Origin of the sequence: Pseudomonas sp. stari2 (genome assembly GCF_040760005.1) — a bacterium.
Classification (GTDB): domain Bacteria; phylum Pseudomonadota; class Gammaproteobacteria; order Pseudomonadales; family Pseudomonadaceae; genus Aquipseudomonas.
On record NZ_CP099760.1, the window covers coordinates 5,975,343 to 6,204,312 of the forward strand.

Below are 228,970 nucleotides of genomic sequence, written 5' to 3' on the forward strand. Positions count from 1 at the left end.
CTCGTCGAGGTCGTTGTTGATGTAGTGCGCGGTCGCGCCCACCAGTTTCACGCCCTTGTTGTAGGCCTGGTGATACGGCTTGGCGCCCTTGAAGCCCGGCAGCAGCGAGTGGTGAATGTTGATCGCCTTGCCATCGAGCTTGCGGCACAGCTCCGGTGACAGCACCTGCATGTAGCGGGCGAGAATCACCAGTTCAGCGCCGGCCTCCTCGATCACCTGCCACACCTGCCGCTCCTGGGCCGGTTTGTCGTTGGGGTCGAGGGGGAAATGGTAGTAGGGAATCTGGTGCCAGTCGGCCAGCGGCTTGAGGTCCGGGTGGTTGGAGACCACCGCCGCCACATCCATCGACAACTGGCCGATGCGCTGGCGGTAGAGCAAGTCGTTGAGGCAGTGATCGGCCTTGGAAACCATGATCACCACTTTTGGCCGGTAGTTCGGCGCGGTCAGCTCGAAGATCATGCCGAACGCCTGACCGCGTTCGGCGAGGCCGGCGCGAAAGGATTGCTCGTCGAAACCATCGGGCTGACGGAATTCCACGCGAATGAAGAACCGGCCCGAGAGCCGGTCATCGAACGAGTGGTGCTCGGTGACGTAGCAGCCCTGCTCGAACAGAAAACGCGTCACCGCGTCCACGGTGCCGAGAACGCTGGGGCAGTCGGCGGTCAGAATCCATGTATCCGGGGCGCGGCTCATTGTTGCTCTTCTCCTCTACTCGTTCCCACGCACAGCGTGGGAACGATCATTACGCCTGAACGCTAAGGCCGTATTCGGCGGACGCATCCTGCAACCACAACCACCAGTAATCCGAGAAGCTGCGACGAATCAGCAGTTCCCAGGTGTCTTCAGCGGTGTGGCGGATCATCAGCTGCGACTTGGCGAACACCGTGCCCACAGCCTTGCCGACCGGGAAGTTGTTCGGGTGCACGTCGTAGCTGGTGGATTTCATCAGCACCTGACGCACGTTCGGGCCACTCAGCTCAAGCAGCTGCTGGCCGCCGCTGACGTTGACGACTGCGATGTGCAGATCGCCCAGCGCTTCGCGCAGTTTCTGCTCCGCGGCGAACTCTTCACCGCTCGGCACGATCAGCAGCCACTCGTCCGGGCCCATCCATTGCAGGCTGGTTTCGCCTTTGACGATCACGCTCAGGGCGCCCGGCAACTCGATGCCCAGGGCCTTGTGCACGCCGGCAGCGAACGCGGCATCGTGGCCGTCGCCACGGATGGTCAGATGGCCGAGAAGTTTCTTCTCGCGCACGGTCACGCCGGCGCTTTTGCGGCCCTTGCCGACCAGGCTGGCGAGGTCGGCGTGATGCAGCGACGACTCGGCCTTGGCCCCGGTGGTCGGGCGTTGTTGGTAAACGTTGGCTGCGGTCATAAAGCACCCTTCCTGAATTCTGTGCCGCTCCCGCGCCAGGCGCGGGAGCGATCAATTAGATGTTCTGGCGATCGCCTTTCGGATCGAAGAACACCGAAGAAACGATTTCCGCCTCGATCACGCTGCCGTCCGCCAGCGGTGCGAACACCCGCTCGCCCATGCGCTTCAGACCGCCCTTCACCACGCCCATGGCAAACGAATAGCCGAGGGAGTTGTGCGCGTAGCTGGAGGTCACGTGGCCGACCATGGTCATCGGGATCGACTGCTTGGTGTTGAACACCAGCTGTGCACCTTCCGGCAGCCATACGTTCGGATCGATCGGCTTCAGGCCGACCAGCTGTTTACGCTGGTCACGCACGCAATCTTCACGGTTCATGCCGCGCTGGCCGATCCACGAGAACGGCTTGGTGCGACCGACGCACCAACCCATGTTCAGGTCGTCCGGGGTCATCGAGCCGTCGGTGTCCTGGCCGACGATGATGAAGCCCTTCTCGGCCCGCAGCACGTGCATGGTCTCGGTGCCATACGGGGTCAGGTTGTACTGCTTGCCTGCCTCGACGATTTTTTCCAGCACACCCATCGCGTAATCGGCCTGGACGTTGACTTCGTACGACAGCTCACCGGTGAACGAGATGCGGAATACCCGCGCCGGCACACCGCCGACCAGACCTTCTTTCCAGGTCATGAACGGGAACGCTTCGTTGGCCAGATCGATGTCGGTCACGGCGCTGAGCAGCTTGCGGCTGTTCGGGCCGGACAAGGTCATGGTCGCCCAGTGGTCGGTGACGGAGGTGAAATACACCTTCAGGTCCGGCCATTCGGTCTGGTGGTACAGCTCCAGCCACTGCAGGACGCGAGCCGCGCCGCCGGTGGTGGTGGTCATGACGAAATGGTTGTCGGCCAGACACGCCGTCACACCGTCGTCGAAGACCATGCCGTCTTCCTTGCACATCAGGCCGTAACGGGCCTTGCCCACGTCGAGCTTGGTCCAGGCGTTGGTGTACACGCGGTTGAGGAACTCGCGGGCATCCGGGCCCTGGATGTCGATCTTGCCCAGGGTCGAAGCGTCCAGCAGGCCAACGCTGTCGCGCACAGCCTTGCATTCGCGTTTGACCGCGGCATGCATGTCTTCACCGTTCTTCGGGAAGTACCACGGACGTTTCCACTGACCGACGTCTTCGAACTCGGCGCCGTTTTTCAGGTGCCATTGATGCAGCGCGGTGTAACGCACCGGTTCGAAGATGTGCCCGCAGTGACGGCCGGCTACCGCGCCGAATGTCACCGGCGTGTAGTTCGGACGGAACATCGTGGTGCCCATCTGCGGGATGGTCACGTTCAGCGAACGGGCGGCAATCGCCAGGCCGTTGACGTTGCCGAGCTTGCCCTGATCGGTGCCGAAGCCCAGCGCGGTGTAGCGTTTGACGTGCTCGACCGATTCGAAACCTTCGCGGGTCGCCAGTTCGATGGCGGCGGCGGTCACGTCGTTCTGCAGGTCGACGAATTGCTTCGGCGCCCGGGAAGTACCTTTCTCATGCGGCACCTGGAACAGCGCCAGCGTCGGTTCTTCGTGACGGCTCAGGGCTTTCGGCAATACACCTTCGACGGTCTGGAAACCGGCTTCGGACGCAGCGCGCACGCCGCCTTCAAAACCGTCGGCCAGGGAATCGCCGAGACCGTAGACGCCGTTGATGCCACCGACGCACACGCGTTTCTGCGGTGCTTCGCCCGGTACGAAACCGAGGATGTCTTCGCGCCAGATCGGCTTGCCACCGAGGTGCGACGCCAAGTGAACCACCGGGCTGTATCCGCCGGAGCTGGCGATCAGGTCGCAGTCGAGCCATTCGCCCGGGCTGGTGACCTTGTGGCCTTTGACATCGATCGCCGCCACGCGGGCAGCGGTAACGCGCTTGCTGCCACGGGCCTCGATCACCGCGCTGCCGGTGAGGATGCGAATGCCTTTGGCGCGCGCTTCCTCCACCAGTGCACCGCGCGGATTGCTGCGGGCATCGGCGATGGCGACCACTTGCAGGCTGGCGTCGAGCCAGTCCAGCGCCACGCGATAGGCGTGATCGTTGTTGGTGGTCAGCACCAGCTTCTTGCCCGGCGCCACGCCGTAACGGCGCACGTAGGTCGACACTGCGCCGGCGAGCATGTTGCCCGGCACGTCGTTGTTGCCGTAGACCAGCGGACGCTCGTGAGCGCCGGTCGCCAGCACCACACGCTTGGCGCGGACGCGGTGAATGCGCTGACGCACCTGGCCGATCGGAGCACGGTCACCGAGGTGATCGGTGAGGCGTTCGTGAATGGTCAGGAAGTTGTGGTCGTGGTAACCGTTGACCGTGGCGCGCGGCAACAGCAGCACGTCCGGGGTGTTCTTCAATTCAGCGATGACACTGGCCACCCACTCCATCGCAGGCTTGCCGTCGAGGCTTTCGCGGGAGTCGAGCAGGCTGCCGCCGAACTCTTCCTGTTCATCGGCGATGATCACCCGCGCACCGCTGCGCGCAGCCGCCAGCGCAGCCGCCAGACCGGCCGGGCCGGCGCCGACGATCAGCACGTCGCAGTGCTGGTTCATGTAGTCGTACGTGTCCGGATCGACCTCGGTCGGCGAACGACCTAAACCTGCTGCCTTGCGAATGTACTTCTCGTAAGTCATCCAGAACGATTGCGGATACATGAAGGTTTTGTAGTAGAAACCCGGCGGCATCAGCTTGCCGCCGACCTTCCCGAGAATCCCCATCATGTCGTTGTTGACGCTCGGCCAGCCGTTGGTGCTGGTGGCGACCAGGCCCTGGTACAACGCCTGTTGCGTGGCACGCACGTTCGGAATCTGGGTGGCTTCGGTCGCACCGATCTGCAGCACTGCGTTCGGCTCTTCGGCACCGGCGGCGAAGATGCCGCGTGGACGCGAATACTTGAAGCTGCGGCCAATGATGTCGACGCCGTTGGCCAGCAGGGCTGCGGCCAGCGAGTCGCCTTCGAAACCTTTGTAAGTCTGGCCGTTGAAGGTGAAGCTCAGCACTTTGTTGCGGTCGATCCGTCCACCGTTGGACAGGCGATTGGTCTGGCTCATACCTTCTCTCCCAGCGCCGTCGCGGCTGTTTTCGCAGTGTCAGCCTTGTCGGTGAATTGCGGCTTGGTGCCGATCTTGTAGGTTTCGAGAATCTCGTAGGTCACGGTGTCGCGGGTGACGTTGAAGTACTGGCGGCAACCGGCGACGTGATCCCACAACTCGTGGTGCAGACCGCGAGGGTTGTCGCGGAAGAACATGTAGTCGCCCCACTCCTCGTCGGTGCAGCTGTTCGGATCCAGCGGACGCGGAATGTGCGCCTGGCCGGATGCATGGAATTCCTCTTCGGAGCGCAGTTCGCCGCAGTGAGGACAGAAGATATGCAACATGGGAATTTCTCCTGTTAGTGGGCGACAGCCGCAGCGCCGTGTTCGTCGATCAACGCACCGCTGTGGAAACGGTCGATGGAGAAAGGTGCGGCCAGCGGGTGCATTTCACCCTTGGCCAGACTCGCGGCAAACACGTTGCCCGAGCCAGGTGTGGCCTTGAAGCCACCGGTGCCCCAACCGCAGTTGAAGAACATGTTCGGCACCGGGGTTTTCGAAATGATCGGGCAGGCGTCCGGCGTGGTGTCGACGATGCCGCCCCACTGACGGTTCATGCGCACCCGCGACAGCACCGGGAACATCTCGACGATGGCCTGGATGGTGTGCTCGATCACCGGGTACGAACCGCGCTGACCGTAGCCGTTGTAGCCGTCGATACCGGCGCCGATCACCAGGTCGCCCTTGTCGGACTGGCTGATGTAACCGTGCACGGCGTTGGACATGATCACGCTGTCGATGATCGGCTTGATCGGCTCGGACACCAGTGCTTGCAGCGGGTGGGATTCGATCGGCAGACGGAAACCGGCGAGTTTGGCCATGTGCCCGGAGTTACCGGCGGTGACCACCCCGACGCGCTTGGCGCCGATGAAGCCCTTGTTGGTTTCGACGCCGATGCACACGCCGTTTTCCTTGCGGAAACCGATCACTTCGGTCTGCTGGATCAAGTCCACACCGAGGGCGTCGGCGGCACGGGCAAAGCCCCACGCCACGGCATCGTGACGGGCCACGCCGCCGCGACGCTGGACGGTTGCGCCCATCACCGGATAGCGGGTGTTTTTCGAGCAGTCGAGGTACGGGATTTCGTCAGCGACTTGCTTGGCGTTGAGCAGTTCGCCGTCGACGCCGTTGAGGCGGTTGGCGCTGACCCGACGCTCGGAATCACGAATGTCCTGCAGGGTGTGGCACAGGTTGTAGACGCCGCGTTGGGAGAACATCACGTTGTAGTTCAGGTCCTGGGACAGGCCTTCCCACAGTTTCATCGCGTGTTCATACAGGTGCGCCGACTCGTCCCACAGGTAGTTGGAGCGAACGATGGTGGTGTTGCGCGCGGTGTTGCCGCCGCCCAGCCAGCCCTTTTCGACCACGGCCACGTTGGTAATGCCGTGTTCCTTGGCCAGGTAGTAGGCAGTCGCCAGACCGTGTCCGCCGCCGCCGACGATGACCACGTCGTAGACCTTTTTCGGGGTCGGCGTGCGCCACATGCGCTGCCAGTTTTCGTGATGGCTGAGGGAGTGTTTGAAGAGGCCGAAGCCCGAATAGCGTTGCATAGTCATTTACTCCAGAACGCTCAGCGATAAACCGGGAAGTCTGCGCACAGGGCCGCAACCTGCTGGGCGACGTTGGCCTCGACATCGGCATCGCCGAGGTTGTCGAGGATGTCGCAGATCCAGCCGGCCAGCGTCACGCACTGGGTCACCTTGAAGCCACGAGTCGTCACCGCCGGGGTGCCGATGCGCAGGCCGGAGGTGACGAACGGCGACTGCGGGTCGTTCGGTACGGCGTTCTTGTTGACGGTGATGTGCGCGCGACCGAGGGCGGCGTCGGCGTCTTTACCGGTGAGGCCCTGACGGATCAGGCTGACCAGGAACAGGTGGTTGTCGGTGCCGCCGGACACTACATCGTAGCCACGTTTGATAAATACGCTCGCCATCGCCTGAGCGTTGTCGATCACTTGTTGCTGATAGGCCTTGAAGCCAGGCTCCAGCGCTTCCTTGAAGCACACGGCTTTACCGGCGATGACGTGCATCAGCGGGCCGCCCTGGGCGCCGGGGAATACCGCCGCGTTGAGCTTCTTCTCGATCTCTTCGTTGGCCTTGGCCAGGATCAGGCCGCCACGCGGACCGCGCAGGGTCTTGTGAGTCGTGGTGGTGACCACATCGGCGTACGGCAACGGGTTCGGGTACAGACCGGCAGCCACCAGACCGGCGACGTGGGCCATGTCGACGAACAGCAGCGCACCGACCTTGTCGGCGATCTGACGGAAGCGTGGGAAATCGAGGGTTTTCGAGTAGGCCGAGAAACCGGCGACGATCATTTTCGGTTTGTGCTCTACGGCCAGACGCTCGACTTCGTCGTAATCGATCAGGCCGGTCTTGGTGTCGATGCCGTACTGCACGGCGTTGTACAGCTTGCCCGAGGACGAGACCTTGGCGCCGTGGGTCAGGTGACCGCCATGGGCCAGGCTCATGCCCAGAATGGTGTCGCCGGCCTGGATCAGCGCCAGATAGACAGCGCTGTTGGCCGAGGAACCGGAGTGCGGCTGGACGTTGGCGTAATCGGCGCCGAACAGTTGCTTGGCGCGTTCGATGGCCAGCGCTTCGACCTTGTCGACGTGCTCGCAGCCACCGTAGTAGCGCTTGCCCGGATAGCCTTCGGCGTACTTGTTGGTCAAGCCGCTGCCTTGCGCTTCCATGACGCGTTTGCTGGTGTAGTTCTCCGACGCGATCAGCTCGATGTGATCTTCCTGACGTTGCTCCTCGGCATTCATCGCCGCCAGCAGTGCATCGTCGTAACCCTGGATCCGGTCTTGCTTGCTGAACATCGCGTCTCTCCCAGCGGCATCTGTGCGCCATTCGTCTCGGTAAGGCACTGGCTATGTTGGCAGTGCCCTTTGATGCCGATGGTATGGCCGGCGCAGGGAGGTCAAATGCCTACGGACGCCACGCAAAGGTGCGTTTACGACATGCCGACAGCGATGGACTCAAACAAGCAGCTGGCGCAACCCCAGAAGAACGAGGAAATGCGCGGGATAGAGCGCATACGCCCAGCGCCGCAGGGGTGGCGCGCGGAGGAAAGTGGCATGTCGCAACAGGAACATTCCGGCCAGCGGCGCGATCAGGCAGGTCGCAATGCCGAGGAGCGCCACACGGTTGCCGAACTGCGCGGATTCGAAGAGCACCTGCCACTGATTCGCCGCCAGACACACCAGCCCCGGCAGCAGGCTGAAATACCAGGGTTTGCGAAACACCAGCAACATCGCCAGCGGCAGCAGGACGCCGAACAGACCGAACATCAGTCGCTCCGGGAACAACGCGGCCACCAGCAAGGCACCTATGCCCAGCAGTCGCGAAATCGCTGTTCGATCCTGCCAGCCCCGCGCCACCAACAAACCCAGCGCCAGCGTGGGCATCACGTTCAAGGTGTCAGGATCCGGGATGTACAAACGGTAGGGAATCTCGCTGAACAGACTGAACAGCAGCAACCAGCCCAGATAGCGCCATTCGGTCTTGCGCGCGCCGTCCCGCGCCAGGTTCGCCGCCATCGCCAGACAGAACCACGGGAACGCCAGCCGCCCCGGCACATACAGCCAATCGGCGCTGATCCCGACATATCGCAGGTGATCGAGCAGCATGCCCAGCAGCGCCAGCCACTTGAGCAGATCGAGTGCGCCGTCGCGCCGGCTCAGGTGCATAATCGGCTTGCATCCTTGTAAAGTTTTGACAGTGACATCCCGTGTGCTCCCCGGATGATCTTCGGTACAGTGCGCACCATCATTGACCCCACGAAGCGCCACAAGCGCCTCGATCACGGAAGCCGGCCATGACCGACAAGAGCCAACAATTCGCCAGCGACAACTATTCCGGTATCTGCCCTGAAGCCTGGGCTGCCATGGAACAGGCCAACCACGGCCACCAGCGCGCCTATGGCGACGATGAGTGGACAGCACGCGCCTCCGATTATTTCCGCAAGCTGTTCGAGACCGACTGCGAAGTGTTCTTCGCCTTCAACGGCACCGCCGCCAACTCCCTCGCGCTGTCGTCGCTGTGCCAGAGTTACCACAGCGTCATCTGCTCGGAAACCGCCCACGTCGAAACCGACGAATGCGGCGCGCCGGAGTTCTTCTCCAACGGCTCGAAACTGCTGATCGCCGGCACCGAAAACGGCAAGATCACCCCGGCCTCGATCCGCGAAGTCGCCCTCAAGCGCCAGGACATCCACTACCCGAAACCACGCGTAGTGACCCTGACCCAGGCTACCGAAGTCGGCAGCGTCTACACCCCGGAAGAAGTCCGCGCCATCAGCGACACCTGCAAGGAACTGGGCCTGAACCTGCACATGGACGGCGCCCGCTTCTCCAACGCCTGCGCATTCCTCGGCTGCTCGCCGGCGGACCTGACCTGGAAGGCCGGCGTCGACGTACTGTGCTTCGGCGGCACGAAAAATGGCATGGCGGTGGGTGAAGCGATCCTGTTCTTCAACCACAAACTGGCGGAAGACTTCGACTACCGCTGCAAACAGGCCGGGCAGTTGGCCTCGAAGATGCGTTTCCTGTCGGCCCCGTGGGTCGGCATCCTGGAAAACGACGCCTGGCTCAAATACGCCCGCCACGCCAACCACTGCGCGCAACTTTTGGCAGAACTGGTCAGCGACATCCCGGGCGTGGAACTGATGTTCCCGGTCCAGGCCAACGGCGTATTCCTGCAACTCTCGGAACCGGCCATCGCCGCCCTGACCGCTCGCGGCTGGCGCTTCTACACCTTCATCGGCAAGGGTGGCGCCCGCTTCATGTGCTCGTGGGACACCGAAGAAGAACGCGTGCGTGAACTGGCCCGCGACATTCGCGAAGTCATGTCGGCCTGATCCCCTTCCCGTGGCGCGGGAGCCTGCTCCCCCGCCACCGCTCACCTCTCCCTCCCGTTTCAGCTCCATCGTCTACATTGTCTGTCGAGCCATCGCTCACATAACAATAAGCAGGAGCTTGCGCATGTCGCTAAAAGGCAAAACCTTGTTCATCACTGGCGCCAGCCGTGGCATCGGGCGCGAGATTGCGCTGCGGGCTGCACAGGACGGGGCCAATATCGTGATCGCGGCCAAGAGCGCCGAACCGCACGCCAAGTTGCCCGGCACCATCCACAGCGTCGCCGCTGAAGTCGAAGCGGCGGGGGGCAAGGCTTTGGCGTTGCAACTGGATGTGCGTGATGAAGACGCGGTGCGTCAGGCGCTGGCCCAGGCCAATGAACATTTCGGCGGGATTGATGCGCTGGTGAACAACGCCGGGGCGATCAAGCTGACCGGTGTGCAACACATCGAACTCAAACGTTTCGACCTGATGCATCAGATCAACACCCGCGCGGTGTTGCTCTGCAGCCAAGCGGCCCTGCCCTACCTGAAAAAATCCGCCGGGCACATTCTCAACCTGTCACCGCCGCTGAACCTGGCCAGCAAATGGTTCGCCCAGTACAGCCCCTACACCGTGACCAAGTACGGCATGAGCATGCTGACGGTGGGCATGAGCGAGGAATTCGCCAACTACGGGATCAGCGTCAATTCGCTGTGGCCGCAGACCATGATTGCCACGGCGGCGATCGAGTTTCAGCTGGGCAATCGGGAGTCGTTCAAGCATGCGCGTACGCCGGCGATCATGGCGGATGCGGCGCATGTGATTCTGAGTAGCAGCGGACGGCGGATTACCGGGCGTCTGTTGATTGATGAGGAGATCTTGCGGGAGAACGGCGTAAGCGATTTCGATCACTATCGATATGAGCCGGACAGCCACGAAAAACTAATGCCCGATCTGTTTATTGACTGAGTAATTTCAGAATCGGACTACGCCAAACCCTACATAAAACAAACAAACCTCGCCATAGACTGCCGACTCCCATTTCAAGGACTGCAGACTATGGCGAACCCCGGCTACATGACCATCAAGGGTAAAACCCAGGGACTGATATCAGCAGGATGTTCAACAGCCGAGTCTGTCGGCAATACCTTTCAGACGGCGCACACCAATGAAATCATGGTGCTGTCCTACAGCCACAACATGGCCAATGCCGGCAACATCAACCACCCCACACATGCCCCGGTCATCATTACCAAAAGGCTCGACAAGTCCTCTCCGCTGCTGGCGCAGGCGCTTGCAAACCGAGAAGAAGTCAGCTGCAGGATCAGCCTCTACCGAACGTCGCCTCAAGGTCAGCAAGAGAAGTTCTATTCCGTCTCCATCGATGGTGCCGTTCTGGTTGATCTCTCCCTTGATTTGCCACACGCGATCCTGCAAAACGACGCCGAACCTCAAGAGCAACTGGTCCTTCGTTATCGAGAAATCCGTTGGGTCCATCACATCGCCGGCACCACCGGGTATGCCTCGTGGGGCGAAGAGGATTGAGTTCTCCGCGACATGATCTCTGCGATGTGCAGAGTTCTGCCAATAAACTGCTGGCACAGGCACTGACCACTGGCGCTCGCCATCTGGCTTACGGGATGGCGCGCGTGCAGTTCAATCATGGGGTAGCTTACTTCGTCAGGCACATCGTCGAAGATGTTGCCGCCGGACGTTTACCCCCGAAGCAAGGCCTGTACGCACTTGCACAGGAACAACGAAACCTCCTGAACCAGTCCCGGCTTTTGCTGCAAAACAGGCAGCGAACAATCACTCGCACGGCCAGAGCCCGACCGCAGTCGATGCTCACGCAGCCCGCAGCGAATCCTGATCCGGAACGACTGCTGCGAGCCGTTCATCTGCAAGACTTGAAAGTCTCGCGCTCGAACGTCGCTCCTGTCCCGTCTGCGCGCCCGCTCCCAGACCTGCAGCTTTTTCCCAGCGAGCGCTGGCCCCAGGAGTTGCCGACACCGGAGGAGCCAGGGTTCTATATCGTGCCCAAAAGCCTGCCCGCCGAGAAACTGCAGGTGCAACTGTTTCCGTCGCCCAACCCGAGCGTCATCGCCAAATTCAAAAGCCTCAATCCGATGGAAGCCATAGTGAAAGCCGGAACGCTGATTGTCCTGAGCGACCCGGACAATCAGCAATGCACCTATGAAGAATCATTGCTAATGGAAACGGCACACATCGTCAGCATGGCGCTGGCGCCGTTGACGATGGAAGAAGCTGATTTCATGGCGCAACACCACGGCGTTATTCAGAGTGCACTTTCAGTTGAATCGAAAGTGATAGGCGTCACCACGGCCATGGCGGCCAATTATCTGGATGGAATAAAAAACGCGCTTCAAGAAATCGAAAACTTGCATACCAAAACCCTCGGCGCGAATGGCAGCCTGAACTCAAAAGCGTTTAAAAAACAACGTACACAGCTGCTTAACAAGCTGGATAACCGACTCACCAACTTCACCAAAATAACCATTGGCCTGCCTGATCACCCGAACCTCAAAGCAGCCCTCGGCATTGATCATCCGCACCTAGTGCATCGATGGAAAAAGGCTGGCGGTATCGGCCAGAACCCGGGATATGCCACTCATATTCAAGCCGTCACCAAGGCATCGCGATATGTCAAATATGGCGGTTGGATTGGCACCGCTGTGGGAGGTAGCGCATCGGCAGTGAGGGTCCAGGATGTTTGCGCAAATGGCAGCATCGAAGCGTGTGAAAAGGTGAAGTTCACGGAGACCGGAAGCTTTTTGGGTGGAGTGGGTGCAGGAATAGTAGCCGGCGCGCTCGTGAGCTTAACGGCCTCAACGATCTGTGTAGGAGTTGGTCTCCCGACTGGCGGGCTCGGTACTGCCCTTTGTGCTGCTCTATTGGCAGGAGTCGGAAATTACGCCGGCGGGACTTTGGGCGAAAAAGGCGGCGAGCAGGTCGCGGAGAAAGTATACGAGGCTGCTAAATGATTATTTGCATTACAGAGAAAATATTGTTGTTGATCGGCATTGTAGATTTCATCGGTATATTTACGCTGATAGGCGTGATGTTGTATGTCGCCAAAACAAAAACCGAAACCATATTAAGCCACCTAACAAACAGTTCAATTTCGAGCAAAATAACAATGCTTTGGCACGGAGGACCTTGGGGCAGAATTTACATGATGGGAGAAGTGTTCGCCATCATGAGAAGCCCTGCGATTTATATTCATACCGGAAAGCTTTGCGCGAAAGACTTTGAAAACTTCCCACAAAAACTTAGAAAAAAATTAATCACCTTATACAGACTCGTTTTTATTTTTTTCGCAATCATGATGTGCCTAGGGTTAGTCGCATATATAGAAGATATGCAAGACATCGCAATAAACCCAATAGTGATTATGGCAATGGTGAGTCTCACAGGTCTGTTATTAGTAAATGGAATTTTGCTTTATGTCGCCAAAAGAAGACTGGAAGTAATCCTTACCAGCCTTAAACGAAGCTCGATCACCTCGTCTCTGTTCATGCTATGGCAAGCGGGCTTGGGGGGGCGAATTTATATGTTGGGAGAGATTTTTGGCATCCTCAAAAACCCTTCACGGTATATTTCCCAAGGCAAAGTAAGCGCAAGAGACGTTAAGAATTTCCCACCGAAACTCAAACGCGACTTGCTTAAACTGAATAAATACCAGCAAATATTTGGCTTTACGTTCGCGGGCTTTGGCTTGCTCGCCATGTCTGGACTGATTTGAAATCGCATTTTCCAGGCGATTTCCTCAATGAGGAGATCGCCCTAGATGCAAACCTACTTAAAACTCGATCCGAACATCCCCCTTCGGCACGCTGCAGCAAGAAAGAATGTACCCCTCCGCCTCGTCGTCCTCGGTAATCCCGCCGTTGTGATCCATCTCCACCTCGCCCCCGAGTTTGAGCACCTTGCATGTCCCGCAGATCCCCATGCCGCAGGCTTTCGGGATCATCAGGCCGACCTTCGCCGCCGCCGCATGCACGGTCTCGCCCGGAGCCACGCGGATGCTCTTGTCCGAAGAGGTGAATTCCACCAGGTGCAGATCCGCCGCCGGGATTTCCGGTGCTTCGGCGGCCTGTTCGGCCTGTTCCACTGCATCGGCGCGGGCTTCCGGCGGTGTGGCGCCGAAGGATTCCTCGTGGTAGCGCTTCATGTCGTAGCCGGCGTTTTCCAGCAGGCGCTTGACCGCCGTCATGTAAGGCGTCGGGCCGCAGCAGAAGACTTCGCGCTCGAGGAAGTCCGGCACCATCAGTTCCAGCATCTTGTGGTTGAGGTAGCCACGATAGCCGGCCCACGGCTCGCCCAGCCCATGCTTCTCGCAGATCAGGTGCAGACTGAAGTTGTCGATCCGCGACGCCATGTGTTCCAGCTCGCGGTGGTAAATGATGTCCTTCGGTGAGCGGGCGCTGTGGATGAACGTCATGTCGACGTTGCCGTTGGTGTCGTAGAACCAGCGCGCCATGGACATCACCGGGGTGATGCCGACACCGCCGCTGAGGTACAGCACTTTCGGGCTCGGGAAGTCGATGGCGTTGAACAGCCCGACCGGGCCGTGCACCGCCAGCTCCTGACCTTCATGCAGGGTGTCATGCAGCCAGTTGGACACCTTGCCCCCCGGCACGCGCTTGATGGTCACCGAAAAGCTGTACGGCACCGACGGCGAGCTGGAGATGGTGTACGAACGCATGATCGGCTGGCCTTCGATTTCCAGCTCCAGGGTCACGAACTGCCCGGGCTTGAAGAAGAACAGGATCGGCTGGTCGGCCATGAAGCAGAAGGTGCGCACATCCCAGGTTTCCTGGATGACTTTGACGCAACGGACGATGTGTCGGCCATTGGCCCAGGTCTGGGTGGTGACCGGATTCAGGAAGCTGTTCGACATGCTGTTCTCCACGGCCGACTGTCGGCCTTCATGTGGCGATTCTGCGTATAGCGCGAACGGCCCGTTTACCTATCCGCGACATTCACATACTTATCGCGACCAGCCCCCAACCACCGGGGGTTGCGCGTCGGGAACAGATTGCACCATGTCGCCCATGGATAAGGTTCCGGGCAGCGCCGGCCCCACACTCGCCCTCAACACAAACGGTTTCTTTACACCTTGCGCTGCAACCCTGATCAGCCACTTTCGCGGCCACGCAGATGGCCTTGAGGAATTCATCGATGGACACCGCAAAAATCAGCCTGGGCGACCCGCTGGAACCCGCACGCAAGGCCACCGCACAAATGCTGCAGGAACGCGAGCGCACCTTCTCGCTGCCGCAACCGTTCTACAGCGACGAGCGCCTGTTCGATATCGACATGCAGGAGATCTTCCAGAAAGAGTGGTTGATCGCCGGCATGACCTGCGAGATCCCGGCCAAGGGCAACTACCTGACGCTGCAGATCGGCAAGAACCCGATCATCGTGATCCGCGGCGCCGAAGGCGTGGTACACGCATTCCACAACGTCTGCCGCCACCGTGGCTCGCGCCTGTGCACCAGCGACAAGGGCAAGGTCGCCAAGCTGGTCTGCCACTACCACCAGTGGACGTATGAGCTGGACGGTCGCCTGCTGTTCGCCGGCACCGAGATGGGCGCCGACTTCGACATGAACCAGTACGGCCTCAAACCGGTGAACGTGAAGACCGCCGGCGGCTACATCTTCATCAGCCTGGCCGAGAATCCGCCGGCCATCGATGACTTCCTGTCGACCCTGAACCACTACATGGAACCGTATGACATGGAAAACACCAAGGTGGCGGTGCAAACCACCTTGATGGAAAAGGCCAACTGGAAACTGGTGCTGGAAAACAACCGCGAGTGCTACCACTGCAACGGTTCGCACCCGGAATTGCTGAAAACCCTGCTGGAGTGGGACGACGTCACCGACCCGCGTGCCGACCAGGCGTTCAAGGACCACGTCGCCGCGTCTGCTGCCGCGTGGGAAGCCGAAAAGATCCCTTATGCCCACGCCAGTTTCGGCCTGCGTAACCGTATCGTGCGCATGCCGCTCCTCAAAGGCACCGTGTCGATGACCATGGACGGCAAACAGGGCTGCGCCAAACTGATGGGCCGGATCAAGAACCCGGACCTGGGCTCGATGCGCATCCTGCACCTGCCGCACTCGTGGAACCACTGCATGGGCGACCACATCATCGTGTTCACCGTGTGGCCGATCAGCGCCCAGGAAACCATGGTCACCACCAAGTGGCTGGTGCACAAGGATGCCGTGGAAGGCGTGGATTACGACGTCGAGCGCATGCGCAAAGTGTGGGACGCGACCAACGATCAGGACCGCCGCCTGGCCGAAGAAAACCAGCGCGGGATCAACTCCACCGCGTACCAGCCGGGGCCGTATTCCAAGACTTATGAGTTCGGCGTGGTCAATTTCGTCGACTGGTACAGCGAGCGCATGCTGAGCAACCTCGGTGCCGAGCCTGCGCCTTACCTCAAGGGTGTTCCGGTTCAGGGCTGATTCGCGTCATTGATCGTTCCCGCGTCCTGCGCGGGAACGATCAAACGGATCACTTCGATTTCCACCTCACAGACCCATCCTCCCCGATAAACTCTTCGAAAATATCTTCCCCCACCAACCTGATCTTCGCGTAGCCGTTCAACACCCGCAGCGGATAGTCCGGATCCTTCGCATCCTGCGTCTCGGAAAACAATATCCGTGAATGCCCGTTCAGTTCGCTGGTGGTGCCGTAGGGAATCGCTCCGTGCCCGGCACAGCGCGCATGCAATCCACCCTGTGGCGCATAGACGATGCCGTTGTGCAGATGCCCCCAATACCAGTAATCCGGCTCGCGCCCCAGTGCATCGCATACGGGTTGATACAGCGCGGTCTTGTTGTGTCCGGTGATATCGAAGCCCTGATGGTGGCTGAGCACCATCAGTTTCTTGCGTTTGGGTAAGCCCTTCATCCAGGCGATTTGCGGTTCGTTCAGCGTGCCGTCCATGTACAGGTTCATCACGTCCGAAGCATAGGCCGTGTCCAGCCCGACAATCAGCCAGTCGTCATTGATCAGGGCAAAGTAGCTGGTGCCCTGCTGCCCCGGAAAACGCGCGGCCAGTTCTTTGAAATAACCGTGGGCGCCGCTGTACATCTCGTGGTTGGAATTGAGGGTGAACGAGCCGTGGCTGCCCATCGGCCAACCCGCCATGTCGGTGTCTTCCTGGGAATGGGTACCGGCGTAATAAACGTCCCCCAGGTGAATGGTGAAATCGGCATTGGCCAGTTGCATCTGGTTGGCCACCGACACCGCCGGCGCGTGGCTGTTGAACGGCCCGGTGCCCCAGTCGCCGGCAATCGCCAACGTTACTTCGCGCTCCATTGTCACCAGCGCCGGATCGGTGCCGAAGGTCGCGTGATGGCGCAGGTTTTCGATCCACTTGAGCAGCGCCTCGCTCCACAGCAGATCCAGCAGTTCCCACTTGCGGCAGCCGAACAGTGTGCCGTCCTTGAGTACTTTGGTTTGCAGTTGATCGGGCGATTGCGGCAACGGCGTCGCGTTACCGATGCGCAGGATCGACAAGCCGTGGGACAACTCCCACGGCACGGCCGGCTCGTCATCCGGCAACTCTCCGTGCTTGAGCACGTACTGCGCCTGATCGTGACCGCGCTGGAGCAGCTTGATGATGGCCTGGAACTCCTCGGGCTCCAGTTCACTGATGAGCTTCATCCAGGCCATTTCGATGCGCGTGAGCAAACCGTGCAAGCGTACTTTGACCTTGTCGTATTCATGCTTCAGATGACCGACCGCTGACATGGCGTAATCCTCTATCCGTAGGGGTTCACAGGGTTTTCATGAATTCGATCAGTGCACGTTTGTCGTCGTCCGACAGTGTCGTGCCATACAGGTGACCGGTGTTGTGATTGCCCTCCAGGCGCGTGTCGTATTTGAAGTCCGCCGAGGCTTTCGCTTGCGCGCCGCTGGTCACGAAACCGACGTTGACCGGGTCGTACACATCGGAGCCGGTGATGAACACCTGCGGACGTTTTTCCGGCGGTTGCAGCAAATCCCACAAGGTCGGTACCGAGCCGTTGTGCAGATAAGGCGCGCGTAGCCAGATACCGTCGGTGGGCGTGTTGCTGTAGCTCTGGGTCTTGCGGTAGGCACCGAAATCGAACGGCGGTTTCTTGAAGGTGTGAAACGCCGCCACCAGTCCGACAGTGAACGAGTCGAGCCGATGCGGATCGGTGCCGAGCTGGTCGATATTGGTGGTGACCTGCCCGGTGTCGACGCGACCGAAGTCGTGGCAACCGGCGCAATTGGTTTCCCAGATCGGTTTGCCCTGAGCGACTTTGGCCTGATCCAGCGCCCACGGCCACGCGGGTGCCTTGTGTCCGAGCAGCCAATTGGTCACGCGATTGAAACTCGGCGGCAGCACCGACTCCGGCGTCGCCCCCACGGCCATCGCGGCGGCGTAGTTGCGCTCGTGGATCTTGTTGTTATTGCCGTCCCAGTGCAGGTACATCGATTCCCGGGGTTTCTGGTTCCACACTTGCGGCAGGTCGACGGTGCCAATGGTCGAGTCATCCGGGAAGCCGAATACCACCATTTTCGTCGGGTTGAAGGTGTCGGTACGCCCCGGTCCCTGTGGCGGACGCAGCTTCTGCCAGGCGTAGGCCTGTTTCTGCTTGAGCAGTGCGGTCTTGGCCATCGGGATGATCAGGTAACGGTTGTAGATCCGCTCGAAAAAGCCGAGCTGGAACTTGCTGTTGATCGCCGCCATCACCGCGTCGGTAGTGAATTTCGGGTCGCTGGCGCAATCGTAGGCGAACCACTGGAAGGCTTGCAGTTGCAGGGTATTGGCCGGCGCACTCGGCACATTGACCGCAACGTCGCTGGCATTCGCCCGATAGGAGCCGGTGTGGCACAGCGCGCAATTCGGCTCGACGGTCGGGTAGCCGATCTGCCGCTTGGCCATGCCGATCGGCAGGTCCTTGCCGTTCTCGAACAGGAAACCGAAGACTTCCCAGCCGCCGGGTTTCGGCATCTTTTCCGGGCACATCTGCGGCAGCACCGAGAACAGGTAATACGGGATCCGCGCTTCGATGCCCAGGCCAATCGCGGCGTATTTGTAGTGATCTTCGTCGGAGGCGTATTCCTGCTCCGGAACCACGCGCAGCATCTGATACCAGGTCTGGTAACCGATGAACGCCAGCAGCGCGACCACCACCAGCGTGCCAACCTTGAACGCGTGACTCTGCCAATGCCGCGCCCACGCCGACCGCCATTCGCGCCAGCCGTCACACAGCAGGGCCAGTGGTCGGTTTTCAGGGGTGGTGCCGAGGTACAGCAGGATGCCGAGGATCAGGAAAAAGCTCAGGTCGCCCATCAGCATCGGCACGAATACCGAGCCCTGGCTGCTGGTGTCGATCAGGTAGATCCAGAACGCCACGGCGATCAGCCGCGTCAGCACGCACAGCCAGGAATGCACCACGTAGCGCGGTGCGTTGAAGCCCGAGGGCATGTAGAACACGCTGATACCCACCAGCAGCATCCCGGCATTTTCCAGCCACGGGTCGGAGAGTTGCGGCGGCAGGCCGACCACCGATGTCAGCAACCCCGGCGCAAACAGCGCCGGGATCGCGAACACCATGTTCATCGCTATACCGAGCCAGATGAAGCGTTGAAACCAGCGGATGTAGCTGTCCATGTCATCCATTTCCTTGTACAGACCGGAGAGATTTAGCGCCTGATACACCGCCATCGCTTGCAAGTCGGGTCCTCGCACCGCAGCTCCCACAAATACGCATCGCATTCCAATGTGGGAGCTGGCTTGCCAGCGATTGCAGTCGACCCGGTTGCAGGTCAACCGAGGGCCGTCTTCTCCAGGTGTTCAAGGATGATCGGATACACATCGACCACCGCGTTCTTGCCGAACATGCAGTCGATGTGACCGTAACCCGGCACCACATGCCGGCTATAGCGCTCCGGCCCATGTTTCTCGCAAACCCGCTGGTAGGTCTTGAGCGTGCTTTCCGGCAGGTAGCACTGGTTCTCCGCACCGCTGATGAAGCAGATCGGCATGGTCAATCGGTCGAAGTGCGGCATGTACACATCGTTGCCCTTGAAGTCCACCAGATGCCCTTTGCGCACGATCAGCGCCAGGTGTTCGAAGGTCTCGATGTTCGACTCGCCGAACAGCTCGTGCAGGTTGTCGTGCAGCGTCTCGTTGAGGGTGTCGTGACGGTACAGCGAGGCGTACATGAAGGTGATGCGGTGGCACACCGGGTTGGTGCAATAACCCTGGGCTTCGATCCGCGCGTAGCCATTTAGAGCCTTGTCGTACAGCCGGTTGAACCAGTTCTCCTTGCTGTCGGCGTAGGCGGTCATGGATTTGATACCGATGGCGTCGAGCATCCCCGGCAAGTGCAGACCGGCCTTCAGCCCCGTCGCCGTCGCGACCACCGTGTCGGCGGCGATCTGCGAGCAGACCACCGAACGCACGCCCTGCAAACCGGCGAGCAACGACATGAAGAACGTGGTTGCACCGTAGCAATGCACCACGCACTGCACGTCCTTCGCGCCGGTCTGCTGTTGGATCTGCGCGATGGCGGCCTTGAAGTCGTACTGGGCGATCTGGTCGCCGTTCCATTCCTTCTTGCTCGCCGGCAGCAGGATGCTCACCCGGAAATCCAGCAGCCACACGTCGTAGTCATGCTTGCACAGAAACTCGAGCAGGTTGGTCTGGATCGTATCGGTGGAAAAGATGTTCGAGCCCACGCCCAGACCATGCACCAGCATCACCGGGCCTTTGCTACCGGCCTGATAACGGGTCAGGCGCAACTGAACGCCATCTTCGGTGGGGAAGAAATGCACATCCGGCGTCGGCGCATCCAGCGGCCGTTTCAAGCGTGGCGGTGCGTCGGGATTGAAGTACTTGTCCCCGGCAAACACCCCGCCGTAACTCTCCCAGAGAATCCCGGCGAAGAACTTGCCAAACCGCGCCAGCCCTTCGATGCGCTCGCGCTCGTTGCGCGCATTGAGGACTTTCATGGTGGTCATCTGTTTGGCGAAATCGGTCGGCTTGATGTGCATCACGCCTGATCCGATCACCTCGCCGGACTTGTCCGGCCCGCGATACAGCGTCACGTAAAGAGTGCTGGTGTCGTGCCAGATATTCAGTACACCGTTGTCTTCCGGCACGGTTTTGAAGGCACTGAAGAAATAGTCGTTGCCGTCCTCGACGGTCAGTTTCATGTCGTATTTCATGTGGCGTGTGTCGACTTGCTGCTCGAATTGCTCGAACAGGTTGAACACGCCGTTGCTGGCGGTCAGCGGCTGCGGCGACAGCGCCGGGGCGATCACCGTGCCGACGATGGTCGCGGCGTGTTCCGGTTCCTTGATCATCCGGTTGAGGTCGTTGGCGGTGATGGTCAGGGTGAAGTCGATCGGCGAATTGTCCGCCTCGCCGCGTTTGGCCGCCGCTTCGTAAACCTTCAGATCCGTACTCTGCGCAGCGGTAAAGGCCCGGGAGAAGTAGCCTTTCATGGTCTCGGTGAACTGCACGCCGAGGGTCGGTGGCACCGGTTGTTTGCGCGGCGCCGAAGGCAGTGTGTAATCGATCTTCCAGCCCCGGTCGGCGGCTAGCAGGCACATGTTGCGCTCGCTGACGGCGGAGATGGTCAGCAGCGGGTTGACCGCCAGTGACGTCGGAATTACCGCACCGTCGGTCACGTAAAGGTTGGCGTAGACATCGCTGCCACTGGCGCCGCTGAACACCTGGCCCTTGTGGTTGACCACACCCTGCGCGGCGTCTTCACCCATCACGCAACCGCCCAGTGGATGCACCGAGACGATGCTGTGCTTGAGCAACTTGGTCCAGATCGGATTCTCGACCCAGATCCCGCCCAGTGCCTTGGTGCTCTGGTACAGCCGTTCATTGCCGATCTTGAAGTTTTCCTGCTCGCCAACACCCGGCCAGTCGATGCGCAATTGATCCTTGTTGTCGAGGACCATGCGGCCCTGGCCGCTGTCGTGGCTCATGATCAGGTAGGTCTGCATGTTGTGCAGCGCGCCGTAGTACGGGCCGCGCAGGAAGCTTTCGGCTTCGCGTTCCTTGTACTTCACCTTACCGCTGAAGCTGTCGTCGGTGGGCACCCCGATCATCTCGGCGAACCCGGCCATCGCCGGCACCATCGGTCGCCCGAGGGCGCCGGGAATCGAGCCCTCCTCGATGACCATGCGACTGCTGCGATCACCCTCGTTGCGCATATCGATGATCGACGTGATGCACGGGCCGACCGGTTTCATCTCCTTGGCCGAGTGCGTGCCGAAGCCGATGCCGTTGATGGTCTGTTCGCAGTTGTGGCCGAAGCCGAGGATGTCGCCGTTGCCGCTCATGTTCTCGCCGAGCTGGCCGGACATCGCCAGGCCCTTGTCCCGGGAACGCAGGAGGATTTCGGTGGAACCGAGGGTGCCGGCGGAGACCACGACGATGTCGGCCTTCACGAACAGGGTCGGCGCGTCGAATTTCTCGCGTCCACTGTCGAGGTACTGGAAGTGCACGATCCAGCCGCTGCCATCACGCTCCAGATACCGAACCTGGGCCTGGCAGAAAATCTCCGCGCCGTGATTGGTGGCGTCCGGCAAATAGTTCATCAGTGTGGTGTTCTTGGCCTTGTTGTTACAGCCTGAAACGCAGTCGCCGCAGTGGTTGCACGGCAGTTGCTCGACGCCGACATGGTTGAGGTTGTTCGGCAACTTGTCGAAGGTTACGTTGATCGGCGGCTTGTAAAAGTTCGCGCCTTGCTTGAGGAAGTCCGCGGACTTTTTGTTGGCATCGAGCTTGGGCAGGTTCGGTGCGCTGTTCGGATAAGGGTTGGGTTTGAGCATCTCCCGGGCTTTTTCGTAACCGGCCTTGAGCAAGCCATCCTGGTCCTCGCGCACCGCCAACGGCCAGCGTGGATCCTTGAACACATCGGCTGTCGGCTCCAGCGAGACGTTGGCATTGATCAACGACGTGCCACCGAGGCCACAACCGACCACCACGTTCTGCTGCGCGTTGACGTGCAGATCGAACAGCCCGGTGCGCGAGCCGATGTGGCCGTCCGGGTCGTGCACCTGCAGCTCTTCGGTCGCGGCGATCATGGTGTTGGGGTATTCGCCGGGCTGGATTTCCCGGCCCCGCTCCAGCAGGCACACCCGTTTCCCGGCCCGGGACAGGCGCGACGCGGCAATGCCGCCGCCGTACCCGGAGCCGATGACAATCACGTCGTAGTGTTCCTTGATATCGCTGATGGGCGTTGCGATCCGTGTCATGAGGTGATTCCTCTCTCAGGCAGTGGGGCAACTCTGCGGTTGCCTGCAATCGATGGGCGAACGGGCACCTGGCCTCCGGGGGCAGGCCCGGCGGCAATACAACGAAGTGGCAGGATTCAGGCGCTATAGACGGGCATGCTGATTGGCGGCACGGCGCAAGGTGCGCGTGCGCGGCTTCGGGGCTGACAGCAAGCGGGGATTGAGGAGTAAGCGATGCGGCTGGGTATCCATCACGCGTTCTCCCTGAACCAGATGTGGATAAGTGACGGCGGTCCTTGTGCCATTGGAGTGAAGACAGCGGCCGGATTGAAGTCAAGGCAGGCTCTTAGAACTGTATGAAATCTGATCAATCACCGTTTGGACTATAGCCGGCGGGACTCGCAGGGTTTGGCGAACAAGTTATCCACATAGCCACCCACAGCAAATGGGGACAACTGTGGATGACCGGGAAAAATATCGACGGTTATGTGAAGAAAAACCGTGACTTATCCAGAAGCACGGATTCCGGCGATGATTGTCTGTTTTTTGATCAACACCATGAAGACCACGGAATACATGGCCTACAGAGGATGGCAAACACCTTATCCACAGAAGCGCCAACAGAGTTCGGGGGTAACTTGGCGGATGCTGTGGAAAAGCTCTGGAGGCGTTGATAAATCCGGGTTTGCGTCGGGTTGGTGGGGTTAAACGGCTGAATTGATCGATTTTTGATCAGATCGTTGTAAGCCACGGTTTATATGGCTCTTGGCGGATAGCGAACATCTTATCCACAGAAGCGCCAACAGAGATTGGGGGCAAGTCAGGGAGCTATCCTGGGGAAAAAGCTCGTAAAAACCGCAAGTTAGGCTGGTTGTTTTTTGATCTGATGGCTGTATGGCTTGATTGGCGAGGGGTTCAGAGAGGGGCGAACACGTTATCCACAGATCCGCCAACAGGGATTGTGGGTAAACCGCCCTCTCCCGAAGGGAGAGGGTCAGTAAAGGTTTTCAGCGGACAACACCTTCTTCGATCAGCAGCTTGAGAATGGCTTCAGCACCAGCCTGCGCGGTGATGCCCTTGAGCACCTGCCCCCCACCCCCACTAGCCTTCGCCGTAGCCGCCTTCATCCGGTCAGCCCCGCTCTTGGCCTTGATCACCTTCAACCGCTTCGGCCGTGGCTTGGCCGGTTGCAGGGTCGCCACTGCAAGCAATTCGTCATCCACCACTTCCACATCTTTTGCGTGAAGAACGCCGCGTCGCGCCGGGCCGTAAGCACTTTGCCGTGGCTTGGGCGCCGCGTTATCCACAGTCGCGAGAAACGGCAGGCGCACCTTCAGCCGGCGGCGCTGCCCACGGGGCAACGCTTGCAGCACCAGTGCCGAGCCTTCGCTGATCGACTCGACCTGCGCCAGCCCCACCACCAGCGGCCAGCCTAGCCCTTCGGCCAGCAGGAACGGCAGCATCCCCGAACCTTCACCGGTTTCTGCCTGGCTGCCGGTCAATACGACCTGAGCGCCGGCATCACGCAAATAGTCGGTCAATGCCGGTAAAGCATCCGCACCGGCCGGTTGTTCCAGCACATGCATCTGCGCGAGCCCCATGCCCAGATAGGCGCGCAACGCAGGTTCCGCAATGTCCCCGGCATGCAGCACTTGCAGGTTATCCCCAGCCAGTTGCAAGCCGAGTTCCACCGCCCGTGCATCCTGTTCGGCACGACGCGGCCGGCCCGAGGTCGGGTGGGCACCGATTGAAACCAGACTGATGATCTTTGTGCTCATAACCGTTCCTTAAGCCGCATCGCGCTTGGCTTCGTTGCGGTAGGCCTCTACCGCCGCGATCAAGGCCTGAAGAATTTCCGCGCTTTCGCCGATCACCGACAGGTCGGCACGCTTGATCATGTCGCAGCCCGGATCGAGGTTGATCGCCACCACCTTGTCGCACGCACCGATGCCCTGCAGGTGCTGGATCGCCCCGGAAATTCCCACGGCCACGTAAACCCGCGCCGTGACCCAGGTGCCGGACGCACCGACCTGGCGGTCGCGGGTCATAAAGCCGTCGTCCACGGCCACCCGCGAGGCGCCTTCGGTGGCGCCGAGAGCGGCGGCGGTCTTGTGGAAAAGCTCCCAGTCCTTGACCCCGTTGCCACCGGAGAAGATGAACTCGGCTTCGGCCATCGGAATCGCCGCCGGGTCCACCGCTACGGCACCCAGATCCTCGATCCGCGACAGGCTGCGCGCCACGGGTGTGGATAACTCCACCGGCAACGCTTCGTGACGGGTTTCGCTGACCGGTTCGGCACATTCGGCGGACGCCAGAATCAGCCGTGCGACCGAACGGGCAAGATCCTGCAACCCGGCACCGGCGCGACCGATGCATTGCTGATCCTTGACCTGCCACACCCGTGTGGCCGGGCGCTCGCCCAGTGCAGCGGCAAAGCGCCGACCGAGTTCGCCGCCACCGCTGCGGCTGTCCGGCAGCAGCCAGTGACGCGGGTTGAACTGGTTATCCACAGCCCGCAGGCCCTGGATGCGTTGCTCCGGTGCATAACCGTTGAACTCTTCGCCTTCGAGCACCAGCAAGCGGTCAACGCCGGCCGTGGCGAAAGCGTTTTCCTTGTGCTCGCCGAATACCACGGCAAGTACCGCACCGTCGCTGCCGGCCAGTTGATGAGCCAGGCCCAGCAGGTCGCGGTCGTGGCTGCTCAAACGGCCGCCGACCATGTCCGGCACCACGCTGATGTAGAACGCCGGTGCCGGCACCTGATGCAGCGGCAATTGCACTCCAACGGCGGCCGAGCGCTTGGCCGAGCCGCCCTGTTGCGCACCGCTGCGGTCGATGCGCTTGATACCGTTCGGCCCGATAAAGCCGATGCCGTGCAGGTTCTTGCGGATGATCCCGTTGGGCCCCATCCAACTGTGTTGCGCCGGTTGCATGGCCGCGTGCAGTGGGTGCAGTCGGTTGCGTGCGATCCATTCGGCGCGAGGGTCACGGCGGATAATGTCGCTCATCAGTGGGCCTCCGCAGGTTCACGTTTGGCCGGGGTGGCAGGCTTGTTCGGCGCAGCGTCTTCAAGCAGCGCATCGGCCACCAGTTCGGCGATGTCCTTGATCAGCGGACGCGGTTCGACCACGCCTTCAAGCATCGCCGTGCACTGTGGACAACCCACGGCCACCAGTTCGGCGCCGGTCTCGCGGATGTCTTCCATGCGCATGTCGGGGATCCGCTGTTTGCCCGGAATGTCGGTGATCGGCGCCCCGCCACCGCCGCCGCAGCAACGCGAACGGAAGCCGGAACGTTGCATCTCTTTCACCTCGATGCCGAGGGCGCGCAGCACTTCGCGTGGCGCCTCGTACTCGCCGTTGTAACGACCGAGGTAGCACGGATCGTGATAGGTCACGCTGTTGCCTTTGTGCTGACCGAGGTTCAGCGCGCCGGCCTGGATGATTTCCGCCAGATAAGTGCTGTGGTGCTGCACGAGGTAGTTGCCGTCGAACGCGCCGTACTCGTTTTTCAGCACGTGGAAGCTGTGTGGATCGCAGGTGACGATGCGGTTGAAGCTGTATTTGGCCAGAGTCTGGATATTGCGTTTGGCGAGCAACTGGAACGTTGCTTCGTCGCCAAGACGTCGGGCCACGTCGCCGCTATCACGTTCCTCCAGCCCGAGCACCGCGAAGTCGACCTTGGCCGCTTTCAGCACTTTGACGAAGGCGCGCAAGGTGCGTTGATTGCGCATGTCGAAGGCGCCGTCGCCGACCCAGAACAGCACGTCGGTGGACTTCTTCTCGCTGAGCAGATTGAGGTTCAGGTCCGCCGCCCAGTTCATCCTCCCGCCCGGGGCAAAACCGCCAGGGTTGTCGGTAGCAATCAGGTTTTCCAGGACTTCGGCGCCCTTGTTCGGGGTCGCGCCTTTTTCCAGAGTCAGGTGACGACGCATGTCGACGATGGCATCGACGTGCTCGATCATCATCGGGCATTCCTCGACGCAGGCGCGGCAGGTGGTGCACGACCACAAGGTTTCGGCATCCACCAGACCGTTGACGATCGGTTGATGCGGATTACCGCTGTGTTCGCCCACTGGTTTGCCCGGATAAGGACTGCCGGCGAACTGGGCATCGGTGCCGCCGGCAAGACCGACGACCATGTCCTGAATCAGTTTTTTCGGGTTCAGCGGCTGGCCGGCGGCGAACGCCGGGCACGCCGCTTCGCACTTGCCGCACTGCACGCAGGCGTCGAAACCGAGCAGCTGGTTCCAGGTGAAATCCTTGGGCTTTTCCACACCCAGCGGCGCGGTCGGATCATTCAAGTCCAGCGGCTTCAAACCGGTGGAACGGCCGCCGCCGAAGCGTTCGGCGCGGCGGTGCCAAGCCAGGTGCAAGGCACCGGCGAAGGCGTGTTTCATCGGACCGCCCCAGGTCATGCCGAAGAACAGTTCCGACACACCCCACAACACACCAAGTCCGAGAATCGTTGCGAGCACCCAGCCACCGAAGTTCTCCGGCAGGATCCCGGCCACCGGCAAGGTCACCAGGAAGAACGAGGCCGAGAACGCCAGCAGGCTTTTCGGCAAGCGCATCCACGGGCCTTTCGACAGCCGCGACGGCGGGTTGAGGCGACGCCGATAAACGAAGATCGCCCCGACGAACATCACCGCCGTCATCAGCAGCAGCGCGTAGCCAAGAATGCGGTTATGCAGGCCGAAACCGTGGACCAGAATCGCCAGCACGATCGACGCCACCGCCCCGCCCGCCGTGGCGACGTGGGTGTTGGCGATGTATTTGTCCCGCGCCACCACGTGGTGCAGATCGACCATGTAACGCTTGGGCATGGCGAACAGGCCGCCGATCAGGTCGACCTTCGAGGCCCGGCCCCGACGCCACATGGCCACCCGCCGCAACGCCCCCAGCACCGCGAGGGCCAGGGCTGCGAACAACAGGATTGGAAGAAGGGTGTTCAACATGGTGAAGCTCCCACCAGTACAGCCTGGAGAAACACGTTCAGCGTGTTCCTGTGGGAGCGAGCTGGCTCGCGAAAGCGCCGGGTCAGTCGATGCAGCGGTGACTGACAGAATGCATTCGCGGGCAAGCCCGCTCCCACAGGGTCATGTGCAAATCTTTAGAAGTCTTTGCACAACCGCAGGGCGTCATAGATCGCAGCGTGGGTATTACGCTGCGCCACGCAGTCACCGATGCGGAACAGCAGGTAACCGTCGCCATTGCTGCTCAACGAAGGTTGCGGCTGGATCGCAAACAGAGCCTCGACATCGATCTGACCCTTGTTGCGCGAGCCGTCCTTCAGCGCGTAGTAGATCTCTTCGTCCGGACGCACGCCGTTCTCGACGACCACCTGATCCACCACCCGCTCCTCTTTGGCGCCGGTGTATTCGTTCTCCAGCACGGCGACGAGTTTGTCGCCTTCGCGGTAGACCTTCTCCAGCATCATGTCGCCGGTCATGATCACTTCTTTCGGGTACATGCTGCGGTAGTAGGTCGGGAACGACGTACCGCCGATGGCCACGCCCGGCTTGATGTCGTCGGTGACGATCTCGACCTGGCTGCCCTTGTCGGCGAGGAAGTCGGCCACCGACATCCCGGTAAACTCGCAAATGGTGTCGTAGACCAGCACGTTCTTGCCTGGCGCGACCTTGCCGTCGAGCACGTCCCAGCTGCTGACCACCAGCCCTTCGGCGGCACCCCAGTGCTCGTTCTGCTCCAGGTACGGATGACCGCCAACGGCCAGCACCACGATGTCCGGACGCAGGTCCATGATGGTGTCCGCGTCCGCTGCAGTGCCCAGGCGCAAGTCGACTTTCAGCCGCGCCAGCTCCAGCTGGAACCAGCGGGTGATCCCGGCGATCTGGTCACGCTGCGGCGCTTTCGAGGCCGTGGTGATCTGCCCGCCAATGAATTCTTTCTTCTCGAACAGGGTCACGTCATGGCCACGTTCGGCTGCCACACGGGCAGCTTCCATCCCCGCCGGGCCGGCACCGACGATCACCACCTTGCGTTTCGGCCCGGTGGATTTCTCGATGATGTGCGGCAAACCCATATATTCACGGGAGGTCGCGGCGTTCTGGATGCACAGCACGTCCAGACCCTGGTACTGGCGGTCGATGCAGTAGTTGGCGCCGACGCACTGTTTGATCTGGTCGACCTGGCCCATCTTGATCTTCGCGATCAGGTGCGGATCGGCGATGTGGGCGCGGGTCATGCCGACCATGTCGACGTAACCGCCCTCCAAAATCCGCGTGGCCTGGTTCGGGTCCTTGATGTTCTGCGCGTGCAGCACCGGAACCTTGACCACTTCCTTGATTCCGGCCGCCAGGTGCAGGAATGGCTCCGGTGGATAACTCATGTTCGGAATCACGTTGGCCAGGGTGTTGTGGGTGTCGCAACCCGAGCCGACGACGCCGATGAAATCGAGCATGCCGGTGTCATCGTAATACTTGGCGATCTGCTTCATGTCTTCGTGGGACAGACCGTCGGGGTGGAACTCGTCGCCGCAGATACGCATGCCGACGCAGAAGTCGTCACCGACTTCGGCGCGCACGGCTTTCAACACTTCCAGGCCGAACTTCATCCGGCCTTCAAAGGTGCCGCCCCATTCGTCGGTACGCTTGTTGACCCGCGGGCTCCAGAACTGGTCGATCATGTGCTGGTGCACGGCCGACAGTTCGACGCCGTCCAGACCACCGGCCTTGGCGCGGCGTGCCGCTTGCGCGTAGTTGCCGATCACCCGCCAGATTTCTTCCGGCTCGATGGTCTTGCAGGTGGCGCGGTGCACCGGTTCACGGATGCCCGACGGCGACATCAGGGTCGGCCAGTGGAAACCGTCCCAACGGGAGCGACGGCCCATGTGGGTAATCTGGATCATGATCTTGGCGCCATGCTTGTGCATGGCGTCGGCGAGATTCTGGAAGTGCGGGATGATCCGGTCGGTGGACAGGTTCACCGAGCTCCACCATTGCTGCGGGCTGTCGATCGCCACCACGGACGAACCGCCACAGATCGCCAGGCCGATGCCGCCCTTGGCTTTCTCTTCGTAATACTTGACGTACCGTTCGGTGGTCATGCCGCCGTCGGTCGCGTAGACCTCGGCGTGCGCGGTGCTGAGCACGCGGTTGCGGATGGTCAGTTTGCCGATCTGGATCGGCTGGAACATTGCTTCGAAAGCCATGGCGGGTTCCTCGACTTACAACGGCTTGACGGTGAACAGGCCGTCGTCGTGGCCTTCTTCGGAGCCACCGTAGACCTGCTCGGCCACGGTGCGGATCTTGCTGCCGCGAGCGGCGAGGATCTGATCCATCGCCCCGGCGAACCAGCCGGTGAACATGTAGTCGACCTTGCGTCCGACCTTGCCGTAGACGTAGACGAACGCCGAGTGTTCGAGCTTGACGCTGGCGGTGCCTTTGTCGAGGTCGATGTCCTGGATCTTGAACAGGCCCCAGCCGCGCTGCGACAGGCGCTTCATGTAGTGCTCGAACACCGCGACGCCTTCCAGACCGTGGCACTCGGCTTCTTTTTCACACCAGTGCCAGGCGGATTTGTAGCCGGCCTTGTAGAGGATTTCGGCATAGGCCTCGGCGCCCAGCACTTCCTCGATGCCCATGTGGTTGTTGACGAAGAAATGCCGTGGCACGTACAGCATCGGCAGGGCGTCGGAGGTCCAGACACCGGTCTCGCTGTCGACTTCAATAGGCAATTGCGGGGCGATCTTGGCCATGGAAACTTAACTCCAGAAAAATTTTGGTGTTGCCCCCGGCGCGGACGGCCGGGGGAAAGTATTCGGGAAGCGGCGGCTTATTCGCCCCAGACGTCCTTAAGGACGTTGACCCAGTTTTCGCCCATGATCTTGCGCACGACTCGTTCGGAGTGGCCGCGCTTGAGCAGGGTTTCGGTCAGGTTCGGGAACTCGCCGACGGTACGGATGCCCAGCGGGTTGATGATCTTGCCGAAGTTGGTCAGACGGCGGGCGTAGCCCTTGTCGTGGGTCAGGTATTCGAAGAAGTCCTGACCGTGCCCCTGGGTGAAGTCGGTGCCGATGCCGATGGCGTCTTCGCCGACGATGTTCATGGTGTATTCGATGGCTTCGGCGTAGTCGTCGATGGTCGAATCGATGCCCTTGGCCAGGAACGGCGCGAACATGGTCACGCCGACGAAACCGCCGTGGTCAGCAATAAACTTAAGCTCTTCATCGGACTTGTTGCGCGGGTGCTCTTTCAGCCCCGACGGCAGACAGTGGGAATAGCAGACCGGTTTTTTCGATTCGAGGATGACTTCCTCGGAGGTCTTGGAGCCGACGTGGGACAGGTCGCACATGACGCCGACACGGTTCATCTCGGCGACGATTTCGCGACCGAAGCCCGACAGGCCGCCGTCACGTTCGTAGCAACCGGTACCCACCAGATTCTGGGTGTTGTAGCACATCTGCACGATGCCGACGCCGAGCTGCTTGAACACCTCGACATAGCCGATCTGGTCTTCGAACGCATGGGCGTTCTGGAAGCCGAAGAGGATGCCGGTCTTGCCCTGCTCCTTGGCCTTGCGGATGTCGGCGGTGGTGCGGACGGGGATCACCAGGTCGCTGTTTTCGCGGATCAGTTTCTGGCTGGCGGCGATGTTGTTGACCGTAGCCTGAAAGCCCTCCCACACCGACACGGTGCAGTTGGCCGCCGTCAGACCGCCCTTGCGCATGTCTTCGAACAGCTCGCGGTTCCATTTGGCAATGATCAGACCGTCGATAACGATGCTGTCGGCGTGTAATTCGGCTGGGCTCATCAGGCGTCCCCTTATTGGCGATTCATGCGCCGAATCGTCTGCCGGCGCTTTGGGGCCAGCATATGCCTCGGTGCGCGACCAGCCGGGTGCAAAAACGACAGGGGAATTGCCGAAAGCGTCAATCCGCGACAAAGCGTCGCCAACCGGTCCGACCAGCCACCTGTTCAAGCCCGCGAGCTTGAGCCAGAATCTGCCGCATCTCGGAAACACCACTGGATTAGAGCGGCGACATCAATGAAATCGATCTTCCTGGCTTTGGCACTGATTGCGACCGGCGTACACGCCGCCGAAGAGTCCGACAACAACCCGTGCGACGCGGTGGAAAACGACGTCCAGACCCTGGAGTGCTCGACCTACAGCCGCACCACCGCCGAAGACCTGCTCAAGGACAACTACAAAAGCCTGAACGAGCGCATGCAGGCGACCTACGGCAAGAACCCGGCGCAACTGACCGACATCACCGCAAAACTCAAGACCGCCCAGCAACAATGGCTGAAAACCCGCGACGCCGACTGCGCCGTCGAAGCCTTCCCGGCGACGGACGGCAGCAAGGCGTTCAAGATTGCGCAGAACGATTGCGTGGCGCGGATGAGTGACGAGCGGTCGGAGTTTTTGGAGTCGATAGGCCAGGAGTGAGGGCTTGAGCTGTAAGCTGCACCTCCTCAGCCAATCAAGGGATTCACATGAACATCTGCGGTATCGAAATCAAAGGCAGTGAAGCGATCATCGCCGTGGCGTCCCTCGACGGTTCGGTGTTGAGCCATGTCGCTTTGAACACCAGGAAAATCGCGCTGGACGATGACGACGAGGCGGCCAACGTCAAACTGTTCGCCGCACAAGTGGCGTCGTTCGTGCGCGAGAACTCGATTGATCGCATCGCGATCAAGAAGCGCAGCAAGAAGGGCGAGTTTGCCGGTGGGCCGACCACGTTCAAGATCGAGGGCGTGTTTCAGTTGCTGGACGGTTGCGAGGTGACGCTGCTGTCGCCGCAGACAATCAATGCCCAGGCCAAGAAGCACAATTTCGAGCTGCCGGGCACGCTTAACAAGTATCAGCATGAAGCCTACAAGGCAGCGTGCTCGGCATTGGTGAAGAAGTAACTAGCCCGCTTTGCGCGCGCTCAACCAGTCGCCGAAGGACTTGTCTTCCAGCGCATAGCCACCACGACTCGACTTCCACACCAGCTCCTTGTCGCGCAGGGCATCGATACAGGCCTGAATGGTCTGGGTGCCCGGCACCACGTCGCTGCCCAGATTCTCCAGTGCCTTGCTGACGGCCATAAGCGTGCTATCGGTAAACGGTGCAAAAGGCTCGTTGTTTCGTGAGCGCTCCACCATCACTTCCAGTACGGCGCGCTGGGGAATTGTCAGATTGTTCCATGCACTCTCGAACTCGCTCCACACACCTGCGCGCAACAATTCGGCACGGCTCTGCAACAACTGCCCCAGATTGCTGGCCTCGCCCAGCTCCAGTGCCACTTCACCAATAATGGTGCGCAACATTTCCGGGCGCCGCCCGACCAACTCAAAGGCATCGTCAATATCAGCCGCACTGAACTGGTTGGTCTCGGCCAGATGGGCGTTGAGGTGCAAGGTGTACGCTTGGGTGAACTCTTTTCCCAGCAATGGAAAGGGTGTGATGCTCGAGCCGAAAAACGGTTGGCTTTTGCCCAGCACCAGATGGGCGAGCTTGTCGCGATTGGAACCGGTGAATACCAGATGCAAACCGCTGCCCTCGCCTTCACGCCCCTGATTGAGCTGATCCCGCGCAGCCTTCAGGGCAAACATCGCGTTGATGCCTGCGGCGGTGGTGAGCGCGTGCTGGGCCTCGTCGATCACCAGCACTACAGGCTTTTCAGCGGCGCTGTGGAGCAGTTCCAGCGCTTGAGTCAGGGTCGCACCGGCCGGCAGTTGCGGCTTGGTGAAATCCCAGGACAAGGTGCGCAGAAAGCTGAGTTTTTCGATGCCGATATTCTTCGCCAGTTTGCGGATGCCCTTTTCAAAAGGGATCAACGCGCCAGCAATGGCACTGGCGATCAAGTCGGCAGGGTCTTTTTCCTTGTCGGCCCACAGGTCGACGTAAACCGTCAGCCAGCCTCGGGCCTGGCATTCCGGGATCAGGTCCTCCCGCAGAAAGGTACTTTTGCCCGTGCGACGCGGCGCTGCCAGAAAAAGGCCGGAGGTAAAATCCTGCAGACCTGCACCCACCAGTCCATCGGCAACACTGCGTGCCAGGGCGGGGCGGCGGAAGACGAAGCCGTTGTTTCTGGACATGGTTTTACACTCAATTATTCAAACGACTGTAATTTATACCTAAAAGTATAATTAACTATAATCGTTCGTCAAACGGCCTCCCGTCGCCGGTCCTCTCGTGGACATCGGGCAAACTTCGCCCGATAGCTGCGGGTGAAATAGGACGGCGATTCAAACCCGCAGGCGATGCTGACTTCCAGCACGCTCATGTCAGTCTGGCGCAACAGCTGCCGGGCCTTTTCCAGCCTTAGCCGCAGATAGAAATTGCTCGGTGTGTCGTTCAGGTGCAGGCGGAACAACCGCTCCAGTTGCCGCCGCGTCACCTTGATCGACTCCGCCAGCTCCAGGGTGGTCAGCGGCGGTTCACTGTGCTGCTCCATTTCGCCGATCACATGCACCAGCTTCTTGTTGCTGATGCCGTAACGCGTGGCGACTTCCATGCGCTGGTGGTCCTTGCGCGGACGAATGCGGCCGAGCACGAATTGCTCGCTGACCTGGATCGCCAGTTGCGGGCCGTGGGCCTGGGCGATCAGGTCGAGCATCAGGTCGATGGAAGCGGTACCGCCGGCGGAGGTGATGCGCCGACGGTCGATCTCGAACAGCTCCTGAGTGACGCTGAGCTGTGGATAAGATTCCTTGAAGGCGTCGATGGCTTCCCAGTGCAGGGTCAGGCGATGGCCATCGAGCAGACCCGCCTCGGCGAGGACGAAGCTGCCGGTATCGATGGCGCCGAGGGTCACACCTTCGTTGTCCAGCCGTCGCAGCCAATGCTCCAGCGCCGGGGTGGCGAATTTCAGGGGTTCGAAACCGGCGACCACCAGCAACGTCGCCCCTTTCTTCAGCGGCTCCAGCGCCGCATCGGCGTTGACCGACATCCCGTTGCTCGCCAGCACCGCCCCGCCATCGGCGCTCAAGACGTGCCAGCGGTACAGCTCGCCGCGAAAGCGGTTGGCCACCCGCAGCGGTTCGATCGCAGAGATGAAACCGATGGCGGAAAAACCCGGCATCAACAGAAAGTAGAAATCCTGGGACATGGCGCGCACTCGGTTAGCGGGTAGCGTGCAACGTTGATACGCCAGTTGTCGGCGGCATTCAAGAGCACAGGTCGCTGCAGTGCAAGAGCTGGTCGCCGCAGTGCGTTTTCATCGGTGCATTGCTGCGTAATTTGGCATCACCGGCACGACAGATGCCGGAACCCACAATAACGACCTGCCGAGGAACCCGACATGAAACGACTGATCAGCAGCTGTGTTCTCGCACTCAGCGGTACCGCGTTTTTAAGCGCCAGTGTCATGGCGGCCGAACCTGCGTCGTGCCAGAACGTACGCATGGGTGTGGTGAACTGGACCGACGTGATCGCCACCAGCGCCATGACCCAGGTTCTGCTCGACGGCCTCGGCTACAGCACCAAACAAACCAGCGCCTCTCAGCAAATCATCTTCGCCGGCATCCGCGACCAGCGTCTGGATCTGTTCCTCGGCTACTGGAACCCGCTGATGACCCAGACCATCACCCCATTCGTCGATGCCAATCAGGTCAAGGTTCTTCCGGCGCCGAGCCTGAAAGACGCCCGCGCCACCCTCGCCGTGCCGACCTATCTGGCGGACAAGGGTCTGAAAACCTTCGCCGATATCGCCAAGTTCGAGAAAGAACTGGGCGGCAAGATCTACGGCATCGAGCCTGGCTCGGGCGCCAACACCCAGATCAAGGCGATGATTGCCAAAAACCAGTTCGGCCTCGGCAAGTTCCAGCTCGTGGAGTCCAGCGAGGCCGGCATGCTCGCCGCCGTCGACCGCGCCGTGCGCCGCAAGGAAGCCGTGGTGTTCTTCGGCTGGGCGCCGCACCCGATGAACGTCAACGTGCAGATGACTTATCTGACCGGCAGCGAAGACGCCCTCGGCCCGAACGAAGGCATGGCAACCGTGTGGACCGTCACCGCGCCGAAATACGCCGAACAATGCCCGAACGTCGGTCGCCTGCTGAGCAACCTGACGTTCACCGCCGAAGACGAGAGCCGGATGATGCAGCCGCTGCTCGATCACAAGGACGCTTTCGAATCGGCCAGACAATGGCTCAAGGATCACCCGCAGGACAAACAGCGCTGGCTCGAAGGCGTAACCACCTTCGATGGCAAACCGGCGGCTGAAAACCTCCAGCTCACCAGCAAATAAACCGCAACGAACGAACCGCTTCGCAGCCCGCCCAGGGCTGCGAACAGACCCATCACGCCTTAAGGAAAACGCACCATGAACCACGACGTCATCATCACCTGCGCACTCACCGGTGCTGGCGACACGACCGCCAAGAGCCCTCACGTGCCGGTCACCCCGAAGCAAATCGCCGCCGCCGCAGTAGAAGCGGCCAAGGCCGGCGCCACGGTCGTGCACTGCCACGTCCGCGACCCGCAGACCGGCAAGTTCAGCCGTGACGTGGCGCTGTACCGCGAAGTCATGGAGCGCATCCGCGAAGCCGACGTCGACATCATCGTCAACCTCACCGCCGGCATGGGTGGCGACCTGGAGATCGGACCGGGCGAGAGCCCGATGGAATTCGGCCCGAACACCGATCTGGTCGGCCCGCTGACCCGCCTGGCCCACGTCGAAGAGCTGCTGCCGGAAATCTGCACCCTGGATTGCGGCACCCTGAACTTCGGCGACGGCGACACCATTTATGTTTCCACTCCTGCGCAACTTCGCGCCGGTGCCAAGCGCATCACCGAGCTGGGTGTGAAGGCGGAGCTGGAGATTTTCGATACCGGTCACCTGTGGTTTGCCAAACAGATGATCAAGGAAGGCCTGCTGGACAACCCGCTGTTCCAGCTGTGCCTGGGCATCCCGTGGGGCGCACCGGCCGACACCACCACCATGAAAGCCATGGTCGACAACCTGCCCGCCGACGCCGTTTGGGCGGGCTTCGGCATCGGCCGCATGCAGATGCCGATGGCGGCGCAAGCGGTGCTGCTTGGCGGCAACGTGCGGGTCGGCCTGGAGGACAACCTGTGGCTGGACAAAGGCGTGCTGGCGACCAACGGCCAACTGGTCGAACGCGCCACCGAGATCCTCAGCCGCCTCGGCGCCCGGGTGCTGACCCCGGCAGAAGGTCGCAAGAAGATGGGCCTGACCCAGCGCGGCTGAAAACACCCTTTCCCCCGGTGGGCGGGTCATTGGCGCCCACCGTTTTTTTGCCTTATTCCAGGAAGTGACCATGAGCTTTATCACCGAAATCAAAACCTTCGCAGCGCTGGGCAGCGGCGTCATCGGCAGCGGCTGGGTCGCCCGCGCCCTCGCCCATGGCCTCGACGTGGTGGCCTGGGACCCGGCGCCGGGTGCCGAAGCGGCCCTGCGCAAACGCGTGGCCAATGCCTGGGGCGCGCTGGAGAAAAACGGCCTGGCGCCGGGCGCCTCGCAGGATCGCCTGCGTTTTGTGACGACTATCGAAGAGTGCGTGCGCGATGCGGACTTCATCCAGGAAAGCGCCCCGGAACGCCTCGAACTGAAACTGGACCTGCACAGCAAGATCAGCGCAGCGGCCAAGCCGAACGCGCTGATTGGCTCCAGCACTTCGGGCCTGCTGCCGAGCGAGTTCTACGAGAGCTCGAGCCACCCGGAGCGCTGCGTGGTCGGCCACCCGTTCAACCCGGTTTACCTGTTGCCGCTGGTGGAAGTGGTCGGCGGCAAGAACACCGCACCGGAGGCCGTGCAGGCCGCGATGAAAGTCTACGAATCCCTCGGCATGCGCCCGCTGCATGTACGCAAGGAAGTGCCGGGCTTCATCGCCGACCGCCTGCTCGAAGCGCTGTGGCGCGAGGCGCTGCATCTGGTCAATGACGGTGTGGCGACCACCGGTGAAATCGACGATGCGATCCGCTTTGGCGCCGGTCTGCGCTGGTCGTTCATGGGTACGTTCCTGACTTACACCCTGGCCGGTGGCGATGCCGGCATGCGCCACTTCATGTCGCAGTTCGGCCCGGCGTTGCAGTTGCCGTGGACGTACCTGCCGGCACCGGAACTGACCGACAAGCTGATCGACGATGTGGTGGATGGCACCAGCGATCAACTGGGCCGGCACAGTATTTCGGCGCTGGAGCGCTATCGTGATGATTGTCTGCTGGCGGTGCTTGAGGCGGTGAAGACCACCAAAGAAAAGCATGGAATGAGTTTCAGCGAGTAATTGCAGATTGAGCGCTCCCACGCAAAGCGTGGGAGCGCTCGTGCCCGGAGATAAACATGCCCACCCTCACCACCTACCAAACCAGAATCATCCCCGACTGGGTCGACTACAACGGCCACCTGCGCGATGCCTTCTACCTGCTGATCTTCAGCTACGCCACCGACGCCCTGATGGATCGTCTCGGCATGGACAGCAACAACCGCGAAGCCAGCGGAAACTCGCTGTTCACCCTCGAACTGCACCTCAACTACCTGCACGAAGTGAAGCTCGATGCCGAGGTCGAAGTGCGCACGCAGATCATCGGCCACGACCAGAAACGCCTGCATCTCTATCACAGCCTGCACCTGGCCGGCGGTGAAAAGGAACTGGCCGGCAACGAACAGATGCTGCTGCACGTCGACCTCGCCGGGCCGCGTTCGGCACCGTTCACCCCGGGCACCCTGAGCCGTCTGCAAGCCATCGTCGCCGAGCAGGCCGACCTGCCCGCCCCGGCTTACATCGGCCGGGTCATCGCCCTGCCACCAGCCCGGTAAATCCATCCATCGCAAGGAGCCGCCATGCAAACCGCCGCCGCAGTTGCCGATTTCCGTACTTATCCGTTGATCAGCGCGCTGAACGGCGTGCAGAACCTGGCGGATCGTGTCCTGATCGAATGGGCCGACGGGCGCGTCAGCCCGTTCCACCACGTTTGGCTGCGCGACAACTGCCCGTGTCCGCAATGCGTCTACAGCGTCACCCGCGAGCAGGTGTTCGAGGTCGTCGATGCGGCGCCGGATCTGTCACCCTCCGCCGCGCATATCGACACCGACGGCTGCCTGCGCATCGACTGGCAGGACGGCCACCTCAGCCGCTTCGATGCGGGTTGGCTGCGGGCCCACGCCTATGACGACGAATCCCGTGTCGAGCGCCTCGCCAACAAGCCAAAACCGTTTCTATGGCGCAGCGATTTGCAGTTGCCGGTGTTCGACTATTCAGCCCTGATGAACGACAACGCTGCGCTGCTGCAATGGTTGCTGGCAGTACGCGACATCGGCCTGACCCAGGTGCGCGGCGTGCCCACCGAACCCGGTTCGCTGAAGCTGATCGCCCAGCGCATTTCGTTCATCCGCGAGAGCAATTTCGGCGTGCTGTTCAACGTGCAATCCAAGGCCGACGCCGACAGCAATGCCTACACCGCTTTCAACCTGCCATTGCACACCGACCTGCCGACCCGCGAGCTGCAACCGGGGCTGCAATTTCTGCATTGTCTGGTGAACGACGCCGAGGGTGGCGAGAGCATTTTCGTCGACGGTTTTGCGATTGCCGAAGCGTTGCGTCAGGAAGATCCCGCATCATTCAAGGCCCTGTGCGAGATCCCGGTGGAGTTTCGCAACAAGGACCGCCACAGCGACTATCGCTGCCTCGCGCCAATCATCGCCCTGGATGCGTTGGGCCGGGTCGCGGAAATCCGTATGGCCAACTTCCTGCGCGGCGCATTCGACACGTCCGTGGAGCAGATGCCCCTGCTGTATCGAGCGTATCGACGCTTCATTGCCATGACCCGCGAACCGCGTTTCCGGGTGATGCAACGACTCAATCCGGGCGAGTTGTGGTGCTTCGATAACCGCCGCACCCTGCACGCGCGCAACGCGTTCGACCCGACCACCGGAGCACGGCACTTTCAGGGCTGCTACATCGACCGGGACGAGTTGCTGTCGCGGATTCTGGTGTTGCAACGCTAAACCGCATCTGAGTTATTCGCAGGCAAAAAAAGCCCCGATACAAGCCGTGACAGGATCGGGGCGAGGGTACTGTTGAGGAGCTGCCATGCCGAGGGTGACCAAACCTTCGTGAAGCGAGCTGAGGCCAGTGTGCCCACTCCCCTGGCCGGCGAGTTAGCCGAAAACGACCTGTTCATAGTCGTCGCGGCCACTGCGACAAATCGCCCTTGCCGTGCCTGTACAGGCCTACCAGAATCGAGTCACGACCTCCGTTGCCAAAGAAGGACTCGCGTCATGATGTATGCCGATTTGATCGATCAGGAAGACCTGTTGGGCCAACTCAAGTCGTTGGGATTCGAAGTACCGTCGGGCTCGTCTGCCCAGCAGGCCTGTGAGTGTGCCGTGCGGGGGCTGGACGATGTGCGCGCCAATACGCTGCGCACCATGGTCAAGCAAATGTACACCAGCAGCGCGAGCATCCAGCCGATCGTGCGCGAAGCCATCGACAAGCAATTGCTGCCGGCCCTGGCGCAATACCAGCAGACCCGTGCCTGATATCTGACCGAAAAAAAGATCGCAGCCTGCGACAGTGCCTTTCCTGAAGGCGCTGTCGCAGGCTGCGATCTTTCGTTTTAGAGGCGCACGCTGGCGAAGGTCGACTCGTTGCGCGCCTGGCTCAACGCCGACATCGGCCCGGACAGCGGCGACATCACGATGGCCTGCGGCAGCGGCAGCATCGCCACCTGCTGGGTGGTGTTGGAACCGACGCGCTCGTCACGCGGTGGAATGCCGAAGTATTCGCGGTAGCACTTGGAGAAATGCGGCGTCGACACGAAGCCGCAAACCGAAGCCACTTCGATGATCGACATCGGCGTCTGCTTGAGCAGTTGCCGGGCACGGATCAGGCGCAGCTTGAGGTAGTAGCGCGACGGCGAGCAGTGCAGGTATTTCTGGAACAGGCGCTCGAGCTGGCGACGGGACACGGCGACGTACACCGCCAGTTCGTCGAGGTCGATCGGCTCTTCCAGGTTGGCTTCCATCAGCGCGACGATTTCCTGCAGTTTCGGCTGGTTGGTGCCGAGCATGTGCTTGAGCGGCACGCGCTGGTGATCCTGCTCGTTGCGGATGCGCTCGTAGACGAACATTTCCGAGATCGCGGCGGACAGTTCACGGCCGTGATCACGGCTGATCAGGTGCAGCATCATGTCCAGCGGCGCGGTGCCGCCGGAGCTGGTGAAACGGTTGCGGTCGAGGGTGAACAGTCGGGTGCTCATCGCAACGCGCGGGAAAGCTTCCTGCATTGCCGCCAGACATTCCCAGTGCACACTGCAATCGAAGCCGTCGAGCAGGCCGGCGCAGGCCAGGGCCCAACTGCCGGTGCACACGGCGCCGAGGCGACGGGACTGGCGCGCCTGGCTCTGCAGCCACGAGACGTGTTCACGGGTAACGGTGCGTTGAATGCCAATGCCGCCGCACACGATGATGGTGTCTAGGGCCGGGGCTTTGTGCATGGAGGCGTCGGGGGTGATCTGCAGACCGTCACTGGCCCAGACCTGGCCACCGTCGACGGTGAGGGTGGTCCAGCGATACAGCTCGCGACCGGACAACTGGTTGGCCATGCGCAGGGGTTCGACTGCGGAAGCCAGGGAAATCAGCGTGAAATTGTCCAGCAGCAGAAAGCCGATGGATTGAGGCGCACGGTTCTGGGGTTGAGCCCCGGAGTTGAACGACGTCATCGCGGTATCTCCTCACACAAAGCGGGTGATGGCCTCAGGCGGAGGCTCTTGTTATTGCCATCGTTCTCTTGCGTGAGACGGGCTTTGTTATGACAGAGCAATTGCCATGCCTAAAATTGAATGGCTGTTCAATAACTCCTGAAAACGACGTCGCGACGCGTCTATACAAGCCGTCCGACGAAAGGCTGTTCGAAGTGCCATCAGCGGCGGTGAAAGCCCTGCCCCGGCGTGCGTGAGCAGATCGGTAGCACTTGTGGGAACAGGGCTGCGGGGGATTGTCCTACAGTGTCACCGCTGGCACGGATGACGGACGGTAGCCAGCGCGAATCCGGCCATGCGGGTGGGAAACACTCTTATCTGATTGCGACGCGCCAAAAGGTGGCGCGTTTTATATCGTATGCTCACTTGGTGCGCAGTTTTGACTGGTCCGACGCTGTCGGTGTATCAGCACTCGACCGCGCTGACCGCCAATCCACCGCGTGAAGTCTCTTTATATTTGTCATGCATGTCGGCGCCGGTATCGCGCATGGTGCGGATCACTCGGTCCAGCGAAATAAAGTGCTGACCATCGCCGCGCAGAGCCATCTGTGCCGCGTTGATCGCTTTCACCGCCGCAATCGCATTGCGCTCGATGCACGGCACCTGGACGAGACCGCCCACCGGATCGCAGGTCAGGCCGAGGTTGTGCTCCAGGCCGATTTCCGCCGCATTGCACAACTGCTCCGGCGTGGCACCGAGCACTTCCGCCAGCCCCGCCGCCGCCATCGCGCAGGCCGAACCGACCTCACCCTGGCAACCGACTTCGGCGCCGGAGATCGAAGCGTTCTTCTTGCACAGAATCCCCACCGCCGCCGCCCCGAGGAAATAGTCGACCACATTGGCGTCGGTCACCGCTTCGCTGAATTTCATGAAGTAGTGCAGCACCGCCGGAATGATCCCGGCTGCGCCGTTGGTCGGCGCCGTGACCATGCGCCCGCCGGCCGCGTTCTCTTCGTTCACCGCCAGGGCGAACAGGTTGACCCACTCCATGGCGCTGAGAGTCGAGCCGATCACGTTGGGCTTGTTCAATTCCTGAAGACTGCGGTGCAGTTTCGCCGCACGCCGACGCACATTGAGGCCGCCGGGAAGAATGCCTTCGTGCTTGAGGCCCTGCTCGACGCAATCCTGCATCGCCCGCCAGAGCTTCATCAGCCCGGCGCGGATTTCTTCTTCGCTGCGCCAGACTTTCTCGTTGGCCATCATCAGTTCGGCGACACGCAGGTTGTTCTGCTTGCACAACTCCAGCAGCTCGACGGCACTGGAGAAGTCATACGGCAATTCGGTGCAATCCAGATCCACCACACCGCTGGACGCCTGTGCTTCATCGACCACGAAACCGCCGCCGACCGAATAGTAGGTGTCGCGATGAATCTCGCCGTGATCGCCTTCGGCAACCAGGGTCATGGCGTTGGGGTGGAATGGCAGGTTCTCGTCGATCAGGCGCATGTCGCGAGCCCATATAAAAGGCACCGACAAACGACCATCCAGTAAAAGGGTGTGAGTTTCGCGCAGGGCCTGGATCCGTGGGCCGATCTGCGACGGATCGATTGCGTCCGGCCACTCGCCCATCAGGCCCATGATCACCGCGTTGTCGCTGCCATGACCGACACCGGTGGCCGACAACGAACCGAACAATTGCACCTCGACTCGACGCACTTGCTCCAGCAGGTGTTTGTCGCGCAGAGACTCGACGAACAACGCCGCGGCGCGCATCGGCCCGACGGTGTGAGAACTGGACGGGCCGATGCCGATTTTGAACAGGTCGAAAACGCTGATAGCCATTGATGCAGAGCTCCTGAGAGTGCCGTCCGGGGCGTGAAGCGCCCGCTGGCGGAGCTGCTACGCTCAAGCTGCGATCCGCCGGAATGCCCGCATCATCAGGCTTTTTTCGGGTCGCTCGGCGTCTGACACCGACGCACTCATGCCCACTAACGCCGTGCCGGTTTTCGCCCGTGTTTTCGCCGTTTTTATGCGGTTCAGATGGCCAAACGGGGCTGAAAAAAGCTGTAAACGACGTCACCGACACTGGATGCGACCATCCCTGTACTGGATACGACGCACCCTGTAGGCGTCAGATTTTCACTGGTACATGATCGTATCGACTCGATTGCAAGGCGCCGTGGTAGAGCTGTCTCCAGAACGCCATCCAACCGCAACCTATAAGTGCGGTGGTCCAGTCGGAACACTGCCAAAAAAAACACTAAGGAGTCCATCCATGAAAGGTTCCCCGTCGTTGTTGTTGGCCGCCATGCTGAGTCTGCCGCTGCTGGCTCAAGCCGCAGAACCGGCGCAGTGCAGTACCGTTAACTTCTCCGATGTCGGCTGGACCGACATCACCGCGACCACCGCCACCACCAGCGTGGTGCTCGACGCCCTCGGCTACAAGACCAAAACCACCATGATCTCCGTGCCCGTGACCTACAAGTCGCTGGCCGACGGCAAAAACATGGACGTGTTCCTCGGCAACTGGATGCCGACCATGGAAAACGACATCAAGGCCTACCGCGACGCCGGCACCGTCGAAGTGGTGCGCACCAACCTCAAGGGCGCCAAATACACCCTCGCCGTGCCACAGGCACTGTACGACAAGGGTCTGCATGACTTCGCCGACATCGCCAAATTCAAGAAAGAACTCGATGGCAAGATCTACGGCATCGAACCTGGCAACGACGGCAACCGCCTGATCCAGAGCATGATCGACAAGAACGCCTTCGGCTTGAAAGACGCCGGCTTCAAAGTCGTCGAATCTTCCGAGGCGGGCATGCTCTCGCAGGTCGACCGTGCGCAGAAACGCGACACCGCCGTGGTGTTCCTCGGCTGGGCACCGCACCCGATGAACAAGCGCTTCAAGATTCAATACCTGACTGGCGGCGATGATTTCTTCGGCCCGGACTTCGGCGCGGCGACCGTCGCGACCAACACCCGCAAGGGCTACGTCGAGGAATGCAGCAACGTCGGTCAACTGCTGAAAAACCTGGAGTTCACCGTCGACATGGAAAGCACCCTGATGGGCAACATCCTGGACGACAAGATGAAGCCTGAAGCGGCCGCCAAGGCCTGGCTTAAAAAGAATCCACAGGTACTCGATACCTGGCTCGCTGGCGTGACCACCATTGACGGTAAACCAGGCCTGGAGGCCGTGAAAGCCAAGCTGAATCAGTAATCGCTTATGCCGGACGGCTCCGGCCGTCCGGGCTGTTTATTTCCTTGCATGCGGACGTTCACTACCATGCTGATTGATCAGAAAATCCCTTTAGGCCAGTACATCGCGGGCTTCGTTGAATGGCTGACGCAACACGGCGCCAGCACCTTCGACGCAATCGCCGTGACACTGGAAACGATGATCCACGGCGTGACGTTTGCGCTGACCTGGTTCAACCCGCTGGTGTTGATCGGCCTCATCGCTGTACTCGCGCACTTCATTCAACGCAAATGGGGCCTGACCGCGTTCGTGGTCGCCTCCTTCCTGCTGATCCTCAACCTGGGGTACTGGCAGGAAACCATGGAAACCCTCGCCCAGGTCATGTTCGCGACCCTGGTCTGCGTGGTCATCGGCGTGCCGCTGGGCATCGTCGCCGCACACAAGCCGATGTTCTACACTTTAATGCGTCCGGTACTCGATCTGATGCAGACCGTACCGACCTTCGTTTACCTCATTCCTACCCTGACCCTCTTCGGGCTGGGTGTAGTGCCAGGCCTGATTTCGACAGTGGTGTTCGCCATCGCCGCGCCGATCCGCCTGACCTACCTGGGCATCCGCGATGTCCCGGAAGAACTGATGGACGCCGGCAAGGCCTTCGGCTGCTCGCGTCGCCAACTGCTGTCACGGATCGAACTGCCCCACGCCATGCCAAGCATCGCGGCCGGCATCACCCAGTGCATCATGCTGTCGTTGTCGATGGTGGTGATCGCGGCACTGGTGGGCGCCGACGGACTCGGCAAACCGGTGGTCAACGCACTGAACACTGCTGATATCGCCCTGGGCTTCGAAGCAGGCCTGGCGATCGTACTGCTGGCGATCATGCTCGACCGTATCTGCAAACAACCCGACGCCAAAGTAGGGGGTGACGCATGAGCATAATCCGCTTCGACAACGTAGACGTTATCTTCGCCAAGGATCCGCGCGAGGCACTCAAGCTGCTGGATCAGGGCATGACCCGTAACGAGATCCTGAAAAAGACCGGGCAAATTGTCGGCGTTGAAAAAGCCAGCCTGGATATCGAGAAAGGTGAGATCTGTGTACTGATGGGTCTGTCCGGCTCCGGCAAGTCCAGCCTGCTGCGCTGCATCAACGGCCTCAACACCGTCAGCCGCGGCAAACTGTTCGTCGAGCACGAAGGCAAACAGATAGACATCGCCTCCTGCAGCCCGGCCGAACTGAAAATGATGCGCACCAAGCGCATTGCGATGGTGTTCCAGAAGTTCGCCCTGATGCCCTGGCTGACGGTGCGCGAGAACATAAGCTTCGGTCTGGAAATGCAGGGTCGTCCCGAGAAAGAACGTCGCAAGCTGGTCGACGACAAGCTTGAGCTGGTGGGCCTGACCCAGTGGCGCAACAAGAAACCCAACGAACTTTCCGGCGGCATGCAGCAACGTGTGGGCCTGGCCCGCGCACTGGCGATGGACGCCGACATTCTGCTGATGGACGAACCGTTCTCGGCCCTCGACCCACTGATCCGTCAGGGTCTGCAGGACGAATTGCTGGAACTGCAGCGCAAGCTGAGCAAGACCATCGTGTTCGTGAGCCACGACCTCGACGAGGCGCTGAAACTGGGTAGCCGCATCGCGATCATGAAAGACGGCCGGATCATTCAGTACAGCGTACCGGAAGAGATCGTGCTCAATCCTGCGGACGACTACGTGCGCACCTTCGTTGCCCACACCAATCCGCTGAACGTGCTCTGCGGTCGCAGCCTGATGCGCACCCTGGACAATTGCAAACGCATCAACGGTTCGGTGTGCCTCGATCCGGGTGGCGATTCGTGGCTGGATCTGGCCGAAGGCAACACCATCAAGGGTGCACGCAAGAACGGTTCGGTGCTCGACCTGCAGAACTGGGTGCCGGGGCAAGCGGTGGAAGGCCTCGATCGTCGTCCGACGCTGGTGGACTCCAACATTGGCATGCGCGATGCGTTGCAGATTCGTTATCAGACCGGCAACAAACTGGTGCTGCACGACAACAACAAAGTGGTCGGCATTCTGGGGGACAGCGAGCTGTATCACGCGCTGTTGGGCAAGAACCTGGGGTAAGTACCACAGACACAAAAACGCCGCGAGAGGATCGCGGCGTTTTTGTTTTGGGACATCGAGTGAATCATCTTTGCATCTGATGGCCCCATCGCGGGCAAGCCTGCTCCCACAAGGACAGGCGTGAACACCTCGGGACCTGTGGGAGCGAGCTTGCTCGCGAAGAACGCGACGCGATGTGTCAGACAGAAACACCGCGCCCCATTATTGCTTAGCTATAGACCCGGCCAAGGAGCTGCCGATGGCTTTCAAACTGATCGAGCACATCGCGAGTGATCTGATCCTGCGTGAAGCCCATCAGGTCGTAATCCTGGCTGCCGTTGTGCAGATAAACCTCGGCGCGGTAGTAACGCTGGCGCGCTTCATCGGACTGGGCCGATTCGGTCGGGGTCGCCAGATAGCCGTCCAGGCTCACTTCGTAGACGAAAGGGTTACCCTCTTCCATCTCGACCCGCACACCCATGCAGCGCTTGGATTTACCCACCAGTGTCTGCACGTCCAGGCTTTGCGCACGCAGTTGTGCAGCTGCATCTTCCAGCGCCGGGGTAACGTGCTTGTCCATGAAGCGCTGAACCACCGACTGGCTCGGTTGCAGATCCAGCTGCGTCAGACGTTCGCTGAAACCGCGACGACCGCGCTCAGCCAGTTGCGCTTGCTCCTGTTCGATCTGCATGTCCTGACGCATGGCTTTGTGCAGGCCGAACATGAAGAACACCAGCACCACCGAGAACGGCAGACCGGCCAGCACGACCATGGTCTGCATGGCTTCGAAGTTACCGGCAAACAGCAGGCCGATGGTCACCAGGGTGATCACGACCGACCAGAAGATCCGCAGCCAGTGCGGCGCATCTTCATCGACAGTGCCGCCCTTGCAGGAAAGGTTGGCCATCATCACCGCACCGGAGTCGGCCGGGGTCAGGAACAGCACGAAACCAACAAAGATCGATACACCGATGACGACTTTCGACGCCGGGTAGTGTTCCAGCAACTGATAGATCGCCATCGACGGCTGTTCCAGCGCCGTCTTGCCAAGCTCCACCGCCCCATGGTTCATCACCAGATCCAGCGCCGAGTTACCGAAGATCGACAGCCACGCCAGGGTGAAGCCCAGCGGAATCAGCAGCACGCCGGCCACCAGCTCACGCACGGTACGACCACGGGAAATCCGCGCGATGAACATGCCTACGAATGGGGCCCAGGAAATCCACCATGCCCAGTAGAACAGAGTCCACAGGCCCAGCCAGCGGTCGGACTTGGCACTGTCGCCTTCATAGACGTACAGGTCGAACGTCTTCATGACCACGCCGTTGAGGTAATCGCCGATGTTCTGCACGAAGCCGTTGAGCAGGTGCAGGGTCGGGCCAAACAGCAGCACGAAAATCAGCAGGCCGCTGAACAGGATGATGTTGAGGTTGGACAGACGACGAATGCCGTTTTCCACGCCGGACACGGCAGCGATGGTCGCTACGGTGCTCATTACGATGATCACGATCAGCAGGTTGGTGTTGCTGTGCTCCATGCCGAACAGGTTTTCCAGGCCAGAGGACACCTGCAGCGAACCGATCCCCAGGTTGGTTACCAGACCCAGCAGGGTCACGAACATGCCGAAACCGTCCACCGCGTGACCGGCCGCGCCCTTGACCCAACGCTCGCCCGCCAGCGGGTACAGCGCCGAACGCAGGGCCAGCGGCTGGTTGTGGCGATAGGCAAAGTACGCAACGGCCAGACCGACCAGTGCATAGATCGCCCAGCCGTGCAGGCCCCAGTGCAGGAAGGTCAGTTGAACAGCCTGACGTGCCGCCAGGTTGGTGGCCGACGCGCCTTCCGGTGGGTTGAAGTAGTGATCCAGCGGCTCGGAGGCACCGAAGTACAGCAGCGAAATACCGATACCCGACGAGAACAGCATCCCCGCCCAGGCGCCGTAGCTGAAATCAGGGGTGTCGTCCTTGCTACCCAGTTTGAGTTTGCCGTAGGAGGAAAACGCCAGGCCCACCACGAAAACCAGGTAAGCGGCGATCACCACCATGTAGTACCAGCCGAAGCTGCGGGACAACCAGGCCTGAGCCACTCCCAGCATTCTGCCGGCCTCTTGCGGGGCGATGATCAGAATGGCGGTCAACAACAGAATCAGCACGGTAGAGGTGTAGAACACCCAACCGTTGACCGTCACCTTCTCGGGCGGGGTCTTTATAAGCGAGGCAGAACTCATGGCACAAATGCTCCAGGCAGTGCGAGAGAAGAACACAAGGCAACACGGAACCCGACCAATCGGTTAGTTGGCAGCCGACCGGCGGGTGATATAAAGACACCCCGAAAAAAGCCCGAACCTGCAGAGATGGCACCGCGAATCGCCGTCGTGGCCGAGGTCCGGACGTTCATCCGAAACCTGGCCTCGAGCGTCTTGCCCATTCAACACGTCCATCGAACGTCGAACCGCGCCTTGCCCCGCGCAGGTTTCGAGCATTTTCGGATGTCGGTTTATCGCCACTTACACGTAGGAAAAAGCTGTAGGCAGCGACGATTTGTCGCAGATCTTATTCTTTGTTGATTGAACGTTCAATCAAAACAAAATAGACTGGCCCTCAATCCGGCAGCCGTTTTTCGTCTGCCGGAAGGCCTAAGGAGATGTGCAAGATGCCCAAGGTCGGTATGCAACCCATCCGCCGCCAACAACTGATCGAAGCCACTTTGCAGGCGGTTGATCAGGTCGGAATGGGGGACGCCAGCATTGCGCTGATCGCCCGTTTGGCCGGTGTCTCGAATGGCATCATCAGTCACTATTTTCAGGACAAGAACGGCCTGATTGCCGCCACGATGCGGTATCTGATGAGCGTCCTCAGCGAGAACGTCACCGCGCGCCGTCAGGCGCTGGCAGACAGCAGCCCCCGGGCGCATCTGCAGGTGATCATCGAAGGCAACTTCGACGCCAGCCAGGTCAATGGCCCGGCAATGAAAACCTGGCTGGCCTTCTGGGCCACCAGCATGCACCAGCCGTCTTTGCACAGGTTGCAGCGGATCAACGATCACCGTCTGTATTCCAACCTGTGCTGCGAGTTCCGCCGTGTGTTGCCGCTCGAAGATGCGCGCAGCGCCGCCCGTGGACTGGCAGCTCTCATCGACGGCTTGTGGTTGCGCGGCGCGCTGTCGGGAGACGCTTTCGACACTGCGCAGGCGCAACAGATCGCTTACGAATACATGGATTTCCAATTGGCCAAGAAGGTGAGCTAGAGCACACAGAAAACGCTCGGCCCCTGAACGCCACCGCAGCCTGATCGCGGTGGTCAACGCCAACCACTTATGCACTTGCGAGGACACTATGGCCCGTTTCGAACTGCAAAAACTCTACATCGATGGCGCGTACTCCGACGCCGGCAGCGATGCCACCTTCGAAGCCATCAACCCGGCTAACGGTGAAGTCCTCGCACAAGTGCAACGTGCGACCAAGGAAGACGTCGAGCGCGCAGTAGTCAGCGCCGAAAAGGGCCAGAAAATCTGGGCTGCGATGACCGCCATGGAGCGTTCGCGCATCCTGCGTCGCGCCGTCGACATCCTGCGCGAGCGCAACGATGAACTGGCCGCCCTGGAAACCCTGGACACCGGTAAAGCCTTCTCCGAAACCAAGTACGTCGACATCGTTACCGGCGCCGACGTGCTGGAATACTACGCAGGCCTGGTACCCGCCATCGAAGGCGAGCAGATCCCGCTGCGTGACACCGCATTCGTCTACACCCGCCGCGAGCCGCTGGGCGTTGTCGCCGGTATCGGCGCGTGGAACTACCCGATCCAGATCGCCCTGTGGAAATCCGCTCCAGCCCTGGCGGCCGGTAACGCGATGATCTTCAAGCCAAGCGAAGTCACCTCGCTGACCACCCTGAAACTGGCCGAGATCTACACCGAAGCCGGCGTTCCAAACGGCGTGTTCAACGTACTGACCGGCAGCGGCCGTGAAGTCGGCACCTGGCTGACCGAGCACCCGCGCATCGAGAAAGTCTCCTTCACCGGCGGCACCGACACCGGCAAGAAGGTCATGGCCAGCGCTTCGGCCTCGTCGCTCAAAGACGTGACCATGGAACTGGGCGGCAAGTCCCCACTGATCATCTGCGACGACGCCGACCTGGATCGCGCCGCCGACACCGCGATGATGGCCAACTTCTACAGCTCCGGTCAGGTCTGCACCAACGGCACTCGCGTGTTCGTTCCGAGCCACCTGAAAGCCGCTTTCGAAGCCAAGATCGTCGAGCGCGTTGCCCGCATCCGCGTTGGCAACCCGGAAGACGAAAACACCAACTTCGGCCCTCTGGTCAGCTTCGCTCACATGGAAAACGTGCTGGGCTACATCGCCAAGGGTAAAGAAGAAGGCGCCCGCGTTCTGTGCGGCGGCGAGCGCATGACCGACGGCGAATTCGCCAAGGGCGCGTTCGTGGCTCCGACCGTGTTCACCGACTGCACCGACGACATGACCATCGTCCGTGAAGAAATCTTTGGCCCGGTGATGGCGATCCTGACCTACGAAACCGAAGAAGAAGTGATCCGCCGCGCCAACGACACCGACTTCGGCCTGGCCGCCGGTATCGTCACCCGCGACCTGAACCGCGCCCACCGCGTGATTCACCAACTGGAAGCCGGTATCTGCTGGATCAACGCCTGGGGCGAGTCCGACGCAAAAATGCCGGTTGGCGGTTACAAGCAGTCGGGCGTTGGTCGTGAGAACGGCATCAGCTCGCTGAACAACTTCACTCGCATCAAATCGGTACAGGTTGAACTGGGCGATTACGTCTCGGTGTTCTAAGACCCGCCATCGTGCGCTGCCCGCGAAGCCGCCTTCGCGGGCATGTCTGCTCGCCGCTCCCACAAGGGAAGCGCTGGCTGTCTGACCTGACCAACTTTCAAAGAGGGTGCATTCAATGTCCCAAGAATTCGATTACATCATCGTCGGTGCCGGCTCTGCCGGTAACACCCTGGCGACCCGTCTGACTGAAGACGAAGGCGTGACCGTCCTGCTGCTCGAAGCCGGCGGCCCGGACTACCGTTTCGACTTCCGCACGCAAATGCCGGCCGCTCTGGCCTTCCCGCTGCAAGGTCGTCGCTACAACTGGGCATACGAAACCGATCCAGAGCCACACATGGACGGTCGCCGGATGGAATGCGGTCGCGGCAAGGGCCTCGGCGGTTCCTCGCTGATCAACGGCATGTGCTACATCCGTGGCAACGCGATGGACTACGACGGCTGGGCAAAACTGCCAGGCCTGGAAGACTGGACCTACCTCGACTGCCTGCCGTACTTCCGTAAAGCGGAAACCCGTGACATCGGCCCGAACGACTACCACGGTGGCGACGGTCCGGTCAGCGTGACCACGCCGAAGGCGGGCAACAACCCACTGTTCCACGCGATGGTTGAAGCTGGCGTACAGGCCGGTTACCCGCGCACCGAAGACCTCAACGGCTACCAGCAGGAAGGTTTCGGCCCGATGGACCGCACCGTGACGCCGAAAGGCCGTCGCGCTTCCACCGCCCGTGGTTACCTGGACGTGGCCAAGAAGCGTTCGACCCTGACCATCGTCACTCACGCCCTGACTGACAAGGTTCTGTTCGAAGGCAAGCGCGCCATCGGCGTGCGTTACCTGGTCGGCGCTGCCGAAGAGCGCGTTGAAGCCCGCGCCCGCAAAGAAGTCATCGTCTGCTCCGGCGCCATCGCTTCGCCGCAACTGCTGCAACGCTCCGGCGTCGGCCCGGCGAAACTGCTGGAAAGCCTCGACATCCCGGTTGTTCACGATCTGCCGGGCGTCGGCGAAAACCTGCAGGATCACCTCGAGCTGTACCTGCAATACGCCTGCACCCAACCGGTTTCGCTGTACCCGTCGCTGCTCTGGTACAACCAGCCGGCCATCGGTGCCGAATGGCTGTTCAACGGCACCGGCATCGGCGCCAGCAACCAGTTCGAAGCCGGCGGTTTCATCCGCACCCGTCCGGAATTCGAATGGCCGAACATCCAGTACCACTTCCTGCCGGTAGCGATTAACTACAACGGCAGCAACGGTGTGAAAGAGCACGGCTTCCAGGCGCACATGGGTTCCATGCGTTCGCCGAGCCGTGGTCGCATCCAGATCAAATCCAAGGATCCGCGCCAGCACCCGAGCATCCTGTTCAACTACATGGCGACCGAGCAGGACTGGCAGGAATTTCGCGACGGCATCCGCCTGACCCGTGAAATCATGCAACAGCCTGCACTGGATGCTTTCCGTGGCCGCGAAATCAGCCCGGGCATCGAAGTGCAAACCGATGAGCAGTTGGACAAGTTCATCCGCGAGCACGCCGAAACCGCGTTCCACCCGTCCTGCTCGTGCAAGATGGGCACCGACGAGATGGCGGTCGTGGACGGTCAGGGCCGCGTGCATGGAATGCAGGGCCTGCGTGTGGTCGATGCCTCGATCATGCCGATCATCACCACCGGCAACCTGAACGCGCCGACGATCATGATGGCCGAGAAAATCGCCGACAAGATCCGTGGCCGTCAGCCACTGCCACGCAGCAAGGCGCCGTACTACGTCGCTGGCGATGCGCCGGTGAAAGGCAAGGCACTGCGTGATATGAGCGCTGTTGCCCAGTAAGTCGTAATACCAGGCGGTGATCGTTCCCATGCAATGTGGGAACGATCAGCCGACTTAAAACAGTAAATCCTCCTACGCCCCCTCTTCACTTGATCCTACCCCCACGCAGGCCTACTCTAGTCCTCGCGCAATCGTTTCACCCCTCCCCGCCGAATCCGCTTCGCCGCTACTCCCATAACAAGGAGGTTCCCTGATGTTCGATTTCCACCCCCAGCTCAAGCAGCGCTTCGCTGCCTTGCGCACGGGCGCCGAGTTTTTTTCCCTGCGGTATGTACGCGAGTCCGGCCAGTACCTGTCGGTGCGCAAGAACGTCGCCGAACCGCCGAGCCTGAGCCGTGACGAAGGCGCAATGCTCACCGTTCGCGTCAACGGCGTCGAAGCCTACGCCGCAACCAATGACCTGTCGCAGCAAGGCCTGCAAGCCGCCCTCGAGCGCGCCGAACAGCAGGCCCGGCGGCTCAAGCTGCACGCCCTGCTCGACCTGAGCCAGCAGCCGGTGTCCAGCGACCGCGCCGACTACCTTTCACCCAATCTGGAACAACCCTTCCCGTCCCTGAGCGAATGCTTCGAGCTGCTCGGCGCGGAATCCGCCTCGGTGCCCAAGGATGAGCGCCTGGTGAATTGGCAAGTGAGCATCGGCATCACCCACGTAGAACAGATCTACCTGAGCAGCGCCGGGGCCGAATTGCGCCAGGCCCAGCGCTTCGTTTATCCAGGCCTGGACGTCACCGCCTACGACGGCAACGACAGCCAGACCCGCAGCCTCGGCCGCGAGAACTTCGGCCAGCAGGGCGGCGCCGACGTGATCAGCCGCTGCGGCTTGATCGGCGCCGGCCCGCAAGTCGCCGATCAGGCGCTGCAACTGCTGCTCGCGCCAAATACCCCGCAAGGCCCGCGCGACCTGCTGTTGATGCCCGATCAGATGATGCTGCAGATCCACGAATCCATCGGCCATCCGCTGGAGCTCGACCGGATTCTCGGCGACGAGCGTAATTACGCCGGCACCAGCTTCGTCAAAGCCTCGGATTTTGGCAGCCTGCAATACGGCTCGAAACTGCTCAACGTGACCTTCGATCCGGACATTCCCGAAGAGCTGGCGAGTTACGGCCACGATGACGACGGCACCAGGGCCAGCAAGCAATTCCTGATTCGCGAAGGTCTGCTGGTGCGGCCGTTGGGCGGTGCGCTGTCGCAGTTCCGCGCGGGACTCGACGGTGTCGCCAACAGCCGCGCCTGCGGCTGGAACCGACCGCCGATCGACCGCATGGCCAATCTCAACATCGAACCGGGCGACCAGTCGCTGGAGCAACTGATCGGCGGGATTGAAAACGGCATTCTGATGAGCACCAACCGTTCGTGGTCGATCGACGATGCACGCAACAAATTCCAGTTCGGCTGCGAATGGGGCCAGTTGATTGAAAACGGCGAACTCAAGGGCGTCGTGAAGAATCCGAACTACCGGGGCATTTCCGCGCACTTCTGGAAGAGCCTGCGCGCGGTCGGCAACGCCGGCACCACCCAGGTGCTGGGCACGCCGAACTGCGGCAAGGGCGAACCGAACCAGGTGATTCGCGTCGGCCACGCTTCACCGGCCTGCGTGTTCAGCAATGTTGATGTGTTTGGGGGAGACGCCTGATGAGTATTTCCAAGAGCCAGGTCGAGGCCTTCAAGGTGCTGGTCGACTGGCTGCGCGATGCCGTGCGCGAGCCGGAACAGTTCACGCTGAGTTACGACGCCGAATCGTCGGCCTTCGTGCGTTTCAACCACGCCAAGGTGCGGCAGGCCGGGCAAGTGCAACAGGCGAATATCGGCCTGAAACTGATCGACGACGGGCGGCATGCCGACCTGCACATCACCCTGTCCGGTGAGCAGGCCACCGACCTGCAACGCCTCGCCGAAGGCTTGCAACAACTGCGCGAAACCTTGCCGTTGCTGCCACAGGATCCATACCTGCTGCTCAACCACAACGGCTGGCAGAGCCAGAACGTGCAGGAACATCCGTTGCCGGACACCGAACAGGTCGTGGCTGAAATCGCTCAAGCGGCCGAAGGGCTGGATCTGGTCGGCTTCTATGCCGCCGGCCCGATCAGCCGTGGTTTCGCCAGTTCTTCCGGCGCGTTCGGCTGGCATCAGGCCAACAGCTTCAACTTCGATTTCAGCCTGTTCCACGAAAACGGCGAAGCAGTGAAGGCCAGCTACGCCGGACATGACTGGAACAGCGAAGATTTCGCCAGACGCATCCAGCAGGCCCGCGAACAACTCGAGTTCCTCGGTCGCCCGTTGCGCACCCTGCCACCGGGACAATACCGCGCCTATCTGGCACCGGCAGCCCTGGAAGAAATCATGGGCATGCTGTGTTGGGGCGGTTTCTCGGCGCAGTCGATTGCCAGCAAGAGCAGTCCGTTGCAGAAGCTGTATGCCGGCGATCAGACGTTCAGTCCACTGGTGTCCCTCGACGAGAAGGTCAGCGGTTCGCTGAGCCCGGCGTTCTCCAGCGAAGGTTACCCGCGCAGCGATCTGCGGTTGATCATCGAAGGTAAAGCAGGTGATCAGTTGGTAGGTTCACGCAGTGCTGCCGAATACGGTCTGACTGCCAACGGTGCCGGCGGTGGCGAATCGCCGAGCGCGCTGAATATGGGCGCCGGTGATCTGCCGCAAGCGGAGATTCTCAAGCAACTGGGCACCGGGCTGTATATCAGCAACCTGTGGTACCTGAACTTCTCCGATCAACCGGCGGCGCGCCTGACCGGCATGACCCGATTTGCCACGTTCTGGGTCGAGAATGGCGAGATTCAGGCACCGGTCAGCACCATGCGTTTCGACGACAGCGCCTACAGCTTGCTGGGTTCGCAACTGGAAGCGCTGACTGCCGAGCGCGAGTTGCTGCTGTCGGCGAGCACCTACAGCCAGCGCAATACCTCGTCGGCGTTGTTGCCGGGGGCGCTGGTGAGCCGCCTGACCTTGACTCTCTGATACAAATCGTTCCCGCGCCTTGCGCGGGAACGATCACTCACTGCCCCACACCACAAGAGGTTCCATGCCCAACCGCCCGCCTCTCGACGCCATCACCGCCCGCTGGTTGCCGTGGGTCGTCGCCATCGCTTTTTTCATGCAGTCCCTCGACGGGACTATCCTCAACACCGCCCTGCCGGCCATGGCCCGGGATCTGGCCGAAGACCCGCTGCGCATGCAAGGCGTGGTCATCGCCTACATGCTCACCGTGGCCCTGTTGATTCCGGCCTCGGGCTGGATCGCCGACCGCTTCGGCACCAAGAAGATCTTCTTCGGCGCGATCCTGCTGTTCAGCATCGGCTCGCTGCTCTGTGCCCTGTCGAGCAGCCTGTCCATGCTGGTCGGCGCTCGGGTAATCCAGGGTCTGGGCGGCGCGTTGATGCTGCCGGTCGGGCGACTGGTGGTGCTGCGCGCCTACCCGCGTTCGGAGCTGGTGCGGATCATGGGCTTCATCACCATTCCCGGCCTGCTCGGCCCGCTGATCGGCCCGACCATGGGCGGCTGGATGGTGCAGTACCTGACGTGGCACTGGATCTTCCTGATCAACCTGCCGGTCGGCGTCATCGGCTGCTATGCAGTGTGGAAGTTCATTCCCGACCTGCGCGGCACCGAGCGCACGCGCTTCGATAGCCTCGGTTTCCTGCTGTTCGGCGCGGCGATGATTCTCATCACCATCGCCATGGAAGGCCTTGGCGAATTGCATCTGCCGCACTTGCGGGTGATGTTGCTGCTGTTCGGTGGCATGGCGTGTCTGGCGGCGTACTGGCTGCGCGCCGGACGTGTCGAGAATCCGCTATTCGCGCCTTCGCTGTTCAAGACCCGGACGTTTGCAGTAGGGATCATCGGCAACCTGTTCGCCCGTCTGGGCAGCGGCGCGTTGCCGTTTCTGGTGCCGTTGCTGCTGCAGGTGGCGCTTGGTTATTCACCGTCGCAGGCCGGGATGAGCATGCTGCCGCTGGCCGCCGCAGCGATGTTTGCCAAGTGGATGGCGCGGCCGCTGATCGAACGTCTCGGTTATCGCATCGTGCTCACCGGCAACACGCTGGCGCTGGGGATCATGCTGGCGAGCATGGGTCTGGTCAGCGAGCAGACACCGTATTGGCTGTTGTTGTGCCTGCTGGCGATTCTCGGCGCGATCAACTCGCTGCAGTTCACCGCGATGAACACCGTGACCCTGATCGATCTCGACGACGCCAGCGCCAGCAGCGGCAACAGCCTGCTGTCGGTGGTTGCACAGTTGTCGCTGAGTCTCGGGGTGGCTTGCGCCGGTGCCTTGCTCGGCGGCTTCACGGCGGAAATCGGCAACGATGGCGTTGAAACCGTGCTGGGTGCGTTCCAGCTGACGTTCGTGACGGTGGGTGTCATGGCGATGCTGGCCGCGACAATCTTCTCGCAACTCTCGAAAGAGGACGGCCGACGCGTCAAACGTCCCGATGAACATCCGGACGAACACATCGAACATTAATCGCTGTTCGTCCAGAACTTTCGAGGAAAGTGGCACGGGGCTGCTACACTGCGCGACATTTTGTTTTGCAGGCCAGTCCCGTGACCACCATCGCCACCGCTTTTAATACTTTGCCGCTGTCCGCCGCCATGCTGGCTAACCTCGACTCCCTCGGTTATGCCCAGATGACGCCGATCCAGGCGCAGAGCTTGCCGGTGATCCTCAAGGGGATGGACCTGATCGCCCAGGCCAAGACCGGCAGCGGCAAGACCGCCGCGTTCGGCATCGGCCTGCTGAACCCGATCAATCCGCGCTACTTCGGTTGCCAGGCGCTGGTGATTTGCCCGACCCGTGAGCTCGCCGACCAGGTCGCCAAGGAAATCCGTCGTCTGGCCCGTGCCGAAGACAACATCAAGGTCCTGACCCTGTGCGGCGGCGTGGCGTTCGGCCCGCAGATCGCCTCGCTGGAGCACGGCGCGCACATCATCGTCGGCACGCCAGGCCGCATCCAGCAGCACCTGCGCAAGGGTTCGCTGGTCCTCGACGGCCTCAACACGCTGATCCTCGACGAAGCCGACCGCATGCTCGACATGGGTTTCTATGACGCCATCGAAGACATCATCGAGCAGACCCCGTCCCGTCGTCAGACCCTGCTGTTTTCGGCCACCTACCCGGTGGGCATCAAGCAACTGGCGTCGAAGTTCATGCGCGATCCGCAAACGGTGAAAGCCGAAGCGTTCCACGACGACACCCAGATCGAACAGCGCTTCTACGAGATCGCCCCGGAAGAACGCATGAGTGCGGTGACCAAGGTTCTGCACCACTTCCGTCCGGCCTCCACCGTGGCCTTCTGCTTCACCAAGCAGCAAGTGCAGGAAACCGTCGATCACCTGACCTCCAAGGGTATTTCCGCCGTCGGCCTGCACGGCGATCTGGAACAGCGTGATCGCGACCAGGTCCTGGCGATGTTCGCCAACCGCAGCACTTCGGTGCTGGTTGCCACCGACGTCGCCGCCCGTGGCCTGGACATCGACTCGCTGGACATGGTGATCAACGTCGAACTGGCCCGCGACTCGGAAATCCACATTCACCGCGTGGGCCGTACCGGGCGCGCGGGCGAGAAAGGCATCGCAGTCAGCCTGGTGGCGCCGTCCGAAGCGCATCGCGCGCAAGCCATCGAACAACTGCAGAAAACCCCGCTGAACTGGGATCAGGTGGACAACCTCAAGTCCCAGGGCGGTGCCCCGCTGCAACCGCCGATGAGCACGCTGTGCATCGCTGGCGGGCGCAAGGACAAGGTGCGTCCGGGCGACATTCTTGGCGCTCTGACCGGTGAGGCCGGCATTCCGGGCGCCCAGGTCGGCAAGATCGCGATCTTCGACTTCCAGTCCTATGTGGCCGTTGAACGCAGCGTGGTCATGCAGGCGCTGCAGCGTTTGAACAACGGCAAGATCAAGGGTCGTTCGCTGCGCGTACGCGTTTTGTAAGCGATCTTCCATCCAAGGAAGATCCCCTGTGGGAGCAGGCTTTCCCGCGATGCCGGACCTCATCGCGAGCAAGTTCGCTCCCACAGTTTGTTTTGTGGTGAACAACGTGAGGACACCGTTTTGCGCTCTACCGAAGTCGTGATCATTGGCGCTGGCGCCGCAGGGTTGATGTGTGCACTGACCGCCGCCGGGCGCGGGCGTCAGGTGTTGCTGCTCGACCACGCGAACAAGGCCGGCAAGAAAATCCTGATGTCCGGCGGTGGTCGCTGCAACTTCACCAACATGTACACCGAGCCGAGCAATTTCCTCTCGCAGAATTCGCATTTCTGCAAATCCGCGCTGGCCCGCTACACCCAGTGGGATTTCATCGGCATGGTCGCCAAACATGGCGTGCCGTATCACGAGAAAAAACTCGGTCAGTTGTTCTGCGATAACAAATCCAGCGACATCCTCGGCATGCTCCTGGACGAGTGCGATCAGGTCGGCGTCAACCTGCACCTCGACACCTCGATCCAGACCATCGAAAAGGTTGAAGGCGGTTACCTGCTCGACACCACACTCGGCCAGATCCAGTGCCAGTCGCTGGTGATCGCCACCGGCGGGCTGTCGATCCCGACGCTGGGCGCGACCGGCTTCGGTTACCAGGTCGCCAAGCAATTCGGCCACGAGCTGCTGCCGACCCGCGCCGGGCTGGTGCCGTTCACCATCACCGACCAGCTCAAGGATTTGTGCACCGAACTGTCCGGCACCTCGGTGGATTGCCTGGTGAGCTGTAACGACCAAAGCTTTCGCGAGAACATCCTGTTCACTCACCGTGGTCTGAGCGGCCCGGCGATTCTGCAGATTTCCTCGTTCTGGGAACCTGGCGACACGGTAGAAATCAACCTGCTGCCCGACCACGACGCGGCGAGCTGGCTGCAACAGCAAACCGCCGAGCGTCCGAACAGCGAACTGAAAACCCTGCTCGGCGAAATCTTCACCAAGAAGATGGCCAACCTGCTGGCGGACAACTGGTTCGTCTCCAAACCGATGAAGCAGTACACACACGCCGAACTGGCGGAGATTGCCGAGAAGCTCGGCAGCTGGAAAGTCGTCCCGGCCGGCACCGAAGGCTATCGCACCGCCGAAGTCACCCTCGGTGGTGTCGACACCCGCGAAGTATCCTCCAAGACCATGGAATCGCTGAAAAGCCCGGGTCTGTATTTCGTCGGCGAAGTACTGGACGTCACCGGACATCTGGGCGGTTTCAACTTCCAATGGGCGTGGGCATCGGGTTACGCGGCCGCGCAATACGTCTGATTCGAAGGCCGTGCGGAACACTTTTTGCTGTCAGATGTGATCGGCGCCATTGCGTCGGCGTCATTACTGGCTCAATTTAGCGGCATCGCCTCGGAAGGCCTTCGCACTTCATGTCCTCGACCTCGTTTCGTCAGTCTTTGCGGCGCCTGTGGGCGCTGGATAAATTCAGCTACAGCGTGCGGGTGTTCATCGCCCTGACCGGCAGCATGGCGCTGTGCTGGTATCAGGATGAAATGGGGCTGCTGATCCCGTTGTTCCTCGGGATCATCGCCAGCGCCCTGGCCGAGACCGACGACAGCTGGCAGGGCCGCCTCAACGCACTGGCGGTAACGCTGGTGTGTTTCAGCGTCGCCGCGCTGTCGGTGGAACTGCTGTTCCCCTACCCCATCGTGTTCGTCATCGCTCTGGCGCTGGCCAGTTTCGGCCTGACCATGCTCGGTGCGCTCGGCGAGCGTTACGGGGCGATTGCTTCGGCGACGCTGATTCTTTCCGTCTACACCATGATCGGCGTTGACCAGCGTGGTGGCGCGGTCACGGATTTCTGGCACGAACCGATGCTGCTGGTGGCCGGTGCCGCGTGGTACGGCCTGCTGTCGGTGCTGTGGCAGGCGATGTTTTCCAACCAGCCGGTGCAGCAGAGCCTGGCGCGACTGTTCCGTGAGCTGGGTTATTACCTGAAGCTGAAAGCCTCGCTGTTCGAGCCGATCCGTCAGTTGGACGTCGAAGCGCGGCGCCTGGAACTGGCCCAACAAAACGGCCGCGTCGTGGCGGCACTGAACAGCGCCAAGGAAATCATTCTCCATCGGGTCGGCAACGGCCGCCCGGGCTCGAAAGTCAGCCGCTACCTGAAGTTGTACTTCCTCGCTCAGGACATTCACGAGCGCGCCAGTTCTTCGCATTACCCTTACAACGCGTTGGCCGAGGCGTTCTTTCACAGCGACGTGCTGTTCCGCTGCCAGCGCCTGCTGCGCCAACAAGGCAAGGCCTGCCGGGCGCTGGCCGAGTCGATCCAGATGCGCCAGCCGTTCATCTACGACGCGACATTCGCCGAAGCCCTGAGTGACCTGCACGCCTCCCTCGAACACCTGCGCATCCAGAGCAACCCGGCCTGGCGCGGGCTGCTGCGTTCGCTGCGGGCGCTGGCGGCCAACCTCGGCACCCTCGACCGTTTACTCAGCGATGCCAGCAACCCGGATGCGCTGGCCGATGCCACCGACAGCAGCCTGCTCGACCGCTCGCCGCGCAACTTCAAGGATGTGCTGACGCGCCTGCGCACGCAGCTGACGCCCACGTCATTGTTGTTCCGCCATGCCCTGCGCCTGCCGCTGGCGCTGAGTATCGGGTACGGCATGGTGCATCTGATTCACCCGTCACAGGGTTATTGGATCATCCTCACCACGCTGTTCGTCTGCCAGCCAAACTATGGCGCCACCCGGCGCAAACTCGGCCAGCGGATTCTCGGCACCGCCATCGGCCTGACCATCGCCTGGGCGCTGTTCGATCTGTTCCCGAGCCCGCTGGTGCAGTCGTGTTTCGCTATCGCCGCCGGGGTGGTGTTCTTTACCAACCGCACCACCCGCTACACCGTGGCGACCGCCGCGATCACGATCATGGTGCTGTTCTGCTTCAATCAGGTCGGCGACGGTTACGGGCTGTTTGTCCCGCGCCTGTTCGATACCCTGCTCGGCAGCCTGATCGCAGGCCTGACGGTGATCCTGTTCCTGCCGGACTGGCAGGGTCGGCGCCTGAACAAGGTGCTGGCCAACACCCTGACCTGCAACAGCATCTACCTGCGCCAGATCATGCAGCAATACGCCGCCGGCAAGAGCGACGACCTCGCCTATCGTCTCGCCCGGCGCAACGCGCACAACGCCGACGCGGCGCTGTCGACCACGCTGGCGAACATGCTGATGGAACCGGGGCATTTCCGGAAGGAGGCCGACGTCGGTTTCCGCTTCCTGGTGCTGTCGCACACCCTGCTCAGTTATCTGTCAGGCCTCGGCGCGCACCGGGAAACCCAGTTGCCGGCCGAGGTGCGTGAGCATCTGATCGATGGCGCCGGGGTGAAACTGGCCAACAGCATCGATGAAATCGCCCAGGGTCTGGCAAGCAAACAGCCTATTGCGATCCAGAGCGATGAAGAAGAAGCGCTGGCCAATGAGCTTGAGCAAATGGCGGACGAGATCGATGAAGGCCAGCGGCTGGTGCAGACGCAACTGGCGTTGATCTGCCGTCAGCTAGGCCCGTTGCGCACGCTGGCTGCGCACCTGATCAAGGATACCGCCGAGGATTGAGTCGTTTCACATTCCGTGCTTCCTGAGCAACTTGTCATAGCTGCCATCAGCCTTCATCGCCGCAATCGCCTTGTCGAACCCGGCCACGATCTGTTCGTGCTCCGGGTTCTTCAGGCTGACCAGAATGTGCAGACTGTTTTCGCTCAGCGGCTTGGGCAGGAACTCCACCGCGTTGCGCACTTTCGGCGATTCACGGGCCAGGTAATAGCGGGCGACGTATTCGTCTTCCAGGGTCAGCTTGACCCGGTCCGCCGCCAGCATGCGCACGGCCATGGCGAAGTTATGCACAGGGACTTTCTGCAGCGCGGTGTCGGCATCGAATGGCGCCGAATAGGCATAGCCGCGCACCACCGCAATCGGATAGGTGTGCAGTTCCTGCAGGTTGTTGTATTCGATGGGCGTGTCTTTGCGCTTGAGAAAACGCACGCGGTTGAGCAGGTACTCGTCGGAAAACTGCCCCAGCTTCGTACGCTCGTCGTTGTACCAGGCATTGACCAACACGTCGTAACGCCCCTCACCCACCCCAAGCAACGCCCGCGCCCACGGCACTTGTTCGTAATCGCTGGCATAACCAGCCCGGGCCAGGGCCGTACTGACGATGTCCGTGGCCAGCCCACCGTTGACCAGCGTGTCATCGGTAAAGGGCGGCCAGATGTCGAAGACCAGACGCAATTTCTCCGCTGCAGCGCTTTGACCCAGCAACAGCAATCCGATCAAAGCCAACGCTCGATGCAATCGCGGCATGCTTGAAAATCCTTAGCGGGCGGGCCGCCCGGCGTGTTTTCAGTCAAAACCCCAAGGCCCCGTACCGGCGAATCCCAGGCCCTAACATTAGCTCATTGAAGCCGTTGCACAGCGCTTCTCAGCAGATTACACAAAGATGTCGGCGCCGCCAGAAGGGAATGATGGCATTTTGGCCTTTGTCACAGATTTCTCAGCCATACAGACATATTTCGACGTGGCGCTTAGTATCGGACGACGTAGTTCAAGGAATCGGAAGATGACAATCGAGTGGGTCTGCAAACATCACAGCGATCTGGGACTGGAACAGCTGTACGCCATTTTGAAATTGCGCTCGGAAGTGTTCGTGGTCGAACAGCGTTGCGCGTACCTGGACCCGGACGGGCAGGACCTGGACGGGGACACCTGCCATTTGATGGGCTGGGACGGTGATCAACTGGTGGCATATCTGCGCCTGCTGGACCCGGAATCCCAAGGGGGCGACGTGGTGATCGGCCGTGTACTGACGGCGCCCGCCGGACGTGGCAAAGGTTTGGGTCACGAGATGATGGAGCAGGCGCTGAAACAGGCCGAAAAGCGCTGGCCAGAAGTGCCGATCTATCTGTCGGCCCAGGCGCATTTGCAGGGGTATTACGGGCGGTACGGGTTTGTGGTGGCGGGTGAGGAATATCTGGAGGATGACATTCCGCATATTGGTATGCGGCGTTCCTGAGATTCCCCCTTCGCGGGCGCGCCCGCGAAGGGACTACATCGGTCAGGGATACTCGAGAACAGCCTTGATCTGCCGCAAATTGCGCTCGATCCACCCCCGATCAATCGCCCCCCACTCACGAATCCGGTAGCGCCCCGCATGGTTGCGCGCGCCCTCTTCCTGTTCGAATTCGCAGACGATATCCAGATCCGCCAGCGCCGCAATGGTGTCCTGCGCCGTACGCCGGGGCATGCCGGTGACGTCGGTCAGCGCCGGAACGCTGCTGGCCAGGCCACTGTCGATCAGATAAGCCACGTACAAGCGCCGGTAGAAACTGCTCTTGGTCTTGCTCACGTCCATGCATGCGCTCCGTTGTTTGTTGTCTTATTGCATGTCCCGCCACGTCAGGTACACCCGCAGATCGAACTCGATCTGGTGATAGCCCGGCAGCATGTGCTCACATAATTTATAGAACGCCTTGTTGTGATCCGACTCCTTGAAGTGCGCCAGCTCGTGCACGACGATCATCTTCAGAAACTCCGGCGCGGCCTCCTTGAACAACGAGGCGATACGAATCTCTTTCTTGGCCTTGAGCTTGCCGCCCTGCACCCGCGAGACCGTGGTGTGCAGGCCGAGGGCGCGGTGGGTCAAGTCGAGACGGTTATCGAACAAGACCTTGTCGATGGCCGGGGCGTTACGCAGGTACTCCTGTTTCAGATCCAGCGCGTAGCCGTACAACGCCTTGTCGCTTTGCACATCGTGGCGGCCGGGGTAGCGCTGGCTCAGGTAATCACCGAGACGATCTTCGGCAATCAATTGGCGCACCTGATCCTGCAGATTCGCGGGATAGGCCTGGAGGTATTTCAACGCAGTCATGGGGCGGCACGGGTCATGAAAAGGCCGCCAGTGTAACGAATTCAACTGGCCAACGCGCTCCAGTCGAACGGCTCGGCGAAGCGCGTCGTGTCCTCGGCGACCACCGGACGCGCCACGAGAAAGCCTTGCACGTATTCGCAACCGTGGGTCTTTAGCCATCGATATTGCTCGACGGTTTCCACACCTTCGGCAATCACCAGCAACCCATATTCCTTGCACAGCTCGATGACGCTGCGCACCAGCGAAGCGTCCCGGGACGAATCCGGGAGTCGGGCAATCAGATGGCGGTCGAGCTTCAGTGTGTCCAGCTCGAGGTCGCGCAGATGCGACAGCGAGCAGGAGCCGGAACCGAAATCGTCCAGCGCCACCCGCACCCCGAGATTACGCAGCAGCTTCAGCTGTTTGCGGGTCTCGTCCGGATTGATCGTCAGCGCCTCCTCAGTGACTTCCACTTCCATCTGGTGCGGCTGCAAACCATGGCGCTCCAGTACCTGACGCAATTCGGTGACCAGATTCGGCATTCCGAACTGGGTGTTGCTCAGACTCACGCCGATCACCAGATCCTTGGAAAAATCAGCCTCCCAGGCCTTACGCTGTCCGGCGCTGCGATGATAGATCCAGCTGCCGAGCCGGCTGATCAACGTCGCCTCTTCCAGCAACGGCAGGAACAACCCCGGCGGCACGTCGCCGACGCTCGGATGTTGCCAACGCAGCAACGCCTCGAAACCGCGAATCCGGCCGTCGCCAATCGCCACTTGCGGCTGATACACCAGATTGAAATCGCGGTTCTCGATGGCGTTGCGCACGCTCTCTTCCAGCATTAGCCGTGACCGCGCGCGGCCGTTCATTTCATGATCGTAGAAGCGATATTGCTGACGCCCGGCACGCTTGGCTTCGTACATGGCGATGTCCGAGGCGCGCATCAAACCGTCGAGGTTGTTGCCGCAATCCGGGTAGGTGGCGATGCCGATACTTGCGCCCAGAGCGATATCGAGGCCTTCGATCTGCTGACAGATCGATACTCGCTCGATGAGTTTCTCGGCGATCTTCGCCGCTTGTTCGGGGAATTCCAGATCCAGCAGTGCGGTGAACTCGTCGCCGCCCATCCGCGCCAGAATGTCGAACGGCCGCAGGCACGCTTTCAATTGTTCGGAGACCCAGCGCAACACTCGATCCCCGGCATCATGGCCGAGGGAATCGTTGACTCGCTTGAAGCCGTCGAGATCGAGGTACATCAACACCCAACTGCTGTCCGTGCGTTCGCCGCGCAGCAGCAGGTTTTCCACAGTCTGGTAGAAACCCCGACGATTGAGCAGCCCGGTCAGTGGGTCGGTGACGGCCTGAAACTCAAGCTGTTGATGCAGATGACGCACCACCGACATGTCCAGCACCGTCACCACCATCGCGTGCTGCTCGCTCGGCAATGCGGCACAAGACAGTGCCACCGGCACCTGCTGACCCGGCGCGGTACGCAGCAAAGCGTCGTGTAAGCGCAACGTCTCGCCGCGTTTGTAACTGGCATAAAACTCGGAATCGGCCCACAGCGGAATGTGCGGTTTCTGCAGGAAATCGAGAAACTCCTGCCCTTCCAGTTCCTTCACCGGCGCATTGAGCAGCCGGGAAATCGCCGGGTTGGCGAAGCGGATCAAGCCGTCCTCGGCCAGCACCAGAATGCCTTCGGCAGCGTTGTCCAGCACCGAGGCATTGAAGGCCCGCGCCGATTCCAGATCCTGACTCAAGCGCTGCAAGGCCCGGCGATTGCGCTGGTGCTCCAGCAACGCCTGGACCTTCGGTTTGAGAATCTGCGGATCGAAAGGCTTGAACAGGTAATCCACCGCACCACTGGCATAGCCCTTGATCACGGCGTCCTGGGATTGTTCATTGGCGGTGAGGAAAATGATCGGTGTCAGCCGAGTACGCTGGCTGCCGCGCATCAGGCGCGCGACCTCGAAACCGTCCATTCCCGGCATCTGCACATCCAGCAGCACCAGATCGATGTCGTGTTCGAGCAACAGGTTGAGGGCTTCGAAACCCGAAGCGGCGGTCATGACCAGCCAATCCTGGCGCTGCAGCAATGCACGCATGCTGATCAGATTTTCAGGGTAATCATCAACGATCAAAAGGACTGAGCTGCCTTCACCTGGCTGGGGTTGCACGCATTCCATGCTGCTTCTCTTGTCGGGACATCTTGTGTCGGGGCCACGGCCGGTTTCTCGTGAAAACCGTACAGTCACTGAGCCTTCACTCTAGTCCGGGAACTGGAAAAGCTGTAGCTGTCATCAGGCCATCATGTAATCAAACTCATGAGTAGCCGACTAACGGTCACCTCTGCAGCCCCCGTAAACCGGGAAACATGGCATTTCGACAGGATGTTGGCGCCAATCATCCGCCAGACGGCCGTTAACAAAAAATCCCTCTACGCTTATAAAGGCCGCCCCCAAGAGGCGCGGGCTAGAGCTTCTGGCACGCGCGTGCAGCAAAAATTGAGTGGAAGAACCGACATGATCGACCTCGCAACCTGGAACCTCAGCGTTCCCGTTGGCAGCCCGCCCCACACCGTCGAGACCTCCAGACTGGTGAACGGCTTCAAGGATCAGTACTTCCATTCCGACACCGGCACCCTGTTCTTCTGGTCCCCGGTGACCGGCTCGAAAACCGAAAACGCCATTTACCCGCGCACCGAGCTGCGCGAAACCTTCAGCAACGGCACCCTGCGCAACTGGTACTACCCGGACGCCGACAACCTGCTGCGCGCGACCCTCTCGGTCAACAAGGTGCCCAGCTCGGGCAAGATCGTCATCGGGCAGATCCATGCCTATGAAAGCCAGAAGCCGCTGGTGAAGCTTGAGTATCAGTACAAGACCAAACTGGATTCCGGCAACCTGGTGATCAAGGTGCGCATGCACCCGGATGATGACGAAGGCCGGGTGATTACCCTGGCGACCGGGATCAAACTGGATCGCGAATTCAATTACCTGATTCACCTGAGCCCCGGCGGCGCACTGGGTGTGAGTGCGGCCGGGTATCAGTGGGATTCGCAGATCAGCGCGACGTGGCGCAACAAACCGCTGTACTTCAAGGCCGGCGTGTATGTGCAGGACAACACCGGGTACACCAGTGAGGGTGGGCAGGTGACGTTCAGCAAGCTGGATATCGATCACGATAAATAATCTACTGGGCTACCCCCTGTGGCGAGGGAGCTTGCTCCCGTCGGGCTGCGCAGCAGTCCCCGCTTTTTCAGGGCCGCTTCGCGCCTTGGCGGAACGATGCGGCGATCCGGCAAGCTCCCTCGCCACAGGCTATTTATGCCAGTTATACCCCTTTAAACGTCGCTGTTTAAAGGCTGCAACCGTTACTTCCCGAAGCCTACAACGGCTTGCGTCGCGGCCTACCGGTACGCCAGAATCCGCCGGCTTGTGCGCCTGGAAGGCCGTCGGTAACTTGATTCGGGTCACTGATTCACAGTGATCGGGTTTAGTAGCCTGTGGTGTTTTCAGCTACGTGCAAGCGCTGTCCATCAGACATTCCAGTCTGACTGTGATGGTGGCTGTGCGCAGGGCGCTTCGGCGCGCCGGTCAATGCTGAATACTCCCCGGTCTACTAACCTGCGCACAGCTGCCACCCTTCTTTTAGTAGGGAAGGACCGGCAGCTCCTTACAGGAGTTTTCAGCTTATGTTCAAACCTACGCCTAACCCGCCAGAAACCGATCTGGCCTCCCCCTACGATTCCCTCGACCCCAAAAAACTCAACGAAGCCGCCGAACGCGCCCTCGACCACTACCTCTGCCCCGGCGCCCGCATCATGGCCACGGTCAACGAACCCGACCGCATGTACTTCGCCAACCCCGCCTGCAACACCGAATCCCTGCTGGCCAACGCCAGCGAAACCCTCGGCTCCGCCAGTGAAATGCTCAACAACTTCGCCGCGATACTCCCGCCATCCCACCGAAAGACCGCATTGGGCATCGCTCAAATAGTGATGGTTGCGGAACTGGCGGTTAACCAGGCGCTGGATCACGTCGAGCCGAAGTAATAAGTGCAAAATGGGCGAACTCATTGAGTCGCCCCCTTTATTACTCGCAGCATTTCCCCGCGCATCTGCGTCCGACTTTTTATATTTAAAGCAAACAACCCCGCTGCCCTTTCTCGCCACACTTATCCAAATATCAAAAAAAGCCAAAACCTATTCCGAATAACTATTAAAAACTGTCACTTATAACAGGTGGCACAGTTCGAGTTAAAAACTAACATCGTGAACGGCACAAGAAAAAGGATGGAAAACCATTCATCCTAAATTTATATTCCATACGAACAAATGAGGGAGAAAGGTCATGGGCCAAGCCAATCCGAACGGAACCTATAACGGGCGTGTATATGATGCCGGCGAGAGCCATAATGCCACTCTCAGAATTATTTCTTCCGACCCGCAAACAGGCAACATATCACAGGCCACAATGGATTATTACGGACTTTCCTTTACCGTTGACGGAAGTTTCACCTATCAAAACTTATCAGATGAATCCGCAGTATCTTTCAACCTTCGAGCACAAGCAGGAGCCCCGGAATACAACGTACTCATTATCAGCATGAGTTCACCTGACAGAAGTTACTCCAATTTGAACGGCACTGTTCGCGTCGATCGCGGAGGACCGAACGTAGGTAAAACATACAACATCACCTTCACAAAATAAAAACAAGAAAACACATGGGAGACGGATTTATTTAACCGCCAGCTTCACACCCCAACTGTTACAAGCTCCGCAGACCATGAAAATGTCACCCATATCGGACTTCGGCCAAGCAAATCCAGACTTTGTCCGTTACAGGTGACATTTCATCCAGCAGAAATATGTACTCACCATGAAAGTTCAGGCAAAAAGAAACCCGCCTCACGGCGGGTTTCTTTTAAATCAGCTCAACACCCAGTCTCAATTGACCTTGGCGTTCAACTCACCCTTCAGATAACGCTGATACATGCTTTCCAGCGAGATCGGCTTGATCTTCGAAGCATTACCCGCAGTACCGAAAGCCTCATAACGAGCGATACATACATCGCGCATCGCTTTCACGGTTTCGCCGAAGAATTTACGTGGGTCGAATTCGCTCGGGTTGGTGGCCATCAGGCGACGCATGGCGCCGGTGGATGCCAGACGCAGGTCGGTGTCGATGTTGACCTTGCGCACGCCGTGCTTGATGCCTTCGACGATTTCTTCAACCGGTACGCCGTAGGTTTCTTTGATGTCGCCGCCGTACTGGTTGATGATCGCCAGCCACTCTTGCGGAACCGAAGAGGAACCGTGCATCACCAGGTGGGTGTTCGGGATGCGCTTGTGAATTTCCTTGATGCGGTCGATCGCCAGCACGTCGCCGGTAGGTGGCTTGGTGAACTTGTAGGCGCCGTGGCTGGTGCCGATGGCGATTGCCAGGGCATCAACTTGGGTCTTCTTGACGAAGTCAGCGGCTTCTTCCGGGTCGGTCAGCATCTGGCTGTGATCCAGAACGCCTTCGGCGCCGATGCCGTCTTCTTCACCGGCCATGCCGGTTTCCAGCGAACCCAGGCAGCCCAGCTCGCCTTCAACCGAAACGCCGCAGGCGTGAGCCATGGCTACGGTTTGTTGGGTAACGCGGACGTTGTATTCGTAGTCGGTCGGGGTCTTGCCGTCTTCGCCGAGGGAGCCGTCCATCATGACCGAGCTGAAGCCCAGCTGGATCGAGCGCTGGCAGACGTCAGGGCTGGTGCCGTGGTCCTGGTGCATGCACACCGGGATGTGCGGGAATTCTTCGATCGCGGCCAGGATCAGGTGACGCAGGAACGGCGCGCCGGCGTATTTGCGAGCGCCGGCCGAAGCCTGAACGATCACCGGGGAGTCAGTCTTGTCAGCGGCTTCCATGATGGCGCGCATCTGCTCAAGGTTGTTGACGTTGAAGGCTGGAACGCCGTAGCCGAACTCGGCTGCGTGGTCCAGCATCTGGCGCATGCTGATAAGTGCCATTGTGTGTGTCTCTCCCGGTTTGGGTCGTTAATCGTGCCAGCCTGCCGGAGCGGCGGCGGCTATTCAAGTGATTGCAGATCGGGGGTTGAGGCCCGGCCTGGTGATTCGATAAAGCAAATTCTGTTTTATTCGGCTTTGCAGCCCCGGCCGATCAAATCATTGGTAGCGACCCAGTAGACCAGGCCTTCATTACCTTTGATGTGAAACGCCAGCATGTCGTCGCTGTACAGCGCACCCGAGGCGCCCGGCTCTTCTTTCAGGCGATAGACCTGATCGCCACCGCCCAGTCGAACATCGACTGCCTTCTGGCCGGCATCGGTGTAGCGCCACAGCACCTTGGCCTGGCTGTCGCAGGTCCAGGTGGTCCAGTTATCCACAGGGGTGGACGACTGGAACGGGTTCCATTGCGCACAACCACCCAACAATCCCAGCGCCGCAACGGCGATCAAGCCTTTCATCCGTGTTCCTCGACCGGCAGCGTACGCCGCCGGCCCTGAGTTAAAGAGTCAGACCGGTCAAGGGCAACCATGTTCCTTGGCCGGGGTTTGCGTCTCGTATTTGTCCAGGCCTTCCGGCCCCGAGCGCTTGTTCAGCACCGGGTTGGTTTCGGCCTGCCAGTCGGCCTGGTAGCAGCCTTTCTGTGCCTCGCCGGGTGCCGGCTCCGGCGCAGCCTTCGGGTTACTCCCGCAGGCTGCCAATGTACCGGTCAGCAACAACAGCGCTAACGACTTGACCATCTGAACACTCCTTTGCCTGGCCAAACGGGCGGCCTCAGGCCTTGGCCCGGCTTTCCAGGACTTCAACGGCCGGCAGCACCTTGCCTTCGACGAATTCGAGGAACGCGCCACCGCCGGTGGAAATGTAGGAGATCTTTTCCGCCACGCCATATTTATCGATGGCGGCCAGGGTGTCGCCACCGCCGGCAATCGAGAACGCTGCGCTTTCAGCGATGGCTTCGGCCAGCACTTTGGTGCCGTTGCCGAACTGGTCAAATTCGAACACACCGACCGGGCCGTTCCACAGGATGGTTTTCGACGACTTCAGCAGTTCGGCGAAGTTGGCGGCGGTTTGCGGGCCGATGTCGAGGATCATGTCGTCAGCAGCGACGTCAGCGATCAGTTTCACTGTCGCTTCGGCGCTTTCAGCGAATTCCTTGGCAACTACCACGTCGACCGGCAGCGGCACGCTGACCTTGGCGGCGATGGCGCGCGCGGTGTCCAGCAGGTCCGGCTCGTACAGCGACTTGCCGACCGGGTGACCGGCCGCAGCGAGGAAGGTGTTGGCGATGCCGCCGCCGACGATCAGTTGATCGCAGATCTGGCTCAGGCTGTTCAGCACGTCGAGTTTGGTCGAGACCTTGGAGCCGGCAACGATGGCCGCCATCGGCTTGGCCGGTGCGCCCAGAGCCTTGCCCAGTGCGTCGAGCTCAGCAGCCAGCAGCGGGCCGGCAGCGGCGACTCTGGCGAACTTGGCTACGCCGTGGGTCGAACCTTCGGCGCGGTGAGCAGTACCGAAAGCGTCCATCACGAACACGTCGCACAGGGCGGCGTATTGCTGGGCCAGTTCGTCGGCGTTCTTTTTCTCGCCCTTGTTGAAGCGCACGTTTTCGAACAGCACGATGTCGCCGGCCTTGACGTCAACGCCGCCCAGGTAATCGGCCACCAGCGGCACTTCGCGGCCCAGGGCCTTGCTCAGGTAGTCGGCGACAGGCTTGAGGCTGTTCTCGGCGGAGAACTCGCCTTCGGTCGGACGACCCAGGTGCGAGCAGACCATCACGGCCGCGCCTTTTTCCAGGGCCAGCTTGATGGTCGGCAGCGAAGCCAGGATACGCGCATCGCTGGTGACAACACCGTCCTTGACTGGGACGTTGAGGTCTTCGCGGATCAATACGCGCTTACCTTGCAGATCGAGGTCGGACATCTTCAACACGGTCATGGGTCGCACTTCCTACGGTTTTTTTGAAGTCGCTGTCTGCAGATAGTGTTCTGCAACATCCAGCATTCGGTTGGCAAAACCCCATTCGTTGTCGAACCAGGCCAGGATGTTCACCAGCCGTGGGCCGGAAACGCGGGTCTGACTGGCATCGACGATGGCCGAATGTGGGTCATGATTAAAATCACAGCTAGCATGGGGAAGCTCGGTGTAGGCCAACAAACCCTTGAGCGGGCCGCTGGTGGCGGCGTCGCGCAGGATCCGGTTGACCTCGCCGGCGTCGGTGTCGCTCGCGGTCTGCATCGTGATGTCGAGGCAGGACACGTTGACCGTCGGCACGCGTACGGCTTTGGCCTGAATTCGCCCGGCAAGTTCCGGCAGCAGGCGCTCGATACCACGCGCCAGACCGGTGGACACCGGGATCACCGACTGGAACGCCGAACGGGTGCGGCGCAGGTCTTCGTGGTGATAGGCGTCGATCACCGGCTGATCGTTCATCGCCGAGTGGATCGTGGTGATCGACACGTAATCCAGGCCGACCGCCTGATCCAGCAGACGCAACAGCGGCACGCCACAGTTGGTGGTGCAGGAGGCGTTGGACACCAGTAGTTCGTCGCCGGTCAGGCAATCCTGATTGACGCCGTAGACGATGGTGGCGTCGACATCCGCCTCACTGGCCATCGGCTGCGAAAACAGCACGCGCGGCGCGCCGGCGTCGAGGAAACGCTGGCCGTCTGCGCGGGTGTGGTAGGCACCGGAGCATTCGAGCACCAGATCGACGCCCAGCGACGCCCAATCGATGCCTTCGGGGGTGGCACTGCGCAGGACCTTCACGCAGTCGCCATTAATATGCAGACAATCGCCGTCGACCTTCACTTCGCCCGGGAACCGGCCGTGGGTGGAGTCGAAGCGTGTCAGGTATTCGATGCTGGCCATGTCGGCCAGATCGTTGATCGCGACAATTTCAAACCCTGCCGCCGAGCCTCGCTCGAACAACGCACGCAAGACGCAACGACCAATCCGGCCGTAGCCGTTGAGTGCAACTTTGTAGGGACGCGGTTGAGGCATGGGGTTCTCGATTACCGTGTTGAATCCGTTATTGCATTGTTGTTCGAACCACCGCTATCGCGAGCAGGCTCGCTCCCACATTGGGTCTTCGCTGTGAACATTGTTTGTGTCACACAACAAATTCCCTGTGGGAGCGAGCCTGCTCCGGGCGGCGTTCCGACGATTGGCGGCAGCCCAATCAACACAACGTCTGGATCAGTCTTCCAGCAGCTCTTCAGCCTGACCCAGGATGTTTTCCAGGGTGAAACCGAACTCTTCGAACAATGCCGAAGCCGGAGCCGATTCACCGTAGGTGGTCATGCCGATCACGCGACCTTCCAGACCCACGTACTTGAACCAGAAGTCGGCGTGAGCCGCTTCGATCGCGATACGCGCGCCAACCTGCAACGGCAGGACCGATTGCTTGTAGCTGGCGTCCTGAGCGTCGAACAGGCTGGTGCAAGGCATCGAAACAACGCGCACCTTGCGGCCCTGCTCGGTCAGTTTGTCGTAGGCCTGAACGGCCAGGCCGACTTCCGAACCGGTAGCGATCAGGATCAACTCAGGCTCGCCTGCGCAGTCCTTCAGCACGTAGCCACCACGGCTGATGTCGGCGATCTGGCCGGCATCACGGGTCTGGTGCTGCAGGTTCTGACGGGAGAAGATCAGAGCGGACGGGCCGTCCTTGCGCTCCAGAGCGTTTTTCCAGGCCACGGCCGATTCAACGGCATCGGCTGGACGCCAGGTGTCGAGGTTCGGCGTGCTGCGCAGGCTGGTCAGTTGCTCGATCGGCTGGTGCGTCGGGCCGTCTTCGCCCAGACCGATGGAGTCGTGGGTGTAGACGTGGATCACACGCTGCTTCATCAGAGCGGACATTCGCACCGCGTTGCGGGCGTATTCCATGAACATCAGGAAGGTCGCGCCGTAAGGCACCAGACCGCCATGCAGGGCAACGCCGTTCATGATTGCGGTCATGCCGAACTCGCGCACGCCGTAGTACATGTAGTTGCCGCTGGCGTCTTCGGCGCTGACGCCTTTGCAGCCTTTCCACAGGGTCAGGTTGGAACCGGCCAGGTCGGCCGAACCGCCCAGCACTTCCGGCAACAGCGGACCGAACGCGTTCAGGGCGTTCTGGCTGGCTTTACGGCTGGCGATGGTTTCGCCCTTGGCCGCGACTTCGGCGATGTAGGCATCGGCCTTCTCGGAGAAGTCAGCTGGCAGTTCGCCGCTCAGGCGACGGATCAATTCGTTGGCTTCGGTCGGGAACGCGGCAGAGTAGGCTGCAAAACGCTGGTCCCACTCGGCTTCGACGGCGCGGCCCTTTTCCTTGGCATCCCACTCGGCATAGATGTCGGCCGGGATTTCGAACGGACCGTGGTTCCAGTTCAGCGCCTGACGGGTCAGGGCGATTTCCGCGTCACCCAGCGGGGCGCCGTGGCAATCTTCCTTGCCCTGCTTGTTCGGCGAACCGAAACCGATGGTGGTCTTGCAGCAGATCAGGGTCGGCAGCGGGCTCTTGCGAGCAGTGTCGATGGCAGTCTTGATCTCTTCCGGGTCGTGACCGTCGACGTTGCGGATCACCTGCCAGTTGTAGGCTTCGAAACGCTTCGGCGTGTCATCGGTGAACCAGCCTTCGACTTCGCCGTCGATGGAGATGCCGTTGTCATCGTAGAAGGCGATCAGCTTGCCCAGGCCCAGGGTACCGGCCAGGGAAGCGACTTCGTGGGAAATGCCTTCCATCATGCAGCCATCACCCAGGAACACGTAGGTGTGGTGGTCGACGATGTTGTGGCCGGGACGGTTGAATTGCGCGCCCAGTACCTTTTCAGCCAGGGCGAAGCCCACGGCGTTGGCCAGACCCTGACCCAGCGGGCCGGTGGTGGTTTCAACGCCCGGGGTGTAACCGAATTCCGGGTGGCCCGGGGTGCGGCTGTGCAACTGACGGAACTGTTTCAGGTCGTCGATCGACAGGTCGTAGCCGGTCAGGTGCAGCAGCGAATAGATCAACATCGAGCCGTGGCCGTTGGACAGCACGAAGCGGTCACGGTCGGCGAAGGATGGATTGCTCGGGTTGTGCTTGAGGTAGTCGCGCCAAAGCACTTCGGCAATATCTGCCATACCCATAGGGGCACCGGGATGGCCGCTGTTGGCTTTTTGCACGGCATCCATGCTGAGGGCACGAATGGCGTTGGCACGCTCACGACGGCTAGGCATCGCTGATCTCCTGGGTGTGAATAGATTGAAACGGAAAAAAGGAGGGCATTTTCCCTCACCCGAGCGCCTCGGGGCAATGACAGATAGTCATCCGGAGGCGTTTTTCCAATGGATAACATCGGTTTCGGCTGGTGAAACCTTTCCGCTGTTCGTCTGTAGAGTTAACCGGTCAGTGAGAAGTGCAATAAAAAGTGCCACCCATCGAGCAATATCAAAACTTTTTGATATTGACCTTGCGGTGTTTTCCGGCCGTCTCTAGACTGCTGGCCCTATGAACTTACGCGTGCCTTCCATTCGCCATGACGATTGCGACGAGCTGGCGGCCCTTTGCAAGGCCGGCGGCGATCCGCTGCGGCTGAATGTATTGCGCGCCCTGGCCAACGATTCGTTCGGCGTACTGGAACTGGCGCAGATTTTCGATATCGGCCAGTCCGGCATGAGCCATCACCTCAAGGTATTGGCGCAAGCCGATCTGGTGGCGACTCGGCGCGAAGGCAATGCGATTTTCTATCGCCGCGCCCTGCCCCACACCGAGTTGCTGGGCGGCAAGTTGCACGCTGCATTGTTAGAAGAAGTCGACAATCTGGCGCTGCCGGCCGACGTGGAAACACGAATCGCACAGGTCCATGGACAGCGTGCTGCCAACAGCCAGGACTTTTTCGCCCGGGTCGCGGAGAAATTCCGCGCCCAGCAGGATTTGATTGCCGGCCTGCCGCAATACCGTGAAAGCGTGCTGGCCCTGCTCGACAAACTGAATTTCAATGGCGCTGCCACGGCCATTGAAGTCGGCCCCGGCGATGGTGCATTCCTGCCGGAACTGGCGCGTCGCTTCGGCACCGTAACCGCACTGGACAACAGCGCGGCGATGCTCGAACTGGCCCGCCAGGTATGTGAACGTGAAAAGCTGACTAACGTCAGCCTGCAATTGGCCGATGCATTGAATGGCGTGAGCCTTCAGGCCGATTGCGTGGTGTTGAACATGGTGTTGCACCATTTCGCCGCGCCGGCCGAAGCGCTCAAGCACATGGCCAGCCTGCTGCAACCGGGCGGTAGCCTGCTCGTGACAGAGTTATGTAGCCACAACCAGAGTTGGGCCAGGGAGGCCTGCGGTGATCTGTGGTTGGGGTTTGAACAGGACGATCTGGCCCGTTGGGCCACCGCTGCGGGACTCGTTCCCGGGGAAAGCCTCTATGTAGGCTTACGTAATGGTTTCCAGATCCAGGTCCGCCATTTTCAGCGACCGGCTGGCGACACTCACCATCGGTAAATTCAGGAAAACATCGAGATGAGCGAATACTCCCTCTTCACCTCCGAGTCCGTGTCTGAAGGACATCCGGACAAAATCGCCGACCAGATTTCCGATGCAGTGCTGGACGCCATCATCGCCCAGGACAAGCACGCACGCGTTGCGGTGGAAACCTTGGTCAAGACTGGCGTGGCCATCGTTGCCGGTGAAGTGACCACCAGCGCCTGGGTCGACCTGGAGCAGATCGTTCGTGACGTGATCTGCGACATCGGCTACACCAGCTCCGACGTCGGCTTCGACGGCGCTACCTGCGGCGTGATGAACATCATCGGCAAGCAGTCGCCTGACATCAACCAGGGCGTTGACCGTGCCAAGCCTGAAGATCAGGGCGCCGGCGACCAGGGCCTGATGTTCGGCTACGCCAGCAACGAAACCGACGTGCTGATGCCGGCACCGATCACCTTCTCGCACCAACTGGTGCAGCGTCAGGCTGAAGCCCGTAAATCGGGTCTGCTGCCTTGGCTGCGTCCGGACGCCAAGTCGCAAGTGACCTGCCGTTACGAAGGCGGCAAGGTTGTCGGTATCGACGCCGTGGTCCTGTCGACACAGCACAACCCTGAAGTGTCGTACAACGACCTGCGCGAAGGCGTGATGGAGCTGATCGTCAAGCACGTGCTGCCTGCCGAACTGCTGAGCAAGGACACCCAGTTCCACATCAACCCGACTGGCCAGTTCATCATCGGCGGCCCGGTTGGCGACTGCGGCCTGACCGGTCGCAAGATCATCGTCGACAGCTACGGCGGCATGGCCCGTCACGGCGGCGGCGCGTTCTCCGGTAAAGATCCATCGAAGGTTGACCGTTCGGCTGCCTACGCTGGCCGTTATGTTGCCAAGAACATCGTGGCTGCTGGCCTGGCCGAGCGTTGCGAGATTCAGGTTTCCTACGCGATCGGTGTGGCCCAGCCTACTTCGATCTCGCTGAACACCTTCGGCACCGGCAAGATCAGCGATGACAAGATCATCAAACTGGTCCGCGAAGTGTTCGACCTGCGTCCATACGCAATCACCACCATGCTCGACCTGCTGCACCCGATGTACCAGGAAACCGCAGCCTACGGCCACTTCGGCCGTGCTCCGCAGACCAAGACTGTTGGCGAAGACACTTTCTCCACTTTCACCTGGGAAAAAACCGACCGCGCCGACGCTCTGCGTTCTGCTGCCGGCCTGTAATTTCCTGGCGATACAAGAAGCCCCGCACGGTTCGCCGTGCGGGGCTTTTTCATGGCCGCGAAACACCCGGCAAAACAGCCGACCGGCCCGCTGGAAAATCCCGGCTAGCCTTCAGGTATCTCCCTGAGCAAGGACGCTCACGATGCTTGCCACACTGCACCTGTTTTGCATTTTCCTGCTGTTCTCCGCCCACCTCGGCGCCTTTGCTGACGATTGCCCGGACTGGGCTGTCGACCGGGCCCGAAGCGAAATCACCGCCCTGCAGCAGCAGATCGATCAGTGGGACGACACCTATCACCGCAAAGGCCGGTCGCTGATCGCCGATGAACTCTACGATCAGTCCCGCACCCGGCTCGGCGAATGGCGCCAGTGCTTCAAACTTCCTTCACCGACCAAGCCGTTACGGACTGCGGCCGGTCCGGTCGCGCACCCGATCACCCATACTGGTCTCGACAAACTTCACGACGCTGCGGACATCGAAGCCTGGCTGCGCGACCGCAAGGACGTCTGGGCACAACCCAAGATCGACGGCGTGGCCATCACGCTGGTCTATCGCGCCGGGCGTTTACAGCAGGCGATCAGTCGCGGCGACGGGATTCGGGGGCAGGACTGGACCGCCTCGGCACACCAGATCAGCGCCATTCCCCAGCAACTGACACAACCGCTGGATCTGTCAGTGCAGGGCGAACTCTATTGGCGACTGACCGACCATATCCAGGCTCGCGCCGGCAGCGCCAATGCCCGCGCAACAGTCGCCGGCCTGATGGGACGCAAGGACTTGAGTGCCGAACAGGCAGCGGGCATCGGGCTGTTTGTCTGGGACTGGCCGCTGGGACCGAACAGCCTGACAGAGCGAATCACGGGTCTGGCAACTCTGGGCTTCGCCACGATAGAACCTTACAGCCACCCCGTCAGTGGCCTTGCCGATGCGCAGCAGTGGCGCGATCACTGGTATCGCTCGCCGCTGCCCTTTGCCAGCGACGGCATCGTCCTGCGTCAGAGCCAGCGTCCTGCTGCCGAACGCTGGCAGGCGCGCTCGCCTTTCTGGGCCGTGGCCTGGAAGTACCCGTTCGCCCAGGCATTGGCCGATGTACGCAAGGTCAATTTCAAGATCGGCCGTACCGGGCGCATCACCCCTGTGCTGGAATTGACGCCGGTCATGCTCGACGACCGCCAGATCAGACGGGTCAGCGTCAGCTCACTCAAACGCTGGCAGGAACTGGATATTCGCCCTGGTGACCAAGTGGCGATCAGCCTGGCCGGGCTGACGATTCCGCGACTCGACAGCGTCGTGCTGCGCAGCACGGAGCGCGTCGAATTAAATGTCCCGTTCGCCAGCGACTTTCACCCGCTAAGCTGCTGGCAACCGACGCCCGGGTGCGAGAGTCAGTTCCTCGCGCGCCTGATCTGGCTTGGCGGCAAGCAAGGGCTGGCACTGCCCCATGTCGGTCGCGGCACGTGGGAGAAACTTCTGGATACAGGCCGCCTGAACAGCCTGCTGGATTGGTTGCCCCTCGACGAGTCAGAGCTTGCTAAGATTGCCGGCCTCGGCGAGCGCAGCAGCGCTCGCCTGTCGCACAGTTTTCACAGCGCTCGCCAGCGCCCTTTCACCCAATGGCTCAAAGCCCTCGGGCTGCCGCCGACCGGCCAGGCTTCCTTGGCTGACTCATGGCAAGCGCTGGCACAACGAAATACCGAACAATGGCAGGCAGAACCCGGAATCGGCCCCGGTCGTGCGGCGCAATTGAACGCTTTTTTTCGCGACCCGCAGGTGCTGGCCCTGAGTGAAACCTTACGTGCCGCCGGAATCGACGGTTTCTGAACATGCATCCCGGTACGCCGGGAACCCAACAGTCGCCGAAGCGCTCCAACAGCGCAGTGCTTTCCCGACCCGATTGCCTTTGCACATGGAGCTTTTATGAAATTTCTCGCACCGCTCGCCATGCTGACTCTTTGTGGCGTAATGGCCGCCCCCGCGATGGCTGGCGAAGACGCCCCGGGTCTGACCGGTTGTGCTGCCAAGAAGCAAGGCATCATCAATCAGATCGAACAGGCCAAATCCCGCGGCAACGCTGACCAGCAGGCCGGTCTGGAAACCGCCCTGCGCGAAGTCACCGAACACTGCACCGACGCCGGTCTGAAAAAGGAACGTGAAAACAAGGTGCTCGACGCCAAGCACGAAGTGAGCAAGCGCCAGGCAGATCTCGACAAAGCGATGAAGAAAGGCGATCCGGAGAAGATCGACAAGCGCAAGAACAAGCTCGCCGAGTCGCGCAAGGAATTGCAGGACGCGCTGGACGAACTGGACAAGTAACAAAGCAAGGGATCACAGCCAGAGGCTGCGATCCCTTGAACATCAATGATCCCGAAACTCTTTATGACAGGCACTGCAGGCATCTTCGACCTTCTGCACCGCCGGCCCCAGGTTACTGGCCTTGTACGGCTGAACCTTGCTGGCGATCACCAGCTCACCAGTAGCCGCCTCGAGGGTCCGGGCCATTTCCTGGAAACGTGCCTGTCGCTGCCAGACATCGTCCTTGGCGCTGGTGTGATCTTCTTCGCGCACCGACGGGAAATGCTTCCACGGTTCATGGGACAGCGCATCGAGCTTGACCGCGCCTTCCGTGAATTTCGGCCCGTCGAAGGGGATGCGTCCGCGCAGCATGCCGCCCAGATCTTCGCCGGTCTTGAGCATCTGCTTGAAGATCGCCTTGCGCTGGCCCAACGGGGAATTGGGATCGACACCGCCGCAGGCGGACAAGGTCAGACAGGCCAGCAATACAACAGAAAGTCTTTTAAGAGTCATGGTGGCTTCAGGTCACGGAATTCGGCGGCCAGTATCCTCGCCTCACCGCCAAACACCAATAGCCCTATTAATAATACGGGTTGCTTGCGCGCATGGAGCACGCCTGCAACCGACACAGGAAACTCTCCATGAACAGCCGTTTCAAGGCCTGGCGTCACCCACTCATCGCGACCCTGCCGCTGCTGGCAATCCTTGCCGGCTGCACCGGGGGCGACAGTGCCAAGCCGAAAACCCACGCACTGGCCACTTACTCCAGCGCCACCTGGGAAGCCCTGCCTGCGGTTTCCGACAACGATCTGGTGGCCGGTTTCGGTTCGTGGCGCAGCGCCTGCACCCGGCTCAAGGCTGACCCGATCTGGGGCGCCACCTGCGCGGCGGCCGCCAATGTGCCGCAAAGCGCGGGCGACATCCGCAGCTTCCTCAAGCAACACCTCGACGTCTTCGGTCTGCGTGCCGAGCACGACAATCCCAACGGTCTGATCACCGGCTACTACGAACCGGTCTACCCCGGCAGCCTGACGCAAACAGCAACCGCCAACGTGCCGGTGTACGGCGTGCCCGAGGACATGATCATCGTGTCCCTGGACAGCATTTACCCGGAGTTGAAAGGCAAGCGTCTGCGCGGACGCCTCGAAGGCCGGGTGCTCAAACCTTACGACGACGCCGCGACCATCGAGAGCAAAGGCGTCAAGGCGCCCGTGGTGGCATGGCTGACCGATCCGATGAACCTGCAATTCCTGCAGATCCAGGGTTCAGGGCGGATTCAGACCGATGACGGCCGGCAACTGCGCATCGCCTACGCCGACCAGAACGGTCATCCGTATCGACCGATCGGCCGCTGGCTGGTGGAACAGGGCGAGCTGAAGAAAGAAGACGTGACCATGGGCGCAATCAGCAACTGGGCCAAGGCCAATCCATCGCGCATTCCGGAGTTGCTGGGCAGCAACCCGAGCTATGTATTCTTCACCCGCAACCCGGACAGCAACGAAGGCCCGCGAGGCTCGTTGAATGTGCCGCTGACCGCCGGTTACAGTGCGGCGGTGGATCGCAAGGTGATTCCGTTGGGCAGCCTGTTGTGGCTGTCGACCACCCGCCCTGACGGCACGGCGCTGGTACGCCCGGTGGCAGCGCAGGACACCGGCGGCGCGATTGCCGGCGAGGTTCGTGCGGATCTGTTCTGGGGCACCGGCGATGCTGCCGGGCAACTGGCCGGTGACATGAAGCAGCAGGGGCAGATCTGGATGCTCTGGCCAAAAGGTGCGGCATTGCCGCAAGTGCCGCAAGTGGCCGACAAGCAGTAAGCGAAACACAAAAAATCGCAGGCCTCGTCAGCCTGCGATTTTTTCAGCTTCAGACCGAAACGAAGAAGAAACTGGCAATCAGCCCCATCCCGACAAACCACACCAGCGACCGCAGAATCGCCCAGTCCGCCAGATAGCAGATGATGTAGAGCAGACGACTGGTGATGAACAGCACCGCCAGCACATTGACCGTCACCAACTGCGCTGTGCCCACCAGATGCGCGACGATCACCGCCGCCGCAAATGCCGGCGTCACTTCAAAACTGTTCAGTTGCGCCGCATGGGCCCGTCGGGCCAATCCGTTCAGGCTTTCGAGAAAGTCCCGAGGATCGTGATTATCGCTCAGCCGATAACCACCGACAGCCTTGGCCACGCCCGTGCACACATAGGGCAGAAAAATCGCAATAAAAACGCACCACAGAGCCACCGTCATAACGCCGTCCTTCTTCAGTTTTTAGAGTTGGCGGGTCAGAACTTCATCACCAGCATGCCGATCAGCACCAGCCCACAGGCTAAGAGCCGTGGCCGGCCGAAAGGTTCTTTCAGGTAACGCATGCCGAACAGCACCACCAGAATCACGCTGATTTCACGCAACGCCGCCGCTTCGGCAATCGACCCCAGTTGCATCGCCCACAGCACCAGAGCGTAGCTGAACAACACGCAGAACCCGACCGCCAGCCCCAGCTTCCATTGTTCACGCCAGAACTGCAGGAACGCCGGCCGCCTGGCGACCCACGCCAGCATCGGGAACGGCCAGGCGCTGAGCAGCGTGACCCAGACCAGGTAATCCAGCGGATGCGACCAGCGCCGCAAGGCCTGGCCATCTATGTAGGTGTAGCAGCCGATGCACAACCCGATCAGCGCCACCACCGGCAACATCGACCATGGCAGGTGTTTCCCGCCACCGCCCTGCCAGAGCAGGCAGGCCATGCCCAGCGGGATCAGCATGATTCCGAAGATCTGCTGGTTGGTCAGCACTTCACCGGCGAAGATCAGGGTCAGCGCCAGTACCACCAGTGGCGACAATCCGCGCATCAACGGATAGACCAGCCCCAGGTCGCCGACCCGATAGGCCTGGATCAGCAGGTAGCGATAAAGCAACTCGAACGCCGCCGACGCCAGAATCCACGGCCAGATTTCCTGCGGCGGCAGCCTGATGAAAGGAAAGGCCAGCGCGACAAACAACAGCGCCACGGTGTCCATGCAGGCCACCACCAGCAACCGCTCGGCGCTGAACTTGATCAGGGTATTCCACGCGGCGTGCAACAGCGCCGCCACCAACACCAGAGCTGTCGCCAGCACGTGTCACTCCTTCATTCTTGTTATTGAACCCGAGCCATTTGATCAGGTCTTTGCTTCGCGGTGTGTCAGGCGCTGTTTATACGTCAAGCGACCTCGCCACACCCGGTTGAGCACAGACCAATGCCAAAAAAATCCTGCCCGGGCCACACAATTGTGCCCCCACAGGGTGTCTACCCATCCAACCCTTGCGCCCATGAACAGGCGCGCTGTCTTTTCACCCCCCATCCAAAGGACCCCGGATGCTTGAACTTGTCGCCGCTTTCATCTGCCTCACCACCCTCCTCACTTTCGTGAATTTCCGCTTCATCGGTTTGCCTCCGACCATCGGCGTGATGGTTACCGCACTGATGTTTTCCCTGTTGCTGCAAGGCCTGAGCCTACTGGGTTATCCCGGCCTGGAAGAGCGCGTACAGCAACTGATCGGCCAGATCGACTTCGGTGATCTGCTGATGAACTGGATGCTGTCGTTCCTGCTGTTCGCCGGTGCCTTGCACGTCAACCTGAACGACCTGCGCAGCTATCGCTGGCCCATCGGCCTGCTGGCGACCTTCGGCGTACTGATCGCCACCGCCGTGATCGGCAGCCTCGCCTACTACATCTTCGCCCTGTTCGGCTGGCACGTGAGCTTCCTCTACTGCCTGTTGTTCGGCGCACTGATTTCCCCGACCGACCCGATCGCGGTGCTCGGCGTGTTGCGTACAGCCAACGCCTCGAAGCCGTTGAAGACCACCATCGTCGGCGAATCGCTGTTCAACGACGGCACTGCCGTGGTGGTGTTCACCGTGTTGCTGGGCATCGCGCAACTGGGCGAAACCCCGACCATCGGCGCCACCGCCATGCTGTTTGCCCATGAAGCCATCGGCGGCGTGCTGTTCGGCGGGCTGATCGGTTATCTGGTGTACCTGATGATCAAGAGCATCGAGCAGCACCAGATCGAAGTCATGCTGACCTTGGCGCTGGTCATCGGCGGCTCGGCGATGGCCACCGAGCTGCACGTCTCGGCGCCGATTGCGATGGTGGTCGCCGGTCTGATCATCGGCAACCTCGGCCGCAACCTGGCGATGAACGACATGACGCGTAAATACCTGGACGGTTTCTGGGAGTTGCTCGACGACATGCTCAACGCCCTGCTGTTCGCGCTGATCGGCATGGAGCTGTTGCTGCTGCCGTTCAACTGGCTGCACGTGGCGGCCGCAAGCCTGCTGGCGCTGGCGATTCTGTTGTCGCGTCTGCTCACCGTGGCCCCGGCCATCGTTCTGTTGCGGCGCTGGCGCACGGTGCCGCGCGGCACCATCCGGATCCTGACCTGGGGCGGTTTGCGTGGCGGTGTTTCGGTGGCCTTGGCACTGGCCCTGCCATTGGGCCCGGAGCGCGATCTGTTACTGAGCATCACCTACATCGTGGTGCTGTCGTCGATCCTGCTGCAGGGTCTGACCATCGGCAAACTGGTCAAGCACGCCACCCGTGATGAGCCGTCAGCCACTGTCGAATCTGCGCACCATTGATCATTTCTTGATCTGCTGCGGATCGGGCTTTTCCGCCTGATCCGCAGACTCCTTGGGTTTGCCGCTTTCGCTGCGGATCTGCGCATGGCTGATCAGGGCGAAGATGAAACTGCCGCCGATGATGTTCCCCGCCAGGGTCGGCCCGGCAAACACCGCCCAGAAATCACTCCACGGCAATTCGCCGGCAAACACCAGATACGACACCTCCGCCGAACCCACCACGATGTGCGTGAAGTCGCCCAGCGCCATGAGGTAGGTGATGAGGATAATGATCCACATCTTCGCGCTCTCCATGGACGGGATCATCCAGACCATGGTGGCGATCATCCAGCCGGAAACGATGCCCTTGGCGAACATCTGGCTCGCGTGGTTTTCCATGACCTTGCGACCGATTTCGAGGAAAGCGGCGTCGGTCTTGCTGTCGAAGATCGGCAGTTCGAGCATCACGTACGCCACCAGAATCGTCCCGCACAGGTTGCCGAACAGCACCACCGTCCAGAGCCGGATCAGGCGGCCGAAATTGCCGAGCGTCGGTTTGGTCATGACCGGCAGAACAGCGGTCAGGGTGTTTTCGGTGAACAGTTGCTGACGGGCGAGGATCACCGCGAGGAAACCGGCGCAGTAGCCGAAGCTGGCGATCACCTTGAACTCGTCACCCTCGGGCAGACGGGAATTGAGCAGGCCCATGCCCATCAGCGACAGGCCCATGGTCAGCCCGGCCGCCAACGCCGACCACCACAACGCGGCGATGCTGCGCTCAAGTTCCTGATCGCCCTGTTTGCGGATGATTTCATGCAGGACCGCCGCCCGGGGCGGCTGGTTTTTCTCGACTTCGTGTTGTTCCTTGGCCGAGAGGTCGGGGGTCTTGCCGTCTGTTGGCGTGGTCATGGCGAGAAACCGGTGGCGGGGTCATAAAGCTACGACACGCGCCGCTCGGTTTCCGTTCTGTGGGATGCGCCGATTACTCGGTAACGGGCACGTCATCCTTGAACTGGTCTTTGACGTACTTGATTTCGGTCCGCCCGTGCGGCGCCGGCAGGCCGTCTTCACCGAGGTTGACGAAGACCATCTTCTCGACGGTCAGGATGCTCTTGCGAGTGATCTTGTTGCGCACTTCACAGGTCAGGGTGATCGAGGTGCGGCCGAACTCGGTAGCGGTGATGCCCAGTTCGATGATGTCGCCCTGGCGCGAGGCGCTGACGAAGTTGATCTCGGAAATGTACTTGGTCACCACACGCTGGTTGCCCAGTTGAACGATGGCGTAGATCGCCGCTTCTTCGTCGATCCAGCGCAGCAGGCTGCCGCCGAACAGGGTGCCGTTGGGGTTGAGGTCTTCGGGTTTTACCCACTTGCGGGTGTGGAAATTCATCTTCACTCCTGAGCGTCTTGCCGAATGATGGCGCCATCTTGGCAGACTGAGCGGTCATGCTCCATGAGGGTTCTACTATGGTCGCTATTAGCGATCTTCATCTGGCCGACAGAAACCCTTTGGAAGATCAGTCTAGACGGCTATAATCGCCCCCGTTTCAAAACGGTAACGTTCGCTTGATACCGTTTTCCCGCCACCTGTCCGAGGGGCGCTGCAGCAGGTTCAACCTGTCAGGCTCGGATGGGGCGTTGACTGGCTCAGGCCGGACACTAAACGCACAACGGCGCCCATTCGCATACATTACGAATGGAGGCTCTTCATGAGCGCTGTTATCACGCCTGCAGATTTTAACGATTACAAAGTTGCCGACATGTCCCTGGCTGCCTGGGGCCGTCGCGAAACCATCATCGCCGAGTCGGAAATGCCGGCTCTGATGGGTCTGCGCCGCAAGTACGCTTCCGAGCAGCCGCTCAAAGGCGCAAAAATCCTCGGCTGCATCCACATGACCATTCAGACCGCCGTGCTGATCGAAACCCTGGTTGCCCTGGGTGCCGAAGTACGCTGGTCGTCCTGCAATATTTTCTCGACTCAGGATCAGGCCGCTGCTTCCATCGCCGCTGCCGGCATCCCGGTTTTCGCCTGGAAAGGCGAGACTGAAGAAGAGTACGAGTGGTGCCTGGAGCAGACCATCCTGAAGGATGGCCAGCCATGGGACGCCAACATGATCCTCGACGACGGCGGCGACCTGACCGAGCTGCTGCACAAGAAATACCCACAGGTTCTGGACCGCGTTCACGGCGTGACCGAAGAAACCACCACCGGCGTACACCGTCTGCTGGACATGCTGGCCAAGGGCGAACTGCGCATCCCGGCCATCAACGTCAACGACTCGGTGACCAAGTCCAAGAACGACAACAAGTACGGCTGCCGTCACAGCCTGAACGACGCCATCAAGCGCGGCACCGACCACCTGCTGTCCGGCAAGCAAGCGCTGGTCATCGGCTACGGTGACGTGGGCAAGGGCTCGGCCCAGTCCCTGCGTCAGGAAGGCATGATCGTTAAAGTCTCCGAAGTCGACCCGATCTGCGCCATGCAAGCCTGCATGGACGGTTTCGAACTGGTTTCGCCGTTCATCGACGGTATCAACGACGGCAGCGAAGCCAGCATCGACAAAGCGCTGCTGGGCAAGATCGACCTGATCGTGACCACCACCGGTAACGTCAACGTTTGCGACGCAAACATGCTCAAAGCCCTGAAGAAGCGCGCCGTAGTCTGCAACATCGGTCACTTCGACAACGAAATCGACACGGCTTTCATGCGCAAGAACTGGGCATGGGAAGAAGTGAAGCCACAGGTACACAAGATCCACCGTACAGGCCCGGGCGCTTTCGACGCTCAGAACGACGACTACCTGATCCTGCTGGCCGAAGGCCGTCTGGTGAACCTGGGCAACGCCACCGGTCACCCAAGCCGCATCATGGACGGTTCGTTCGCCAACCAGGTTCTGGCGCAGATCTTCCTGTTCGGCCAGAAGTACGCCGACCTGTCGCCAGCCCAGAAAGCCGAGCGTCTGACCGTTGAAGTACTGCCGAAGAAACTCGACGAAGAAGTGGCCCTGGAAATGGTTCGCGGATTCGGCGGCGTGGTCACCCAACTGACCAAGCAACAGGCTGACTACATCGGCGTGACCGTCGAAGGCCCGTTCAAGCCGCACGCTTACCGCTACTAAGACAAGAGCAGCTGCGAGCTACAAGCTTCAAGCGGCAAGCAAGGTCAAAAGCCGGACTTGCCGTACGAAGCTTGAGAGCTCTGCCCCTATTTCAAAACAGTTTCAGGCAGCAGGTTTCACGCACGAGAGTTCAGCGCACCTCCGCTTCTTTCGCAGCGTGTAGCTTGCCGCTCGTAACTGGAGGCTCCCTCCATGTCCCAAGAACGCCGCTACAGCTTCGAGTTCTTCCCGACCAAGACCGATGCTGGGCATGAAAAACTGCTCGCCACTGCCCGTCAGCTGGCCACCTACAATCCTGACTTCTTTTCCTGCACCTACGGCGCGGGCGGCTCGACCCGTGACCGCACGCTGAACACCGTGCTGCAGCTGGAAAGCGAAGTCAAAGTACCCGCCGCCCCGCACCTGTCGTGCGTCGGCGACAGCAAGGACGACTTGCGCGGCCTGCTGAACGAGTACAAGGCTGCCGGCATCAAGCGCATCGTTGCCCTGCGTGGCGACCTGCCGTCCGGCATGGGCATGACCAGCGGTGAGCTGCGTCACGCCAATGAGCTGGTTGAGTTCATTCGTGAAGAAACCGGCAATCATTTCCACATCGAAGTCGCCGCTTACCCGGAGATGCATCCGCAAGCGCGCAACTACGAAGACGATCTCGCCAATTTCGTGCGCAAGGCCCGTGCCGGTGCCGACAGCGCGATCACCCAGTACTTCTTCAACGCCGACAGCTACTTCTACTTCGTCGACCGTTTGCAGGCGCTGGGCGTGGACATTCCGGTCGTGCCGGGGATCATGCCGATCACCAACTACAGCAAACTCGCGCGTTTCTCCGATGCCTGCGGTGCGGAAATCCCGCGCTGGATCCGCAAGCAGCTGGAAGCCTACGGCGATGACAGCCAAAGCATTCAGCGCTTTGGCGAACAGGTCGTCACCGAGATGTGCGAACGCCTGCTGCAGGGCGGCGCGCCTGGCCTGCACTTCTATTCCATGAACCAGGCCGAACCGAGCCTGGCGATCTGGAACAACCTGAAGTTGCCACGCTGATACCGCTGTACGTCTCAAGCTGAAGACGTCATGCAACAACAGAAGATCGCAAGTTTCGACAGCTCCTGTGGGGGTGTCGCAACTGCGATCTTTTGCTTTTAAGGCCCGAAACAGAGCTTCTGCTGCCAGTTTCTGGCTCTTTGGCGTTTCTCGTCGTAATCTCAAGTCATGCCTTTGATCACGCAGTTATTCGCCGTGCTGGTTTTTGCTTGCCTGAGCTTTGCGGCTCGAGGCGAGAAGCTGCGTATCGTCACCGAACCGTGGGCGCCGTACGTGTATGAAGCCGATGGCAAGAAGCTCGGCCTGGACTACGAAACCACTGCCATCGTTTTCAAGCGCCTTGGAATCGATGTCGAGTGGCAGTTCCTGCCATGGAAGCGCTGTCTGTCGATGCTCGAAACCGGGCAGGCCGACGGTGCGCTGGACATCTTTCACAGCGACGAACGCGACGCCACCCTGCTCTACCCGAGCGAACCGCTGTCGGACGTCGAGTTCGTGATGTTCTACGCCAACGACCGACCGCACCCTTTTCGCAGCCTTGAAGACCTCAAGGGCCTGACCATCGGCACCTCGCCGGGTTATCTGTATAGCCCGGACTTCAGCGAATCGACCCTGTTCAACCGGGAACCGGCCCCGACCCACGAAGCCAATTTCGGCAAACTGGTGCGCGGGCGCATCGACCTGCTGATAACCGATCGCCGTGTGGGTCAGCATTTGCTTGATGAACTGAATATCCGCGATCAGATCACTGAAAACCCCACCGTCATCAGCCGTCAGAGCCAGTTTTTGGCCGTTCGGCGCAACGCAGGGATGGATTTGCTGGTGCAGCGCTTCGGCGCCGAACTCAAGCGTTTCAAGCGCGAACCGGCCTATGCAGAGCTGAGCGCGCGCTACGGTGCAGCCCCGGTTTCGGAAAAACCCTTGAGCAGCGCCACCGCCAGCGGCAAAACCGTTGAGCAGCAGGAAAGGGGCGCACAGTGATTGCTCTGTTATACTCCGGCGTTCCCGCCAGGCTCACGCCCGGACGCCCGGAACCGTTACAGGCCTCCCGACCCGCTACAGCGCAGCTTTTCAGCCCGCGCGAGCGCTCCGGACGTGCCTTCGGAACCGCAGCAGGACCGGACGGGATTGCGTCCTCTTAAACGCCATTCGCGCCAGGCAAGACTCCCATTGGGCCAAGCCCTAACTAAAACAGGATTACTCATGTCCTTTGCTTCCCTCGGTCTCTCCGAGGCTTTGGTCCGCGCTATCGAAGACGCGGGCTATACCGAGCCTACTCCGGTGCAACAGCGGGCCATTCCCGCCGTGTTGCAAGGTCGCGACCTGATGGTTGCGGCACAGACAGGTACCGGTAAAACCGGCGGTTTCGCCCTTCCGATCCTGGAGCGGCTGTTCCCCAACGGTCACCCGGACAAATCCCAGCGCCACGGCCCGCGCCAGCCGCGCGTCCTGGTCCTGACCCCGACCCGCGAACTCGCGGCCCAGGTACACGACAGCTTCAAGATCTACGCCCGTGACCTGAAATTCGTCAGCGCCTGCATCTTCGGCGGCGTCGGCATGAACCCCCAGGTTCAGGCCATGTCCCGCGGTGTGGACGTGCTGGTTGCCTGCCCGGGTCGCCTGCTCGACCTGTGCGGCCAGGGCAGCATCGATCTGTCCCACGTTGAAATTCTCGTGCTGGACGAAGCCGACCGCATGCTCGACATGGGCTTCGTCCATGACGTGAAGAAAGTCCTCGCCCGCCTGCCGGCCAAGCGCCAGAACCTGCTGTTCTCGGCGACCTTCTCCAAAGACATCACCGACCTCGCCGGCAAGCTGCTGCACAACCCGGAACGCATCGAAGTGACGCCGCCGAACACCACGGTCGAGCGCATCGAGCAACGCGTTTTCCGTCTGCCGGCCAGCCACAAGCGTGCGCTGCTGGCTCACCTGATCACCGCCGGCGCCTGGGAACAGGTACTGGTGTTCACCCGTACCAAGCACGGTGCCAACCGTCTGGCCGAGTACCTCGACAAACACGGCCTGCCGGCTGTGGCGATCCACGGCAACAAGAGCCAGAACGCCCGCACCAAAGCCCTGGCCGATTTCAAGGCCAACCAGGTACGCATCCTGGTTGCCACCGACATCGCGGCGCGCGGCCTGGATATCGACCAGTTGCCACACGTGGTCAACTTCGAACTGCCGAACGTCGATGAAGACTACGTGCACCGTATCGGTCGTACCGGCCGTGCCGGTCGTTCGGGCGAAGCGATCTCGCTGGTGGCACCGGACGAAGAAAAACTGCTGAAAAGCATCGAACGCATGACCAAGCAGAAAATCGCCGACGGCGATCTGATGGGCTTCGACGCCAGCACCATCGAGGCCGAAAAACCTGAAGTGCGCGAGCGTCCGGACATGCGCAACCCGCGCAACGGTCGTGGCCCGCGCGGCGATGGCCCGAATGGCGGCGGTGGCGGCGGTCGTAAAGACAAAGGCAAAGACAAGGGCAAGGAAAAACCTGCCGGCGAACGCGGTGAGCGTGGCGAGCGTCCAGCCCGTCAGCAGAAACCACGCGAAGGCACCCCGGCCCGCGAACAGCGCCAGCCAAGCCAGCCGCCACGTGCTGCGGCTGATCGTGCACCGGACGAGTTCCTCGACGACGATATCGATAACTTCGGTAACCGCGTTGATTACGTACCGAAGCAGGCACCCGCCGGTGGTCGCAACCGTCGCCCAGGCGCTCCGGCGCAAGGCGCGGGTTCGGGCGCTCCACGCGGCGGTCAGTCGCAAGGTCGCCAGAACGGCCCGCGCAACAGCAACGGCTCGAGCACCGGCACCCCGCCGGGCAAACGCAACGGCCCGCGCAACGGAGCCCCGCGTGACGGCCAGGGTCGCCGCGACGAAAACTCGCGCAACCGCCGTCCGGCCCGTGACGATCAGCAACGTGCCGAACCGGCCGTGCAGAACCCGCGCAGCAGCGGCCCGAAGATCATGCACAAGGAATCGAAAGCCGACCGCTTCCCGACGCCTGAGCAGCTCGATCAACTGCCAAGCCGCCCACGCGGTGAGAAACCGGCCTTGCTGACCCGCAATCGCTGAGTTTCGACAAGGCAATAAAAAACGCCCCCGGTCGCAAGACCGGGGGCGTTTTTGTGTGTCAGGCGAAAATTACTTCGCTTTGACACCTTCGAACGAGATGTACAGGTCGACTTTGTCAGACTGTGGACCCAGGTCCATCATCTTGCCGAAATCAGAACGCTTGATGCTGGTGGTGCCTTCGAAGCCGGCACGGTAGCCGCCCCATGGATCCTTGCCTTCACCCAGGAAAGTGGCCTTGACCACGATTGGCTTGGTCACGCCGTGCAGGGTCAGGTCACCGGTCACGTCAGCAGTGTCTTTGCCATCGGCGTTCTTGCCGGTGGACTTGACGCTGGTGGAGACGAACTTGGCGTCAGCGAATTTGCCCACGTCCAGGAAGTCTTTGCTGGCGATGTGCTTGTCACGCTCGGCGTGGTTGGTGAACACGCTGGCGGTCTTCACGTCGAACTCGATCTTGCTGTCTTCAGGCTTGGCAGCATCGAAGCTGAACTTGCCGCTGATGTCCTTGAAGGTACCGGTGATGTAGCTGTAGCCCAGGTGGCTGATCTTGAAGTCGACGAAGGCGTGCTGGCCTTCTTTGTCGACGGTGTAGTCAGCAGCCATTACGTTGGCGGACAGCACGGCAGAACCGATTGCCAGAGCGGCCAGAGTCTTTTTCAACATGCTTTCTTTTCCTTTGAGTCGAGGTTGAGCTTCAGGCTTTGCGACCGAGCATTCGAGTGAGGGTCGCATCACGATCGATAAAGTGGTGCTTCAATGCTGCCAACGCATGGAGGCCGGAAAAAATTACCAGCGCCCACGCCAGGTACAAATGAATCACCCCGGCGGTATCTGCCTGATCCGGTAGTCCGGAAACCAGTGCAGGAACTTCAAACAGGCCAAACACCGGAATCCCGACACCGTCTGCGGTGGAAATCAGGTAACCGGCAATCATCACGGCGAACAGCGCAAGGTACAGAAACCCGTGGCCGAACTTTGCGCCGATGCGGGTCATGCGGCTGTAGCTCTGCAGCGTTGGCGGCGGAGGGCTGACAAAGCGCCACAGCACCCGCAACACCATCACAGCCAGCAGCACCAGACCGATGCTCTTGTGCAGATCCGGCGCGTCTTTGCGCCAGCTGCTGTAGTAATCCAGCCCTACCATCCACAGACCCAGCGCGAACAGCCCGAAGACCGCCAGCGCCACACCCCAGTGCATGAAGATGCTGACCCAACCGTAGCGCGAAGAAGAGTTACGTAGCTGCATTGCCCAAATCCTGTGAGAACTGCGAACCAAGACTAGCGAGTTATCTATCGAATTAAAGCGGAAAATTTCGCTTTGAAATATCGAGAAATACGATCAAGAGTCTTGAACAAGGGAGTTAAGGAAAGATTAAAGGGGAAAAGTGTGACGGGAGATTAGCTGGCGAGCGAGCAAACACAGGATGCTCGCTGTTTCACAGGCAATAAAAAAGCGCGGCCTGAAAGCCGCGCTTTTTCATTCACCGCAAAGCCTTACTGCGCTTTGGTATCGGTCGCTGCCGCCGGGGTCGCAGCCGGTTTTGCGGCTGGTTTTTTGGCCGGCTCAGCCTTTTTCGCTGCCGGTTTGGCCGGGGCTTTTTTCGCCTCGGTCTTGGCCGCAGGCTTTTTCGCCGCTGGTTTGGCTGCCGCTTTCTTCGCTGGCTCGGCTTTTACCGGGGTTGCGGGCTTCGGCGCTTCCACCGGCGCTGGCGCAGGTGCCGGAGTCGGTGCAGACGCTGGAGCGGCTGGAGCTGGTGCCGGCTCTGGCGCTTTTACTGGCTCCGGTTTCTTGTCGTCATCCGAACCACCGAACAGGTTGGTGAAGAAGTTGCCTTTCTTCGCCGCCGTGGCCGCACCCGCTGCGCCTGCCGCCGCTGCTGCGGTGGCCGCTGCCGGGCCGACCTTGATCGGTTCGAAGGATTTGCCTGCCGCCAGGTCTTCCACCTGACTGGCCGCACGCTGACCGGTGCGCAGCGCGCCTTCCAGGGTGCCCGGGTACAGGGTGTCGGTGTGCTCGCCGGCAAACGCTACGCGCTGCAGCGGACGCTCCCACAGGCGCCAGTATTTGCTGATCTGACCCGGGCCGAAGGCCAGGTACGAACCGCCAGTCGACGGGTCGGTGCTGTAGCGACGGATTTCATAACCGGTGAACGCGCCACGGGCCTGTGGATAAAACGCGTGCAGACGAATCAGCACCTGATCGACCATCTGCTTGTCGCCGAAGGCCTGCATGACGCGGGCGTTGTCGCCGGACAGGTTGATCACCACGTTGGCGCCGCCCTTCAGGGCCGGCTCGATCCACAACATGCCCAGACCGGTGTTGCTGTAGATCTCGCCGGACATACGCGCCTTGCTTTCCCAAACCGGCGTCTTGAACTTCAGCATGATCTGGTCGCGCCAGCCGTAGTTGGTGCCCTTGATCGCGGCCAGGTGCTGGGCATCCAGGGCCGGGGTCAGCTGAATCTTGTCGAGGGCGCGCAATGGCACCGCCAGCACGACGTAGTCTGCCTGATAGCCGACGCCGCCGACCTTGACGGTCACGCCGTCCTTGTCCTGGACGATCGCGGAAACGGGCGAGCTGGTCTTGATGGTTTTCAGCTGTTTGACGAAGGCCTGGGCCAGCACCGGGCTGCCACCGACCAGGCGCGAAGCGCGCATGTCACGGTCGGACACGCCGCGATAAACGCGGCTCTGCTGTGCGTAGTACAGCAGCGACAGACGCGACGGTTCGTCGTAATGGGTGCGGATATCCTGGTTGATCAACTGACGCGCGGTGGCAGGCAGGTTCTGCTTGTCGAGCCAGCTCGACACGTTGATCTGATCCAGTGCGTGCAGGGTGTTGGTCGCCGCCGGGTTCTGCGGATCGTCGATCGAACGCGCCAGATCGTCACGGGTTTTCTCGAAGGTTTTCAACGCCTGCGCGGTGGCCGGCTGCTTGGTGGCCAGGTCGGCGGCGGAGAAATACTCGCCATCGATCAGGTAACCCGGGGTACGCACGAATTCAGGGGCCGGCGTGGTGCTCAGCTTGAAGGTCGAGACGTACTTGTTCAGCACCGGCTGCGCCTTGTCGTTGCCGATCCACTCGCTGGTGGCCATGCCCGAGCGACCGCCCAGGCTCGGTTTGGCTTCCAGCAGCGTGACCTGCCAGCCTTTGTTCTGCAGTTCGTAAGCCGCGGTCAGGCCCGACAGGCCGCCGCCGATCACGATTGCGGTTTTATCCTTGGCCAGCGCCGTAACGCTGAAAAGCCCCAACACCACTAGCGCACAGGCGCGCAGCCAACCGACAGACATTCAGCGAACTCCGGAAAAACACGTAGGAAAATGCAGTTTTGCGGGTCATACGACCCAAAGAATCGCGAAGAATACGTCAGCCATCAAAACGCCGCCAGCGACGTCTATCGGCCCATACAAAGTAGCTCAATCGACGCAATGGGTTGTCCCGGCGCGACGCATTGCATAGGCTTGCGCGATTGTTTGCCCGCGCCTGACGCGAGCCGCCTCGAGGAGACTGAACATGGGCCTGAACAACCAGTGGATGCAACGCGATCTCGCGGTGTTGTGGCATCCCTGCACCCAGATGAAAGACCACGAACAGCTGCCGCTGATCCCGATCAAGCGCGGTGAAGGCGTCTGGCTGGAAGACTTCGAAGGCAAGCGCTACCTGGATGCGGTCAGCTCCTGGTGGGTCAACGTGTTCGGCCACGCCAACCCGCGCATCAACCAGCGCATCAAGGACCAGGTCGATCAGCTGGAACATGTGATTCTGGCCGGTTTCAGCCATCAGGCGGTGATCGAACTGTCCGAGCGTCTGGTAAAGATGACGCCGGAAGGCCTGAACCGGGTGTTCTACGCCGATAACGGTTCGTCCTGCATCGAAGTCGCGCTGAAAATGAGCTTTCACTACTGGCTCAACCGCGGCCAGCCGAACAAGAAACGCTTCGTCACCCTGACCAACAGCTACCACGGCGAAACCATGGCGGCGATGGCGGTCGGCGACGTGCCACTGTTCACCGAAACCTACAAAGCCCTGCTGATGGACACCATCAAGGTGCCGAGCCCGGATTGCTACCTGCGCCCGCAGGGCATGAGCTGGGAAGAACACTCGCGCAACATGTTCGCGGCCATGGAGCAGACGCTGGCGGAGAACCATGACAGCGTCGCTGCGGTGATCGTCGAGCCGCTGATCCAGGGCGCCGGCGGCATGCGCATGTATCACCCGGTGTACCTCAAGCTGCTGCGCGAGGCCTGCGACCGCTACGGTGTGCACTTGATCCACGATGAAATTGCTGTCGGTTTCGGTCGTACCGGGTCCATGTTTGCTTGCGAACAGGCCGGCATCCGCCCGGATTTCCTGTGCCTGTCAAAAGCCCTGACCGGCGGTTATCTGCCGTTGGCGGCGTGCCTGACCACCGACGAGGTGTACAGCGCGTTTTACGACGATTACCCAACCCTGCGCGCCTTCCTGCATTCGCACAGCTACACCGGCAACCCGCTGGCCTGTGCGGCGGCGTTGGCGACCCTGGATATTTTCGAACAGGACAACGTGATCGAGAACAACCGCGCGCTGGCTCAACGCATGGCTTCTTCGACCGCGCATCTGAGCGATCACCCGAATGTGTCCGAAGTGCGTCAGACCGGCATGGTCCTGGCCATCGAGATGGTCAAGGACAAGGCCACCAAGCAAGCCTATGCGTGGCAGGAACGTCGCGGCCTGAAGGTGTTCCAGCATGCGCTGGAGCGTGGCGCGTTGCTGCGTCCGCTGGGCAGCGTGGTGTATTTTCTGCCGCCGTACGTGATCACCCCGGAGCAGATCGACTTCCTCGCCAAAGTCGCCAGCGAAGGCATCGACATTGCCACCCGCGACAGCGTCAGCGTGGCGGTGCCGAAGGATTTCCATCCCGGCTTCCGTGATCCGGGCTAAGCGTCACTCGCCGCAACAGCGATCCTGATTCAATTTTCTAGAGAACCACCATGAGACTGTCCCGCTTCTTTATTGACGCCCCGCTCAGCACCGGCGAACACGAACTGCCGGAAGCCCAGGCGCATTACATCAGCCGCGTGCTGCGCATGGCCGAGGGCGATGCGGTGCAGTTGTTCGACGGCTCCGGCCACGAGTTTCGCGGATCGCTGGTGGAAGTCGGCAAGAAGCGTGTCGTGGTGCAGATCGACGAGCAGTTCGCCGGCCAGGTCGAATCGCCGTTACAGATCCACCTCGGCCAGGGCCTGTCCCGGGGCGAGCGGATGGACTGGGCGATCCAGAAAGCCACCGAACTGGGCGTGACCGAAATCACCCCGATTTTCAGCGAGCGCTGCGAAGTGCGCCTCAAGGACGAACGCGCCGACAAACGCCTGCTGCACTGGCGCCAGGTGGCGATCAGCGCCTGCGAGCAATGTGGTCGTTCGCGGGTTCCGGTGATTCATCCACCGGTGCTGCTGGCCGACTGGCTGAAACAGACCGAAGCCGAACTGAAACTGGTCCTGCACCCGGTGGCCGAGCCGTTGGTCAGCCACGCCAAACCATCGACCCTGGCATTCCTGATCGGCCCCGAAGGCGGCTTGTCCGACGCCGAAGTCGAGCAGGCCAAGGGGAACGGATTCCATGCCGCCCGCCTCGGCCCGCGCGTGCTGCGTACCGAGACGGCGCCGGTTGTGGCGCTGGCAGTGGCGCAGCAGCTGTGGGGTGATTTCTGACCCGTCACTGCACTGGATCACTGATCGGTCTGGCGATGATTGCCTTGAGTTCACTGGTCATCGGGAACTCAAGGTTCAGGCCCTTCGGCGGGATCGGCTGTTCGAACCACTTACGGTAGATTCCGTTGATCTCTCCCGAGCTGTACAGATCGGCCAACGCGCCGTTTACCAGCGCGAGGAATTGCGGATCATCCTTGCGCACCATGCAGCTGTAGATTTCCCGCGATTGCTCCTCCCCCACCACGACCCAGTTGTGCGGGTCGCGCGCCTTGGCCCGCTCGCCGTAGAGCAATGCGTCGTCCATGTAGAAGGCCGCTGCGCGTCCCGACTGCAGCATCTGGAACGCCTCGCCGTGATCCTTGGCGCTGATCACGAACATGTTCAGTTTGTGGTCTAGGTTGTAGCTCTTCAGATAGCGCTCGTTGGTGGTGCCGGCGGTGGTCACCACGTTCTTGCCGCGCAGGTCATCGAAGCTGTGGATGCCGCTGTCCTTTGCGGTCAACAACTGCCCTTTGACGTAGATGAAACCGTAGGAGAACGCGACCTGCTTCTGCCGTTCGGCCGTCACCCCGGTGGAGCCGCACTCAAGGTCGACCGTGCCGTTCTGCACCAGAGGAATCCGCGTCTGCGACGTCACCAGGTTGTACTTCACCTTCAGCTCCGGCAGTGCCAGTTGCTGCTTGATGCGCTCGACGATCTTGCCCGCCAGCTCCACCGAATACCCCATCGGCTGGCCGGTGTGATCGCCCACATACGAGAACGGCACCGACGCATCGCGATACCCCAGGGTGATGCTGTTGGCGCTGGCGATCTTGCCAAGCGTACCGGTCAGCGGCACTTCATTGGCCTGTGCCTGAGCGCCGATGAACAGCGCCAGTGTGCAGCCGAGCAACGTGATTTTTTGCATTGTTATTCTCCGTTGTGAGTGGGGTGTTTTAGCAGAGACCGTCACGCCGCGCGGGGATTGAACCCGTGCAGATCAATGGATGTGCGCTGCTGGCCGATCAGTTCGCTGAGCAACTGCCCGCTGCCGCAGGCCAGGGTGAATCCGAGCGCGCCGTGGCCGAGGTTGAGCCACAGATTGCGATACGCCGTGGCGCCCAGCAGCGGAACGCCGGTGGGGGTGGCCGGGCGCATGCCGGCCCACTCAACGGCGGCGTCGTAGTTGCCAGCGTCGGGAAAGGTGTCGCGGGCCTGACGTTTGATCAGCGCCAGCCGCTCGGGATCCACCGCCGGGTCGAAACCGACGATGTCGACCATCGCCGCCACCCGCAACTGTTCGCCGATGCGGGCGTAGACAATCTTGCGGTCGTAGTCGGTGATACTGACGTCCGGTGCCCGGTTTTCACTGCCAATCGGCACGGTCAGGCTGTAGCCCTTCAGCGGATACAGCGGCAGGCGCAGGCCGGGCAGCGTCAGCGACGGACTGCGATGGCCGGCGGCGATCACCAGTTGTTCGACCGGCAGGGTTTCGTCGCCAAGCTCAATGGCCGTGACGGCGCCGAGGCTGTGGCGAATGCCGGTGACTGCCTGACCGAGACGAAACTCGCAGCGGCCCGATGCCTGCAATCGCGCCGCCAACTGTTGGCAGAAGCCGTGACAGTCGCCGACTTCTTCATCCGGCGTGTAAATCGCGCCCACAAACGGCGCATCGGTCAGTGCCGGTTCCAGTAGCGTACATTCGGAGGCGGACAACACCTGCTGTTGCTGCGGATCGGTCAGGCCTTTGCGTGCATGGTCGAAGCTTGCCGCATTACGGAAGGTCACCAGCTTGCCGTTACGCCGCCAGTTGAAACCGACGAGTCCATCGTCCTCGCGCCAGCGTTTCAGCGTGCTCTGGCTGAACAGCGCCAGACGCAATAGATGCGCGGCGTTCTCGCGGTTTACCGAAGTGCGGCAGGCGGCGAGAAACGAGGCCATCCAGCGCCACTGCGTCGGGTCCAGGCGCGGGCGCAGCTTGAGCGGTGAGTCGCCGCGCAGCATCCAGCCGATCGCCTGCAACGGCACACCGGCATCGGCCAGCGGCGCAACGTAGCGGTAGGACAACTGGCCGCCGTTGGCGAAACTGGTTTCGCTGCCCAGCGACTGCCGCGACTCGACCACCGTCACCTCGAAACCGTCGCGCACCAGCGCCCAGGCCGTTGCTAACCCGATCACGCCGCCGCCGATGATACACACACGCTGAGCCATGTCCGTCCTTAATCGTTCTTGAAGACGAGGCCGAGGTTAGGGTGAGGTGACAGGCGCCGAACAATGAATAAAGATGCCAAGCCTATAAACAAAGGTTATGGGATCGTCATGCGCCTTCGTCATATCGAGATTTTCCAGGCCATTCGCCAGACCGGCTCGGTCAGCGCCGCTGCGCAATTACTGCACGTCTCGCAACCGGCGGTGACCAAGGTGCTGCAGCACGCCGAGCAGCAGTTGGGCTTTGCGTTGTTTCTGCGGGTGCGCGGTAAATTGCAGGCGACCCCGGAAGCGCTTGAACTGGAGCGCGAAGTCGACAAGGTCACGGAAAGCCTGCAAGGCGTGCGGCGTCTGGCCCAGAGCCTGCGTCGCGAACCCGGTCACAGCCTGCGGATCGGCGCGACGCCGGCGCTGGCGCTGTCGTTGCTGCCGCCGGCGATCCAGCAGTGGACGGCGCGGTTCCCGGACATCGCCTGCGAACTGTCCAGCGCCCACAGCCGCGAGCTGATGCAGAACCTGCTGATGCGCGAAGTGGACGTGGCCCTGACGTTGCAGTTACCGGACCATCCGGGGCTGAAGGCGCAGGCATTGGCCTCGGGTGTGTTGGTGGCGCTGGCGCCGAAAGGTTATTGGCCGGAGGAAGACGCTGGTCAGCCGTTGCCGCTGATGGCTCTGGCCGGGGCGCCGCTGATCGGGCTGTCCAGCGCCGATCCGCTGGCTGCGCGCCTCGACAGTTATCTGGAAGCGGTCGAGCCACCGCCTCAGGTGCGGATTGCCGTGCAGACGTATTCGCTGGCGCGGGCAATGGTTGAATCCGGGGCCGGGGTGGCGGTGATTGATCCGTTCACCGCGCTCGGTGCCTCATCGGCCACCACCACTATCCGCCCTCTCGCCCCGCCGCTGCCGATCACACTGTATGCCGTGACCCGTGCCACCGAGCCACCGCCGCACACCCTGAATGATTTGCTGCAGATATTCAGTCAGCGCGCTGGCGAACAACTCGACCGCCTGACGGGCACTTAAAGGACGTAAAACAGAATCGCCACAAAGTGCAGCAGACTCCCGGCGATCACGAACAGATGCCAGATCCCGTGGGCATGCCGCAACCGGTGATCAAGGGCAAAAAAGATAATCCCCACGGTGTACAACACGCCGCCCGACGCCAGCCAGGCAAACCCCGCCGTCCCCAGTGCCTCGATCAGCGGCTTGACCGCCACCAGCACGATCCAGCCCATCACCGCGTAGATCACGATCGACAGGATCCGCGCCTCGGAGCGCGGCTTGATCTCTTGCAGGATGCCGATCAGCGCCAGGCCCCAGACAATTCCGAACAACGTCCAGCCCCATGGCCCGCGCAGGGTCACCAGACAAAACGGTGTGTAACTGCCGGCGATCAGCAGGTAGATCGAAAAGTGATCGACCTTCTTCATGATCGCTTTCTTGCGCCCGCGCACGCTGTGGTACACGGTGGATGCGCTGTAGAGCACCAGCAAGGTGAAGGCGTAAATCGCCACGCTGACGATCTTCCACGGGCTGCCGTCGAGGCTGGCGATCACCAGCATCCAGACGCCCCCGACAAACGCCGCTATCGCCCCGACCAGATGCGTCCAGGCGTTCAATTTTTCTCCGTGATACATGTGTCGCACACCTCGATTTCATTACCGCAGCGCGCAAGGCTCGGGCCTTGAGCGTAAAAGCGCAATGTTTCCGTTCAACGCGGGCCTGCACCTGTCCTGATATTTGGGCACAATCGACCGATACCAAGAAGAGTCCGCGCCATGCTGATCGACGAAGAATTGACCCTGAAGAAACTCGAGGTGTTCCTCGCCTTCATGCGCACCGGCAACCTCGCCCGCGCCGCCGCCGAGTTGCAGACCAGCAACGTCAGCGTGCACCGCGCAATCCATTCGCTGGAAAGCGCCCTGCGCTGCCCGTTGTTCAAGCACGAAGGACGCAACCTGACCCCGCTGGAGAGCGCCTATGTACTCGAAGAGCGCGCGCAGAAGCTGATTCAGGACGTGGTCGAAAGCGTGCGCCTGACCCGCGAAGCCGCCGGGTTCTCGGCCGAGCGCTTCAAGCTCGGCTCGCTGTATTCGCTGACGGTGAAGACCGTGCCACAGCTGATCATGGGCTTGAAGATCCGCCGCAGCGAACTCAACATCGACCTGATCCTCGGTTCGAACATCGACCTGCTCTACAAGCTGAAAAACATGGAAGTCGACGCGATCCTGGTGTCGCTGGACGACAGCGTCAACGATCCGGACTGCGAGCAGATTCCACTGTTTTCCGACGACATCTTCCTCGCCACCCCCGCCGATTCCCGCTTCGCCCAACGCAGCGAAGTGGATCTGGCGGAGGTGCGCGATGAGACCTTCATCACCCTCACCCAAGGCTTCGCCACCCATCAGGACGGGATTCGGGTGTTCAGGCAGGCAGGGTTCGAGCCGAAGGTGGCGATGCAGGTCAACGACATTTTCACCCTGCTGAGCATGGTCAGCTCGGGGGTGGGTTATGCGTTGCTGCCGGGAAGGATTGCCGCGGTGTACGAGAACCGGGTGAAACTGATTCCGTTGCAGGAGAAGTACCGATTGCAGCAGCACATTGGCGTGGTGTTCTTGAAGGCAAAGGAGCGGGATCCGAATCTGTTGGCGTTGCTGGCGGAGTGTCGGATGTATGCGAATCGCCAGACCACCTAACGATCATTCCCACGCTCTGCGTGGGAATGATCAGTTATGTTGAGGTCAGCCAACAATTCCGCGAACGATGAAGAACAGCAGCGAAGGCCCAAGCAAGCACCCAAGCCCGGTGTGAAACGTAGCCGTCAACGCCCCATAAGGCACCAACCGCCGATCCGTCGCCGCCAACCCAGCCGTCACACCACTCACGGTCCCGGCCAACCCGCCAAACACCATCGCCGAGCGTGGATTGTCGAGGCCCATCCAGCGCGCCGCCACCGGGGTGCCGACCATCACCAGAATCGCCTTGATCAAACCGGTGGCAATCGACAGCGCCATCACATCCGAGGTCGCGCCAATCGCTGCGCCAGTCACAGGCCCGACGATGTAGGTCACCGCACCCGCGCCGATGGTGGTCATGCTCACCGCATCGCGATAACCGAAGGCCCAGGCCATGCACGCACCGACAATGAACGGCAGGATCGTGCCCAGCAGCAACGCGATCACACCAATCAACCCGGCCTTCTTCGCCTCGGTCGCCTGCACCTCGAAAGCGGTGGCAACAATGGCGAAATCCCGCAGCATCGCGCCGCCCATCAGGCCGATACCGGAGAACAGCGACAGGTCCGCCAGGCCTTTCTGTCCGCCGGTCATGGTGCCGCCGACCCAGGCCAGCACCAGGCCAATGACGATGGCAATCGCCGAGCCGTGAATCCGTCCGAACGTCAGGCGTTTGGAGAGAATCACCGAGACCCACATGATCACGCCGACGAAGGCGAACGCAGTGATCAGACCATTGTGTTCCAGACCTTTTTCAATGAGATCCCACATATCAGCGACCTCCTACCGGTGTGCCGGCCGGGGAGATTTCCGCCGGTTCATCGGGCAAGGGTTCACCCTTGTGGGTGCGGCTGATCAGGGCAATGGTGCAACCACAGACCACCACCGAACCGATTGCCGCCAGCACCGCCACCGGGCCGCCGTGCAGCGCGGTGACGACGTTCTGTTGCGCGGCCATCGCCACCACCACCGGAATGTACATGGCGCCCCAGAAGCCGACGCCCATCTCGCAGTCCTTGGTCATGCCGCCGCGTTTTTGCATCCACAGCCGCGCGCAGATCAACAGGATCATGGCGATGCCGACCCCGCCGACGTTGGATTTGACCCCCAGCAACACGCCGAGCAGGTCACCCATGATCACCCCTGCCAGCGTACAGATCGCCAGCAGCGCCACACCGTAAATAATCATTGTTGTAGTCCTCAAAGTGCATCGTCGAATGTTGTTTTTGTTGTTCGAAGCCTGAGTCGGTGATTTAGGGTCGTCGGCCCTCCTCCTCTCGCAACAGCGCCTGCAAGGTGTCGAGCCGGGCACTGTCGAAGGCAGTGACAGTCCCCTGTTCGAACACCCGGCGCGCCAGCCCGGTAAGCACCGCACCGGGCGGCAGTTCGATCTGTAGTCGCACGCCGCGCTCGTAGGCGCTTTGCACGGTGCCGCGCCAGTCCACCACGCGGCACATGTTGAAGGCGAGATCGTCGCGCAGCGCGCAGGCGTTGGTCACAGACCTTGCGCGACTGCCGCTCAGGTAAGCGATGTTCGGTGTTTTCAGTTCAACTCTGGCGAACGCTTCGGCGAGTGTTTGCGCAGGCTCATCCAGCAATGGGCAGTGCGACGGCACGCTGACCGCCAGACGTTTTGCCAGCCCGGCGCCACGACTGCGCGCCAGCTCGGCGACCGCTTGCATCGCCTTGTCGCTGCCGGCAATCACCACCTGGTTATCGGCGTTGATGTTGGCCAGGTAAACCGGCGTTTCTGCGCCGTGCACCTGCGCCAGCAAATCTTCGACTGTGGATAATTGCAGACCGATGATCGCGGTCATGCCGAAGCCCTGTGGATAAGCCTGCTGCATCAACTCGCCGCGCAGGCTGACCAGATGCAACGCATCGCTGAAGCTCAACGCGCCGGCGACTACCGCTGCCGGGTAGGCACCGATGGACAGGCCGGCGACGTAGTCTGCGGTGAGTCCGTCCTGCAATAACTGCCGCGACGCTGCGACTCCGGCGATCAGCAGGCAGAGCTGAACCGCCCGGGTGCTGTGCAACGCTTCGATCGAATCCAGCCGCAAGACATCCTCACCGAGGTTATCGCTGGCCTCGATCAGCGTTTCCCGAGCCAAACGCTGGAGCATGCCGGGTTGCTGTGCGCCCTGGCCGGGAAACACCAGCAGACTGCTCACGCTGCCTGCTCCTGCGGGTTCCACGGATCTGAAACGAGGCAGGCCTGATGGGTATTTTTCAGCAACACTCGCGCCGAAGTACTGGCCCATTCGCGCAGAGCCACCGCACCAAACGGCGTCTGCAATTGCATGTCGACCCGGCAGATCGCCTGATCGAAAACCGCGACCAGTTTGCGCGCCTGATTACGGGTGATGAGTTGCGGTGTACGCAGGATCAAGTCGAGATCGCTGCGTTCGTGCATCGCCGCACATCCACTCGCCAATTCGAATCCGACACTGCCGCTGACACCCCAGACCCAACCGCAATCATCGAGCACCGGCCGCAGTTGCCGGAGCGCGTGCATGACCGGCAGATCACGCCCACTCTCGACATGACAAAGCGCTTCAGGGCTGACCCGACAGGCAATCGAATCAATCGCCATGAACGCCGCCAAGCGCTGCTCGCGCAGCACACCGCGCACGCCAACCGCGACCAGACCTTCAGCGCTCACGGCCCGCCGCACCACCACCGGTTGCCCGACAGCCAGCGAATCAATCGCCCACTGCGGCGCATCCGCCGGCAACTGCTCAGGCGTCATGCCCCACAGCAAGTCGTGGGCGAGAAAGCTGTTCACCACTGCGCCCTCAGCAACTCGCGCACCCGACTGGACGCCGCACGATTGGTCGCGCCAAGGCGACCGCTCAGATCACTGCCGGTGACATCGCCGATGGCCTGGGTCAGGCACTCGGTCACCCGCGCCAGATCCTCCGCTGTCGGCTGATCGATCTGCTGCACCGACAGGGTTTCCCAGAGCAATCCGAGGCTGGCGTAGCTGTCGATGTCATAAGCCATCGGCGGCACGCTGGACGCCAGGGCTTCCAGCTCTTCGACGCTGCGCAGGGTCACCCGCGCCGCCGACGCCTTGCCCATCGCATGCACCATCACCCCCGGATCACGCAGGGCGATCAAGCGGTTGGCCTGATAACCGTGGGCCAGAAATGCCCCGGACATGGCCTTGCCCACCAGCAGCGCAATCACCGGATGCCCGGCCAGGCGAGCGCGGGCGTAGGCGTCCGCCGCACCGGCCAGCGCCTGATGAATGCCGAGGGCTTCTTCGCGGCGACCATAGGCCTGGCTCGGCACATCGACGATGGCGATCAATGGGCGCTTTTGTGTTTTGTCACGGTCGGCGGTGATCGCATCATCCACAGCCTTGGCCAGGCCCCAGCCTTCGAGCAATCCGACTTCACCGTTGCGAGCCCGAGGGAAACGGTTTTGCGGATCGGCGACCACGGCGATAAAACGCCCGAGTGCCCCGTCGGCGACCTTCAGCGATGGCGGCAAACCTTCAACGGCATTCGCGCCAGCGCTCAAGGCGTTGAACCAGTTCAAACCGCGCACGGAATAACCGCTCATGAGCGCTCTCCTTGATACAGATCGCGAACCACCGAAGGCTCGATTTGCTTGTCAGTGTCCAGGCTCGTCAGGCGTTGCAGGAACCACTCGGCACGCTGGCTGCGCGGTTGTTTCGGCAAGCCCAGTTGCAGCAACTCGCCGACCTGTTGACGAATCTGCACCACGTCATCGGCGACATAACGGTCCACCAGACCACTGGCAAACCGTTGCTCGCCACCGGTCAGGCTCCAGATGAAGGGCCGGTCGCGGGAGTCGTATTCCTCGATCCCGGCTTCCTGCTCGATCACCTGTGGGCCGTTCAGGCCGAGGCGTGCTTCCTGGGTCACCAGCAAATAGCTGCACAGGGCGGCGGCAATCGACATCCCGCCAAAACAACCGACGCTGCCGGCCACCACGCCGACCACCGGTTGGTACTGCTGTAGATCGACAATCGCCGCGTGGATGTCGGCAATCGCCGCCAGTCCGAGGTTGGCTTCCTGCAAGCGCACGCCGCCGGTTTCCAGCAGCAGGATGGCGCGGGTCGGGATGCCTTTGCGGTTGTCTTCAGCCGCCAGTTCCAGTGTGCCGGCTATTTTGGCGCCACCGACTTCACCAAGACTGCCGCCCTGAAACGCGCCTTCAATCGCCGCGATCACCACCGGCAAACCGTCGAGGCTGCCCTTGGCGATCACCACTCCATCATCGGCCTGCGGCACCACGCCCTGACGTTCGAGCCATGGCGACATGACGCGTTGGAACGGATCGAGCAGTTCGCGGAAGGTGCCGGCGTCGAGCAAGGCTTTTGCCCGCTGCCGAGCACCAAGTTCGACGAACGAATGTTTGTGCAGAAGCGCTGAGGTATCAGTCATGGCCGATCTCCTCGAAGCCTTGTTCCAGACGCAGGCGCACCACGCCCGGGGTCGCGCCGAAATCGTGGATATCGATGGCCATCGCCGGCGGTGTGGTGCCGTCGAACATCCGCGCAAACAGATGTTGCCAGCGCTGCTGCGCACCGTTGACCGAGGTCTGCACATTGATAGTCAGCTTGCCGGCCAGGCCCGGTTCGATCAGCACTTCCAGATCGCCCGAGCCGACACAACCGACCAGCGCCCGACCGCGTGGCGGCTGCCCGGCGGGGAATTCAAAGGATAAGGTTTCCATCAAAACGCTCCCTGAAAGATGCCGTCGCACTCGATCCGGTCGAGCAACAACGTGGAGGCGAGCAAGTCGGCGGCGCCACCGGGCGAGGCATTCAATGCGATGAGTTGTTGATCCAGTTCATGCAAGCGGCGGCGACCGGTGAGGCTGGCACTGCCACCGGCGTCGAGCACTGCCTGGGCGCCGTGCTGCATGGCGTGCAGGCCCTGTTCGCCGGCGCGGTACAGCACGCAGGTATCGGCGAGCCTGGTCATGATCGCCAGCAAGCCATCGAGCCGGGCGTTCTGTTCGCCATGGCCGGCGGCGCGGCTGCGTTTGAGCTGCGGCAAACCGCGCTGCACCACCGACGGGAAGCCGAGTTGCGCTTCTTCCCGGGCACCGCGAGCGCCGTAGCGTTGGGCGACTTGCGCGCCATGGCTCAGCGGGCGCTGCGCATAACGGTCATCGAGCAATGCCAGACGCGCAGCGCGCAGGGTAACGGCGCCAGCGCTGGTGGACTTGGTGTCCAGCGCAGCAGCCGTGACCAGCAGGCCCAGCGCCCAGATCGCCCCGCGATGGGTGTTCACGCCGTGGGTGGTGGTGAGCATCGCCTGCTCGCCTTCCCGTCCGATGCGGCCGATGGCTTCGCGCAGCGGCAAGCCGATTTCGCCGAATTCGAGCGCAGCTTCGGCCATTTCCTTGAACGCCGGCCACAGCGCCAACGCCGAGGCATGCATCAATCCCAGGTGCAGATCGGTGTGCGCACCATTTCCGCGTCGGTCGACCAGCGCCGGTTTCGGCGACAGGTCGGCTTCGTCGATCAGCGCGTCCACTGCCAGGTCCGCTAATCGGTCAGCCAGAGAAACAGGTTTCGCTTTCAGGTTGAGTGCGTGCATTACCAGCTCCTGAACTTGGCGGGCGGGTTGTAGAGGCCGCCGGACCACTCGACCAGATCGGCCACGCTTTTCGCCGCGAGCAATTCGCGGGTGGCGTCGGTGCGACGGATGCCAAGGTCTTCGGGCAAGGCGATCAGGCCTTCGCGGCGCATGCGTTCAGTGTCTTTCGGGTTGTGGCGCAGGCCGATGGCAGTGACGCCGGCAACGGCAGCGATCATCGCCTGACGCTCTTCCAGCGAGCGCGCCTTGTACAGGTAGGCGATGCCTTCTTCGGTGAGCAGGTGGGTGACGTCGTCGCCGTAGATCATGATCGGCGCCAGCGGCATGCCGCTTTTCTTCGCCACGTCCACCGCGTCGAGGGTTTCGACGAAGGTCGGTTTGCCGCCCTCCTGGAAGGTCTCGACCATCTGCACCACAAGCTTCTTGCCGCGTTCGAGCATCGGCTGCTGCGAATCGTCATGGCGCATGTCGAGCCAGGCCGGGGTGCCATGACGGCGACCGCGCGGATCGTGGCCCATGTTCGGTGCGCCGCCGAAACCGGCGAGGCGGCCACGAGTCACGGTAGAGGAATGGCCATCGCCATCGACTTGCAGGGTCGCGCCGATGAACAGGTCCACCGCGTATTGCCCGGCCAGTTGGCAGAACATCCGGTTGGAACGCAGCGAGCCGTCGCGCCCGGTGAAGAACACGTCCGGGCGAGCGGCGATGTAGTTTTCCATGCCCAGTTCGGTGCCGAAGCAATGCACGCTTTCGACCCAGCCGCTTTCGATGGCCGGGATCAAGGTTGGGTGCGGATTGAGCGTCCAGTTACGGCAGATCTTGCCCTTGAGGCCGAGGGATTCGCCGTAGGTCGGCAGGATCAGTTCGATGGCGGCGGTGTTGAAACCGATGCCGTGGTTCAGCGACTGCACATTGTGTTTTTCGTAGATGCCGCGGATCGCCATCATCGCCATCAACACGTGCACAGGCTTGATGTGGCGAGGGTCGCGGGTGAACAGCGGTTCGATGTAGAACGGCTTGTCCGCCACCACCACGAAATCCACCCACGATGCGGGAATATCCACGCGAGGCAGTTCGCTGACGTCGTCCACCAGTTGATTGACCTGGACGATGACGATGCCGTCGCTGAAAGCCGCCGGTTCGATCAGCGCCGGGGTGTCTTCGGTGCTCGGGCCGGTGTAGATGTTGCCGGCACGGTCAGCCATGAACCCGGCCGAGAGCACGACGTTGGGGATCAGGTCCACCACCAGACGGGCATAGAGTTCGATGTAAGTGTGGATCGCGCCGATTTCCAGCAGACCGTCTTCCAGCAACTGGCTGATACGCAGGCTCTGGGTGCCGGCGAAGGAGAAATCGAGCTTGCGGGCGATGCCGCGTTCGAACAGGTCGAGGTGCTCGGAGCGGCCGACGCTGGGCATGATCATGTGCAGGTCGTGGAGCTTTTCTGGATCGGCCATGGCCAAGGCCCGGGAAAGGAAATCCGCCTGCTTCTGGTTGTTGCCCTCCAACACCACACGGTCACCGGGCAGGATCAGCGCTTCGAGCGCCGCGACGATCTTGTCGGTGGGCAGCACCGCACCGTCGGCCAGCCCGCGCACCTTGTCGAGGCGCCGCAGCTTCTCGTCACGCCGCCGCGTCCAGCGCGAGTCGGGGGAAATTGTTGTTGTCATGCTCACTCCACGGGGTTCGCTGTCGTGGAGCTACCTTAGGAGTGTGATCGAGGGGCATCAATCAAGCGCGGTGGTGAACCGTTACGCTGAGCGTAACGATCAGTGGACCAGCCCCGCATCCACCAACAATTTCTCCAATGCCAATAGATCCGGTACCTTCGCCACCTGCTCCCCAACCTGCACCGCTGCCTGCTCCAGCGTACACAGCGGCACGTCGACATAACTCAACTGGCTGTCGAGCTTGTACGAGCGCGGAATCCCCTGCACCAGTAAGGCAATGAAGCGCAGCGTCGGCAATCCGCCGAGGGCGTTGAGGATGACGATCCGGGCCCGTTCGCCGATGACGATCTTGTTGCCGCACGCCGACTCGAAACTCAGCAGCGGAATCTGCCGCTCGCGCCAGGTTACCCGGCCCAGATACCACGGCGGCGTGTCGAGATCGAAGGCACTGGACTGGTAGTCGATCAGCTCGGCGACGGCGACGTTGGGCAGGATCAGGTTGCGATCCGCCAGCGGCAGCAGCAGCCCGGTGAGTTGGTTGGTGCGCTGGTTGTCCCGGCGTTCATGCATGTTTTTTGCTCCACAGCGCGATGCTTTCGAGCAGCACCGATTCCTGGTACGGCTTGCCGAGGTAGTCGTTGACGCCGATGGCCATCGCGCGGTCGCGGTGTTTCTGGCCGGTGCGCGAGGTGATCATGATGATCGGCAGGTGTTTCAGGCGCTCGTCGTGGCGCACCTGGGTCGCCACTTCGAAGCCGTCCATGCGCGGCATTTCGATGTCGAGCAGCATCAGGTCCGGCATGTGTTCTTCCAGCAGCAGCATCGCATCGACCCCGTCCTTGGCGGTCAGCACGTTCATGCCATGACGTTCGAGCAGACGGCTGGTGACCTTGCGCACCGTCACCGAATCGTCGACCACCATCACCAGCAACGGCTTTTGCGGTTCGCTCTCGATTTCGTGACTGGCCGGACGCTGCGGCAACCGCGCCTGCATCGCGCGGATCGGCGCCAGCAGGTCGAGAATCAGCACCACCCGGCCATCGCCGAGAATCGTCGCTCCGGACACGCCCTGCACCGACGCGAACTGCGGGCCGAGGCTCTTGACCACGATCTCGCGGGTTCCGGCCATCGTGTCGACCTGCACCGCGATGTGCCGGTCGTTGCACTGCACCAGCAAGACCGGCACCGGCAGGCTCTGGCCGGACAGTTTCGGCCGTGGGGCAGTTTTCAGCAGCTCGCCCAAGTAGCACAGCTCATAACGCTGGCCGCCGTATTGATAACTCGGCGGGTCGAGACGGAAATGCCCGTCCAGCTCATTCGGCAGCACGCGGACGATGCCGTCGATGGTGTTCAACGGAATCGCGTACTGATCCTCGCCGCACTGCACCATCAGTGCACGGTTGACTGACACGGTGAACGGCAGGCGAATGCGAAAATGCACGCCCTGCCCCGGCACCGAGTCGATGCTCATGGTGCCGCCCAGTTGCCGCACTTCTTCGTGGACCACGTCCATGCCCACGCCGCGCCCGGAAATCTGGGTGATTTTCTCGGCAGTGGAAAAGCCCGGCTGGAGGATGAACTGCAACACTTCGCGGTCGCTGATTTCCGCGTTCGGTGCCAGCAGGCCGCGCTTGATCGCCTTGCGTCGCACCGCGTCCAACGGTACGCCGGCGCCGTCGTCGCGGATGTCGAAAACGATGTCGCTGCCCTCACGGGACAGATCAAGGCTGATCTGACCTTGAGCCGGTTTGCCCGCTGCCAGTCGCACGTCGGCGGGTTCCAGACCATGGTCGACGGCGTTGCGCAGCATATGTTCCAGCGGCGCCGCCATGCGTTCGAGGACGTTGCGATCCATCTCGCCTTCGGCGTTGCCGACGGTGAACGCCACATCCTTGTTCAGCTCTTCGGCCACCTGCCGGACGATGCGCTTGAGTCGCGGCAACATGCGCTCGAACGGCACCATGCGCGTGCGCATCAGGCCTTCCTGCAATTCGGTGTTGATCCGCCCCTGTTGTTGCAACAGGTTCTCCGCGTCGAGGGTGCGCCGGTCGAGGGTTTCCTTGAGGTCGAGCAGGTCGGAGGCGGATTCGAACAGCGCCCGGGACAACTGTTGCAACTGCGAATGGCGATCCATTTCCAGTGGGTCGAATTCTTCGTAGCCCAAACGTTCGGCGTCCACTTGCTGACGGCTGAGAATCCGCCCCTGGGTTTCGGTGTCGAGCCGGCGCAACTGATCGCGCATGCGCTCAATGGTGGTTTCCATCTCGTTCAGGGCCGTCTGCGCATCGCTGACCTGCTGCTCGATACGCCCGCGGAAAATCGAGGTTTCGCCCGCGAGGTTGACCAGGTCATCAAGCAATTCGGCGGAGACCTTGACCATGTCCACACCCGCCTCGGCAGCGGGCGCGGCGGGTTCGGTCTTCAAGGGCACCGGCAGTATCGGCGCAGGCGTTTCCACCGCCACCGGGTGGCTGAAATTCTGGATCGCGCCTATCAGTCGATCCGCCGGCGGGCATGGCTGGCCGGCGCGCACCGCATCGAGCATCTGCGCCAACCGGTCATGGCCGCGCTGCAACAGGGCAAACAGTTCGGCGCTGCTTTGCAGGGTGCCGGAGGACAGGCTTTCGTAAAGGTATTCCAGCTCATGAGCGAGGTCGCCGATGGGGCCGATCTCCACCATTCGCGCGCCGCCCTTGAGGGTGTGCAGGTCGCGCAGCAGGGTTTCCACTTCCTGGCGGTTGCCGGGTTCGGCCTGCCAGCGCAGCAGCGCGGCACCGGAGTTTTCGATGATGTCGAAACCTTCTTCGAGGAAGATTTCCAGCAGCTCCGGATCGTGTCCTGCACCGTCATGGCTGGCGGCGGGTGCCGGTGTTTCGGGACTGCCAGCCTGGCCCTGACGGAACTGGCGGATCGCGTCAATCAAGTCCTGCGCCGGTTTCAAAGGCTGATGGTCATGCAGTTGATCGAGGTACAACGCCAGGCGGTCATGGCTTTGCAGCAACAGTCGGCCCAATGCGTCGCTGTAGTTGTAGCGGCGATCCACCAGGCCTTCGTAAAGGTTTTCCAGCTCCTGGGCCAGGTTGCCAACGGCCTCGACCTCGGCCATCCGCGCACCTCCCTTGAGGGTGTGCAGGTCCCGTTGCAGCGACGACAGTGGCGCGCCGTTTTCCGGATCGTTCAACCAGCGCTGCAAGGCTTGCCCGGCGCTGTCGAGAATGTCCACCGCTTCTTCGAGGAAGATCTCGACGATCTCGTCATCCGCGCCGATTCCGCTGGTGTTTTTTTGCAGTTCGGCAGTGGCGCTGCCCAGCTCGGAAATACTCAGGGTTCGACTGCCGTCGCTGCGAATCAGGCCCATGGCCGACGGGTCGAGGCTTTCGTCGAGCAGTTCGTGCAGCGCACGGATGCGCTGCGGTTGCGGGGTGATTTCCTGGCCGGCGGCCAGTTCGTCGAGCATGTTGATCAGCGCTTCGTGGGCCTGCTGCGCCTCATGGAAAAACCGTTCGCTGACCGCCAGGCTGCTTTCTTCCACCGCGCCATACAGGTCGAGCAAGGCTTCGCACAACACGTCCACCGGCAGCAGATCCGCCAGGTGCGCGCCCTCGCCGAGGGTCGTCAGTTCATCCAGCAACGCACTGAGTTCCTGGCGTTCGCCGGGGTGCTGCTGCCAGCGCTGCAAGAGGTTTTCGGCGTCGAGCAGGATGTCCATGCCCTGGGCCAGGAAGTTGTTGATCAGTTGCGGATCACGCTTGACCCGCAGGGCGCTGCTCGGAGCATTGAGGATGGATTCGAGGCGCTCGCTGAGCAAGGTTTCGGTGCGTTTGATCAGCGACTGCGCACCGACGATTGGCGCCAGAGGGTCGTGTTTGAGCTGGCGCAGACCGACGCGGAACAGGCCTTCGGCTTCCAGCAGCAACTCCACTTCGTCGAGGTCCAGGGCCAGTTGATGAGCCTTGAACTCCCGGGCCAGTTTGTCCAGTGGCGCCGCCAGTTCGGCGATCGGCAATACGCCGGCCATCGACGCGCTGCCCTTGAGGGTGTGCAGCGCGCGCTGCAGTTCGTCGCTGGCTTGCAACGGCACGTGTTCGGCGGCCAGATCGAGAAAGCGGTTGAGGCTGGCGAGGTGGGTTTCGGCTTCGTTGCGGAAAATCTCCAGCAACAGCGGGTCGAGCGCAGCGACGTCTTCTACGTCTTCGGCCGGCAACGGCGTGTCGCCCTTGGCCAATGCATGGGCGCGGGCCGCCAACTGATCGACATCCTGACGCTGGCGCTGATGGTTGATGGCGAATTCGGCAATCAGGTCCGGCAGCAACAGCAACGTTTCGGCCAGCAATTGTTGCACCGCCGGGCCCGGTTCGACGCTGTGCTCCAGCACCCGGTTGAGCAGGTTTTCCACCGCCCAGGCCAGTTCGCCGAGAACCAGCGCACGGACCATGCGCCCGCTGCCCTTCAGAGTGTGAAAAGCGCGGCGCAATTCACTCAATGCCTCCCGGTCCTGCGGATCGGCAGTCCAGCGCGGCAGGTAGTCGCGCAGCACATCGAGCACTTCCTCGGTCTCTTCGAGGAACACTTCACGCAGCTCGTCATCCACCGGCTTTTCATCGGCGGGCGGTGGAAGCAGGCTGCCGGGCGTGGTCAACGCGGGCGGGTTGACCGCTGACACCGGACTGGCCAGCACATCGGCCAGCGACTGGGCGATTTGCGGGTCATCGAGTTCCTGCAGGTCCTGCATCACCAGCGCTTCGCTGGGGCTGAGCACATCGTCGAGCAGCGGCACCCGTTGTTCGTTTGGCGGCTCGTCAGGAAAGTAGCCGAGGCTGGCCAGGCTTTTCTGCGCGACATCGAGCAGTTGCTCGCTCGGTGCCTGCGGGTCATCGGTCAGGCGTTCAAGGTAATACTCGAGACTGGTGATGACATCGGCCAGGTTGTCCAGTTGCTGCCAGCCCGGCTCATGGGGATCGAGCAACAGATGCTCGCGGATAAAACCGTTGCAGGCTTCCAGCAGGCTTGCCGCACGCGCCAACGGGATCATCGCCAGCGCACCGCGCACCTGGGTCAGCAGCGCCGGCAACGGTTGCAGTTGCTGGCGATCCCAGTCGGCGTCGATGTAGTCGACGATCATGTCCTTGGCCTGTTGCAGGCAGATGCGCGCTTCCTTGATCACGATCTGATGGATCTGCGTCAGGTCGGTGGTGGGCAGGCGCGAGTCTTCCGGGCTTTCCGGTTCCACCGTGCCGACCATCCCGGCCAGCGTCGCTTCGACATAGAGCAAGGCGCCGGCGACGTCCATCAGCGTGGCGTCGTTCGGTTCGCGCTGGCCCTGAGCGAGGCTGAGCACCACCGCCAGTTGATCGATGATGACCTTGCGCGGCTGGCCGAAACCGAGCACCGCGAGTGTGTCGGCGATCTGCCGCAGCGGCGCCAGCAGGCTGTCCAGATCCGAGGTGTGCTGGCGGTCGCTGCGCACGAACAGATCGAGGCGTTCCTTGACCCGCACCAGCTCTTCGCACAGCGCCGCGAGCACCGAGCGCATCGCATCGCGGTCGGGGCCGGCCAGGCGCGCGCGTTCTTCGTCGACCATCGCGCTGTCGGGCAACGCGTCGTCCAGGGAGTAGCGATCTTTCATGGTCAGCATCTGCCCGGTGGGATGTTCGGCTTTGGCAATATAGAACAGCAGGCTTTTGAACAGCTCGGGCGGCGGTGGCTGGTTGAGGCCGGCCATGCCTTGTTCGAGCAGGCGCTTGAGCTCCTTGTCGGCGTCCTTGAACAGGCTGCGCAGGGCCGGGCTGTTGGCGATCCGGCCTTCGCGCATGCCCTCGACCAGTGCCGAGGCGACCTGCCACAACGGACTCAAGGGTGAATCGCCGCTCAAGGCTTCGAGGCGGGTGAAGACTTTGCTCAGGTAACCGAGGTGAGTCTGATCGTCCTGTTCGCGGAGCAAGCCCACCAGCGCCATCTGCAACATTTGCCGCAACTTGCGCAGCACATTGGGTAAATCGGCCGGTTCCAGCAGGGCCAGCGCTTCCTGACTCAGCGGCGGCAACTCCGGCAATTGCGGGCTGAACAGGCTGGTCTCCGACAACAGACTTTCGCCCCGGGCGCTGCGCAAATCGTTGATCAGCGGCAGCACCACCAGCGGCAAATCACGGCGGGCGCCTTGAACGCGGTCAAGGTAGATCGGCAATTGGCCGAAGGCCTGCAACAGCAGGTGCAAGGCTTCGTCGCGGTGGCTGACGCGGTCGTTTTGCAGGGCTTCGACCAGATGTTCCATCTCTTCGGCGAGCAAGGCCGCGCCGTAGAACTCGACCATCTGCAGACTGCCGTGGACCTGATGGATGCACGCCAGGCACTCGTCCAGCCCGGGCACCGACTGCGGATCGTCGAGCACGGCTTCGATGGCCTGATGCGCCTGCCTCAGCGTTTCGGCAATTTCGCCCTTGACCCATTCGAGGGCCACGTAGTCGTGCCGGTCACCCATAACCACTCCGCTCGACATGAACTCGCCCGCAGGCCTCACGCCTTGTCCGTGGCGGGCGCTGCCGCCGCCGGCAAGGTGAACCCGGACACCGAACGCCGCAACTGGCTGGCCATTTTCGCCAGGTTGCCGATGCTTTCGGCGGTGGCCGTGGAGCCGGACGACGTCTGCGAGGTGATCTGCTGGATCACATTCATCGTCAGGGAAATCTGCCCGGCCGAAGACGTCTGCTGCTGCGCCGCGTTGGAAATGCTCTGGATCAGCGCCGCGAGGGTCTTGGACACGCCTTCGATTTCTTCCAGGGCCACACCGGCATCCTGCGCCAGCCGTGCGCCGCGCACCACTTCGGTGGTGGTCTGTTCCATGGAAATCACGGCTTCATTGGTGTCGGTCTGGATTGCCCGCACCAGCGTTTCGATCTGCCGGGTCGCGGCGGACGAGCGTTCGGCCAGCCGTTGCACTTCGTCGGCAACCACTGCAAAACCGCGCCCGGCATCACCGGCCATCGAGGCCTGAATGGCCGCGTTGAGGGCGAGGATGTTGGTCTGGTCGGCAATGTCGTCGATCAGACTGACGATGTCGCCGATTTCCTGGGACGACTCGCCCAGACGCTTGATACGTTTGGCGGTGTCCTGGATCTGTTCGCGAATGTTGTCCATGCCATGGATGGTGTTGTGCACCACCTCGTTGCCCTTGTTGGCAATCTCCACCGAACGTTCGGCCACCGCCGAGGATTCAGCAGCGTTGGCCGACACCTGATCGATGGACTGGGCCATGTCGCTGATCGCGGTCGAGGCTTCGGAAATCTGTTGCGCCTGATGCTCCGAGGCCTGGGCCAGGTGCATGGCGGTGGCCTGGGTTTCCTGCACCGCTGCGGCGACCTGGCCGGCGGTGAGGTTGATGGTCGCCACCAGATCGCGCAACTGGTCGACGGAATAATTGATCGAGTCGGCGATGGTCCCGGTGAAGTCTTCGGTCACCGAGGCGGTCACCGTCAGGTCGCCGTCGGCGAGGTCTTCGATTTCATCCAGCAGACGCATGATCGCGTTCTGGTTGCGCTCGTTCTTCTCGGCGGTTTCCTGCAACTGCCGGTTGGTTTCCCGGACCATGACCATGCCGATCAGGATGATCGACGCCAGCGCCAGCAGGCCCAGCACGTAGCCGCCGATAGTGTCGGTGTTGCGCCCGCCGGCGAGGTTCTCGAAGCCGGTGGCCAGGTGCGAAGCTTCGTCGAGCAGGGTCTGCGACAGGCTGAAGATGTTGGTGGCGGACTCGCGCACCTTGAACAGCTCCGGCGAGGTTTCGAGGATTTCATCCACCGAACCGGAAACGAACTGGAACAGCTCGGCGATTTCACTCAGGCGCGCGCGGGCATCACGGTCCTCGACCTGGCTGATCTTCAGCGTCGGGTTGCCTTGCAGCATGCCGTTGAGCACCTGACCGAAGCGCGTGGCGTCACGGCCGAAGGCATCGGCGGCCTGTTGCGAGTTTTCATCGCCGGAGAGCACGGTATTCACCGCGCCGAGAATCCGCTCGGCCAGCAGCGACTGACGCTGGGCCATCGCCACCTGCGCCGCCGGGGCGCCGCGTTGCAGGAGAATCTCGACGACTTTTTCGTATTCGATCTGCAACTGCGGCACGGTTTCGGCCAGGGTCGCGGCGACCTGATGCAGCGACAGTACGGTCTGTTCACTGGATAGAATGGCGTCGGTGTTTTTCAGCAGGCGTTCCCAGTCCAGCTGCACGGCGCGCATTTCCGGGCGCACGGTGGACGGTGCCGGCGGCAGGCCGGTGGACGGGTCGCCCTTCTTCAGATAACCCCAGCGCTGGGCGAAATCGTTGCGCGCATCGCTGAGCAGCTTGAACGCGGCCGACTTGCCGGCCGCGGCTTCGGTAGCGTTCTTGGCGATCCGCTGGGACAGCACCCGCAGCTCACCGGCGTGACCGATGTACTGCTTGTCGTAGTTGGCCTGGGTGTTGAGGTAAGCGAAGTTGGCGAACAGCAGCATGATGAACACGATCAGCGCGATGAACAGCACGATGATCTGCGAGCGGCTGCGCGAGCCTTCTGCGGGCTTGCTGGTTTTTGCTTTGATCATCGGTCCTCGCCTGTTAAACCGCGACGTGCATGAAACTCGGTGACTGCGCCAGCGCAAACAGGCTGAACACTCGCCAGTTCTGCTCGCGCCGGAAATAGCCTTTGACGAACTCGCCCTTGGAGCCTTGCCGTTTACGGATCGAGACGGGTTCGAAGCTGTCCTGCTCGAAGTGCTGCAAGCCGAAAACCTCATCGACCAGCACACCGGCAAACACGTCCTGATGCTCCACTACCAATACCCGCCGCTGCTTGCGCATGGGTGACAGCTCATGGCCGAAGAATCCGCACAGGTCCATGATCGGCAACAACCGTCCGCGCAGATTCGCGACGCCCTTGACCCAGGGCTTTACCCCCGGCAATTGGGTGAAACGCGGTTCGGGCAGCACTTCGCTGACTTCGCCCATGGGCGCGACGTACCAGTGCTCGCCCAAACGAAAGCCGATGCCGCTCCAGCGATCCTGGCGCGCCGGTTGCGACGGCAGGTCCGCCGCCAGCAGGCGACAGCGCTGGTCGATCTGCCACAACAGTTCGAACGCGGTCAGCGACTCGCTCATGGCGGCGCGATCAACCGGCCAGCACGTTGTTCAGGGTCTTGATCAGCGTGTCTTCGTCGACCGGTTTGGTCAGGTAGTCCCTGGCGCCCTGGCGGGTGCCCCAGACCTTGTCGGTTTCCTGATCCTTGGTGGTGATGATGATGACCGGGATATGGCTGGTTTCAGCGTCCTTGGTCAGTTGGCGGGTCGCCTGGAAACCGTTGAGGCCGGGCATGACGATGTCCATCAGCACCGCGTCGGGTTTTTCCTGACGGGCCAGGGCCACGCCGTCGGCGCCGTTTTCGGCTTTCAACACTTCGTGGCCGTGCTTTTCCAGCATGCCGGTCAGTTTGTACATTTCGGTCGGCGAATCATCGACGATCAGAATACGTGCCATGGTCTTCCCCATTTTTCTTGTCGACACCGGGCCCGCTGGCCGAGCGTCACTGTGCGTGTCTTACTGCGGCAAATCAGCGGCAAAGCCCGGAACATGGGCCGCAATCGCGTCGAGCAGTTCTTCCTTGCTGAAAGGCTTGGTCAAAAATTGATCGGAACCGACAATCCGCCCCTTGGCCTTGTCGAACAGCCCGTCGCGGGACGACAGCATGATCACCGGCGTTGCCTTGAAGGCACTGTTGTTCTTGATTAAAGCGCAGGTCTGATAACCATCCAGACGCGGCATCATGATGTCGACAAAAATGATCCCGGGGTGGTTGTCGGCGATCTTCGCCAGGGCGTCGAAACCGTCGATCGCCGTGATGACTTCGCACCCTGCATTTTTCAACAGGGTCTCGGCAGTGCGACGAATCGTTTTCGAGTCGTCGATCACCATGACCTTCAAGGCGCTGGACTGCTGTTCCATAAGGGGGCTCTACCGTCGCCTTTGCGAATCAATTTGTCCGTTTTGCGATGACTGATGGCTGGAAACCCTTGATGTTCAAGGGCCAGCACGGCTGGGAGCCTTTTTAGCACAGTCTCCTGACGCAATCTATCGACGGGTTTTTCCTTGACCGAAAACCCGCCCGGAGCCACTCTGGCGGCACTTTTTTCATACCGATCCGGTAGCCAATTTTCGAGGAAAACCCAATGAGCGTTCGCGTCGGGATAGTCATGGACCCAATCGCCAGCATTTCCTATAAAAAGGATAGCTCGCTGGCCATGCTGCTGGCGGCGCAGAAGCGCGGCTGGGAACTGTTCTACATGGAACAGAAGGATCTTTATCAGGGTGAAGGTCAGGCCCGGGCGCGGATGAAACCGCTGAAAGTCTTCGCCAACCCGGAAAAATGGTTCGAACTGGGCGCCGAACAGGATTCTCTGCTCAGCGACCTGAACGTGATCCTGATGCGTAAGGATCCGCCGTTCGACATGGAGTTCGTCTACTCCACCTACCTTCTCGAACAGGCCGAGTCCGCCGGGGTGCTGGTAGTCAACAAGCCGCAAAGCCTGCGCGACTGTAATGAAAAGCTGTTCGCCACGCTGTTCCCGCAGTGCACGCCGCCGACCATCGTCAGCCGTCGCCCGGACGTGTTGCGCGAATTCGCCGACCATCACGGTGACGTGATTCTCAAGCCGCTGGATGGCATGGGCGGCTCGTCGATTTTCCGGCACACCGCCGGCCATCCAAATCTGTCGGTGATTCTGGAAACACTGACTCTGCACGGCAAGCAACAGATCATGATCCAGGGTTATCTGCCGGCCATCGTCGATGGCGACAAACGCATCCTGATGATCGACGGCGAGCCGGTGGATTACTGCCTGGCGCGGATTCCGGCCCAGGGCGAAACCCGTGGCAACCTCGCGGCCGGCGGCCGAGGCGAAGCCCGTCCGTTGACCGACAAGGATCGCTGGATCGCCGCTCAGGTCGGCCCGACCTTGCGCGAGAAGGGCCTGCTGTTCGTCGGCCTGGACGTGATCGGCGAGCACCTGACCGAAATCAACGTCACCAGCCCGACCTGCATCCGCGAAATCGACAATGCTTTCGGCACCGACATCGGCGGGATGCTGATGGATGCCATCGAGAAAAAGCTGCAAGCTTGATGTACATCACATGCAGCCTGTCGCTTGATGCTTGAAGCCCAAGGCGTGAAACCAACATTGCGTTATCATGCGCGGCCTGTGAAAAACGCGATGTTGGTTTTCTTGTCATGACACTTCCGTCCGATCTGCCTGCTGAACTCGCCCACCGCGGCGTGCGCCCGGTCGATCGCCTCGGATTTACCCTGTTTCTCGCGGCGCTGATCCATCTGGCGCTGCTGCTCGGCGTGGGTTTCACCATGGTCGAGCCCAAGCAGATCAGCAAGACCCTGGAAATCACCCTCGCCACCTTCAAGAGCGAAAAGAAGCCGGCGAAGGCCGATTTCCTCGCCCAGGAAAACCAGGAAGGCAGCGGCACCCTCGACAAGAAGGCGATCCCCAAGACCACCGAGGTCGCGCCGTTCCAGGACAATCAGGTCAAGAAAGTCACCCCACCACCGGCCGCCAAACCGCAAGTGCAGGAAGCCGCGCCCAAGGCGGCGGTGACCACCGTCGCGCCGAAGCCGAAAAAGGCGCCGACCAAGAAAGAAGAAGCCAAGACCGAGACCAAACCGACAGTCGACGCCCCGACTTTCGACAGCTCGCAGCTCTCCAGCGACATCGCCAGCCTCGAAGCCGAACTGGCCAACGAACAACAGCTGTACGCCAAGCGTCCGCGCATCCACCGCCTCAGCGCGGCATCGACCATGCGCGACAAGGGTGCCTGGTACAAGGACGAATGGCGCAAGAAGGTCGAGCGCATCGGCAACCTCAACTACCCCGAAGAAGCCCGGCGCCAGCAGATTTACGGCAATTTGCGCCTGATGGTGTCGATCAACCGCGACGGCTCGCTGTATGAAGTGCTGGTGCTGGAATCCTCAGGCCAGCCGCTGCTGGATCAGGCGGCACAGCGCATCGTCCGGCTGGCCGCGCCTTTCGCACCGTTTACCGGGGACCTGTCGGACATCGACCGGCTGGAAATCATCCGCACCTGGAAATTCGCCCGGGGCGACCGGCTGTCCAGCAACTGAGCCGATCTTTTGACTGCTCCAGCTTGTCAGTTCGCCCCCCGAACGCCACACTAGCGCACATGAAAAACGTCAGCCCCAGCTACCTCAAGCATCACTTCCTGATCGCCATGCCACACATGGCCGACCCGAACTTTGCCCACACCTTGACCTACATCGTCGAGCACACGGCCAATGGGGCCATGGGGCTGGTGGTCAACCGACCACAAGAGCTGAATCTGGCCGACATCCTCGAACAACTGCGCCCGGACATCGATCCGCCAGCACTGTGCCAGCATGTACCGATCTTCATCGGCGGTCCGGTGCAGACCGATCGCGGTTTTGTCCTGCATCCGGCGGGCCAGACCTTCCAGGCCACCGTCGAGCTGGACGGCGATCTCGCGCTGTCCACTTCGCAGGACGTGCTGTTCGCCATCGCCGACGGCGTGGGCCCGGCCAAAAGCGTCATCACCCTCGGCTATGCCGGCTGGGAAGCTGGACAACTGGAGGCCGAACTGGCCGACAACGCCTGGCTGACCTGCCCGTACGACGCCGACATCCTGTTCAACACCAGCAGTGAACTGCGCCTGGAAGCGGCAGCCAGGCACCTGGGGATCAACCTCAGCCTGCTGACCAGCCAGGCAGGACACGCCTGATGGCCCTGCGCCTGATCCTCGGCTTCGACTACGGCACCAAACAGATCGGCGTCGCGGTCGGCCAGGTGATTACCGGCCAGGCCCGCGAACTGTGCACCTTGAAGGCGCAAAACGGTGTGCCGGACTGGAATCAGGTCGAAGCCCTGATAAAGGAATGGAAGCCCGATGCCGTGGTGGTCGGCCTGCCGCTGAACATGGACGGCACGCCCAGCGAAATGTGCGCCCGCGCCGAGAAATTCGCCCGGCGCCTCAACGGCCGCTTCAACCTGCCTTTCTATACCCACGACGAACGCCTGACGACCTTCGAAGCCAAGGGCGAACGACTGGTGCGCGGCGGGCAGAAAGGCAGTTACCGCGACAACCCGGTGGACGCCATCGCCGCCGCCCTGCTGCTGCAAGGTTGGCTCGACGAAAACACCGCACTATTTGAATCCTGACAAGCGCTACGGCGCTTTTCTTTTGGTTACAACCCGAGCCACGGTTCGCGAGAACCGGCTCGACCCCAAGAAGGAGCAACCATGAGCCTGCCCAATCCCGCCGATCTGATCAGCCAGATGGCGACCCGCCTCAAGGCGCACCTTGCCCAGCGTGATATCAGCGAACCGCGTTACATCGGCATCCGCACCGGCGGCGTCTGGGTCGCCCAGGCCCTGCTCGCAGAGCTCGGCAGCGATGCGCCATTGGGTACGCTGGACGTTTCCTTCTACCGCGACGACTTCAGCCAGAACGGTTTGCACCCGCAAGTGCGCCCGTCCGCCCTGCCCTTCGAAATCGAAGGCCAGCATCTGGTGCTGATCGACGACGTACTGATGAGCGGCCGGACCATCCGCGCCGCGATGAACGAACTGTTCGACTACGGCCGCCCGGCCAGCGTGACGCTGGTCTGCCTGCTCGATCTGGACGCCGGCGAACTGCCGATCCGCCCGAACGTGGTCGGCGCGACCCTGTCGCTGGCCGCCCACGAGCGGGTCAAGCTGTCCGGCCCGGAGCTGGCCCTCGAACTGCAAGACCTCGCCCCTTAATCCGCCCTATTGAGAGTCCCCTTCGCGATGACGCCTCTAGATACCAAGCGCCCGCTGCAGCTCAATGATCAGGGCCAGCTGCGCCACTTCCTCTCGCTCGACGGCCTGCACCGCGAGTTGCTGACGGAAATCCTCGACACCGCCGACTCGTTCCTCGAAGTCGGTGCCCGGGCCGTGAAGAAGGTCCCGTTGCTGCGCGGCAAGACCGTGTGCAACGTGTTCTTCGAAAACTCCACCCGCACTCGCACCACCTTCGAACTGGCGGCCCAGCGACTGTCGGCGGACGTGATTACCCTGAACGTGTCGACCTCGTCGGCCAGCAAGGGCGAAACCCTGCTCGATACCCTGCGCAACCTCGAAGCCATGGCCGCCGACATGTTCGTCGTGCGCCACGGTGACTCCGGCGCTGCGCACTTCATCGCCGAACATGTCTGCCCGCAGGTGGCGATCATCAACGGCGGCGACGGCCGTCACGCGCACCCGACCCAGGGCATGCTCGACATGCTGACCATCCGTCGGCACAAGGGCGGCTTCGAAAACCTTTCGGTGGCCATCGTCGGCGACATCCTGCACTCGCGGGTGGCGCGCTCGAACATGCTCGCCCTGAAAACCCTCGGTTGCCCGGACATCCGCGTGATCGCGCCGAAGACCCTGCTGCCGATCGGCATCGAGCAATACGGCGTGAAGGTCTACACCGACATGACCGAAGGCCTGAAAGACGTCGACGTGGTGATCATGCTGCGCCTGCAGCGTGAGCGCATGACCGGCGGCCTGCTGCCGAGCGAAGGTGAGTTCTATCGCCTGTTCGGCCTGACCACCGCGCGCCTGGCAGGCGCCAAACCCGACTGCATCGTCATGCACCCGGGGCCGATCAACCGCGGCGTGGAGATCGAGTCGGCGGTGGCCGACGGCCCGCACTCGGTGATCCTCAATCAAGTCACTTACGGCATCGCGATCCGTATGGCCGTGCTGTCGATGGCCATGAGCGGACAAACAGCGCAGCGTCAATTCGAGCAGGAGAACGCCCAGTGAAGCTCAGCATTCTCGGCGCCCGCGTCATCGATCCAAGCAGCGGCCTGGATCAAATCACCGATATTCACGTTGAAGCCTGCAAGATCGTCGCCCTCGGCGCTGCACCGGCCGGTTTCAGCGCCGTCGAAACCATCGACGCCCAAGGCCTTGTCGCCGCTCCCGGCCTCGTAGACCTGAACGTTGCCCTGCGCGAGCCGGGCTACAGCCGCAAAGGCACCATCGCCAGCGAAACCCGCGCGGCTGCGGCCGGCGGCGTAACCAGCCTGTGCTGCCCGCCGAAGACCAAACCGGTGCTCGACACCTCCGCCGTGGCCGAGCTGATCCTCGACCGCGCCCGCGAGGCCGGCAACACCAAAGTGTTCCCGATCGGCGCCCTGAGCAAAAGCCTGGACGGCGAACAGCTTGCAGAACTCGTTGCACTGCGCGACGCCGGTTGCGTGGCGTTCGGCAACGGCCTGGAGAGCTTCCGCAACACCCGTACCCTGTGCCGGGCGCTGGAGTACGCGGCGACCTTTGACCTGACGGTGATTTTCAACTCCCAGGATCACGACCTGGCCGACGGCGGCCTGGCCCACGAAGGCGCCACCGCCAGTTTCCTCGGCCTGCCGGGCATTCCGGAAACCGCTGAAACCGTGGCCCTGGCCCGTGACCTGCTGCTGGTCGAACAGACCGGCGTGCGTGCGCACTTCAGCCAGTTGACCAGTGCTCGCGGCGTGGCCCTGATCGCTCAGGCCCAGGCTCGTGGTTTGAAAGTCACGGCGGATGTCGCCCTGTATCAGTTGATCCTGACGGACGAAGCGCTGATCGATTTCAGCAGCCTGTATCACGTACAACCACCGCTGCGTACCCGCGCCGACCGCGATGGCCTGCGCGAGGCGGTGAAGTCCGGGGTGGTCTCGGCGATCTCCAGCCATCACCAGCCTCACGAGCGCGATGCCAAACTCGCACCGTTCGGTGCGACCGAGCCGGGCATCAGCAGCGTTGAACTGCTGCTGCCGCTGGCGATGACGCTGGTCGAGGATGGTCTGCTGGACCTGCCGACCCTGTTGGCCCGCCTGAGCGCCGGCCCGGCCGAGGCCTTGCGCCTGCCGGCGGGCAACCTGGCGGTGGGTGGCGCGGCGGATATCGTGCTGTTCGATCCGAAGGCCTCGACCGTTGCCGGCGAAACCTGGCTGTCGAAGGGCGAGAACTGCCCGTTCATCGGCCATAGTCTGCCAAGCGTGGTGCGTTACACCCTGGTGGATGGCCGGATCAGCCATCAGGCATAAAAAAATGGCGAGGGAGCTTGCTCCCTCGCCATCACTTACTGAAAAGTGCCCCGCCCTTCGGCATTACGCACCGACACCTGATCATTCAGCGTCCAGAAGTCATACAGCACGCCCAGAAAGAACAACCCGCCGGTCAGCAGATAAATCACCCCGCTGATCCACTTGCCCTGATACATCCGGTGCACGCCGAACGCGCCGAGGAACGTCAACAGAATCCACGCCACGTTGTATTCGATCGGCCCCGCCTCAAAGCGCAGGTCCGCTTCCCGGTCCATTGCCGGGATCAGGAACACGTCGATCAGCCAGCCAATCCCCAACAGCCCGAAGGTGAAAAACCAGATCGTGCCGGTCACCGGCTTGCCGTAATAGAAGCGGTGCGACCCGGTAAAACCGAAGATCCACAACAGATAACCGATCACCTTGCTATGGGTGTCCTTTTCCTTCACTTGGGGCAGTTGATAGCGGTTCATGAAGACCTCGATACACGCGATAGATAAATTTTCTTTAATTCTTTGTGACTTTTTTACAGGTACCCGACGTACGGCAAATGCTACCTTGTGGTCGGTCAAAGCCTTATAGCACCTGACTTCTGTCCGACAATTGCGTCTATTTGCCGCTTGTTTGGTTCCGTTGCCCGCCTTTTGAATCGACCAACGGCCTCGGAAGGGACAAAAAAGCTGTTATAAAGTTGCGCGCTAACACATAAGAGCCCTGCCTAATGCGTCCATTTTTCAAGACATGGCTAACTATTTGCCTATTAATGCCACTGGCCGCCCACGCCACCAATCGTGAGCAACGTCTTCCCAACGTTAACGGTTTCACCCCCAAATCCCATGCCTCTGCTCCTTCGAACAAAGGCAAACAAACGAAACACACCACGCTCGCCAGCAAGGGTCACGGCAAGCTGGTTCCACCGATGGCGAACAAAGAAAGCAGCAACGTCCTCAGTCGTGCGGTGAACGTCCTCGGTACACCTTACCGTTGGGGCGGCAGCAGCCCGAGTAAAGGCTTCGACTGCAGCGGCCTGGTGAAATACGCGTTCAACGACGCGACTTTCGACCTGCCGCGCACCTCGAATGCCATGGCCAGCGGTCACGGCGAGAAAGTCGAGCGCAAGGATCTCAAGCCTGGCGACCTGATTTTCTTCAACATCAAGAGCCGTCGGGTCAATCACGTTGCCATCTACCTGGGCAACGACCGCTTCATCCACGCACCGCGCCGTGGCAAAGCGGTGAGCATCGATACGCTGAACAAGCCGTATTGGGAACAGCATTACGTGGTTGCCAAGCGCGTGCTGCCGAAAGAACCGGGCGGCAAGCAGATGCGCGTGGTTCAACGCTGATCCTTGCAGATCACAAAAAACGCAGCCCTCGGGCTGCGTTTTTTTTCGTCACTAGAAGTTATCCGGCGTCCGCGCCTTCTCCCGCGCATGCTCGCGACTGACCAGGCCCTTGGTCACCAGATCCTTCAGGCACATGTCGAGTGTCTGCATCCCCAGCGACCCGCCAGTCTGGATCGCCGAATACATCTGCGCCACCTTGTCCTCGCGGATCAGGTTACGGATCGCCGACGTACCCAGCATGATCTCGTGGGCCGCCACCCGGCCGCCGCCGATCTTCTTGATCAGCGTCTGCGAGACCACGGCCAGCAACGACTCCGACAGCATCGAACGCACCATGGACTTCTCATCCCCCGGAAATACGTCCACCACCCGGTCGATGGTCTTGGCCGCCGACGTGGTGTGCAGTGTGCCGAACACCAGATGCCCGGTTTCCGCAGCGGTCAGCGCCAGACGGATGGTTTCCAGGTCGCGCATCTCGCCCACCAGGATCACATCCGGGTCTTCCCGCAGCGCCGAGCGCAGTGCCGTGGCGAAACTGCGGGTATCGCGGTGGACTTCACGCTGATTGATCAGGCATTTGCGCGATTCGTGGACGAATTCGATCGGGTCTTCGATGGTCAGGATGTGGTGATGACGATGAGTGTTGAGGTAATCGATCATCGCCGCCAGGGTGGTGGACTTGCCGGAGCCGGTCGGCCCGGTCACCAGCACCAGCCCGCGCGGGGCGTCGGTGATCTTGCGAAAGACGTCGCCCATGGCGAGGTCTTCCATGCTCAGCACTTTCGACGGGATGGTGCGGAATACGGCGCCGGCGCCACGGTTCTGGTTAAAGGCGTTGACCCGAAACCGCGCCACACCCGGCACTTCGAAGGAAAAGTCGGTTTCCAGATGTTTCTCGAACTCCACCCGCTGGGTGTCGTTCATGATGTCGTAGATCAGCTCATGCACCTGTTTGTGATCCAGCGCCGGCAGATTGATCCGCCGCACATCGCCATCCACGCGGATCATCGGCGGCAGTCCGGCCGACAGGTGCAGGTCGGAAGCGCCCTGTTTGGCGCTGAAGGCCAGCAGTTCAGTGATATCCATAGCGTCCCTCAATTCCAGTAGAATGCCGCGAACCTTCAGACCGCTGGCGCCTCTTGATGTCCACGATAGCAGACAACATTGCCCTCGTTAGTTCACGCATTCATGCCGCCACCGCTGCCGCCGGCCGCGATGAAAACAGCGTCCAGCTGCTGGCCGTGAGCAAGACCAAACCCGCCCAAGCCCTGCGCGAAGCGTACGCCGCCGGCCTGCGTGACTTTGGCGAGAACTACCTGCAGGAAGCTTTGGGCAAACAGCTCGAACTGGCCGACCTGCCCTTGATCTGGCACTTCATCGGCCCCATTCAGTCGAACAAGACCCGCTCGATTGCCGAGCATTTCGCCTGGGTGCACTCCGTGGATCGTCTGAAAATCGCCCAACGCCTGTCCGAACAACGCCCGGCGGACCTGCCGCCACTGAATATCTGCATTCAGGTCAACGTCAGCGGTGAAGCCAGCAAGTCCGGCTGCACCCCGGCCGACCTGCCGGCCCTGGCCCAGGCCATCAGCGCCCTGCCGCGCTTGAAGTTGCGCGGGCTGATGGCGATTCCCGAGCCGACCGAAGATCGCGCCGAGCAAGACGCTGCATTCGCTGCCGTTCAGAAGCTGCAGGCCGGCCTCGACCTGCCGCTCGACACACTTTCCATGGGCATGAGCCACGACCTCGAGTCGGCCATTGCCCAGGGTGCCACCTGGGTCCGTATCGGTACGGCCCTGTTTGGCGCTCGCGACTACTCCCAATCTTGATGATTTCCAGATAAGGACCTGACATGAGCAACACGCGTATTGCCTTTATCGGTGCCGGCAACATGGCCGCCAGCCTGATCGGCGGCCTGCGGGCCAAGGGTCTGGAAGCCGCACACATCCGCGCCAGCGATCCGGGCGAAGAAACCCGCAACCGGGTCAGCGCCGAACATGGCATCGAAACCTTTGCCGACAACGCCCAGGCCATCGACGGCGCCGACGTTGTCGTTCTGGCGGTCAAGCCACAGGCCATGAAGGCCGTGTGCGAAGCGATCCGCCCGAGCCTGAAACCGAATCAGCTGGTGGTGTCCATCGCCGCCGGCATCACCTGCGCCAGCATGACTGCATGGCTTGGCGAGCAGCCGATCGTGCGCTGCATGCCCAACACCCCGGCGCTGCTGCGTCAGGGCGTGAGCGGTCTGTATGCCACCGGCGAAGTGAGCGCCGAACAGCGCCAACAGGCTGAAGAACTGCTGTCCGCCGTGGGCATCGCCTTGTGGCTGAACGAAGAGCAGCAACTGGACGCGGTCACAGCCGTCTCCGGTTCCGGCCCGGCCTACTTCTTCCTGCTGATCGAAGCCATGACCGCCGCTGGCGTCAAACTCGGCCTGCCGAAGGAAACCGCCGAACAACTGACCTTGCAGACCGCACTGGGCGCCGCACACATGGCGGTTTCCAGCGACGTCGACGCTGCCGAGTTGCGCCGTCGCGTGACCTCGCCGGCGGGCACCACGGAAGCCGCGATCAAATCGTTCCAGGCCGGCGGCTTCGAAGCCCTGGTGGAAAAAGCACTCGGCGCCGCCGCGCACCGCTCGGCCGAGATGGCCGAACAACTGGGCAAATAAGGAGCCTTACATGATTGGATTGAACACCGCAGCGGTCTACGTGCTGCAAACCCTCGGCAGCCTGTACCTGCTGATCGTGCTGCTGCGCTTCGTCCTGCAACTGGTACGGGCGAACTTCTACAACCCGCTGTGCCAGTTCGTGGTCAAGGCCACCCAACCGCTGCTCAAGCCACTGCGCCGGATCATCCCGAGCCTGTTCGGCCTGGACATGTCGTCGCTGGTGCTGGCAATCCTCGTACAACTGGCACTGATGGCGCTGACCCTGCTGCTGACCTACGGCACCACCGGCAACCCGTTGCAACTGCTCATCTGGTCGATCATCGGCGTGACCGCGCTGTTCCTGAAGATTTTCTTCTTCGCCCTGATCATCAGCGTGATCCTGTCGTGGGTCGCTCCGGGCAGCCATAACCCGGGCGCCGAGCTGGTGAACCAGATCTGCGAACCGGCCCTGGCGCCGTTCCGGCGCTTCCTGCCGAGCATGGGCGGTCTGGACCTGTCGCCGATCTTCGCCTTCCTCGCGCTGAAGCTGATCGACATGCTGGTGATCAACAACCTCGCGGCGATGACGATGATGCCGGAAATCCTGCGCCTGTTGATGTGAGCTGGTTCCGTTGGGACGGTGACGACTTGATCCTCGAGTGTCACCTGCAACCGGCAGCCCGCAGCGATGACTTCGCCGGGCTGCACGGCGACCGCCTGAAGATCCGCCTGACCGCGCCGCCGGTGGAGGGCAAGGCCAATGCGTATCTGATGGGGTTTCTGGCCAAGGCTTTCGGGGTTTCCAAGAGCCAGGTCAGCCTGATCAGCGGTGAGTTGAATCGGCAGAAGCGGGTGAAGATTTGCTCACCGAAGAAACTCCCGGATTTACCCGGTTTAGCTCTTCCTTGATCGTTCCCACGCTCCGCGCGGGAACGAGCGCAAATCAGGCCTGATCGTTGCTTGCCGCTGGGGGCAGCGGTCTTTAGACTTACGCCTCATTTCAACGAGAGCAGGGTCGATGCCAGCTGCCTTTCCCCCCGATTCTGTTGGTCTGGTGACGCCGCAAACGGCGCACTTCAGCGAACCGCTGGCCCTGGCCTGCGGCCGTTCGCTGGCCGCTTATGACCTGATCTACGAAACCTACGGCACGCTGAACGCACAAGCGAGCAACGCCGTGTTGATCTGCCACGCCTTGTCCGGCCACCACCACGCTGCGGGTTACCACAGCGTCGACGACCGCAAGCCCGGTTGGTGGGATAGCTGCATCGGCCCCGGCAAACCGATCGACACCAACAAGTTCTTCGTGGTCAGCCTGAACAACCTCGGCGGTTGCAACGGCTCCACCGGCCCGAGCAGCCTCAATCCGGACACCGGCAAACCGTTCGGCGCCGACTTCCCGGTACTGACCGTGGAAGACTGGGTGCACAGCCAGGCACGCCTGGCCGACCTGCTCGGCATCGGCCAGTGGGCGGCGGTGATCGGCGGCAGCCTCGGCGGCATGCAGGCGCTGCAATGGACCATCACCTATCCGGATCGCGTTCGCCACTGCCTGGCCATCGCCTCGGCCCCCAAGTTGTCGGCGCAGAACATTGCGTTCAACGAAGTGGCGCGCCAGGCGATTCTCACCGACCCGGAATTCCACGGTGGCTCGTTCCAGGAACAAGGCGTGATCCCAAAGCGCGGCCTGATGCTGGCGCGGATGGTCGGGCACATCACCTACCTGTCCGACGACTCCATGGGCGAGAAATTCGGTCGCGGCCTGAAGAGCGAAAAGCTCAACTACGACTTCCACAGCGTCGAGTTTCAGGTCGAAAGCTACCTGCGCTATCAGGGCGAAGAGTTCTCCGGGCGCTTCGATGCCAACACTTATCTGTTGATGACAAAGGCGCTGGATTACTTCGATCCGGCAGCGAACTTCGACGATAACCTGGCGAAAACCTTCGAAGGTGCGAAAGCCAAGTTCTGCGTGATGTCGTTCACCACCGACTGGCGCTTCTCCCCCGCTCGCTCGCGGGAACTGGTGGATGCGCTGATGGCTGCGCGCAAGGACGTCAGCTACCTGGAAATCGACGCACCCCAGGGCCACGACGCCTTCCTGATTCCGATCCCGCGTTATTTGCAGGCGTTCGGCAATTACATGAACCGAATTACGGTGTGAACAAGCCATGAGAGCTGATCTGGAAATCATCCAGGAATGGATCCCCGCCGGCAGCCGCGTGCTCGACCTCGGTTGCGGTGACGGCGAGTTGCTGACCTGGCTGCGCGACCACAAACAGGTCACCGGCTATGGCCTGGAAAACGACGCCGACAACATCGCCGAGTGCGTGGCCAAGGGCATCAACGTCATTGAGCAGGACCTGGACAAGGGCCTGGGCAACTTCGCCAGCAACAGCTTCGACGTCGTGGTAATGACCCAGGCCCTGCAAGCCGTACATTACCCGGACAAGATCCTCGACGAAATGCTGCGGGTCGGTCGCCAGTGCATCATCACCTTCCCCAACTTCGGCCACTGGCGCTGCCGCTGGTATCTGGCGAGCAAGGGCCGGATGCCAGTGTCCGAGTTCCTGCCGTACACCTGGTACAACACGCCGAACATCCACTTCTGCACCTTCGAAGACTTTGAAGAACTTTGCCGCGAACGTGAGGCGAAGGTCATTGATCGGCTTGCCGTGGATCAACAGCACCGTCACGGGTGGGCCAGTAAGCTATGGCCTAATCTGTTAGGTGAGATCGGTATCTACCGCGTCAGCAGCCCGGGGCTGCAGGATCACAGAATCGCGGTCTGAACCACGACATTGCGAGGAGAACGAACATGGGACGCCTGATTACCACGCTGTTGGCCGCCTGCCTGAGCCTGTCGGCCGTGGCAGCCGATGCCATCAAGAGCGAGCGCCAGGAAACCTTCGGCGACGTGACGGTGCACTACAACACCTTCAACTCGACCTACCTGCAACCGGACATCGCCAAGGCTGCCGAGCTGATCCGCAGCAAGAACCAGGGCGTGATCAATGTCTCGGTGATCAAGGACGGCAAGCCGTTGACCGCCAACGTCACCGGCACGGTGAAAGATCTGACCAGCCAGAGCGTGCCGCTGACCTTCCGCCAGATCACCGAACAGGGCGCGATCTATTACATCGCCCAGTACCCGGTGGAACAGCAGGAAACCCGCACCTTTGAAATCAAGGTGCAGACCGGCGACAAGATCAACACCATCAATTTCAACCAAGAGCTTTTCCCTGGCCAATGATCAATCTCAAGCAACTCGTACTGGCCAGCCATAACGCCGGCAAACTCAAGGAACTCCAGGCAATGCTCGGCGAATCGGTGCAATTGCGCTCGATCGGCGAATTCAGCAGCGTGGAGCCGGAAGAAACCGGCCTGTCGTTCGTCGAGAACGCGATCCTCAAGGCCCGCAACGCCGCGCGCATCTCCGGGCTGCCGGCGCTGGCAGACGATTCGGGTCTGGCGGTGGACTTCCTCGGCGGTGCGCCGGGCATCTACTCGGCGCGCTATGCCGACGGCAAGGGCGACGCGGCAAACAACGCCAAACTGCTCGACGCCCTGAAAGACGTGCCTGAAGTCGAGCGCGGCGCACAGTTCGTCTGTGTGCTGGCGCTGGTGCGTCATGCCGACGATCCGCTGCCGATTCTGTGCGAAGGCCTGTGGCACGGGCGCATCCTGACCGCCGCCAGCGGTGATCACGGTTTCGGCTACGACCCGTTGTTCTGGGTGCCGGAGCGTAACGTGTCCAGCGCCGAGCTGAGCCCTAGCGACAAGAACCAGATCAGCCACCGCGCCCGTGCAATGGATCTGCTGCGCCAGCGTCTGGGCTTGAAATGACCCGTGCTTCTTCTGCGTCGCCACTGATCGTCGGTGGCGCCGCCTCCTCGCCTCGGGCGCCGTTGCCGACGCTGCCGCCTCTGGCGCTGTACATCCACATCCCGTGGTGTGTGCGCAAATGCCCTTATTGCGACTTCAACTCGCACACAGCCAGCCCGGTGCTGCCGGAGCAGGAATACGTCGATGCGCTGCTCGCCGACCTGGATCAGGATCTGCACGCGGTGTACGACCGTGAGTTGAGTTCGATCTTCTTTGGTGGCGGCACGCCGAGCCTGTTCAGTGCCCAAGCCCTTGGTCGCTTGCTGGAAGGCGTCAAACAACGCATCCCGTTTGCCGATGACATCGAAATCACCCTGGAAGCCAACCCCGGGACTTTCGAGCAAGAGAAGTTCGTCGCCTACCGCAAACTGGGGATCAATCGTCTGTCGATCGGCGTCCAGAGCTTCCAGCAGGAAAAGCTCAAGGCCCTCGGCCGCATCCACAACGGCGACGAAGCCGTGCGGGCGGCAGGCATGGCGCGCCAGGCCGGTTTCGATAACTTCAACCTCGACTTGATGCACGGCTTGCCGGACCAGTCGCTGGACGATGCCCTGAGCGATCTGCGCCAAGCCATCGAACTGAAACCGACGCACATCTCCTGGTATCAGCTCACGCTGGAGCCGAACACCGTGTTCTGGAACCAGCCGCCAGTGCTGCCGGAAGACGACACGCTGTGGGACATTCAAGAAGCCGGACAGGCGCTGCTGGCCGAACACGGTTACGCGCAGTACGAGGTTTCCGCTTACGCCCAACCGGGTCGTCCGGCGCGGCATAACCTCAACTACTGGAGTTTCGGCGACTTCATCGGCATCGGCGCCGGCGCCCACGGCAAGCTCAGCCATCCGGACGGGCGCATCGTGCGCACTTGGAAGACGCGCTTGCCGAAGGACTACCTCAACCCGGCCAAAAGTTTCCAGGCCGGCGAGAAAGCCCTGACCAACGACGAGATGCCATTCGAGTTCCTGATGAACGCCCTGCGCCTGACTGCCGGCGTCGAATCACGCCTGTATCCCGAGCGCACCGGCCTGCCGCTGGAGAGCCTCGATGAACACCGCCGCGAGGCCGAACAAAGCGGTCTGTTGCAGGTCGAACCGTCACGTCTGGCGGCCACCGAGCGCGGACAACTCTTTCTCAACGATTTACTGCAGAAATTTCTGAGCTGAATGGCTCCCGGGGAAACCGCATGGATTTGATACTCGACCTGCTCGCCACTGTCTCCCGCTGGAGCCGCAGCAACCTCTCGGAAATCGCGCTGGCTCTGGTGGGCTGCCTGCTGGTGCTGTTCGGCGCCGACTTCAAAGGCTGGGTCGAGCAACGCCTGGGCAGCATCGCCGGCGCCCTGCGCGTCCCGCTGATGGCCCTGCTGTGCATGATCGGCAGCGGCGCGGCGCTGATCTACGCCACACCCTGGGTGGTGAAGGGGCTGAGCCAGTTCAACAACTACAGCCTGGCGCCGGTGTTGTTGGTGGTGCTGGTGCTGATTGGCGTGGTCGCTGACCGCCGCTGATTTTCAGCACACACAAAATAACTGTGGGAGCGAGCCTGCTCGCGATAGCGACTTAACATTCAACATCATCGTTGACTGTCAGACCGTTATCGCGAGCAGGCTCGCTCCCACATGGGGTTCTGCGTAAGGCTTAAGCGAGCTTTTCGAACTTCAGATCCCACACGCCATGCCCAAGACGTTCGCCGCGGCGTTCGAACTTGGTGATCGGGCGTTCGGCCGGGCGTGGTACGCACTTGCCGTCTTCGGCGAGGTTGCGATAGCCCGGGGCGACGTTCATCACTTCCAGCATGTATTCGGCGTACGGCTCCCAGTCGGTGGCCATGTGCAGAATGCCGCCAACCTTCAGCTTGCTGCGCACCAGTTCAGCGAAGGACGCCTGAACGATGCGGCGCTTGTGGTGGCGGCTCTTGTGCCACGGATCCGGGAAAAACAGCATCAGGCGATCGAGGCTGTTGTCGGCGATGCAGCGGTTGAGCACCTCGATCGCGTCGCAATCGTAGACCCGCAGATTGGTCAGGCCCTGGGTCAGCACGCCGTTGAGCAGCGCGCCAACACCCGGACGGTGAACCTCGACACCGATGAAATCCTGCTCCGGCGCAGCGGCTGCCATTTCCAGCAGCGAGTGGCCCATGCCGAAACCGATCTCCAGCGAACGCGGCGCGGAACGGCCGAACACCTGATCGTAATCCACAGGCGCATCGGCCAGCGGCAGGACGAACTTCGGCGCGCCCTGATCCAGGCCGCGCTGCTGGCCTTCGGTCATGCGCCCGGCGCGCATCACAAAGCTCTTGATGCGGCGGTGTTGGCGCTCGTCGCCTTCTTCCGTCTGGATTGGCGTGTCGTTCGATTCAGTCATCAATAGCTCTTACTTGATCAGACCATCCAGCGGCGAAGAGGCGCTGGCATAGAGTTTTTTCGGCATGCGGCCGGCGAGGTAGGCCAGGCGGCCCGCGACGATCGCGTGTTTCATGGCTTCAGCCATCATGATCGGCTGCTGAGCGTGGGCGATCGCCGAGTTCATCAGCACCGCATCACAGCCCAGCTCCATGGAGATGGTGGCGTCGGAAGCGGTGCCGACACCAGCATCCACCAGCACCGGGATCTTGGCTTCTTCGAGGATGATCTGCAGGTTGTACGGGTTGCAGATCCCCAGGCCCGAACCGATCAGACCGGCCAGCGGCATCACCGCGATGCAGCCGATTTCCGCCAGTTGCCGGGCGATGATCGGATCATCACTGGTGTAAACCATCACATCGAAGCCTTCCTTGACCAGCACTTCGGCGGCCTTGAGGGTTTCGATCACGTTGGGGAACAGGGTTTTCTGGTCGGCCAGCACTTCCAGCTTCACCAGGTTATGACCATCGAGCAGCTCACGGGCCAGGCGACAGGTGCGCACAGCCTCGACAGCGTCGTAGCAACCGGCGGTGTTCGGCAGAAAGGTGTAGCGATCCGGCGACAGTACGTCGAGCAGGTTCGGCTCGCCTTCGATCTGTCCCAGGTTGGTGCGGCGCACGGCAAAGGTGACGATCTCGGCACCCGAGGCTTCGATGGCCAGGCGGGTTTCTTCCATGTCACGGTACTTGCCGGTACCGACCAGCAAACGCGACTGGTAAGTACGACCGGCCAGAACGAAAGGCTTGTCGCTACGAACGATGCTCATGGGAAATCCTCTGTTGGGGTGAGGGTCTTGCAGAATTCTCGGCCGATGCAGGCCTGGCAACTAGCCGCCGCCGATGGCGTGCACCACTTCGACATTGTCGCCGTCGTTCAAAGTGGTGTCGGCGTGCTGGCTGCGCGGGACGATATCCAGATTGAGCTCGACCGCGACGCGGCGTCCGGTCAGGTCCAGACGGGTCAGCAGGGCCGCAACGGTTTCACCGTCGGGCAGTTCAAGGGATTCGCCGTTCAACTGAATGCGCATGCCGGATGCCGCCATCATTTTTAGGGGGTGGCATTCTAGCCCGATCATGACCTAAAGGTCAGCACCAAGCGTCAAGCGGTTGGCTGCAGGCGCCAGGCGGCGAGTCCGAGGCACAGCCAGCCGATCAGGAATGCCAGGCCACCGAATGGGGTGATGATGCCGAGCTTGCCGATGCCGAGGGTGGTCAACAGGTACAGGCTGCCAGAGAACAGCAGGATACCAATGCTGAACGAGATGCCGGCCCAGGCGACCAGACGCCCCTGAAGCTGCGTGGCCAGCAGCGCCACGCCGAACAGCGCCAATGCGTGTACCAACTGATACATGACGCCAGTGTGGAAGATCGCCAGGAACTCCGGGGTCAGGCGGTTTTTCAGGCCATGGGCGGCGAATGCGCCGAGGCCGACACCAGTGAAACCAAAGAAGGCAGCCAGCATCAGAAAGCTACGCAGCATGTAGAACTCCACTCAGACTCGATCGGCAGGGTCTGTATAATGGCCCGCTCAACCGGTTCGGCCAAGCCATCTCTATGCTGCGTTTATTTCTCCGTCGTTTCACGAAGGCCCTGCTCTGGTTCGCGGGCGGCAGCGTATTGCTGGTGTTGGTGTTTCGCTTTGTGCCGCCACCGGGCACTGCGCTGATGGTCGAGCGCAAGATCGAATCCTGGGTCGAGGGCGAACCGATCGATCTGCAACGCACCTGGAAGCCGTGGGACGAAATTTCCGATGACCTGAAGGTCGCGGTGATTGCCGGCGAAGACCAGAAATTCCCCGAGCACTGGGGTTTTGACCTGAGTGCGATCAAGGCTGCACTGGCCCACAACGAACTCGGTGGCTCGATTCGCGGCGCCAGCACGTTGAGTCAGCAAGTGTCGAAGAACCTGTTCCTGTGGTCGGGCCGCAGTTATCTGCGCAAAGGCCTGGAAGCGTGGTTCACCGCACTGATCGAAGTGTTCTGGCCCAAGCAGCGGATACTTGAGGTGTACCTGAACAGTGTCGAATGGGATGACGGCGTGTTTGGCGCCGAAGCAGCGGCACGGCATCACTTTGGCGTGAGCGCCAAGTCATTGTCCCGGCAGCAGGCGAGTTATCTGGCGGCCGTATTGCCCAATCCCCGGGTCTGGAGCGCCAGCCACCCGACTTCCTATGTTTCGCGCCGGGCCGGATGGATTCGCCAGCAGATGAGCCAGCTGGGTGGCGACAGCTATCTGCTGACACTCGATGATTCACGCCGCGCGCCCTGGGCCCAATGAGTTTCTGAAGTGCACACAAAAACGCCCCGATCATCGCTGATCGGGGCGTTTTTTTATTGCCGGACTACCGGTTACGCGGCAATCGACAACTTCAGCTTGTTCATCGCGCTCTTCTCAAGCTGACGGATCCGCTCGGCCGACACGTTGTACTTCTGCGCCAGGTCATGCAGCGTGGCTTTCTCTTCTGCCAGCCAGCGCTGGTAGAGGATGTCGCGGCTGCGCTCGTCCAGCACTTCCAGTGCTTCGTGCAGGTTGTGATTGGAGTTGTCGCTCCAGTCGGCATCTTCCAGCTGACGCGCCGGGTCGTATCGGTGGTCTTCCAGGTAGTTGGCCGGCGACTGGAAAGCGCTGTCGTCGTCAGCTTCGGCAGCCGGGTCGAAGGCCATGTCATGGCCGGTCAGGCGACTTTCCATCTCACGCACTTCACGGGGCTCGACGCCGAGGCTTTCCGCCACACGGTGGACTTCCTCGTTGTTCAGCCAGGCCAGTCGTTTCTTCTGGCTGCGCAGGTTGAAGAACAGCTTGCGCTGGGCTTTGGTGGTCGCGACTTTAACGATCCGCCAGTTGCGCAGGATGAACTCGTGAATCTCGGCCTTGATCCAGTGCACCGCGAAGGACACCAGACGCACGCCCATTTCCGGGTTGAAACGCTTCACGGCCTTCATCAGGCCGACGTTACCTTCCTGGATCAGGTCAGCCTGAGCCAGACCGTAGCCGGAATAGCTACGGGCAATGTGTACGACAAATCGCAGGTGGGCGAGCACCATCTGCCGAGCCGCCCCAAGATCCTGCTCATAGTAGAGACTCTCGGCCAGTTCACGCTCCTGCTCCGGCGTCAGCAATGGAATGCTGTTGACGGTGTGCACATAGGCTTCCAGGTTTGCGCCCGGAACCAATGCATACGCAGGTTGCAAAGAATTGGTCATACGAAAAAACCTCCGACTTACATACTCGCGCCTTTCGGCACTGCGAAAAATTGACCGGAAACTCAGGTACAAGTTCCCTAAAAAACCGCAAGGTCAATCACGCGCAAAAAAGATTCTACTTCGGCGCCAGCTCCCTGAGATGACGTGCGACTGCAATCCATGCACCGATATAACCCAACAGCACCGCACCAAGCAAGAGCGACAGACCGTCGGCAACTGGCACTCCGGCCAGTGCGAAATCACTGCCATAAAGGCCGGCCAGCCCAACCACCGCGTCGTTCAGCCAGTTCAGGCCGAACGCCAGCACTCCCCAGGACAGCAGCCCCGCACCGAAGCCATACAGCGCGCCCATATAAAGGAAGGGGCGACGCACATAGCTGTCGGTGCCGCCGACGAGTTTAATCACTTCTATCTCTGTGCGGCGGTTTTCAATATGAAGACGAATGGTATTGCCTATCACCAAAAGTAATGCGGAAACCAGCAACACCGTCAGACCGAAGACAAAGCGGTCGCCGAGCTTGAGGATGGCGGCCAGACGCTCGACCCAGACTAGATCAAGTTGCGCCTGTTGTACCTTGGGCAGCTCGGAAAGTTTTTGTCTTAATGCTTCCAGGGTCGACTTGTCGACCTCGTTCGGCGTGACCAGCACCACGCCCGGCAACGGGTTTTCCGGCAGCTCGCGCAGGGCTTCGCCCAGTCCGGACTGCTGCTGGAACTCTTCCAGCGCCTGGTCGCGACCGACATATTCAGCATCAGCTACACCGGGCATGCCCTTGATCTGATCCCGCAGCTTCTCGCCTTGAGCCGGACTGGCCTCGAGCTCCAGGTACAGCGAAATCTGTGCCGCACGCTGCCAGGAACCGCCCAGTCGCTCGACGTTATTCAGCAACAGCGACAGCCCCATCGGCAGGCTCAGCGCCACCGCCATCACCATGCAGGTGAAAAAGCTGCCGATCGGCTGCTTGCCAAGACGGCGCAGGCTGTCCAGCAGGCTGGCACGGTGGCTTTCGATCCAGGCGTGAAACAGCGTGGCGAAGTCCGGACCATCATCCTCGTCGTGCTTTTTCTTCTTCGGCGGCTGCGGATCGGCGGCCTTCGGGGCCACGCGCTCGGAAACCTTCGGACTACGTGTTGCACTCATACGCCGGCCTCCCCGTCGCCGATCAATCGGCCGCGTTGCAGGGTCAGCATGCGATGGCGCATGCGCGCAATCAGGGCCAGGTCGTGACTGGCGATCAGCACGCTGGTGCCCAGACGGTTGATGTCTTCGAACACGCCCATGATCTCGGCCGCCAGACGCGGGTCGAGGTTACCGGTCGGTTCGTCCGCCAGCAGCAGGGCCGGGCGGTGCACGATGGCGCGGGCAATGCCGACGCGCTGTTGCTGACCGGTGGAAAGGTCGCCGGGGTACAGATCGGTCTTGTCCGACAGCGCCACGCGCTCCAGCGCCGAATCGACGCGTTTGGCGATTTCCGCCTTGGACAGCCCGAGGATCTGCAACGGCAGCGCGACGTTGTTGAACACCGTGCGATCGAACAGCAACTGGTGATTCTGGAACACCACGCCGATCTGCCGACGCAGGAACGGGATCTGCGCATTGCTGATGGTGCTCAGGTCTTGCCCGGCCAGCAGCAGTTTGCCGCTGGTCGGACGCTCCATCGCCAGCAGCAGGCGCAACAGGGTGGATTTACCGGCACCAGAGTGGCCGGTGACAAACAGGAACTCGCCGCGACGGACTCGAAAGCTCAGCTCATGCAAGCCGACGTGACCGTTCGGGTAGCGCTTACCGACCTGTTCGAAACGAATCATGAACGCTCCCGCTCGGCAAACAGTGCCTGGACAAAGGGTTCGGCTTCAAAGGTACGCAGATCGTCGATGCCCTCACCGACGCCGATGTAGCGGATCGGCAGGCCGAATTGCTTGGCCAGGGCGAAAATCACCCCACCTTTGGCGGTGCCGTCGAGCTTGGTCAGCGCCAGGCCGGTCAGTTCGACGGTCTGGTTGAATTGCTTGGCCTGGTTGATGGCGTTCTGGCCAGTACCGGCGTCGAGCACCAGCAGCACTTCGTGCGGCGCATCGGCGTCGAGCTTGCCGATCACCCGGCGAACCTTCTTCAGTTCTTCCATCAGGTTGTCTTTGGTGTGCAGGCGACCGGCGGTGTCGGCGATCAGCACATCGATGCCACGGGCCTTGGCGGCCTGCACGGCGTCGAAGATCACCGAAGCCGAGTCCGCGCCGGTGTGCTGGGCTATCACCGGAATCTTGTTGCGCTCGCCCCAGACCTGCAACTGCTCGACCGCCGCGGCGCGGAAGGTGTCGCCGGCGGCGAGCATGACTTTCTTGCCTTCCAGTTGCAGCTTCTTCGCCAGTTTGCCGATGGTAGTGGTCTTGCCGGCACCGTTGACGCCGACCACGAGGATCACGAACGGCTTGTTCTGCGAAACGATTTTCAGCGGCTGCTCGACCGGCTTGAGCATCGCGGCCAGCTCGGCCTGCAGGGATTTGTACAGGGCGTCGGAATCGGCCAGCTCTTTACGTGCGACCTTCTGGGTCAGGCGCTGGATGATCACCGAAGTCGCTTCGACGCCGACGTCGGCGGTCAACAGGCGGGTTTCGAGGTCGTCGAGGAGATCGTCATCGATAGCCTTCTTGCCGAGGAACAGGCTGGCCATGCCCTCGCCGATGCTGGCGCTGGTCTTGGACAGGCCTTGCTTGAGACGGGCAAAGAAGCCGGCCTTGGTTTCTTCGGTGCGAGGCGCCTCGAGCGGAGTTTCGGCGACCGCGACAGGCGCAGCGACAACCGGTTCAGGTGCAGGTGCAGGTGCAGGCTCGGGAGCAGCAACAATCGGTGCAACCGGCGCAGCGACCACAGGCTCGGGAATGACAGGAGCAGGTTCGATCACCGGCGGCTGAACAGGCTCAGGAGTGAATGCAACCGGTGCCGGGATCGGCGGCGTAATGTGCGGCGCAGCCTCTTCGACCAGCGCCACAGGCTCTTCCGCCACGGGCAAGGTCAGCCATGGCTGGGCAGCCGGGGTCAGCGGCAGTTCAGCGGCAGCCGGCGCTTCAGGCTCTACTTCGGCCACCGGTTGCAACACCGGTTCGGCAATCGGCAGCACAACCGGAGCCGGCACTTCTTCTATGACAGGTGCTGGTGCCGGGGCTGGCTCAGGAATGGCAGTCGGCTGTTCGACGACGGGTTCCTGCGGCTTTTTGCGCAGCCATCCGAACAGGCTTTTCTTCTCGCCAGCCGCAGCTGGGGTCTTCTTGTCGTCGTTGGAACCAAACATGGAGGACGGCTATCTCACGGTAGCGACGCGCCACAGGGGCGCCCCGGCAAATAAATATTCGATGCAGAACAGACTGTGTTTCACCCAGCTTGTTCACGCGCAACATTTTGTCGAGGCGCCAACAGCACCTCAAAGGAATCGTTTTAATGAAGGACTAGCCGGCAAAATCGGCGAAAAAGCGAAGTTTAGCTGATAAACCCAGGCCTTCTGCCGCAAACCCATACAACCTGATCAAGTTTCAAAACCGGATAGGCGTGGTCGCCGGTAAAACGGATCAGTATCCTAGCACCTCCTCGCCCGCCTAGGCTAAGACCAAGCGGGCAGCCGAACAGGTTTAAAAACGAATGAATGCTCTAGCCCGCCGCGCCGCAGGCCTGCTGCTCAGCACGGTCTGCCTGCCCCTTTCGGCCCTGGCGGCCGACCCGCAACCGACCCACGAATTCACCCTCGACAATGGCCTGAAGGTCGTCGTGCGCGAAGACCATCGCGCGCCGGTGGTGGTGTCGCAAGTCTGGTACAAGGTCGGTTCCAGCTACGAAACCCCTGGCCAGACCGGTCTGTCCCACGCCCTCGAGCACATGATGTTCAAGGGCAGCGAGAAAGTCGGCCCAGGCGAAGCCTCGCTGATCCTGCGCGACCTCGGCGCTGAAGAGAACGCTTTCACCAGCGATGACTTCACCGCTTACTACCAGGTGCTGGCCCGCGATCGCCTGGGTGTAGCCTTCGAGCTGGAAGCCGACCGCATGGCCAATCTGCGCCTGCCGGCCAACGAGTTCGCCAAGGAAATCGAAGTCATCAAGGAGGAGCGCCGCCTGCGCACCGACGACAAGCCGATGTCCAAGGCCTATGAGCGCTACAAGGCCATGGCCTACCCGGCCAGCGGTTATCACACACCGACCATCGGCTGGATGGCCGACCTCGACCGGATGAAGGTCGAAGAACTGCGCCACTGGTACCAATCCTGGTATGTGCCAAACAACGCCACGCTGGTGGTGGTCGGCGACGTGACCCCGGACGAAGTGAAAACCCTCGCCCAGCGCTACTTCGGGCCGATCCCGAAACGCGATGTGCCGCCGGCAAAGCAACCGCTGGAACTGGCCGAGCCCGGCGAACGCCAGATCACCCTGCACGTGCAGACCCAACTGCCCAGCCTGATGCTCGGTTTCAACGTGCCGAGCCTGGCCACCGCCAAAGACAAACGCTCGATCAACGCCCTGCGCCTGATCTCGGCGCTGCTGGACGGCGGCTACAGCGGTCGCATCCCGACCCAGCTGGAGCGCGGCGAAGAACTGGTGTCCGGCGGTTCGTCGAGCTACGACGCCTACACCCGTGGCGACAGTCTGTTCACCCTGTCGGCCACGCCGAACACCCAGAAGAAAAAGACCATGGCCCAGGCTGAAGCCGGCCTGTGGAAACTGCTGGAACAGCTGAAAACCACCGCACCGTCCGCTGAAGAGCTGGAGCGCGTGCGTGCGCAAGTCATCGCCGGCCTGGTTTTCGAACGCGATTCGATTACCAGCCAGGCCACCGCCATCGGCCAGCTGGAGACCGTCGGTCTGTCGTGGAAGCTGATGGACACCGAACTGGCCGATCTGGAAAGCGTCACCCCGCAAGACATCCAGAACGCCGCCAAGCTGTATTTCACCCGCGAACGTCTCAGCGTCGCCCACGTCCTGCCACTGGAGACGACTCATGAGTGAGCGCAAAACCCCACGCCTGCTGCTCGGCCTGATCGCCGTGGCCGTCATTGGCTCCGCCGCGCTGTATCTGGCGCCGAGCGACAACAGCAAGGCCAGCGAAGCGCTGGATAACGCCAAGTCCAGCCAGAAGCTGCAATCGCTGGCCGAACTCGACGGCAAGGCCCCGGCCAGCCGCAAACTCGACGTACAGACCTGGAACACCGCCGAAGGCGCCAAGGTGCTGTTCGTCGAGGCTCGCGAACTGCCGATGTTCGACATGCGCCTGATCTTCTCCGCCGGCAGCAGCCAGGACGGCAACGCACCGGGGCTGGCCCTGCTGACTAACGCCATGCTCAATGAAGGCGTGGCGGGCAAGGATGTCGGCGCCATCGCCCAGGGTTTTGAAGGCCTCGGTGCGGATTTCGGCAACGGCGCCTACAAGGACATGGCCATCGTTTCGTTGCGCAGCCTGAGTGCCGCCGACAAACGCGAGCCGGCACTGAAACTGTTCTCGGAAGTGATCGGCAAGCCGACCTTCCCCGCCGACTCCTTCGCACGCATCAAGAACCAGATGCTCGCCGGTTTCGAGTACCAGAAACAGAACCCCGGCAAGCTCGCCAGCCTGGAGTTGATGAAGCGCCTGTACGGCGATCACCCATATGCACACTCCAGCGATGGCAGCGCGCAAAGCGTGCCGAAAATAACCTTGGCGCAACTGCGTGAGTTCCATGCCAAGGCCTATGCCGCCGGCAACGTGGTGATTGCGCTGGTCGGCGACCTGTCCCGCAGCGAAGCCGAGGCGATTGCCAATCAGGTCTCTGCTGCCCTGCCGAAAGGCCCGGCGCTGGCGAAGATCGCCCAGCCGCAGGAGCCGAAGGCCAGCGTCGGCCACATCGAATTCCCGTCCAAGCAGACCAGCCTGATGCTCGCGCAACTGGGCATCGACCGTGACGACCCGGACTACGCCGCACTGTCGATGGGCAACCAGATCCTCGGCGGCGGTGGTTTTGGCACCCGCTTGATGAGTGAGGTCCGTGAGAAACGTGGCTTGGCCTACGGTGTGTATTCGGCGTTCAGCCCGATGCAGGCTCGTGGCCCGTTCATAATCAATCTGCAGACCCGCGCGGAAATGAGCGAAGGCACCCTGAAACTGGTGCAGGACGTGCTCGCCGATTACCTGAAGACCGGCCCGACCCAGAAAGAACTCGACGACGCCAAGCGTGAACTGGCTGGCAGCTTCCCGCTGTCCACTGCGAGCAACGCCGATATCGTCGGCCAGCTCGGCGCCATGGGTTTCTACAACCTGCCGCTGAGCTATCTGGACGACTTCATGCGTCAGTCCCAGAGCCTGACCGTCGAGCAGGTCCGCGACGCCCTGAACAAACACCTGAGCACGGACAAAATGGTCATCGTCAGCGCTGGCCCGACCGTGCCGCAAAAGCCGTTACCGGCCCCATCTGATAAGCCTGCCGAGCAACCGCTCGGGGTTCCGGAGCATTAATGGCCAGTCCAAAGAAACCTGTACAAAAACTGCACAACGGTGTGAATCAGTTGCGCATCATCGGCGGCGAATGGCGCAGCCGCAAACTGAGCTTCCCGGATGCGCCGGGCCTGCGCCCGACGCCGGACCGGGTGCGCGAAACCCTGTTCAACTGGCTCGCGCCGTACGTTGCCGGGGCCAAGGTGCTCGATCCGTTCGCCGGCAGCGGCGCGCTGTTTCTGGAAGCGCTGTCCCGTGGCGCGTCCATGGGGCAGGCGCTGGATGCCAGCCACGTCGCCGTCTCCAGCCTGAAAGAACACCTCGGCACGCTGCGCTGCACCAACGGCCAGGTGCAGACCGCTGATGCCTTGCGCTATCTGGAAACCCAGAGCGCGACCGCGTTCGATCTGGTGTTCCTCGACCCGCCGTTCAACCAGAACCTGCTGCCCGCGGTGTGCACGCTGCTGGAAGAGCGCCAATGGCTGGCCGATGATTCGTGGATCTACACTGAAAGTGAAACCGCGCCATCGACCCTCGGCCTGCCAGGCAACTGGCGCCTGCACCGCGAGCAGAAATCCGGGCGGGTGTACTACGCGTTGTGGCAACGTATGGCAGTGATCGCCGGCTAACCGACCGGCCTGAAAAAGCGGCGAGCCTCAGCCGAGGCTCGCTGCGCTGCATCGAGAGCGATCGTGTCCCCTTCGTCAAAACCGTTCATCCCCGCCTTCGGCCTCGGCAATCCGCACCTGCAAACCTTGTGGGGGCCGCTGTGGCGCAAGACCGTGCACCTTGATCGCCAGCGCGAGCGGCTATGGCTGGAGGACGGTGATTTCCTTGATCTCGACTGGCACGGCCCACACAGCGCCGAAGCGCCACTGGTGTTGGTGCTGCACGGGCTGACTGGCTCTTCCAACTCGCCTTACGTCGCCGGAATCCAGGCAGCGCTCGCCGCCCAAGGCTGGGCCAGCGTTGCGCTGAACTGGCGCGGCTGCTCGGGCGAACCGAATCTGTTGCCGCGCAGCTACCATTCCGGCGCCAGCGAAGACCTCGCCGAAACCATCCGCCATCTGAAGGCCAAGCGGCCATTGGCGCCGCTATATGCGGTCGGTTATTCCCTCGGCGGCAACGTGCTGCTCAAGCATCTGGGGGAAACCGGCAGCGCCAGCGGCGTGCTCGGCGCAGTGGCGGTGTCGGTGCCGTTTCGACTGGATCAATGCGCCGACCGTATCGGCCAGGGTTTCTCGAAGGTCTATCAGGCGCACTTCATGCGCGAGATGGTCGCCTACATCAAGAACAAGCAGCGCCAGTTCCAGCATGACGGGCGCGAAGATGGTCTCGCCGCACTGGCAGCCCTCGGTTCGCTGGAAAACATGCGCACCTTCTGGGACTTCGACGGCCGGGTGACTGCGCCACTCAATGGCTTTGCCGATGCCGAGGATTACTATCGCCGTGCGTCGAGCCGCTATTTTCTTGGGGAAATCCGTACACCGACCCTGATCATTCAAGCGGCGGACGACCCGTTCGTGTTCCCCCACAGCCTGCCTTCAGCCAGTGAGCTGTCGAGTTCGACCGCATTTGAACTGCAGGCCCGGGGCGGGCATGTCGGTTTCGTCGACGGTTCGTTCCGCCAACCGGGTTATTACCTGGAACGGCGCATTCCCCAATGGCTGGCCGACGCGGGGCGCGAGTGACGTCATGAGCGAACAGGGCGAGTCGATCCGTTTCTGGCAAACCGCGCCACTGGCCGGCGTCGAGCTGCTCTCGGCGCGCTACATCGAGCATCGCTTCGCCCCGCATGTCCACGACGGCTACGTGATCGGCATGATCATGGCCGGCGCCCAGCGCTATCGTTATCGCGGTGCCGAGCACCTGGCCGGCAGCGGCACGCTGGTGCTGATCAACCCGGACGAATTGCACACCGGCCACAAAGGCACCGAGGACGGCTGGCTGTACCGGGCGTTTTATCCGGATACCGGCAAGATTGTCTCGCTGCTCGAAGAACTGGAACTGCCGACTGCGCCGATGCCGGCTTTTGGCGCGACGCTGTACCGCGATCCGGATCTGGTCAATGGCTTCAGCCAGTTGCACCGTTTGCTGGAAAGCCCCGCCACTGCACTGCAACAGCAAACGGTGTGGCGCGAAATGATGATGCTGCTGTTGCAACGTCACGCGGCGGTGCAGATCAACGGCAAACCCGGCAAGGAACATCGTGCGGTGGTGATGGCCAAGGAGTTACTGCACGCGCAACTGGCGGCACCGCCCTCACTGGAAGAACTGGCGGCGGCGGTGAACCTCTCGCCTTTCCACTTCGCCCGGGTGTTCCGCCGCGCCACCGGCATGCCGCCGCACACCTGGCTGATGCAACAGCGGATTGCCTGTGCCCGGGGTTTGTTGCAGAGCGGCTGCCTGCCGGTGGAAGTTGCCACGCAACTGGGCTTTGCCGACCAGAGTCATCTGAGCCGGCAGTTCAAACAGGTTTATGGCGTGGGGCCAGCGGCCTATCGCAGTGCGCGGCTGGACCGCTGAACGCGCTTACTCGCCCGTGGCGATACCGCGCGACGGCTCGTTGATCCACTCGCTCCACGATCCGGCATACAGCGTACCCAACGGATAACCCGCCAGGCACAGGGCAAACAGGTTGTGACACGCCGTCACCCCGGAACCGCAATACGCCACCAGATCGTTCGGCGAACGCTCGCCGAGTTTCGCGGCGAAGCGCTGCTTGAGCTGATCGGCCGGCAGGAAGCGCCCGTCGCTACCCAGATTGTCGGTGAACGCCGCGCATTGCGCGCCAGGAATGTGGCCGGCAATCGGATCGATCGGCTCCACTTCGCCCTTGAAGCGCGGCAATGCACGAGCATCAAGCAGGGTCAGGGCCGGCTGACCGAGGCGCTGCTGCAATTGCTCGGCGCTGAGCAGCAGATGCTTGTCCGGCTGCCCGCTGAACGTCCCGCGCGCCACCGAAGGCGCATCCAGGCTCAGCGGCAGACCGACCGCGTGCCAGGCCTTGAGTCCGCCATCGAGAATGAACACGCCGTCACGCTTGCCCAGCCATGCCAGCAACCACCAGGCACGCGCCGCGTAGGCACCGGGACCGTCGTCATACAGAACCACGTCGCTGTCGTTGTTGATACCGAAAGCTTGCAGACGCTCGATCAACGCCGCTGGCTCCGGCAGCGGATGCCGTCCGGTCACGCCCTTGGTCACCGGCCCGCTCAGGTCACGTTCAAGATCGGCGAAACTCGCCCCGGCAATGTGCCCTTCGGCATAGCTGCGCTGGCCGTAATCCGGGTCTTCGAGGGCAAAACGGCAATCGAGAATCACCAGGCCCGGTTGCTCCTTGCGGGCATCCAGCGTGGTCGGGCTGATCAGTTGCGCAATCGGCATAGCGAACGACTCCTGTGAGCGGATGGGTCAGGACCTTTCTTCGAGGGCCTGGGCCAACGGTACGTAGAATTCTTCGAACAGTGCATTGACCTCATCGCGGGCCTGCTCGGTGACAAACCCGGCCTCCAGCACCAGCACCTGATACACGCCACGTTTAATGGCCTGCTCGCTGAGATGATTGGAGTTTTCCCGGGTGGTGCACAGAAAGCGCACCCAGGAAGTGAGGATGATCCACGCGTTGAGGGTCAGGGATTCGATCTGCACCCGGTCCATCTTCAGAATCCCGGCGGCGACGAAGCCTTCATAGATAGCTGCCCCCTGAATCACGCAGCGCTGGGAAAAGCGCCGGTAACGCCCGGCCAGGTCCGGGTCGCTGTCGAGCAAGTGCTCGAGATCGCGGTGCAGAAAACGGTAGCGCCACATCGCCGACAGCAGTTCCTTGAGATAGAAACGCTTGTCTTCGACCGTCGCCGCACGCCCCTGAGGCGGGCGCAGGAAGCTGTCCACAAGGCTTTCGTACTCACTGAACAGCACAGCGATGATCGCCTGCTTGTTGGGGAAGTGGTAGTACAGATTGCCCGGAGAAATCTCCATGTGGGCGGCGATGTGATTGGTGCTGATGCTGCGCTCGCCCTGCTGATTGAACAGCTCGAGGCTGTTCTGCACGATGCGCTCGCTGGTTTTGATCCGTGGGGCCATGGCTTGAGCTTTAATTCAGAGTGCGTTGGGGGGCATCTTACGACCTAACCGGAATGGGATAAAACCATGATGCCCAAGGAAGTCATTTGACTTTCTAGAGCATAGACTCTAAAAAGTTCCTCACAACAACATATCCGGAGCTGACAATGACTGCCGATATTGCCTACCTGCAAACGCTGCAACAGCCGCTGGAAGAGCTCAATCGGCTGTTCGATGCGCAGCGTGCCGCCTACGCCGCCAACCCGATGCCGCCGGCGGCCCAGCGTCAGCAATGGCTCAAGGCCCTGCGCGATTTGCTGAGCAGCGAACGGCAGGCGCTGATCGACGCCATCAGCTCCGACTTCAGCCACCGCAGCGCCGATGAAACCCTGCTCGCCGAACTGATGCCGAGCCTGCACGGCATTCACTATGCCAGCCGGCACATCAGCCAGTGGATGAAACCTTCGCGGCGCAAAGTCGGTGTCGCCTTCCAGCCGGCATCGGCGAAAGTCGTGTATCAGCCGCTGGGCGTCGTGGGCGTCATCGTGCCGTGGAATTACCCGTTGTTCCTGGCCATGGGCCCGTTGACCGGTGCCCTCGCGGCGGGCAACCGGGTGATGCTCAAGCTCAGCGAATCGACCCCGGCCACCGGCCTGCTGCTCAAGGAGTTGCTGGCGCGAATCTTCCCCGAAGATCTGGTCTGCGTGGTGCTCGGCGAGGCCGACGTCGGCGTGGCGTTCTCGAAACTGCGTTTCGATCACCTGCTGTTCACCGGCGCTACCAGCATCGGCAAGCACGTGATGCGCGCGGCGGCGGAAAACCTCACGCCGGTGACCCTGGAGCTGGGCGGCAAATCCCCGGCCATCGTCTCCCAAGATGTACCGCTCAAGGACGCGGCCGAACGCATTGCCTTCGGCAAGACCCTCAACGCCGGCCAGACCTGTGTGGCGCCGGACTACGTGCTGGTGCCGGAAGAACGGGTCGGCGGCTTTGTGGAAGCCTATCGCCAGGCTGTGCGCGGGTTTTATCCGACACTCGCAGACAACCCGGACTACACCGCCATCATCAATGAACGCCAATTGGCGCGACTGAACAGCTACCTCAGCGACGCCACCAGTAAGGGCGCGTTGCTGATTCCGCTGTTCGATCAGGGCCAGGGCCGACGCATGCCTCACAGCCTGCTACTGAACGTCAGCGACGAGATGACGGTGATGCAGGACGAAATCTTCGGCCCGCTGCTGCCGATCGTGCCGTACCGGAACCTGGATCAGGCATTTGCTTACATCAATCAGCGGCCACGTCCTCTGGCCCTTTACTACTTCGGCTACAACAAACGCGAACAGAACCGCGTGCTCCACGAAACCCACTCCGGTGGCGTCTGCCTCAACGACACGCTGCTGCATGTGGCACAGGACGACATGCCGTTCGGCGGTATCGGGCCGTCGGGGATGGGCCATTACCACGGACACGAAGGCTTTCTGACCTTCAGCAAAGCCAAGGGTGTGCTGGTTAAACAGCGCTTCAACGCGGCGAAGCTGATTTACCCGCCGTATGGCAAATCCATTCAGAAACTGATCCAGAAACTGTTCATTCGCTAACGTCACCGCCGGGTAATAACAACAATGCACCCAAGCCTGACCGAAACACCTGCCCTGTCGCGCCGCGGCCTGCTGAAATTCAGCCTCGGCGCCACGGCTTTCCTCGCCACCGCCGGCCTCGGCGCTAGCCTCAGCGGCTGTTCGTCGAGCGTACCGGCCAACGGATTCGCCACGTTGCGCAGCGGCGACCTGCTGTTTTTGCGCGCGCTGATTCCGGTAATGCTCGATGGCGCCGTGGCTGCGGAAAAAATGCCCGCCGCTGTCGACGGAACCCTGAAATCACTGGATTACAGCCTCGATCACCTGTCGCCGGAAATGCTCAAGCTGACCCGACAGCTGTTCGACGTGCTGGGCATGGCCGTGACCCGGGGACCGCTGACCGGAATCTGGGGCAGTTGGGAAAACGCCAGCCCCGAGGCGATCCGGCACTTTCTCGAGCGCTGGGAAAACAGCTCGTTGAGCCTGCTGCGCATGGGCCACAGCTCCCTGCAGCAAATGGTGATGATGGCCTGGTACACCCGCGCCGAATCCTGGGCGCACTGCGGTTATCCCGGCCCACTCACGGTTTAAGACTCGCGCCTCCCCCGAACAATAATAAGAGAGCCTGATTGATGCCCGTACCCGACTCGTTTCGCGAAGGCCTTGCCCGTGGCTGGAAAACCTACAACGGCGCACAACTGACCGACGACCTGACTCTGGAAGCCGACGTGGCCATCATCGGCAGCGGTGCCGGCGGCGGCACCACGGCGGAAATCCTCAGCGCCGCCGGTTATAAAGTGCTGCTGATCGAAGAAGGCCCGCTCAAGACCAGCAGCGACTTCAAGATGCTGGAAGACAAGGCCTACAGCAGCCTTTATCAGGAAGGCATCGGCCGCATGAGCAAGGACGGCGCAATCACTATCCTTCAGGGCCGTGCGGTCGGCGGCACCACCCTGATCAACTGGACCTCGAGTTTTCGCACCCCCGAGCCGACCCTCGAACACTGGGCCAAAGAACACAACGTCAAAGGCCACAGCCCCGCCGACATGGTGCCTTGGTTCGAAAAAATGGAGCAGCGCCTCGGCGTCGCCCCTTGGATGGTCCCACCCAACGCCAACAACGACGTAATCCGCAAAGGCTGCGAACAACTCGGCTACAGCTGGCACGTGATCCCGCGCAATGTGCGCGGCTGCTGGAACCTCGGCTACTGCGGCATGGGCTGCCCGACCAACGCCAAGCAATCGATGATGGTCACGACCATCCCGGCGACCCTGGAAAAGGGCGGCGAACTGCTCTATCTGGCTCGCGCCGAAAAACTGCTGATCAACGGCGACAAGGTCACCGGCCTGCAATGCGTGGCAATGGACGAACGCTGCGTCGAGCCGACCGGGCGCAAGATCACGGTCAAGGCTCGCCATTACGTGCTGGCCGGCGGCGGCATCAACAGTCCCGCCCTGCTGCTGCGCTCGGATGCGCCGGATCCGCATCAACGCCTCGGCAAGCGCACGTTCCTGCACCCGGTGAACATGTCCGCCGGGCGCTTCGACGAGGTCATCAACCCGTTTTACGGAGCGCCGCAGTCGATCTACTCCGACCATTTCCAGTGGAAGGACGGCACCACCGGGCCGATGGCCTTCAAACTCGAAGTGCCGCCGTTGCACCCGGCGCTGGCCGCCACCCTGCTCGGCGGCTTCGGTCAGGAAAACGCACAGCACATGGTCGACCTGCCCCACACTCATGCCATGCTGGCTCTGCTGCGTGACGGGTTTCACCAGGACAGTCAGGGTGGCAGCGTCGAATTGCGTGGCGACGGCTCGCCGGTCCTCGATTATCAGGTGTCGCCTTACGCCTGGGACGGTTTGCGCCGGGCCTTCCTTGTCATGGCCGAGATCCAGTTCGCCGGTGGCGCCAAAGCGGTGATGCCGATGCACGCGGATGCACGTTATGTGAATAGCCTGGCCGAGGCGCGCAAGATGATCGACGGTTTGAGCCTCGAGCTGTACCGCACCCGCCTGGGCAGCGCCCACGTCATGGGCGGTTGTGCGATGGGCGAAGACTCGAAAACCGCCGTCACCGACAGTCTCGGCCGCCATCATCAACTGAGCAATCTGTCGATTCACGACGGCTCGCTGTTCCCCACCAGCATCGGCGCCAACCCGCAGTTGTCGGTGTATGGTCTGACGGCGCAACTGGCGACGTCCCTCGGCGAACGGCTGAAAAACCCGTGAAAAAGCCGAAGATTCGTACCGTCCATAGTGCTTTCTTACCCAAAAGGCGACTTGGCCGACCGGGACGGCTGCGATACCATCCGACTCCCCAACGGATTCCCGCCAGGACGACGCGATGAACCGAGTGTTGTACCCAGGTACCTTCGACCCTATTACCAAGGGCCATGGCGATCTGGTCGAACGCGCCTCGCGCCTGTTCGACCATGTGATCATCGCCGTCGCCGCCAGCCCCAAGAAGAATCCGCTGTTCCCGCTGGAACAACGGGTCGAGCTGGCCCGCGAGGTCACCAAACACCTGCCCAACGTAGAAGTGGTCGGCTTCTCGACGCTGCTGGCGCATTTTGCCAAAGAGCAGAACGCCAATGTGTTCCTGCGTGGTTTGCGCGCGGTGTCGGACTTCGAATACGAATTCCAGCTGGCCAACATGAACCGCCAGCTGGCACCGGATGTGGAGAGCCTGTTTCTCACCCCGTCCGAGCGTTATTCGTTCATTTCCTCGACCCTGGTGCGGGAAATTGCAGCCCTGGGCGGCGATATCAGCAAGTTTGTCCACCCGGCAGTGGCTGATGCCCTGACCCTGCGCTTCAAGAAGTAACGACCGTTCAAACGGCGCCCGCGTGCACTACGGGCGCCAATGCGGCACAATTGCGCGCATTGATTTATTGCGCCCGGGCCCGCCGCCCCGGCTGGAGTTAGCATGTCCCTGATCATCACCGACGATTGCATCAACTGCGACGTCTGCGAACCTGAGTGCCCGAACGCCGCCATTTCCCAAGGCGAAGAGATCTACGTGATCGACCCGAACCTGTGCACCCAGTGCGTCGGCCACTACGACGAGCCGCAGTGCCAGCAGGTCTGCCCGGTGGATTGCATTCCACTGGACGAAGCCCATCCGGAGACTGAAGAACAGTTGATGGAGAAATACCGCAAGATTACCGGCAAGGCTTGAGTCTCTGACCGTGATCGCAGCGTCAGGCTGCGATCACGTCATTCACGCTGCTCGAATCCTTCCCCGGTACAGCCCAGGCAACGCACGAAAGCCGCTTTCGCCGGCGCCACCACCAGCGCCTCCCCCGCATCGCCGACACCGCCACCCAGCGCGGTAAACGGCAACGACACCACAAACACCCCCGCACCGATCACCGTGGCCGCCACCAGCAAGGGGCGGGCAATCAGCAGATCGCCGATCATGGCGTAGGCCGGTGGATTCTGGATGGCATATCGCGGATCACCGCTGCCGCCCTCCGTGGCCTGAACGGTCAGGCTGGAGCACAGCAGCAGTGCGAGGAGCAGGGCTTGCGAGGACTTCATGGCACGATCCTTCGGGCTGAACAGTGAGACAACTCACTATAGACCGTAGGACTTTTTCAGCTTTTCGTCAGGTCTGGCAGCGCGGACAGAAGACACTGGCCCGCTGGCCCAGCTTCACTTCCCGCAGGCCTGTGCCGCAGACCTTGCAGTGTTCGCCACCGCGACCGTAGACAAACAGCTCCTGCTGGAAATACCCCGGCTGCCCGTCACCACCAATAAAGTCGCGCAACGTGGTACCGCCACGTTCGATGGCGGCGGCGAGGATGCGTTTGATCTCGATCGCCAGCTTCAGATAACGCGCCCGGGAAATACCCTTGGCTTCACGGCGCGGATCGATGCCGGCGGCGAACAGTGCTTCTGTCGCGTAAATATTGCCGACCCCCACCACCACCGCGTTGTCCATGATGAACGGCTTGACCGCCATCGACCGTCCGCGTGACAGCTGAAACAACCGTTCGCCATCGAACAGATCGGTCAACGGCTCCGGCCCCAGGCGAATCAGCAATTCGTGATTGAGTGGATCGTTGCTCCAGAGCATCGCCCCGAACCGTCGCGGATCGGTGTAGCGCAGGGCCAGGCCGGATTCCAGTTCGATATCCACATGCTCATGCTTGGCTGCCGGCATTCCGACCTCCACCAATCGCAAATTGCCCGACATGCCCAGATGGCTGATCAGTGTGCCGACTTCGGCATTGATCAGCAGGTACTTGGCGCGCCGCTCGACCAGCACGATGCGCTGCCCGGACAGGCGCACATCGAGGTCTTCGGGAATCGGCCAGCGCAGCCGCCGGTCACGCACGATCACCCGGCTGACGCGCTGGCCTTCCAGGTGCGGGGCGATGCCGCGGCGGGTGGTTTCGACTTCCGGCAGTTCAGGCATGGATTCCTCGAATCATCAGCTTCCTTAATCAGTGCGCGCCAAGTTCGCGGATTGTCTGCTTCAACGTTTCGAAGTCGTAATCCGAGAGGCCGATGTACTCAAGCACCAGCGGCCCGACGGCCTGCCACTCGAAGTCTTCGCTCTGGTTGCCCAGCACCCGGTAAGACGCGCAGATGTGCTCGGCCATTTTCAGGATCGCCAGCAGGTTTTTCATCTGGCTGTTACGCGAAGTCTCGTCGCTGAAGATCGCCATGGCGTTGTGGTGATTGGCGATGGCCGCGCTGACATGCTCCGGCAGGCGCCAGGACTTGGCGGTGTAGTAACCGACCACCGAGTGGTTGGTGTTGTAGACATCGTTCTCGGTGTCCACGACCCGGCGTTCGGCACCCGCGTTGGCATAAGCCTGTTCGAGTGTCTTCATGTAATCCGGGAAACGCTGAAGCATCAGCGGCACACCGCAGTCGTGGAACAGACCCAAGGCGTAAGCCTCGTCGCTCGCCTCGGTGCCGACGCGCTTGGCCAGGGTCAGGCAGGTCATGGCCACGTCCTGAGCGGTGTCCCAGAAACGGTTCAGGGTGACGATGGTGTCGTCGTTCATCTCGCCCTTGATCGACATGGCGTTGATCAGATTGATGATCGAACGGCTGCCCAGCAGGTTCACCGCGCGCTTGATCGAGGTGATCTTGTTGCTCAGGCCGTAATACGGCGAGTTGACGATTTTCAGCAGCGAGCCGGAAAGGCCGGGATCCTGGGAGATCAGCTTGGCGATCGTCTCCAGGTCCGGGTCGGGCATGTATTGCTCCATTTGCAGATCCACCATGATCTGCGGCTGCGCGGGCACGCTGATGCCTTGCAGGGACTGTTGAATCTGTTCGGTGGTCAGCTCTTGGGACATAAGTACACACTCTGGGACAGGCGGCGATTCTAACCTCTAAAAACCGACGCACGACACACCAGTGGGCAATTCGCAGGAACTTTCACTTTTCCCCAGCCTTCGGAATCTGTAGTGCCCGGAACAGTTCTCCATCTGTCTCGGGCAGTAATCCCAACAGACTCAGGAGCTTAACGATGGCAAATTCTCTCGGCAGCAAGCGCGTCGCTTTTCTGGTAACCGATGGTTTCGAGCAAGTTGAACTGACCGGTCCCAAACAGGCACTCGAGCAGGCTGGAGCGCAGGTTGACATCCTCTCCGCCGAAACCGGCAGCGTCAAAGGCTGGAACCACGATAAACCTGCGGACGACTTCAAGGTCGACCAGACTTTCCAGGGCGCAAGCATCGATCAGTACGACGCCGTGGTGCTCCCGGGCGGCGTGCAGAACTCTGACACCATCCGCATCGACCAGGACGCGCAACATCTGGTCAAGACCGGTGCCTCCGCCGGCAAACCGATCGCGGTGATCTGTCACGGTAGCTGGCTGCTGATTTCGGCCGGGCTGGTCAATGGCAAGACCATGACCAGCTACAAGACCGTCAAGGACGATCTGGTCAATGCGGGGGTGAACTGGGTAGATCAGAAAGTCGTAAAAGACGGCAACCTGATCAGCAGCCGCCAACCGGACGATATTCCGGCATTCAGCAAAGCGCTGATTGACGCGCTGTCGGCATAGAGCACAAGCGGGTGGACACGGGGGTGGGCCTGCTTGTAACGAGGTCCGCCGCGTTTCATCGCACGCCAGACCCGGCATAAGGCGCAACACGGTATACTCCCGCTCTTTTTTTCGGAGCGACGTCATGTCCCTGCCTAGCTTGCGCCTCAAAGCCAACGCCGACCGTCGCCTGCGCGCCGGCCATCTGTGGGTCTACAGCAACGAAATCGACGTGGCCGCCACCCCGTTGCACGGCTTCAAGGCCGGCGACCAGGCGATCCTCGAAGCCGCCGGCGGCAAGCCGCTGGGCATCGTGGCCATGAGCCCGAACAACCTGATCTGCGCCCGCCTGCTGTCGCGCGACATCAAGCTGCCGCTGGACAAGTCGCTGCTGGTGCACCGCCTGAACGTGGCCCTTTCCCTGCGTCAGCGCCTGTTCGACAAACCGTTCTATCGTCTGGTCTACGGCGATTCCGACCTGCTGCCGGGTCTGGTGGTCGACCGTTTCGGCGACATCCTCGTGGTGCAACTCGCTTCGGCGACCATGGAAGCCCATAAAGATGACGTGATCGCGGCGCTCACCCAAGTGCTCAAGCCAAGCGGCATCCTGTTCAAGAACGACTCCGCCGCCCGCGATGCCGAAGGCCTCGAGCGTTACACCGAAACCGTCTTCGGCGTGGTGCCGGAGTGGGTGGCGCTGGAAGAGAACGGCGTGAAATTCGAAGCACCAGTCGTTCAAGGTCAGAAAACCGGCTGGTTCTACGATCACCGCATGAACCGCGCCCGCCTCGCCCCTTACGCCAAGGGCAAACGCGTGCTGGACCTGTACAGCTACATCGGTGGCTGGGGCGTCCAAGCCGCCGCATTCGGTGCCAGCGAAGTGTTCTGCGTCGACGCATCGGGCTTCGCCCTCGACGGTGTGGAGCGCAATGCCGCGCTGAACGGTTTCGCCGACAAGATGACCTGCATCGAAGGCGACGTCTTCGAAGCCCTGAAGGAGCTCAAGGCCAGCGAAGAGCGCTTCGACGTGATCGTGGCCGATCCGCCTGCGTTCATCAAACGCAAGAAGGACATGAAAAATGGTGAAGGCGCCTACCGCCGCCTGAACGAGCAAGCCATGCGCCTGCTCAACAAGGACGGCATCCTGGTCAGCGCTTCGTGCTCGATGCACCTGCCGGAAGACGATCTGCAGAACATCCTGCTGACCAGCGCCCGTCACCTGGATCGCAACATCCAGTTGCTGGAACGCGGCGGTCAAGGCCCGGATCATCCGGTGCACCCGGCCATTCCCGAAACCCGCTACATCAAGAGCATCACCTGCCGTCTGCTGCCCAACAGCTGACAGACGCACGGCATTGACGCTATCGAAAGGGGAGCCCACGGGCTCCCCTTCTTTTTGTCTTGCTCTTTGCTTTCCTACATTGATCGTCTTGCCGACGTGCAGGATATTTCCTTAAATATTTTATTTACTGGAATTTAACTTACACACTTACTTTCAGCCAAAGATCACTCCGACAAAATTACTGGATTATTCCTACTTAATATTTGCTTGCGATTAATCCATTACAAACTATTATTAAGTCGTCACCACGAAGGTGGCACAAACTAATCACGAAGCACCAACGAACAAGGAGTTCAATCATGAAAGCAATTACTCTGGAATCCCGCACCCTCGCAAACCTGGCTTTTCTGGTCGCACCTAAAGCCCGCTAAGTAAAGTTGGCGCTGGGTATGCCGGCTACCCAGCGCCTCTGGCAAAACACTCATCCAGAGCAGCGTGCCCCAACATGCATATAAATCCTTATTTATTCATACTGCCACGAACGCCCGGCCAGATAGTCTGGAACTACAAAGACCATACTCAGCACGAACTTGATTTTGAATACTCTTCTCGACTGGCACAACTTATTCACGAGCCGGCTTCATATGACAGCGACAACACAATAGACACAAAACTTTTAAATGCAGGAATACTGACTTCTTCAAAAATCGCAGCGCCGGTCTGGGGCTGGGATGAACTGTCCAGAATCTACCATATCGGTACCCGGAATATTCCCTGCGAACACACGCCCCGAAATGTTCAGGAATGGTCCAGGCAATACCTCGAACACTGCAACACTGTACTTGCCACTTCGCCTCCGGCGGACGTCCCTGCAGACACCGGCCCGAACGCACTCATCGCCCTGCCCCCGCCGATGGCACCGACTGACGACAGCCTGTCGGGTTCACTGATCCGGCGAAAGACCTGCCGATCCTTCACCGGCGCCGCGGTGTCGCTGGGCGACGTCGGCACCTTGCTATACCTGTCCCTCGGTTACCTGCGAGAACGCGAAGCCGACGGTGACGACAGCATCGCCGAAGGGCTTGATGCGCGGCGCAGCAGCCCTTCCGGGGGCGGCCTCAATGCCTGCGCCGGTTTTGTGCTGGTGCAGAACGTCGACGGACTACCACCCGGCGTATACGCCTATCACCCGGTCGAACACGCCCTGAGTTTCGTCAACCCCTTGCCCGACACAGCGCCGGGCAATCTGCTGGGAGGCCAGCACTTCATCAACAACCTGCCACTGGGCCTGTTCATCACCGCCCGTTTCGACAGGCTCTGGTGGAAATACCCGCACTCACGCGCCTATCGAATGGCGTTCGTCGAAGCCGGGCATCTTTCACAGACGTTTCAATTGGTTGCCACCGCGCTAGGTATGAATACCTGGCTGACAGGCGCATTCGCCGACGATCAGGTTGAAACATTGCTGCAACTTCAGAACGGTACCGAGCAACCGCTGTTCTTCGTCGGTTGCGGAGAAAGCGACGGTCAGGCGATGTGCCAGGAAATGCGCGACCTGCTGCGTGAGACGCCAGCATGAGCCTGCTCTCCCAGGCCCCGCTCTTCGAGTTTTCGCTGGGTGACTGGAGCACTCGCGCATCCGTGCGAACCAGTACCCACGATTACCGCTTGCCGGCTGATATAGCGCAACAACTGGAAACCCGTCACTGGTTCCCGCCGGCATTTCTGCCTTACCTCGCCCACCCGGCCATCGAAGCCGCAGGCCGCTTGGTGGTGCACCGGCTCACGGCCAATCATCTGGTGCACTTTCTCGACTACACCACCCTGCTCGAACACCGCATCGTCAATCGCGCCGTGGAAGTCATCGTCCACGGCGAACTGCCGGTCGATGTTCCGCCGCCCATGAAAACCGCCGCGCTGCAGCTCTACACCGATGAGGGCTACCACGCCCTGTTTTCCCATCAGGTCGCGGAACAGATCGCCAGGTTCTACGGCATCACCGGGCGCCCGGTGGTGCCCAGGCGGATCACTCGCATGATCAGGCTGATCGACGAAACCCTTCCGGAGCAGCGACCGCTGACATGGTTTCTGCTCGGCTTCGTCTCGGAAACCATCATTGCCCGGGAACTGCTCGACGTCTGCCGGGACAGCCTGGTGTCCGGGGTCAACGACATGCTGCGCGATCACCTCACCGACGAGGCGCGCCACAGTCGCTACTTCACTGAAGTGTTCCATTACCTCTGGCTGCATCTGGGACCGCAGCAACGAGCTTTCGCCGCCACCACCCTGCTCGAGATCTTCGGGATTTTCTTCGAAACCGATGAACAGTGGCTGCGGCAAAGCCTGTGCGCCACCGGGATTGCCGACGGTGCCGTGCTGGAAATACTCGACAGCCTGACAACAGCACAAGCCTCCCGACGACGTGCCCGGACAGGCGGCATCGCCACATTGAATGCACTGAGGAAGGCCGGATTTTTCGCCGAACCTTACAACCAGATACTTTTCGCCAGGGCAGGATTGATCGATGGGTAAAGGAAAATCCGGGGTGACGACCCGACAGCGTCGCGGGGCCGTCAGCCTGTTGCTGGCGATGGTATTGCTGGGTGTTTTTCCGCTGGATGTCGTGCTGCCTTCATTTCCGGCGCTGGCCGAGCACTTTCGCAGCGCCCCGGCCGACATCGCGCTGTCAATCAGCCTGTTCGCCGTCGGCATCGCCTTCGCCCAGTTGCTGATCGGACCACTGTCGGATGTAATCGGGCGCAAGGGCCTGCTGCTCGCCGGCATGAGCGTTTCAATGCTCGGCGCCCTCGGCTGTGTAATGACCACTGACTATTCGCTGTTCCTGATGTTCCGGGTCGTGCAGGCGCTGGGCTGCGGTTGCTTCGTGCTGTCCCAGGCGCTGGTCCAGGATCTGTTCGAAGGCGAGGAACGCGATCGTCTGCGAATCCTGATGGTCACCGCCGGCGGGATTTTCATCTCGGTATCGCCTCTTGTCGGTACTTTCCTGCAGGCAACCCTGGGCTGGCGTGGCAGCTTCTGGGTGTTCATCGCATTATCGGCCGTGGTACTGCTCAAGGCCTGGCTGTTTCTGGAAAACAGCCGACCGACCACCCGTGGCACACGCACGAACTTCCTCACGGCTTACCGACGGGTGCTGGGGGATTTCGACTTCGTCGGCTACTGGCTGATTTCGGCATTTGCGTTCGCCTGCCACTTTTCATTCATCGTGATATCGCCGCTGATCTTCATGGACCGGCTGCAATTGTCCGCCTACGAGTTCTCCTTGATCCTGCTGATCTACGGTGCGGCTTACGTCACCGGAGGCATTCTCGCCAGCGTGCTGAGCAGGCGCATCAGCAGCGGCCAACAGATGGTCGTCGGTCTGAGCCTGATCCTGTTCGCCGGCGTGACCATGTTGTACTTGTCGTCGAGTTTTGCTCTGGCTCCAGCGACAGTGCTGATCCCGATGCTGATCTGCACCGCCGGCACCACCATTGCCCGGCCGGCCGCCACCTCCAGGGCCATGAGCCTGTTTGCGGACAACGCCGGCACCTCGGCCTCGGCCGGCAGCACGATCACCTTCATCTGCGGCGGGTTGATCAGCGCTTTGATCAGCCTGAGCCCGGCCAATCTGCAATCCACCCTGGGTTACGCCTTTGTCTTGCTCAGTGGTGTGGCGCTCGCCTTGAACAACCGGATCAGCCGTCGCGCCAGAGTCTTGCAAGCCGACGCCATCGCACAGCCGGGTGGCGATTGAACCTGCCGGTCGTCATTCCGCACGCGGCGTCAGCACTGGAACAACGTTTTGCGCCATTCCCTCCTGACGCCAGCGGTGTAGAATCGCGAGATTCATCGCCATTCATCCCCGGCGGGTTTATGAGCTCAGGCTGAGACCAGCGGCGATCCCGCAACGTCATCGGCAACTTCAGGACACACGGCCATTTCTGAGTGTTCCAGACGTCAATAGAAGCTCACTCCCTTTTGATACCTGATTAGCCGCCCGGAGTGCTCCATGCCAGATTACCGCTCGAAAACATCCACCCACGGCCGCAACATGGCCGGCGCCCGCGCACTGTGGCGCGCCACCGGGATGAAGGATGACGACTTCAAGAAGCCGATCATCGCCATTGCCAACTCCTTCACCCAGTTCGTACCGGGCCACGTGCACCTGAAGGACCTGGGCCAGCTGGTTGCCCGTGAAATCGAACGCGCCGGTGGCGTGGCGAAAGAATTCAACACCATTGCCGTGGACGACGGCATCGCCATGGGCCACGACGGCATGCTGTATTCGTTGCCGAGCCGCGAGATCATCGCCGACTCCGTCGAATACATGGTCAATGCCCACTGTGCCGATGCCATCGTCTGCATCTCCAACTGCGACAAGATCACCCCGGGCATGCTGATGGCCGCCCTGCGCCTGAACATCCCGGTGATCTTCGTTTCCGGCGGCCCGATGGAAGCCGGCAAGACCAAACTGGCCAGCCACGGTCTCGACCTCGTCGACGCCATGGTCATCGCCGCCGACTCCAGCGCTTCTGACGAGAAGGTTGCCGAGTACGAGCGCAGCGCCTGCCCGACCTGCGGTTCGTGCTCCGGCATGTTCACCGCCAACTCGATGAACTGCCTGACCGAAGCCCTGGGCCTCGCATTGCCGGGCAACGGTTCGACCCTGGCCACCCACAGCGACCGCGAACAGCTGTTCCTGCAGGCCGGCCGTACCATCGTCGAACTGTGCAAACGCTATTATGGCGAGAACGACGAGTCGGTACTGCCGCGCAACATTGCCAACTTCAAGGCGTTCGAGAACGCGATGATGCTCGACATCGCCATGGGCGGTTCGACCAACACCATCCTGCACTTGCTGGCCGCCGCACAGGAAGCCGAGATCGACTTCGACCTGCGCGACATCGATCGCCTGTCGCGCAAGGTGCCGCAACTGTGCAAGGTCGCGCCGAACATCCAGAAGTACCACATGGAAGACGTGCACCGCGCCGGCGGCATCTTCAGCATTCTCGGTTCGCTGGCCCGTGGCGGTCTGCTGCACACCGACCTGCCCACCGTGCACAGCCGCAGCATGGAAGAAGCCATCGCCAAGTGGGATATCACCCAGACCGACGATGAAGCCGTGCACCATTTCTTCAAGGCAGGCCCGGCCGGCATTCCGACGCAAACCGCGTTCAGCCAGTCGACCCGCTGGGAAACCCTGGACGACGACCGTGAAAACGGTTGCATCCGCAGCTTTGAGCACGCCTATTCGAAAGAAGGCGGCCTGGCCGTGCTGTACGGCAACATCGCCCTGGACGGCTGCGTGGTGAAAACCGCCGGTGTCGACGAGTCGATCCACGTCTTCGAAGGCAACGCGAAGATCTTCGAAAGCCAGGACAGTGCCGTACGCGGCATCCTTGCCGACGAAGTGAAGGAAGGCGACATCGTCATCATTCGCTACGAAGGCCCGAAAGGCGGCCCGGGCATGCAGGAAATGCTCTACCCGACGTCGTACCTGAAATCCAAAGGTCTGGGCAAAGCCTGCGCCTTGCTGACCGATGGCCGTTTCTCCGGCGGTACCTCCGGTCTGTCCATCGGCCACGCTTCGCCAGAGGCTGCGGCCGGCGGCGCGATCGGTCTGGTGCAGGACGGTGACAAGGTGCTGATCGACATCCCGAACCGCTCGATCAACCTGTTGATCAGCGACGAAGAACTGGCGGCACGTCGGGTCGAGCAGGACAAGAAGGGCTGGAAACCGGTCGAGAAGCGTCCACGCAAAGTGACCACCGCCCTCAAGGCCTACGCCCTGCTGGCAACCAGCGCCGACAAGGGTGCGGTGCGTAACAAGGCGATGCTCGACGGCCTGTGATACTTAGCCGTCGCGCATAAAAATGCCCCGCCAGGTGCGGGGCATTTTTTTGCCTTGAGGCTTACTGAATCTCTTCCGGCTTCACGATCACCCAGTTCTTGTCCGCCGTCACCGGCAAACCTTCTTTCGCCTGGGCCGCCGCGTGCTTGGCCATCATGCCGTTGAGCTGGGTCATGTACTTGTCCTTGCGGTTGACCCACAGGTGAATGCCGCCCTTGGCCACGTCAACGCTGTGGAACAGCATGTAGCCGTCGCTGCTCGGGGTGTCGCCGCCCACCAGTACCGGTTTTTTCCACTCGTCGATGTAGGTCAGGATCGCCGCGTGCTTGCCGGCCATCCAGGTCGCCGGGGTCCACAAGTAAGGTGTCAGTTCCAGGCCGAGGTTGGCCTTTTCGTCATACTTGCCGGCAGTGATCTGCTTGCGCGCAGTGGTCAGTTCGCCGGTCTCGCGGTTCTTCAGCAACGTGGTCACGCCGATCACGTTCTGCGGTTTGACGTTGTAGCCATACTTCGGATCGGCCGCGACCATGCGCACCAGTTCTTCGGAGGCGGCGGTCATCACGTAGACCTCGATACCGTTCTCCATCAATTTGTTGTACAACTCGGCCTGACCGGTGAAGACTTTCGGCGGCTGCACGTCGATGTTCTTGACCACATCGCCTTCGTAATAGGTCGCCGGTACCGGTTTGCCCGAGGCCATCAGTTCGTCGACGTAGCCTTTGAGCTCCTTGAGGGTGAAGCCGGAGAACACCTGCGCCACCCATGGGTAGCAGACCATGTCGTCGACTTCGCAGAGGCGGTAGTAGTAGCTGAACAGGCTTTCCTTGTGGTCGGCGGTGTCCTTGAACGGAATCAGCTTCAGCGACGGGTCGAGCTTGTCACGGGTGATCAGGCCCTTGTTTTCCATGAACGGCAGCAGCGACTCTTCGAGGTCGTAGCGGTAACTGGTGTTGTCCATGTCGAACACCGCGTAGTTACCCTTGTTGGCGTTGGCCGCGATCATCGCGTCCAGCGCCTTGGCCTGATCCGCCGGCCAGTGTTTCAGGTCAGTGGCGAACGCTTGGCCAACAAGGCCGAAGCAGAGTGCGGCAGCCAGCATTTTAGGTGCGAACTTCATTCTGCGTTTCTCCCCGGTTTGAAAGAGATCGACGCTAACAAATCAGTGTGACAGTTCCCGTCTGTCAGCGACCGTCCTCGTCCCTTTTGCGCCAGCTGCATCCCCGAGAGCGACACACGCTTATTCCAAAAACGACGGACGACCTTCAATTTCGGTATTAATTCATTGGAAATCAAACTGTTAGGCTTGCCGGTTCGCAGCAGCCCCGGAAGGCTGTTGGCAAAGTCTTTTCTGGAGAACTCATGAATCTGCCGCTGATTCTCAACCTGCTGGTGTTCCTCGCCCTGCTCTTCGGTCTGGCGCAAACCCGCCACACCTCGTGGAGCCTGGCGAAAAAAGTCCTGCTCGCCCTGGTGCTGGGCGTGGCGTTCGGCGTCGCGCTGCACACGATCTACGGTGCCGGCAACCCGGTGCTGAAAGCCTCGATCGGCTGGTTCGATCTGGTGGGCAACGGTTACGTGCAGCTGCTGCAGATGATCGTGATCCCGCTGGTGTTCGCCTCGATCCTCAGCGCGGTGGCCCGCCTGCACAACGCCTCTTCGCTGGGCAAGATCAGCTTCCTGACCATAGGCACGCTGCTGTTCACCACGGCGATTGCGGCGCTGATCGGCATCGGCCTGACCAACCTGTTCGGCCTGACCGCCGAAGGCCTGGTCGCCGGTACTCAGGAAATGGCCCGTCTGCAAACCATTCAAACCGACTACGCCGGCAAGGTCGCTGACCTTAACGTGCCACAACTGCTGCTGTCGTTCATCCCGCAGAACCCGTTCGCCGACCTGGCCCGGGCCAAACCGACGTCGATCATCAGCGTGGTGATCTTTGCCGCGTTCATGGGGGTTGCTGCGCTGCAACTGCTCAAGGATGACGCCGAGAAAGGTCAGAAAGTGATCAACGCCATCGACACCCTGCAAGCCTGGGTGATGCGTCTGGTGCGCCTGGTGATGAAGCTGACCCCGTACGGCGTGCTGGCGCTGATGACCAAAGTGGTGGCCGGTTCCAACCTGCAGGACATCATCAAGCTCGGCAGTTTCGTCGTGGTGTCGTACCTCGGTCTGGGCCTGATGTTCGTGGTGCATGGCTTGCTGGTGTCGGCGGCCGGGATCAACCCGCTGCGCTTCTTCCGCAAGATCTGGCCGGTGCTGACCTTCGCCTTCACCAGCCGCTCCAGCGCCGCAAGCATCCCGCTGAGCATCGAAGCGCAGACCCGTCGTCTGGGCATTCCGCAATCGGTGGCAAGCTTCGCCGCCTCGTTCGGCGCGACCATCGGCCAGAACGGCTGCGCCGGTCTGTACCCGGCAATGTTGGCAGTGATGGTTGCGCCAACCGTCGGCATCAACCCGCTGGATCCGCTGTGGATCGCGACGCTGGTGGCGATCGTGACCCTGAGTTCGGCCGGTGTGGCGGGCGTGGGCGGCGGCGCGACCTTCGCCGCGCTGATCGTGCTGCCGGCCATGGGCTTGCCGGTTTCGCTGGTGGCGTTGCTGATTTCGGTCGAGCCGCTGATCGACATGGGTCGTACGGCGCTGAACGTGAGTGGTTCGATCACCGCTGGCGCGATTACCAGCCAGGTGATGCAGCAGACCGACAAGGCCCTGCTGGATGCCGATGAGCATGCGGAGCTTGTTCAGGCTTGATTGACGCTGTGGCGAGGGAGCGAGCTCCCTCGCCACAGATTCAGGCTTTTTCCCAGACTTCGAAGTGGTAAGCCGGTTTGTCGCCTTCAGCCGGATTCGGCACATTCGACACCAGTTTCCACTGATTCAGATCGAACTCCGGAAACCACGCATCCCCTTCCGGGCTCAGCGCCACACGGGTCAGATACAAACGATCCGCCTGTGCCAGCCCTTGCGCATACAGTTGCGCCCCGCCAATCAGCATCAACTCGTCGACGCCCTGCTCTTTCGCCCACTCTTCGGCACGAACCACGGCAGCTTCCAGCGACGGATAGACTTCCGCACCTGCCAGCACCAGATCCTGCTGACGGCTGACTACGATGTTCAAACGGCCCGGCAACGGACGACCCAGCGAATCCCAGGTCTTGCGACCCATGATGATCGGCTTTCCGAGCGTCGTGGCCTTGAAGTATTTGAAGTCCCCCGGCAGGTGCCAGGGCATGCTGTTATCGACGCCGATCACACGGTTTTCACCGAGGGCTGCGATCAGGCTGAGGGGGAGTGATTTAGTCATGCCGGCGAGGATACCAGAGCCGCGCTTACCCCGATAAGCGCCACAGCGGTTATGCTCACGGCTCAATCAAGCAACGGGATGCCGCGTGACTGAACTGACTTCACTGCAAAACCTCTGGCTCACCGAAACCGTGCGCCTGCGCGAAGAACACGCAGGCCCGCTGGACGATCAGGAAGCCAATCGCCTGGCCCGCGCGGCCGGCGGCGATCTGCCGGGACGCATTCAGCGCCGCGCCCTGTGGCTGGCCGAGCGCGATGGGCTGAACTCTGCGCTCAGGCACTGGCTGCAAGGCGCACGCCTGGCGCTGGTGTTACTGGCGATCCTCGCCGTATTGAGCGGCGCGGGTCTGGCCTTCGCCGCACTGGGCCAGACGCCGGTCAATGTGTTCTGGGCCCTGGGCAGCCTGCTCGGGCTGAATCTGATTCTGCTGTTGAGCTGGGCGCTTGGGCTGATCTTCGCTGGCGAACATGGCGCCACTCTTGGCCGCTTGTGGTTGTGGCTCAGTGAAAAACTCGCCCGCGACGCCAAGGCTGCGCAAATGGCGCCGGCCCTGCTGTTGATGCTGCAACGCCAGAAACTCAATCGTTGGGCGCTCGGTACGCTGGTCAATGGACTGTGGTTGCTGGCGATGTTCAGCGCGCTGGTATTGCTGCTGACGCTGATGGCGACCCGTCGCTACGGCTTCGTCTGGGAAACCACGATTCTCAGCGCCGACACGTTCATCAACATGACTCAGGCCCTCGGCGCATTGCCGGCGTTGCTGGGTTTCAACGTGCCGACTGTGGACATGATCCGCGCCAGCGGCGACACCGCGCTGAACATCGAAAGCGCCCGTCAGGCCTGGGCGACCTGGCTGGTCGGCGTGATGGTGGTGTACGGCGTGCTGCCGCGCCTGCTGTTGGCGCTGTTCTGCTTCTGGCGCTGGAACAGCGGCAAAGCCGCATTGCGTCTGGACCTGAACCTGCCCGGTTACGCCCAACTGCGCGAACGCCTGATGCCGACCAGCGAACGCCTCGGCATCACCGACCCCGAGCCTGCGCAATTGCACCACGTCGAAAGCACCGTCGGCGAACACGCCAGCAACGGCGCGTTGCTGGTGGCGATCGAACTAGACGATCAACACCCATGGCCGCCGACGCTGCCAAAAAACGTCAGCAACGCCGGCATCCTCGACAGCCGTGAATCGCGCAACAAACTGCTCGAACAGCTCAGCCGTTTTCCGCCGGCGCGCCTCGCGATTGCCTGCGACCCACGGCGTTCGCCGGATCGCGGCAGCCTGGCGCTGATTGCCGAGCTGGCGCGCAATGCCGCAGCCACCCGCGTCTGGCTATTGCAGGCGCCGCAAGGACAAGCACTGGACGCCGAACGCCTCGGCGACTGGCATGTTGCGCTGCAACAACTGGAGCTGCCGTTTGCCGATTGCGCCCCGTTGAACTGGCTGGAGCACGGACATGACTGATGCCTGGAAAGCGCCGCTGAAACTGGCGGTGGTCGGCCACACCAACGTCGGCAAGACTTCGCTGTTGCGCACCCTGACCCGCGACGTCGGCTTCGGCGAAGTCTCCCATCGCCCAAGCACCACGCGGCATGTCGAAGGCGCGCGGTTGTCGGTGGATGGCGAGCCGTTGCTTGACCTCTACGACACACCGGGCCTGGAAGACGCCATCGCCCTGCTGGATTTTCTCGAGCGCCTGGAACGGCCCGGCGAACGCCTCGACGGTCCTGCGCGGCTGGCGCGGTTTCTCGATGGCAGCGAAGCGCGCCAGCGTTTCGAACAGGAAGCCAAGGTGCTGCGGCAACTGCTCGATTCCGATGCCGGCCTGTATGTGATCGATGCCCGGGAACCGGTGCTGGCCAAGTACCGTGATGAACTGGAAGTGCTGGCCAGTTGCGGCAAACCGTTGCTGCCGGTACTGAATTTCGTCAGCAGCGCCAACCACCGCGAACCGGACTGGCGTGAAGCACTGGCGCGTCTGGGGCTGCATGCATTGGTGCGTTTCGACAGCGTCGCCCCGCCGGAGGATGGCGAGCGGCGGCTGTACGAAAGTCTCGCGTTGCTGCTGGAAAATGCCCGCCCGCAGCTTGAACGGCTGATCGCCGATCAACAGGCCCAACGTCTCGCCCGCGAGCAAAGTGCCGCACGCCTGATCGCCGAATTGCTGATCGACTGCGCCGCGTGCCGGCGCAGTGTGGCGAGCAACGCCGAGCAGGAACAACAGGCCATCAGCGAACTGCGCAAAGCCGTGCGCCAACGCGAGCAGAAATGCGTCGAAGCACTGCTCAAGCTCTACGCCTTCCGCCCGCAAGACGCCGCCGCCAGCGATCTGCCGCTGCTCGACGGGCGCTGGGGCGATGACCTGTTCAACCCGGAAACCCTCAAGCAACTGGGCGTGCGAGTCGGCGGTGGGATTGCGGCCGGTGCAGCCGCGGGGGCGGGTGTGGATTTACTGGTCGGCGGCATCACCCTCGGCGCCGCCGCCCTGGCCGGCGCAATTGCCGGCGGCGCCCTGCAAACCGCCCGCAGCTACGGCAATCGCCTGCTCGGCAAGATCAAAGGGCAGCGGGAACTGACGGTCGACGACAACGTATTGCGACTGCTGGCATTGCGTCAGCGGCAACTGCTGCAAGCGCTGAATGCCCGTGGTCATGCAGCGATGGATACCGTTCAGGTGGCGACGCCGCAGGACAAGACCTGGCGCGAAGGCAAGCTGCCGGAGGCATTGAACATCGCCCGGGCCCACCCGCAATGGTCGTCGCTCAATCCGCATCCAAAGCTGAATCAGGCCCAGCGTCAGGAACAGATCGATGAGCTGGTGAGCAACGTCCTCGAACTCTAGAACCAGCCAACCTTGAGGAACTGTTTGACCAGCGCCGTCACGCGGCTGCGATCCGTGCGATTGGCGCGCCCGTCGTTGTCGACGTCCGAACACAGGACAACCTCGAAGCTGCCATCGTTATCCAGGTCATGGACGGCAGCTTTATAAGCGATGGTTTCGCCCTCGTGAAAGTGCAGCCTGACTGACTCCGGTGTTCCATCGCCGCCGGGGTTCAGAGCGAAGATCCGCAGATGTCGCGCATCGTCATCGGCCGCATTGAACCAGGCACATTTCAGATAGGTGCTGGAGAAGCTGCGCAGTTGCGCGACTTCGCGAACTGACGCTTCGCGCCAATCCTGTTCGCTGTCATGAAAGCGCATCTGAACACTGTGCCCCGCGCCGCTGCTCGATCGATCCCGAGCAATCACTTTCAAAAAACGCATCCGTGCGCTCCTTCGGCAAAAAAACCAGTCTGGGCCGAGGGGGCAACACGCGCCATGCACCGTTTCCCGGTTTGACGTAAGAAGGTTCAGCGCGCCTCGCGGGACAACACGGTGAAGGCCTTGTGCTTCAAGACTTCAAGATCAATCACCGGTACGGCCATTTCCTTCGCCAGCTCATCCCACTGACGCATCCTCAGACTGACGTCGCACAACGGATCCTGCTCGAACGCATCGGCTTCAGCCTCCGTCATCACCCCGCCCTGATATTCCAGGGTGCGGCGGCTGGCTTCGCTCAAGCGTTCGTAATAGCCCGATTCCCTGAGCGTCAGATAACGCTTGGCCTGGACGTGATACTCCACCAGCCGCGCCAGGCGCTCGCTGAATCCGGCTTCACGCAAATAGTCCGCACCGAGCCGTTCGTGGCTGACCACGCCATAACCGCCCATGTTTTCCGCGCCTTCGGCACACAAATGGCCGATGTCGTGAAAAAACGCGGCGAGTACCACGTCGTCGTCGAAGCCTTCGGCGATGGCCAGTTGCGCCGCCTGGGACATGTGTTCGATCTGCGACACCGGTTCGCCGATGTAGTCGCTGGCGCCGAAGCGCTCGTAGAGGCCGAACACCCGGTCGATGACTTGCTCGTGACTCAACATCAAAGCTCTCCAAAAAGCTGTGCAACATTGCGCTCGGCCATGGCCGGGCCGACGCTCATGCCGACGCCGCTGTGCATCAGCGCCACATTCAGCCCCGGCGCCGGACGCAGGAACGAAAACGGACCTGGTCCACGGGAACCATAGACACCCTGCCAGCGCTCGACCACTTGCACCTTGCAGCCGAGAGTCTGTTCGGCCAGTTCGAGCATCCAGTTGTCGACCTGCTCGGCGTTGAACGGCGATGGATCGCTGCCGTAATGGTGCGAGTCGCCGATGATCAGTTCGCCATACGGCGTCGGGCTGATCAGCAGATGAATGCCGTTTTCCTGCAGGTGCGGTTGTTCGCGCAGGATCTGTGTCTGCACCGCCGCCGCTTCCGGCAAGTCGGCGAAGGCGCCGTAATGCACGCAGCTGAGACCGGTGAGCAAGGCGTGTTGCAAGTTCAGGTCAATCTGCGGCCGAGCGCGAAGCATTTGCAGGCGGCAGATTTGCGGGTCGAGGGCGGCAATCGGTTCGGCCAGCAAGGTCTGATAATCATGGCCGGAGCAGACGATGATCTGCTCGGCGGTGAAGGTGCCGGCCGTGCTGTGCAGGCGTCCCGGTTCAACGTCGCGCACCAGCGTCGAGAAGTGAAACCCGACGTTGAGTTCGCGGCGCAGGTATTCGATCAACGCCGGAATCGCTTCCCGTGAATACAGTTGTTGATCGTCCATCCCGTGCAGCGCGGCGCGGTGATGGCTGAACTGACCGCCATACAGATCGCGCAGCGCGGCACCGCGTAGCAGCTCGACGCGGTAGTCGTGCTCGACGGCGCGCCCGGCGCAGAAGGCTTCGAGCAAGTGTTCTTCGGCCTCGGTGCGGGCGAACAGGTACGAGCCGTTGCGCTTGAGTTGCAGGCCGGCGAGCTGCGCCCACTGGCCCCAGAGTTCGCGGCTGGCCTTGGCCAGCTCCAGCATCGGGCCCGGTGGCTGGCCGGTGACCAGGGCCTGACCGAAGTTGCGTACCGAGGCGCCGAGTGGTGTGGCGGTGCGCTCGAAAACCGTGACTTTGAGACCGCGCCGGGCGGCGGCATAGGCATGGGACAGGCCCAGAATGCCGGCGCCGACGATCAGCAAGTCTTTGTGTTGTGTCATTGAGAAGTGCTCTGAATAAGAGACCACCATTGCTGGCAAGCCAGCGATGGGGCCCTGTCAGTCGATGAAGTTCTTACTTGGCAGCGACTTTCTCGGACTTGCCGTCATAACGCTTGCGCCATTCGGTCAGGATCTCGTCGCGGTTCTTCGAGGCCCAGGCAAAGTCGTTCTTGATCAGGCGCTGCTCGTAGTCGGCCGGCAGTTCGGTCTGCGGCTTGGCAATGCCTGGTTGGGCGAGGACGGCGAAGTTTTCCTTGTACAGGTCCATCGCCGGGGCGCTGGCGGAGAAGTCGGCCAGTTTCTTCGCGGCTTCTTCATGCGGCGTGCCTTTGATCACGGCAGTCGCTTCGATCTCCCAACCCAGGCCTTCTTTCGGCAGGATGATGTCCAGCGGCGCGCCCTGACGCTTCAGCTGAACGGCCGGGTACTCGAAGGAAACCCCGATCGGGAATTCGCCCGCCGCCGCCAGTTTGCAAGGCTTGGAACCGGAGTGAACGTACTGGCCGATGTTCTGGTGCAGGCCGTCCATGTAAGCCCAGCCCTGCTTCTCGCCGAAGGTTTGCAGCCAGGCGCTGACGTCGAGGAAACCGGTGCCGGACGAGGCCGGGTTCGGCATCACGATCTTGCCTTTGTACTCAGGCTTGGTCAGGTCCTGCCAGCTCACCGGTTTGGTCAGACCTTGTTTTTCGGCTTCGACGGTGTTGAAGCAAATAGTCGCAGCCCAGACGTCCATACCGACCCAGGCTGGCGGGTTGGCGGCATCGCGGTAGTTCGCGCCGATCTTGCCCAGGTCCTTCGGCGCGTAGCTTTGCAGCATGCCTTGCTGATCGAGGATCGCCAGGCTCGAAGCGGCCAGGCCCCATACCGCGTCAGCCTGCGGACGCTCTTTTTCGGCCAGCAGTTTGGCAGTAATGATCCCGGTGGAATCACGCACCCACTTGATCTCGATGTCCGGATTGGCCTTTTCGAACGCTTCCTTATAGCTCTTGAGCTGTTCGGCTTCGAGAGCGGTGTACACCGTCAACTCGGTTTTTGCCGCGAAGGCATTCAGGCTGAAAGTAGCGAGCACAGCAGCGGCCAGGGCCATAGGCTTGAACATGATCGTTTTCCTGTAGGTGAGTTGAGGCTAAAGGGACAAGTCGTGGATCAGTGGCCGGGCGCCGTTTGCCGCCAGGCCTGGGAACGGCGCAGCAAGCCGCGCGAAGCCCACGCCAGCAGCAAGGACACGCCCGCCGAGGTGAACAGAATCAGGGTCGACATCGCCGCCGCACCGCCGACGTTGCCGGCGTCATCCATGTTCAGCACCGCCACCGCCGCGAGGATGGTGTCGGGGCTGTAGAGGAAGATCGCGGCGGAAACAGTGGTCATGGCCGAGACGAACAGGTAGCGCACGATGTCCAGTAGCGCCGGCAGGCAGATCGGCACGGTGACCCGCAGGTAATGCCGGTACAGCGGCGCCTTGAGCGACAGCGCGGCGGCTTCGAACTCGGCGTCGAGCTGACGCAGCGCCGTGGTGGCGGTCATCTGTGCGGTGGTCAGATAGTGAGCAATGGTGCAGACGATCAGCAGGGTCATGGTCCCGTACAGCACATGCAACGGATTGCCAGTCAGGTTGAAGAAGAAGACGTAACCCAGACCCAGCACCAGCCCCGGCACCGCCATCGGTACGAAACTGAGCATGCGTAGCGTCAGATTCAGCCCGCGCTGGCTGCGGGTCTTTTCCATCAGGTAGGCGCCGGTGAAGATCAGCACGCTGCCGATCAACGCCGTGCCCAGAGCCATCTTCAAGCTGTTGCCGTAGGCAAGCCAGCCACCGCCGGCGGTCTCGTTGAACTGATAGTGGTTGAGCGACAACGACAGGTTGTACGGCCAGAACTTCACCAGCGACGAGAACACCGCCATGCCGAACACCAGCACCAACGCCGCGCTGATCAGCAGGACGATGGCCAGATAACAGGCGTCGCGCTTCTTCGACGGCGCCGGTTTGAACACCTGGGCGCGACCGCTCATGGAGTCGCCGTGACGACGACGCAACCAGGCATCGACACCGAAGCTGAACAGCGCCGGCAGCAGCAGAACCATGCCGATCAACGCACCGCGTCCGAATTGCTGCTGACCGACCACCGCTTTGTAGGCTTCCAGCGCCAGCACTTGATAGTCGCCACCGACCACTACCGGCACACCGAAATCGGTGATGGTCAGGGTAAACACCAGACAGAACGCGGCGAACACAGCCTGGCGCGTCGCCGGCCAGGTGATGCTGCGGAAGGCCTTCGCAGGGCTCGCGCCCATGCTCGACGCGGCGTCGAACAGTCGCGCATCCGCCAGCGACAGGGCTGACAGCAAAATCATCAAGGCGTGTGGGAAGGTGTAGATCACCTCACCCAGAACAATGCCCCAGAAGCCGTAGATGTTGTCCGACAGCAGCCCGCGCAACATCCCCTGATTGCCGAACAGATAGACCAGCGCAATCCCCGGCAGCATCGACGGCGCCATCAGCGGCAGCAGGGAAATCCCTCGCCAGATGCCTTTGGCGGGAATCAACGTGCGTTGCAAGGCGTAGGCAAACAGGTAGGCCAGCGGTACGACGATCGCCGCGACGCTGAGGGAAACTTTCAGGCTGTTGCCGAGCAGCCAATGGAAATTGTCGCTGCTCACCAGCTCCTTCGCGGCGAGCCAGCCACCGCCCTGCCCGGCTTCGCTGCTGAAACCGCGCCAGAAGATCGCCAGCAACGGCAACAGCACCGCCACACCGAGCAGCACCAGCAGCAGGAGTTTGCCGCCGAGGACGAAGATCCGGTCGCCGACCTCGGCCCCGGCCACCTGCCGCGCCTGCTTTTGCGGTAGCGGCAGTGCGAGGTTGCTGTTCATCAGGCAAACACCTGCAGGCTGCGTGGCGGCAAGGCAACCATGATCTGCTGGGCGCCGAGGCGCGGCATGGCTTCCGGCGCCAGTTCGGCGAGTAAGGCATGGCCGGGCAATTGATCAAGTTCGAAGCTCATGCGGCAGCGGTTGCCGAGGAAAGTGATCTCGCGGACCTTGGCCGGGAACAGGTTTTCTTCGTGCACCAGCGGATTGACGTTGATCGCTTCCGGACGGCAGAACAGTCGGCCCGACGGACTATGGACGCTGCCATCGGCCAGACGCAGGTTCATCCCGCCGACCTTGGCGTGGCTGTCGCTGCTGCGCTGGAATGGCAGCCAGTTGCCCTGGCCGACAAACTCGGCCACGAACGGTGTGGCCGGACGGTTGTAGATTTCCTGCGGGGTAGCGTACTGCTCGACCTTGCCGTTGTTCATCACGGCGATGCGGTCAGCCATCAGCATGGCTTCGTCCTGATTGTGGGTGACCATCAGGGTGGTGATGCCGAGGTTGCGTTGCAGTTGGCGCAGCTCGGTGCACAGGTGCTCGCGGACGCGGGCGTCGAGGGCCGACATCGGTTCGTCGAGCAACAGCAGCGACGGCGCCGGGGCCAGCGCTCGGGCCAGAGCAACTCGTTGTTGCTGACCGCCGGACAACTGGCCCGGGTACTTTTTCTCACTGCCGGTGAGGCCGACCAGTTCCAGCATCTGACCGACACGACGGCGTACTTCATCGCGACCACTGCCGGCGAGGCCGTAGGCAATGTTCGCTTCGACGGTCAGATTGGGGAATAGCGCGTAGGACTGGAACAGGATGCCGTAGTCCCGAGCCTGTGGCGCGAGGTGGGAAACGTCGCGCTCGCCGAGGTACAACTCGCCGCTGTCCTGCTTCTCCAGACCGGCGATGCAACGCAACAGCGTGGTCTTGCCACAGCCCGACGGGCCGAGCAGGCACACCAGCTCACCGGCCGCGACATCGAGGGAGACATTATCCAGCGCGGTGAAGGCGCCGAAGCGCTTCTGCACGCCGCGCACTTTCATCGGTGCGCCGGGGTTGGTCAGGGCAGTTGCGATTGCAGGGTTCATGGACAGGCCTCATCAAGCAGATGAGACGAATCCTAGAGTTGTAATGCGTCGGTCATATGGCAACAAGGCAAAATCGACCGATAGTGGTATTCGGGGATTTGGGTTGATCAGGCCGGCGACATTTCCTGCGCCAGCCCGAGAAACGCCGCCGGCAACCGGGCGTTCTTGCGCTCCTTGAGGCAGTAGAGATATTCGGGAATCTGCGGCGCATTCTCCAGGGTCAGCACCCGCAACTGCGGATCGTGCGGTACTTCCTGGCGGGCGATGATGCTGATGCCGATATTGCGCAGCACCGCCTCGCGGATCGACTCGCGGCTGCCGATCTCCAGCAACGGGCCAAAACCGACCCCGGCGCCGGCCAGCAATTCTTCGGTCAGGCGACGGGTGGTCGAGCCCGGTTCACGCATCAACAGGGTATGCCCGGCCAGCGCGTTCAGCGTCACATGGTCGTGCGCCGCCAGCGGATGATTGCGATGCACCGCCAGCACCAGCGGATCGCTGCCGAGCACCCGGCGGATCAGCCGCGCATCGTCGAGCAACTGCGATGACGCCGCGACATCCACTCGATAATCCTCCAGCGCTTCGAGCACCTGCTGTGAATTGCCGATTTCCACCGAGACTTCGACCTGCGGCAGACGCTCGCGAAAGGTCTTCACCAGATCGAGGATGTAATACGGCGCCGTGGCGGCGATGCGCAGCGTGCCCTGTACCTGGCCGCTGTTACGCAGGAAGAATTCGATATCGGCCTCCTGCTGCAACAGCGCCTTGACCATCGGCAACAGCCGCGCGCCTTCGTCGCTGACACTCAGCCGTCGGCCGCCACGGTAGAACAGCTCCACCGAATACTGGCTTTCCAGATTACGGATCTGGGTGGTCACGGTCGGTTGACTGAGGCCGAGCTTTTTCGCCGCCAGCGTGATGCTGCCCAGACGGGCCACCATGTAAAACGCTTTCAGCTCGGCACTCAGCACAACCGTCCCTCTTCCTCTATTTGCGCAACAGGCGCAAACCGTTGAACACCACCAGCAGGCTCACGCCCATGTCGGCAAACACCGCCATCCACATGGTGGCGAGCCCGGCGAAGGTTACCCCAAGAAAGATCGCTTTGATCACCAGTGCCAACGCAATGTTCTGTTTCAGGATGCTGGCCGTGTTGCGGGACAGACTGATGAAGGCCGGAATCTTGCGCAGATCGTCGTCCATCAGGGCGACATCGGCGGTTTCAATCGCCGTATCGGTACCGGCCGCCGCCATGGCGAAACCGATCTCGGCCCGAGCCAGTGCCGGCGCATCGTTGATGCCGTCGCCGACCATACCGACCCGACGGCCCTGTGCGTACAGGTCTTCGATGGCTTGCAGTTTGTCGGTCGGCAACAAGTCGCCCTTGGCCTGATCGATCCCGACCTGCGCCGCAATCGCCTGCGCGGTGTGAACGTTGTCGCCGGTGAGCATCAGGGTTTTCACGCCCAGATCGTGCAATTGGCGGATCGCCTCGCGACTGGTTTCCTTGACGGTGTCGGCCACGGCGAACAGCGCCAGCGGGCCGGAGCTGTCGAGCAGCAACACCACGGACTTGCCCTGCTTCTCCAGAGCGAACAGCTTTTCTTCCAGTTGCGGCGAGCACAGGCCCAGTTCTTCCACCAGTCGGTGATTGCCCAAATGGTAGGCCTGACCGTTGACCTCACCTTTCACACCGCGCCCGGCCAACGCTTCGAAGTTATCCACAACCAGCGGCGCGAAACCTTTATCCACAGCGGCATTGGCGATGGCCAGCGACACCGGGTGATCGGAGCGCCCGGCCAGCGCGGCGGCAATCGCCGGAGCCGTGCCGTCGGCAGTCGGGTCGAGGGACAGGTAATCGGTCTGCACCGGTTTGCCGTGGGTGATGGTGCCGGTCTTGTCGAGGGCCAGATAGTCAAGCTTGAAACCGCCCTCCAGGTACACGCCGCCCTTCACCAGAATGCCTTTGCGCGCCGCCGCCGCGAGGCCGCTGACGATGGTCACCGGGGTGGAAATCACCAGTGCACACGGGCACGCGACCACCAGCAGCACCAGCGCGCGGTAGATCCAGTCGAACCACGCGCCCCCCATGAACAGCGGCGGGATGATCGCCACGGCCAGGGCCAGAACGAAGACCACCGGGGTGTAGATCTTCGAGAACTGATCGACGAAGCGCTGGGTCGGCGCACGTGCGCCTTGCGCCTGTTCCACGGCGTGGATGATCCGCGCCAGGGTGGAATTGTTTGCCGCTGCGGTCACTGTGTATTCCAGCGAACCGGCCTGGTTGATGGTGCCCGCGAAAACTTTGTCGCCGACGGTTTTCTCAACCGGCAGGCTTTCACCGGTGATCGGTGCCTGATCGATGGTCGAACTGCCGCTGACGACTTCACCGTCCAGCGCGATGCGCTCGCCGGGTTTCACTCGCACGCGGGCGCCGAGATCGATGCTTTTGACGTCCAGTTCGACCCAGTTGCCGTCCGCCTGCAACACCGTCGCCTGCTCCGGCGTCATCTGCATCAAACCGCTGATGGCGTTGCGTGCGCGATCCAGCGAGCGCGCTTCGATCAGCTCGGCCACGGTAAAGAGGAACATCACCATCGCCGCTTCCGGCCACTGGCCGATCAACACGGCGCCAGTCACGGCGATACTCATCAGGGCGTTGATGTTGAGGTTGCGGTTCTTCAGGGCGATCCAGCCCTTCTTGTAAGTGGTGAGGCCGCCGCTGAGGATCGAGATCAGCGCGATGATCGCCACCACCCAGGTCGGCGCGGCGCTGGTGAAGTGGATCACTTCGGCGGCGAGCGCACCGACGCCGGACAGCGCCAGTGGCCACCAGTGTTTTTTCACCGGGGCGGCGGCCGGGGAATCAACGCCGGCCTCCAGCGGCTCGGCCTGCATGCCGAGGGATTTGATCGCGTCGATGATCGGCGCGGTGTCCGGCAGATTATGGGTCACGCCGAGCACGCGATTGATCAGGTTGAATTCCAGCTGCTGGATCCCGGCCAGTTTGCCGAGCTTGTTCTGGATCAGTGTCTGCTCCGTCGGGCAGTCCATTGCTTCGATGCGGAAACTGCTCAAGCGGGCGTCGGCGCTTTTCGCCTCGCTCAGTTGAATCAGCGACGGGGCCGCGGCTTTTGATGCACAGCAGGCATCAGCACCGTGGTCATGTTTATGCACAGGCTGCAATTTGTGGCTGTGATCGTGTCCCGCGTGGGATTTGTGGGTGTGCTGGGAATCGCTCATTGGTCGCGTCCATGAAGGTGCCTGTTGCCAAGTAAAGACCCTGTAGCCACTATAGGGTCAAGCACCCTTTTGGAGATTGCCGTCATGAAGATCGGAGAACTGGCGAAACAGACCGATTGCGCCGTGGAAACCATCCGCTACTACGAGCGTGAAAACCTGCTGCCGGAGCCGGCCCGCAGCGACGGCAACTACCGCGTCTACACCCAGGCCCACGCCGAGCGCCTGACCTTCATCCGCAACTGTCGCACCCTCGACATGACCCTCGAAGAAATCCGCAGCCTGCTCGCCTTGCGCGACAGTCCGCAGGATCAGTGCGAAAGCGTGAACGCACTGATCGACGAGCACATCCAGCACGTCAAGGCGCGGATCGACGGGTTGTTGGCGTTGCAGACGCAACTGCTCGACCTGCGCCAGCGTTGTGGCGAAGGACCAGAGGCGGATCAATGCGGGATCCTGCAGCGGCTGGAGGTGAGTGGCGGGGTTGTGGCGGCGGAGGTTGAGCATTCGCATGTGGGCCGCAGCCACGGCCATTAAGAACGCCAGAAACAACTGAGGGAGCCATTTGGCTCCCTCGGTGTTTGATCAGACCGCCATCGGCGCGGTCATCGGCGCATGGTGCTCATAACCTTCCAGCGAGAAGTCGCCTGGCTCCACCAGTTCCAGCCACTCCGGCTGGTAAATACCCGTCTTGGCAAACTCCGGCACACGATCCGAAATCTTCAGTTTCGGCATGGCGAACGGCTCGCGCTTGAGCTGTTCGTTGAGCATGTCCAGATGGTTTTCGTAGACGTGGGCGTCACCGATGAAATAGGTGAACCAGCGCGGCGTGTAGCCGGTCAGGCGACCGATCAGGCTCAGCAGCGCGGCGCCTTCGGTGAGGTTGAACGGCGTGCCCAGACCCAGGTCGTTGGAACGGATGTAGAGCGTCAAAGAGATCTCTTTGGTCTCGACATTCGGGTGGAACTGGTACAGCAGATGGCACGGCGGCAGGGCCATTTCATCGAGCTGGGCGCAGTTCCAGCCGTGGAACAGGATACGCCGGCTGCCCGGGTCCTTGATGATCGTGTCGACGCACTGGCGCACCTGATCGATGGCTTTGTACAGCACCACGTAGGCCTGGCCGTCTTCTTCGCCCTGGGCAATCTGCTTGTAGCCGTTGCTCAGGGTTTGTTCGATGGCGGCGCTGTTGCTCAGCGGGATCTGCTTGTACGCCGGCCATTTGCGCCATTGCACACCGTAGATTTCGCCGAGGTCGTCTTCGCCCTGGCGGAACGGGTTGGCCAGCCACTGGGCGTTTTCATTGGCGTTCTGATCCCAGACCTTGCAGCCCAGCGCACGGAATTCGGCGGCGTTGTTCACGCCACGCAGAAAGCCGCACATTTCGCCGATGGCCGATTTGAAGGCCATCTTGCGGGTGGTGATCGCCGGGAAACCTTCCTGCAGATCGAAGCGCAGCATCGCGCCCGGAAAGCTGATGGTGTTCACGCCGGTACGGTTGGCCTGTTTGGTACCGTTGTTGATGACGTGCGACACCAGATCGAGATATTGCTTCATGAGTTACCTGTGTCCTTGAGCCCCGGCCAGCTGCGCCGGGGTTCGAATATTTAAGCTGTCGGTGCAACCGGCGCCGACGGGGCACGGCGGTAGGCCAGCCAGATCAGGAACAGCCCGCCGATGATCATCGGTACGCAGAGGATCTGACCCATGGTCAGCCAGTTCCAGGCCAGGTAGCCCAGTTGCGCATCCGGCACGCGGACGAATTCGACGATGAAACGGAAGATGCCATAGAACAGCGCGAACATGCCCGAGACCGCCATGGTTGGTCGCGGCTTGCGCGAGAACAGCCAGAGGATCAGGAACAGCGCGACGCCTTCCAGTGCGAACTGATACAGCTGCGACGGGTGGCGCGGCAGTTGCGCCGGGTCGCTGAACGGCGGGAACACCATGGCCCATGGCACATCGGTGGCCTTGCCCCACAGCTCGGCGTTGATGAAGTTGCCGATACGTCCGGCGCCCAGACCGATCGGCACCATCGGTGCCACGAAGTCCATCAGCTGGAAGAACGACTTGCCGTTACGCTTGCCGAACCACAAAGCCGCCAGCATCACGCCGATGAAGCCGCCGTGGAACGACATGCCGCCCTTCCACACCTCGAAAATCAGCGTCGGGTTGGCGATGTAGGCGCTCAGATCGTAGAACAGCACATAGCCCAGTCGCCCGCCGACAATCACGCCCATCGAGAGCCAGAACACCAGATCGGAGAGTTTCTCCTTGGTCCAGGTCGGGTCAAAACGGTTGAGCCGGCGCGACGCCAGCAGCCACGCACCGCCGATGCCGACCAGATACATCAGGCCGTACCAATGGATTTTCAGCGGACCGATGGCCAAGGCCACCGGGTCGATCTGCGGGTAAGGCAGCATTGCGACTCCTCGTTAGAGTTCAAATCTTCAAAATTCCCGGGCGACGCTGCCACCTCAGGATTAAGCCAGGATTGTGGCCTGCTCGGAACAGACGCCTCAGAACAGAAAGCTCAGCCCCACGCAGAACAGCAAAGCGGCGAACAGCCGTTTCAGCAACTTCGGCGACAACTTGTGCGCCAGCCGCGCGCCGAGACGGGCGAACACCATGCTGGTCAGCGCAATGCCCAGCAGCGCCGGCAAATACACAAACCCGAGACTATGGGCCGGCAGCAACGGATCATGCCAGCCCAGAATCATGAAACTTATTGCACTTGCCACGGCGATCGGTAGGCCACAGGCCGACGAAGTCGCCACGGCCTGCTGCATCGGCACGCTGCGCCAGGTCAGGAACGGCACGGTCAACGAGCCGCCGCCAATCCCGAAAATCGCCGAGGCCCAGCCGATCACACTGCCGGCCACGGTCAGACCGAATTTGCCGGGCACCGTTCGGCTGGCCTTGGGTTTGACGTCCAGCGCCAGTTGCGCCGCGATCACCAGGGCGAACACACCGATGATTTTTTGCAAGTTGGGCCCGGAGATCGCTTCGGCAGTCAGCGCCCCGAAACCGGCACCGAGCAGGATCCCGACGGTCATCCAGGCGAAAATCGGCCAGCGCACCGCCCCGCGTCGATGATGTTCACGCACGGCGTTGACCGAGGTGAAGATGATCGTCGCCAGCGATGTGCCGACGGCCAGGTGGGTCAGGATCGACTGATCGAAGCCCTGCAAGGTGAAACTGAACACCAGCACCGGAACGATGATGATCCCACCGCCAACCCCGAACAGCCCGGCCAGCACGCCTGCACAGGCACCCAGTGCCAGATAGAGCAGAAATTCCATGACTGCCTCCAGAGGCGCATCCCAAAACCGGAGCGGCATGGTAACGGATGCATGGCCTTCGGCTCCACTGGCGATGGATGCACGGACGATGTCTGCGTAGAGTGGGCAAAAAACACACAAGGACTACCTTATGTGCCTGATCGTTTTCGCCTGGCGGCCGGGGCATGCCCAGCCGCTGATCGTCGCGGCCAACCGTGACGAATTCTACGCCCGGCCCAGCCTGCCGCTGGCCCAATGGCCCGAGTCGCCGCAGGTTCATGCCGGACGGGATCTGGAGGCCGGCGGCACCTGGCTCGGCCTCGGCGCCAACGGCCGCTTTGCCGCGCTGACCAACATCCGCGATCCGCATCAGCCTCCGGCCCGGCGTTCCCGGGGTGAACTGGTGGCGGGATTTCTGACCGGAAACCTGTCGATCGATGACTATCTGTCCGACGTTGTCGCCCGCTCGCCGGAGTATGCCGGGTTCAATCTGCTGCTGGGCAACGCCAACGAGCTGTGGCATTTCAACGCGCGGTCTTCGGAACCGGTGATCTTGCAGCCGGGCCTCTACGGGCTTTCAAATGCCGGACTCGATACGCCGTGGCCAAAACTGCTCAAGGCCAAGGCGGCATTGAGTGCGGTGCTGGATGATCCGCAACCCGAGCAATTGCTCGCGCTGCTGGGGGATGCGCAGACCGCGCCGTTTGCCGAACTGCCGGACACCGGCGTGGGCCTGGCAACCGAGTCGTTGCTGTCGAGTGTGTTTATTGCCAGCCAGAGCTACGGAACGCGGGCGAGTACGGCGCTGATCGTGCAGGCGGACGGGACGCGGCGGATGGTGGAACGTAGTTTCGGGCCGTACGGCGGGCATCTGGGGGAAGTGGAGATCAACCTTTGAAGATCGCAGCCCGAAGGCTGCGATCTTCTGTTCAGAGCGGTTTGACCATCCGCGATAAACCGAGACTCTTCAGCGCCAGTTGCAGCGAGCTGTGGATAACTTGCGGGTTATCGATCGTCATCAGTTCCGCCAGCAGATCCTTCGCCTTGCTCAGATTGATCTGACGCAGCATCCACTTCACCTTCGGCAAGTTGGTGGCGTTCATCGACAGGCTGTCGAAGCCCATCGCCATCAACAGCACCGCCGCCGCCGGGTCACCGGCCATCTCGCCGCAGATGCTCACCGGTTTGCCTTCGGCATGGGCGTCGCGCACGACGATCTGCAAGGCTTGCAGCACCGCCGGGTGCAGATAGTCGTAGAGATCGGCCACGCGCGGGTTGTTGCGGTCCACGGCCAGCAGATACTGGGTCAGGTCGTTGGAACCCACCGACAGGAAGTCCACCATCCGCGCCAGTTCCCTGGTCTGGTAGACCGCCGCCGGAATCTCGATCATCACGCCCACCGGCGGCATCGGCACATCGGTGCCTTCGTCGCGCACTTCGCCCCAGGCCCGGTGGATCAGGTGCAACGCTTCTTCGAGCTCATGGATGCCGGAGATCATCGGCAACAGGATCCGCAGGTTGTTCAGGCCTTCGCTGGCCTTGAGCATCGCACGGGTCTGCACCAGGAAGATTTCCGGGTGGTCGAGGGTGACGCGGATCCCGCGCCAGCCAAGGAACGGGTTGTCTTCCTTGATCGGGAAGTACGACAGCGCCTTGTCACCGCCGATGTCCAGCGTACGCATGGTCACCGGTTGCGGGTGGAACGCGGCGAGCTGTTCGCGGTAGATCGCCAGTTGTTCCTTTTCGCTCGGGAACCGCTGGTTGATCATGAACGGCACTTCGGTCCGATACAGACCGACACCCTCGGCACCGCGTTTCTGCGCCCGCGCCACGTCCGCCAGCAGGCCGGTGTTGACCCACAGCGGCATGCGGTGACCGTCGAGTGTCACACACGGCAAGTCACGCAGGGTATCGAGGCCCAGCGCCAATTGCTTCTCTTCTTCCACCACGTCGGCGAATTGCTTGATCAGCACTTCGCTCGGGTTGGTGTAGATTTCGCCCTTGATCCCGTCGACGATCATCGGGATGCCATCGACCTTGGCGTACGGCAAGTCGACTACACCCATCACCGTCGGAATACCCATGGCCCGGGCCAGGATCGCGACGTGGGAGTTACCCGAACCCAGTACCGAGACCAACCCCACCAGCTTGCCTTCCGGCACTTCACCGAGCTGGGTGGCGGTCAGCTCTTCACTGACCAGGATGGTGTTGTCGGGGAAAACCATGTTGGTCGTGCGGTCTTCCTGCAGGTAGGCCAGCAGACGGCGACCGAGGTCACGCACATCCGACGCCCGCTCACGCAGGTATTCATCGTCCATCAATTCGAAACGGTTGACGTGGTCGGTCACCACCTGACGCAGCGCGCCCTGGGCCCACTGACCCGTCTTGATCACGGTTTTGACTTCGTTACCGAGAGACGCGTCGTCGAGCATCATCTGGTACACGTCGAACAACGCGCGTTCTTCGGGACGCAACTGGGTGGCCAGTTTGGTCGACAGGTTGCGCATGTCGGCGCGCACGCCTTCAAGCGCCTTCTTGAACAGTTTTATTTCGGCATCGATGTCGTCGACAGACTTGTCTGGCACGACATCGAGGTCGGCCGGCGGCAGCATGACCACCGCCGTACCGACCGCCGCACCCGGCGAACCCGGCACACCGACGAACTTGGCTTCCTGGATGCCCTTGCCCTGACGGCCCAGACCTCGGATCGACCCGGTGGCCTCGGCGTGAGCGATTACGCCGGCGAGCTGCGCGCTCATGGTCACGAGGAAGGCCTCTTCACCTTCATCGAACTGGCGGCGTTCTTTCTGCTGGATGACCAACACGCCGACGACGCGGCGGTGGTGAATGATCGGCGCCCCGAGGAACGAGGCGTAGCGCTCCTCGCCGGTTTCGGCGAAGTAGCGATAGCGCGGGTGATCCGCGGCATTTTCGAGGTTCAGGGGTTCTTCACGCGTGCCGACCAGGCCGACCAGACCTTCGTTGGGTGCCATGCTGACTTTGCCGATCGAGCGCTTGTTCAAGCCCTCGGTGGCCATCAGGACGAAGCGGTTGGTCTCGGGATCAAGCAAGTAGACCGAGCAGACCTGGCTGCCCATGGCCTCTTTGACGCGCAACACAATAATCCCCAACGCCGCCTTGAGATCCTTGGCGGAGTTAACTTCCTGGACGATCTTGCGCAGCGTATTGAGCATGGCTCGGGGTCGAACTCCGTCGTCAGTCGCGCGCTAAAAGGCGCGGGGCAAGCTCTTTGAGAGCGCGGCGATACACCTCGCGCTTGAATGTCACCACCTGGCCCAGCGGATACCAATAGCTGACCCAGCGCCAGCCATCGAACTCCGGTTTACCGGTCAAATCCATCCGCACCCGCTGCTCGTTGGAGATCAGGCGCAGGAGAAACCACTTCTGTTTCTGGCCGATGCACAGCGGTTGGCTGTGGGTTCGCACCAGACGTTGCGGCAAACGATAGCGCAACCAGCCCCGGGTACAGGCGAGAATTTCAACATCTTCGCGTTCCAGGCCCACTTCTTCGTTCAACTCGCGGTACAAGGCGTCTTCCGGCGTCTCCTCGGGATTGATTCCTCCCTGTGGAAACTGCCAGGCATCTTGATTGATACGGCGAGCCCATAGCACCTGTCCGGCGTCATTCGTCAGAATGATCCCGACATTAGGACGGAAACCATCGGGGTCGATCACGGCAACAACCTCGCAAACGCATGTCGCCGCATTGTTCCACAAAGCTTGTGAAGGCGGCAACGAAGGTTCCGAGCTTATGTGCACTCTTGTGAAAAGACCGTATTCTTGTGGCCTTTTTACTGACTTTTCAGCGGGTAACTGTAATGCGCCTGGCTTTATTCGATTTGGACAACACCCTTCTGGGCGGCGACAGCGATCACGCCTGGGGCGACTATCTGTGTGAGCGCGGCTTCCTCGACCCGATCGCCTACAAGGCGCGCAACGACGAGTTCTACCAGGATTACCTGGCGGGCAAACTGGATAACGCCGCGTACCTGAATTTCTGCCTGGAAATCCTCGGCCGCACCGACATGGCCGTGCTCGAGCAATGGCACAACGACTTCATGCGCGACTGCATCGAGCCATTGATGCTGCCAAAAGCGGTCGAGCTGCTGAAAAAGCACCGTGAGGCCGGCGACAAACTGGTGATCATCACCGCCACCAACCGTTTCGTCACCGCACCGATTGCCGTACGCCTGGGCGTTGAAACCCTGATCGCCACCGAGTGCGAGATGCAGAACGGCCGCTACACCGGTCGCAGCACCGACGTGCCGTGCTTCCGCGAAGGCAAGGTGACCCGCCTGAACCGCTGGCTGGAGGAGACCGGGCATTCGCTGGAAGACAGCTACTTCTACAGCGATTCGATGAACGACTTGCCGCTGTTGGAGCAGGTGGTAAATCCGGTGGCCGTCGATCCGGACCCGAATCTGCGGGCCGAAGCCGAGAAACGTGGCTGGTCGGTCATCTCACTGCGCGATTGATGTCGAGGTCGGGTGCCGGGCCTTAAACCGGCTTGGCGCCCATCAACCCGGCAATCGCGACAAAGCAGACAAAACTGAACAACGCCAGGGCAAAGCTGAACCGGCCGACGCCGCCCGGCGTCTTGCGCAAGCGGTTCAAGCGCACCAGCAGCCAGAACCACGCCAGCGCCGCCACGGTGTACAGCACGCTGGAGGCCAGAATCCACGTCTGCCCCAGCGGCCAGCCCACCAGATGCACCATCCACCAGCCGGTGAATGGCATGCTCAGCAGCGCCAGACCCATCAGCAGCCAGACAAACACCCGTGGCCGCTGCAAGGTGCGGCTGCCCGCCGTCGCGTCACCCTTGCGCCGGGCCAGTAAAACCCACACACCCAGCCCCAGCGCACTCGCCAGCAAAACCACGGTGGCGACCATGTGCGCCGCTTTCAGGGCAGTTAACGTTTCCATTGTCGAATTTCCTTAAGGCCTGCCCATCAGCGTAGCCGCTCAGCCGAGAAACAGCTGATAGGCCGGATTGTCGCTTTCGTCCCAGTACGGGTAGCCGATTTCCGCCAGTGCTGCGGGCACCAGATGACGTTCGTCGTGAGGCACCTGCAGACCTGCGACCACACGGCCGTCCGCTGCACCGTGGTTGCGGTAGTGGAACATCGAGATGTTCCAGCGCCCGCCGAGCTTGTTGAGGAAGTTGAACAGCGCGCCCGGACGCTCCGGGAACTCGAAACGCAGCACCACTTCATCGACCACCTGCGCCGCGCGCCCGCCGACCATGTGGCGGATGTGCAGCTTGGCCAGTTCGTTGTCGGTCAGGTCCAGTACCGGGAAGCCCTGTTCGGTCAGACTCGCCAGCAGTGCGCTGCGCGGATCGTTTTCCGGGTGGGTCTGCACGCCGACGAAGATGTGCGCTTCGCTGCCGGTGTTGTAGCGGTAGTTGAATTCGGTGATCTGGCGCTTGCCGATGGCTTCGCAGAACGCCTTGAAGCTGCCGGCCTGCTCCGGGATGGTCACGGCGATGATCGCTTCGCGGCCTTCACCCAGCTCGGCGCGCTCGGCGACGTGGCGCAAGCGGTCGAAGTTGACGTTGGCGCCGGAATCGATGGCGACGAAAGTCTTGCCGCTGACGCCACGCTGTTCGACGTACTTCTTGATCCCCGCCACACCCAGGGCGCCGGCCGGTTCGGTGATCGAACGGGTGTCGTCGTAGATGTCCTTGATCGCCGCGCAGATTTCGTCGGTGCTGACAGTGATCACTTCATCGACGTAATCCTTGCAGATATCGAAGGTGTGCTGGCCGATCTGCGCCACCGCCACGCCGTCGGCGAAAATGCCTACGGACGGCAGCACGACGCGCTCGCCCGCCGCCATCGCCGCCTGCAGGCAGTTGGAGTCGTCGGGCTCGACGCCGATGACCTTGATGTCCGGCCGCAGGTACTTCACGTAGGCCGCAATGCCGGCGATCAGACCGCCACCGCCCACCGGCACGAAGATCGCGTCCAGTGGCTGCGGGTGCTGGCGCAGGATTTCCATCGCCACGGTGCCCTGCCCGGCAATGGTGTGCGGATCGTCGTACGGGTGAATGTAGACGTAGCCTTTTTCATCGACCAGTTTCAGCGAATAGGCCAGGGCTTCCGGGAACGAATCACCATGCAGCACCACTTTGCCACCACGGGAGCGCACGCCTTCGACCTTGATCTCCGGGGTGGTCTTGGGCATCACGATGGTCGCTTTCACGCCCAGCACTTTCGCCGCCAGGGCCAGGCCCTGCGCATGGTTGCCCGCCGACGCGGTGACCACGCCACGGGCGCGTTCTTCGTCGCTCAACTGGGTCAGCTTGTTGTAGGCGCCGCGAATCTTGAACGAGAACACCGGCTGCAAGTCTTCGCGCTTGAGCCAGATGTCGTTGCCCAGCCGCTCGGAGAGCTGGCGAGCGTTCTGCAGCGGGGTTTCTACGGCAACGTCATAAACGCGCGAGGTGAGGATCTTCTTGACGTACTGTTCGAGCATCGGAAAGCATCACTGAGCGGGTTGGGCAGGGCCAACGAGTCTAACCCGGCTTTCGGGCGCACGACCACACGAATCCAGAGGTTTTAGCCCGGCTTGCGGCTATAATGCCGGCCTTTCCGTTCTTACCTTGCCCGCTTCCGGAGCCCGCATGATCCAGGATCAACTCAAACAGGCCGTGGCCCAGGCCGCCGTCGACTTCATCCTTCCGAAACTCGACGACAAGAGCATCATCGGTGTCGGCACCGGCTCCACTGCCAACTGCTTCATCGACGCCCTGGCCCAGCACAAGGGCGCGTTCGATGGCGCGGTCGCCAGTTCCGAAGCCACCGCCGCGCGCCTCAAGGGCCACGGGATTCCAGTGTATGAACTGAACACGGTCAGCGACCTGGAGTTCTACATCGACGGCGCCGACGAAAGCGACGCGCACCTGAACCTGATCAAGGGCGGCGGCGCAGCCCTGACCCGCGAGAAAATCGTCGCGGCCGTGGCCAAGACCTTCATCTGCATCGCCGACGGCAGCAAACTGGTGCCGGTGCTCGGCGCGTTCCCGCTGCCGGTGGAAGTCATTCCGATGGCTCGCAGCCACGTCGCCCGCCAACTGGTGAAACTGGGCGGTGACCCGGTCTACCGTGAAGGCGTGCTGACCGACAACGGCAACATCATCCTCGACGTGCACAACCTGCAGATCACCAACCCGGTGGAGCTGGAAGCGCAGATCAATGCGATCGTCGGCGTCGTCACCAACGGCCTGTTCGCGGCGCGTCCGGCGGATCTGCTGTTGCTGGGCACCAGCGAAGGCGTGAAAACCCTGAAGGCCGAGTAAGCCTGAAGAACCTGTGGGAGCCTGTCCGCTCCCACAGGGGTTCATTGAAGAATGTCAGTTCTGGTCTGGCTTTCTGAAGACATAAAACAGATTCGGCTCACTCACCAGATACAACGTCCCGTCATCATCCATCGCGATGCCTTCCGCCTGCGGCACGGTTTTCTTCAGTCCTTGCCGGCCACCGCTCAACGACATCGTGCTCATCGGGCGCCCGTCCACATCCAGTTCCAGAATCAGCCGCGACTCGTCCGACAGCGCCAGAAGATGGCCGCTGCGCTCGTCGTATTGCAGGCTCGACAGGTCACGCACGAACATCCCGGCATCGCGTTTGGGGTTGTTGATCACATGTACAGCGTAGGATTTTTCCGGGTTGAAGTGCGGAAAGCCATGCACTTCATAGACCAGCATCGGATCCCGCTCCTTGGCAACGAACAGGCGTTTGCCCACCGAGTCGTAGGCCAGGCCTTCAAATCCTTTGTTGCCACTCATGTGCACGCCGAGCGTCATCTGCTCGGCGTCCGCTGCATCGAGGTAAGTCGTGCCCTGCTCCAGATGAATCTTGATCAGACGCTGCTGACGCTCATCGCTGATGACGTAAGTATCGGCGCTGATGAACTCCACCGCCTCCGCATCGCCGAAGCCGATCAGCGCGACACGGCGCAGGATCCGGCCCTCCAGCGACAACTCGATCAGCTCGGCATTCTTGTTGGTGACGGTGAACAGGCTCTTGCGCACCGGATCGTAGGTCAGCGCGGAGACGTCATCGTTCAGCCCTTCGATGACCCGGGCCTCGATATCCACGTGGTACTCATCCAGATTGATCGCTTCAATGCTGTGGGGCCGCCAGTGACTTTGCAGGTTGAACCAGGCGCGCTCGAACAGACGCAGGTATTGGCCGATCGCAATCAATGCGATCAGGACAACCACCGAAAGGATGATCAGAAGTGGCTTGGGACGGGCAAATCGACGCATGCGGGCTGGGCTCGGGATCAAAACAGGCGGATGAAATATCACGCCTGTCTGAATCGAAGCTTAAAGGCCACTTGCCCCGGACGACAACCTTGCGGCGGCGGGTTGGTTATTTCTGCTTTTCGAAGCGGTAGAACAGGTTCGGCTCGCTGACCATGTACAGCGTGCCCTGCTCGTCCATGGTCACGCCTTCGGCGCGGGGGATGGTTTCCTTCAGGCCGTTGAAACCGCCGAGCAGGGTCATGAAGCTGACTTGCTCGCCTTTCTCGTCCAGCTCCAGCAGCAGGTGCGAGTCGGCAGACAGCACCAGGGTATGGCCAGTACGCGGATCGACCGCCAGGGCCGAAAGGTTGCGGATGTCCAGTTCGTCGTTCGGCAGTTTCTGCTTGTCGCCGGTGAGGGTCTGGCTGCCGTCGCTTTTCCAGGTGAACAGCGCCGGTGGACGCTCTTCGCCCAGCAGCAACTGTTGATTACGCGGGTCCCAGGCAATCGCTTCAAAAGCCTTGTTCTGGTCCTTCGACGGGCCGAGGTCGTATTTCGGGAAATCGTCGCGCTTCAGTTCGCGGGTCGCGGCGTCGACCTTGACGATGGACAGCATGTGCTCGCGCTCATCGACGATGGCCAGCAGGCCGTTGCCCAGTACGGTCACACCTTCAGGATTGCTCCATCCTACCAGCGGCATCTTGCGCAGCACGTCGCCCTGCAAGGTCAGTTCGACCAGGAACGGGTTCTTGCCCATCACCGAAAACAGGGTCTTGCTCTGCGCGTCGTATGACACGTCCGAGGCCTCGTCCTTTTCCATGCCCGGCAGCAGCTTGGCATCAATCACCACCCGATAGTCCGGCAACCAGACACTCGCCGTGCGCTCAGCCGGGCTTTCGAAGCGCTCGCGCAGCCATAGCAGGCCCCGGTCATCCCAATGCATGGCATGCGCCAGGCCGTAAGCGGCAGCGACTACCAGCAACAGCCAGTAATACCAGCGCAGGGCGAAACGTGAACGACGGGCAGGGTTGAGCTGAGTTTGAGATGACATCAGAGGACGCGTTCCGAAAATTCAGGCTATGGGTAATAGCACAAAGAGGCCGGCTCAGACGCCAGGATGACCGGAATTATCCGGACAAGATGTGAAAAAAACGGCAAATGGCCGGATTGCCCTGCGTCTTTGCAGGCTCGATCACAAATCAAAAACGGGAGGCTGCCAGCTTGAGTACTCAACTCAAACCCGCGACCTCCCGCTCGGGAACGCGATGCCGGATCAGCGCACGCTGCTGGTGAAGCGACTGGCGCCCGGCAGTTCCAGCACGATGTCATCGCCGACGTTCAGAGGACCGACGCCAACCGGCGTGCCGGTCAGGATCACGTCACCGGCCTGCAGCGAGAAGCAGCCGGCCATGTGCTGGATCATCGGCACGATCGGGTTGAGCATCGCGCTGCTGTTACCGTCCTGGCGCACTTCGCCATTGATGGTCAGGCGGATGCCGATGTCGGTCAGGTCGGAAAAGGTACTGCCGACCACGAACGGTGCAATCACCGCCGCGCCGTCGAACGACTTGGCGATTTCCCACGGCAGGCCCTTGGACTTGAGCTCGGCCTGCTTGTCGCGCAGGGTCAGGTCCAGCGCCGGGGCGAAACCGGAGATCGCGTCCAGCACTTCTTCGCGGCTGGGTTTGGTCGACAACGGCTTGCCGATCAATACAGCGATTTCCGCTTCGTAATGCACGGAACCACGGTCGGTCGGAATGCTGAAACCGCCTTCCAGCGGCACCACGCAACTGCCCGGCTTGATGAACAGCAGCGGCTCGGTAGGGACCGGGTTGTCCAGTTCCTTGGCGTGTTCGGCATAGTTGCGGCCGATGCACACCACTTTCCCCAGCGGAAAATGAATCCGCGTACCGTCGACATACTGGTGCTGATAGCTCATTACCGACTCCTGCCTTCATTGATTCATCAGGGATTGCCAATCAAACCGCGAAGATCTTGCCCGGGTTCATGATGCCGTTCGGGTCGAACACCGCCTTGACCGCTTTCATGTATTCGATTTCCACCGGCGAACGGCTGTAGGTCAAGTAGTCGCGCTTGGTCATGCCCACGCCGTGTTCGGCGGAGATCGAACCGTTGTACTTCTCGACGGTTTCGAACACCCACCTGTTGACGGTCGCGCACTTGGCGAAAAACTCGTCCTTGCTCAGGTTGTCCGGCTTGAGGATGTTCAGGTGCAAGTTGCCATCGCCGATGTGGCCGAACCAGACGATTTCGAAGTCTGGATAATGCTTGCCGACGATCGCATCGATCTCCCGCAGGAACGCCGGGACTTTCGAGACGGTGACCGAGATGTCGTTCTTGTACGGCGTCCAGTGGGAGATGGTTTCGGAGATGTACTCGCGCAACTTCCACAGGTTCTGCAATTGGGTTTCGCTCTGGCTCATCACGCCGTCCAGCACCCAACCCTGTTCCACACAATGCTCGAAGGTTTCGAGGGCGCTGTTGGACACTTCTTCGGTGGTCGCCTCGAATTCCAGCAAGGCGTAGAACGGGCAATCGGTTTCGAACGGTGCCGGGACATCGCCACGGCCCATGACCTTGGCCAGAGCCTTGTCGGAGAAGAATTCGAACGCAGTCAGGTCGAGCTTGCCCTGGAAGGCGTGCAGCACCGGCATGATCGAGTCGAAATCGGCGGTACCGAGGACCATCGCGGTCAGGTTTTTCGGCGCACGATCCAGACGCATGGTGGCCTCGACCACGAAGCCGAGAGTGCCTTCGGCGCCGATGAACAGCTGCCGCAGGTCGTAACCGGTGGCGTTCTTGATCAGGTCCTTGTTCAGTTCCAGCACATCGCCCTTGCCAGTGACCACTTTCATGCCCGCCACCCAATTGCGGGTCATGCCGTAGCGAATGACCTTGATCCCGCCGGCATTGGTGCCGATATTGCCGCCAATCTGGCTGGAACCGGCGGAAGCGAAGTCCACCGGGTAGTACAGGTGATGTTCTTCGGCCGCGTTCTGCAATTGCTCGGTGACCACGCCCGGCTGGCACACAGCGGTGCGATCAGTGAGGTTGATGTCGAGAATCTGGTTCATGTAGTCGAACGACACCACCACTTCGCCATTGGCGGCCACGGCAGCGGCGGAAAGACCGGTACGGCCGCCCGAAGGCACCAGCGCCACTTTATGCTCGTTGGCCCAGCGGACGATGGCCTGCACTTGTTCGATGGTCTTGGGGAACACGATGGCGCTCGGCGCCGGGGCGAAGTGCTTGGTCCAATCCTTGCCGTACGCGTTCAGGGAGTCGGCATCGGTCAGGACCTTGCCAGGCTCGACCAGGGTCTTCAGTTCATCAATCAGGGCAGGATTGGTCATCGACAGAACTCTCGAACAATTCATGGTCATCCTGAGAACGCTTCACGTCGCAGGAATGAGTGATTAGCGGGGCGGCTATGCTAGCATACCGACCCCGCAGGCCAGTGCCCAAGGCCGGTTCTGCGGTGACGGCTTTCTTGCCGTGCGGGTCAGCTCCAGGCTGCTCCCCTCCCTGCCATTTTTCTCCGGGATACAGGTTTACGCAGATGAGCAAGACTTCTCTCGATAAGAGCAAGATCAAGTTCCTTCTTCTCGAAGGCGTCCACCAATCGGCTGTCGACGTCCTCAAGGCGGCGGGCTATACCAGCATCGAATACCTGACTGGCTCCCTGCCGGAAGACCAGCTCAAGGAAAAGATCGCTGACGCTCACTTCATCGGCATTCGTTCGCGCACCCAACTGACCGAAGAGATCTTCGATCACGCGAAGAAGCTGGTGGCAGTCGGCTGTTTCTGCATCGGCACCAACCAGGTCGACCTGGAAGCGGCCCGCGAGCGCGGTATCGCAGTGTTCAACGCACCGTACTCCAACACCCGCTCCGTAGCCGAGCTGGTGCTGGCCGAAGCGATCCTGCTGCTGCGCGGCATCCCCGAGAAAAACGCTTCCTGCCACCGTGGCGGCTGGATCAAGTCGGCGGCCAACTCCTTCGAGATCCGCGGCAAGAAACTGGGCATCGTCGGCTACGGCTCGATCGGTACTCAGCTGTCGGTCCTGGCTGAAGGCCTGGGCATGCAGGTGTTCTTCTACGACACCGTGACCAAGCTGCCACTGGGCAACGCGACCCAGGTCGGCAACCTGCACGAGCTGTTGGGCATGTCCGACATCGTCACCCTGCACGTTCCGGAAACCGCTGCGACCCAATGGATGATCGGCGAGAAGGAAATCCGCGCCATCAAGAAGGGCGGCATCCTGATCAACGCGGCACGCGGTACCGTGGTCGAGTTGGATCACCTGGCCGCTGCGATCAAGGACAAGCACCTGATCGGCGCCGCCATCGACGTGTTCCCGGTCGAGCCACGCTCCAACGACGAAGAGTTCGAAAGCCCGCTCCGTGGCCTGGACAACGTGATCCTGACCCCGCACATCGGCGGCTCCACCGCTGAAGCGCAGGCCAATATCGGTCTGGAAGTGGCAGAAAAACTGGTCAAGTACAGCGACAACGGTACTTCCGTATCGTCCGTGAACTTCCCGGAAGTGGCCCTGCCGGCTCACCCTGGCAAGCACCGTCTGCTGCACATCCACGAGAACATCCCGGGTGTGATGAGCGAGATCAACAAGGTCTTCGCCGAAAACGGCATCAACATCTCCGGTCAGTTCCTGCAGACCAACGAGAAGGTCGGCTACGTGGTGATCGACGTCGACGCCGAATACTCGGAGCTGGCGCAAGAGAAGCTGCAACACGTCAACGGCACCATCCGTAGCCGCGTATTGTTCTGATCCGGCGCCGAGCCACAAAAAAGGGAGCCCCTCGGGGCTCCCTTTTTCATGCCGGTGAAAAAATCATTCCACGGTGATGGTGATTTTCTTCGAGACCACGGGCGGATCGAAAGCCATGTGGTTCTTGTCGCCCAGCTCCAGCTGCAAGGTGTGCTTGCCTGGTGCCAGTTTGATTTCTGCGAACGTCTGGGCCTTGCCGAAATGCATGTGGTTGGCGTCGGTCGGCACCACTGCGCCGGCCGGAACAATCTCCTTGGCGTCGATCAGCAGATGGTGGTGACCGGTATTCGGCGTGGCATCACCGGCCGGTGCCAGCGCGACATCCTTGGTGCCGAACTTGACGGTGAAGGTCTGCGAAACCTTCGCGCCGTCCTCGGGAGAAACGATGAACACTTCGGCCCCCTTCGGCGCAGGCGTAGCCGCACTGGCCAGCACCGAAACGCCCATCAGCAAACCAGCCAAAGCAGCACGTGATATGAATGTTTTCATTCTCTTCTCCAGTTTTTCCGTAAAATCCGCGCGGTCATGACAACTTCATGACCATTCGTTGTCGAAGGCACTCGACAACCATAGCAAAGCGAGCCTGACCAACAGGCCGCGACAATGATTTCAAAGGAGTGACCATGCGTTTTCTGCCTGGCCTGATCTGCCTGCTACCCCTTCTGAGCCCGCTGGCTCACGCCGAACTGATTGATGACGTCAACGACCGTGGCGAGTTGCGCATAGCCCTTGAGGCTAATACACCGCCCTTCAATTTCAAGGACGGCGACACACTCACGGGGTTCGAGGTCGAGCTTGGGCAACTGCTGGCCAACGAGCTGGATGTGCGCGCCGACTTCATCGTCACCGACGAAGCCGATCTGCTCCAGGGTGTCGAAAGCGGCAAGTACGACGTCGCGCTCAACCACATAGCACTGACAGCGGCGCTCAAGGATCGTTTCGATTTCAGCGAACCTTACAGTCAGGTCAATGCGCAGCTGCTGGCGAAAAAGGATGAACAGCCCCGCCCGTTGGTGCTGGTCCAGGCACTGACTGAAGAGAAACCGAAGATCGGCCCACCGGTGGATCTGGCGATTCCGTTTCAGAAGGGCAACCCGGCGTTTCACGCGAGTCTTGAGAATGCGTTGCAGCGGATCAGGGCGGATGGGCGGCTGGAAGCGCTGTCGAAGAAGTGGTTGAGCGTGCAGGCCTCTGAAGACCTGAAGTGACGGTGTCTAGTCGAGCGCCTTGAGCGCTTGTGCAGCCTGCGGCAGTTCAAGTTCGCTGAAGACTTGCACGCCATGGCGCTTGAGCAAGGCTGCCGTGACACCCTCGCCACTCACCTTCACGCCACTGAACGTCCCGTCATAGGTCAGCAGATTCCCGCAGGAAGGACTGTTGGCCTTGAGCACCGCCACCCGAATCCCGTGCTTTTGCACCAGAGCCAGCGCCTGCCGCGCACCGTCGAGAAACTGCGCACTGACGTCCTCGCCTTCAGTGGTGATCACCGCCGCAAGGCCATCGAGCACTTCACCGCCCTGCCCGCCGGGAATCTCCGCCGCCGCCCGAGGCGTCGGCAGACCACCGGCCACTTCCGGGCACAATGGCACGACGCGCCCCTCGGCAATCCACTGTTCCAGCAGATCGAACGGCCCGCTGGCCCCACCGTCGTAACGCACGCGATGGCCGAGCAGGCAGCGACTGACGAGGATCTTCTGCATCTCAGAACGGCTCGTTGCCACGGCGGCGAAACCAGCCGGTCAGCGACAAGCGCTCGCGCTGCGCCGGCAACACTTCGTGGGGCACTTCACCGGACAGAAACACCACCAGACAACCACCGGTGGGTTGCACGTCATGGACCCGATCACCTTCCAGATACATGCGCAGTTGTCCGCCATCCTCCGGCAGCCAGCCGTCGTTGAGGTAGATCACTGCCGAAACCATGCGCCGGTCATCGTCGCGAAAACGGTCGACATGCTTGCGGTAGAACGCACCCGGCGGGTACAGGGCGAAATGGCATTCGAAGTCCTCCAGACCGAGGAACAGTCCGCGATTGAGCGCCTCGCGCAGGCTGTCCATCAGGTTCAGATAACGGTCGCTGGCCTCAGCCTGACCGGGATCGATCCATTGGATATGGTCGCCGCGAATGCCCTCGCGGACCTCCGAAAACGGCCCGCGTCCGACGCCCGCCGGCGCCAGTTCACCTTCGGCCTCACGTTTACGGCACTCGGCGGCCAGCGCGCGGGTCAGATCCGCAGGCAGGAATATGTTCTGCTGCGACCAGCCACGCTCGGCCAGGTCGTCGACGATACGTAACAGCAGCGGGTGTTCAGAGGATATTTGCATGGCGCGCATAGTATGCCTGCGGCAAGAATTCCGACAGAGCCACGCGGCGGCTTGATACGAATTCTCGACAAGTACTGGCACCGCACGGAGAATAGTCCGCTGCCGACAGGAGTCCCTATGCGCCGTTTGCTTTTTTCACTGTTGATGTTCTGCGTTTTGCCCGCCTGGGCAGACGGCCACGACCAGTTGTACAAGGTCGCCGGCTGGCCGGACCAACGTGCGCATTTCAATGACGCCCTGAGCGCCGCGCAACAGCGTTACCAGAGCAGCCTGCCGCCGGCGGTGTTTCAGGCGCTGGTAAACAACAGCAACCAGCGCTTTGCCCCCCAGGCCGTGGATCAACGGGCCGAAGCGCAACTGCGCAAGAACCTCGCCGATCCGAAACCGGCCCTTTCGTTCTTTCAGTCACCACTGGGCAAGAAGATCGTAGCCGCCGAACTGCTGGCGACCCGTCGCGACCAATTGGCGAAAAATGCCAAGGGCCTGCCGAAGATGCCGGCCAGCGACAGTCGCCTGCTGATCATCGGTCACCTCGCCCAGGCCCTGCCCGCCCGCGAAGCCGGTGCCGAAGTCAGCCTGGCGATTGCCGGCGTGGCGGCGGACAGCCTGAGTTCGATGATCCCCGGCCTGCTCGGTGGCGGTCAGGCCCAGGGCATGTTGAACGGTCAGCGTCAGCGCCTGATGGATCAGATCGGCGCCGACCTGAACAACACGCTGCTGTACGTCTATCGCGACTTGTCGGATGAAGAACTGGAAGAGTTCGCGACCTTCGCCGAATCCACCGAAGGCAAGGCCTACTATCAGGCCGCGCTGGCAGCAATCCGCGCCGGGCTGGCCGTCGGCCAGAGCACCTCGAACCTCAGTCAGTGACCTAGGGATTGCGGCCCTTGATCCGCTTGCTCAGAAACTCGAAATATTCCTCGCGCATCGGTGCCGTCTCATTGGCCAGGTGATGCCGCGCCTCGGCCAGCAGCAGAATCTGCGGCCGGTCGAATTTCCATTTCATCACTTGCAGGTTGTGTTGCCAGTCCACGGTCATGTCCGCCTGTCCCTGGACGATCAGCGGACGGCGCGAACTCTTCTTCGCGTATTCCACCCGCTTGATCCAGCGTGACAACGCCCCGACCCACGCCGTTGGCAGACGTTTGGGCTGCAACGGATCGGCCTGCAGGAACGGCAGGAAATCCGGATCGTTGGAGTTCTCGCTGAAGCGCCGGGCGATGCCCCGGACGAAGGGCCGCAACAGGTAATAACTGAATTGCGACCAGCCCCAGGCCCGTGGGCGCACCAGCGGCGCCAGCAAAATCAACTGGCCCTGGGCCGGACTGTTCTCACCGTGATTGAGCACGTGATCGACAATGATCGCCCCGCCGGTGCTTTGCCCGCACAGGTGCCACGGCTGCGGCAACGCAATCGAGCGCGCCTCGGCGAACAGACCCTGCAGCGCATCCTGATACTCGGAGAAATCGCGGATGCTCGCCCGTGGCCCGCTCGACAGACCATGCCCGGGCAAGTCACAGGCAATCACCGCAAACCCCAGATCCAGCGCCCACTCGATCACATGCCGGTAGAGGCCGGTGTGATCATAAAAACCGTGCACCAGAAACAGCGTGGCCTTGGCCGTTTCCGCCGGCCACCAGCAATGGCTGACCAGTTCATAACCATCGACGTCGAAGCGCCCCATGCCGCGCCAGACATCGCGCTCCGGGAAGTCGGTCTGGTAGAACCGCTGATACGCCTTCGCCTCCTCGGACAACGGCTGCCACTCGGCCAACGGCTTGAGGCTCGCGCGCAGATGATCGGGATCGAAAGCAACAGACATGGGCAATTCCAGAACGGTAAACGGACTTTATCGGCCTGCGATATTCATCTGTCGCGGCAAGCATGGCAAGCTAGCCCGCTCTCGAGGAACCAAATCCATGCGCCCGCCCTACCGCACCGCACTGTTTGCCAGCCTGCTCGCCATCGTGTGTGCCGGCGTGCTGTGGGCCGCGTACGACTGGTTTCAGGGCCGCTATCTGCGGGCGTTCAGCGAACATACCGCGGTGTTTTCCGGCGACCCGTTGCGCCTGCCCGACGACCTCGCCGGCCCCGGCAATATCCGCCTGGTGCACTTCTGGGACCCGGCCTGCCCGTGCAACGTCGGCAATCAACAGCACCTGACCGAGATGGTCGAACAATTCGGCCCCAAGGGTGTGGAGTTCTTCGCCGTGCAGAAGGCCGGCAGCCACGGCCAGTTGCCCGCCACCCTCAGCAACCTCAAGACCCTCGCGGCGCTGCCCGGCTCCGAACAGATCCCCGCCAGCCCCGCCGTGGCGATCTGGGACCGCAGCGGCCAGCTGGCGTACTTTGGCCCCTACAGCGAAGGCCTGACCTGTAATTCCAGCAACAGTTTTATCGAACCGATCCTGCAGGCGTTGAGTGATGATCGTCCGGTGAGTGCGACTCATACGTTGGCGGTGGGGTGTTATTGTCCATGGGTGAGTGGGGAGTGATCAGCCTCGGGTCCACGATAGACATTACATCAACCCCAAAAGACGCCAGAAACATACTGACAGCCAAAAACTAAACCGCCTTGAATCCAGGCTTGTTATTGGCAGCGCGCCACTCTTTGACCTCCTTTACAACTCCTTCAGGACTGTCATCTCTATCATCTCTTGGGTAATAGATCAGATCCGAGCCGTCCGGATGCTCTGTTAACCGCCTGAACTCAATTACCAGTTTTACACCTTCCTCCTCTGTTCGAGCACCAGCATCAAAAATAGAAATTACAAAATCCAAAAATTCCGCTTCCGTATAGTCTGAAATATTTAACATCCCCTCATCCTACGAAATCGCACTCCTGACAAAAATATGCCAGGAGCGCTGTGATAACTTAATAAATCAATCTTTAAACCCAGGCTTTCCGTTGGCAGCCCGCCACTCTTTAACTTCCTTCACAATACCTTCCGGGCTATCCTCTCTATCATTCCGTGGATAGTAAATCAAATCCGAACCATCTGGATGTTCAGTCAATCGCTCAAACTCAAAAATCAATTTAACATCTTCCTCTTCCGTCCTTGCCCCACTATCACAAATCTCAACCACAAAATCCAAAAACTCTTTTTCCGTATAGTCGGAAATTAACTTGTCACTCATATTGACTCTCCTTCTTATGAATTTCCTTATGACGACGAGGAGTAACTATCCGAATGTTTTCAAGACCATAAACATTACCGCCGCTTGAGATTCTTATCTTGTGATGCAACTCAAATTTCACTGCCTCTCCTGCTCGCTCCACTTTTGAAACGTAGGGTGATTTTCCTTTCTCCATCGTAGACCGGTTCTGTTTTTGAAACTGAACCGCCAACTCCGGATCCCCGGCCACCGCCTTCCAGAACGCCTCCCGAAACGCCCGAAAATTCCTGAACTCCCGCCCTCGCAACTGATCGGCAATCTGCACTGGCACCGGCGCGCCTTCGCCTTGCGATGCGCTGGCAAGCCAGTTCCCCGACACCACCTGACCCACTCCTGTCACGACGCCCGGATCCTCCCGCCGGTCCCGAAACATGATGTAGTTCGGCGGCAGCCCGGAGTCCAGCGGGAACACCAGGACATAGTCATCGAATCCGGCTTCGGAAACCGCCGGGAACGAATCGAGGCGTCCCTCGACCGGTATCACCGTCGCTCCGGTGTAGACAGGTGGATCCGTCGGTTCGGCCGGTGAGATTGTCGAGCTGTTGCCCGGGTTTACGATCGGCGTCCAGGTCAGGGTGCGTGGCGGAACATCGGCGGTGGTTGCGGTGTAGACGTGGCGCTCGGCGTCGTAAGCAGCCGCCACCACCCTGGTGGCCGACGGAATACTCCGCCCATCAGTCTTGACGACAAAAACCTCTGACTGCCCATTCGTGTCGGTCTTTGAACTGACACGGTAAGGCAGATCAACCGTCCCGCCAGCCGCCGCGATGGCGTACAGATCTGACGCAAATTCTGGCGCGAGGTCCGACAGTGGCGTACTGAACGCGTAACGGTCCGGCAACTCCCCGTTGCCCAGCTTCGACGAGTAGACCAACGCTGAAACACCGACGACAGCGCCCGCCCCGACGCTGGCCGCCAGACTGCCCAAAGCCGCGATGGCGCTGCGAACCGCCGCTTGCAGGCTGGCCGAAGCGGCCTCGGCAACTGCCAGTACTCCCGCCGAAGTCATGAACAGCGGTCCTGCCGCAGAAGTGGCACCCGGGGCGCGGAAGGTATGGGCGGAACGCAGCGCCTCTGCCGCTATACGCGCTTGCTCTTCGGCAAGGCGCCTGGCCTCTGCTTCTGCGGCGACTCGCGCCTCCTCCCGTATACGCGCCTGCTCCTCGGCAACACGCCGGGCCTCAGCCTCCGCGGCAATACGCGCCTGCTCCTGCAACTGCCGAGCTTCCTGTTCCTTGGCAATGCGTATCTGCTCCTGCAGACGCTCCGCCTCTTGGGCGCGGGCGATCAGACCGGCAAAAGCGTCCGCAGCCGCAGCCATGTGCCGGGCACTTTCCGAGTGCAGAAGTGACGCGTGATAGTCCTGCCAGCGCTTGCCCAGATCCGTAGTAGCCTGCAGGTCCACCAGGTTCTTCAGTGCTTCGAGCTCAGGCTTGCTCAACGGGAAGTTGATCGCAGGGTTGGCGATTGCATAGGGCCGGACTGCGGCCTGCTCGGCGGCGCTGATGCTGTCCGCTGCGAATTTATAGTTCGTGAGCGTTTGAGAGAGACTGCCACCGGTTGTGCCCGCAATGGCGGCTATTTTTTCAACGAGAAAACCCGGCAGAAACTGGAAGCGGATATTCGTTTCCAGATTGACCACGGAGAGCCTTTCAGCAGAAAGAATTTGCTGGGCGACCCGAGTGGTCTGAGTCGCAGTTTCGACCTGGACTCTTCTTGCCGCCAACTCCGGAAGTTGATTGGCAATAATCGCCATCACCCAGGAAAGACGCCGCAGCTCCATTGCCGCGCGGTAGGCCCTGTCGATGGCGGCATACGCAACGGAGACATCCGGAACGGGCGACGCCAGACTTTCCCGGATTTTTCTGAAGGACAGATCCTTCATCAGAAAGAATGGATTATGGCCATACAACGAGTAAGCAGTCTCGGAATGCGCGCGATATTCCAATAGCTTTGCGTGAATAACCTGAAGGGTTATTTCCTGATCGGCCTTTACTTTCTGAACCGGAGACAGGCCAACACCGGCAACTTGCCTGGCGTGTTCTACTTCATTGTTCGAGGCCATCAGGATATTGCTGAATACTCCAGCGTACTCAAGATCAATATGTGCCTGAGCATTCTGCTGCTCATGCATCAAGTCATCCCAAATGAACGGGGTTAACGGATCAAGTTTGCCGGAGCCTTGCCCGGTGCCTCTGTGCGGCCCTTCATTCAACCCCCAACTTCCCGAAAAATAGCCACCCTGCCCCAATCGAACCGGCGCAAATGTCCGAACGGGTATCGGTGCCAGTTCATATTTCCCCGGTGCGATTTGTTTGTGCGGCCCAAGATAATTTCCAACATCACTCATACGACTTCTCCATGTCAGTTATTCCATGTATCGAATTCGCAAACTTTGTTTTGGTCCTCTGTTTTTTTCTCGAGGTCTTTTATAGGCCTGCCCCGTTAAACGCCGCAATAACAAACATGTAGTGCACTTCCCGAAAACCTGAAGGAAACTTCCTATTCGAGAAATACTGTGTTATGAAATCCCGGTTGCGAGCTTCAACTAGATCCGCACCATCAATGCCTTCATATAAATAGAACGACAGGGAGCAGAATTTTCATGAAACGAGGCCTGACCGTACTTGCGTTGCTGATCGTCATTCCCGCCATCGGGGTTGGCGGCTACCTCTACAGCAAGCAACCGACGCGTCAGGGCCAAGTGGAACTGCGCAACCTGCAAGGTTCGGTGACCGTGCGTTACGACGAGCGCGGCGTGCCGCACATCCGCGCCGAAAACGAAACCGACCTCTACCGTGCCCTCGGTTATGTGCACGCCCAGGACCGGCTGTTCCAGATGGAAGCCATGCGCCGCCTGGCCCGGGGTGAACTGGCGGAAGTGCTCGGGCCGAAGCTGCTCGACACCGACAAGTTGTTCCGCAGCCTGCGCATCCGCGAGCGTGCCGCCAGTTACGTGGCCGGTCTCGATAAGCAGTCACCGGCGTGGAAGGCCCTGCAAGCCTATCTGGACGGCATCAACCAGTATCAGGACTCGCACGCCGCCCCGGTCGAGTTCGACGTGCTGGGCATCCCCAAGCGGCCGTTCACTGCCGAAGACACCATCAGCGTCGCCGGTTACATGGCTTACAGCTTCGCCGCTGCGTTTCGCACCGAACCGCTGCTGACCTACGTGCGCGATCAGCTCGGCGCCGATTACCTCAACGTCTTCGACCTTGAGTGGCAGCCCAAGGGCGTGCTCGCCAAGGGCCATGCCGGCAAAGCACCGACGCTCGCTGCCGAAGACTGGAAAGACCTGAACGCCCTCGCCCGCCTCAGTGAGCAGGCGCTGATCGACAACGGCCTGCCGCAGTACGAAGGCAGCAACGCCTGGGTGATTGCCGGCAGCCGCAGCAAGGGCGGCAAGGCATTGTTGGCTGGCGACCCGCACATCCGCTTCTCGGTGCCTTCGGTGTGGTACGAAGCGCAGCTGTCGGCGCCGGGTTTTGAACTTTACGGCCATCATCAGGCGCTGGTGCCGTTTGCGTTTCTGGGGCACAACCTGGATTTCGGCTGGAGCCTGACCATGTTCCAGAACGATGACCTGGACCTGATCGCCGAGAAGGTCAATCCGGACAACCCGAATCAGGTCTGGTATCACGGCCAGTGGACCGACATGGTCAGCACCGAACAGCAGATTGCGGTGAAGGGCCAGGCGCCGGTGACCATTACCCTGCGCCAGTCGCCTCACGGGCCGATCGTCAACGATGCCCTCGGCAGCGCCGCCGGAAAAACCCCGATTGCCATGTGGTGGGCGTTCCTCGAAACGCCGAACCCGATTCTCGAAGGCTTCTACCAGCTCAACCGTGCCGACACCCTGACCAAGGCCCGCGCCGCAGCGGCCAAGGTGCAGGCGCCGGGGCTGAACATCGTCTACGCCAACGCCAAGGGCGATATCGCCTGGTGGGCCTCGGCGCTGCTGCCCAAGCGGCCAGCCGGCGTGAAACCTGGCTTCATTCTCGACGGCAGCGGCAATCAGGCCGACAAGGACGGCTACTTCCCGTTCAGCGCCAACCCGCAGGAAGAGAACCCGGCGCGGGGCTATATCGTCTCGGCCAACTTCCAGCCCGTATCGCCGACCGGCATGGAGATTCCCGGTTACTACAACCTCGCCGACCGTGGCCAGCAACTCAACCGTCAGCTCGCCGACAAGAACGTGAAGTGGGACAACGAAGCCAACCAGAAGCTGCAACTGGGCACCACCACCGGCTATGGCCCGCGCGTACTGGCGCCATTGTTGCCGGTATTGCGTGAAGTGGTGACCGACCCGGCGCAGCTGAAACTGGTCGAGCAACTGGCGCAGTGGCAAGGCGACTACCCGCTGGATTCGGTCAGTGCCACGGTGTTCAATCAGTTCCTCTACGACCTGGCCGACGCGGCGATGCGCGATGAGCTGGGCAACGACATGTTCGAGACTCTGCTGTCGACCCGAGTGCTCGACGCCGCGCTGCCGCGACTGGCGGCGAACGCCGACTCACCGTGGTGGGACAATCGCAACACCCCGGGCAAGGAAACCCGCGCCGACACCGTGCGCACCGCGTGGCAGGCGAACATGACCCACCTGAAGCAGACCCTCGGCGACGATGCCTCCGGCTGGCAATGGGGTAAGGCGCACACGCTGACCCACGGACATCCGCTGGGGCAGCAGAAACCGCTGGACCGGATTTTCAACGTAGGCCCGTTCGCCGCACCCGGCTCCCATGAAGTACCGAACAACCTCTCGGCGAAGATCGGCCCGGCGCCGTGGCCGGTAACCTACGGTCCGTCGACCCGGCGGCTGGTGGACTTCGCCGACCCGGCCCACAGCCTGACCATCAACCCGGTCGGCCAGAGCGGCGTGCCGTTCGACAGCCACTATGACGATCAGGCGGAGGCTTATGTGGACGGGCTGTATGTGCAGGCGCATTTCAGTGAGGAAGAGGTGACGGCGAATACGCGCAGTACCTTGAAGCTGTTGCCGGCGCGGGCGGCGCAATAAGCGCCGTTCAAACCATCGCCGCAAAATTCAGCCGGAACTGCTGCGGCGTCACCCCCAACCGGCGGTTGAACACGCTGCGCATGTGTTGCGCATCGCGAAACCCGCATTGATACGCCACGGTCTTCAGCGGCGCCGTGGTGCTTTCGAGCATCACCCGCGCCGCATCCACCCGCGCCCGCTCGACGAACTCCGCCGGGGTGACTTTCGCTTCGCGAGCAAAAACCCGGGAGAAATTCCTCGCACTCATGTTCGCGGCATTCGCCAGGTCGGCGATGGTCAGATCGCCGGTGAGATTGGCCAGCACATACAGCTGCACCATCGCCACTGCCGACGTCGGTTCGGCGTGAGGCGTGAGGAACGGGCTGAATTGCGACTGCCCGCCCGAGCGCTGGGTAAACACCACCAGCCGCTTGGCCACGCTCAGCGCCACTTCGGCCCCGTAATCACGCGCCAGCAGGTACAGCGACAGATCGATCCCCGCCGTCACACCCGCCGAGGTGTAAAGCTGACCATCCTCGACGTACAGCCGGTCAGCCTCGACCCGACTGGACGGGCACAACTGCGCCAGCGCCTCGGCGTCGTTCCAGTGGGTGGTGACCGTGCGCCCGTCCAGCAATCCCGCACGAACCAGCATGAACGCACCGTTGCAGATCGAGCCGAACCGCCGCGCCCGCCCACAGGCCTCACGCAGCCAGGCATCGAACGTCTCGCCGAAATCCAGAAACGGCAACTGCGGCCCGCCGGCCACCAGCAGCAAGTCATAAGCTTCCCGCACGTCGCTGAAATGCCGATGCGCACTCAGGGTCAGCCCGTTGGAACACGCCATCGGCCCGTGTTCGACGCCGATCACTTCAAGCCGGTAATGATCCTCCGGCGCCAGAAAGCGATTGGCCTCGGCGAATACATCCATGGGCCCGCTGACGTCCAGCGCCTGCACGCCGGGGAACACCACGATGGCAACGGCTTTGTTCATGGCGATGTCGGCTCCGGGGGAATGGCGAATCAGCGCCAACCCTAGCCAATCCGCGCCGCAGAAGCGAGCTGGCACGATTTGCAGGTGGAATGGCAAGGATCGCAGCCATGGATCGATTGTCCGGTTTTGCCCCCGGGAACAGACTTTCCCCATCAGCGCCACGACGGCGTTTTCGACGAGGAAGCTCAACATGACCACGACCATCGCCGGTATCAAGATCCCCGACAGCGCCCTCGCCCGGGCCACCACCGAGTACATCCGCGACATCGAATCCGACCTGCTTTACCACCACTCGCGCCGGGTGTTTCTGTTCGGTGCCTTGAGCGGCGAACGCCGGCAACTGGCCTACGATCCGGAGCTGCTGTACGTCGGCGCGATGTTCCACGATCTGGGTCTGGTCGAAGGTCACCGCAGCGATGACGAACGTTTCGAAGTCGATGGTGCCAATGCGGCGGCGGCGTTCCTCAAGCCCTACGGGTTGAGCGACGACGACATCGAACAGGTCTGGCTGTCGATCGCCCTGCACACCACGCCGGGGGTGCCGAAGCATCTGCGGCCGACCGTGGCGTTGGTGACCGCAGGTGTCGAGATGGATGTGCTGGGCATGGACTACGCGGCGTTCACCACGGTGCAGCGCGAGGCGGTGGTGCATGCGCATCCACGGGGTGAGGGTTTCAAGGAATGCATCATCTGCGCGTTTGCCGATGGCTTGCGTCATCGCCCACAGACGACGTTCGGCAATGTGAAGACCGATGTGCTGAAAGATCAGATGCCGGGGTTCAAGCCGATGAACTTTGTCGAGGTCATCCGCCAATCACTCTGGGTCTCCTGACGAGCATAAAAAAACCTCGCGGCCGTTACCGGTCGCGAGGTTTTTTGTGTCTGCAGACTTAAGCCGCTTCCGGCGTCTGCGCCCGGCGCACGTCCGGTTGTTTCCACGAATCGGCAGCACTTTCTTCGATGGCTTGCTGGATCGCCTTGCGGCGCGATTCTTCGGCACGACGGCTGAAGAACCAGACCATGAAGGTCACCAGCGACACCGCCAGCAGAATCAGGCTGGCCACGGCGTTGATCTCAGGCTTCACGCCCAGACGCACCGCCGAGAACACTTCCATCGGCAGGGTCGTCGAACCCGGGCCGGACACAAAGCTCGCCAGCACCAGGTCGTCCAGCGACAGGGCGAACGACATCATGCCGCCCGCCGCCAGCGACGGCGCGATCATCGGGATGGTGATCAGGAAGAACACCTTCCACGGCCGCGCACCCAGGTCCATCGCCGCCTCTTCGATCGACAGGTCCAGCTCACGCAGACGCGCCGACACCACTACCGCCACATACGCCGCACAGAACGTCGTGTGGGCGATCCAGATGGTGACGATGCCACGCTCCTGGGGCCAGCCGATCATCTGCGCCATGGCCACGAACAGCAGCAACAGCGACAGACCGGTAATCACCTCGGGCATTACCAGCGGCGCGGTGACCAGGCCACCGAACAGCGTGCGGCCCTTGAAGCGGGTGATGCGAGTCAGGACGAACGCCGCCAGCGTACCCAGCGCCACTGCCGCAACAGCGGTGTAGCAGGCAATTTCCAGCGAGCGCACCACCGAGCCCATCAGTTGGGTGTTGTCGAGCAGGCCGACGTACCACTTGATCGACCAGCCACCCCATACCGTCACCAGTTTCGAGGCGTTGAACGAGTAGATCACCAGGATCAGCATCGGCAAATAGATGAACAACAGGCCGAGCACCAGCATCAGGCTGGAGAAACGGAAGCGCTTCATTCTTTACCCTCCATTTCCTTGGCCTGACTGCGGTTGAACAGGATGATCGGCACGATCAGGATCGCCAGCATCACCACCGCCAGGGCGGACGCCACCGGCCAGTCACGGTTGTTGAAGAACTCTTGCCAGAGCACTTTACCGATCATCAGGGTTTCCGGACCGCCGAGCAGTTCCGGGATCACAAACTCGCCCACCACCGGGATGAACACCAGCATGCAGCCGGCGATGATGCCGTTCTTGGACAGCGGCACGGTGATTTTCCAGAAGCTGTTGAACGTGCTCGAACCCAGGTCGGACGCGGCTTCCAGCAGGCTGGGGTCGTGTTTGACCAGGTTGGCGTACAGCGGCAGGATCATGAACGGCAGGTACGAATAGACGACGCCGATGTACACCGCGAGGTTGGTGTTGAGGATCTGCAGCGGCTCGTCGATGAAACCCATGCTCATCAGGAAACCGTTGAGCAGGCCGTTGTTGCTGAGGATGCCCATCCACGCATAGACGCGGATCAGGATCGCGGTCCAGGTCGGCATCATGATCAGCAGCACCAGCACCGTCTGCACTTCCTTGCGGGCGCTGGCGATGGCGTAGGCCATCGGGTAGCCGATCAGCAGGCACAGCAGCGTGCTGAAGAACGCCATCTTCAACGAACCGAGGTACGCCGAGATGTACAGTTCGTCATCGCCGAGCATCGCGTAGTTGCCAAGGTTCAGCAGCAACTGCAGTTTCTGCTCGGCGTAGGTGTAGATCTCCGTGTATGGCGGGATGGCCACATCCGCTTCGGCGAAGCTGATCTTCAGAACGATGAAGAACGGCAGCATGAAGAACAGGAACAGCCAGATGAACGGCACCCCGATGACCAGTTGGCGGCCACCGGGAATTATTCGATTGAGCCGGCGTTTGAATTTGCGCATGTTCATGAGCGAAGTACCACGCCGCTGTCATCTTCCCAGTACACGTACACCTGATCGCCCCAGGTCGGACGTGCGCCACGGCGTTCGGCGTTGGCCACGAACGACTGCACCAGCTTGCCGCTCGGCAATTCGACGTAGAACACCGAGTGGCCGCCGAGGTAGGCGATGTCGTGCACCTTGCCGCTGGACCAGTTGTACTCGCAAGTCGGCATTTCGGCGGTGACCAGCAGCTTCTCCGGACGGATCGCGTAGGTCACGGACTTGTCCTGCACCGAGGTGCTGATGCCGTGGCCAACGTAGATCTGCCGGTCGAGGTCCTTGCAGGTGATGGTCGCATGGCCTTCGGCGTCGTCGATCACTTCGCCCTCGAAGATGTTCACGTTGCCGATGAATTCACAGACCAGGCGGCTGGTCGGTGTTTCGTAGATGTCGATCGGGCTGCCGATCTGGGCGATCCAGCCCAGGTGCATGATCGCGATGCGCTCGGCCATGGTCATGGCCTCTTCCTGGTCGTGGGTCACCATCACGCAGGTCACACCCACGCGCTCGATGATTTCCACCAGTTCCAGCTGCATCTGCGAACGCAGTTTCTTGTCCAGTGCGCCCATCGGCTCGTCGAGCAGCAACAGCTTCGGCCGCTTGGCCAGCGAACGCGCCAGCGCCACACGTTGACGCTGGCCGCCGGACAACTGGTGCGGCTTGCGCTTGGCGTACTGGCTCATCTGTACCAGCTTGAGCATCTCGGCCACGCGGGCGTCGATCTCGGCCGCCGGGATCTTGTCCTGCTTGAGGCCGAACGCGATGTTCTGCGCCACGGTCATGTGCGGGAACAGAGCGTACGACTGAAACATCATGTTGATCGGTCGCTCGTACGGCGGCATGTCGGTGATGTCGACGCCGTCGAGGAAAATGCGCCCCTCCGTGGGCCGTTCGAACCCTGCCAGCATCCGCAGCAGAGTGGATTTGCCCGATCCCGAACCGCCGAGCAGGGCGAAGATTTCGCCCTTCTTGATTTCCAGGGACACATCGTCCACGGCAACCGTCTCGTCGAACTTCTTCGTGACCCGGTCGATTTTAACCAGCACCTGTTTCGGTGTCTGGTCGCCCTCGAGGGCTTTCTTATAGGCGCCGGAGGCAACTGCCATTTACGAAACTCCCAGAAAAAAAGAGTGCAGTTCGCCCACGCAAGACGAACCCAGGATGGTTTGCGCGTTATTTACCCGACTTGACCTTGGTCCAGCTGCGGGTCATTAAACGCTGAATATTGGGTGGCAACTCGATCGACACATAGGTCTTGTCGAGGACGGCCTGCGGTGGATAAACCGCTTCGTCGGTGCGGATGGACTGCTCCATCAGCTTGTCCGAACCCGGGTTGGGGTTGGCGTAACCGACGTAATCACTGACCTGGGCGATCACCTCAGGTTTCAGCAAATAGTTGATGAAGGCGTGAGCCTCTTTGACGTTGGCCGAATCCTTTGGAATCGCCAACATGTCGAACCAGAGCGCGCCGCCCTCTTTCGGGATGGCGTAGGCGATGTTGACGCCCTTCTTGGCTTCTTCGGCACGGTGCTTGGCCTGGAAGATGTCGCCGGAGAAACCGATGGCCACGCAGATGTCGCCGTTGGCCAGATCGCCGATGTATTTCGAGGAGTGGAAGTAGGTCACGTAAGGACGCACCGCCAGCAACTTGGCCGTGGCTTTCTCGTAATCCTTGGGATCGGTGCTGTTGGCATTCAGGCCCATGTAGTTGAGCACGGTCGGCATCATTTCATCGGCCGAATCGAGGAACGCCACGCCGCAGCTGTGCAGTTTCTTGATGTTCTCGGGTTCGAACAGCACGCTCCAGGAGTCGATCTTGTCGACGCCGAGCACGGCCTTCACTTTGTCAACGTTGTAGCCGATACCGTTGGTGCCCCACAGGTACGGCACGGCGTACTGGTTGCCCGGGTCATTCTGTTCCAGGCGCTTGAGCAGCACCGGGTCGAGATTGGCGTAGTTCGTCAGTTGCGCCTTGTCGAGCTTCTGGAACGCGCCGGCCTTGATCTGCTTGCCAAGGAAGTGGTTCGATGGCACGACCACGTCGTAGCCGGTACGCCCGGCGAGCAGTTTGCCTTCCAGGGTTTCGTTGGAATCGAACACGTCGTAGACCGGTTTGATCCCGGTTTCTTTCTGGAAATCGGCCAGGGTGGTCTCGCCGATGTAATCCGACCAGTTATAAATATGCACAGTACCGGCGGCTTGGGCACCGACAGCGAACGTCAGGCCGGCAGCGGCCAGCAGGGCATTGCGCAAAGAAGAAAAAATAGGCAAGTGGAGGTCCTCTAATTTAGTTGGGCCCAAGTTGCCCCGCGCTGCATGACAGTCACGGTTGCCCGGCAACAAAACCGGCGCGCAACTTACCTTCGAAAAACCGTTCCAGCAAAACTTTCTGTCATTTAATTGCACCGCTGGCCGCCCGGATGAAGGCGACGGCCAGCGGTTGCGGCTTCAAACCGGCTTATTTACCGGATTTGATCTTGGTCCAGCTGCGAGTCATTTCACGCTGGGTCGCCGCTGGCAGATCGGCGATGGCATACAGCTTGGCCTGCACGTCGGCTGGCGGGTAGATGCCTGGATCGCTGGTGATGTCTTTCTCTACCAGTGGTGTTGCAGCAGCGTTACCGTTCGGGAAACGTACGGCGTTGGTGATGCCGGCCATGACTTCAGGCTTCTGCAGGAAGGTCATGAACTTGTAGGCGCCTTCAACGTTTTCGGCATCCTTCGGAATGGCAACCATGTCGAAGAAGCTGCCAGCGCCTTCCTTCGGAATCGCGTAGCTGACTTTCACCTTGTCACCCGCCTCGGCGGCACGGGACTTGGCCTGCTGCACGTCACCCGAGTAACCGACCGCTACGCAGATATTGCCGTTGGCCAGGTCCGAGATGTACTTGGACGAGTGGAAGTAGGTGATCGATGGACGAATCTTGAGGAACAGGTCCTCGGCTTTCTTGATGTCTTCTTTCTTCTGGGAGTCGGTTGGCAGGCCCAGGTAGTGCAGCGCGACCGGCAGCATTTCGGTCGGCGAATCGAGGAAGCTCACGCCGCAGCCCTTGAGCTTGGCGATGTTTTCCGGCTTCAGCAGAGTGTCCCAGGAGTCGATCTTGTCGACGCCCAGAGCAGCCTTGACCTTCTCCGGGTTGTAGCCGATGCCGATCGAACCCCACATGTACGGGAAGGCGTGCTTGTTGTCCGGGTCGCTGACCGACACGGCCTTGAGCAGGTCCTGGTTCAGGTTCTTCCAGTTAGGCAGCTTGGAGCGATCCAGTTCCTGGTAAACACCGGCCTTGATCTGCTTGGCCAGGAAGTTGTTGGACGGCACGACCACATCGTAGCCGGACTTGCCCGCCAGCAGCTTGGCTTCCAGGGTTTCGTTGGAATCGAATACGTCGTAGACCACCTTGATCCCCGACTCTTTCTCGAAGTTCGCGATGGTGTCAGGAGCGATGTAGTCGGACCAGTTGTAGACGTGCAGAACTTTGTCGTCCGCGTGAACCGCGCCCGCCATCATGCCCGCGACAGACAGGGCCAGAAGAGTCTTGCCAGCAAGCTTTTTACCTAATGCCTTCATGCGTCATGCTCCAAATTTTTCTTTTTTGAACCACTTTGTTCAGCGGCCGAACCCGGACAACTGGAACCGCGGCTAGTCTGGCAAGATACGAGGCGGTCTTTCAAGAAAAGACCAGCCTTTCCAACTGCTCCGAGCGACAGCGCAACAGCTCCATCGCTCAGAGCCTAGCACTTAGCCCTGCAATGCACTGAGGGTGAGGTCCAGGCACTTGCGTGCCTTGGTCACCAGCTCATCGATCTCCGCCTTGCTGATCACCAGCGGCGGCGCAATGATCATGGTGTCGCCCACGGCACGCATGATCAGTCCGTTGTCGAAGCAGAACTGGCGGCAGATCATGCCGACGCCCTTGCCTTCGTAACGCTTGCGCGTGGCCTTGTCCTGGACCAGTTCGATGGCCCCCAGCAGACCGACCCCGCGCACTTCACCCACCAACGGATGATCGTTCAGTTCGCGCAGACGCTTCTGCAAATACGGTGCCGTTTCTTCGTGGACATGCTCGATGATTTTCTCTTCGCGCAGGATCCGGATGTTTTCCAGACCCACCGCTGCAGCCACCGGGTGACCGGAGTAGGTGAAGCCGTGGTTGAAATCGCCGCCCTCGTTGAGCACCGCCACCACTTCGTCGCGCACGATCAGGCCACCCATCGGGATGTAGCCGGACGTCAGGCCTTTGGCGATGGTCATCATGTGCGGCTTGAGGTCGTAGAAATCGCTGCCGAACCATTGGCCGGTACGGCCGAAACCGCAGATCACTTCGTCCGCCACAAACAGGATGTCGTACTTGGCGAGGATTTCCTTGATGCGCGGCCAGTAGGTGTCTGGCGGAATGATCACGCCGCCAGCGCCCTGGATCGGCTCGGCAATGAAGGCACCGACGTTGTCGACGCCGACTTCGAGAATCTTCTCTTCCAGCTGATTGGCCGCCCAGATCCCGAATTCTTCCGGGGTCATGTCGCCGCCTTCGGCGAACCAGTACGGCTGGGCGATGTGGACGATGCCCGGGATCGGCAAGTCGCCCTGTTCGTGCATATAAGTCATGCCGCCCAGGCTCGCGCCGGCCACGGTGGAGCCGTGGTAACCGTTCTTGCGGCTGATGATGACTTTCTTGTTCGGCTGGCCCTTGATCGCCCAGTAGTGGCGAACCATGCGCAGCATGGTGTCGTTGCCTTCGGAGCCGGAACCGGTGAAGAACACGTGGTTCATGCCTTCCGGCGCCACGTCGGCAATGGCCTTGGCCAGTTCCAGTGCCGGCGGGTGAGCGGTCTGGAAGAACAGGTTGTAGTAAGGCAGTTCGCGCATCTGTTTGGCGGCAGCATCCGCCAGTTCATCGCGGCCATAACCGATTGCCACGCACCACAGACCCGCCATGCCATCGAGGATCTTGTTGCCCTCGCTGTCCCACAGGTACACGCCCTTGGCGTTGGTGATGATCCGTGGACCCTTTTCTTTCAGCTGCTTGAAGTCGCTGAACGGGGCCAGGTGGTGCTCGCTGCTGAGGGCTTGCCACTCACGGGTTTGCGGGTTGTTGCTGGTCATGCCAATTCTCCTTGTTATCGGTGAAGGCGCGGCGGCTGGCCACCGCGCCCGGCGTATCAGACGGCGAAGAGCAGGTACTCACGCTCCCAGGAACTGATCACGCGCTTGAAGTTTTCATGCTCGGCCCGCTTGACCGCGACGTAGCCGGTGATGAAGGTCTTGCCCAGGTATTTCTCGATGGTTGAGCTGTTTTCCATACGCTCCAGCGCATCTTCGATGGTCAACGGCAGGCGCAGGTTGCGGCGCTCGTAACCACGGCCCACGACCGGCGCGCTCGGGTTGATGCCCTCGACCATGCCGATGTAGCCGCAGAGCAGGCTCGCGGCAATCGCCAGGTACGGGTTGGCGTCGGCGCCCGGCAGGCGGTTTTCCACCCGGCGGTTCTGCGGGCCGGCATCCGGAACGCGCAGGCCCACGGTGCGGTTTTCTTCGCCCCACTCCACGTTCACCGGCGCTGAGGTGTCCGGCAGGAAGCGGCGGAACGAGTTGACGTTCGGTGCGAACAGCGGCAGCAGTTCCGGGATCAGTTTCTGCAGGCCACCGATGTGGTGCAGGAACAGCTGGCTCATGGTGCCGTCGTCATTGGAGAACACGTTCTTGCCGGTCTCGATGTCGATGATGCTCTGGTGCAGGTGCATGGCACTGCCCGGCTCGCCGGTCATCGGCTTGGCCATGAAGGTCGCCGCGACATTGTGCTTGAGGGCGGCCTCACGCATGGTGCGCTTGAACACCAGAATCTGGTCTGCCAGGGACAGGGCATCGCCGTGACGGAAGTTGATTTCCATCTGCGCCGTGCCGTCCTCGTGGATCAGCGTATCGAGGTCCAGTTCCTGCAGTTCGCACCAGTCGTAGACGTCTTCGAACAGCGGGTCGAATTCGTTCGCCGCTTCAATGGAGAACGACTGGCGACCGATTTCCGGACGTCCGGAACGGCCGACTGGCGGCTGCAATGGATAGTCAGGGTCGTCGCTGCGCTTGGTCAGGTAAAACTCCATTTCCGGCGCCACGATCGGCTGCCAGCCCTTGTCGGCATAGAGTTTCAGGACTTTCTTGAGGACGTTGCGCGGCGACAGCTCGATCGGGTTGCCTTGCTTGTCGTAGGTGTCGTGGATCACCTGGGCGGTCGGTTCGATGGCCCACGGCACCAGGTACACCGCGTTCTGGTCGGGACGGCAGATCATGTCAATGTCGGCCGGGTCGAGCAGTTCGTAATAGATGTCGTCTTCGACGTAGTCGCCCGTCACGGTCTGCAACAGAACACTTTCCGGCAGGCGCATGCCTTTTTCGGCGATGAACTTGTTGGTCGGCGAGATCTTGCCCCGGGTGATACCGGTCAAGTCGCCGATCATGCATTCGACTTCTGTGATCTTGTGGTCTTTCAACCAATCGGTGAGCTGGTCGAGGTTGTTACTCATAAATGCCTCTGGGCTGAGTCTCCTGACGCGTGTCAGGCGGGTTTGACGCACAGGGCGTCGCGTTAAAGGGGGCTTGTTTGCGCGCAGTACCGGCTTACGCCTGGCACCGCGCATCGACAATGAAGGAGGAGCTTACCTGCCCTTTACGCTGGCGTTGCATTTCCTGTGCACATTCCCGGTGTGCAGAATCTCGGGCACGGCGACGGGCGCGGTGCAGGTCGGGAGCAGGAAAGAGATCTATATTGAAAGGAGAACCGCTGAAGAGGATGCCCTTCCCCGCGTCCAGAATATCGGACGCCGGCGCCTGATCCGCCATGGACAATGAGATCGCTGGCAGAATGCGAGCCTGGTTGTCGGCTTCGCTGCGGACGGACGTGTCGCCACTGATGTGATAAGCATACAGACCGTACTGCGAAGAGCAGTCGGTGACGCCGATTAACGGCAGGCGAGACATGAAGCACCCCGGTATTATTGCTGTTATGGGTTTGACCCGAGCTTAGCCTTGTTCATTTTTTTACACAACACCCCCGTAAAAAATACAACACGGCCTGCTCAAGCCTGCGGGTGGCGCCTCGTTCACGGATAAAAAAATGCCCCAAAGTGCCCCATAAATGCCCTCGCGGCGCTTTTTCGGGGCAAAAAAGGCCTCGCTTGACTTCGGCATGCCGTTCGGGTTGACTGAAACCAGAAAAGATCAATGATTGATATTTTTAACAACAAAGGTGTTGCATCATGTCGGTACCCCCGCGTGCCGTTCAGCTTAACGAAGCGAACGCGTTCCTTAAGGAACATCCTGAGGTTCTGTACGTTGACCTTCTGATTGCGGATATGAATGGTGTGGTGCGCGGCAAGCGCATCGAACGCACCAGCCTCCACAAGGTTTACGAGAAAGGCATCAACTTGCCGGCCTCTCTATTTGCTCTGGATATCAATGGTTCGACGGTGGAAAGCACCGGCCTGGGCCTGGACATCGGCGACGCTGACCGTATCTGCTATCCAATCCCCGATACCCTGTGCAACGAGCCATGGCAGAAGCGCCCGACCGCGCAACTGCTGATGACCATGCACGAACTCGAAGGTGACCCTTTCTTCGCCGACCCGCGCGAAGTGCTCCGCCAAGTTGTTGCAAAGTTTGACGAGCTTGGCTTGACCATCTGCGCCGCATTCGAACTCGAGTTCTACCTGATCGACCAGGAAAACGTGAACGGCCGTCCTCAGCCGCCACGCTCGCCGATCTCCGGCAAACGCCCGCATTCGACCCAGGTCTACCTGATCGACGACCTCGACGAATACGTCGACTGCCTCCAGGACATTCTGGAAGGTGCGAAAGAGCAAGGCATCCCGGCCGACGCCATCGTCAAGGAAAGTGCCCCGGCGCAGTTCGAAGTGAACCTGCACCACGTCGCCGACCCGATCAAGGCATGCGACTACGCGGTACTGCTCAAGCGTCTGATCAAGAACATCGCCTATGACCATGAAATGGACACCACCTTCATGGCCAAGCCGTATCCCGGCCAGGCGGGCAATGGCCTGCACGTCCACATTTCGGTTCTCGACAAAGATGGCAAAAACATTTTTGCCAGCGAGGATCCCGAGCAGAACGCCGCGCTGCGTCACGCGATCGGCGGTGTGCTCGAGACCCTGCCCGCGCAAATGGCTTTCCTCTGCCCGAACGTCAACTCCTACCGTCGTTTCGGTGCGCAGTTCTATGTGCCGAACTCGCCGAGCTGGGGCCTGGACAACCGCACCGTCGCCCTGCGCGTACCAACCGGCTCTGCCGACGCGGTCCGCCTGGAACACCGCGTGGCCGGCGCCGACGCCAACCCGTACTTGCTGATGGCTTCTGTGCTGGCAGGCGTGCATCACGGTCTGACCAACAAGATCGAGCCTCCGGCTCCGACCGAAGGCAACAGCTACGAGCAGAACGAGCAGAGCCTGCCGAACAACCTGCGCGATGCCCTGCGCGAGCTGGACGACAGCGAGGTGATGGCCAAGTACATCGATCCGAAATACATCGATATCTTCGTCGCCTGTAAGGAAAGCGAGCTGGAGGAGTTCGAACACTCCATCTCCGACCTCGAGTACAACTGGTATCTGCATACCGTTTAAGCGGATTGCAGCAAAGGAAAACGCCGTTGGCTTCTCAGCCAGCGGCGTTTTTTTATTGGCCTCTGTGGCAGACATTCAAGCTCTGCGTACAATGCCCGCTGCCCCGCAGGAGACTTTCATGACGCGTCCCGCCCCCGTCCGCAAACCCCGTGCCCGCAGCCAGGCGCGGATCGATTCGATACTCGACGCCGCGCGCACGCTGCTGGCCGCCGAGGGCGTGGCGAGCCTGTCGATCTACAGCGTGGCCGAGCGCGCGCAGATTCCGCCCTCCTCGGTCTACCACTTCTTCGCCAGCGTCCCCGCGCTGCTCGAAGCGCTGACGGCGGATGTCCACGCGGCTTTCCGCGCCTGCCTGCAGGCGCCGATCGATCACGACGCTCTGCGCGACTGGCGCGACCTGTCCCGTCTGGTCGAACAACGGATGCTGGAGATCTACGACGAAGACGCGGCCGCCCGCCAACTGATCCTCGCGCAACACGGCCTTACCGAAGTCACCCAGGCCGACCGCCAGCATGACCTCGAACTCGGCGACCTGATGCACAAGCTGTTCGATCACCACTTCGAACTGCCCAAACTGCCGGATGACGTGGACGTGTTCGCGCTGGCCATGGAACTGGGCGACCGCGTTTACGCCCGCTCGGTGCAGCAGCACGGGCAGATCACCCCGCGCATGGCCGAGGAAGGGATGCGGGTGTTCGATGCCTACATCAGCTTGTATCTGCCGCCGTATCTGCCCAAGCGGACTCTCTAGCGCCGCACGACAGACACAAAAAAACCCGAAGGGCTCACACCCTTCGGGGTCGTTTTTTACTCACAGGCTTACAACTTGGCGATGGACACCTCGGTGGATTTCACGAAGGCGATCACTTCGCTGCCTACCTCCAGTTCCAGCTCCTTGACCGAACGGGTGGTGATCACCGAAGTGACGATGCCGGAAGCGGTCTGCACGTCGATTTCCGACAGCACGTCGCCGAGAACGATCTCTTTGATCGCGCCTTTGAACTGGTTGCGTACGTTGATGGCTTTGATAGTCATGGCATTGATTCCTGTCGTTTGCTTGAGTTATTGAGCCCAACGCAATTGCGTAGGCAAGGGTGAAACAGGTTCCGGCGCCGGCGGCTCGCCGGGCAGGGACAACACACGGTTGAGCACTTCGGTTTCCAGTGCGGCCAGGCGATGGGAGCCACGCACCCGAGGGCGCGGCAGCTCCACTTGCAGGTCGAGACCGACTTCGCCGTCCTCGATCAGAATCACCCGGTCGGCAATCGCCACCGCTTCACTGACGTCGTGGGTCACCAGTAACACGGTGAATCCATGCTGCTGCCAGAGACGTTCGATCAGTTGCTGCATCTCGATCCGGGTCAGGGCATCCAGTGCGCCCAGTGGCTCGTCGAGCAACAGCAGACGCGGTTGATGAATCAAGGCGCGCGCCAACGCCACACGCTGCTTCTGCCCGCCGGACAGGGCTGCCGGCCATTCATTGGCGCGATCCGCAAGACCGACCGCATCCAGCGCTTCCAGCGCCTGCGGACGCCAGTCGCCCTTGAGGCCGAGACCGACGTTGTCGATGATCTTTTTCCAGGGCAGCAGCCGTGCTTCCTGGAACATCAGCCGGGTGTCTTCCCGCGCATCGCTGAGCGGCGCGGCACCCGCGAGCAGATCGCCGCCGGTGGGCTGATCAAGGCCGGCGAGCAAGCGCAGCAAGGTGCTCTTGCCGCATCCGCTGCGCCCGACCACGGCGACGAACTGTCCCGCCGGAATGTGCAGGTCGATGTCACGCAACACCTGTCGCGCGCCGAAGGTCTTCTGCAGGTTGCGCACTACCAGCGGAATCCCGCGTAGCAGGCGTGGAGGTTGTTGAGCCGTCATGCCGCACCTCCTTTCGCCACTTGATACGCCGGATGCCAGCGCAACCACACACGTTCAAGTCCACGGGCCGCGAGGTCGGCCAGCTTGCCGAGCACCGCGTACAGCAGGATCGCCAGCACCACCACGTCGGTCTGCAAAAACTCCCGGGCATTCATCGCCAGATAACCGATGCCGGAACTGGCGGAGATGGTTTCCGCCACGATCAGCGTCAGCCACATGAAGCCCAGGGCAAAGCGCACACCGACCAGAATCGAAGGCAGCGCGCCCGGTAGAATCACCTGCCAGAACAGGCTGAAACCGGACAGGCCATAACTGCGCGCCATCTCCACCAGCGCCGGGTCGACGTTACGGATGCCGTGATAGGTGTTGAGGTAAATCGGGAACAGCGTGCCCAATGCCACCAGGAAAATCTTCGCCGACTCATCGATGCCGAACCACAGGATCACCAGCGGAATCAGCGCCAGATGCGGCACGTTGCGGATCATCTGCACCGAGCTGTCGAGCAGGCGCTCGCCCCACTTCGACAGGCCGGTGATGAAGCCCAACACCAACCCGATGCTGCCACCGATGGTGAAGCCCAGCGCGGCGCGCCAGCCGCTGATCGCCAGGTGCGTCCAGATTTCGCCGCTACGCACCAGGCTCACGCCAGCTTCGATCACCGCTACCGGTGCCGGCAGAATCCGTGTCGACAACCAACCGGCCGACACCGACAACTGCCACACCGCCAGCAACAACACCGGCAACGCCCAGGGCGCAAGGCTGTGGATGAGTTTCTTCATGGCGGCGCCTCAGCTCTGGGACGCGGCTTTGGGAAGAATGTCGTTGGCCACCATCTCGCCGAACGGGCTGACATAACCGGCGCTCTTCGGTAATTCCGGGCGCTCGACGTCGAGGTGCGGAAACAGCAGCTCGGCCACGCGATACGATTCTTCGAGGTGTGGATAACCGGAGAAGATGAAGGTATCAATGCCCAGATCCGCGTATTCCTTCACCCGTGCAGCCACGGTCGGGCCGTCGCCCACCAGTGCCGTGCCGGCACCGCCGCGCACCAGACCAACGCCGGCCCACAGGTTCGGGCTGACTTCGAGGTTGTCACGGCTGCCACCGTGCAGCGCGGCCATCCGTTGCTGGCCGACCGAATCGAACCGCGCCAGCGAAGCCTGGGCACGTTTGATAGTGTCGTCGTCCAGATGCGAGATCAGGCGATCCGCTGCTTGCCAGGCTTCGGCGTTGGTTTCCCGCACGATCACGTGCAGACGAATGCCGAAGCGTACAGTGCGTCCGAGCTTCGCGGCTTTGGCGCGAACCTGTTCGATCTTCTCGGCGACTGCCGCTGGCGGCTCGCCCCAGGTCAAGACCATTTCCACTTGTTCGGCGGCCAGATCCTGCGCCGCTTCCGAAGAGCCACCGAAGTACAGCGGCGGACGTGGTTGCTGGATCGGCGGATAGAGCAATTTTGCGCCCTTCACGCTGATGTGCTCGCCGTCGTAATCCACGGTTTCGCCTTCCAGCACCCGACGCCAGATCCGGGTGAACTCCACCGAGGCCTGATAGCGCGCTTCGTGATCGAGGAACAGACCATCGCCGGCCAGCTCTTCCGGATCGCCGCCGGTCACCAGGTTGAACAGCGCACGACCGCCGGACAGACGATCCAGAGTCGCCGCCTGACGCGCCGCCACCGTCGGGGAAATGATCCCGGGGCGCAGGGCGACCAGAAATTTCAGGCGCTGGGTCACCGGAATCAGCGATGCCGCCACCAGCCACGAATCCTCGCAGGAGCGGCCGGTGGGAATCAGCACGCCGCCGAAGCCCAGTCGATCCGCCGCTTGCGCGACCTGTTGCAGATAGCCGTGGTCGACGGCGCGGGCGCCTTCGGCGGTGCCAAGGTAATGGCCGTCGCCGTGGGTAGGCAGGAACCAGAAGATGTTGAGGCTCATGGAGTGGTCTCCTTGGGGATTCAAATTACTGCGCTTTTGCCACAGCGGCCGGTGGGGTCCAGATCACGTCCTTGATGCTCAACGGCTTGGGAATCAGCTTGAGCTGGTAGAAGGTGTCGGCGATTTTCTGCTGCGCGGCGACCACTTCCGGGGTCAGGAACAGCGCGCCGTAGCCCTGGCGTTTCACCGAGGTCAGGGTGATGTCTGCCGGCAAGCCGAGCAGCGGCGCGACCTGTTGGGTCACGTCTTGCGGGTTGGCCTTGGACCACTCGCCGACGGCGCGCACTTCTTCCACGAGGGTCTTGATCACCTCGGGATTTTTCTGTGCGTAGGGTTTGGTTGCCAGGTAGAACTGGTGGTTGTCGACGATGCCTTTGCCGTCGCGCAGGGTGTGCGCTTGCAGTTGTTGCTCGGCAGCGGCCTGGTACGGGTCCCAGATGACCCAGGCGTCGACGCTGCCACGCTCGAACGCGGCGCGGGCATCGGCCGGCGGCAGGAATACGGTTTGAATGTCGGTGTACTTGAGGCCGGCGTCCTCCAGCGCACGCACCAGCAGGTAGTGGACGTTGGAGCCTTTGTTCAGGGCGACTTTCTTGCCCTTCAGATCCGCCACCGATTTGATTGGCGAGTCTTTCGGCACGAGGATCGCTTCACTGTTCGGCGCGGGCGGCTCGTAGGCCACGTAGAGCAGGTCGGCACCGGCCGCCTGAGCGAAGACCGGCGGGGTTTCGCCGGTGACGCCGAAGTCGATCGAGCCGACGTTCAAGCCTTCCAGCAGTTGCGGGCCGCCGGGGAATTCAGTCCATTGCACGTCGACGCCTTGGGCGGCGAGGCGTTTTTCCAGGGTGCCCTTGGCCTTGAGCAGCACCAGCGTGCCGTACTTCTGATAACCGATCCGCAACGTCTCGGCTTGAGCTTGAGTGATGGCGCCGAAGGTGACAGCCGCAGCAAACAGAGCGACCAGACCACGACGCAAAAATACAGTGCGCATAGCGCTCTCCTTTTTGCTGTTGGGTTTTGGCTGCACCTGCTTGCCCGTTGGCGGGCGAGTAAGGCCAGTACTTCAAATTTCGATGTGGCTCAAATGCTCCAGCGAGCACTCAACAAACGTTCGTTCAATAAGCCCGGTTCCAGCGGCTTCGGCCGACGGGCCATAGCACTGACAAACTGATCCAGCGCTTCGTGCAGCCGCTGTTCCAGGGCTGGTGCCAGCTGCGCCGCAGCACTGCCTTCGCCGTAAGCGATCTGGCTGTCCTCGGCAAAAATCCCTTGCAGCATTTCCTGGGCTTTCAACGCCGACAGCACCGGTTTGAGGGCGTAATCGACCACCAGCATGTGGGCGATGCTGCCGCCCGTGGCCATCGGCAAGACAATCTTGTGATTCAGGGCGCGTTCGGGCAGCAGATCCAGCACGGTCTTCAGTGCGCCGGAGAACGACGCCTTGTAGACCGGGGTGGCGATCAGCAGGCCATCGGCGTTTTCAATCTGTTGCAGCAGGTCGAGCACCTTCGGGCTGTCGAAGCGAGCGTGGAGCAGGTCTTCGGCCGGGAAGTCCCGCACCTGATAACTCACCACTTCCACCCCTTGCTGCTGCAACCAGCGTTGCGAGCGCTCCAGCAATACCCCGGAACGGGAGCGTTGACTGGGACTGCCACCGAGTGAGACGACCAGCATTCAGACGATTCCTTACGCGTTACAGGCGATTCGCGGGTTGCGATCTCGCTTCAATGGAAAGACCTTACCAGCTCATTTATATATCTATAAATCATATTTATTCATTTGGTTATTCATTGTAGAGATATACATTTCACTTTCTTCCGGGCAAAAAAACAGGCCGTCAAAACGGCCTGAAACCCTGCATCGTGGTTTTTGCTGATCACCCCCACGCAGAACTTGGGAACGATCCGAGGAAGGTTACTTGTTCGGCTGCGGCGTCAGGCGCAGGTACGGCTTCACCGCGCGATAGCCTTTCGGAAAGCGTTGCTTGATTTCGTCTTCGTCCTTGAGCGACGGCACGATCACCACTTCTTCCCCGTCCTGCCAATTGGCCGGCGTGGCCACCTTGTAGTTGTCGGTGAGCTGCAACGAGTCGATCACCCGCAGAATTTCGTGGAAGTTGCGCCCGGTGCTTGCCGGGTAGGTGATGGTCAGGCGGATCTTCTTGTTCGGATCGATCACGAACAGCGAGCGCACGGTCAGCGTGTCGCTGGCGTTCGGGTGGATCAGGTCGTAGAGATCGGACACCTTGCGATCGGCATCGGCCAGGATCGGGAAATTGACGATGGTGTTCTGGGTTTCGTTGATGTCTTCGATCCACTTGTGGTGCGAGTCCACCGGGTCGACCGACAGCGCGATGGCTTTCACGTCGCGTTGAGTGAACTCATCCTTGAGCTTGGCGGTGAAGCCCAGCTCGGTGGTGCATACCGGGGTGAAGTCCGCCGGATGAGAGAACAGCACGCCCCAGCTATCGCCCAGCCATTCGTGGAAACGAATCTTGCCGGCGCTGGAATCCTGTTCGAAATCGGGGGCGATATCGCCAAGTCTGAGGCTCATGGTGCGGCTCCTGATGAGTTGTTGGAGACCTCAACTGTAGCTCGGGATTTGCCATTCATAAAAAGAATAAATAACTAGATATCTAGATCATTTACGAATATTAAACTTCTGTTCACTGGACGCTCGCCGGCAACGCGCCGAACATCGGCCCCAAGGTTCGAGAAGGCCTTGAGTTGCTGTAAAGAGGGAAATGTCGGGAACGGTCTACGGGGGTGGGCCTGACCCGGAAACGCAAAAGCCCCGTCCGGCGCGATGCCGGACGGGGCTTTTTTACGTCGGTTGCTCGAGCGCTATTACAGCAGCGGGATCGAGTAGCTGACGATCAGGCGGTTTTCGTCCTGGTCACGCTGACCTGGAATGTCGTTGCGCCAGGTAGCGTTTTTCCACATCAGACCCAGGTTTTTCAGCGGGCCTTCTGGTACCACGTAACCAACAGTCAGGTCGCGTTCCCACTCGGAAGCACCGGTACCGTTCTCACGACGGTTGGAGCCTACGGTGTCGATGTCGTCACCGCGCAGGTAAACTACACCGGCAGTCAGGCCTGGCAGGCCGACTTTGGCGAAGTCATACGAGTAGCGAGCTTGCCAGGTTTTCTCGCCGGCACGACCGAACTTCTGGATCTGCATGTCGGTGATGGTGTAGTTCGACGAACCGTCGCCCTGGTTCAGCCAAGGGAAGTCGGAGCTGCCGTTGGAAACCTGGTAGCCGCCACCGAAAGTGTGACCCTCAACGGTGTACAGGAACAGGCCGCTGTACAGGTTGTTGTCGATCGGGCCTTTGCCGCTGACGTTGCCAACATAGTTGCCGTTGCCGAAGTAGGCCGCGGTGTTGTTGTTGGCGCCATCGTCGCTGCTGTGGAAGTAACGGAAGTCAGACTTCAGCACGCCCGGGCCGATTGCCCAGTTGTGAACCAGACCCAGGAAGTGTTGCTTGTAGAAGTCTTCCAGGTTGCCGTAGTAGTACTGGGCAGTCAGGTCTTTGGTGATCTTGTAGTCACCACCGGCGTAGTAGAACTTGTTGCTGTTGGCTACGCGAGCATTCGCACCGCCGATGGACAGGTTCTCGTTGTTGCTGGAGTTACGACCTTTCACAGCTTCGATTTGACCAGCGACCAAAGTCAGGTCCTTGATCTCGCCGGAAGTGATCTGACCGCCCTGCCAGGTTTGTGGCAGCAGACGACCGTCGTTGGTCACGATAACCGGGTTCTTCGGCTGCAGGGTGCCCAACTTCAGCTCGGTCTGGGAGATCTTGGCTTTGGCAGTCAGACCCAGACTGGAGAAGTTATCAACAGCTTCGCCGTTGGACTTGCTCGGGAACACAGTGCCACCGTAGGAAGTGGAGGTTGCACCGTTGGTGCCGCCGCCCGAATCCAGACGAACGCCCAGCAGGCCGATAGCATCAATACCGAAGCCTACGGTGCCTTGGGTGTAACCGGAGATGAAACGCAGATCGAAGCCTTGGCCCCATTCTTCGTTCTTGCTCTGCACGCCGGAGGCGGTTTTGGCAGCGCTGTCGCGGTTGTCAGTGTTGATGTAGAAGTTACGCAGCCCCAGGGTGGCCTTGCTGTCTTCGATGAAACCGGCGGCGCCTGCCTGCTGCGCCAAAACCCCTACGGCCACGGCCAGGGCCAAGGTGGACTTGTTCATGTTTCGCTCCTCTCGTTTCTATTTCTTTTGCTTTTTTTGCTGTCGGCTCCGGATCAATTGCCCGAAAACCTGGAACACCCATTGCTGCGGATCTCTTAGCCCCGTCAAAGCCGCGGAAGCATACCTCGTCATAATCTCGAAAAGAATTGTTCCACTCTTTTTAAGAACGTCGAGACATATACAAAGGCGTGACAGAATCGAGGTATCGGCTCGAACACCGATTCCTGAACCCTTCAGATTGTCGAGGGACAAATATGCCAAAACACCGCAGCGCATTCCGAACGTCGGACGGTCTACTCTAGACTGACGCCGGAAAACACAAAAAGAATAAAAAACACTCAATAAGTAACATTCAGGAATATGGAACAAAAGGCAAAAAAAACCTTGCCGAGCGGCAAGGTCTTTTTCAGCACTTTTTACAGGAAGCTATAGGTGTAGTTGAAGATCAGACGGGTCTGATCCTGATCGGCAATATTGATCTGGCTGCCACGATAAACACCATTGCGCAGTGTCACGCCGAAGCCTTTGAGTACGCCCTCTTGAACGGTGTAATCAATACGCATGTCTCGTTCCCACTCCGACATGTCGCTACCGGTACCGTTCGTTGCCTTGATGTTTTCGCCATGCAGATAAGCGATCGAGGCTTTGAGGCCCGGTACGCCCAGACCTGCGAAGTCATAGGAATACTGACCGAAGGTAGTGTTTTCACCGGCACGGACAAAACCGTTAACCATGGCGTCAGTGAACAAATAGAAACTGGTTCCACCGGCACCTTCA

The 228,970-nt window shown here is 61.2% G+C and carries 212 protein-coding genes, 1 pseudogene and 1 riboswitch (2 of these 214 only partly in view); of the genes and pseudogenes, 94 read left to right on the plus strand and 119 right to left on the minus strand.

Features of this window, described 5'->3' with window-relative positions; translation table 11 throughout:
• The 7 genes from purU to NH234_RS27495 all read right to left on the minus strand — a co-directional run.
• Nucleotides 1–693 carry the 5' portion of a formyltetrahydrofolate deformylase gene (purU, locus tag NH234_RS27465; protein WP_007959808.1) on the minus strand. It extends 165 nt beyond the left edge of the window, so the window shows 693 of its 858 coding nt (coding positions 1–693); it begins with the start codon at nt 691–693; the stop codon falls past the left edge of the window.
• 49 nt (nt 694–742) lie between these two features.
• Nucleotides 743–1,375, minus strand: coding sequence for a sarcosine oxidase subunit gamma (locus NH234_RS27470; protein WP_367254950.1), 633 nt, complete (start codon nt 1,373–1,375; stop codon nt 743–745).
• A gap of 55 nt (nt 1,376–1,430) precedes the next feature.
• On the minus strand, nt 1,431–4,448 hold the full coding sequence (locus NH234_RS27475) for a sarcosine oxidase subunit alpha (RefSeq protein ID WP_085731655.1): 3,018 nt from the start codon (nt 4,446–4,448) through the stop codon (nt 1,431–1,433).
• Nucleotides 4,445–4,774 (minus strand): sarcosine oxidase subunit delta, encoded by a 330-nt coding sequence (locus NH234_RS27480; protein WP_085731654.1) that lies wholly within the window; start codon nt 4,772–4,774, stop codon nt 4,445–4,447. The genes NH234_RS27475 and NH234_RS27480 overlap by 4 nt, the downstream gene beginning before the upstream one ends.
• Nucleotides 4,775–4,788: 14 nt before the next feature.
• Nucleotides 4,789–6,039, minus strand: coding sequence for a sarcosine oxidase subunit beta (locus tag NH234_RS27485; RefSeq protein WP_085688558.1), 1,251 nt, complete (start codon nt 6,037–6,039; stop codon nt 4,789–4,791).
• 20 nt (nt 6,040–6,059) lie between these two features.
• Nucleotides 6,060–7,313, minus strand: a complete 1,254-nt coding sequence (gene glyA / locus NH234_RS27490) for a serine hydroxymethyltransferase (protein WP_085731653.1) — start codon at nt 7,311–7,313, stop codon at nt 6,060–6,062.
• Nucleotides 7,314–7,472: 159 nt separating this feature from the next.
• Complete coding sequence (locus tag NH234_RS27495) at nt 7,473–8,183, minus strand: TraX family protein (protein WP_085731652.1); 711 nt, start codon at nt 8,181–8,183, stop codon at nt 7,473–7,475.
• A 128-nt stretch (nt 8,184–8,311) separates the two neighbouring features.
• On the opposite strand from NH234_RS27495, the gene NH234_RS27500 reads away from it, so the two are divergent.
• The 5 genes from NH234_RS27500 (at nt 8,312) to NH234_RS27520 (ending at nt 13,095) form a co-directional block, all read left to right on the plus strand.
• Entirely contained in the window at nt 8,312–9,352 is a 1,041-nt protein-coding gene (locus tag NH234_RS27500; protein WP_007959802.1) for a low specificity L-threonine aldolase, read from the plus strand.
• Between the two features lie 124 nt (nt 9,353–9,476).
• Complete coding sequence (locus tag NH234_RS27505) at nt 9,477–10,301, plus strand: SDR family oxidoreductase (RefSeq protein WP_367254951.1); 825 nt, start codon at nt 9,477–9,479, stop codon at nt 10,299–10,301.
• Between the two features lie 90 nt (nt 10,302–10,391).
• The gene (locus NH234_RS27510) at nt 10,392–10,877 is read left to right on the plus strand and encodes an Hcp family type VI secretion system effector (RefSeq protein ID WP_367254953.1); all 486 of its coding nucleotides are present in this window, start codon (nt 10,392–10,394) and stop codon (nt 10,875–10,877) included.
• Between the two features lie 95 nt (nt 10,878–10,972).
• Nucleotides 10,973–12,334: a hypothetical protein gene (locus NH234_RS27515; RefSeq protein WP_367257256.1), complete on the plus strand. Its 1,362-nt coding sequence runs from the start codon at nt 10,973–10,975 to the stop codon at nt 12,332–12,334.
• Nucleotides 12,331–13,095, plus strand: coding sequence for a hypothetical protein (locus NH234_RS27520; RefSeq protein WP_367254954.1), 765 nt, complete (start codon nt 12,331–12,333; stop codon nt 13,093–13,095). The genes NH234_RS27515 and NH234_RS27520 overlap by 4 nt, the downstream gene beginning before the upstream one ends.
• A 57-nt stretch (nt 13,096–13,152) precedes the next feature.
• On the opposite strand, the gene gbcB is transcribed toward NH234_RS27520, so the two are convergent.
• Nucleotides 13,153–14,253 carry a glycine-betaine demethylase subunit GbcB gene (gene gbcB / locus NH234_RS27525; RefSeq protein WP_085731647.1) on the minus strand — a complete coding sequence of 367 codons (1,101 nt, stop codon included), beginning with the start codon at nt 14,251–14,253 and terminating at the stop codon, nt 13,153–13,155.
• Nucleotides 14,254–14,534: 281 nt separating this feature from the next.
• On the opposite strand from gbcB, the gene gbcA reads away from it, so the two are divergent.
• Nucleotides 14,535–15,827 (plus strand): glycine-betaine demethylase subunit GbcA, encoded by a 1,293-nt coding sequence (gene gbcA / locus NH234_RS27530; protein WP_085688567.1) that lies wholly within the window; start codon nt 14,535–14,537, stop codon nt 15,825–15,827.
• 49 nt (nt 15,828–15,876) lie between these two features.
• Here gbcA and NH234_RS27535 read toward each other — a convergent pair whose 3' ends face one another.
• From NH234_RS27535 to NH234_RS27575, 9 genes are all read right to left on the minus strand, one after another.
• Complete coding sequence (locus NH234_RS27535) at nt 15,877–17,121, minus strand: metallophosphoesterase (RefSeq protein WP_085731646.1); 1,245 nt, start codon at nt 17,119–17,121, stop codon at nt 15,877–15,879.
• 25 nt (nt 17,122–17,146) lie between these two features.
• Entirely contained in the window at nt 17,147–19,015 is a 1,869-nt protein-coding gene (locus tag NH234_RS27540; RefSeq protein ID WP_085731645.1) for a hypothetical protein, read from the minus strand.
• A gap of 155 nt (nt 19,016–19,170) precedes the next feature.
• On the minus strand, nt 19,171–22,623 hold the full coding sequence (locus NH234_RS27545) for an alpha/beta fold hydrolase (RefSeq protein ID WP_367254955.1): 3,453 nt from the start codon (nt 22,621–22,623) through the stop codon (nt 19,171–19,173).
• Between the two features lie 986 nt (nt 22,624–23,609).
• Complete coding sequence (locus tag NH234_RS27550) at nt 23,610–24,380, minus strand: electron transfer flavoprotein subunit beta (protein ID WP_367254956.1); 771 nt, start codon at nt 24,378–24,380, stop codon at nt 23,610–23,612.
• 9 nt (nt 24,381–24,389) lie between these two features.
• Entirely contained in the window at nt 24,390–25,610 is a 1,221-nt protein-coding gene (locus NH234_RS27555; RefSeq protein ID WP_367254958.1) for an electron transfer flavoprotein subunit alpha/FixB family protein, read from the minus strand.
• Complete coding sequence (dgcB, locus tag NH234_RS27560; protein ID WP_367254960.1) at nt 25,610–27,559, minus strand: dimethylglycine demethylation protein DgcB; 1,950 nt, start codon at nt 27,557–27,559, stop codon at nt 25,610–25,612. Before dgcB ends, NH234_RS27555 begins: the two co-directional genes overlap by 1 nt.
• Before the next feature lie 155 nt (nt 27,560–27,714).
• A complete protein-coding gene (gene dgcA / locus NH234_RS27565; protein WP_367254962.1) occupies nt 27,715–29,775 on the minus strand; it encodes a dimethylglycine demethylation protein DgcA in 2,061 nt (686 codons plus the stop codon).
• Nucleotides 29,776–29,790: 15 nt separating this feature from the next.
• The gene (locus tag NH234_RS27570) at nt 29,791–30,321 is read right to left on the minus strand and encodes a DUF5943 domain-containing protein (RefSeq protein ID WP_003228980.1); all 531 of its coding nucleotides are present in this window, start codon (nt 30,319–30,321) and stop codon (nt 29,791–29,793) included.
• A 77-nt stretch (nt 30,322–30,398) separates the two neighbouring features.
• A complete protein-coding gene (locus NH234_RS27575; protein WP_007959776.1) occupies nt 30,399–31,376 on the minus strand; it encodes a dipeptidase in 978 nt (325 codons plus the stop codon).
• 234 nt (nt 31,377–31,610) lie between these two features.
• On the opposite strand from NH234_RS27575, the gene NH234_RS27580 reads away from it, so the two are divergent.
• Together NH234_RS27580 and NH234_RS27585 are read left to right on the plus strand one after the other, a co-directional pair.
• Nucleotides 31,611–32,012: a lysozyme inhibitor LprI family protein gene (locus NH234_RS27580; RefSeq protein ID WP_085731742.1), complete on the plus strand. Its 402-nt coding sequence runs from the start codon at nt 31,611–31,613 to the stop codon at nt 32,010–32,012.
• A 47-nt stretch (nt 32,013–32,059) separates the two neighbouring features.
• Nucleotides 32,060–32,476 carry a DUF3010 family protein gene (locus NH234_RS27585; RefSeq protein ID WP_085731640.1) on the plus strand — a complete coding sequence of 139 codons (417 nt, stop codon included), beginning with the start codon at nt 32,060–32,062 and terminating at the stop codon, nt 32,474–32,476.
• On the opposite strand, the gene NH234_RS27590 is transcribed toward NH234_RS27585, so the two are convergent.
• Together NH234_RS27590 and NH234_RS27595 are read right to left on the minus strand one after the other, a co-directional pair.
• Nucleotides 32,477–33,649, minus strand: a complete 1,173-nt coding sequence (locus NH234_RS27590; protein ID WP_367254966.1) for a hypothetical protein — start codon at nt 33,647–33,649, stop codon at nt 32,477–32,479.
• 68 nt (nt 33,650–33,717) lie between these two features.
• The gene (locus NH234_RS27595; protein WP_011336294.1) at nt 33,718–34,662 is read right to left on the minus strand and encodes a GlxA family transcriptional regulator; all 945 of its coding nucleotides are present in this window, start codon (nt 34,660–34,662) and stop codon (nt 33,718–33,720) included.
• Nucleotides 34,663–34,854: 192 nt separating this feature from the next.
• Here NH234_RS27595 and NH234_RS27600 point away from each other — a divergent pair, with 192 nt between their 5' ends.
• The 6 genes from NH234_RS27600 to NH234_RS27625 all read left to right on the plus strand — a co-directional run bounded on the left by NH234_RS27600 (nt 34,855) and on the right by NH234_RS27625 (nt 40,053).
• Nucleotides 34,855–35,799, plus strand: coding sequence for a choline ABC transporter substrate-binding protein (locus NH234_RS27600; RefSeq protein ID WP_085731638.1), 945 nt, complete (start codon nt 34,855–34,857; stop codon nt 35,797–35,799).
• A 75-nt stretch (nt 35,800–35,874) separates the two neighbouring features.
• Nucleotides 35,875–36,762, plus strand: a complete 888-nt coding sequence (locus tag NH234_RS27605) for a 3-keto-5-aminohexanoate cleavage protein (RefSeq protein ID WP_039768000.1) — start codon at nt 35,875–35,877, stop codon at nt 36,760–36,762.
• A 70-nt stretch (nt 36,763–36,832) separates the two neighbouring features.
• Nucleotides 36,833–37,798 (plus strand): L-carnitine dehydrogenase, encoded by a 966-nt coding sequence (locus NH234_RS27610; RefSeq protein ID WP_085731637.1) that lies wholly within the window; start codon nt 36,833–36,835, stop codon nt 37,796–37,798.
• 56 nt (nt 37,799–37,854) lie between these two features.
• Nucleotides 37,855–38,331, plus strand: a complete 477-nt coding sequence (locus NH234_RS27615; RefSeq protein WP_367254971.1) for a thioesterase family protein — start codon at nt 37,855–37,857, stop codon at nt 38,329–38,331.
• A gap of 24 nt (nt 38,332–38,355) precedes the next feature.
• Complete coding sequence (locus tag NH234_RS27620) at nt 38,356–39,519, plus strand: gamma-butyrobetaine dioxygenase (RefSeq protein ID WP_367254973.1); 1,164 nt, start codon at nt 38,356–38,358, stop codon at nt 39,517–39,519.
• 273 nt (nt 39,520–39,792) lie between these two features.
• Nucleotides 39,793–40,053: a hypothetical protein gene (locus NH234_RS27625; RefSeq protein WP_085731634.1), complete on the plus strand. Its 261-nt coding sequence runs from the start codon at nt 39,793–39,795 to the stop codon at nt 40,051–40,053.
• 77 nt (nt 40,054–40,130) lie between these two features.
• Here NH234_RS27625 and NH234_RS27630 read toward each other — a convergent pair whose 3' ends face one another.
• Both NH234_RS27630 and NH234_RS27635 read right to left on the minus strand, forming a co-directional pair.
• A complete protein-coding gene (locus NH234_RS27630; protein WP_065260190.1) occupies nt 40,131–41,234 on the minus strand; it encodes a GlxA family transcriptional regulator in 1,104 nt (367 codons plus the stop codon).
• Nucleotides 41,235–41,678: 444 nt separating this feature from the next.
• Nucleotides 41,679–43,055, minus strand: coding sequence for an L-serine ammonia-lyase (locus NH234_RS27635; protein ID WP_085731633.1), 1,377 nt, complete (start codon nt 43,053–43,055; stop codon nt 41,679–41,681).
• 433 nt (nt 43,056–43,488) lie between these two features.
• Here NH234_RS27635 and NH234_RS27640 point away from each other — a divergent pair, with 433 nt between their 5' ends.
• The 3 genes from NH234_RS27640 (at nt 43,489) to choV (ending at nt 46,523) form a co-directional block, all read left to right on the plus strand.
• A complete protein-coding gene (locus tag NH234_RS27640; RefSeq protein ID WP_085709140.1) occupies nt 43,489–44,436 on the plus strand; it encodes a choline ABC transporter substrate-binding protein in 948 nt (315 codons plus the stop codon).
• Nucleotides 44,437–44,502: 66 nt separating this feature from the next.
• Nucleotides 44,503–45,348 (plus strand): choline ABC transporter permease subunit, encoded by an 846-nt coding sequence (gene choW, locus NH234_RS27645; RefSeq protein WP_085731632.1) that lies wholly within the window; start codon nt 44,503–44,505, stop codon nt 45,346–45,348.
• Nucleotides 45,345–46,523, plus strand: a complete 1,179-nt coding sequence (choV, locus tag NH234_RS27650) for a choline ABC transporter ATP-binding protein (protein WP_085731631.1) — start codon at nt 45,345–45,347, stop codon at nt 46,521–46,523. The genes choW and choV overlap by 4 nt, the downstream gene beginning before the upstream one ends.
• Before the next feature lie 208 nt (nt 46,524–46,731).
• Here the strand turns inward: choV and betT are convergent, their stop codons facing one another.
• On the minus strand, nt 46,732–48,729 hold the full coding sequence (betT, locus tag NH234_RS27655) for a choline BCCT transporter BetT (protein WP_085731630.1): 1,998 nt from the start codon (nt 48,727–48,729) through the stop codon (nt 46,732–46,734).
• 425 nt (nt 48,730–49,154) lie between these two features.
• On the opposite strand from betT, the gene betI reads away from it, so the two are divergent.
• The 9 genes from betI to yccS all read left to right on the plus strand — a co-directional run bounded on the left by betI (nt 49,155) and on the right by yccS (nt 62,664).
• Nucleotides 49,155–49,748 (plus strand): transcriptional regulator BetI, encoded by a 594-nt coding sequence (gene betI, locus NH234_RS27660; protein ID WP_085731629.1) that lies wholly within the window; start codon nt 49,155–49,157, stop codon nt 49,746–49,748.
• Between the two features lie 88 nt (nt 49,749–49,836).
• Entirely contained in the window at nt 49,837–51,309 is a 1,473-nt protein-coding gene (gene betB, locus NH234_RS27665) for a betaine-aldehyde dehydrogenase (protein WP_085731628.1), read from the plus strand.
• A gap of 115 nt (nt 51,310–51,424) precedes the next feature.
• Nucleotides 51,425–53,128 (plus strand): choline dehydrogenase, encoded by a 1,704-nt coding sequence (betA, locus tag NH234_RS27670; RefSeq protein ID WP_367254979.1) that lies wholly within the window; start codon nt 51,425–51,427, stop codon nt 53,126–53,128.
• Between the two features lie 193 nt (nt 53,129–53,321).
• Nucleotides 53,322–54,764 carry a TldD/PmbA family protein gene (locus tag NH234_RS27675; RefSeq protein WP_367254981.1) on the plus strand — a complete coding sequence of 481 codons (1,443 nt, stop codon included), beginning with the start codon at nt 53,322–53,324 and terminating at the stop codon, nt 54,762–54,764.
• Nucleotides 54,764–56,101: a TldD/PmbA family protein gene (locus NH234_RS27680; protein ID WP_367254982.1), complete on the plus strand. Its 1,338-nt coding sequence runs from the start codon at nt 54,764–54,766 to the stop codon at nt 56,099–56,101. Before NH234_RS27675 ends, NH234_RS27680 begins: the two co-directional genes overlap by 1 nt.
• Before the next feature lie 64 nt (nt 56,102–56,165).
• Entirely contained in the window at nt 56,166–57,605 is a 1,440-nt protein-coding gene (mdtD, locus tag NH234_RS27685; protein WP_085731624.1) for a multidrug transporter subunit MdtD, read from the plus strand.
• 80 nt (nt 57,606–57,685) lie between these two features.
• On the plus strand, nt 57,686–59,071 hold the full coding sequence (dbpA, locus tag NH234_RS27690; RefSeq protein ID WP_367254984.1) for an ATP-dependent RNA helicase DbpA: 1,386 nt from the start codon (nt 57,686–57,688) through the stop codon (nt 59,069–59,071).
• A gap of 120 nt (nt 59,072–59,191) precedes the next feature.
• Nucleotides 59,192–60,370: an NAD(P)/FAD-dependent oxidoreductase gene (locus tag NH234_RS27695; protein WP_367254986.1), complete on the plus strand. Its 1,179-nt coding sequence runs from the start codon at nt 59,192–59,194 to the stop codon at nt 60,368–60,370.
• Nucleotides 60,371–60,480: 110 nt separating this feature from the next.
• On the plus strand, nt 60,481–62,664 hold the full coding sequence (gene yccS / locus NH234_RS27700) for a YccS family putative transporter (RefSeq protein ID WP_085731621.1): 2,184 nt from the start codon (nt 60,481–60,483) through the stop codon (nt 62,662–62,664).
• Between the two features lie 6 nt (nt 62,665–62,670).
• On the opposite strand, the gene NH234_RS27705 is transcribed toward yccS, so the two are convergent.
• Nucleotides 62,671–63,408: an ABC transporter substrate-binding protein gene (locus NH234_RS27705; protein ID WP_085731620.1), complete on the minus strand. Its 738-nt coding sequence runs from the start codon at nt 63,406–63,408 to the stop codon at nt 62,671–62,673.
• A gap of 256 nt (nt 63,409–63,664) precedes the next feature.
• Here NH234_RS27705 and NH234_RS27710 point away from each other — a divergent pair, with 256 nt between their 5' ends.
• Nucleotides 63,665–64,117 carry a GNAT family N-acetyltransferase gene (locus NH234_RS27710; RefSeq protein ID WP_011336314.1) on the plus strand — a complete coding sequence of 151 codons (453 nt, stop codon included), beginning with the start codon at nt 63,665–63,667 and terminating at the stop codon, nt 64,115–64,117.
• Between the two features lie 42 nt (nt 64,118–64,159).
• Here the strand turns inward: NH234_RS27710 and NH234_RS27715 are convergent, their stop codons facing one another.
• The 3 genes from NH234_RS27715 to NH234_RS27725 are packed head-to-tail and all read right to left on the minus strand — an operon-like array spanning nt 64,160 to nt 67,137.
• Nucleotides 64,160–64,456 carry a helix-turn-helix domain-containing protein gene (locus NH234_RS27715; protein WP_008033286.1) on the minus strand — a complete coding sequence of 99 codons (297 nt, stop codon included), beginning with the start codon at nt 64,454–64,456 and terminating at the stop codon, nt 64,160–64,162.
• 24 nt (nt 64,457–64,480) lie between these two features.
• Complete coding sequence (locus NH234_RS27720; RefSeq protein ID WP_367254989.1) at nt 64,481–64,972, minus strand: M48 family metallopeptidase; 492 nt, start codon at nt 64,970–64,972, stop codon at nt 64,481–64,483.
• Between the two features lie 41 nt (nt 64,973–65,013).
• Nucleotides 65,014–67,137 carry an EAL domain-containing protein gene (locus tag NH234_RS27725; RefSeq protein ID WP_085731618.1) on the minus strand — a complete coding sequence of 708 codons (2,124 nt, stop codon included), beginning with the start codon at nt 67,135–67,137 and terminating at the stop codon, nt 65,014–65,016.
• 336 nt (nt 67,138–67,473) lie between these two features.
• Between NH234_RS27725 and NH234_RS27730 the strand changes: the two genes are divergently transcribed.
• From NH234_RS27730 to NH234_RS27740, 3 genes are all read left to right on the plus strand, one after another.
• Entirely contained in the window at nt 67,474–68,142 is a 669-nt protein-coding gene (locus tag NH234_RS27730; protein ID WP_085731617.1) for a polysaccharide lyase family 7 protein, read from the plus strand.
• 503 nt (nt 68,143–68,645) lie between these two features.
• A complete protein-coding gene (locus NH234_RS27735) occupies nt 68,646–69,005 on the plus strand; it encodes a hypothetical protein (RefSeq protein ID WP_085731616.1) in 360 nt (119 codons plus the stop codon).
• Nucleotides 69,006–69,303: 298 nt separating this feature from the next.
• Entirely contained in the window at nt 69,304–69,663 is a 360-nt protein-coding gene (locus NH234_RS27740) for a hypothetical protein (protein WP_139831716.1), read from the plus strand.
• A gap of 237 nt (nt 69,664–69,900) precedes the next feature.
• Here NH234_RS27740 and fba read toward each other — a convergent pair whose 3' ends face one another.
• The 6 genes from fba to tkt form a co-directional block, all read right to left on the minus strand.
• Nucleotides 69,901–70,965, minus strand: a complete 1,065-nt coding sequence (fba, locus tag NH234_RS27745) for a class II fructose-bisphosphate aldolase (RefSeq protein ID WP_007959708.1) — start codon at nt 70,963–70,965, stop codon at nt 69,901–69,903.
• Between the two features lie 125 nt (nt 70,966–71,090).
• A complete protein-coding gene (locus NH234_RS27750; RefSeq protein ID WP_085731615.1) occupies nt 71,091–71,423 on the minus strand; it encodes an MliC family protein in 333 nt (110 codons plus the stop codon).
• A gap of 57 nt (nt 71,424–71,480) precedes the next feature.
• On the minus strand, nt 71,481–71,702 hold the full coding sequence (locus NH234_RS27755) for a hypothetical protein (RefSeq protein WP_085688661.1): 222 nt from the start codon (nt 71,700–71,702) through the stop codon (nt 71,481–71,483).
• Between the two features lie 34 nt (nt 71,703–71,736).
• Nucleotides 71,737–72,900: a phosphoglycerate kinase gene (locus NH234_RS27760; protein ID WP_085731614.1), complete on the minus strand. Its 1,164-nt coding sequence runs from the start codon at nt 72,898–72,900 to the stop codon at nt 71,737–71,739.
• A gap of 12 nt (nt 72,901–72,912) precedes the next feature.
• On the minus strand, nt 72,913–73,965 hold the full coding sequence (epd, locus tag NH234_RS27765; RefSeq protein WP_007959703.1) for an erythrose-4-phosphate dehydrogenase: 1,053 nt from the start codon (nt 73,963–73,965) through the stop codon (nt 72,913–72,915).
• Nucleotides 73,966–74,160: 195 nt separating this feature from the next.
• Nucleotides 74,161–76,158, minus strand: coding sequence for a transketolase (tkt, locus tag NH234_RS27770; RefSeq protein ID WP_085731612.1), 1,998 nt, complete (start codon nt 76,156–76,158; stop codon nt 74,161–74,163).
• A gap of 271 nt (nt 76,159–76,429) precedes the next feature.
• On the opposite strand from tkt, the gene NH234_RS27775 reads away from it, so the two are divergent.
• From NH234_RS27775 to NH234_RS27790, 4 genes are all read left to right on the plus strand, one after another.
• Nucleotides 76,430–77,425 carry a metalloregulator ArsR/SmtB family transcription factor gene (locus NH234_RS27775; RefSeq protein WP_085731611.1) on the plus strand — a complete coding sequence of 332 codons (996 nt, stop codon included), beginning with the start codon at nt 76,430–76,432 and terminating at the stop codon, nt 77,423–77,425.
• An 18-nt stretch (nt 77,426–77,443) separates the two neighbouring features.
• Complete coding sequence (gene metK, locus NH234_RS27780) at nt 77,444–78,634, plus strand: methionine adenosyltransferase (protein WP_011336330.1); 1,191 nt, start codon at nt 77,444–77,446, stop codon at nt 78,632–78,634.
• 142 nt (nt 78,635–78,776) lie between these two features.
• Nucleotides 78,777–80,456, plus strand: a complete 1,680-nt coding sequence (gene ligB, locus NH234_RS27785; RefSeq protein ID WP_367254995.1) for an NAD-dependent DNA ligase LigB — start codon at nt 78,777–78,779, stop codon at nt 80,454–80,456.
• A 96-nt stretch (nt 80,457–80,552) separates the two neighbouring features.
• Nucleotides 80,553–80,948: a DUF1090 domain-containing protein gene (locus NH234_RS27790; RefSeq protein ID WP_085731609.1), complete on the plus strand. Its 396-nt coding sequence runs from the start codon at nt 80,553–80,555 to the stop codon at nt 80,946–80,948.
• 42 nt (nt 80,949–80,990) lie between these two features.
• Here NH234_RS27790 and NH234_RS27795 read toward each other — a convergent pair whose 3' ends face one another.
• Nucleotides 80,991–81,440: a cytochrome c gene (locus NH234_RS27795; protein WP_114886040.1), complete on the minus strand. Its 450-nt coding sequence runs from the start codon at nt 81,438–81,440 to the stop codon at nt 80,991–80,993.
• A 128-nt stretch (nt 81,441–81,568) separates the two neighbouring features.
• On the opposite strand from NH234_RS27795, the gene NH234_RS27800 reads away from it, so the two are divergent.
• Nucleotides 81,569–82,741 (plus strand): MltA domain-containing protein, encoded by a 1,173-nt coding sequence (locus tag NH234_RS27800; protein ID WP_085731607.1) that lies wholly within the window; start codon nt 81,569–81,571, stop codon nt 82,739–82,741.
• A gap of 49 nt (nt 82,742–82,790) precedes the next feature.
• Here the strand turns inward: NH234_RS27800 and NH234_RS27805 are convergent, their stop codons facing one another.
• Both NH234_RS27805 and NH234_RS27810 read right to left on the minus strand, forming a co-directional pair.
• Nucleotides 82,791–83,174: an MAPEG family protein gene (locus tag NH234_RS27805; RefSeq protein ID WP_085731606.1), complete on the minus strand. Its 384-nt coding sequence runs from the start codon at nt 83,172–83,174 to the stop codon at nt 82,791–82,793.
• Between the two features lie 35 nt (nt 83,175–83,209).
• A complete protein-coding gene (locus NH234_RS27810; protein WP_085731605.1) occupies nt 83,210–84,043 on the minus strand; it encodes an EamA family transporter in 834 nt (277 codons plus the stop codon).
• A 239-nt stretch (nt 84,044–84,282) separates the two neighbouring features.
• Here NH234_RS27810 and NH234_RS27815 point away from each other — a divergent pair, with 239 nt between their 5' ends.
• On the plus strand, nt 84,283–85,548 hold the full coding sequence (locus NH234_RS27815) for a cation:proton antiporter (RefSeq protein WP_367254997.1): 1,266 nt from the start codon (nt 84,283–84,285) through the stop codon (nt 85,546–85,548).
• Here the strand turns inward: NH234_RS27815 and NH234_RS27820 are convergent, their stop codons facing one another.
• Nucleotides 85,549–86,436 carry a formate/nitrite transporter family protein gene (locus tag NH234_RS27820; RefSeq protein WP_367254999.1) on the minus strand — a complete coding sequence of 296 codons (888 nt, stop codon included), beginning with the start codon at nt 86,434–86,436 and terminating at the stop codon, nt 85,549–85,551.
• 73 nt (nt 86,437–86,509) lie between these two features.
• Nucleotides 86,510–86,917: a hotdog domain-containing protein gene (locus NH234_RS27825; protein ID WP_134334142.1), complete on the minus strand. Its 408-nt coding sequence runs from the start codon at nt 86,915–86,917 to the stop codon at nt 86,510–86,512.
• 197 nt (nt 86,918–87,114) lie between these two features.
• Nucleotides 87,115–87,213: riboswitch (S-adenosyl-L-homocysteine riboswitch) on the plus strand.
• 23 nt (nt 87,214–87,236) lie between these two features.
• On the opposite strand from NH234_RS27825, the gene ahcY reads away from it, so the two are divergent.
• The 4 genes from ahcY (at nt 87,237) to NH234_RS27845 (ending at nt 92,762) form a co-directional block, all read left to right on the plus strand.
• Nucleotides 87,237–88,646 (plus strand): adenosylhomocysteinase, encoded by a 1,410-nt coding sequence (gene ahcY / locus NH234_RS27830; RefSeq protein ID WP_367255002.1) that lies wholly within the window; start codon nt 87,237–87,239, stop codon nt 88,644–88,646.
• A gap of 192 nt (nt 88,647–88,838) precedes the next feature.
• A complete protein-coding gene (metF, locus tag NH234_RS27835) occupies nt 88,839–89,684 on the plus strand; it encodes a methylenetetrahydrofolate reductase [NAD(P)H] (protein ID WP_085731601.1) in 846 nt (281 codons plus the stop codon).
• Between the two features lie 168 nt (nt 89,685–89,852).
• A complete protein-coding gene (locus tag NH234_RS27840) occupies nt 89,853–90,665 on the plus strand; it encodes an ABC transporter substrate-binding protein (protein ID WP_085731600.1) in 813 nt (270 codons plus the stop codon).
• 222 nt (nt 90,666–90,887) lie between these two features.
• Nucleotides 90,888–92,762, plus strand: coding sequence for a DEAD/DEAH box helicase (locus NH234_RS27845; RefSeq protein ID WP_085709104.1), 1,875 nt, complete (start codon nt 90,888–90,890; stop codon nt 92,760–92,762).
• 69 nt (nt 92,763–92,831) lie between these two features.
• Here NH234_RS27845 and NH234_RS27850 read toward each other — a convergent pair whose 3' ends face one another.
• The 3 genes from NH234_RS27850 to NH234_RS27860 all read right to left on the minus strand — a co-directional run bounded on the left by NH234_RS27850 (nt 92,832) and on the right by NH234_RS27860 (nt 96,053).
• A complete protein-coding gene (locus tag NH234_RS27850; protein ID WP_085731599.1) occupies nt 92,832–93,425 on the minus strand; it encodes a YceI family protein in 594 nt (197 codons plus the stop codon).
• 31 nt (nt 93,426–93,456) lie between these two features.
• The gene (locus NH234_RS27855; protein WP_085731598.1) at nt 93,457–94,008 is read right to left on the minus strand and encodes a cytochrome b; all 552 of its coding nucleotides are present in this window, start codon (nt 94,006–94,008) and stop codon (nt 93,457–93,459) included.
• A gap of 248 nt (nt 94,009–94,256) precedes the next feature.
• Nucleotides 94,257–96,053, minus strand: a complete 1,797-nt coding sequence (locus NH234_RS27860; RefSeq protein WP_367255005.1) for a flavin monoamine oxidase family protein — start codon at nt 96,051–96,053, stop codon at nt 94,257–94,259.
• 223 nt (nt 96,054–96,276) lie between these two features.
• Between NH234_RS27860 and NH234_RS27865 the strand changes: the two genes are divergently transcribed.
• Nucleotides 96,277–97,683, plus strand: a complete 1,407-nt coding sequence (locus NH234_RS27865) for an adenosylmethionine--8-amino-7-oxononanoate transaminase (protein WP_367255007.1) — start codon at nt 96,277–96,279, stop codon at nt 97,681–97,683.
• A 50-nt stretch (nt 97,684–97,733) separates the two neighbouring features.
• Entirely contained in the window at nt 97,734–98,453 is a 720-nt protein-coding gene (locus NH234_RS27870) for a 16S rRNA (uracil(1498)-N(3))-methyltransferase (RefSeq protein ID WP_085731594.1), read from the plus strand.
• A 4-nt stretch (nt 98,454–98,457) separates the two neighbouring features.
• On the opposite strand, the gene NH234_RS27875 is transcribed toward NH234_RS27870, so the two are convergent.
• Both NH234_RS27875 and NH234_RS27880 read right to left on the minus strand, forming a co-directional pair.
• Complete coding sequence (locus NH234_RS27875; protein WP_367255009.1) at nt 98,458–99,360, minus strand: transporter substrate-binding domain-containing protein; 903 nt, start codon at nt 99,358–99,360, stop codon at nt 98,458–98,460.
• Nucleotides 99,361–99,401: 41 nt separating this feature from the next.
• The gene (locus tag NH234_RS27880) at nt 99,402–100,643 is read right to left on the minus strand and encodes a D-amino acid dehydrogenase (protein ID WP_367255012.1); all 1,242 of its coding nucleotides are present in this window, start codon (nt 100,641–100,643) and stop codon (nt 99,402–99,404) included.
• 108 nt (nt 100,644–100,751) lie between these two features.
• On the opposite strand from NH234_RS27880, the gene NH234_RS27885 reads away from it, so the two are divergent.
• Entirely contained in the window at nt 100,752–101,663 is a 912-nt protein-coding gene (locus tag NH234_RS27885) for a LysR family transcriptional regulator (protein ID WP_367255014.1), read from the plus strand.
• Here NH234_RS27885 and NH234_RS27890 read toward each other — a convergent pair.
• Nucleotides 101,660–102,277: a hemolysin III family protein gene (locus NH234_RS27890; RefSeq protein WP_085731591.1), complete on the minus strand. Its 618-nt coding sequence runs from the start codon at nt 102,275–102,277 to the stop codon at nt 101,660–101,662. The genes NH234_RS27885 and NH234_RS27890 overlap by 4 nt on opposite strands.
• 141 nt (nt 102,278–102,418) lie before the next feature.
• Between NH234_RS27890 and NH234_RS27895 the strand changes: the two genes are divergently transcribed.
• The gene (locus NH234_RS27895; RefSeq protein WP_085731590.1) at nt 102,419–103,336 is read left to right on the plus strand and encodes a LysR substrate-binding domain-containing protein; all 918 of its coding nucleotides are present in this window, start codon (nt 102,419–102,421) and stop codon (nt 103,334–103,336) included.
• Nucleotides 103,337–103,381: 45 nt separating this feature from the next.
• On the opposite strand, the gene madM is transcribed toward NH234_RS27895, so the two are convergent.
• The 15 genes from madM to pilG all read right to left on the minus strand — a co-directional run bounded on the left by madM (nt 103,382) and on the right by pilG (nt 120,595).
• A complete protein-coding gene (madM, locus tag NH234_RS27900) occupies nt 103,382–104,146 on the minus strand; it encodes a malonate transporter subunit MadM (RefSeq protein WP_085731589.1) in 765 nt (254 codons plus the stop codon).
• A 1-nt stretch (nt 104,147) separates the two neighbouring features.
• Nucleotides 104,148–104,564 (minus strand): malonate transporter subunit MadL, encoded by a 417-nt coding sequence (gene madL / locus NH234_RS27905; RefSeq protein WP_085731588.1) that lies wholly within the window; start codon nt 104,562–104,564, stop codon nt 104,148–104,150.
• Between the two features lie 64 nt (nt 104,565–104,628).
• Entirely contained in the window at nt 104,629–105,549 is a 921-nt protein-coding gene (mdcH, locus tag NH234_RS27910; protein ID WP_367255017.1) for a malonate decarboxylase subunit epsilon, read from the minus strand.
• Nucleotides 105,546–106,166, minus strand: coding sequence for a malonate decarboxylase holo-ACP synthase (locus NH234_RS27915; protein ID WP_367255019.1), 621 nt, complete (start codon nt 106,164–106,166; stop codon nt 105,546–105,548). Before NH234_RS27915 ends, mdcH begins: the two co-directional genes overlap by 4 nt.
• A complete protein-coding gene (gene mdcE / locus NH234_RS27920) occupies nt 106,160–106,945 on the minus strand; it encodes a biotin-independent malonate decarboxylase subunit gamma (protein ID WP_367255021.1) in 786 nt (261 codons plus the stop codon). Before mdcE ends, NH234_RS27915 begins: the two co-directional genes overlap by 7 nt.
• Nucleotides 106,942–107,793: a biotin-independent malonate decarboxylase subunit beta gene (locus tag NH234_RS27925; RefSeq protein ID WP_367255024.1), complete on the minus strand. Its 852-nt coding sequence runs from the start codon at nt 107,791–107,793 to the stop codon at nt 106,942–106,944. Before NH234_RS27925 ends, mdcE begins: the two co-directional genes overlap by 4 nt.
• Nucleotides 107,786–108,085: a malonate decarboxylase subunit delta gene (locus NH234_RS27930; protein WP_003229075.1), complete on the minus strand. Its 300-nt coding sequence runs from the start codon at nt 108,083–108,085 to the stop codon at nt 107,786–107,788. Before NH234_RS27930 ends, NH234_RS27925 begins: the two co-directional genes overlap by 8 nt.
• Complete coding sequence (locus tag NH234_RS27935) at nt 108,085–108,957, minus strand: triphosphoribosyl-dephospho-CoA synthase (protein ID WP_367255026.1); 873 nt, start codon at nt 108,955–108,957, stop codon at nt 108,085–108,087. Before NH234_RS27935 ends, NH234_RS27930 begins: the two co-directional genes overlap by 1 nt.
• On the minus strand, nt 108,957–110,627 hold the full coding sequence (mdcA, locus tag NH234_RS27940; protein WP_085731581.1) for a malonate decarboxylase subunit alpha: 1,671 nt from the start codon (nt 110,625–110,627) through the stop codon (nt 108,957–108,959). The genes NH234_RS27935 and mdcA overlap by 1 nt, the downstream gene beginning before the upstream one ends.
• Nucleotides 110,628–110,726: 99 nt before the next feature.
• Nucleotides 110,727–111,197 (minus strand): chemotaxis protein CheW, encoded by a 471-nt coding sequence (locus tag NH234_RS27945; RefSeq protein ID WP_367255028.1) that lies wholly within the window; start codon nt 111,195–111,197, stop codon nt 110,727–110,729.
• Entirely contained in the window at nt 111,190–117,105 is a 5,916-nt protein-coding gene (locus tag NH234_RS27950; protein WP_367255030.1) for an Hpt domain-containing protein, read from the minus strand. The genes NH234_RS27945 and NH234_RS27950 overlap by 8 nt, the downstream gene beginning before the upstream one ends.
• 35 nt (nt 117,106–117,140) lie before the next feature.
• Nucleotides 117,141–119,201: a methyl-accepting chemotaxis protein gene (locus NH234_RS27955; RefSeq protein ID WP_367255032.1), complete on the minus strand. Its 2,061-nt coding sequence runs from the start codon at nt 119,199–119,201 to the stop codon at nt 117,141–117,143.
• Between the two features lie 13 nt (nt 119,202–119,214).
• A complete protein-coding gene (locus tag NH234_RS27960; RefSeq protein ID WP_085731577.1) occupies nt 119,215–119,754 on the minus strand; it encodes a chemotaxis protein CheW in 540 nt (179 codons plus the stop codon).
• A gap of 10 nt (nt 119,755–119,764) precedes the next feature.
• Nucleotides 119,765–120,130, minus strand: coding sequence for a twitching motility response regulator PilH (gene pilH, locus NH234_RS27965; RefSeq protein ID WP_011336365.1), 366 nt, complete (start codon nt 120,128–120,130; stop codon nt 119,765–119,767).
• Nucleotides 120,131–120,190: 60 nt separating this feature from the next.
• On the minus strand, nt 120,191–120,595 hold the full coding sequence (pilG, locus tag NH234_RS27970) for a twitching motility response regulator PilG (RefSeq protein WP_085709083.1): 405 nt from the start codon (nt 120,593–120,595) through the stop codon (nt 120,191–120,193).
• 224 nt (nt 120,596–120,819) lie between these two features.
• On the opposite strand from pilG, the gene gshB reads away from it, so the two are divergent.
• From gshB to NH234_RS28005, 7 genes are all read left to right on the plus strand, one after another.
• Nucleotides 120,820–121,770, plus strand: a complete 951-nt coding sequence (gshB, locus tag NH234_RS27975; protein ID WP_367255034.1) for a glutathione synthase — start codon at nt 120,820–120,822, stop codon at nt 121,768–121,770.
• 107 nt (nt 121,771–121,877) lie between these two features.
• Nucleotides 121,878–122,777, plus strand: a complete 900-nt coding sequence (locus NH234_RS27980; RefSeq protein WP_085731575.1) for an energy transducer TonB — start codon at nt 121,878–121,880, stop codon at nt 122,775–122,777.
• 59 nt (nt 122,778–122,836) lie between these two features.
• Nucleotides 122,837–123,409 carry a YqgE/AlgH family protein gene (locus NH234_RS27985; RefSeq protein WP_085689619.1) on the plus strand — a complete coding sequence of 191 codons (573 nt, stop codon included), beginning with the start codon at nt 122,837–122,839 and terminating at the stop codon, nt 123,407–123,409.
• The gene (gene ruvX, locus NH234_RS27990; RefSeq protein WP_007953334.1) at nt 123,409–123,846 is read left to right on the plus strand and encodes a Holliday junction resolvase RuvX; all 438 of its coding nucleotides are present in this window, start codon (nt 123,409–123,411) and stop codon (nt 123,844–123,846) included. Before NH234_RS27985 ends, ruvX begins: the two co-directional genes overlap by 1 nt.
• 81 nt (nt 123,847–123,927) lie before the next feature.
• Nucleotides 123,928–124,431, plus strand: a complete 504-nt coding sequence (pyrR, locus tag NH234_RS27995) for a bifunctional pyr operon transcriptional regulator/uracil phosphoribosyltransferase PyrR (RefSeq protein WP_367255038.1) — start codon at nt 123,928–123,930, stop codon at nt 124,429–124,431.
• A 27-nt stretch (nt 124,432–124,458) separates the two neighbouring features.
• Nucleotides 124,459–125,463, plus strand: a complete 1,005-nt coding sequence (locus tag NH234_RS28000; protein ID WP_367255040.1) for an aspartate carbamoyltransferase catalytic subunit — start codon at nt 124,459–124,461, stop codon at nt 125,461–125,463.
• Nucleotides 125,460–126,731: a dihydroorotase gene (locus tag NH234_RS28005; protein WP_367255042.1), complete on the plus strand. Its 1,272-nt coding sequence runs from the start codon at nt 125,460–125,462 to the stop codon at nt 126,729–126,731. The genes NH234_RS28000 and NH234_RS28005 overlap by 4 nt, the downstream gene beginning before the upstream one ends.
• A gap of 35 nt (nt 126,732–126,766) precedes the next feature.
• Here the strand turns inward: NH234_RS28005 and NH234_RS28010 are convergent, their stop codons facing one another.
• Nucleotides 126,767–127,201, minus strand: a complete 435-nt coding sequence (locus NH234_RS28010) for a TM2 domain-containing protein (RefSeq protein ID WP_085731573.1) — start codon at nt 127,199–127,201, stop codon at nt 126,767–126,769.
• Between the two features lie 248 nt (nt 127,202–127,449).
• Here NH234_RS28010 and NH234_RS28015 point away from each other — a divergent pair, with 248 nt between their 5' ends.
• On the plus strand, nt 127,450–128,073 hold the full coding sequence (locus tag NH234_RS28015) for a C40 family peptidase (RefSeq protein WP_085709074.1): 624 nt from the start codon (nt 127,450–127,452) through the stop codon (nt 128,071–128,073).
• Between the two features lie 51 nt (nt 128,074–128,124).
• On the opposite strand, the gene NH234_RS28020 is transcribed toward NH234_RS28015, so the two are convergent.
• On the minus strand, nt 128,125–129,159 hold the full coding sequence (locus tag NH234_RS28020; RefSeq protein WP_085731571.1) for a type IV pilus twitching motility protein PilT: 1,035 nt from the start codon (nt 129,157–129,159) through the stop codon (nt 128,125–128,127).
• A 56-nt stretch (nt 129,160–129,215) separates the two neighbouring features.
• On the opposite strand from NH234_RS28020, the gene NH234_RS28025 reads away from it, so the two are divergent.
• The 10 genes from NH234_RS28025 (at nt 129,216) to NH234_RS28070 (ending at nt 136,109) form a co-directional block, all read left to right on the plus strand.
• Nucleotides 129,216–129,902 (plus strand): YggS family pyridoxal phosphate-dependent enzyme, encoded by a 687-nt coding sequence (locus NH234_RS28025; protein WP_085731570.1) that lies wholly within the window; start codon nt 129,216–129,218, stop codon nt 129,900–129,902.
• Nucleotides 129,903–129,925: 23 nt separating this feature from the next.
• A complete protein-coding gene (gene proC / locus NH234_RS28030; protein WP_085731569.1) occupies nt 129,926–130,744 on the plus strand; it encodes a pyrroline-5-carboxylate reductase in 819 nt (272 codons plus the stop codon).
• 10 nt (nt 130,745–130,754) lie between these two features.
• Nucleotides 130,755–131,345 (plus strand): YggT family protein, encoded by a 591-nt coding sequence (locus tag NH234_RS28035; protein ID WP_085731568.1) that lies wholly within the window; start codon nt 130,755–130,757, stop codon nt 131,343–131,345.
• The gene (locus NH234_RS28040) at nt 131,342–131,632 is read left to right on the plus strand and encodes a DUF167 domain-containing protein (RefSeq protein ID WP_085709069.1); all 291 of its coding nucleotides are present in this window, start codon (nt 131,342–131,344) and stop codon (nt 131,630–131,632) included. The genes NH234_RS28035 and NH234_RS28040 overlap by 4 nt, the downstream gene beginning before the upstream one ends.
• Nucleotides 131,633–131,741: 109 nt before the next feature.
• A complete protein-coding gene (locus NH234_RS28045) occupies nt 131,742–132,881 on the plus strand; it encodes a homoserine O-acetyltransferase (protein WP_085731566.1) in 1,140 nt (379 codons plus the stop codon).
• Between the two features lie 7 nt (nt 132,882–132,888).
• Nucleotides 132,889–133,509, plus strand: a complete 621-nt coding sequence (gene metW / locus NH234_RS28050; protein ID WP_085731565.1) for a methionine biosynthesis protein MetW — start codon at nt 132,889–132,891, stop codon at nt 133,507–133,509.
• Nucleotides 133,510–133,535: 26 nt separating this feature from the next.
• The gene (locus NH234_RS28055; RefSeq protein ID WP_085731564.1) at nt 133,536–133,970 is read left to right on the plus strand and encodes a DUF4426 domain-containing protein; all 435 of its coding nucleotides are present in this window, start codon (nt 133,536–133,538) and stop codon (nt 133,968–133,970) included.
• Nucleotides 133,967–134,563, plus strand: a complete 597-nt coding sequence (rdgB, locus tag NH234_RS28060; protein ID WP_367255047.1) for an RdgB/HAM1 family non-canonical purine NTP pyrophosphatase — start codon at nt 133,967–133,969, stop codon at nt 134,561–134,563. The genes NH234_RS28055 and rdgB overlap by 4 nt, the downstream gene beginning before the upstream one ends.
• A complete protein-coding gene (gene hemW / locus NH234_RS28065; protein ID WP_085731562.1) occupies nt 134,560–135,765 on the plus strand; it encodes a radical SAM family heme chaperone HemW in 1,206 nt (401 codons plus the stop codon). Before rdgB ends, hemW begins: the two co-directional genes overlap by 4 nt.
• Nucleotides 135,766–135,785: 20 nt before the next feature.
• The gene (locus NH234_RS28070) at nt 135,786–136,109 is read left to right on the plus strand and encodes a DUF3392 domain-containing protein (protein WP_011336381.1); all 324 of its coding nucleotides are present in this window, start codon (nt 135,786–135,788) and stop codon (nt 136,107–136,109) included.
• 130 nt (nt 136,110–136,239) lie between these two features.
• Here NH234_RS28070 and trmB read toward each other — a convergent pair whose 3' ends face one another.
• The 4 genes from trmB to NH234_RS28090 form a co-directional block, all read right to left on the minus strand.
• Entirely contained in the window at nt 136,240–136,965 is a 726-nt protein-coding gene (gene trmB, locus NH234_RS28075) for a tRNA (guanosine(46)-N7)-methyltransferase TrmB (RefSeq protein ID WP_085646976.1), read from the minus strand.
• Nucleotides 136,966–136,974: 9 nt separating this feature from the next.
• Nucleotides 136,975–137,769, minus strand: coding sequence for a thiazole synthase (locus tag NH234_RS28080; protein WP_085731561.1), 795 nt, complete (start codon nt 137,767–137,769; stop codon nt 136,975–136,977).
• A 60-nt stretch (nt 137,770–137,829) separates the two neighbouring features.
• Entirely contained in the window at nt 137,830–138,030 is a 201-nt protein-coding gene (gene thiS / locus NH234_RS28085; protein ID WP_167394879.1) for a sulfur carrier protein ThiS, read from the minus strand.
• Between the two features lie 71 nt (nt 138,031–138,101).
• A complete protein-coding gene (locus NH234_RS28090; RefSeq protein ID WP_367255049.1) occupies nt 138,102–138,482 on the minus strand; it encodes a DUF423 domain-containing protein in 381 nt (126 codons plus the stop codon).
• Between the two features lie 74 nt (nt 138,483–138,556).
• Between NH234_RS28090 and mtgA the strand changes: the two genes are divergently transcribed.
• Nucleotides 138,557–139,279 (plus strand): monofunctional biosynthetic peptidoglycan transglycosylase, encoded by a 723-nt coding sequence (gene mtgA, locus NH234_RS28095; RefSeq protein WP_367255051.1) that lies wholly within the window; start codon nt 138,557–138,559, stop codon nt 139,277–139,279.
• 71 nt (nt 139,280–139,350) lie between these two features.
• Here mtgA and rpoH read toward each other — a convergent pair whose 3' ends face one another.
• The 4 genes from rpoH to ftsY form a co-directional block, all read right to left on the minus strand.
• Nucleotides 139,351–140,205, minus strand: coding sequence for an RNA polymerase sigma factor RpoH (gene rpoH, locus NH234_RS28100; RefSeq protein ID WP_003229146.1), 855 nt, complete (start codon nt 140,203–140,205; stop codon nt 139,351–139,353).
• Nucleotides 140,206–140,320: 115 nt separating this feature from the next.
• Nucleotides 140,321–141,346: a permease-like cell division protein FtsX gene (gene ftsX / locus NH234_RS28105; protein ID WP_085731559.1), complete on the minus strand. Its 1,026-nt coding sequence runs from the start codon at nt 141,344–141,346 to the stop codon at nt 140,321–140,323.
• Complete coding sequence (ftsE, locus tag NH234_RS28110; protein ID WP_003229148.1) at nt 141,343–142,014, minus strand: cell division ATP-binding protein FtsE; 672 nt, start codon at nt 142,012–142,014, stop codon at nt 141,343–141,345. The genes ftsX and ftsE overlap by 4 nt, the downstream gene beginning before the upstream one ends.
• Entirely contained in the window at nt 142,011–143,495 is a 1,485-nt protein-coding gene (ftsY, locus tag NH234_RS28115) for a signal recognition particle-docking protein FtsY (RefSeq protein ID WP_367255055.1), read from the minus strand. The genes ftsE and ftsY overlap by 4 nt, the downstream gene beginning before the upstream one ends.
• Nucleotides 143,496–143,839: 344 nt before the next feature.
• On the opposite strand from ftsY, the gene NH234_RS28120 reads away from it, so the two are divergent.
• From NH234_RS28120 to NH234_RS28140, 5 genes are all read left to right on the plus strand, one after another.
• The gene (locus tag NH234_RS28120) at nt 143,840–145,195 is read left to right on the plus strand and encodes a M16 family metallopeptidase (protein ID WP_367255057.1); all 1,356 of its coding nucleotides are present in this window, start codon (nt 143,840–143,842) and stop codon (nt 145,193–145,195) included.
• Nucleotides 145,188–146,675: a pitrilysin family protein gene (locus NH234_RS28125; RefSeq protein ID WP_085731556.1), complete on the plus strand. Its 1,488-nt coding sequence runs from the start codon at nt 145,188–145,190 to the stop codon at nt 146,673–146,675. Before NH234_RS28120 ends, NH234_RS28125 begins: the two co-directional genes overlap by 8 nt.
• Complete coding sequence (rsmD, locus tag NH234_RS28130) at nt 146,675–147,283, plus strand: 16S rRNA (guanine(966)-N(2))-methyltransferase RsmD (protein ID WP_085731555.1); 609 nt, start codon at nt 146,675–146,677, stop codon at nt 147,281–147,283. Before NH234_RS28125 ends, rsmD begins: the two co-directional genes overlap by 1 nt.
• Nucleotides 147,284–147,346: 63 nt before the next feature.
• On the plus strand, nt 147,347–148,345 hold the full coding sequence (locus tag NH234_RS28135; RefSeq protein ID WP_085731554.1) for a hydrolase: 999 nt from the start codon (nt 147,347–147,349) through the stop codon (nt 148,343–148,345).
• Nucleotides 148,346–148,349: 4 nt separating this feature from the next.
• Complete coding sequence (locus NH234_RS28140; RefSeq protein ID WP_085731553.1) at nt 148,350–149,180, plus strand: AraC family transcriptional regulator; 831 nt, start codon at nt 148,350–148,352, stop codon at nt 149,178–149,180.
• A 6-nt stretch (nt 149,181–149,186) separates the two neighbouring features.
• Here NH234_RS28140 and NH234_RS28145 read toward each other — a convergent pair whose 3' ends face one another.
• Nucleotides 149,187–150,041, minus strand: coding sequence for a sulfurtransferase (locus NH234_RS28145; protein ID WP_367255060.1), 855 nt, complete (start codon nt 150,039–150,041; stop codon nt 149,187–149,189).
• A 27-nt stretch (nt 150,042–150,068) separates the two neighbouring features.
• Nucleotides 150,069–150,740 carry a TetR/AcrR family transcriptional regulator gene (locus NH234_RS28150; protein WP_085709051.1) on the minus strand — a complete coding sequence of 224 codons (672 nt, stop codon included), beginning with the start codon at nt 150,738–150,740 and terminating at the stop codon, nt 150,069–150,071.
• A 146-nt stretch (nt 150,741–150,886) separates the two neighbouring features.
• Between NH234_RS28150 and NH234_RS28155 the strand changes: the two genes are divergently transcribed.
• From NH234_RS28155 to NH234_RS28175, 5 genes are all read left to right on the plus strand, one after another.
• Nucleotides 150,887–152,317 (plus strand): coniferyl aldehyde dehydrogenase, encoded by a 1,431-nt coding sequence (locus NH234_RS28155; RefSeq protein WP_085731551.1) that lies wholly within the window; start codon nt 150,887–150,889, stop codon nt 152,315–152,317.
• Nucleotides 152,318–152,341: 24 nt separating this feature from the next.
• Nucleotides 152,342–152,887 carry a twin-arginine translocation pathway signal protein gene (locus NH234_RS28160; protein ID WP_367255062.1) on the plus strand — a complete coding sequence of 182 codons (546 nt, stop codon included), beginning with the start codon at nt 152,342–152,344 and terminating at the stop codon, nt 152,885–152,887.
• 41 nt (nt 152,888–152,928) lie between these two features.
• Nucleotides 152,929–154,524, plus strand: a complete 1,596-nt coding sequence (locus tag NH234_RS28165; RefSeq protein WP_367255063.1) for a GMC family oxidoreductase N-terminal domain-containing protein — start codon at nt 152,929–152,931, stop codon at nt 154,522–154,524.
• A gap of 115 nt (nt 154,525–154,639) precedes the next feature.
• Entirely contained in the window at nt 154,640–155,119 is a 480-nt protein-coding gene (coaD, locus tag NH234_RS28170; protein ID WP_003229157.1) for a pantetheine-phosphate adenylyltransferase, read from the plus strand.
• Between the two features lie 102 nt (nt 155,120–155,221).
• Nucleotides 155,222–155,473, plus strand: a complete 252-nt coding sequence (locus NH234_RS28175) for a YfhL family 4Fe-4S dicluster ferredoxin (protein WP_003195146.1) — start codon at nt 155,222–155,224, stop codon at nt 155,471–155,473.
• A 38-nt stretch (nt 155,474–155,511) separates the two neighbouring features.
• On the opposite strand, the gene NH234_RS28180 is transcribed toward NH234_RS28175, so the two are convergent.
• The 3 genes from NH234_RS28180 to NH234_RS28190 all read right to left on the minus strand — a co-directional run bounded on the left by NH234_RS28180 (nt 155,512) and on the right by NH234_RS28190 (nt 157,556).
• Complete coding sequence (locus tag NH234_RS28180; RefSeq protein ID WP_085731548.1) at nt 155,512–155,835, minus strand: multidrug transporter; 324 nt, start codon at nt 155,833–155,835, stop codon at nt 155,512–155,514.
• Nucleotides 155,836–155,902: 67 nt separating this feature from the next.
• Complete coding sequence (gene mutM, locus NH234_RS28185) at nt 155,903–156,715, minus strand: bifunctional DNA-formamidopyrimidine glycosylase/DNA-(apurinic or apyrimidinic site) lyase (RefSeq protein ID WP_085731547.1); 813 nt, start codon at nt 156,713–156,715, stop codon at nt 155,903–155,905.
• A gap of 28 nt (nt 156,716–156,743) precedes the next feature.
• On the minus strand, nt 156,744–157,556 hold the full coding sequence (locus tag NH234_RS28190) for an HDOD domain-containing protein (protein ID WP_170929590.1): 813 nt from the start codon (nt 157,554–157,556) through the stop codon (nt 156,744–156,746).
• A 227-nt stretch (nt 157,557–157,783) separates the two neighbouring features.
• Between NH234_RS28190 and NH234_RS28195 the strand changes: the two genes are divergently transcribed.
• From NH234_RS28195 to ilvD, 6 genes are all read left to right on the plus strand, one after another.
• A complete protein-coding gene (locus NH234_RS28195) occupies nt 157,784–158,323 on the plus strand; it encodes a type 1 glutamine amidotransferase domain-containing protein (protein WP_367255066.1) in 540 nt (179 codons plus the stop codon).
• A 124-nt stretch (nt 158,324–158,447) separates the two neighbouring features.
• A complete protein-coding gene (locus tag NH234_RS28200; RefSeq protein WP_085731544.1) occupies nt 158,448–159,644 on the plus strand; it encodes a class I SAM-dependent rRNA methyltransferase in 1,197 nt (398 codons plus the stop codon).
• Between the two features lie 445 nt (nt 159,645–160,089).
• A complete protein-coding gene (locus NH234_RS28205) occupies nt 160,090–161,163 on the plus strand; it encodes a SagB family peptide dehydrogenase (protein ID WP_367255068.1) in 1,074 nt (357 codons plus the stop codon).
• Nucleotides 161,160–162,116 (plus strand): diiron oxygenase, encoded by a 957-nt coding sequence (locus NH234_RS28210; protein WP_085731542.1) that lies wholly within the window; start codon nt 161,160–161,162, stop codon nt 162,114–162,116. Before NH234_RS28205 ends, NH234_RS28210 begins: the two co-directional genes overlap by 4 nt.
• Nucleotides 162,109–163,341: an MFS transporter gene (locus NH234_RS28215; RefSeq protein WP_367255070.1), complete on the plus strand. Its 1,233-nt coding sequence runs from the start codon at nt 162,109–162,111 to the stop codon at nt 163,339–163,341. The genes NH234_RS28210 and NH234_RS28215 overlap by 8 nt, the downstream gene beginning before the upstream one ends.
• A gap of 255 nt (nt 163,342–163,596) precedes the next feature.
• Entirely contained in the window at nt 163,597–165,438 is a 1,842-nt protein-coding gene (gene ilvD / locus NH234_RS28220; RefSeq protein ID WP_064380052.1) for a dihydroxy-acid dehydratase, read from the plus strand.
• A gap of 61 nt (nt 165,439–165,499) precedes the next feature.
• On the opposite strand, the gene NH234_RS28225 is transcribed toward ilvD, so the two are convergent.
• Entirely contained in the window at nt 165,500–166,555 is a 1,056-nt protein-coding gene (locus NH234_RS28225; protein WP_085731540.1) for a phosphorylcholine phosphatase, read from the minus strand.
• 242 nt (nt 166,556–166,797) lie between these two features.
• Between NH234_RS28225 and NH234_RS28230 the strand changes: the two genes are divergently transcribed.
• On the plus strand, nt 166,798–168,189 hold the full coding sequence (locus NH234_RS28230; protein ID WP_085731539.1) for an L-cystine transporter: 1,392 nt from the start codon (nt 166,798–166,800) through the stop codon (nt 168,187–168,189).
• A gap of 40 nt (nt 168,190–168,229) precedes the next feature.
• On the opposite strand, the gene NH234_RS28235 is transcribed toward NH234_RS28230, so the two are convergent.
• Nucleotides 168,230–168,742 (minus strand): dihydrofolate reductase, encoded by a 513-nt coding sequence (locus NH234_RS28235; protein ID WP_085731538.1) that lies wholly within the window; start codon nt 168,740–168,742, stop codon nt 168,230–168,232.
• Nucleotides 168,743–168,827: 85 nt separating this feature from the next.
• Between NH234_RS28235 and NH234_RS28240 the strand changes: the two genes are divergently transcribed.
• Nucleotides 168,828–170,201, plus strand: coding sequence for a DUF2868 domain-containing protein (locus tag NH234_RS28240; protein ID WP_367255073.1), 1,374 nt, complete (start codon nt 168,828–168,830; stop codon nt 170,199–170,201).
• On the plus strand, nt 170,194–171,579 hold the full coding sequence (locus tag NH234_RS28245) for a GTPase/DUF3482 domain-containing protein (protein ID WP_085731536.1): 1,386 nt from the start codon (nt 170,194–170,196) through the stop codon (nt 171,577–171,579). Before NH234_RS28240 ends, NH234_RS28245 begins: the two co-directional genes overlap by 8 nt.
• Here NH234_RS28245 and NH234_RS28250 read toward each other — a convergent pair.
• From NH234_RS28250 to NH234_RS28285, 8 genes are all read right to left on the minus strand, one after another.
• Entirely contained in the window at nt 171,576–172,001 is a 426-nt protein-coding gene (locus NH234_RS28250) for a hypothetical protein (protein WP_367255075.1), read from the minus strand. The genes NH234_RS28245 and NH234_RS28250 overlap by 4 nt on opposite strands.
• An 86-nt stretch (nt 172,002–172,087) precedes the next feature.
• Nucleotides 172,088–172,654, minus strand: a complete 567-nt coding sequence (locus tag NH234_RS28255) for a phosphonate degradation HD-domain oxygenase (RefSeq protein ID WP_367255077.1) — start codon at nt 172,652–172,654, stop codon at nt 172,088–172,090.
• Nucleotides 172,654–173,817 carry a TIGR03364 family FAD-dependent oxidoreductase gene (locus tag NH234_RS28260; protein WP_367255079.1) on the minus strand — a complete coding sequence of 388 codons (1,164 nt, stop codon included), beginning with the start codon at nt 173,815–173,817 and terminating at the stop codon, nt 172,654–172,656. The genes NH234_RS28255 and NH234_RS28260 overlap by 1 nt, the downstream gene beginning before the upstream one ends.
• Before the next feature lie 43 nt (nt 173,818–173,860).
• Entirely contained in the window at nt 173,861–174,886 is a 1,026-nt protein-coding gene (locus tag NH234_RS28265) for a putative 2-aminoethylphosphonate ABC transporter substrate-binding protein (protein ID WP_367255081.1), read from the minus strand.
• Between the two features lie 47 nt (nt 174,887–174,933).
• Entirely contained in the window at nt 174,934–176,658 is a 1,725-nt protein-coding gene (locus tag NH234_RS28270) for a putative 2-aminoethylphosphonate ABC transporter permease subunit (protein WP_367255082.1), read from the minus strand.
• The gene (locus NH234_RS28275; protein ID WP_007953451.1) at nt 176,658–177,734 is read right to left on the minus strand and encodes a putative 2-aminoethylphosphonate ABC transporter ATP-binding protein; all 1,077 of its coding nucleotides are present in this window, start codon (nt 177,732–177,734) and stop codon (nt 176,658–176,660) included. The genes NH234_RS28270 and NH234_RS28275 overlap by 1 nt, the downstream gene beginning before the upstream one ends.
• A gap of 107 nt (nt 177,735–177,841) precedes the next feature.
• A complete protein-coding gene (locus tag NH234_RS28280) occupies nt 177,842–178,705 on the minus strand; it encodes a LysR family transcriptional regulator (protein WP_085731529.1) in 864 nt (287 codons plus the stop codon).
• Nucleotides 178,706–178,721: 16 nt separating this feature from the next.
• The gene (locus NH234_RS28285; RefSeq protein WP_367255085.1) at nt 178,722–180,977 is read right to left on the minus strand and encodes a heavy metal translocating P-type ATPase; all 2,256 of its coding nucleotides are present in this window, start codon (nt 180,975–180,977) and stop codon (nt 178,722–178,724) included.
• A gap of 84 nt (nt 180,978–181,061) precedes the next feature.
• On the opposite strand from NH234_RS28285, the gene cadR reads away from it, so the two are divergent.
• Nucleotides 181,062–181,511 carry a Cd(II)/Pb(II)-responsive transcriptional regulator gene (gene cadR / locus NH234_RS28290; protein ID WP_007953454.1) on the plus strand — a complete coding sequence of 150 codons (450 nt, stop codon included), beginning with the start codon at nt 181,062–181,064 and terminating at the stop codon, nt 181,509–181,511.
• A gap of 48 nt (nt 181,512–181,559) precedes the next feature.
• Here the strand turns inward: cadR and NH234_RS28295 are convergent, their stop codons facing one another.
• From NH234_RS28295 to NH234_RS28305, 3 genes are all read right to left on the minus strand, one after another.
• On the minus strand, nt 181,560–182,531 hold the full coding sequence (locus NH234_RS28295) for a thymidylate synthase (RefSeq protein WP_085731527.1): 972 nt from the start codon (nt 182,529–182,531) through the stop codon (nt 181,560–181,562).
• Between the two features lie 50 nt (nt 182,532–182,581).
• Nucleotides 182,582–183,397, minus strand: coding sequence for a prolipoprotein diacylglyceryl transferase (gene lgt / locus NH234_RS28300; protein WP_065258902.1), 816 nt, complete (start codon nt 183,395–183,397; stop codon nt 182,582–182,584).
• 96 nt (nt 183,398–183,493) lie between these two features.
• Entirely contained in the window at nt 183,494–184,276 is a 783-nt protein-coding gene (locus NH234_RS28305; protein WP_085731526.1) for a sulfite exporter TauE/SafE family protein, read from the minus strand.
• 130 nt (nt 184,277–184,406) lie between these two features.
• Between NH234_RS28305 and NH234_RS28310 the strand changes: the two genes are divergently transcribed.
• Nucleotides 184,407–185,153, plus strand: a complete 747-nt coding sequence (locus NH234_RS28310) for an NRDE family protein (protein ID WP_085731525.1) — start codon at nt 184,407–184,409, stop codon at nt 185,151–185,153.
• A 31-nt stretch (nt 185,154–185,184) separates the two neighbouring features.
• Here the strand turns inward: NH234_RS28310 and ptsP are convergent, their stop codons facing one another.
• Complete coding sequence (ptsP, locus tag NH234_RS28315; protein WP_085709024.1) at nt 185,185–187,449, minus strand: phosphoenolpyruvate--protein phosphotransferase; 2,265 nt, start codon at nt 187,447–187,449, stop codon at nt 185,185–185,187.
• Nucleotides 187,450–187,471: 22 nt separating this feature from the next.
• Nucleotides 187,472–187,951: an RNA pyrophosphohydrolase gene (locus NH234_RS28320; protein WP_003229203.1), complete on the minus strand. Its 480-nt coding sequence runs from the start codon at nt 187,949–187,951 to the stop codon at nt 187,472–187,474.
• A 143-nt stretch (nt 187,952–188,094) separates the two neighbouring features.
• Here NH234_RS28320 and NH234_RS28325 point away from each other — a divergent pair, with 143 nt between their 5' ends.
• Entirely contained in the window at nt 188,095–188,751 is a 657-nt protein-coding gene (locus NH234_RS28325; RefSeq protein WP_367255089.1) for an HAD family hydrolase, read from the plus strand.
• Between the two features lie 22 nt (nt 188,752–188,773).
• Here NH234_RS28325 and NH234_RS28330 read toward each other — a convergent pair whose 3' ends face one another.
• Both NH234_RS28330 and ilvA read right to left on the minus strand, forming a co-directional pair.
• Nucleotides 188,774–189,199, minus strand: coding sequence for a DUF2269 domain-containing protein (locus tag NH234_RS28330; protein ID WP_367255091.1), 426 nt, complete (start codon nt 189,197–189,199; stop codon nt 188,774–188,776).
• Nucleotides 189,200–189,238: 39 nt separating this feature from the next.
• Entirely contained in the window at nt 189,239–190,753 is a 1,515-nt protein-coding gene (gene ilvA, locus NH234_RS28335) for a threonine ammonia-lyase, biosynthetic (protein ID WP_085731522.1), read from the minus strand.
• 148 nt (nt 190,754–190,901) lie between these two features.
• Here ilvA and rpiA point away from each other — a divergent pair, with 148 nt between their 5' ends.
• The gene (gene rpiA, locus NH234_RS28340) at nt 190,902–191,576 is read left to right on the plus strand and encodes a ribose-5-phosphate isomerase RpiA (protein ID WP_367255094.1); all 675 of its coding nucleotides are present in this window, start codon (nt 190,902–190,904) and stop codon (nt 191,574–191,576) included.
• 54 nt (nt 191,577–191,630) lie between these two features.
• On the opposite strand, the gene NH234_RS28345 is transcribed toward rpiA, so the two are convergent.
• The 4 genes from NH234_RS28345 to NH234_RS28360 form a co-directional block, all read right to left on the minus strand.
• Nucleotides 191,631–192,548 carry an SdiA-regulated domain-containing protein gene (locus NH234_RS28345; protein WP_367255096.1) on the minus strand — a complete coding sequence of 306 codons (918 nt, stop codon included), beginning with the start codon at nt 192,546–192,548 and terminating at the stop codon, nt 191,631–191,633.
• A gap of 106 nt (nt 192,549–192,654) precedes the next feature.
• On the minus strand, nt 192,655–193,578 hold the full coding sequence (locus tag NH234_RS28350) for an SdiA-regulated domain-containing protein (protein ID WP_085731519.1): 924 nt from the start codon (nt 193,576–193,578) through the stop codon (nt 192,655–192,657).
• Between the two features lie 222 nt (nt 193,579–193,800).
• Nucleotides 193,801–194,466, minus strand: coding sequence for a fumarylacetoacetate hydrolase family protein (locus NH234_RS28355; RefSeq protein ID WP_367255098.1), 666 nt, complete (start codon nt 194,464–194,466; stop codon nt 193,801–193,803).
• Between the two features lie 40 nt (nt 194,467–194,506).
• Complete coding sequence (locus NH234_RS28360; protein WP_367255100.1) at nt 194,507–195,901, minus strand: FAD-binding oxidoreductase; 1,395 nt, start codon at nt 195,899–195,901, stop codon at nt 194,507–194,509.
• A 206-nt stretch (nt 195,902–196,107) separates the two neighbouring features.
• On the opposite strand from NH234_RS28360, the gene serA reads away from it, so the two are divergent.
• Nucleotides 196,108–197,337: a phosphoglycerate dehydrogenase gene (gene serA, locus NH234_RS28365; RefSeq protein ID WP_085709015.1), complete on the plus strand. Its 1,230-nt coding sequence runs from the start codon at nt 196,108–196,110 to the stop codon at nt 197,335–197,337.
• Nucleotides 197,338–197,400: 63 nt separating this feature from the next.
• On the opposite strand, the gene NH234_RS28370 is transcribed toward serA, so the two are convergent.
• Nucleotides 197,401–197,826: a DUF4399 domain-containing protein gene (locus tag NH234_RS28370; protein WP_367255102.1), complete on the minus strand. Its 426-nt coding sequence runs from the start codon at nt 197,824–197,826 to the stop codon at nt 197,401–197,403.
• 134 nt (nt 197,827–197,960) lie between these two features.
• Here NH234_RS28370 and NH234_RS28375 point away from each other — a divergent pair, with 134 nt between their 5' ends.
• Nucleotides 197,961–198,545 (plus strand): transporter substrate-binding domain-containing protein, encoded by a 585-nt coding sequence (locus NH234_RS28375; protein WP_085731516.1) that lies wholly within the window; start codon nt 197,961–197,963, stop codon nt 198,543–198,545.
• A gap of 6 nt (nt 198,546–198,551) precedes the next feature.
• On the opposite strand, the gene NH234_RS28380 is transcribed toward NH234_RS28375, so the two are convergent.
• Together NH234_RS28380 and NH234_RS28385 are read right to left on the minus strand one after the other, a co-directional pair.
• Entirely contained in the window at nt 198,552–199,037 is a 486-nt protein-coding gene (locus tag NH234_RS28380; RefSeq protein WP_085731515.1) for a DUF523 domain-containing protein, read from the minus strand.
• Between the two features lies 1 nt (nt 199,038).
• Complete coding sequence (locus NH234_RS28385; protein ID WP_085709011.1) at nt 199,039–199,671, minus strand: 2OG-Fe(II) oxygenase; 633 nt, start codon at nt 199,669–199,671, stop codon at nt 199,039–199,041.
• A gap of 108 nt (nt 199,672–199,779) precedes the next feature.
• Between NH234_RS28385 and NH234_RS28390 the strand changes: the two genes are divergently transcribed.
• The gene (locus NH234_RS28390; protein WP_085731514.1) at nt 199,780–200,532 is read left to right on the plus strand and encodes a DUF2059 domain-containing protein; all 753 of its coding nucleotides are present in this window, start codon (nt 199,780–199,782) and stop codon (nt 200,530–200,532) included.
• 1 nt (nt 200,533) lies between these two features.
• On the opposite strand, the gene NH234_RS28395 is transcribed toward NH234_RS28390, so the two are convergent.
• On the minus strand, nt 200,534–201,484 hold the full coding sequence (locus NH234_RS28395; protein ID WP_085731513.1) for an alpha/beta hydrolase: 951 nt from the start codon (nt 201,482–201,484) through the stop codon (nt 200,534–200,536).
• A gap of 97 nt (nt 201,485–201,581) precedes the next feature.
• On the opposite strand from NH234_RS28395, the gene NH234_RS28400 reads away from it, so the two are divergent.
• Nucleotides 201,582–202,157, plus strand: coding sequence for a DUF6436 domain-containing protein (locus NH234_RS28400; RefSeq protein WP_367255105.1), 576 nt, complete (start codon nt 201,582–201,584; stop codon nt 202,155–202,157).
• Nucleotides 202,158–202,227: 70 nt separating this feature from the next.
• Here NH234_RS28400 and NH234_RS28405 read toward each other — a convergent pair whose 3' ends face one another.
• From NH234_RS28405 to NH234_RS28415, 3 genes are all read right to left on the minus strand, one after another.
• On the minus strand, nt 202,228–202,479 hold the full coding sequence (locus NH234_RS28405) for a bacteriocin immunity protein (RefSeq protein WP_065259882.1): 252 nt from the start codon (nt 202,477–202,479) through the stop codon (nt 202,228–202,230).
• A 66-nt stretch (nt 202,480–202,545) separates the two neighbouring features.
• Nucleotides 202,546–202,800, minus strand: coding sequence for a bacteriocin immunity protein (locus tag NH234_RS28410; protein ID WP_367255108.1), 255 nt, complete (start codon nt 202,798–202,800; stop codon nt 202,546–202,548).
• Entirely contained in the window at nt 202,793–205,189 is a 2,397-nt protein-coding gene (locus NH234_RS28415) for an S-type pyocin domain-containing protein (RefSeq protein WP_367255109.1), read from the minus strand. The genes NH234_RS28410 and NH234_RS28415 overlap by 8 nt, the downstream gene beginning before the upstream one ends.
• A 255-nt stretch (nt 205,190–205,444) precedes the next feature.
• Here NH234_RS28415 and NH234_RS28420 point away from each other — a divergent pair, with 255 nt between their 5' ends.
• Nucleotides 205,445–207,856 carry a penicillin acylase family protein gene (locus NH234_RS28420; RefSeq protein ID WP_367255111.1) on the plus strand — a complete coding sequence of 804 codons (2,412 nt, stop codon included), beginning with the start codon at nt 205,445–205,447 and terminating at the stop codon, nt 207,854–207,856.
• Nucleotides 207,857–207,863: 7 nt separating this feature from the next.
• On the opposite strand, the gene NH234_RS28425 is transcribed toward NH234_RS28420, so the two are convergent.
• The gene (locus NH234_RS28425; protein WP_367255113.1) at nt 207,864–208,829 is read right to left on the minus strand and encodes a GlxA family transcriptional regulator; all 966 of its coding nucleotides are present in this window, start codon (nt 208,827–208,829) and stop codon (nt 207,864–207,866) included.
• 190 nt (nt 208,830–209,019) lie between these two features.
• Here NH234_RS28425 and NH234_RS28430 point away from each other — a divergent pair, with 190 nt between their 5' ends.
• Nucleotides 209,020–209,661 carry an HD domain-containing protein gene (locus NH234_RS28430; protein WP_367255114.1) on the plus strand — a complete coding sequence of 214 codons (642 nt, stop codon included), beginning with the start codon at nt 209,020–209,022 and terminating at the stop codon, nt 209,659–209,661.
• Between the two features lie 58 nt (nt 209,662–209,719).
• On the opposite strand, the gene NH234_RS28435 is transcribed toward NH234_RS28430, so the two are convergent.
• The 8 genes and pseudogenes from NH234_RS28435 to NH234_RS28470 all read right to left on the minus strand — a co-directional run.
• On the minus strand, nt 209,720–210,610 hold the full coding sequence (locus NH234_RS28435) for an ABC transporter permease subunit (RefSeq protein WP_085731506.1): 891 nt from the start codon (nt 210,608–210,610) through the stop codon (nt 209,720–209,722).
• Complete coding sequence (locus NH234_RS28440) at nt 210,607–211,488, minus strand: ABC transporter permease subunit (RefSeq protein WP_367257258.1); 882 nt, start codon at nt 211,486–211,488, stop codon at nt 210,607–210,609. Before NH234_RS28440 ends, NH234_RS28435 begins: the two co-directional genes overlap by 4 nt.
• 35 nt (nt 211,489–211,523) lie before the next feature.
• Nucleotides 211,524–212,666, minus strand: coding sequence for a polyamine ABC transporter ATP-binding protein (locus tag NH234_RS28445; protein ID WP_085708998.1), 1,143 nt, complete (start codon nt 212,664–212,666; stop codon nt 211,524–211,526).
• A 67-nt stretch (nt 212,667–212,733) separates the two neighbouring features.
• Entirely contained in the window at nt 212,734–213,831 is a 1,098-nt protein-coding gene (locus NH234_RS28450; protein WP_085708997.1) for a polyamine ABC transporter substrate-binding protein, read from the minus strand.
• Between the two features lie 187 nt (nt 213,832–214,018).
• Nucleotides 214,019–215,128 (minus strand): polyamine ABC transporter substrate-binding protein, encoded by a 1,110-nt coding sequence (locus NH234_RS28455; protein WP_085731503.1) that lies wholly within the window; start codon nt 215,126–215,128, stop codon nt 214,019–214,021.
• Nucleotides 215,129–215,299: 171 nt separating this feature from the next.
• On the minus strand, nt 215,300–216,664 hold the full coding sequence (locus NH234_RS28460; protein ID WP_085731502.1) for an aspartate aminotransferase family protein: 1,365 nt from the start codon (nt 216,662–216,664) through the stop codon (nt 215,300–215,302).
• A 56-nt stretch (nt 216,665–216,720) separates the two neighbouring features.
• Nucleotides 216,721–218,079 carry a glutamine synthetase family protein gene (locus NH234_RS28465; protein ID WP_085731501.1) on the minus strand — a complete coding sequence of 453 codons (1,359 nt, stop codon included), beginning with the start codon at nt 218,077–218,079 and terminating at the stop codon, nt 216,721–216,723.
• Between the two features lie 229 nt (nt 218,080–218,308).
• A pseudogene (locus NH234_RS28470) lies at nt 218,309–218,533 on the minus strand (gamma-glutamyl-gamma-aminobutyrate hydrolase family protein); the annotation flags it as partial.
• A gap of 278 nt (nt 218,534–218,811) precedes the next feature.
• Between NH234_RS28470 and NH234_RS28475 the strand changes: the two are divergent.
• Entirely contained in the window at nt 218,812–220,188 is a 1,377-nt protein-coding gene (locus tag NH234_RS28475; protein WP_085581012.1) for a glutamine synthetase family protein, read from the plus strand.
• 118 nt (nt 220,189–220,306) lie between these two features.
• Nucleotides 220,307–220,939: a TetR/AcrR family transcriptional regulator gene (locus NH234_RS28480; protein ID WP_085731499.1), complete on the plus strand. Its 633-nt coding sequence runs from the start codon at nt 220,307–220,309 to the stop codon at nt 220,937–220,939.
• A 68-nt stretch (nt 220,940–221,007) separates the two neighbouring features.
• On the opposite strand, the gene NH234_RS28485 is transcribed toward NH234_RS28480, so the two are convergent.
• The 9 genes from NH234_RS28485 to NH234_RS28525 all read right to left on the minus strand — a co-directional run.
• Nucleotides 221,008–221,223, minus strand: a complete 216-nt coding sequence (locus NH234_RS28485) for a molybdopterin-binding protein (RefSeq protein WP_007953520.1) — start codon at nt 221,221–221,223, stop codon at nt 221,008–221,010.
• Nucleotides 221,224–221,250: 27 nt separating this feature from the next.
• Nucleotides 221,251–222,057, minus strand: a complete 807-nt coding sequence (gene ssuB / locus NH234_RS28490; protein WP_367255118.1) for an aliphatic sulfonates ABC transporter ATP-binding protein — start codon at nt 222,055–222,057, stop codon at nt 221,251–221,253.
• Nucleotides 222,054–222,836, minus strand: a complete 783-nt coding sequence (gene ssuC / locus NH234_RS28495) for an aliphatic sulfonate ABC transporter permease SsuC (protein ID WP_085731497.1) — start codon at nt 222,834–222,836, stop codon at nt 222,054–222,056. Before ssuC ends, ssuB begins: the two co-directional genes overlap by 4 nt.
• 9 nt (nt 222,837–222,845) lie before the next feature.
• Nucleotides 222,846–223,994 carry an FMNH2-dependent alkanesulfonate monooxygenase gene (gene ssuD / locus NH234_RS28500; RefSeq protein WP_011336452.1) on the minus strand — a complete coding sequence of 383 codons (1,149 nt, stop codon included), beginning with the start codon at nt 223,992–223,994 and terminating at the stop codon, nt 222,846–222,848.
• 25 nt (nt 223,995–224,019) lie between these two features.
• The gene (locus tag NH234_RS28505) at nt 224,020–224,985 is read right to left on the minus strand and encodes a sulfonate ABC transporter substrate-binding protein (protein ID WP_367255119.1); all 966 of its coding nucleotides are present in this window, start codon (nt 224,983–224,985) and stop codon (nt 224,020–224,022) included.
• Nucleotides 224,986–225,074: 89 nt separating this feature from the next.
• Nucleotides 225,075–225,668 carry an NADPH-dependent FMN reductase gene (gene ssuE / locus NH234_RS28510; RefSeq protein WP_085731495.1) on the minus strand — a complete coding sequence of 198 codons (594 nt, stop codon included), beginning with the start codon at nt 225,666–225,668 and terminating at the stop codon, nt 225,075–225,077.
• A gap of 240 nt (nt 225,669–225,908) precedes the next feature.
• Nucleotides 225,909–226,547 (minus strand): peroxiredoxin, encoded by a 639-nt coding sequence (locus NH234_RS28515; protein WP_085731494.1) that lies wholly within the window; start codon nt 226,545–226,547, stop codon nt 225,909–225,911.
• Nucleotides 226,548–226,840: 293 nt separating this feature from the next.
• Nucleotides 226,841–228,193, minus strand: coding sequence for an OprD family porin (locus NH234_RS28520; RefSeq protein ID WP_367255120.1), 1,353 nt, complete (start codon nt 228,191–228,193; stop codon nt 226,841–226,843).
• 416 nt (nt 228,194–228,609) lie between these two features.
• A protein-coding gene (locus NH234_RS28525; RefSeq protein ID WP_367255122.1) for an OprD family porin crosses the window boundary here: on the minus strand, nt 228,610–228,970 show its end. Its footprint extends 968 nt past the window's final position; 361 of the gene's 1,329 nt are visible here — the last part of the coding sequence; its start codon lies off the right edge, out of view — the gene reads right to left on this strand; the stop codon is at nt 228,610–228,612.

Bases quoted from the DNA above. Each gene is read 5' to 3' on its own strand.
- NH234_RS27470 (WP_367254950.1), bottom strand. From the start codon at position 1,375: ATGACCGCAGCCAACGTTTACCAACAACGCCCGACCACCGGGGCCAAG.
- NH234_RS27475 (WP_085731655.1), bottom strand. From the start codon at position 4,448: ATGAGCCAGACCAATCGCCTGTCCAACGGTGGACGGATCGACCGCAAC.
- NH234_RS27480 (WP_085731654.1), bottom strand. From the start codon at position 4,774: ATGTTGCATATCTTCTGTCCTCACTGCGGCGAACTGCGCTCCGAAGAG.
- NH234_RS27485 (WP_085688558.1), bottom strand. From the start codon at position 6,039: ATGCAACGCTATTCGGGCTTCGGCCTCTTCAAACACTCCCTCAGCCAT.
- glyA (WP_085731653.1), bottom strand. From the start codon at position 7,313: ATGTTCAGCAAGCAAGACCGGATCCAGGGTTACGACGATGCACTGCTG.
- NH234_RS27495 (WP_085731652.1), bottom strand. From the start codon at position 8,183: ATGCACCTGAGCCGGCGCGACGGCGCACTCGATCTGCTCAAGTGGCTG.
- NH234_RS27500 (WP_007959802.1), top strand. From the start codon at position 8,312: ATGACCGACAAGAGCCAACAATTCGCCAGCGACAACTATTCCGGTATC.
- NH234_RS27505 (WP_367254951.1), top strand. From the start codon at position 9,477: ATGTCGCTAAAAGGCAAAACCTTGTTCATCACTGGCGCCAGCCGTGGC.
- NH234_RS27510 (WP_367254953.1), top strand. From the start codon at position 10,392: ATGGCGAACCCCGGCTACATGACCATCAAGGGTAAAACCCAGGGACTG.
- NH234_RS27515 (WP_367257256.1), top strand. From the start codon at position 10,973: ATGGCGCGCGTGCAGTTCAATCATGGGGTAGCTTACTTCGTCAGGCAC.
- NH234_RS27520 (WP_367254954.1), top strand. From the start codon at position 12,331: ATGATTATTTGCATTACAGAGAAAATATTGTTGTTGATCGGCATTGTA.
- gbcB (WP_085731647.1), bottom strand. From the start codon at position 14,253: ATGTCGAACAGCTTCCTGAATCCGGTCACCACCCAGACCTGGGCCAAT.
- gbcA (WP_085688567.1), top strand. From the start codon at position 14,535: ATGGACACCGCAAAAATCAGCCTGGGCGACCCGCTGGAACCCGCACGC.
- NH234_RS27535 (WP_085731646.1), bottom strand. From the start codon at position 17,121: ATGTCAGCGGTCGGTCATCTGAAGCATGAATACGACAAGGTCAAAGTA.
- NH234_RS27540 (WP_085731645.1), bottom strand. From the start codon at position 19,015: ATGGACAGCTACATCCGCTGGTTTCAACGCTTCATCTGGCTCGGTATA.
- NH234_RS27545 (WP_367254955.1), bottom strand. From the start codon at position 22,623: ATGACACGGATCGCAACGCCCATCAGCGATATCAAGGAACACTACGAC.
- NH234_RS27550 (WP_367254956.1), bottom strand. From the start codon at position 24,380: ATGAGCACAAAGATCATCAGTCTGGTTTCAATCGGTGCCCACCCGACC.
- NH234_RS27555 (WP_367254958.1), bottom strand. From the start codon at position 25,610: ATGAGCGACATTATCCGCCGTGACCCTCGCGCCGAATGGATCGCACGC.
- dgcB (WP_367254960.1), bottom strand. From the start codon at position 27,559: ATGTTGAACACCCTTCTTCCAATCCTGTTGTTCGCAGCCCTGGCCCTC.
- dgcA (WP_367254962.1), bottom strand. From the start codon at position 29,775: ATGGCTTTCGAAGCAATGTTCCAGCCGATCCAGATCGGCAAACTGACC.
- NH234_RS27570 (WP_003228980.1), bottom strand. From the start codon at position 30,321: ATGGCCAAGATCGCCCCGCAATTGCCTATTGAAGTCGACAGCGAGACC.
- NH234_RS27575 (WP_007959776.1), bottom strand. From the start codon at position 31,376: ATGAGCCCAGCCGAATTACACGCCGACAGCATCGTTATCGACGGTCTG.
- NH234_RS27580 (WP_085731742.1), top strand. From the start codon at position 31,611: ATGAAATCGATCTTCCTGGCTTTGGCACTGATTGCGACCGGCGTACAC.
- NH234_RS27585 (WP_085731640.1), top strand. From the start codon at position 32,060: ATGAACATCTGCGGTATCGAAATCAAAGGCAGTGAAGCGATCATCGCC.
- NH234_RS27590 (WP_367254966.1), bottom strand. From the start codon at position 33,649: ATGTCCAGAAACAACGGCTTCGTCTTCCGCCGCCCCGCCCTGGCACGC.
- NH234_RS27595 (WP_011336294.1), bottom strand. From the start codon at position 34,662: ATGTCCCAGGATTTCTACTTTCTGTTGATGCCGGGTTTTTCCGCCATC.
- NH234_RS27600 (WP_085731638.1), top strand. From the start codon at position 34,855: ATGAAACGACTGATCAGCAGCTGTGTTCTCGCACTCAGCGGTACCGCG.
- NH234_RS27605 (WP_039768000.1), top strand. From the start codon at position 35,875: ATGAACCACGACGTCATCATCACCTGCGCACTCACCGGTGCTGGCGAC.
- NH234_RS27610 (WP_085731637.1), top strand. From the start codon at position 36,833: ATGAGCTTTATCACCGAAATCAAAACCTTCGCAGCGCTGGGCAGCGGC.
- NH234_RS27615 (WP_367254971.1), top strand. From the start codon at position 37,855: ATGCCCACCCTCACCACCTACCAAACCAGAATCATCCCCGACTGGGTC.
- NH234_RS27620 (WP_367254973.1), top strand. From the start codon at position 38,356: ATGCAAACCGCCGCCGCAGTTGCCGATTTCCGTACTTATCCGTTGATC.
- NH234_RS27625 (WP_085731634.1), top strand. From the start codon at position 39,793: ATGATGTATGCCGATTTGATCGATCAGGAAGACCTGTTGGGCCAACTC.
- NH234_RS27630 (WP_065260190.1), bottom strand. From the start codon at position 41,234: ATGACGTCGTTCAACTCCGGGGCTCAACCCCAGAACCGTGCGCCTCAA.
- NH234_RS27635 (WP_085731633.1), bottom strand. From the start codon at position 43,055: ATGGCTATCAGCGTTTTCGACCTGTTCAAAATCGGCATCGGCCCGTCC.
- NH234_RS27640 (WP_085709140.1), top strand. From the start codon at position 43,489: ATGAAAGGTTCCCCGTCGTTGTTGTTGGCCGCCATGCTGAGTCTGCCG.
- choW (WP_085731632.1), top strand. From the start codon at position 44,503: ATGCTGATTGATCAGAAAATCCCTTTAGGCCAGTACATCGCGGGCTTC.
- choV (WP_085731631.1), top strand. From the start codon at position 45,345: ATGAGCATAATCCGCTTCGACAACGTAGACGTTATCTTCGCCAAGGAT.
- betT (WP_085731630.1), bottom strand. From the start codon at position 48,729: ATGAGTTCTGCCTCGCTTATAAAGACCCCGCCCGAGAAGGTGACGGTC.
- betI (WP_085731629.1), top strand. From the start codon at position 49,155: ATGCCCAAGGTCGGTATGCAACCCATCCGCCGCCAACAACTGATCGAA.
- betB (WP_085731628.1), top strand. From the start codon at position 49,837: ATGGCCCGTTTCGAACTGCAAAAACTCTACATCGATGGCGCGTACTCC.
- betA (WP_367254979.1), top strand. From the start codon at position 51,425: ATGTCCCAAGAATTCGATTACATCATCGTCGGTGCCGGCTCTGCCGGT.
- NH234_RS27675 (WP_367254981.1), top strand. From the start codon at position 53,322: ATGTTCGATTTCCACCCCCAGCTCAAGCAGCGCTTCGCTGCCTTGCGC.
- NH234_RS27680 (WP_367254982.1), top strand. From the start codon at position 54,764: ATGAGTATTTCCAAGAGCCAGGTCGAGGCCTTCAAGGTGCTGGTCGAC.
- mdtD (WP_085731624.1), top strand. From the start codon at position 56,166: ATGCCCAACCGCCCGCCTCTCGACGCCATCACCGCCCGCTGGTTGCCG.
- yccS (WP_085731621.1), top strand. From the start codon at position 60,481: ATGTCCTCGACCTCGTTTCGTCAGTCTTTGCGGCGCCTGTGGGCGCTG.
- NH234_RS27705 (WP_085731620.1), bottom strand. From the start codon at position 63,408: ATGCCGCGATTGCATCGAGCGTTGGCTTTGATCGGATTGCTGTTGCTG.
- NH234_RS27710 (WP_011336314.1), top strand. From the start codon at position 63,665: ATGACAATCGAGTGGGTCTGCAAACATCACAGCGATCTGGGACTGGAA.
- NH234_RS27715 (WP_008033286.1), bottom strand. From the start codon at position 64,456: ATGGACGTGAGCAAGACCAAGAGCAGTTTCTACCGGCGCTTGTACGTG.
- NH234_RS27720 (WP_367254989.1), bottom strand. From the start codon at position 64,972: ATGACTGCGTTGAAATACCTCCAGGCCTATCCCGCGAATCTGCAGGAT.
- NH234_RS27725 (WP_085731618.1), bottom strand. From the start codon at position 67,137: ATGGAATGCGTGCAACCCCAGCCAGGTGAAGGCAGCTCAGTCCTTTTG.
- NH234_RS27730 (WP_085731617.1), top strand. From the start codon at position 67,474: ATGATCGACCTCGCAACCTGGAACCTCAGCGTTCCCGTTGGCAGCCCG.
- NH234_RS27735 (WP_085731616.1), top strand. From the start codon at position 68,646: ATGTTCAAACCTACGCCTAACCCGCCAGAAACCGATCTGGCCTCCCCC.
- NH234_RS27740 (WP_139831716.1), top strand. From the start codon at position 69,304: ATGGGCCAAGCCAATCCGAACGGAACCTATAACGGGCGTGTATATGAT.
- fba (WP_007959708.1), bottom strand. From the start codon at position 70,965: ATGGCACTTATCAGCATGCGCCAGATGCTGGACCACGCAGCCGAGTTC.
- NH234_RS27750 (WP_085731615.1), bottom strand. From the start codon at position 71,423: ATGAAAGGCTTGATCGCCGTTGCGGCGCTGGGATTGTTGGGTGGTTGT.
- NH234_RS27755 (WP_085688661.1), bottom strand. From the start codon at position 71,702: ATGGTCAAGTCGTTAGCGCTGTTGTTGCTGACCGGTACATTGGCAGCC.
- NH234_RS27760 (WP_085731614.1), bottom strand. From the start codon at position 72,900: ATGACCGTGTTGAAGATGTCCGACCTCGATCTGCAAGGTAAGCGCGTA.
- epd (WP_007959703.1), bottom strand. From the start codon at position 73,965: ATGCCTCAACCGCGTCCCTACAAAGTTGCACTCAACGGCTACGGCCGG.
- tkt (WP_085731612.1), bottom strand. From the start codon at position 76,158: ATGCCTAGCCGTCGTGAGCGTGCCAACGCCATTCGTGCCCTCAGCATG.
- NH234_RS27775 (WP_085731611.1), top strand. From the start codon at position 76,430: ATGAACTTACGCGTGCCTTCCATTCGCCATGACGATTGCGACGAGCTG.
- metK (WP_011336330.1), top strand. From the start codon at position 77,444: ATGAGCGAATACTCCCTCTTCACCTCCGAGTCCGTGTCTGAAGGACAT.
- ligB (WP_367254995.1), top strand. From the start codon at position 78,777: ATGCTTGCCACACTGCACCTGTTTTGCATTTTCCTGCTGTTCTCCGCC.
- NH234_RS27790 (WP_085731609.1), top strand. From the start codon at position 80,553: ATGAAATTTCTCGCACCGCTCGCCATGCTGACTCTTTGTGGCGTAATG.
- NH234_RS27795 (WP_114886040.1), bottom strand. From the start codon at position 81,440: ATGACTCTTAAAAGACTTTCTGTTGTATTGCTGGCCTGTCTGACCTTG.
- NH234_RS27800 (WP_085731607.1), top strand. From the start codon at position 81,569: ATGAACAGCCGTTTCAAGGCCTGGCGTCACCCACTCATCGCGACCCTG.
- NH234_RS27805 (WP_085731606.1), bottom strand. From the start codon at position 83,174: ATGACGGTGGCTCTGTGGTGCGTTTTTATTGCGATTTTTCTGCCCTAT.
- NH234_RS27815 (WP_367254997.1), top strand. From the start codon at position 84,283: ATGCTTGAACTTGTCGCCGCTTTCATCTGCCTCACCACCCTCCTCACT.
- NH234_RS27820 (WP_367254999.1), bottom strand. From the start codon at position 86,436: ATGACCACGCCAACAGACGGCAAGACCCCCGACCTCTCGGCCAAGGAA.
- NH234_RS27825 (WP_134334142.1), bottom strand. From the start codon at position 86,917: ATGAATTTCCACACCCGCAAGTGGGTAAAACCCGAAGACCTCAACCCC.
- ahcY (WP_367255002.1), top strand. From the start codon at position 87,237: ATGAGCGCTGTTATCACGCCTGCAGATTTTAACGATTACAAAGTTGCC.
- metF (WP_085731601.1), top strand. From the start codon at position 88,839: ATGTCCCAAGAACGCCGCTACAGCTTCGAGTTCTTCCCGACCAAGACC.
- NH234_RS27840 (WP_085731600.1), top strand. From the start codon at position 89,853: ATGCCTTTGATCACGCAGTTATTCGCCGTGCTGGTTTTTGCTTGCCTG.
- NH234_RS27845 (WP_085709104.1), top strand. From the start codon at position 90,888: ATGTCCTTTGCTTCCCTCGGTCTCTCCGAGGCTTTGGTCCGCGCTATC.
- NH234_RS27850 (WP_085731599.1), bottom strand. From the start codon at position 93,425: ATGTTGAAAAAGACTCTGGCCGCTCTGGCAATCGGTTCTGCCGTGCTG.
- NH234_RS27855 (WP_085731598.1), bottom strand. From the start codon at position 94,008: ATGCAGCTACGTAACTCTTCTTCGCGCTACGGTTGGGTCAGCATCTTC.
- NH234_RS27860 (WP_367255005.1), bottom strand. From the start codon at position 96,053: ATGTCTGTCGGTTGGCTGCGCGCCTGTGCGCTAGTGGTGTTGGGGCTT.
- NH234_RS27865 (WP_367255007.1), top strand. From the start codon at position 96,277: ATGGGCCTGAACAACCAGTGGATGCAACGCGATCTCGCGGTGTTGTGG.
- NH234_RS27870 (WP_085731594.1), top strand. From the start codon at position 97,734: ATGAGACTGTCCCGCTTCTTTATTGACGCCCCGCTCAGCACCGGCGAA.
- NH234_RS27875 (WP_367255009.1), bottom strand. From the start codon at position 99,360: ATGCAAAAAATCACGTTGCTCGGCTGCACACTGGCGCTGTTCATCGGC.
- NH234_RS27880 (WP_367255012.1), bottom strand. From the start codon at position 100,643: ATGGCTCAGCGTGTGTGTATCATCGGCGGCGGCGTGATCGGGTTAGCA.
- NH234_RS27885 (WP_367255014.1), top strand. From the start codon at position 100,752: ATGCGCCTTCGTCATATCGAGATTTTCCAGGCCATTCGCCAGACCGGC.
- NH234_RS27890 (WP_085731591.1), bottom strand. From the start codon at position 102,277: ATGTATCACGGAGAAAAATTGAACGCCTGGACGCATCTGGTCGGGGCG.
- NH234_RS27895 (WP_085731590.1), top strand. From the start codon at position 102,419: ATGCTGATCGACGAAGAATTGACCCTGAAGAAACTCGAGGTGTTCCTC.
- madM (WP_085731589.1), bottom strand. From the start codon at position 104,146: ATGTGGGATCTCATTGAAAAAGGTCTGGAACACAATGGTCTGATCACT.
- madL (WP_085731588.1), bottom strand. From the start codon at position 104,564: ATGATTATTTACGGTGTGGCGCTGCTGGCGATCTGTACGCTGGCAGGG.
- mdcE (WP_367255021.1), bottom strand. From the start codon at position 106,945: ATGAGCGGTTATTCCGTGCGCGGTTTGAACTGGTTCAACGCCTTGAGC.
- NH234_RS27925 (WP_367255024.1), bottom strand. From the start codon at position 107,793: ATGACTGATACCTCAGCGCTTCTGCACAAACATTCGTTCGTCGAACTT.
- NH234_RS27930 (WP_003229075.1), bottom strand. From the start codon at position 108,085: ATGGAAACCTTATCCTTTGAATTCCCCGCCGGGCAGCCGCCACGCGGT.
- NH234_RS27935 (WP_367255026.1), bottom strand. From the start codon at position 108,957: ATGCACGCACTCAACCTGAAAGCGAAACCTGTTTCTCTGGCTGACCGA.
- mdcA (WP_085731581.1), bottom strand. From the start codon at position 110,627: ATGACAACAACAATTTCCCCCGACTCGCGCTGGACGCGGCGGCGTGAC.
- NH234_RS27945 (WP_367255028.1), bottom strand. From the start codon at position 111,197: ATGCATGAACGCCGGGACAACCAGCGCACCAACCAACTCACCGGGCTG.
- NH234_RS27950 (WP_367255030.1), bottom strand. From the start codon at position 117,105: ATGGGTGACCGGCACGACTACGTGGCCCTCGAATGGGTCAAGGGCGAA.
- NH234_RS27955 (WP_367255032.1), bottom strand. From the start codon at position 119,201: ATGATCAAAGCAAAAACCAGCAAGCCCGCAGAAGGCTCGCGCAGCCGC.
- NH234_RS27960 (WP_085731577.1), bottom strand. From the start codon at position 119,754: ATGAGCGAGTCGCTGACCGCGTTCGAACTGTTGTGGCAGATCGACCAG.
- pilH (WP_011336365.1), bottom strand. From the start codon at position 120,130: ATGGCACGTATTCTGATCGTCGATGATTCGCCGACCGAAATGTACAAA.
- pilG (WP_085709083.1), bottom strand. From the start codon at position 120,595: ATGGAACAGCAGTCCAGCGCCTTGAAGGTCATGGTGATCGACGACTCG.
- gshB (WP_367255034.1), top strand. From the start codon at position 120,820: ATGAGCGTTCGCGTCGGGATAGTCATGGACCCAATCGCCAGCATTTCC.
- NH234_RS27980 (WP_085731575.1), top strand. From the start codon at position 121,878: ATGACACTTCCGTCCGATCTGCCTGCTGAACTCGCCCACCGCGGCGTG.
- NH234_RS27985 (WP_085689619.1), top strand. From the start codon at position 122,837: ATGAAAAACGTCAGCCCCAGCTACCTCAAGCATCACTTCCTGATCGCC.
- ruvX (WP_007953334.1), top strand. From the start codon at position 123,409: ATGGCCCTGCGCCTGATCCTCGGCTTCGACTACGGCACCAAACAGATC.
- pyrR (WP_367255038.1), top strand. From the start codon at position 123,928: ATGAGCCTGCCCAATCCCGCCGATCTGATCAGCCAGATGGCGACCCGC.
- NH234_RS28000 (WP_367255040.1), top strand. From the start codon at position 124,459: ATGACGCCTCTAGATACCAAGCGCCCGCTGCAGCTCAATGATCAGGGC.
- NH234_RS28010 (WP_085731573.1), bottom strand. From the start codon at position 127,201: ATGAACCGCTATCAACTGCCCCAAGTGAAGGAAAAGGACACCCATAGC.
- NH234_RS28015 (WP_085709074.1), top strand. From the start codon at position 127,450: ATGCGTCCATTTTTCAAGACATGGCTAACTATTTGCCTATTAATGCCA.
- NH234_RS28020 (WP_085731571.1), bottom strand. From the start codon at position 129,159: ATGGATATCACTGAACTGCTGGCCTTCAGCGCCAAACAGGGCGCTTCC.
- NH234_RS28025 (WP_085731570.1), top strand. From the start codon at position 129,216: ATGTCCACGATAGCAGACAACATTGCCCTCGTTAGTTCACGCATTCAT.
- proC (WP_085731569.1), top strand. From the start codon at position 129,926: ATGAGCAACACGCGTATTGCCTTTATCGGTGCCGGCAACATGGCCGCC.
- NH234_RS28035 (WP_085731568.1), top strand. From the start codon at position 130,755: ATGATTGGATTGAACACCGCAGCGGTCTACGTGCTGCAAACCCTCGGC.
- NH234_RS28045 (WP_085731566.1), top strand. From the start codon at position 131,742: ATGCCAGCTGCCTTTCCCCCCGATTCTGTTGGTCTGGTGACGCCGCAA.
- metW (WP_085731565.1), top strand. From the start codon at position 132,889: ATGAGAGCTGATCTGGAAATCATCCAGGAATGGATCCCCGCCGGCAGC.
- NH234_RS28055 (WP_085731564.1), top strand. From the start codon at position 133,536: ATGGGACGCCTGATTACCACGCTGTTGGCCGCCTGCCTGAGCCTGTCG.
- rdgB (WP_367255047.1), top strand. From the start codon at position 133,967: ATGATCAATCTCAAGCAACTCGTACTGGCCAGCCATAACGCCGGCAAA.
- hemW (WP_085731562.1), top strand. From the start codon at position 134,560: ATGACCCGTGCTTCTTCTGCGTCGCCACTGATCGTCGGTGGCGCCGCC.
- NH234_RS28070 (WP_011336381.1), top strand. From the start codon at position 135,786: ATGGATTTGATACTCGACCTGCTCGCCACTGTCTCCCGCTGGAGCCGC.
- trmB (WP_085646976.1), bottom strand. From the start codon at position 136,965: ATGACTGAATCGAACGACACGCCAATCCAGACGGAAGAAGGCGACGAG.
- NH234_RS28080 (WP_085731561.1), bottom strand. From the start codon at position 137,769: ATGAGCATCGTTCGTAGCGACAAGCCTTTCGTTCTGGCCGGTCGTACT.
- thiS (WP_167394879.1), bottom strand. From the start codon at position 138,030: ATGCGCATTCAGTTGAACGGCGAATCCCTTGAACTGCCCGACGGTGAA.
- NH234_RS28090 (WP_367255049.1), bottom strand. From the start codon at position 138,482: ATGCTGCGTAGCTTTCTGATGCTGGCTGCCTTCTTTGGTTTCACTGGT.
- mtgA (WP_367255051.1), top strand. From the start codon at position 138,557: ATGCTGCGTTTATTTCTCCGTCGTTTCACGAAGGCCCTGCTCTGGTTC.
- rpoH (WP_003229146.1), bottom strand. From the start codon at position 140,205: ATGACCAATTCTTTGCAACCTGCGTATGCATTGGTTCCGGGCGCAAAC.
- ftsX (WP_085731559.1), bottom strand. From the start codon at position 141,346: ATGAGTGCAACACGTAGTCCGAAGGTTTCCGAGCGCGTGGCCCCGAAG.
- ftsE (WP_003229148.1), bottom strand. From the start codon at position 142,014: ATGATTCGTTTCGAACAGGTCGGTAAGCGCTACCCGAACGGTCACGTC.
- ftsY (WP_367255055.1), bottom strand. From the start codon at position 143,495: ATGTTTGGTTCCAACGACGACAAGAAGACCCCAGCTGCGGCTGGCGAG.
- NH234_RS28120 (WP_367255057.1), top strand. From the start codon at position 143,840: ATGAATGCTCTAGCCCGCCGCGCCGCAGGCCTGCTGCTCAGCACGGTC.
- NH234_RS28125 (WP_085731556.1), top strand. From the start codon at position 145,188: ATGAGTGAGCGCAAAACCCCACGCCTGCTGCTCGGCCTGATCGCCGTG.
- rsmD (WP_085731555.1), top strand. From the start codon at position 146,675: ATGGCCAGTCCAAAGAAACCTGTACAAAAACTGCACAACGGTGTGAAT.
- NH234_RS28140 (WP_085731553.1), top strand. From the start codon at position 148,350: ATGAGCGAACAGGGCGAGTCGATCCGTTTCTGGCAAACCGCGCCACTG.
- NH234_RS28145 (WP_367255060.1), bottom strand. From the start codon at position 150,041: ATGCCGATTGCGCAACTGATCAGCCCGACCACGCTGGATGCCCGCAAG.
- NH234_RS28150 (WP_085709051.1), bottom strand. From the start codon at position 150,740: ATGGCCCCACGGATCAAAACCAGCGAGCGCATCGTGCAGAACAGCCTC.
- NH234_RS28155 (WP_085731551.1), top strand. From the start codon at position 150,887: ATGACTGCCGATATTGCCTACCTGCAAACGCTGCAACAGCCGCTGGAA.
- NH234_RS28160 (WP_367255062.1), top strand. From the start codon at position 152,342: ATGCACCCAAGCCTGACCGAAACACCTGCCCTGTCGCGCCGCGGCCTG.
- NH234_RS28165 (WP_367255063.1), top strand. From the start codon at position 152,929: ATGCCCGTACCCGACTCGTTTCGCGAAGGCCTTGCCCGTGGCTGGAAA.
- coaD (WP_003229157.1), top strand. From the start codon at position 154,640: ATGAACCGAGTGTTGTACCCAGGTACCTTCGACCCTATTACCAAGGGC.
- NH234_RS28175 (WP_003195146.1), top strand. From the start codon at position 155,222: ATGTCCCTGATCATCACCGACGATTGCATCAACTGCGACGTCTGCGAA.
- NH234_RS28180 (WP_085731548.1), bottom strand. From the start codon at position 155,835: ATGAAGTCCTCGCAAGCCCTGCTCCTCGCACTGCTGCTGTGCTCCAGC.
- mutM (WP_085731547.1), bottom strand. From the start codon at position 156,715: ATGCCTGAACTGCCGGAAGTCGAAACCACCCGCCGCGGCATCGCCCCG.
- NH234_RS28195 (WP_367255066.1), top strand. From the start codon at position 157,784: ATGGCAAATTCTCTCGGCAGCAAGCGCGTCGCTTTTCTGGTAACCGAT.
- NH234_RS28200 (WP_085731544.1), top strand. From the start codon at position 158,448: ATGTCCCTGCCTAGCTTGCGCCTCAAAGCCAACGCCGACCGTCGCCTG.
- NH234_RS28205 (WP_367255068.1), top strand. From the start codon at position 160,090: ATGCATATAAATCCTTATTTATTCATACTGCCACGAACGCCCGGCCAG.
- NH234_RS28210 (WP_085731542.1), top strand. From the start codon at position 161,160: ATGAGCCTGCTCTCCCAGGCCCCGCTCTTCGAGTTTTCGCTGGGTGAC.
- NH234_RS28215 (WP_367255070.1), top strand. From the start codon at position 162,109: ATGGGTAAAGGAAAATCCGGGGTGACGACCCGACAGCGTCGCGGGGCC.
- ilvD (WP_064380052.1), top strand. From the start codon at position 163,597: ATGCCAGATTACCGCTCGAAAACATCCACCCACGGCCGCAACATGGCC.
- NH234_RS28225 (WP_085731540.1), bottom strand. From the start codon at position 166,555: ATGAAGTTCGCACCTAAAATGCTGGCTGCCGCACTCTGCTTCGGCCTT.
- NH234_RS28230 (WP_085731539.1), top strand. From the start codon at position 166,798: ATGAATCTGCCGCTGATTCTCAACCTGCTGGTGTTCCTCGCCCTGCTC.
- NH234_RS28235 (WP_085731538.1), bottom strand. From the start codon at position 168,742: ATGACTAAATCACTCCCCCTCAGCCTGATCGCAGCCCTCGGTGAAAAC.
- NH234_RS28245 (WP_085731536.1), top strand. From the start codon at position 170,194: ATGACTGATGCCTGGAAAGCGCCGCTGAAACTGGCGGTGGTCGGCCAC.
- NH234_RS28250 (WP_367255075.1), bottom strand. From the start codon at position 172,001: ATGCGTTTTTTGAAAGTGATTGCTCGGGATCGATCGAGCAGCGGCGCG.
- NH234_RS28255 (WP_367255077.1), bottom strand. From the start codon at position 172,654: ATGTTGAGTCACGAGCAAGTCATCGACCGGGTGTTCGGCCTCTACGAG.
- NH234_RS28260 (WP_367255079.1), bottom strand. From the start codon at position 173,817: ATGGTGGTCTCTTATTCAGAGCACTTCTCAATGACACAACACAAAGAC.
- NH234_RS28265 (WP_367255081.1), bottom strand. From the start codon at position 174,886: ATGTTCAAGCCTATGGCCCTGGCCGCTGCTGTGCTCGCTACTTTCAGC.
- NH234_RS28270 (WP_367255082.1), bottom strand. From the start codon at position 176,658: ATGAACAGCAACCTCGCACTGCCGCTACCGCAAAAGCAGGCGCGGCAG.
- NH234_RS28275 (WP_007953451.1), bottom strand. From the start codon at position 177,734: ATGAACCCTGCAATCGCAACTGCCCTGACCAACCCCGGCGCACCGATG.
- NH234_RS28285 (WP_367255085.1), bottom strand. From the start codon at position 180,977: ATGAGCGATTCCCAGCACACCCACAAATCCCACGCGGGACACGATCAC.
- cadR (WP_007953454.1), top strand. From the start codon at position 181,062: ATGAAGATCGGAGAACTGGCGAAACAGACCGATTGCGCCGTGGAAACC.
- NH234_RS28295 (WP_085731527.1), bottom strand. From the start codon at position 182,531: ATGAAGCAATATCTCGATCTGGTGTCGCACGTCATCAACAACGGTACC.
- lgt (WP_065258902.1), bottom strand. From the start codon at position 183,397: ATGCTGCCTTACCCGCAGATCGACCCGGTGGCCTTGGCCATCGGTCCG.
- NH234_RS28305 (WP_085731526.1), bottom strand. From the start codon at position 184,276: ATGGAATTTCTGCTCTATCTGGCACTGGGTGCCTGTGCAGGCGTGCTG.
- NH234_RS28310 (WP_085731525.1), top strand. From the start codon at position 184,407: ATGTGCCTGATCGTTTTCGCCTGGCGGCCGGGGCATGCCCAGCCGCTG.
- ptsP (WP_085709024.1), bottom strand. From the start codon at position 187,449: ATGCTCAATACGCTGCGCAAGATCGTCCAGGAAGTTAACTCCGCCAAG.
- NH234_RS28325 (WP_367255089.1), top strand. From the start codon at position 188,095: ATGCGCCTGGCTTTATTCGATTTGGACAACACCCTTCTGGGCGGCGAC.
- NH234_RS28330 (WP_367255091.1), bottom strand. From the start codon at position 189,199: ATGGAAACGTTAACTGCCCTGAAAGCGGCGCACATGGTCGCCACCGTG.
- ilvA (WP_085731522.1), bottom strand. From the start codon at position 190,753: ATGCTCGAACAGTACGTCAAGAAGATCCTCACCTCGCGCGTTTATGAC.
- rpiA (WP_367255094.1), top strand. From the start codon at position 190,902: ATGATCCAGGATCAACTCAAACAGGCCGTGGCCCAGGCCGCCGTCGAC.
- NH234_RS28345 (WP_367255096.1), bottom strand. From the start codon at position 192,548: ATGCGTCGATTTGCCCGTCCCAAGCCACTTCTGATCATCCTTTCGGTG.
- NH234_RS28350 (WP_085731519.1), bottom strand. From the start codon at position 193,578: ATGTCATCTCAAACTCAGCTCAACCCTGCCCGTCGTTCACGTTTCGCC.
- NH234_RS28355 (WP_367255098.1), bottom strand. From the start codon at position 194,466: ATGAGCTATCAGCACCAGTATGTCGACGGTACGCGGATTCATTTTCCG.
- NH234_RS28360 (WP_367255100.1), bottom strand. From the start codon at position 195,901: ATGACCAATCCTGCCCTGATTGATGAACTGAAGACCCTGGTCGAGCCT.
- serA (WP_085709015.1), top strand. From the start codon at position 196,108: ATGAGCAAGACTTCTCTCGATAAGAGCAAGATCAAGTTCCTTCTTCTC.
- NH234_RS28370 (WP_367255102.1), bottom strand. From the start codon at position 197,826: ATGAAAACATTCATATCACGTGCTGCTTTGGCTGGTTTGCTGATGGGC.
- NH234_RS28375 (WP_085731516.1), top strand. From the start codon at position 197,961: ATGCGTTTTCTGCCTGGCCTGATCTGCCTGCTACCCCTTCTGAGCCCG.
- NH234_RS28380 (WP_085731515.1), bottom strand. From the start codon at position 199,037: ATGCAGAAGATCCTCGTCAGTCGCTGCCTGCTCGGCCATCGCGTGCGT.
- NH234_RS28385 (WP_085709011.1), bottom strand. From the start codon at position 199,671: ATGCGCGCCATGCAAATATCCTCTGAACACCCGCTGCTGTTACGTATC.
- NH234_RS28390 (WP_085731514.1), top strand. From the start codon at position 199,780: ATGCGCCGTTTGCTTTTTTCACTGTTGATGTTCTGCGTTTTGCCCGCC.
- NH234_RS28395 (WP_085731513.1), bottom strand. From the start codon at position 201,484: ATGTCTGTTGCTTTCGATCCCGATCATCTGCGCGCGAGCCTCAAGCCG.
- NH234_RS28400 (WP_367255105.1), top strand. From the start codon at position 201,582: ATGCGCCCGCCCTACCGCACCGCACTGTTTGCCAGCCTGCTCGCCATC.
- NH234_RS28405 (WP_065259882.1), bottom strand. From the start codon at position 202,479: ATGTTAAATATTTCAGACTATACGGAAGCGGAATTTTTGGATTTTGTA.
- NH234_RS28410 (WP_367255108.1), bottom strand. From the start codon at position 202,800: ATGAGTGACAAGTTAATTTCCGACTATACGGAAAAAGAGTTTTTGGAT.
- NH234_RS28415 (WP_367255109.1), bottom strand. From the start codon at position 205,189: ATGAGTGATGTTGGAAATTATCTTGGGCCGCACAAACAAATCGCACCG.
- NH234_RS28420 (WP_367255111.1), top strand. From the start codon at position 205,445: ATGAAACGAGGCCTGACCGTACTTGCGTTGCTGATCGTCATTCCCGCC.
- NH234_RS28425 (WP_367255113.1), bottom strand. From the start codon at position 208,829: ATGAACAAAGCCGTTGCCATCGTGGTGTTCCCCGGCGTGCAGGCGCTG.
- NH234_RS28430 (WP_367255114.1), top strand. From the start codon at position 209,020: ATGACCACGACCATCGCCGGTATCAAGATCCCCGACAGCGCCCTCGCC.
- NH234_RS28435 (WP_085731506.1), bottom strand. From the start codon at position 210,610: ATGAAGCGCTTCCGTTTCTCCAGCCTGATGCTGGTGCTCGGCCTGTTG.
- NH234_RS28445 (WP_085708998.1), bottom strand. From the start codon at position 212,666: ATGGCAGTTGCCTCCGGCGCCTATAAGAAAGCCCTCGAGGGCGACCAG.
- NH234_RS28455 (WP_085731503.1), bottom strand. From the start codon at position 215,128: ATGAAGGCATTAGGTAAAAAGCTTGCTGGCAAGACTCTTCTGGCCCTG.
- NH234_RS28460 (WP_085731502.1), bottom strand. From the start codon at position 216,664: ATGACCAGCAACAACCCGCAAACCCGTGAGTGGCAAGCCCTCAGCAGC.
- NH234_RS28465 (WP_085731501.1), bottom strand. From the start codon at position 218,079: ATGAGTAACAACCTCGACCAGCTCACCGATTGGTTGAAAGACCACAAG.
- NH234_RS28475 (WP_085581012.1), top strand. From the start codon at position 218,812: ATGTCGGTACCCCCGCGTGCCGTTCAGCTTAACGAAGCGAACGCGTTC.
- NH234_RS28480 (WP_085731499.1), top strand. From the start codon at position 220,307: ATGACGCGTCCCGCCCCCGTCCGCAAACCCCGTGCCCGCAGCCAGGCG.
- NH234_RS28485 (WP_007953520.1), bottom strand. From the start codon at position 221,223: ATGACTATCAAAGCCATCAACGTACGCAACCAGTTCAAAGGCGCGATC.
- ssuB (WP_367255118.1), bottom strand. From the start codon at position 222,057: ATGACGGCTCAACAACCTCCACGCCTGCTACGCGGGATTCCGCTGGTA.
- ssuC (WP_085731497.1), bottom strand. From the start codon at position 222,836: ATGAAGAAACTCATCCACAGCCTTGCGCCCTGGGCGTTGCCGGTGTTG.
- ssuD (WP_011336452.1), bottom strand. From the start codon at position 223,994: ATGAGCCTCAACATCTTCTGGTTCCTGCCTACCCACGGCGACGGCCAT.
- NH234_RS28505 (WP_367255119.1), bottom strand. From the start codon at position 224,985: ATGCGCACTGTATTTTTGCGTCGTGGTCTGGTCGCTCTGTTTGCTGCG.
- ssuE (WP_085731495.1), bottom strand. From the start codon at position 225,668: ATGCTGGTCGTCTCACTCGGTGGCAGTCCCAGTCAACGCTCCCGTTCC.
- NH234_RS28515 (WP_085731494.1), bottom strand. From the start codon at position 226,547: ATGAGCCTCAGACTTGGCGATATCGCCCCCGATTTCGAACAGGATTCC.
- NH234_RS28520 (WP_367255120.1), bottom strand. From the start codon at position 228,193: ATGAACAAGTCCACCTTGGCCCTGGCCGTGGCCGTAGGGGTTTTGGCG.